277 protein-coding genes, 1 rRNA gene, 1 riboswitch and 1 other annotated feature (1 of these 280 running past the window's edge) are annotated in these 222,767 nt (G+C 40.9%); of the genes, 187 read left to right on the top strand and 91 right to left on the bottom strand.

Translation table 11 applies throughout. From position 1 onward, the window contains the following. Positions 1-117: 117 nt before the first annotated feature. Positions 118-233 (top strand): 5S ribosomal RNA (gene rrf, locus ACFOZY_RS00005). 876 nt (positions 234-1,109) lie between these two features. Here the strand turns inward: rrf and ACFOZY_RS00010 are convergent. Next, positions 1,110-1,379 carry a hypothetical protein gene (locus tag ACFOZY_RS00010; protein WP_378150894.1) on the bottom strand — a complete coding sequence of 90 codons (270 nt, stop codon included), beginning with the start codon at positions 1,377-1,379 and terminating at the stop codon, positions 1,110-1,112. Positions 1,380-1,546: 167 nt separating this feature from the next. Between ACFOZY_RS00010 and ACFOZY_RS00015 the strand changes: the two genes are divergently transcribed. The 13 genes from ACFOZY_RS00015 (at position 1,547) to ACFOZY_RS00075 (ending at position 12,162) form a co-directional block, all read left to right on the top strand. Next, positions 1,547-2,374 carry a YihY/virulence factor BrkB family protein gene (locus ACFOZY_RS00015; RefSeq protein WP_378150896.1) on the top strand — a complete coding sequence of 276 codons (828 nt, stop codon included), beginning with the start codon at positions 1,547-1,549 and terminating at the stop codon, positions 2,372-2,374. Next, positions 2,374-3,051 carry a response regulator gene (locus tag ACFOZY_RS00020; protein ID WP_378150898.1) on the top strand — a complete coding sequence of 226 codons (678 nt, stop codon included), beginning with the start codon at positions 2,374-2,376 and terminating at the stop codon, positions 3,049-3,051. Before ACFOZY_RS00015 ends, ACFOZY_RS00020 begins: the two co-directional genes overlap by 1 nt. A 41-nt stretch (positions 3,052-3,092) precedes the next feature. Further along, on the top strand, positions 3,093-4,424 hold the full coding sequence (locus ACFOZY_RS00025; RefSeq protein WP_378150900.1) for a sensor histidine kinase: 1,332 nt from the start codon (positions 3,093-3,095) through the stop codon (positions 4,422-4,424). A gap of 69 nt (positions 4,425-4,493) precedes the next feature. Further along, positions 4,494-4,895 carry a hypothetical protein gene (locus ACFOZY_RS00030; RefSeq protein WP_378150902.1) on the top strand — a complete coding sequence of 134 codons (402 nt, stop codon included), beginning with the start codon at positions 4,494-4,496 and terminating at the stop codon, positions 4,893-4,895. Continuing rightward, positions 4,892-6,997, top strand: coding sequence for an MMPL family transporter (locus ACFOZY_RS00035; protein WP_378150904.1), 2,106 nt, complete (start codon positions 4,892-4,894; stop codon positions 6,995-6,997). The genes ACFOZY_RS00030 and ACFOZY_RS00035 overlap by 4 nt, the downstream gene beginning before the upstream one ends. Positions 6,998-7,114: 117 nt before the next feature. Then, positions 7,115-7,981, top strand: coding sequence for a hypothetical protein (locus tag ACFOZY_RS00040; protein ID WP_378150906.1), 867 nt, complete (start codon positions 7,115-7,117; stop codon positions 7,979-7,981). Beyond that, positions 7,963-8,580 carry an NUDIX hydrolase gene (locus ACFOZY_RS00045; protein ID WP_378150908.1) on the top strand — a complete coding sequence of 206 codons (618 nt, stop codon included), beginning with the start codon at positions 7,963-7,965 and terminating at the stop codon, positions 8,578-8,580. The genes ACFOZY_RS00040 and ACFOZY_RS00045 overlap by 19 nt, the downstream gene beginning before the upstream one ends. Positions 8,581-8,599: 19 nt before the next feature. Continuing rightward, the gene (locus tag ACFOZY_RS00050; RefSeq protein WP_378150910.1) at positions 8,600-9,169 is read left to right on the top strand and encodes a hypothetical protein; all 570 of its coding nucleotides are present in this window, start codon (positions 8,600-8,602) and stop codon (positions 9,167-9,169) included. A gap of 15 nt (positions 9,170-9,184) precedes the next feature. Next, positions 9,185-10,303, top strand: coding sequence for a DNA polymerase III subunit beta (gene dnaN / locus ACFOZY_RS00055; protein ID WP_378150912.1), 1,119 nt, complete (start codon positions 9,185-9,187; stop codon positions 10,301-10,303). Positions 10,304-10,321: 18 nt separating this feature from the next. After that, positions 10,322-10,657 carry an NIPSNAP family protein gene (locus ACFOZY_RS00060; RefSeq protein WP_378150914.1) on the top strand — a complete coding sequence of 112 codons (336 nt, stop codon included), beginning with the start codon at positions 10,322-10,324 and terminating at the stop codon, positions 10,655-10,657. A gap of 70 nt (positions 10,658-10,727) precedes the next feature. Beyond that, a complete protein-coding gene (locus ACFOZY_RS00065) occupies positions 10,728-11,186 on the top strand; it encodes a hypothetical protein (protein ID WP_378150916.1) in 459 nt (152 codons plus the stop codon). Between the two features lie 35 nt (positions 11,187-11,221). After that, positions 11,222-11,419, top strand: a complete 198-nt coding sequence (locus tag ACFOZY_RS00070) for a hypothetical protein (RefSeq protein WP_378150918.1) — start codon at positions 11,222-11,224, stop codon at positions 11,417-11,419. Positions 11,420-11,676: 257 nt separating this feature from the next. After that, positions 11,677-12,162 carry a GNAT family N-acetyltransferase gene (locus ACFOZY_RS00075; protein ID WP_378150920.1) on the top strand — a complete coding sequence of 162 codons (486 nt, stop codon included), beginning with the start codon at positions 11,677-11,679 and terminating at the stop codon, positions 12,160-12,162. Positions 12,163-12,262: 100 nt separating this feature from the next. On the opposite strand, the gene ACFOZY_RS00080 is transcribed toward ACFOZY_RS00075, so the two are convergent. Continuing rightward, a complete protein-coding gene (locus ACFOZY_RS00080; RefSeq protein ID WP_378150922.1) occupies positions 12,263-12,997 on the bottom strand; it encodes a FixH family protein in 735 nt (244 codons plus the stop codon). 99 nt (positions 12,998-13,096) lie between these two features. After that, positions 13,097-13,984: an EamA family transporter gene (locus tag ACFOZY_RS00085; protein WP_378150924.1), complete on the bottom strand. Its 888-nt coding sequence runs from the start codon at positions 13,982-13,984 to the stop codon at positions 13,097-13,099. A gap of 124 nt (positions 13,985-14,108) precedes the next feature. On the opposite strand from ACFOZY_RS00085, the gene ACFOZY_RS00090 reads away from it, so the two are divergent. The 4 genes from ACFOZY_RS00090 to ACFOZY_RS00105 all read left to right on the top strand — a co-directional run bounded on the left by ACFOZY_RS00090 (position 14,109) and on the right by ACFOZY_RS00105 (position 17,023). Beyond that, positions 14,109-15,053, top strand: a complete 945-nt coding sequence (locus ACFOZY_RS00090; RefSeq protein WP_378150926.1) for a carbohydrate kinase family protein — start codon at positions 14,109-14,111, stop codon at positions 15,051-15,053. 97 nt (positions 15,054-15,150) lie between these two features. After that, positions 15,151-15,351 carry a PLD nuclease N-terminal domain-containing protein gene (locus ACFOZY_RS00095; RefSeq protein WP_378150928.1) on the top strand — a complete coding sequence of 67 codons (201 nt, stop codon included), beginning with the start codon at positions 15,151-15,153 and terminating at the stop codon, positions 15,349-15,351. After that, a complete protein-coding gene (locus ACFOZY_RS00100; protein ID WP_378150930.1) occupies positions 15,348-16,244 on the top strand; it encodes an ABC transporter ATP-binding protein in 897 nt (298 codons plus the stop codon). The genes ACFOZY_RS00095 and ACFOZY_RS00100 overlap by 4 nt, the downstream gene beginning before the upstream one ends. After that, positions 16,241-17,023: an ABC transporter permease gene (locus ACFOZY_RS00105; RefSeq protein WP_378150932.1), complete on the top strand. Its 783-nt coding sequence runs from the start codon at positions 16,241-16,243 to the stop codon at positions 17,021-17,023. Before ACFOZY_RS00100 ends, ACFOZY_RS00105 begins: the two co-directional genes overlap by 4 nt. A gap of 41 nt (positions 17,024-17,064) precedes the next feature. On the opposite strand, the gene ACFOZY_RS00110 is transcribed toward ACFOZY_RS00105, so the two are convergent. Next, positions 17,065-17,475 (bottom strand): HIT family protein, encoded by a 411-nt coding sequence (locus ACFOZY_RS00110; protein WP_378150934.1) that lies wholly within the window; start codon positions 17,473-17,475, stop codon positions 17,065-17,067. A gap of 70 nt (positions 17,476-17,545) precedes the next feature. On the opposite strand from ACFOZY_RS00110, the gene ACFOZY_RS00115 reads away from it, so the two are divergent. Next, positions 17,546-17,818, top strand: a complete 273-nt coding sequence (locus ACFOZY_RS00115) for a hypothetical protein (protein ID WP_378150936.1) — start codon at positions 17,546-17,548, stop codon at positions 17,816-17,818. Positions 17,819-17,896: 78 nt separating this feature from the next. On the opposite strand, the gene ACFOZY_RS00120 is transcribed toward ACFOZY_RS00115, so the two are convergent. The 3 genes from ACFOZY_RS00120 to ACFOZY_RS00130 form a co-directional block, all read right to left on the bottom strand. Beyond that, a complete protein-coding gene (locus tag ACFOZY_RS00120; RefSeq protein WP_378150938.1) occupies positions 17,897-18,133 on the bottom strand; it encodes a hypothetical protein in 237 nt (78 codons plus the stop codon). A gap of 36 nt (positions 18,134-18,169) precedes the next feature. Then, positions 18,170-18,484, bottom strand: coding sequence for a DUF3243 domain-containing protein (locus ACFOZY_RS00125; RefSeq protein WP_378150940.1), 315 nt, complete (start codon positions 18,482-18,484; stop codon positions 18,170-18,172). 73 nt (positions 18,485-18,557) lie between these two features. Next, positions 18,558-18,734: a hypothetical protein gene (locus tag ACFOZY_RS00130; RefSeq protein ID WP_378150942.1), complete on the bottom strand. Its 177-nt coding sequence runs from the start codon at positions 18,732-18,734 to the stop codon at positions 18,558-18,560. Between the two features lie 220 nt (positions 18,735-18,954). Between ACFOZY_RS00130 and ACFOZY_RS00135 the strand changes: the two genes are divergently transcribed. From ACFOZY_RS00135 to ACFOZY_RS00170, 8 genes are all read left to right on the top strand, one after another. After that, positions 18,955-19,365: a hypothetical protein gene (locus ACFOZY_RS00135; protein ID WP_378150944.1), complete on the top strand. Its 411-nt coding sequence runs from the start codon at positions 18,955-18,957 to the stop codon at positions 19,363-19,365. A 368-nt stretch (positions 19,366-19,733) separates the two neighbouring features. Further along, complete coding sequence (locus ACFOZY_RS00140) at positions 19,734-20,411, top strand: hypothetical protein (RefSeq protein ID WP_378150946.1); 678 nt, start codon at positions 19,734-19,736, stop codon at positions 20,409-20,411. Between the two features lie 165 nt (positions 20,412-20,576). Further along, complete coding sequence (locus ACFOZY_RS00145; RefSeq protein WP_378150948.1) at positions 20,577-21,044, top strand: GNAT family N-acetyltransferase; 468 nt, start codon at positions 20,577-20,579, stop codon at positions 21,042-21,044. A 1-nt stretch (position 21,045) separates the two neighbouring features. After that, positions 21,046-21,681 carry a hypothetical protein gene (locus ACFOZY_RS00150; protein WP_378150950.1) on the top strand — a complete coding sequence of 212 codons (636 nt, stop codon included), beginning with the start codon at positions 21,046-21,048 and terminating at the stop codon, positions 21,679-21,681. A gap of 115 nt (positions 21,682-21,796) precedes the next feature. Beyond that, positions 21,797-21,909: riboswitch (SAM riboswitch) on the top strand. Between the two features lie 143 nt (positions 21,910-22,052). Further along, positions 22,053-23,072 carry a methionine ABC transporter ATP-binding protein gene (locus ACFOZY_RS00155; RefSeq protein ID WP_378150952.1) on the top strand — a complete coding sequence of 340 codons (1,020 nt, stop codon included), beginning with the start codon at positions 22,053-22,055 and terminating at the stop codon, positions 23,070-23,072. Continuing rightward, positions 23,069-23,740, top strand: a complete 672-nt coding sequence (locus tag ACFOZY_RS00160; RefSeq protein ID WP_378150954.1) for a methionine ABC transporter permease — start codon at positions 23,069-23,071, stop codon at positions 23,738-23,740. Before ACFOZY_RS00155 ends, ACFOZY_RS00160 begins: the two co-directional genes overlap by 4 nt. A gap of 46 nt (positions 23,741-23,786) precedes the next feature. Continuing rightward, positions 23,787-24,650 (top strand): MetQ/NlpA family ABC transporter substrate-binding protein, encoded by an 864-nt coding sequence (locus tag ACFOZY_RS00165; protein ID WP_378150956.1) that lies wholly within the window; start codon positions 23,787-23,789, stop codon positions 24,648-24,650. A gap of 21 nt (positions 24,651-24,671) precedes the next feature. Then, positions 24,672-25,874 carry a M20 family metallopeptidase gene (locus ACFOZY_RS00170; protein ID WP_378150959.1) on the top strand — a complete coding sequence of 401 codons (1,203 nt, stop codon included), beginning with the start codon at positions 24,672-24,674 and terminating at the stop codon, positions 25,872-25,874. Positions 25,875-25,988: 114 nt separating this feature from the next. Here the strand turns inward: ACFOZY_RS00170 and ACFOZY_RS00175 are convergent, their stop codons facing one another. Both ACFOZY_RS00175 and ACFOZY_RS00180 read right to left on the bottom strand, forming a co-directional pair. Continuing rightward, the gene (locus ACFOZY_RS00175) at positions 25,989-26,384 is read right to left on the bottom strand and encodes a hypothetical protein (protein ID WP_378150961.1); all 396 of its coding nucleotides are present in this window, start codon (positions 26,382-26,384) and stop codon (positions 25,989-25,991) included. 153 nt (positions 26,385-26,537) lie between these two features. Further along, positions 26,538-26,978 (bottom strand): hypothetical protein, encoded by a 441-nt coding sequence (locus ACFOZY_RS00180; RefSeq protein WP_378150963.1) that lies wholly within the window; start codon positions 26,976-26,978, stop codon positions 26,538-26,540. A gap of 109 nt (positions 26,979-27,087) precedes the next feature. Here ACFOZY_RS00180 and ACFOZY_RS00185 point away from each other — a divergent pair, with 109 nt between their 5' ends. Beyond that, on the top strand, positions 27,088-27,528 hold the full coding sequence (locus tag ACFOZY_RS00185) for a DUF3888 domain-containing protein (protein WP_378150965.1): 441 nt from the start codon (positions 27,088-27,090) through the stop codon (positions 27,526-27,528). 28 nt (positions 27,529-27,556) lie between these two features. On the opposite strand, the gene ACFOZY_RS00190 is transcribed toward ACFOZY_RS00185, so the two are convergent. The 3 genes from ACFOZY_RS00190 to ACFOZY_RS00200 all read right to left on the bottom strand — a co-directional run bounded on the left by ACFOZY_RS00190 (position 27,557) and on the right by ACFOZY_RS00200 (position 29,288). Next, positions 27,557-27,784, bottom strand: coding sequence for a hypothetical protein (locus ACFOZY_RS00190; RefSeq protein ID WP_378150967.1), 228 nt, complete (start codon positions 27,782-27,784; stop codon positions 27,557-27,559). A 133-nt stretch (positions 27,785-27,917) separates the two neighbouring features. Then, on the bottom strand, positions 27,918-28,394 hold the full coding sequence (locus tag ACFOZY_RS00195; RefSeq protein WP_378150969.1) for a GyrI-like domain-containing protein: 477 nt from the start codon (positions 28,392-28,394) through the stop codon (positions 27,918-27,920). Between the two features lie 48 nt (positions 28,395-28,442). Then, on the bottom strand, positions 28,443-29,288 hold the full coding sequence (locus ACFOZY_RS00200) for a class I SAM-dependent methyltransferase (protein ID WP_378150971.1): 846 nt from the start codon (positions 29,286-29,288) through the stop codon (positions 28,443-28,445). 269 nt (positions 29,289-29,557) lie between these two features. On the opposite strand from ACFOZY_RS00200, the gene ACFOZY_RS00205 reads away from it, so the two are divergent. The 4 genes from ACFOZY_RS00205 to ACFOZY_RS00220 all read left to right on the top strand — a co-directional run bounded on the left by ACFOZY_RS00205 (position 29,558) and on the right by ACFOZY_RS00220 (position 32,050). Then, complete coding sequence (locus ACFOZY_RS00205; protein ID WP_378150973.1) at positions 29,558-30,061, top strand: DNA topology modulation protein; 504 nt, start codon at positions 29,558-29,560, stop codon at positions 30,059-30,061. 108 nt (positions 30,062-30,169) lie between these two features. Next, a complete protein-coding gene (locus ACFOZY_RS00210) occupies positions 30,170-30,607 on the top strand; it encodes a hypothetical protein (RefSeq protein ID WP_378150975.1) in 438 nt (145 codons plus the stop codon). Between the two features lie 75 nt (positions 30,608-30,682). Beyond that, complete coding sequence (locus ACFOZY_RS00215) at positions 30,683-31,243, top strand: DEAD/DEAH box helicase family protein (protein WP_378150977.1); 561 nt, start codon at positions 30,683-30,685, stop codon at positions 31,241-31,243. Positions 31,244-31,276: 33 nt separating this feature from the next. Further along, positions 31,277-32,050 carry an HAD-IIB family hydrolase gene (locus tag ACFOZY_RS00220; protein WP_378150979.1) on the top strand — a complete coding sequence of 258 codons (774 nt, stop codon included), beginning with the start codon at positions 31,277-31,279 and terminating at the stop codon, positions 32,048-32,050. Positions 32,051-32,233: 183 nt separating this feature from the next. On the opposite strand, the gene ACFOZY_RS00225 is transcribed toward ACFOZY_RS00220, so the two are convergent. From ACFOZY_RS00225 to ACFOZY_RS00240, 4 genes are all read right to left on the bottom strand, one after another. Further along, positions 32,234-33,262 (bottom strand): C45 family autoproteolytic acyltransferase/hydolase, encoded by a 1,029-nt coding sequence (locus ACFOZY_RS00225; protein WP_378150981.1) that lies wholly within the window; start codon positions 33,260-33,262, stop codon positions 32,234-32,236. Positions 33,263-33,290: 28 nt separating this feature from the next. After that, positions 33,291-34,193: an MBL fold metallo-hydrolase gene (locus ACFOZY_RS00230; RefSeq protein WP_378150983.1), complete on the bottom strand. Its 903-nt coding sequence runs from the start codon at positions 34,191-34,193 to the stop codon at positions 33,291-33,293. Between the two features lie 113 nt (positions 34,194-34,306). Next, positions 34,307-34,705, bottom strand: a complete 399-nt coding sequence (locus ACFOZY_RS00235; RefSeq protein ID WP_378150985.1) for a hypothetical protein — start codon at positions 34,703-34,705, stop codon at positions 34,307-34,309. Positions 34,706-34,718: 13 nt separating this feature from the next. Further along, complete coding sequence (locus ACFOZY_RS00240) at positions 34,719-35,390, bottom strand: YwaF family protein (protein WP_378150987.1); 672 nt, start codon at positions 35,388-35,390, stop codon at positions 34,719-34,721. 139 nt (positions 35,391-35,529) lie between these two features. Between ACFOZY_RS00240 and ACFOZY_RS00245 the strand changes: the two genes are divergently transcribed. The 10 genes from ACFOZY_RS00245 (at position 35,530) to ACFOZY_RS00290 (ending at position 43,231) form a co-directional block, all read left to right on the top strand. After that, positions 35,530-35,796, top strand: coding sequence for a hypothetical protein (locus ACFOZY_RS00245; RefSeq protein WP_378150989.1), 267 nt, complete (start codon positions 35,530-35,532; stop codon positions 35,794-35,796). Positions 35,797-35,809: 13 nt separating this feature from the next. Further along, on the top strand, positions 35,810-36,244 hold the full coding sequence (locus ACFOZY_RS00250) for a PH domain-containing protein (protein ID WP_378150991.1): 435 nt from the start codon (positions 35,810-35,812) through the stop codon (positions 36,242-36,244). Positions 36,245-36,257: 13 nt separating this feature from the next. Further along, entirely contained in the window at positions 36,258-36,734 is a 477-nt protein-coding gene (locus ACFOZY_RS00255; RefSeq protein ID WP_378150993.1) for a VanZ family protein, read from the top strand. 75 nt (positions 36,735-36,809) lie between these two features. Next, positions 36,810-37,412, top strand: coding sequence for a TetR/AcrR family transcriptional regulator (locus ACFOZY_RS00260; RefSeq protein WP_378150995.1), 603 nt, complete (start codon positions 36,810-36,812; stop codon positions 37,410-37,412). Positions 37,413-37,421: 9 nt separating this feature from the next. Beyond that, the gene (menE, locus tag ACFOZY_RS00265; protein ID WP_378150997.1) at positions 37,422-38,918 is read left to right on the top strand and encodes an o-succinylbenzoate--CoA ligase; all 1,497 of its coding nucleotides are present in this window, start codon (positions 37,422-37,424) and stop codon (positions 38,916-38,918) included. Next, positions 38,915-39,343, top strand: coding sequence for a MaoC family dehydratase (locus ACFOZY_RS00270; protein ID WP_378151000.1), 429 nt, complete (start codon positions 38,915-38,917; stop codon positions 39,341-39,343). Before menE ends, ACFOZY_RS00270 begins: the two co-directional genes overlap by 4 nt. Next, positions 39,324-40,319 (top strand): 3-oxoacyl-ACP synthase, encoded by a 996-nt coding sequence (locus ACFOZY_RS00275; protein ID WP_378151002.1) that lies wholly within the window; start codon positions 39,324-39,326, stop codon positions 40,317-40,319. The genes ACFOZY_RS00270 and ACFOZY_RS00275 overlap by 20 nt, the downstream gene beginning before the upstream one ends. Positions 40,320-40,336: 17 nt before the next feature. Then, entirely contained in the window at positions 40,337-41,527 is a 1,191-nt protein-coding gene (locus ACFOZY_RS00280; RefSeq protein WP_378151565.1) for a substrate-binding domain-containing protein, read from the top strand. A 328-nt stretch (positions 41,528-41,855) separates the two neighbouring features. Further along, the gene (locus ACFOZY_RS00285; protein WP_378151004.1) at positions 41,856-42,584 is read left to right on the top strand and encodes a SurA N-terminal domain-containing protein; all 729 of its coding nucleotides are present in this window, start codon (positions 41,856-41,858) and stop codon (positions 42,582-42,584) included. Between the two features lie 209 nt (positions 42,585-42,793). Then, the gene (locus ACFOZY_RS00290; RefSeq protein ID WP_378151006.1) at positions 42,794-43,231 is read left to right on the top strand and encodes a GatB/YqeY domain-containing protein; all 438 of its coding nucleotides are present in this window, start codon (positions 42,794-42,796) and stop codon (positions 43,229-43,231) included. Between the two features lie 42 nt (positions 43,232-43,273). On the opposite strand, the gene coaW is transcribed toward ACFOZY_RS00290, so the two are convergent. Continuing rightward, positions 43,274-43,975 carry a type II pantothenate kinase gene (coaW, locus tag ACFOZY_RS00295; protein WP_378151008.1) on the bottom strand — a complete coding sequence of 234 codons (702 nt, stop codon included), beginning with the start codon at positions 43,973-43,975 and terminating at the stop codon, positions 43,274-43,276. A gap of 174 nt (positions 43,976-44,149) precedes the next feature. On the opposite strand from coaW, the gene ACFOZY_RS00300 reads away from it, so the two are divergent. Beyond that, the gene (locus ACFOZY_RS00300) at positions 44,150-44,479 is read left to right on the top strand and encodes a YbjQ family protein (protein ID WP_378151010.1); all 330 of its coding nucleotides are present in this window, start codon (positions 44,150-44,152) and stop codon (positions 44,477-44,479) included. A 2-nt stretch (positions 44,480-44,481) separates the two neighbouring features. Continuing rightward, positions 44,482-44,715, top strand: a complete 234-nt coding sequence (locus ACFOZY_RS00305) for a hypothetical protein (RefSeq protein ID WP_378151013.1) — start codon at positions 44,482-44,484, stop codon at positions 44,713-44,715. A 194-nt stretch (positions 44,716-44,909) separates the two neighbouring features. Here ACFOZY_RS00305 and ACFOZY_RS00310 read toward each other — a convergent pair whose 3' ends face one another. The 6 genes from ACFOZY_RS00310 to ACFOZY_RS00335 form a co-directional block, all read right to left on the bottom strand. Beyond that, the gene (locus ACFOZY_RS00310) at positions 44,910-45,812 is read right to left on the bottom strand and encodes a stalk domain-containing protein (protein WP_378151015.1); all 903 of its coding nucleotides are present in this window, start codon (positions 45,810-45,812) and stop codon (positions 44,910-44,912) included. Between the two features lie 101 nt (positions 45,813-45,913). After that, positions 45,914-46,087, bottom strand: a complete 174-nt coding sequence (locus ACFOZY_RS00315) for a hypothetical protein (RefSeq protein ID WP_378151017.1) — start codon at positions 46,085-46,087, stop codon at positions 45,914-45,916. Between the two features lie 30 nt (positions 46,088-46,117). Beyond that, positions 46,118-46,927, bottom strand: a complete 810-nt coding sequence (locus ACFOZY_RS00320) for a DUF2268 domain-containing putative Zn-dependent protease (RefSeq protein ID WP_378151019.1) — start codon at positions 46,925-46,927, stop codon at positions 46,118-46,120. 24 nt (positions 46,928-46,951) lie between these two features. Further along, a complete protein-coding gene (locus tag ACFOZY_RS00325; RefSeq protein ID WP_378151021.1) occupies positions 46,952-47,440 on the bottom strand; it encodes a GNAT family N-acetyltransferase in 489 nt (162 codons plus the stop codon). Further along, positions 47,437-48,000: an ATP-binding protein gene (locus ACFOZY_RS00330; RefSeq protein WP_378151023.1), complete on the bottom strand. Its 564-nt coding sequence runs from the start codon at positions 47,998-48,000 to the stop codon at positions 47,437-47,439. Before ACFOZY_RS00330 ends, ACFOZY_RS00325 begins: the two co-directional genes overlap by 4 nt. A gap of 10 nt (positions 48,001-48,010) precedes the next feature. Further along, positions 48,011-48,475: an NUDIX hydrolase gene (locus ACFOZY_RS00335; RefSeq protein WP_378151025.1), complete on the bottom strand. Its 465-nt coding sequence runs from the start codon at positions 48,473-48,475 to the stop codon at positions 48,011-48,013. Between the two features lie 77 nt (positions 48,476-48,552). On the opposite strand from ACFOZY_RS00335, the gene ACFOZY_RS00340 reads away from it, so the two are divergent. The 3 genes from ACFOZY_RS00340 (at position 48,553) to ACFOZY_RS00350 (ending at position 50,557) form a co-directional block, all read left to right on the top strand. Continuing rightward, complete coding sequence (locus tag ACFOZY_RS00340; RefSeq protein ID WP_378151027.1) at positions 48,553-48,798, top strand: hypothetical protein; 246 nt, start codon at positions 48,553-48,555, stop codon at positions 48,796-48,798. 255 nt (positions 48,799-49,053) lie between these two features. Further along, positions 49,054-50,058, top strand: a complete 1,005-nt coding sequence (locus tag ACFOZY_RS00345) for a hypothetical protein (RefSeq protein WP_378151030.1) — start codon at positions 49,054-49,056, stop codon at positions 50,056-50,058. Between the two features lie 112 nt (positions 50,059-50,170). Continuing rightward, positions 50,171-50,557: a hypothetical protein gene (locus ACFOZY_RS00350; protein ID WP_378151032.1), complete on the top strand. Its 387-nt coding sequence runs from the start codon at positions 50,171-50,173 to the stop codon at positions 50,555-50,557. 109 nt (positions 50,558-50,666) lie between these two features. On the opposite strand, the gene ACFOZY_RS00355 is transcribed toward ACFOZY_RS00350, so the two are convergent. Then, complete coding sequence (locus tag ACFOZY_RS00355) at positions 50,667-52,055, bottom strand: bifunctional metallophosphatase/5'-nucleotidase (RefSeq protein WP_378151034.1); 1,389 nt, start codon at positions 52,053-52,055, stop codon at positions 50,667-50,669. 159 nt (positions 52,056-52,214) lie between these two features. On the opposite strand from ACFOZY_RS00355, the gene ACFOZY_RS00360 reads away from it, so the two are divergent. From ACFOZY_RS00360 to ACFOZY_RS00370, 3 genes are read left to right on the top strand one after another with little or no spacing between them, the layout of a single operon-like run. Then, the gene (locus tag ACFOZY_RS00360) at positions 52,215-52,403 is read left to right on the top strand and encodes a hypothetical protein (RefSeq protein ID WP_378151036.1); all 189 of its coding nucleotides are present in this window, start codon (positions 52,215-52,217) and stop codon (positions 52,401-52,403) included. A gap of 13 nt (positions 52,404-52,416) precedes the next feature. Continuing rightward, on the top strand, positions 52,417-52,899 hold the full coding sequence (locus ACFOZY_RS00365) for a hypothetical protein (RefSeq protein ID WP_378151038.1): 483 nt from the start codon (positions 52,417-52,419) through the stop codon (positions 52,897-52,899). 48 nt (positions 52,900-52,947) lie between these two features. Beyond that, a complete protein-coding gene (locus ACFOZY_RS00370) occupies positions 52,948-53,349 on the top strand; it encodes a hypothetical protein (RefSeq protein ID WP_378151040.1) in 402 nt (133 codons plus the stop codon). A gap of 64 nt (positions 53,350-53,413) precedes the next feature. On the opposite strand, the gene ACFOZY_RS00375 is transcribed toward ACFOZY_RS00370, so the two are convergent. Beyond that, positions 53,414-54,352 carry a DMT family transporter gene (locus ACFOZY_RS00375; RefSeq protein WP_378151042.1) on the bottom strand — a complete coding sequence of 313 codons (939 nt, stop codon included), beginning with the start codon at positions 54,350-54,352 and terminating at the stop codon, positions 53,414-53,416. A 116-nt stretch (positions 54,353-54,468) separates the two neighbouring features. On the opposite strand from ACFOZY_RS00375, the gene ACFOZY_RS00380 reads away from it, so the two are divergent. After that, on the top strand, positions 54,469-55,344 hold the full coding sequence (locus ACFOZY_RS00380; RefSeq protein ID WP_378151044.1) for a LysR family transcriptional regulator: 876 nt from the start codon (positions 54,469-54,471) through the stop codon (positions 55,342-55,344). Between the two features lie 67 nt (positions 55,345-55,411). Next, positions 55,412-56,098 (top strand): MBL fold metallo-hydrolase, encoded by a 687-nt coding sequence (locus ACFOZY_RS00385; RefSeq protein ID WP_378151046.1) that lies wholly within the window; start codon positions 55,412-55,414, stop codon positions 56,096-56,098. 81 nt (positions 56,099-56,179) lie between these two features. Here ACFOZY_RS00385 and ACFOZY_RS00390 read toward each other — a convergent pair whose 3' ends face one another. Both ACFOZY_RS00390 and ACFOZY_RS00395 read right to left on the bottom strand, forming a co-directional pair. After that, complete coding sequence (locus ACFOZY_RS00390) at positions 56,180-56,317, bottom strand: YfhE family protein (RefSeq protein WP_378151048.1); 138 nt, start codon at positions 56,315-56,317, stop codon at positions 56,180-56,182. A gap of 313 nt (positions 56,318-56,630) precedes the next feature. Next, on the bottom strand, positions 56,631-56,972 hold the full coding sequence (locus ACFOZY_RS00395; RefSeq protein ID WP_378151051.1) for a zinc ribbon domain-containing protein YjdM: 342 nt from the start codon (positions 56,970-56,972) through the stop codon (positions 56,631-56,633). Positions 56,973-57,141: 169 nt separating this feature from the next. Between ACFOZY_RS00395 and ACFOZY_RS00400 the strand changes: the two genes are divergently transcribed. The 3 genes from ACFOZY_RS00400 (at position 57,142) to ACFOZY_RS00410 (ending at position 58,859) form a co-directional block, all read left to right on the top strand. Further along, the gene (locus tag ACFOZY_RS00400) at positions 57,142-57,348 is read left to right on the top strand and encodes a hypothetical protein (protein WP_378151054.1); all 207 of its coding nucleotides are present in this window, start codon (positions 57,142-57,144) and stop codon (positions 57,346-57,348) included. Positions 57,349-57,502: 154 nt separating this feature from the next. Then, positions 57,503-58,273: a sporulation protein gene (locus ACFOZY_RS00405; protein ID WP_378151056.1), complete on the top strand. Its 771-nt coding sequence runs from the start codon at positions 57,503-57,505 to the stop codon at positions 58,271-58,273. Between the two features lie 247 nt (positions 58,274-58,520). Continuing rightward, positions 58,521-58,859 (top strand): thioredoxin family protein, encoded by a 339-nt coding sequence (locus ACFOZY_RS00410; protein ID WP_378151058.1) that lies wholly within the window; start codon positions 58,521-58,523, stop codon positions 58,857-58,859. Between the two features lie 278 nt (positions 58,860-59,137). On the opposite strand, the gene ACFOZY_RS00415 is transcribed toward ACFOZY_RS00410, so the two are convergent. From ACFOZY_RS00415 to ACFOZY_RS00425, 3 genes are read right to left on the bottom strand one after another with little or no spacing between them, the layout of a single operon-like run. Next, positions 59,138-59,530, bottom strand: coding sequence for a GNAT family N-acetyltransferase (locus tag ACFOZY_RS00415; protein ID WP_378151060.1), 393 nt, complete (start codon positions 59,528-59,530; stop codon positions 59,138-59,140). Continuing rightward, positions 59,527-60,183 carry a carboxylesterase family protein gene (locus tag ACFOZY_RS00420; protein WP_378151062.1) on the bottom strand — a complete coding sequence of 219 codons (657 nt, stop codon included), beginning with the start codon at positions 60,181-60,183 and terminating at the stop codon, positions 59,527-59,529. The genes ACFOZY_RS00415 and ACFOZY_RS00420 overlap by 4 nt, the downstream gene beginning before the upstream one ends. Positions 60,184-60,224: 41 nt before the next feature. Next, positions 60,225-60,821 (bottom strand): hypothetical protein, encoded by a 597-nt coding sequence (locus tag ACFOZY_RS00425; RefSeq protein WP_378151064.1) that lies wholly within the window; start codon positions 60,819-60,821, stop codon positions 60,225-60,227. Positions 60,822-60,928: 107 nt separating this feature from the next. Between ACFOZY_RS00425 and ACFOZY_RS00430 the strand changes: the two genes are divergently transcribed. The 6 genes from ACFOZY_RS00430 (at position 60,929) to ACFOZY_RS00455 (ending at position 65,319) form a co-directional block, all read left to right on the top strand. After that, positions 60,929-62,221: a cytochrome P450 gene (locus tag ACFOZY_RS00430; protein ID WP_378151066.1), complete on the top strand. Its 1,293-nt coding sequence runs from the start codon at positions 60,929-60,931 to the stop codon at positions 62,219-62,221. A gap of 181 nt (positions 62,222-62,402) precedes the next feature. After that, complete coding sequence (locus ACFOZY_RS00435; protein ID WP_378151068.1) at positions 62,403-62,780, top strand: LPXTG cell wall anchor domain-containing protein; 378 nt, start codon at positions 62,403-62,405, stop codon at positions 62,778-62,780. Between the two features lie 43 nt (positions 62,781-62,823). Beyond that, on the top strand, positions 62,824-63,051 hold the full coding sequence (locus ACFOZY_RS00440; RefSeq protein ID WP_378151070.1) for a hypothetical protein: 228 nt from the start codon (positions 62,824-62,826) through the stop codon (positions 63,049-63,051). After that, the gene (locus ACFOZY_RS00445; RefSeq protein WP_378151072.1) at positions 63,044-63,790 is read left to right on the top strand and encodes a class I SAM-dependent methyltransferase; all 747 of its coding nucleotides are present in this window, start codon (positions 63,044-63,046) and stop codon (positions 63,788-63,790) included. Before ACFOZY_RS00440 ends, ACFOZY_RS00445 begins: the two co-directional genes overlap by 8 nt. A 51-nt stretch (positions 63,791-63,841) precedes the next feature. Then, on the top strand, positions 63,842-64,528 hold the full coding sequence (locus tag ACFOZY_RS00450) for a DinB family protein (protein WP_378151074.1): 687 nt from the start codon (positions 63,842-63,844) through the stop codon (positions 64,526-64,528). Positions 64,529-64,662: 134 nt separating this feature from the next. After that, positions 64,663-65,319 carry a TerC family protein gene (locus tag ACFOZY_RS00455; RefSeq protein WP_378151077.1) on the top strand — a complete coding sequence of 219 codons (657 nt, stop codon included), beginning with the start codon at positions 64,663-64,665 and terminating at the stop codon, positions 65,317-65,319. A gap of 48 nt (positions 65,320-65,367) precedes the next feature. Here the strand turns inward: ACFOZY_RS00455 and ACFOZY_RS00460 are convergent, their stop codons facing one another. From ACFOZY_RS00460 to ACFOZY_RS00515, 12 genes are all read right to left on the bottom strand, one after another. Further along, positions 65,368-65,742 carry a hypothetical protein gene (locus ACFOZY_RS00460; protein ID WP_378151079.1) on the bottom strand — a complete coding sequence of 125 codons (375 nt, stop codon included), beginning with the start codon at positions 65,740-65,742 and terminating at the stop codon, positions 65,368-65,370. A gap of 1 nt (position 65,743) precedes the next feature. Beyond that, positions 65,744-66,127 (bottom strand): VOC family protein, encoded by a 384-nt coding sequence (locus ACFOZY_RS00465; RefSeq protein ID WP_378151081.1) that lies wholly within the window; start codon positions 66,125-66,127, stop codon positions 65,744-65,746. A gap of 4 nt (positions 66,128-66,131) precedes the next feature. Further along, positions 66,132-66,833, bottom strand: coding sequence for an alpha/beta fold hydrolase (locus ACFOZY_RS00470; protein ID WP_378151083.1), 702 nt, complete (start codon positions 66,831-66,833; stop codon positions 66,132-66,134). Next, positions 66,830-67,327, bottom strand: coding sequence for a GNAT family N-acetyltransferase (locus ACFOZY_RS00475; protein ID WP_378151085.1), 498 nt, complete (start codon positions 67,325-67,327; stop codon positions 66,830-66,832). The genes ACFOZY_RS00470 and ACFOZY_RS00475 overlap by 4 nt, the downstream gene beginning before the upstream one ends. Further along, positions 67,324-67,695, bottom strand: a complete 372-nt coding sequence (locus tag ACFOZY_RS00480; RefSeq protein ID WP_378151087.1) for a VOC family protein — start codon at positions 67,693-67,695, stop codon at positions 67,324-67,326. Before ACFOZY_RS00480 ends, ACFOZY_RS00475 begins: the two co-directional genes overlap by 4 nt. Next, positions 67,692-68,180, bottom strand: coding sequence for a DinB family protein (locus tag ACFOZY_RS00485; protein ID WP_378151089.1), 489 nt, complete (start codon positions 68,178-68,180; stop codon positions 67,692-67,694). The genes ACFOZY_RS00480 and ACFOZY_RS00485 overlap by 4 nt, the downstream gene beginning before the upstream one ends. 104 nt (positions 68,181-68,284) lie before the next feature. Then, the gene (locus tag ACFOZY_RS00490) at positions 68,285-68,572 is read right to left on the bottom strand and encodes a hypothetical protein (protein ID WP_378151091.1); all 288 of its coding nucleotides are present in this window, start codon (positions 68,570-68,572) and stop codon (positions 68,285-68,287) included. Between the two features lie 398 nt (positions 68,573-68,970). Continuing rightward, complete coding sequence (locus tag ACFOZY_RS00495) at positions 68,971-69,324, bottom strand: VOC family protein (RefSeq protein ID WP_378151093.1); 354 nt, start codon at positions 69,322-69,324, stop codon at positions 68,971-68,973. Next, on the bottom strand, positions 69,321-69,926 hold the full coding sequence (locus ACFOZY_RS00500; protein ID WP_378151095.1) for a kinase: 606 nt from the start codon (positions 69,924-69,926) through the stop codon (positions 69,321-69,323). Before ACFOZY_RS00500 ends, ACFOZY_RS00495 begins: the two co-directional genes overlap by 4 nt. Positions 69,927-69,930: 4 nt before the next feature. Next, the gene (locus ACFOZY_RS00505) at positions 69,931-70,485 is read right to left on the bottom strand and encodes an HAD-IIIA family hydrolase (RefSeq protein ID WP_378151097.1); all 555 of its coding nucleotides are present in this window, start codon (positions 70,483-70,485) and stop codon (positions 69,931-69,933) included. Then, positions 70,482-70,913: an NUDIX hydrolase gene (locus ACFOZY_RS00510; protein WP_378151099.1), complete on the bottom strand. Its 432-nt coding sequence runs from the start codon at positions 70,911-70,913 to the stop codon at positions 70,482-70,484. Before ACFOZY_RS00510 ends, ACFOZY_RS00505 begins: the two co-directional genes overlap by 4 nt. Further along, positions 70,910-71,065, bottom strand: a complete 156-nt coding sequence (locus ACFOZY_RS00515) for a hypothetical protein (RefSeq protein WP_378151101.1) — start codon at positions 71,063-71,065, stop codon at positions 70,910-70,912. Before ACFOZY_RS00515 ends, ACFOZY_RS00510 begins: the two co-directional genes overlap by 4 nt. A gap of 131 nt (positions 71,066-71,196) precedes the next feature. Between ACFOZY_RS00515 and ACFOZY_RS00520 the strand changes: the two genes are divergently transcribed. Then, complete coding sequence (locus ACFOZY_RS00520; protein ID WP_378151103.1) at positions 71,197-71,616, top strand: VOC family protein; 420 nt, start codon at positions 71,197-71,199, stop codon at positions 71,614-71,616. Positions 71,617-71,859: 243 nt separating this feature from the next. Beyond that, positions 71,860-73,305 (top strand): MDR family MFS transporter, encoded by a 1,446-nt coding sequence (locus ACFOZY_RS00525; RefSeq protein ID WP_378151105.1) that lies wholly within the window; start codon positions 71,860-71,862, stop codon positions 73,303-73,305. A 12-nt stretch (positions 73,306-73,317) separates the two neighbouring features. Here ACFOZY_RS00525 and ACFOZY_RS00530 read toward each other — a convergent pair whose 3' ends face one another. The 6 genes from ACFOZY_RS00530 to ACFOZY_RS00555 form a co-directional block, all read right to left on the bottom strand. Beyond that, on the bottom strand, positions 73,318-73,470 hold the full coding sequence (locus ACFOZY_RS00530) for a hypothetical protein (RefSeq protein ID WP_378151107.1): 153 nt from the start codon (positions 73,468-73,470) through the stop codon (positions 73,318-73,320). Next, complete coding sequence (locus ACFOZY_RS00535; RefSeq protein WP_378151109.1) at positions 73,470-73,700, bottom strand: hypothetical protein; 231 nt, start codon at positions 73,698-73,700, stop codon at positions 73,470-73,472. The genes ACFOZY_RS00530 and ACFOZY_RS00535 overlap by 1 nt, the downstream gene beginning before the upstream one ends. 95 nt (positions 73,701-73,795) lie before the next feature. Continuing rightward, complete coding sequence (locus ACFOZY_RS00540) at positions 73,796-74,791, bottom strand: DUF4179 domain-containing protein (RefSeq protein WP_378151111.1); 996 nt, start codon at positions 74,789-74,791, stop codon at positions 73,796-73,798. Continuing rightward, positions 74,788-75,336, bottom strand: a complete 549-nt coding sequence (locus ACFOZY_RS00545; protein WP_378151113.1) for a sigma-70 family RNA polymerase sigma factor — start codon at positions 75,334-75,336, stop codon at positions 74,788-74,790. The genes ACFOZY_RS00540 and ACFOZY_RS00545 overlap by 4 nt, the downstream gene beginning before the upstream one ends. Positions 75,337-75,496: 160 nt before the next feature. Further along, a complete protein-coding gene (locus tag ACFOZY_RS00550) occupies positions 75,497-75,940 on the bottom strand; it encodes a hypothetical protein (RefSeq protein ID WP_378151116.1) in 444 nt (147 codons plus the stop codon). 66 nt (positions 75,941-76,006) lie between these two features. Then, the gene (locus tag ACFOZY_RS00555) at positions 76,007-76,327 is read right to left on the bottom strand and encodes a hypothetical protein (protein ID WP_378151118.1); all 321 of its coding nucleotides are present in this window, start codon (positions 76,325-76,327) and stop codon (positions 76,007-76,009) included. Between the two features lie 104 nt (positions 76,328-76,431). Between ACFOZY_RS00555 and ACFOZY_RS00560 the strand changes: the two genes are divergently transcribed. The 8 genes from ACFOZY_RS00560 (at position 76,432) to ACFOZY_RS00595 (ending at position 84,740) form a co-directional block, all read left to right on the top strand. After that, positions 76,432-77,307: an alpha/beta fold hydrolase gene (locus ACFOZY_RS00560; protein WP_378151120.1), complete on the top strand. Its 876-nt coding sequence runs from the start codon at positions 76,432-76,434 to the stop codon at positions 77,305-77,307. A 58-nt stretch (positions 77,308-77,365) separates the two neighbouring features. Next, positions 77,366-78,034 (top strand): potassium channel family protein, encoded by a 669-nt coding sequence (locus ACFOZY_RS00565; protein ID WP_378151122.1) that lies wholly within the window; start codon positions 77,366-77,368, stop codon positions 78,032-78,034. Positions 78,035-78,483: 449 nt separating this feature from the next. After that, positions 78,484-80,199: a thiol reductant ABC exporter subunit CydD gene (cydD, locus tag ACFOZY_RS00570; RefSeq protein WP_378151124.1), complete on the top strand. Its 1,716-nt coding sequence runs from the start codon at positions 78,484-78,486 to the stop codon at positions 80,197-80,199. Then, positions 80,196-81,893 (top strand): thiol reductant ABC exporter subunit CydC, encoded by a 1,698-nt coding sequence (gene cydC, locus ACFOZY_RS00575; protein WP_378151126.1) that lies wholly within the window; start codon positions 80,196-80,198, stop codon positions 81,891-81,893. Before cydD ends, cydC begins: the two co-directional genes overlap by 4 nt. 58 nt (positions 81,894-81,951) lie before the next feature. Continuing rightward, complete coding sequence (locus ACFOZY_RS00580) at positions 81,952-82,176, top strand: hypothetical protein (RefSeq protein ID WP_378151128.1); 225 nt, start codon at positions 81,952-81,954, stop codon at positions 82,174-82,176. A gap of 323 nt (positions 82,177-82,499) precedes the next feature. Further along, a complete protein-coding gene (locus tag ACFOZY_RS00585; RefSeq protein ID WP_378151130.1) occupies positions 82,500-83,498 on the top strand; it encodes an LLM class flavin-dependent oxidoreductase in 999 nt (332 codons plus the stop codon). Positions 83,499-83,727: 229 nt separating this feature from the next. Next, positions 83,728-83,913, top strand: coding sequence for an aspartyl-phosphate phosphatase Spo0E family protein (locus tag ACFOZY_RS00590; RefSeq protein ID WP_378151133.1), 186 nt, complete (start codon positions 83,728-83,730; stop codon positions 83,911-83,913). An 80-nt stretch (positions 83,914-83,993) separates the two neighbouring features. Next, complete coding sequence (locus ACFOZY_RS00595; RefSeq protein WP_378151135.1) at positions 83,994-84,740, top strand: class I SAM-dependent methyltransferase; 747 nt, start codon at positions 83,994-83,996, stop codon at positions 84,738-84,740. Between the two features lie 9 nt (positions 84,741-84,749). Here ACFOZY_RS00595 and ACFOZY_RS00600 read toward each other — a convergent pair whose 3' ends face one another. The 3 genes from ACFOZY_RS00600 to ACFOZY_RS00610 form a co-directional block, all read right to left on the bottom strand. After that, positions 84,750-85,532: an NRDE family protein gene (locus ACFOZY_RS00600; protein ID WP_378151137.1), complete on the bottom strand. Its 783-nt coding sequence runs from the start codon at positions 85,530-85,532 to the stop codon at positions 84,750-84,752. A gap of 3 nt (positions 85,533-85,535) precedes the next feature. Then, positions 85,536-86,750 carry a CynX/NimT family MFS transporter gene (locus ACFOZY_RS00605; protein WP_378151139.1) on the bottom strand — a complete coding sequence of 405 codons (1,215 nt, stop codon included), beginning with the start codon at positions 86,748-86,750 and terminating at the stop codon, positions 85,536-85,538. A gap of 261 nt (positions 86,751-87,011) precedes the next feature. After that, on the bottom strand, positions 87,012-87,776 hold the full coding sequence (locus ACFOZY_RS00610; RefSeq protein ID WP_378151141.1) for a MerR family transcriptional regulator: 765 nt from the start codon (positions 87,774-87,776) through the stop codon (positions 87,012-87,014). Positions 87,777-87,916: 140 nt separating this feature from the next. Between ACFOZY_RS00610 and ACFOZY_RS00615 the strand changes: the two genes are divergently transcribed. The 4 genes from ACFOZY_RS00615 (at position 87,917) to ACFOZY_RS00630 (ending at position 89,808) form a co-directional block, all read left to right on the top strand. After that, entirely contained in the window at positions 87,917-88,126 is a 210-nt protein-coding gene (locus ACFOZY_RS00615; protein WP_378151143.1) for a helix-turn-helix transcriptional regulator, read from the top strand. Continuing rightward, complete coding sequence (locus tag ACFOZY_RS00620; protein ID WP_378151145.1) at positions 88,123-88,602, top strand: hypothetical protein; 480 nt, start codon at positions 88,123-88,125, stop codon at positions 88,600-88,602. The genes ACFOZY_RS00615 and ACFOZY_RS00620 overlap by 4 nt, the downstream gene beginning before the upstream one ends. Positions 88,603-88,678: 76 nt before the next feature. Then, complete coding sequence (locus ACFOZY_RS00625; protein ID WP_378151147.1) at positions 88,679-88,864, top strand: hypothetical protein; 186 nt, start codon at positions 88,679-88,681, stop codon at positions 88,862-88,864. A gap of 110 nt (positions 88,865-88,974) precedes the next feature. Then, entirely contained in the window at positions 88,975-89,808 is an 834-nt protein-coding gene (locus ACFOZY_RS00630) for an alpha/beta fold hydrolase (RefSeq protein WP_378151149.1), read from the top strand. A gap of 88 nt (positions 89,809-89,896) precedes the next feature. Here ACFOZY_RS00630 and ACFOZY_RS00635 read toward each other — a convergent pair whose 3' ends face one another. After that, positions 89,897-90,079: a hypothetical protein gene (locus ACFOZY_RS00635; protein ID WP_378151151.1), complete on the bottom strand. Its 183-nt coding sequence runs from the start codon at positions 90,077-90,079 to the stop codon at positions 89,897-89,899. A gap of 115 nt (positions 90,080-90,194) precedes the next feature. On the opposite strand from ACFOZY_RS00635, the gene ACFOZY_RS00640 reads away from it, so the two are divergent. The 3 genes from ACFOZY_RS00640 to ACFOZY_RS00650 are packed head-to-tail and all read left to right on the top strand — an operon-like array spanning position 90,195 to position 91,144. Next, entirely contained in the window at positions 90,195-90,611 is a 417-nt protein-coding gene (locus ACFOZY_RS00640) for a membrane lipoprotein lipid attachment site-containing protein (RefSeq protein ID WP_378151153.1), read from the top strand. Positions 90,612-90,632: 21 nt separating this feature from the next. Then, complete coding sequence (locus ACFOZY_RS00645; protein ID WP_378151155.1) at positions 90,633-90,803, top strand: hypothetical protein; 171 nt, start codon at positions 90,633-90,635, stop codon at positions 90,801-90,803. Between the two features lie 20 nt (positions 90,804-90,823). Then, complete coding sequence (locus ACFOZY_RS00650) at positions 90,824-91,144, top strand: DUF3784 domain-containing protein (RefSeq protein ID WP_378151157.1); 321 nt, start codon at positions 90,824-90,826, stop codon at positions 91,142-91,144. 78 nt (positions 91,145-91,222) lie between these two features. Here the strand turns inward: ACFOZY_RS00650 and ACFOZY_RS00655 are convergent, their stop codons facing one another. Beyond that, the gene (locus ACFOZY_RS00655) at positions 91,223-91,597 is read right to left on the bottom strand and encodes a VOC family protein (RefSeq protein ID WP_378151159.1); all 375 of its coding nucleotides are present in this window, start codon (positions 91,595-91,597) and stop codon (positions 91,223-91,225) included. Positions 91,598-91,730: 133 nt separating this feature from the next. Here ACFOZY_RS00655 and ACFOZY_RS00660 point away from each other — a divergent pair, with 133 nt between their 5' ends. Together ACFOZY_RS00660 and ACFOZY_RS00665 are read left to right on the top strand one after the other, a co-directional pair. Continuing rightward, positions 91,731-91,910 carry a hypothetical protein gene (locus ACFOZY_RS00660; RefSeq protein ID WP_378151161.1) on the top strand — a complete coding sequence of 60 codons (180 nt, stop codon included), beginning with the start codon at positions 91,731-91,733 and terminating at the stop codon, positions 91,908-91,910. A gap of 15 nt (positions 91,911-91,925) precedes the next feature. Continuing rightward, positions 91,926-92,114 (top strand): hypothetical protein, encoded by a 189-nt coding sequence (locus ACFOZY_RS00665; protein WP_378151163.1) that lies wholly within the window; start codon positions 91,926-91,928, stop codon positions 92,112-92,114. A gap of 54 nt (positions 92,115-92,168) precedes the next feature. Here ACFOZY_RS00665 and ACFOZY_RS00670 read toward each other — a convergent pair whose 3' ends face one another. Both ACFOZY_RS00670 and ACFOZY_RS00675 read right to left on the bottom strand, forming a co-directional pair. Further along, positions 92,169-92,399: a hypothetical protein gene (locus ACFOZY_RS00670; protein WP_378151165.1), complete on the bottom strand. Its 231-nt coding sequence runs from the start codon at positions 92,397-92,399 to the stop codon at positions 92,169-92,171. Between the two features lie 22 nt (positions 92,400-92,421). Continuing rightward, on the bottom strand, positions 92,422-92,742 hold the full coding sequence (locus ACFOZY_RS00675) for an ArsR/SmtB family transcription factor (protein ID WP_378151167.1): 321 nt from the start codon (positions 92,740-92,742) through the stop codon (positions 92,422-92,424). 86 nt (positions 92,743-92,828) lie between these two features. Here ACFOZY_RS00675 and ACFOZY_RS00680 point away from each other — a divergent pair, with 86 nt between their 5' ends. The 7 genes from ACFOZY_RS00680 (at position 92,829) to ACFOZY_RS00710 (ending at position 96,566) form a co-directional block, all read left to right on the top strand. Beyond that, positions 92,829-93,326 (top strand): hypothetical protein, encoded by a 498-nt coding sequence (locus ACFOZY_RS00680; RefSeq protein WP_378151169.1) that lies wholly within the window; start codon positions 92,829-92,831, stop codon positions 93,324-93,326. A gap of 5 nt (positions 93,327-93,331) precedes the next feature. After that, positions 93,332-93,556, top strand: a complete 225-nt coding sequence (locus ACFOZY_RS00685) for a hypothetical protein (RefSeq protein WP_378151171.1) — start codon at positions 93,332-93,334, stop codon at positions 93,554-93,556. Between the two features lie 172 nt (positions 93,557-93,728). Next, on the top strand, positions 93,729-93,911 hold the full coding sequence (locus ACFOZY_RS00690; RefSeq protein ID WP_378151173.1) for a hypothetical protein: 183 nt from the start codon (positions 93,729-93,731) through the stop codon (positions 93,909-93,911). Positions 93,912-94,020: 109 nt separating this feature from the next. Next, positions 94,021-94,440, top strand: a complete 420-nt coding sequence (locus ACFOZY_RS00695) for a DUF4275 family protein (protein ID WP_378151175.1) — start codon at positions 94,021-94,023, stop codon at positions 94,438-94,440. An 89-nt stretch (positions 94,441-94,529) separates the two neighbouring features. Further along, positions 94,530-95,393, top strand: a complete 864-nt coding sequence (locus tag ACFOZY_RS00700; RefSeq protein ID WP_378151177.1) for a phosphotransferase family protein — start codon at positions 94,530-94,532, stop codon at positions 95,391-95,393. A 164-nt stretch (positions 95,394-95,557) separates the two neighbouring features. Then, complete coding sequence (locus ACFOZY_RS00705) at positions 95,558-95,977, top strand: hypothetical protein (protein ID WP_378151179.1); 420 nt, start codon at positions 95,558-95,560, stop codon at positions 95,975-95,977. A 136-nt stretch (positions 95,978-96,113) separates the two neighbouring features. After that, entirely contained in the window at positions 96,114-96,566 is a 453-nt protein-coding gene (locus ACFOZY_RS00710; RefSeq protein WP_378151181.1) for a hypothetical protein, read from the top strand. Between the two features lie 82 nt (positions 96,567-96,648). Here ACFOZY_RS00710 and uvsE read toward each other — a convergent pair whose 3' ends face one another. Then, positions 96,649-97,614 (bottom strand): UV DNA damage repair endonuclease UvsE, encoded by a 966-nt coding sequence (gene uvsE / locus ACFOZY_RS00715; protein ID WP_378151183.1) that lies wholly within the window; start codon positions 97,612-97,614, stop codon positions 96,649-96,651. Between the two features lie 316 nt (positions 97,615-97,930). Between uvsE and ACFOZY_RS00720 the strand changes: the two genes are divergently transcribed. Continuing rightward, positions 97,931-98,221 (top strand): DUF5316 domain-containing protein, encoded by a 291-nt coding sequence (locus ACFOZY_RS00720; protein WP_378151185.1) that lies wholly within the window; start codon positions 97,931-97,933, stop codon positions 98,219-98,221. A 122-nt stretch (positions 98,222-98,343) separates the two neighbouring features. On the opposite strand, the gene ACFOZY_RS00725 is transcribed toward ACFOZY_RS00720, so the two are convergent. Beyond that, positions 98,344-98,676 (bottom strand): hypothetical protein, encoded by a 333-nt coding sequence (locus ACFOZY_RS00725; protein WP_378151187.1) that lies wholly within the window; start codon positions 98,674-98,676, stop codon positions 98,344-98,346. A 327-nt stretch (positions 98,677-99,003) separates the two neighbouring features. Between ACFOZY_RS00725 and ACFOZY_RS00730 the strand changes: the two genes are divergently transcribed. The 8 genes from ACFOZY_RS00730 to ACFOZY_RS00765 all read left to right on the top strand — a co-directional run bounded on the left by ACFOZY_RS00730 (position 99,004) and on the right by ACFOZY_RS00765 (position 105,031). Then, complete coding sequence (locus ACFOZY_RS00730) at positions 99,004-99,426, top strand: hypothetical protein (RefSeq protein WP_378151189.1); 423 nt, start codon at positions 99,004-99,006, stop codon at positions 99,424-99,426. Between the two features lie 114 nt (positions 99,427-99,540). Beyond that, the gene (locus ACFOZY_RS00735) at positions 99,541-99,795 is read left to right on the top strand and encodes a hypothetical protein (RefSeq protein ID WP_378151191.1); all 255 of its coding nucleotides are present in this window, start codon (positions 99,541-99,543) and stop codon (positions 99,793-99,795) included. Positions 99,796-99,983: 188 nt separating this feature from the next. Further along, positions 99,984-100,223: a hypothetical protein gene (locus ACFOZY_RS00740; RefSeq protein ID WP_378151193.1), complete on the top strand. Its 240-nt coding sequence runs from the start codon at positions 99,984-99,986 to the stop codon at positions 100,221-100,223. Between the two features lie 545 nt (positions 100,224-100,768). Further along, a complete protein-coding gene (gene ltrA, locus ACFOZY_RS00745; protein ID WP_378151195.1) occupies positions 100,769-102,037 on the top strand; it encodes a group II intron reverse transcriptase/maturase in 1,269 nt (422 codons plus the stop codon). A gap of 148 nt (positions 102,038-102,185) precedes the next feature. Continuing rightward, positions 102,186-103,124 carry a GNAT family N-acetyltransferase gene (locus ACFOZY_RS00750; RefSeq protein WP_378151197.1) on the top strand — a complete coding sequence of 313 codons (939 nt, stop codon included), beginning with the start codon at positions 102,186-102,188 and terminating at the stop codon, positions 103,122-103,124. Between the two features lie 187 nt (positions 103,125-103,311). Beyond that, positions 103,312-103,788, top strand: coding sequence for a hypothetical protein (locus ACFOZY_RS00755; protein ID WP_378151199.1), 477 nt, complete (start codon positions 103,312-103,314; stop codon positions 103,786-103,788). Between the two features lie 107 nt (positions 103,789-103,895). Beyond that, positions 103,896-104,297, top strand: coding sequence for a hypothetical protein (locus tag ACFOZY_RS00760; RefSeq protein ID WP_378151201.1), 402 nt, complete (start codon positions 103,896-103,898; stop codon positions 104,295-104,297). Between the two features lie 107 nt (positions 104,298-104,404). Continuing rightward, entirely contained in the window at positions 104,405-105,031 is a 627-nt protein-coding gene (locus ACFOZY_RS00765; RefSeq protein ID WP_378151203.1) for a class I SAM-dependent methyltransferase, read from the top strand. Between the two features lie 92 nt (positions 105,032-105,123). Here the strand turns inward: ACFOZY_RS00765 and ACFOZY_RS00770 are convergent, their stop codons facing one another. After that, positions 105,124-105,963: a tyrosine-type recombinase/integrase gene (locus ACFOZY_RS00770; protein WP_378151205.1), complete on the bottom strand. Its 840-nt coding sequence runs from the start codon at positions 105,961-105,963 to the stop codon at positions 105,124-105,126. A 494-nt stretch (positions 105,964-106,457) separates the two neighbouring features. Between ACFOZY_RS00770 and ACFOZY_RS00775 the strand changes: the two genes are divergently transcribed. Next, the gene (locus ACFOZY_RS00775; RefSeq protein WP_378151207.1) at positions 106,458-107,735 is read left to right on the top strand and encodes an IS110 family RNA-guided transposase; all 1,278 of its coding nucleotides are present in this window, start codon (positions 106,458-106,460) and stop codon (positions 107,733-107,735) included. 106 nt (positions 107,736-107,841) lie between these two features. On the opposite strand, the gene ACFOZY_RS00780 is transcribed toward ACFOZY_RS00775, so the two are convergent. Continuing rightward, the gene (locus ACFOZY_RS00780) at positions 107,842-107,970 is read right to left on the bottom strand and encodes a hypothetical protein (RefSeq protein ID WP_378151209.1); all 129 of its coding nucleotides are present in this window, start codon (positions 107,968-107,970) and stop codon (positions 107,842-107,844) included. Between the two features lie 217 nt (positions 107,971-108,187). Here ACFOZY_RS00780 and ACFOZY_RS00785 point away from each other — a divergent pair, with 217 nt between their 5' ends. The 4 genes from ACFOZY_RS00785 to ACFOZY_RS00800 all read left to right on the top strand — a co-directional run bounded on the left by ACFOZY_RS00785 (position 108,188) and on the right by ACFOZY_RS00800 (position 111,664). Continuing rightward, positions 108,188-108,538 (top strand): PadR family transcriptional regulator, encoded by a 351-nt coding sequence (locus ACFOZY_RS00785; protein WP_378151211.1) that lies wholly within the window; start codon positions 108,188-108,190, stop codon positions 108,536-108,538. Then, complete coding sequence (locus tag ACFOZY_RS00790; RefSeq protein WP_378151213.1) at positions 108,525-109,307, top strand: permease prefix domain 1-containing protein; 783 nt, start codon at positions 108,525-108,527, stop codon at positions 109,305-109,307. Before ACFOZY_RS00785 ends, ACFOZY_RS00790 begins: the two co-directional genes overlap by 14 nt. 606 nt (positions 109,308-109,913) lie before the next feature. After that, on the top strand, positions 109,914-110,774 hold the full coding sequence (locus tag ACFOZY_RS00795) for an Hsp33 family molecular chaperone HslO (protein WP_251171168.1): 861 nt from the start codon (positions 109,914-109,916) through the stop codon (positions 110,772-110,774). 158 nt (positions 110,775-110,932) lie between these two features. After that, positions 110,933-111,664 carry a MerR family transcriptional regulator gene (locus ACFOZY_RS00800; protein ID WP_378151216.1) on the top strand — a complete coding sequence of 244 codons (732 nt, stop codon included), beginning with the start codon at positions 110,933-110,935 and terminating at the stop codon, positions 111,662-111,664. A gap of 527 nt (positions 111,665-112,191) precedes the next feature. Here the strand turns inward: ACFOZY_RS00800 and ACFOZY_RS00805 are convergent. Genes ACFOZY_RS00805 through ACFOZY_RS00820 form a run of 4 tightly spaced genes read right to left on the bottom strand, consistent with a single transcriptional unit; the run spans position 112,192 to position 116,201 of the window. After that, on the bottom strand, positions 112,192-113,019 hold the full coding sequence (locus tag ACFOZY_RS00805) for an energy-coupling factor transporter transmembrane component T family protein (protein ID WP_378151218.1): 828 nt from the start codon (positions 113,017-113,019) through the stop codon (positions 112,192-112,194). Continuing rightward, positions 113,009-114,724, bottom strand: a complete 1,716-nt coding sequence (locus ACFOZY_RS00810) for an ABC transporter ATP-binding protein (RefSeq protein ID WP_378151220.1) — start codon at positions 114,722-114,724, stop codon at positions 113,009-113,011. The genes ACFOZY_RS00805 and ACFOZY_RS00810 overlap by 11 nt, the downstream gene beginning before the upstream one ends. Before the next feature lie 18 nt (positions 114,725-114,742). Then, on the bottom strand, positions 114,743-115,300 hold the full coding sequence (locus ACFOZY_RS00815; RefSeq protein ID WP_378151222.1) for an ECF-type riboflavin transporter substrate-binding protein: 558 nt from the start codon (positions 115,298-115,300) through the stop codon (positions 114,743-114,745). Between the two features lie 40 nt (positions 115,301-115,340). Then, positions 115,341-116,201, bottom strand: coding sequence for an SAM hydrolase/SAM-dependent halogenase family protein (locus tag ACFOZY_RS00820; protein WP_378151224.1), 861 nt, complete (start codon positions 116,199-116,201; stop codon positions 115,341-115,343). A 101-nt stretch (positions 116,202-116,302) separates the two neighbouring features. Beyond that, positions 116,303-116,575 (bottom strand) — a binding site (T-box leader). A 160-nt stretch (positions 116,576-116,735) separates the two neighbouring features. On the opposite strand from ACFOZY_RS00820, the gene ACFOZY_RS00825 reads away from it, so the two are divergent. Beyond that, a complete protein-coding gene (locus tag ACFOZY_RS00825) occupies positions 116,736-117,380 on the top strand; it encodes an SDR family oxidoreductase (RefSeq protein WP_378151226.1) in 645 nt (214 codons plus the stop codon). A 167-nt stretch (positions 117,381-117,547) separates the two neighbouring features. Here the strand turns inward: ACFOZY_RS00825 and ACFOZY_RS00830 are convergent, their stop codons facing one another. From ACFOZY_RS00830 to ACFOZY_RS00840, 3 genes are all read right to left on the bottom strand, one after another. Beyond that, positions 117,548-117,715, bottom strand: coding sequence for a hypothetical protein (locus tag ACFOZY_RS00830; protein ID WP_378151228.1), 168 nt, complete (start codon positions 117,713-117,715; stop codon positions 117,548-117,550). Positions 117,716-117,796: 81 nt separating this feature from the next. Continuing rightward, complete coding sequence (locus ACFOZY_RS00835) at positions 117,797-118,447, bottom strand: Bax inhibitor-1/YccA family protein (protein ID WP_378151230.1); 651 nt, start codon at positions 118,445-118,447, stop codon at positions 117,797-117,799. 77 nt (positions 118,448-118,524) lie between these two features. Beyond that, on the bottom strand, positions 118,525-118,926 hold the full coding sequence (locus ACFOZY_RS00840) for a hypothetical protein (protein WP_378151233.1): 402 nt from the start codon (positions 118,924-118,926) through the stop codon (positions 118,525-118,527). Between the two features lie 201 nt (positions 118,927-119,127). On the opposite strand from ACFOZY_RS00840, the gene ACFOZY_RS00845 reads away from it, so the two are divergent. Then, entirely contained in the window at positions 119,128-119,925 is a 798-nt protein-coding gene (locus tag ACFOZY_RS00845; RefSeq protein WP_378151235.1) for a CPBP family intramembrane glutamic endopeptidase, read from the top strand. A gap of 50 nt (positions 119,926-119,975) precedes the next feature. Here the strand turns inward: ACFOZY_RS00845 and ACFOZY_RS00850 are convergent, their stop codons facing one another. Continuing rightward, the gene (locus tag ACFOZY_RS00850; protein ID WP_378151237.1) at positions 119,976-120,713 is read right to left on the bottom strand and encodes a YwaF family protein; all 738 of its coding nucleotides are present in this window, start codon (positions 120,711-120,713) and stop codon (positions 119,976-119,978) included. A 386-nt stretch (positions 120,714-121,099) separates the two neighbouring features. Between ACFOZY_RS00850 and ACFOZY_RS00855 the strand changes: the two genes are divergently transcribed. From ACFOZY_RS00855 to ACFOZY_RS00870, 4 genes are all read left to right on the top strand, one after another. Next, complete coding sequence (locus tag ACFOZY_RS00855; RefSeq protein WP_378151239.1) at positions 121,100-121,558, top strand: hypothetical protein; 459 nt, start codon at positions 121,100-121,102, stop codon at positions 121,556-121,558. Positions 121,559-121,623: 65 nt separating this feature from the next. Further along, entirely contained in the window at positions 121,624-124,764 is a 3,141-nt protein-coding gene (locus ACFOZY_RS00860) for a DEAD/DEAH box helicase (RefSeq protein ID WP_378151242.1), read from the top strand. A gap of 111 nt (positions 124,765-124,875) precedes the next feature. Beyond that, positions 124,876-125,067: a hypothetical protein gene (locus ACFOZY_RS00865; protein ID WP_378151244.1), complete on the top strand. Its 192-nt coding sequence runs from the start codon at positions 124,876-124,878 to the stop codon at positions 125,065-125,067. 192 nt (positions 125,068-125,259) lie between these two features. Then, on the top strand, positions 125,260-125,877 hold the full coding sequence (locus tag ACFOZY_RS00870; protein ID WP_378151246.1) for a hypothetical protein: 618 nt from the start codon (positions 125,260-125,262) through the stop codon (positions 125,875-125,877). 335 nt (positions 125,878-126,212) lie between these two features. Here ACFOZY_RS00870 and ACFOZY_RS00875 read toward each other — a convergent pair whose 3' ends face one another. After that, complete coding sequence (locus ACFOZY_RS00875; RefSeq protein WP_378151248.1) at positions 126,213-127,598, bottom strand: aspartate aminotransferase family protein; 1,386 nt, start codon at positions 127,596-127,598, stop codon at positions 126,213-126,215. 230 nt (positions 127,599-127,828) lie between these two features. On the opposite strand from ACFOZY_RS00875, the gene ACFOZY_RS00880 reads away from it, so the two are divergent. Further along, the gene (locus ACFOZY_RS00880) at positions 127,829-128,674 is read left to right on the top strand and encodes a MurR/RpiR family transcriptional regulator (protein ID WP_378151251.1); all 846 of its coding nucleotides are present in this window, start codon (positions 127,829-127,831) and stop codon (positions 128,672-128,674) included. Between the two features lie 104 nt (positions 128,675-128,778). Here ACFOZY_RS00880 and ACFOZY_RS00885 read toward each other — a convergent pair whose 3' ends face one another. From ACFOZY_RS00885 to ACFOZY_RS00895, 3 genes are all read right to left on the bottom strand, one after another. Further along, a complete protein-coding gene (locus tag ACFOZY_RS00885) occupies positions 128,779-129,207 on the bottom strand; it encodes a GNAT family N-acetyltransferase (protein WP_378151253.1) in 429 nt (142 codons plus the stop codon). 1 nt (position 129,208) lies between these two features. Then, complete coding sequence (locus ACFOZY_RS00890) at positions 129,209-129,769, bottom strand: GNAT family N-acetyltransferase (protein ID WP_378151255.1); 561 nt, start codon at positions 129,767-129,769, stop codon at positions 129,209-129,211. A 140-nt stretch (positions 129,770-129,909) separates the two neighbouring features. Continuing rightward, positions 129,910-130,128 (bottom strand): KGG domain-containing protein, encoded by a 219-nt coding sequence (locus ACFOZY_RS00895; RefSeq protein ID WP_378151257.1) that lies wholly within the window; start codon positions 130,126-130,128, stop codon positions 129,910-129,912. A 460-nt stretch (positions 130,129-130,588) separates the two neighbouring features. Here ACFOZY_RS00895 and ACFOZY_RS00900 point away from each other — a divergent pair, with 460 nt between their 5' ends. Continuing rightward, the gene (locus ACFOZY_RS00900) at positions 130,589-130,978 is read left to right on the top strand and encodes a hypothetical protein (RefSeq protein WP_378151259.1); all 390 of its coding nucleotides are present in this window, start codon (positions 130,589-130,591) and stop codon (positions 130,976-130,978) included. A 75-nt stretch (positions 130,979-131,053) separates the two neighbouring features. Here ACFOZY_RS00900 and ACFOZY_RS00905 read toward each other — a convergent pair whose 3' ends face one another. Together ACFOZY_RS00905 and ACFOZY_RS00910 are read right to left on the bottom strand one after the other, a co-directional pair. Continuing rightward, on the bottom strand, positions 131,054-131,254 hold the full coding sequence (locus tag ACFOZY_RS00905; protein ID WP_378151261.1) for a hypothetical protein: 201 nt from the start codon (positions 131,252-131,254) through the stop codon (positions 131,054-131,056). 140 nt (positions 131,255-131,394) lie between these two features. Beyond that, a complete protein-coding gene (locus tag ACFOZY_RS00910; RefSeq protein WP_378151263.1) occupies positions 131,395-131,961 on the bottom strand; it encodes a YkoP family protein in 567 nt (188 codons plus the stop codon). 154 nt (positions 131,962-132,115) lie between these two features. Between ACFOZY_RS00910 and ACFOZY_RS00915 the strand changes: the two genes are divergently transcribed. The 3 genes from ACFOZY_RS00915 to ACFOZY_RS00925 all read left to right on the top strand — a co-directional run bounded on the left by ACFOZY_RS00915 (position 132,116) and on the right by ACFOZY_RS00925 (position 134,195). Next, positions 132,116-132,565, top strand: coding sequence for a hypothetical protein (locus ACFOZY_RS00915; protein WP_378151265.1), 450 nt, complete (start codon positions 132,116-132,118; stop codon positions 132,563-132,565). Between the two features lie 107 nt (positions 132,566-132,672). Next, the gene (locus ACFOZY_RS00920) at positions 132,673-133,713 is read left to right on the top strand and encodes a serine hydrolase domain-containing protein (RefSeq protein WP_378151267.1); all 1,041 of its coding nucleotides are present in this window, start codon (positions 132,673-132,675) and stop codon (positions 133,711-133,713) included. 38 nt (positions 133,714-133,751) lie between these two features. Further along, complete coding sequence (locus tag ACFOZY_RS00925; protein WP_378151269.1) at positions 133,752-134,195, top strand: effector binding domain-containing protein; 444 nt, start codon at positions 133,752-133,754, stop codon at positions 134,193-134,195. A 30-nt stretch (positions 134,196-134,225) separates the two neighbouring features. Here the strand turns inward: ACFOZY_RS00925 and ACFOZY_RS00930 are convergent, their stop codons facing one another. Both ACFOZY_RS00930 and ACFOZY_RS00935 read right to left on the bottom strand, forming a co-directional pair. After that, the gene (locus tag ACFOZY_RS00930) at positions 134,226-134,441 is read right to left on the bottom strand and encodes a DUF896 domain-containing protein (protein ID WP_378151271.1); all 216 of its coding nucleotides are present in this window, start codon (positions 134,439-134,441) and stop codon (positions 134,226-134,228) included. A 68-nt stretch (positions 134,442-134,509) separates the two neighbouring features. Continuing rightward, complete coding sequence (locus ACFOZY_RS00935) at positions 134,510-135,250, bottom strand: hypothetical protein (protein ID WP_378151273.1); 741 nt, start codon at positions 135,248-135,250, stop codon at positions 134,510-134,512. 142 nt (positions 135,251-135,392) lie between these two features. On the opposite strand from ACFOZY_RS00935, the gene ACFOZY_RS00940 reads away from it, so the two are divergent. The 4 genes from ACFOZY_RS00940 (at position 135,393) to ACFOZY_RS00955 (ending at position 141,895) form a co-directional block, all read left to right on the top strand. After that, positions 135,393-135,587 carry a hypothetical protein gene (locus ACFOZY_RS00940; RefSeq protein WP_378151275.1) on the top strand — a complete coding sequence of 65 codons (195 nt, stop codon included), beginning with the start codon at positions 135,393-135,395 and terminating at the stop codon, positions 135,585-135,587. A 560-nt stretch (positions 135,588-136,147) separates the two neighbouring features. After that, positions 136,148-140,554 carry a S8 family serine peptidase gene (locus tag ACFOZY_RS00945; RefSeq protein ID WP_378151277.1) on the top strand — a complete coding sequence of 1,469 codons (4,407 nt, stop codon included), beginning with the start codon at positions 136,148-136,150 and terminating at the stop codon, positions 140,552-140,554. A gap of 77 nt (positions 140,555-140,631) precedes the next feature. Further along, positions 140,632-140,778, top strand: coding sequence for a hypothetical protein (locus ACFOZY_RS00950; protein ID WP_378151279.1), 147 nt, complete (start codon positions 140,632-140,634; stop codon positions 140,776-140,778). Between the two features lie 208 nt (positions 140,779-140,986). Continuing rightward, positions 140,987-141,895: a GNAT family N-acetyltransferase gene (locus tag ACFOZY_RS00955; RefSeq protein ID WP_378151281.1), complete on the top strand. Its 909-nt coding sequence runs from the start codon at positions 140,987-140,989 to the stop codon at positions 141,893-141,895. A gap of 56 nt (positions 141,896-141,951) precedes the next feature. On the opposite strand, the gene ACFOZY_RS00960 is transcribed toward ACFOZY_RS00955, so the two are convergent. Next, positions 141,952-142,680: a hypothetical protein gene (locus tag ACFOZY_RS00960; protein ID WP_378151283.1), complete on the bottom strand. Its 729-nt coding sequence runs from the start codon at positions 142,678-142,680 to the stop codon at positions 141,952-141,954. 192 nt (positions 142,681-142,872) lie between these two features. On the opposite strand from ACFOZY_RS00960, the gene ACFOZY_RS00965 reads away from it, so the two are divergent. From ACFOZY_RS00965 to ACFOZY_RS01095, 27 genes are all read left to right on the top strand, one after another. Then, entirely contained in the window at positions 142,873-143,625 is a 753-nt protein-coding gene (locus ACFOZY_RS00965; RefSeq protein WP_378151285.1) for a hypothetical protein, read from the top strand. Positions 143,626-143,765: 140 nt separating this feature from the next. Further along, on the top strand, positions 143,766-144,473 hold the full coding sequence (locus ACFOZY_RS00970) for a DNA alkylation repair protein (RefSeq protein WP_378151287.1): 708 nt from the start codon (positions 143,766-143,768) through the stop codon (positions 144,471-144,473). 123 nt (positions 144,474-144,596) lie between these two features. Further along, the gene (locus ACFOZY_RS00975) at positions 144,597-144,941 is read left to right on the top strand and encodes a hypothetical protein (protein ID WP_378151290.1); all 345 of its coding nucleotides are present in this window, start codon (positions 144,597-144,599) and stop codon (positions 144,939-144,941) included. Positions 144,942-145,173: 232 nt separating this feature from the next. Beyond that, positions 145,174-145,425 (top strand): hypothetical protein, encoded by a 252-nt coding sequence (locus tag ACFOZY_RS00980; protein WP_378151292.1) that lies wholly within the window; start codon positions 145,174-145,176, stop codon positions 145,423-145,425. A gap of 15 nt (positions 145,426-145,440) precedes the next feature. Then, on the top strand, positions 145,441-145,656 hold the full coding sequence (locus ACFOZY_RS00985; protein WP_378151294.1) for a hypothetical protein: 216 nt from the start codon (positions 145,441-145,443) through the stop codon (positions 145,654-145,656). Positions 145,657-145,811: 155 nt separating this feature from the next. Then, on the top strand, positions 145,812-146,141 hold the full coding sequence (locus ACFOZY_RS00990) for a pyrophosphohydrolase domain-containing protein (protein ID WP_378151296.1): 330 nt from the start codon (positions 145,812-145,814) through the stop codon (positions 146,139-146,141). Beyond that, on the top strand, positions 146,131-147,129 hold the full coding sequence (locus tag ACFOZY_RS00995) for an HNH endonuclease domain-containing protein (RefSeq protein ID WP_378151298.1): 999 nt from the start codon (positions 146,131-146,133) through the stop codon (positions 147,127-147,129). The genes ACFOZY_RS00990 and ACFOZY_RS00995 overlap by 11 nt, the downstream gene beginning before the upstream one ends. Before the next feature lie 162 nt (positions 147,130-147,291). After that, positions 147,292-149,226, top strand: a complete 1,935-nt coding sequence (locus tag ACFOZY_RS01000; RefSeq protein ID WP_378151300.1) for a MotA/TolQ/ExbB proton channel family protein — start codon at positions 147,292-147,294, stop codon at positions 149,224-149,226. Next, positions 149,223-149,897, top strand: coding sequence for an OmpA/MotB family protein (locus ACFOZY_RS01005; RefSeq protein WP_378151302.1), 675 nt, complete (start codon positions 149,223-149,225; stop codon positions 149,895-149,897). Before ACFOZY_RS01000 ends, ACFOZY_RS01005 begins: the two co-directional genes overlap by 4 nt. Continuing rightward, the gene (locus tag ACFOZY_RS01010) at positions 149,894-151,156 is read left to right on the top strand and encodes a hypothetical protein (RefSeq protein ID WP_378151304.1); all 1,263 of its coding nucleotides are present in this window, start codon (positions 149,894-149,896) and stop codon (positions 151,154-151,156) included. The genes ACFOZY_RS01005 and ACFOZY_RS01010 overlap by 4 nt, the downstream gene beginning before the upstream one ends. Next, positions 151,116-153,734, top strand: a complete 2,619-nt coding sequence (locus ACFOZY_RS01015; protein ID WP_378151306.1) for a DEAD/DEAH box helicase — start codon at positions 151,116-151,118, stop codon at positions 153,732-153,734. The genes ACFOZY_RS01010 and ACFOZY_RS01015 overlap by 41 nt, the downstream gene beginning before the upstream one ends. A 118-nt stretch (positions 153,735-153,852) precedes the next feature. Then, positions 153,853-154,128 carry a hypothetical protein gene (locus tag ACFOZY_RS01020; protein ID WP_378151308.1) on the top strand — a complete coding sequence of 92 codons (276 nt, stop codon included), beginning with the start codon at positions 153,853-153,855 and terminating at the stop codon, positions 154,126-154,128. A 32-nt stretch (positions 154,129-154,160) separates the two neighbouring features. Beyond that, a complete protein-coding gene (locus tag ACFOZY_RS01025) occupies positions 154,161-155,459 on the top strand; it encodes a DUF262 domain-containing protein (RefSeq protein WP_378151310.1) in 1,299 nt (432 codons plus the stop codon). A 3-nt stretch (positions 155,460-155,462) separates the two neighbouring features. Further along, on the top strand, positions 155,463-157,241 hold the full coding sequence (locus ACFOZY_RS01030) for a DUF262 domain-containing protein (protein WP_378151312.1): 1,779 nt from the start codon (positions 155,463-155,465) through the stop codon (positions 157,239-157,241). Positions 157,242-157,360: 119 nt separating this feature from the next. Beyond that, entirely contained in the window at positions 157,361-157,570 is a 210-nt protein-coding gene (locus ACFOZY_RS01035; protein WP_378151314.1) for a hypothetical protein, read from the top strand. A gap of 774 nt (positions 157,571-158,344) precedes the next feature. Next, a complete protein-coding gene (locus ACFOZY_RS01040) occupies positions 158,345-158,923 on the top strand; it encodes a restriction endonuclease subunit S (protein WP_378151316.1) in 579 nt (192 codons plus the stop codon). Between the two features lie 4 nt (positions 158,924-158,927). Further along, positions 158,928-161,984, top strand: coding sequence for a type I restriction endonuclease subunit R (locus ACFOZY_RS01045; RefSeq protein ID WP_378151318.1), 3,057 nt, complete (start codon positions 158,928-158,930; stop codon positions 161,982-161,984). A gap of 37 nt (positions 161,985-162,021) precedes the next feature. After that, positions 162,022-163,290, top strand: coding sequence for a restriction endonuclease subunit S (locus tag ACFOZY_RS01050; protein WP_378151321.1), 1,269 nt, complete (start codon positions 162,022-162,024; stop codon positions 163,288-163,290). Beyond that, positions 163,287-164,903 (top strand): type I restriction-modification system subunit M, encoded by a 1,617-nt coding sequence (locus tag ACFOZY_RS01055; protein ID WP_378151323.1) that lies wholly within the window; start codon positions 163,287-163,289, stop codon positions 164,901-164,903. Before ACFOZY_RS01050 ends, ACFOZY_RS01055 begins: the two co-directional genes overlap by 4 nt. 312 nt (positions 164,904-165,215) lie before the next feature. Further along, a complete protein-coding gene (locus tag ACFOZY_RS01060) occupies positions 165,216-167,135 on the top strand; it encodes a hypothetical protein (RefSeq protein ID WP_378151325.1) in 1,920 nt (639 codons plus the stop codon). 1 nt (position 167,136) lies between these two features. Further along, positions 167,137-167,985 carry a hypothetical protein gene (locus ACFOZY_RS01065; RefSeq protein ID WP_378151327.1) on the top strand — a complete coding sequence of 283 codons (849 nt, stop codon included), beginning with the start codon at positions 167,137-167,139 and terminating at the stop codon, positions 167,983-167,985. Then, positions 167,975-168,745, top strand: a complete 771-nt coding sequence (locus ACFOZY_RS01070) for a hypothetical protein (protein ID WP_378151329.1) — start codon at positions 167,975-167,977, stop codon at positions 168,743-168,745. The genes ACFOZY_RS01065 and ACFOZY_RS01070 overlap by 11 nt, the downstream gene beginning before the upstream one ends. A 142-nt stretch (positions 168,746-168,887) precedes the next feature. Next, positions 168,888-169,739: a GIY-YIG nuclease family protein gene (locus ACFOZY_RS01075; protein WP_378151331.1), complete on the top strand. Its 852-nt coding sequence runs from the start codon at positions 168,888-168,890 to the stop codon at positions 169,737-169,739. A 56-nt stretch (positions 169,740-169,795) separates the two neighbouring features. Beyond that, a complete protein-coding gene (locus ACFOZY_RS01080) occupies positions 169,796-170,227 on the top strand; it encodes a hypothetical protein (RefSeq protein WP_378151333.1) in 432 nt (143 codons plus the stop codon). A gap of 4 nt (positions 170,228-170,231) precedes the next feature. Continuing rightward, entirely contained in the window at positions 170,232-170,531 is a 300-nt protein-coding gene (locus tag ACFOZY_RS01085; RefSeq protein ID WP_378151335.1) for a hypothetical protein, read from the top strand. A 94-nt stretch (positions 170,532-170,625) separates the two neighbouring features. Then, a complete protein-coding gene (locus ACFOZY_RS01090) occupies positions 170,626-170,910 on the top strand; it encodes a hypothetical protein (RefSeq protein WP_378151337.1) in 285 nt (94 codons plus the stop codon). A gap of 127 nt (positions 170,911-171,037) precedes the next feature. Then, on the top strand, positions 171,038-172,396 hold the full coding sequence (locus tag ACFOZY_RS01095; RefSeq protein ID WP_378151339.1) for an IS1182 family transposase: 1,359 nt from the start codon (positions 171,038-171,040) through the stop codon (positions 172,394-172,396). A gap of 130 nt (positions 172,397-172,526) precedes the next feature. Here ACFOZY_RS01095 and ACFOZY_RS01100 read toward each other — a convergent pair whose 3' ends face one another. Beyond that, entirely contained in the window at positions 172,527-172,952 is a 426-nt protein-coding gene (locus ACFOZY_RS01100) for a DoxX family protein (protein ID WP_378151341.1), read from the bottom strand. Positions 172,953-173,056: 104 nt separating this feature from the next. Here ACFOZY_RS01100 and ACFOZY_RS01105 point away from each other — a divergent pair, with 104 nt between their 5' ends. The 5 genes from ACFOZY_RS01105 to ACFOZY_RS01125 all read left to right on the top strand — a co-directional run bounded on the left by ACFOZY_RS01105 (position 173,057) and on the right by ACFOZY_RS01125 (position 177,623). Beyond that, positions 173,057-173,434, top strand: a complete 378-nt coding sequence (locus ACFOZY_RS01105) for a YhfM domain-containing protein (RefSeq protein WP_378151344.1) — start codon at positions 173,057-173,059, stop codon at positions 173,432-173,434. Positions 173,435-173,591: 157 nt separating this feature from the next. Next, positions 173,592-174,485 carry an ABC transporter permease subunit gene (locus ACFOZY_RS01110; RefSeq protein WP_378151346.1) on the top strand — a complete coding sequence of 298 codons (894 nt, stop codon included), beginning with the start codon at positions 173,592-173,594 and terminating at the stop codon, positions 174,483-174,485. 6 nt (positions 174,486-174,491) lie between these two features. Beyond that, on the top strand, positions 174,492-175,532 hold the full coding sequence (locus ACFOZY_RS01115) for an ABC transporter permease (protein ID WP_378151348.1): 1,041 nt from the start codon (positions 174,492-174,494) through the stop codon (positions 175,530-175,532). Between the two features lie 142 nt (positions 175,533-175,674). After that, on the top strand, positions 175,675-176,286 hold the full coding sequence (gene wrbA, locus ACFOZY_RS01120; RefSeq protein WP_378151350.1) for an NAD(P)H:quinone oxidoreductase type IV: 612 nt from the start codon (positions 175,675-175,677) through the stop codon (positions 176,284-176,286). Between the two features lie 413 nt (positions 176,287-176,699). Next, entirely contained in the window at positions 176,700-177,623 is a 924-nt protein-coding gene (locus tag ACFOZY_RS01125) for a DsbA family oxidoreductase (RefSeq protein WP_378151352.1), read from the top strand. 43 nt (positions 177,624-177,666) lie between these two features. Here ACFOZY_RS01125 and ACFOZY_RS01130 read toward each other — a convergent pair whose 3' ends face one another. After that, positions 177,667-178,230, bottom strand: coding sequence for a TetR/AcrR family transcriptional regulator (locus ACFOZY_RS01130; RefSeq protein ID WP_378151354.1), 564 nt, complete (start codon positions 178,228-178,230; stop codon positions 177,667-177,669). Between the two features lie 182 nt (positions 178,231-178,412). On the opposite strand from ACFOZY_RS01130, the gene ACFOZY_RS01135 reads away from it, so the two are divergent. From ACFOZY_RS01135 to ACFOZY_RS01170, 8 genes are all read left to right on the top strand, one after another. Then, positions 178,413-179,888, top strand: a complete 1,476-nt coding sequence (locus ACFOZY_RS01135) for an aldehyde dehydrogenase family protein (protein WP_378151356.1) — start codon at positions 178,413-178,415, stop codon at positions 179,886-179,888. A 165-nt stretch (positions 179,889-180,053) separates the two neighbouring features. Further along, entirely contained in the window at positions 180,054-181,238 is a 1,185-nt protein-coding gene (locus ACFOZY_RS01140) for an exonuclease SbcCD subunit D (protein WP_378151358.1), read from the top strand. Then, on the top strand, positions 181,235-184,327 hold the full coding sequence (locus ACFOZY_RS01145) for an AAA family ATPase (RefSeq protein WP_378151360.1): 3,093 nt from the start codon (positions 181,235-181,237) through the stop codon (positions 184,325-184,327). Before ACFOZY_RS01140 ends, ACFOZY_RS01145 begins: the two co-directional genes overlap by 4 nt. A 98-nt stretch (positions 184,328-184,425) precedes the next feature. Continuing rightward, the gene (locus tag ACFOZY_RS01150; RefSeq protein WP_378151363.1) at positions 184,426-184,695 is read left to right on the top strand and encodes a type II toxin-antitoxin system Phd/YefM family antitoxin; all 270 of its coding nucleotides are present in this window, start codon (positions 184,426-184,428) and stop codon (positions 184,693-184,695) included. Beyond that, positions 184,696-185,013, top strand: a complete 318-nt coding sequence (locus tag ACFOZY_RS01155; RefSeq protein ID WP_378151365.1) for a type II toxin-antitoxin system RelE/ParE family toxin — start codon at positions 184,696-184,698, stop codon at positions 185,011-185,013. 149 nt (positions 185,014-185,162) lie between these two features. Next, a complete protein-coding gene (locus ACFOZY_RS01160; protein ID WP_378151367.1) occupies positions 185,163-185,663 on the top strand; it encodes a DUF421 domain-containing protein in 501 nt (166 codons plus the stop codon). A 114-nt stretch (positions 185,664-185,777) separates the two neighbouring features. Beyond that, positions 185,778-186,254, top strand: a complete 477-nt coding sequence (locus ACFOZY_RS01165) for a GyrI-like domain-containing protein (protein WP_378151369.1) — start codon at positions 185,778-185,780, stop codon at positions 186,252-186,254. Positions 186,255-186,274: 20 nt separating this feature from the next. Next, positions 186,275-187,264, top strand: a complete 990-nt coding sequence (locus tag ACFOZY_RS01170) for a phosphotransferase enzyme family protein (RefSeq protein WP_378151371.1) — start codon at positions 186,275-186,277, stop codon at positions 187,262-187,264. A 35-nt stretch (positions 187,265-187,299) separates the two neighbouring features. On the opposite strand, the gene ACFOZY_RS01175 is transcribed toward ACFOZY_RS01170, so the two are convergent. Together ACFOZY_RS01175 and ACFOZY_RS01180 are read right to left on the bottom strand one after the other, a co-directional pair. Then, positions 187,300-188,943 carry an NHL repeat-containing protein gene (locus ACFOZY_RS01175; RefSeq protein WP_378151373.1) on the bottom strand — a complete coding sequence of 548 codons (1,644 nt, stop codon included), beginning with the start codon at positions 188,941-188,943 and terminating at the stop codon, positions 187,300-187,302. Next, a complete protein-coding gene (locus ACFOZY_RS01180; protein WP_378151375.1) occupies positions 188,915-189,427 on the bottom strand; it encodes an RNA polymerase sigma factor in 513 nt (170 codons plus the stop codon). The genes ACFOZY_RS01175 and ACFOZY_RS01180 overlap by 29 nt, the downstream gene beginning before the upstream one ends. Positions 189,428-189,726: 299 nt before the next feature. Here ACFOZY_RS01180 and ACFOZY_RS01185 point away from each other — a divergent pair, with 299 nt between their 5' ends. The 8 genes from ACFOZY_RS01185 to ACFOZY_RS01220 all read left to right on the top strand — a co-directional run bounded on the left by ACFOZY_RS01185 (position 189,727) and on the right by ACFOZY_RS01220 (position 194,577). Next, a complete protein-coding gene (locus tag ACFOZY_RS01185; RefSeq protein ID WP_378151377.1) occupies positions 189,727-189,948 on the top strand; it encodes a helix-turn-helix transcriptional regulator in 222 nt (73 codons plus the stop codon). Further along, complete coding sequence (locus ACFOZY_RS01190) at positions 189,945-190,301, top strand: hypothetical protein (RefSeq protein ID WP_378151379.1); 357 nt, start codon at positions 189,945-189,947, stop codon at positions 190,299-190,301. The genes ACFOZY_RS01185 and ACFOZY_RS01190 overlap by 4 nt, the downstream gene beginning before the upstream one ends. Before the next feature lie 12 nt (positions 190,302-190,313). After that, complete coding sequence (locus tag ACFOZY_RS01195; protein ID WP_378151381.1) at positions 190,314-190,592, top strand: DUF3784 domain-containing protein; 279 nt, start codon at positions 190,314-190,316, stop codon at positions 190,590-190,592. 39 nt (positions 190,593-190,631) lie between these two features. Further along, a complete protein-coding gene (locus tag ACFOZY_RS01200; RefSeq protein WP_378151383.1) occupies positions 190,632-191,213 on the top strand; it encodes a lysozyme inhibitor LprI family protein in 582 nt (193 codons plus the stop codon). A 172-nt stretch (positions 191,214-191,385) separates the two neighbouring features. Next, positions 191,386-191,847, top strand: coding sequence for a GNAT family N-acetyltransferase (locus ACFOZY_RS01205; protein WP_378151385.1), 462 nt, complete (start codon positions 191,386-191,388; stop codon positions 191,845-191,847). A gap of 57 nt (positions 191,848-191,904) precedes the next feature. Then, positions 191,905-192,834, top strand: a complete 930-nt coding sequence (locus ACFOZY_RS01210; protein WP_378151387.1) for an MBL fold metallo-hydrolase — start codon at positions 191,905-191,907, stop codon at positions 192,832-192,834. 19 nt (positions 192,835-192,853) lie between these two features. Further along, positions 192,854-193,330 carry a hypothetical protein gene (locus ACFOZY_RS01215; protein WP_378151389.1) on the top strand — a complete coding sequence of 159 codons (477 nt, stop codon included), beginning with the start codon at positions 192,854-192,856 and terminating at the stop codon, positions 193,328-193,330. 125 nt (positions 193,331-193,455) lie between these two features. Beyond that, complete coding sequence (locus ACFOZY_RS01220; RefSeq protein ID WP_378151391.1) at positions 193,456-194,577, top strand: DUF4145 domain-containing protein; 1,122 nt, start codon at positions 193,456-193,458, stop codon at positions 194,575-194,577. Positions 194,578-194,680: 103 nt separating this feature from the next. Here the strand turns inward: ACFOZY_RS01220 and ACFOZY_RS01225 are convergent, their stop codons facing one another. Next, the gene (locus tag ACFOZY_RS01225; protein ID WP_378151393.1) at positions 194,681-195,445 is read right to left on the bottom strand and encodes a YhfM domain-containing protein; all 765 of its coding nucleotides are present in this window, start codon (positions 195,443-195,445) and stop codon (positions 194,681-194,683) included. A gap of 179 nt (positions 195,446-195,624) precedes the next feature. On the opposite strand from ACFOZY_RS01225, the gene ACFOZY_RS01230 reads away from it, so the two are divergent. After that, on the top strand, positions 195,625-197,157 hold the full coding sequence (locus ACFOZY_RS01230) for a hypothetical protein (RefSeq protein WP_378151395.1): 1,533 nt from the start codon (positions 195,625-195,627) through the stop codon (positions 197,155-197,157). A 20-nt stretch (positions 197,158-197,177) separates the two neighbouring features. Further along, positions 197,178-197,522 (top strand): DUF6176 family protein, encoded by a 345-nt coding sequence (locus ACFOZY_RS01235; protein ID WP_378151397.1) that lies wholly within the window; start codon positions 197,178-197,180, stop codon positions 197,520-197,522. Between the two features lie 47 nt (positions 197,523-197,569). On the opposite strand, the gene ACFOZY_RS01240 is transcribed toward ACFOZY_RS01235, so the two are convergent. From ACFOZY_RS01240 to ACFOZY_RS01250, 3 genes are all read right to left on the bottom strand, one after another. Continuing rightward, the gene (locus tag ACFOZY_RS01240) at positions 197,570-198,388 is read right to left on the bottom strand and encodes a purine-nucleoside phosphorylase (RefSeq protein WP_378151399.1); all 819 of its coding nucleotides are present in this window, start codon (positions 198,386-198,388) and stop codon (positions 197,570-197,572) included. Positions 198,389-198,454: 66 nt separating this feature from the next. Continuing rightward, on the bottom strand, positions 198,455-199,009 hold the full coding sequence (locus ACFOZY_RS01245) for a GNAT family N-acetyltransferase (RefSeq protein WP_378151401.1): 555 nt from the start codon (positions 199,007-199,009) through the stop codon (positions 198,455-198,457). Positions 199,010-199,022: 13 nt separating this feature from the next. Further along, positions 199,023-199,784, bottom strand: a complete 762-nt coding sequence (locus ACFOZY_RS01250; protein WP_378151403.1) for a nucleotidyltransferase domain-containing protein — start codon at positions 199,782-199,784, stop codon at positions 199,023-199,025. A gap of 161 nt (positions 199,785-199,945) precedes the next feature. Here ACFOZY_RS01250 and ACFOZY_RS01255 point away from each other — a divergent pair, with 161 nt between their 5' ends. After that, positions 199,946-200,698 (top strand): YhfM domain-containing protein, encoded by a 753-nt coding sequence (locus ACFOZY_RS01255; protein WP_378151405.1) that lies wholly within the window; start codon positions 199,946-199,948, stop codon positions 200,696-200,698. A gap of 47 nt (positions 200,699-200,745) precedes the next feature. Continuing rightward, entirely contained in the window at positions 200,746-201,261 is a 516-nt protein-coding gene (locus ACFOZY_RS01260) for a GrpB family protein (protein ID WP_378151407.1), read from the top strand. 33 nt (positions 201,262-201,294) lie between these two features. Here ACFOZY_RS01260 and ACFOZY_RS01265 read toward each other — a convergent pair whose 3' ends face one another. Both ACFOZY_RS01265 and ACFOZY_RS01270 read right to left on the bottom strand, forming a co-directional pair. Next, on the bottom strand, positions 201,295-202,314 hold the full coding sequence (locus ACFOZY_RS01265; RefSeq protein ID WP_378151410.1) for an EAL domain-containing protein: 1,020 nt from the start codon (positions 202,312-202,314) through the stop codon (positions 201,295-201,297). A gap of 13 nt (positions 202,315-202,327) precedes the next feature. Next, positions 202,328-203,215, bottom strand: coding sequence for a MerR family transcriptional regulator (locus tag ACFOZY_RS01270; RefSeq protein ID WP_378151412.1), 888 nt, complete (start codon positions 203,213-203,215; stop codon positions 202,328-202,330). A 201-nt stretch (positions 203,216-203,416) separates the two neighbouring features. Between ACFOZY_RS01270 and ACFOZY_RS01275 the strand changes: the two genes are divergently transcribed. Next, positions 203,417-204,232, top strand: coding sequence for a methyl-accepting chemotaxis protein (locus tag ACFOZY_RS01275; RefSeq protein WP_378151414.1), 816 nt, complete (start codon positions 203,417-203,419; stop codon positions 204,230-204,232). Positions 204,233-204,260: 28 nt separating this feature from the next. Here ACFOZY_RS01275 and ACFOZY_RS01280 read toward each other — a convergent pair whose 3' ends face one another. Further along, positions 204,261-205,172: a patatin-like phospholipase family protein gene (locus tag ACFOZY_RS01280; protein ID WP_378151416.1), complete on the bottom strand. Its 912-nt coding sequence runs from the start codon at positions 205,170-205,172 to the stop codon at positions 204,261-204,263. Positions 205,173-205,274: 102 nt separating this feature from the next. Between ACFOZY_RS01280 and ACFOZY_RS01285 the strand changes: the two genes are divergently transcribed. The 3 genes from ACFOZY_RS01285 to safA all read left to right on the top strand — a co-directional run bounded on the left by ACFOZY_RS01285 (position 205,275) and on the right by safA (position 207,143). Further along, entirely contained in the window at positions 205,275-205,739 is a 465-nt protein-coding gene (locus ACFOZY_RS01285) for a DMP19 family protein (RefSeq protein WP_378151418.1), read from the top strand. 135 nt (positions 205,740-205,874) lie between these two features. Beyond that, a complete protein-coding gene (locus ACFOZY_RS01290) occupies positions 205,875-206,297 on the top strand; it encodes a DUF1259 domain-containing protein (protein ID WP_378151420.1) in 423 nt (140 codons plus the stop codon). Positions 206,298-206,534: 237 nt separating this feature from the next. After that, the gene (safA, locus tag ACFOZY_RS01295) at positions 206,535-207,143 is read left to right on the top strand and encodes a SafA/ExsA family spore coat assembly protein (RefSeq protein WP_378151422.1); all 609 of its coding nucleotides are present in this window, start codon (positions 206,535-206,537) and stop codon (positions 207,141-207,143) included. 450 nt (positions 207,144-207,593) lie between these two features. Here safA and ACFOZY_RS01300 read toward each other — a convergent pair whose 3' ends face one another. Then, complete coding sequence (locus ACFOZY_RS01300; protein ID WP_378151424.1) at positions 207,594-208,862, bottom strand: glycoside hydrolase family 18 protein; 1,269 nt, start codon at positions 208,860-208,862, stop codon at positions 207,594-207,596. Positions 208,863-209,029: 167 nt separating this feature from the next. Here ACFOZY_RS01300 and ACFOZY_RS01305 point away from each other — a divergent pair, with 167 nt between their 5' ends. From ACFOZY_RS01305 to ACFOZY_RS01325, 5 genes are all read left to right on the top strand, one after another. Further along, positions 209,030-209,233 carry a small, acid-soluble spore protein, alpha/beta type gene (locus ACFOZY_RS01305; RefSeq protein WP_378151426.1) on the top strand — a complete coding sequence of 68 codons (204 nt, stop codon included), beginning with the start codon at positions 209,030-209,032 and terminating at the stop codon, positions 209,231-209,233. Positions 209,234-209,356: 123 nt separating this feature from the next. Further along, positions 209,357-209,554, top strand: a complete 198-nt coding sequence (locus ACFOZY_RS01310; RefSeq protein ID WP_378151428.1) for a small, acid-soluble spore protein, alpha/beta type — start codon at positions 209,357-209,359, stop codon at positions 209,552-209,554. Between the two features lie 326 nt (positions 209,555-209,880). Then, entirely contained in the window at positions 209,881-211,350 is a 1,470-nt protein-coding gene (locus tag ACFOZY_RS01315; RefSeq protein ID WP_378151430.1) for a CoA-acylating methylmalonate-semialdehyde dehydrogenase, read from the top strand. Positions 211,351-211,489: 139 nt separating this feature from the next. After that, on the top strand, positions 211,490-212,524 hold the full coding sequence (locus ACFOZY_RS01320; RefSeq protein ID WP_378151432.1) for a S66 family peptidase: 1,035 nt from the start codon (positions 211,490-211,492) through the stop codon (positions 212,522-212,524). After that, complete coding sequence (locus ACFOZY_RS01325) at positions 212,521-212,958, top strand: VOC family protein (protein ID WP_378151434.1); 438 nt, start codon at positions 212,521-212,523, stop codon at positions 212,956-212,958. Before ACFOZY_RS01320 ends, ACFOZY_RS01325 begins: the two co-directional genes overlap by 4 nt. 35 nt (positions 212,959-212,993) lie before the next feature. On the opposite strand, the gene ACFOZY_RS01330 is transcribed toward ACFOZY_RS01325, so the two are convergent. After that, positions 212,994-213,233: a YkuS family protein gene (locus ACFOZY_RS01330; RefSeq protein ID WP_378151436.1), complete on the bottom strand. Its 240-nt coding sequence runs from the start codon at positions 213,231-213,233 to the stop codon at positions 212,994-212,996. A gap of 136 nt (positions 213,234-213,369) precedes the next feature. Here ACFOZY_RS01330 and ACFOZY_RS01335 point away from each other — a divergent pair, with 136 nt between their 5' ends. The 7 genes from ACFOZY_RS01335 (at position 213,370) to ACFOZY_RS01365 (ending at position 218,289) form a co-directional block, all read left to right on the top strand. Beyond that, positions 213,370-214,095 (top strand): ABC transporter ATP-binding protein, encoded by a 726-nt coding sequence (locus ACFOZY_RS01335; protein WP_378151438.1) that lies wholly within the window; start codon positions 213,370-213,372, stop codon positions 214,093-214,095. Then, the gene (locus tag ACFOZY_RS01340) at positions 214,092-215,108 is read left to right on the top strand and encodes an ABC transporter permease (protein WP_378151440.1); all 1,017 of its coding nucleotides are present in this window, start codon (positions 214,092-214,094) and stop codon (positions 215,106-215,108) included. The genes ACFOZY_RS01335 and ACFOZY_RS01340 overlap by 4 nt, the downstream gene beginning before the upstream one ends. Positions 215,109-215,126: 18 nt before the next feature. Then, positions 215,127-215,774, top strand: a complete 648-nt coding sequence (locus ACFOZY_RS01345) for a TetR/AcrR family transcriptional regulator (RefSeq protein ID WP_378151442.1) — start codon at positions 215,127-215,129, stop codon at positions 215,772-215,774. 48 nt (positions 215,775-215,822) lie between these two features. Then, a complete protein-coding gene (locus ACFOZY_RS01350; RefSeq protein ID WP_378151567.1) occupies positions 215,823-215,996 on the top strand; it encodes an amidohydrolase family protein in 174 nt (57 codons plus the stop codon). Between the two features lie 322 nt (positions 215,997-216,318). After that, positions 216,319-217,494 carry a DHH family phosphoesterase gene (locus ACFOZY_RS01355; RefSeq protein WP_378151444.1) on the top strand — a complete coding sequence of 392 codons (1,176 nt, stop codon included), beginning with the start codon at positions 216,319-216,321 and terminating at the stop codon, positions 217,492-217,494. Positions 217,495-217,580: 86 nt separating this feature from the next. Further along, entirely contained in the window at positions 217,581-217,982 is a 402-nt protein-coding gene (locus tag ACFOZY_RS01360; protein WP_378151446.1) for a UPF0158 family protein, read from the top strand. Position 217,983: 1 nt separating this feature from the next. Continuing rightward, entirely contained in the window at positions 217,984-218,289 is a 306-nt protein-coding gene (locus ACFOZY_RS01365; RefSeq protein WP_378151448.1) for a hypothetical protein, read from the top strand. 11 nt (positions 218,290-218,300) lie between these two features. Here the strand turns inward: ACFOZY_RS01365 and ACFOZY_RS01370 are convergent, their stop codons facing one another. Beyond that, a complete protein-coding gene (locus ACFOZY_RS01370; protein ID WP_378151450.1) occupies positions 218,301-218,633 on the bottom strand; it encodes a L,D-transpeptidase in 333 nt (110 codons plus the stop codon). A 193-nt stretch (positions 218,634-218,826) separates the two neighbouring features. Continuing rightward, positions 218,827-219,993, bottom strand: a complete 1,167-nt coding sequence (locus ACFOZY_RS01375; RefSeq protein ID WP_378151452.1) for a TraB/GumN family protein — start codon at positions 219,991-219,993, stop codon at positions 218,827-218,829. A gap of 150 nt (positions 219,994-220,143) precedes the next feature. Here ACFOZY_RS01375 and ACFOZY_RS01380 point away from each other — a divergent pair, with 150 nt between their 5' ends. From ACFOZY_RS01380 to ACFOZY_RS01390, 3 genes are all read left to right on the top strand, one after another. Next, positions 220,144-221,229, top strand: a complete 1,086-nt coding sequence (locus ACFOZY_RS01380) for a hypothetical protein (RefSeq protein ID WP_378151454.1) — start codon at positions 220,144-220,146, stop codon at positions 221,227-221,229. 5 nt (positions 221,230-221,234) lie between these two features. Further along, positions 221,235-222,440, top strand: a complete 1,206-nt coding sequence (locus ACFOZY_RS01385; protein ID WP_378151456.1) for an amidohydrolase family protein — start codon at positions 221,235-221,237, stop codon at positions 222,438-222,440. 184 nt (positions 222,441-222,624) lie between these two features. After that, a protein-coding gene (locus ACFOZY_RS01390) for an STAS domain-containing protein (protein ID WP_378151458.1) crosses the window boundary here: on the top strand, positions 222,625-222,767 show its 5' end (the start). It continues 694 nt past the right edge of the window; only the first 143 of its 837 coding nucleotides appear in the window; the start codon lies at positions 222,625-222,627; its stop codon lies beyond the right edge, outside the window.

Genomic DNA, 222,767 nt, shown 5'->3' on the forward strand with positions numbered 1-222,767 from the left:
GTGGAGCTGACGAATACTAATCGATCGAGGACTTAACCTAATAAAGTAAAATCCGGAAGGATTGCTTGAAAGCTTCAATGTCTTGTTTATCCAGTTTTGAGCGAACAAGCTCAACAGTCCAGTGATGATGGCGAAGAGGTCACACCCGTTCCCATACCGAACACGGAAGTTAAGCTCTTCAGCGCCGATGGTAGTTGGGGGATTCCCCCTGTGAGAGTAGGACGTCGCTGGGCCATACGAAGACCGTTACCGAGAGGGGCAAGGAGTTCGCGGAAGCAAGGAAGAGAGGCTCGGAGCGTATGATATACGCGAGAACCGAGCGACTGCGGCTGACAAAGAAATCCGCCGTCCATATGGTTTCGCAGCCCGAACACGGAAGTTAAGCTCGCGCGCCGATGGTAGTTGGGGGATTCCCCCTGTGAGAGGCCGGCAGCAGACGCAACGTCCTGTTGCGCTGCCGGCACTCATCCATCCATGGATGTCGTAGGACGTCGCTGGGCCATACAAAGACCGTTACCGACAGGTAGCGGTTTTTTTATTTAATTCAGATTTACCGAAGGTAAATAAAGTAGAGAAAGATTGCGAGAAAGCAGAGGGGCAAGGAGTTCGCGGAAGCAAAGAAGAGAGGCTCGGAGCGTATGATATACGCGAGAATCGAACGACTGCGGCTGACAAAGAAATCCGCCGTCCATCTGGTTTCGCAGCCCGAACACGGAAGTTAAGCTCGCGCGCCGATGGTAGTTGGGGGATTTCCCCTGTGAGAGGCCGGCAGCAGACGCAACGTCCTGTTGCGCTGCCGGCACTCATCCATCCATGGATGTCGTAGGATGTCGCTGGGCCATACGAAGACCGTTACCGACAGGTAGCGGTTTTTTTGTTGTATAAAGAAAAGAAGGAGTGAAAGAAAGTGCGCATTCTTTCAATCTTTTTCAAACTGGAAAGTATTATGCAGAATCCGGACAGTAAACAAGGTGAAAAAACTATGCCTTTATTGCTTTCAATACAATTCCAAGTAAATTAATAAAACTTACTCGACAAAAAACTTATGAGTAAACCCTATATGTAAAGAAACCACCTATCAACACACGAAATAAAAATTTCTTCAAGACTCACTTATCCACAGAGGATTCAACTTCATGAGAAGAACGACGGAATAACGCGATAAATGCCGACATAACTGCAATTGATCCGCATACGAAAAAAGCCCGGGCATAAGAAGGGATTTTTTCAGCGGGAACATCACTCTGTAGTTCCCACCCCAAGAAAGTAATACTCATTCCATTATTCCGGAAAGTTGTTTCCAGATGCCACAATTCCGCGCTTTTCCAGAAAAACAAGATAGCTACTCCCGTAAATACGGATGTCATTACTTTATTCAAGGCAGTCCCCTCCTATTTAAATATATTATCTATTAGACGGATGAAGATGGTAAATAGTTTCAAAAATTCATATAATTTTCCTGAATTATTTGAAACATCTTCTTCATATTTGATTTCTTTCGTACTCATCATACACAATAACAGTAATAGCAAATGAGGATGAGGGTATGAACGTTATAAAACGAATCGCTGTCCGTTTTTTCAAAGAACGTTTCTATGATCAATCGGCTCAAGCGGCATATTATTTGCTTCTGTCTACATTGCCGTTTCTGTTGGTTGTGTTGTCATTAGCAAGTTTGCTGCCGCTAAGTCCTAATGCATTCATGGACTTGCTGCAGCCGTATATACCGGAAGCCGCGTATCCTTTAATCGAGGAGAATGTACGCGTCATTACAAAAGGGGATTTTGGCCCCTTGCTGCCATTTAGTTTAATCGCCGCATTTTGGGTTTCATCCATGGCGGTTCAATCACTCGCCCGGTCACTGGATGAAGCCATTGGCGTAGTTAACCGGATGAGTTATTTCCGGCGTTTAGTACACGATTTAGGAGTTACCTTGTTATTTATGCTGATCATTCCTTTATCGCTTCTATTGCCGATAGTGGATCAGTTTCTCCATGTATGGATTTCTCACACGGAGACGATACAACTCTGGCGAGGCTGGGTATATGTTTGGCCAATAATAAGATGGGGCTTCGGAAGTCTATTTCTATTTGGCTTTTTCCTCGCATTTTTCAAATTGCTTCCGTCTGACTATGTTCGTTTTCGTGAAGTGCTTCCTGGCGCTCTGTTTACGACGATGGCTTGGCAAGGGGGATCAATTCTCTTTAACCGTTATGCAGCCTTTGTAAATTATTCAATGTTATATGGGCAGCTTTCAGGAATCGTACTGCTGATCTTATGGTTTTTCCTAACTGCCGTAATACTATTAGTAGCTGGGCTTTTAAATGCAGAATTGCGTCATGCACGTAGTGTTAAAGAAAGGAGAATGTTGTAATGTTCATGATTTTAGTTGTAGATGATGATCCACATATATTGAAGCTGGTCGGCATCCATCTTCAAAAAGAAGGCTACCAAACGATTAAAGCTTCAAGTGCCGATGAGGCTTTGGCAATACTTGAACAAACTAAACCGGATATGGCAATCTTAGACGTTATGATGCCTGGAATGAACGGTTATGATTTGACCAGTAAGATCAGGGAACAATCAGATCTTCCTGTTTTATTGTTAACGGCAAAAGGGACATTAGACGATAAAGAGAAGGGATTTCTCGCTGGCTCGGATGATTATGTCGTAAAGCCTTTTGAACCGAAGGAACTGCTGTTCCGCGTGGCAGCTATTCTACGCCGGGTGGAAAAGCCGAATCAGGCAATTATTGAAGCTGGCCCATTAACGATTAACCGCAATAGCTATGAAATCGTGGTCGATAGCAGGATCCTATTGCTGCCTTTAAAGGAATTTGAACTTCTCTCGCTTTTAGCAGCAAAGCCAGGACAGGTTTTTACTCGACAATTTCTTCTTGAAAATGTATGGGGTTATGACTATGAGGGAGATGAACAAACATTGAATGTACATATAAAACGAATTCGGGAAAAGCTGTCATCGATCGCCAATCAGGTAGTTATTACGACCGTTAGGGGAATCGGGTACAAGTTAGAGCTGATTACACTATGAGGACTTTATACAGCAAATTCCTTTTATACACCATTCTTATCATGATCGGGAGTACGACCATTGGTTTCCTGATCGTCAATACATATTACCATCAACAGATGAAAGAAGAGAATGACCTTAAAAATGTTGCAATTGCAGAGGAAATTACGGAATTCATTGAGTCTGGAGGCGACTTTGAGTTAACTGAATATCTGGAATCAATTGGAGACGTCGGATATCAACTATATGTCGTGAACGAAAATCGGGAGGAAAGGTTTTACGGTGGTGAATTCGCCTATAAAAATATACGTGAGGAATCTGTAGACGTCGTGTTAAACGGGGAGATTTATCATGGAATGCGAGACCAACACCAGGAGACCTTTTTCACAGGGTTCTTCTCAGATGAATTGGCTAATACGGTAGGTGTTCCTTTTACATATGATGGAGAACGATATGCCTTATTCATCCGTCCGGATATCCGCCTGCTATTCCAGGAGGTTCACACGTTAACTGCTGGCATGCTTATCATTATCGCCATTGTGAGTTTAATCGCAATGCTGGCTGTGGCCAAGATGATGATCTCCCCAATTAAAGAAATGACGAAAGCGACTAAGCGTATATCCGAGGAAAATTTCCACGAAAAATTAGAGATTAACCGGAAAGATGAAATTGGCCGCTTGGCAAGAAGTTTCAACCGAATGACAGACCAACTCATGCAGAACGACCAGTCGCGGAAAGAATTCATCAGCAATGTTTCTCATGACTTCCAATCCCCTCTTCAAAATATTATGGGCTATGCAGAGCTTCTCGGTAACGGTCCTTTGGAAGAGGAAGATCGTAGAAGTTACGCAACTATTATTAAGAACGAGACAAACCGATTATCTTCATTAACTAAGCAGCTTCTTTTATTGACGACTTTAGATCAGCTGAATACTCTACAAAAGCAAGAGTTTTCTTTGACCCAGCAACTAAAGGACTGTGTCACGACTTTCAGATGGCAACTTGAGAATAAAGGCATCTCAATGTCCTTACACTTGGATCACATCCTCTATAGAGGGGATGAGTCATGGCTGATGAACGTCTGGGATAATCTCCTGACTAACGCCATTAAATATAATAAGCCTAATGGAGAGATCGTCATTGAAATGAAGGAAAATGTGAAAGAAGTAATGGTTAAAATTTCTGACACGGGTGTGGGTATGAGGGAAGAGGAGATCGAGAAAATATTCCGCCGTTTTTATCGTGCAGATGAATCCCGAAGTATGGAGGTTGGAGGAACCGGTCTCGGCCTTGCCATTGCATACGAAGTGGTGGAGAAGCATGGTGGGGAAATTGTAGTTGAAAGCCAACAAGAGAAAGGTTCTACATTTTCTGTCCATCTACCGAAAATGTAATATTGAGTTCATGTTGAGTTCATCTTCGAATAGTAGCATATAAGTTGAATAGTAGAGGAGGAATGAAACATGTCTGAGAAATGGAGTTTGCGGCTTATTAGGATTGCTGCAATTTTTGGTTTGATCGGTACTATTTTGGGTTCACATATGGCGGGCTCCGGATCCTACGCTTTCCGTCCGATCCATGCACATATTTTATTGGTCGGTTGGCTATCCATGTTTGCCTGGGGCGTCTTCTACAGGTTATACACGGTAAAATACAAGAAGTTAGTGAATTTACATGGATGGACCGCTATTTTAGGTGCAATCGGGCTGACAGCTGGAATGTGGCTACAATTCATCAAGCCTTTTAATGTACCTGATACATTTGCACTTATTTTCTATATTGTCGGCGGGACAATATTGCTCATTAGCTTCGGCTTGTTTGTCATCGTTACATTCTTAGCTGACAAAGGAAGGTCCAAAGCATGAAGCAAAAAGGATTATGGTTCGCAATTTTAGGCGTCTGGATCGTCTTGGCTGGAATATTGTCAGCTGTTGCACCTGGTGCAAAGGAATATAATTCAGCCAATAAAAACGGTGGTCTTCCAGAAGATGCATTATCTGTCATCGCCGATGAAAAAGTGAAGGAATATTTCCCTGATAGTGAAGGATTCCCGTTATTTGCAGTCTTCCATGATAAGGAAGGTATAAATGATGAGGAAATGAGTCAAATTGCCGAAGGAATTGAAGCGATTGAATGGGATGAAACATATGGAGAGATTTCCGTCATTCCGTTAACCAGTCTGCCTCCGGAAGTGAGAGCTGCATTCCGTTCCCCGGATGAGACAACGTTCTTTATTCCTATCAATTTGCCGAATGGCCTGGAATCATCTGAGATTTCGGATGTTGTAAAGGGGATAAAGTCTGGTTTGAATGAAGACCTAACAGAAAAGTATGACGTATCCTGGACGGGTCCTGCGGGAATAGCCGCAGACGCAGTTGAGCTGTTTTCCAAAGCGGATGTCGTCCTACTCCTTATGACAGTCGGTCTGATTTTAGTGCTATTATTGGTCATTTACCGATCGCCGCTCTTAGCTTTCATCCCACTGATCGGAGCAGGAATCCTTTATGTCGTGGTGGATAAGCTGATTGGACTTTTCGCCTCGTTCGGATGGTTTGTGACGGAAAGTCAGGCATTATCTATCATGATGATCCTATTGTTTGCAGTCGTCACGGATTATTCGCTCTTAGTATTCTCCCGTTTCCGTGAAGAACTGCTGAAGACGGAGGATGTTAACGGAGCGATGCGTGAGGCAGTCCGCCGTGTGGCAGAGCCGATTATATTCAGCGGAAGCACCATTTTATTAGGGGTACTGACACTATTCTTGGCCATCTATGAGCCGTATCGAAACTTCGCGCCGGTCTTTGCTATCGCAGTAATCGTCATGCTTGCTGGCGGCTTAACATTATTACCTGCATTGTTCGCTATTGCGGGACGTAAATCTTTCTGGCCAATGATTCCAAAAGTAGGACAGGAAGAGAAGAAGAAAAGCTCATTATGGGAAAAAGTAAGCCAGTTGGTTACGAAGAGGCCACTCGCTGTCAGTATACCGTTAATTGTTCTATTGTTAGTAAGCTGTTTGGCGATGTTCAATATTAAATTCTCATTCAACTTATTAGATTCGTATCCTGAAGATCTTTCGTCAAAGGTTGGATATGAACAACTGTCAGAATCGTTTTCAGAAGGGGAAGTCGCTCCGAGTACACTGCTGATTGAATCGGACGAAAAGATTGAGAGGGAGACATTGCAATCTCTAATAGGCGTGTTGGAGGACCAAAAAGAGATATCATCAGTAACAATTCAAGGAAATCCATTCGCTTCAGAGGAACAGAAAGTTGCCAAGCTCTCCATGACGTTTGAGGGGAATCCATATGAACACGATGCATTTGACGCAGTAGTATCTCTTCGGGAAGATGGAGATCAGCTGTTGAAAGAAAGCGGAATTGAAACAGGCAACTTGTATATTGCAGGAGAAACCGCTAAAAACGCCGATATCCGGGATGTAAATGTTCAGGATATGTGGAAAGTCATGAGCATCATGACGATACTCATTGCAGTTATGCTCGGCGTACAGACACGTTCCATTGTCGCACCAATTTATATGATATTCTCGTTATTGCTTTCATTCGGAGCGTCGATGGGAATCACCCAGTTTTTCTTCTCGGCACTTGGAGCAGAGGAAATGAGTTATCGGATCCCGCTATATACGTATGTCTTCCTTGTTGCGTTAGGTGTTGACTATACAATCATGCTCATTGCACGGATTCGGGAAGAGTTGGATGTAAATCCATTAAACATAGCCGTCGCGCATGGTGTAGCTAAAACAGGTAATGTAATTTCATCTGCCGGGCTAATCTTAGCTGCGACATTTGCGGTGCTAATCACACAACCGGTGATGGAGTTAAAGGTATTCGGTTTTGCCATGGCGATAGGGATCATCATTGATACGTTCATCGTCCGGCCGCTAATTATTCCAGGGATTATCGTGATGCTGGGTAAGTGGAGCTTGTGGCCGAAGAAAATATCTTAATAGACACAATTAGCTATCCTGAGGAATTCCTCGGGATAGCTTTTTTTCCATTCAGCAAAGGGGAATTTGCACAATTAGTCGAATAGAGAAGAAGGGAAGAATCTGGGGGAATAGAAGATGATTATCCATCAAACAATTACGTATTTTATAGAGAAATTCAAACCTACAGCGGAATTCGTCATACAATACCAGCAAGAATACGCCATTCACTTTGAAGAATACTTTCGTTATCACTGTCGCCAACCGGAGGAGAAACTGAAAGTAGCACTTACAAAATATCCTGAAAAATTACCGGATATCGTGGAGATTAACGGAAAAATCGTTGGGTTGATAGAAGAAGTAAAGGCTTATTATGAAATGAACTATGACATAACGTTTGAAAAAGATGTCCATTTAATCGTTGGTATGTATGGATCCAATGCCTTTACCCATCGCCAGATTAACCCGGAAATCACGTTTTGTTTAGAAAAGTTGTCTCCAAAGGAAGAGCATCTTTGTGTAATTATTTCCCATGAATTCGGTCACGCCTTACATAATTTACTTTCAGACCACGTAGGAATGAACTGGAAAGAGCTTGACTGGAACCATCCTTATACATGGCTTTTACAGGAAGGCAGTGCCACCTATTTTTCAACAAAAGCTGTTACTACTGATGATCCTTCCGTCTATTTTACATACGATGATGATGAAGAAGGTTGGCTGCGCTTTGCAGAGTCCAACCGAGATGACATTCTAAAAGCATTTCAAGCAGATTTACAAGTATTATCGCCAACCGAACTATTCCGTGAATGGTTTTCCATAAACGGAGGGACGAAGTTTAGCAAAACACGTCTTGCTTATTACATTGGATATCATCTACTGCTATTTCTTATAGGGAAAATGGGTGAACAGGAAGCGGTCACCGCTTGGAAACGACCAGACTTCCATTCAATCATGAGTCAGACATTAGAGGAGTTGGATAATCAATGGAGCATAAATGGCTGAACTGGGCAAAGAGAATTCAAGCACTTTCCCAATCGGGTATAGCCTTCTCAAAAGATCCATACGATATCGAGCGTTATGAAGAATTACGGGACATCAGTGCTGAAATCATAGCCGAACATACAGAACTTGAAATTCATAAAATTAGAGAACTTTTTACGAACGATACCGGTTATCAGACTCCAAAGGTTGATGTGCGCGGTGTGGTGTTCAAGGATGACCAAGTTTTACTTGTGAAAGAGAGGTCCGAAAATAGATGGTCATTACCAGGCGGTTTCTGTGATATCGGATTATCACCTGCGGAAAACGTAGTGAAGGAAATCAAGGAAGAAGCGGGTTACGACGTGATTCCCTTAAGACTGCTTGCCGTATTGGATAAAGAAAAACATAATCATCCCCCATCCCCGTATCACTATTACATGATCTTCATCCAGTGCGAAATCATTGGAGGTGCTTCAAATGCAGGTTTGGAAACGAGCAATGTCGGTTTCTTCTTGGAAGATCGATTGCCGGGACTTTCCATCCGACGAAACACTAAAACCCAAATACATACGCTCTTTGAATTTCTGAGAAACCCGGAAAAAGCACCACTGTTTGATTGAATATAAAGGGAGGAGAAGGATGAAAAAAATCGGTTTGACGCTTCTTGGATTACTTATTTTAGTTGGTTTTGTACTTTCGATGCGAATGTATCAAGCGAATGACAAATATGAAACTCTGGAGGAAGCCATCTACGAAGCCATTCCTTATCAAGTGGAGGATGTCATATATTCCACAGAACATGACAACATCACGATTGTTATGTATGAAACGATTGGTAATGAGCAGCTCTTTCCAGGCCAGAAAGTAGAAGCTGTCGCCTTTTTTAAAGGAAATGATACAGATGGTTGGGAGAATGTCGGATTTCATGGATGGACTCATTACGAGAATGAACAGTTCACGGTGTATAGTGAGCCTTATCGTGAATCCGATTATGCCGGGAATGAGTTGCACGAATTTTATGTCGTGTTCGGAAAGGTTAACAATCCGGAAATCACAACCATTCAAACAAAAGATCAGAATGATGAACAGTTTGAGGATGCTAAGTTGATTCTGCACAACGGTAACCTTTATTACTTCCAAGTTGGTCGCGGAGTAATTGTAAGAGGATTAAACGAAAATGGAAAAGTCGTCGACCGACAAGGCGGCTAAAGTAAAGTGAGGGGAGTGAGCAGTCTGGATTTCCATATTGAAAAAGAAGAACTGCAAAAAGCATTAACCGACGTAAGCAGAATAGTGCAGGCGAAAATACATTTGCCGATCTTACCAGGGGTCAAGATAGTGGTGAAGGATGGAGAGCTTTCCCTCATAGGAAATAATGCTGAAATCGCTATAGAAAGAAGAGTGAGCGGAGATTCGTTAAAAGTCATCCAATCAGGAAGTTCTGTTATTCCGGCCAAAAACCTCTTAGAGATTATTAAAAAACTTCCGAGCACCCTACATGTGAAGTGTAGTCAAAATCAGTTGTCGATTCATTCGGAGGACGTAATCGTTCGTTTGCCAATCGTAAGCCCAGCAGATTATCCAGAAATGCCTAACGTCCATCAGGAGAATTTAACAGTACCAAGTGTTGAACTCCAAGAAGTCATAAAGCAAACAGTGTTTGCTGTTGCGAAAGATTTTTCAAAGCCGTCACTGACAGGAGTTCAGTTCATCATAAGAGAGGGTGCGATGACTTGTGTAGCAACCAATTCCCAACGGTTAGCTATGAGGAAGTTACCAATAGAGACTAATCATGACGTCTCTTTCACCGTTCCCGGCACGTGTTTACATGAATACCTAAAACTGCATCGTGATCAACTGGATGACCTACATATGATGTGGAATTCGACACATATAGCTTTCCATACACCAACCTTTACGCTCTATTCGAGATTAATCGAAGGGGTTTTCCCCGATATATCAAGGCTGGTTCCGAATACATTCAAGACCACACTCACACTGAATAAAAGCCGTTTCCTTAGTGGAATAGACAGGGCTGCCCTCTTTTCAAGTGAATGGAGGAATCACAATGTCCTTCTCGAAGTGACCGAAGAAAGTCGCATTAAAATAACTTCCCACGGTACTGAAACCGGAAGGATTGAAGAAACACAGGAAATTAACGAAAAGGATGGAGAAGCTAATTTCCGTGTCACTTTGGATGCGAAATTTTTGTTAGATGCTTTAAAGGCCATTGATGAGGATAGCGTGAAAATATCCTATTCAGGTGAGATGAAACCCATCTTAATCGAACCAGTTGGGAACTTAAACCATCTTCATCTCGTATCACCAGTAAGGAAAATTTGAAAAGCGAGGAGAATCGTGATGTTTTATAGACGAAAATCATATGTAGTAAAAACAGACTTCGTAGCAATCTTCAATAAGCATTTCAATGAAACCAATTTACCCAATCAGTTAAAGAACGGTACACGTTTCGTTGGACGTTGGATGAAGGATAATGGAGACGGCACTCATGAGGTCTTTGCCATCTGGGAATATGACAGCTACGAAGACTACGTGAGAATAGAAACAAACATACAAAATGATGCGGAACACGTACAGCGTATTCAAGACTGGTATGACAAATACGGAGGCAGGGAACAGGTTCGCCAATTTATATTGGAATCCAAGAACGAAGCGTTGGAATCAACAGTGGAATGAGTTAATTGAAGTAACTTGGAAGATTAACAGTTTAGAAAGGTTAATAAAAAAATAGGAAAGAGGGGATCAAGTGGAGAAAAGCACATGGAAGAGTAGTTTGTTAAAAATTCTTTGGGTTATTGGGTTAATCGTTTTGACAAGTCTTAGTTATAATGTGGAAAACCAATTGAATTTGATTGCGAAAGCAACCTTCAATCCGTTTCCTGTTCTATGGGTGAAACCCATCCTTTCGATTATTTTTGGTCTATATCTTTCTTTGATCTTTATAAAAAAATGGTCGGTCAAGTTAAATGCAACTCTATTGTGGTGTGTGGCTATTCCTTGTTTACTGCTATCATTTCTTTATCCATTCTTGGTGACAGTATCTATCGGAAATCCGCCATTTTTCATCGGTTCCTTAATCGATGGGTGGATTTTTAAAATGTCTTCTTTTGAAGTGTTGGGAATTGTCACAGGCTTAACTTTGATGCTTAGCGTATTTGGCCAACCAAAGATGACTGTTTCACACGAGAATTATCTACAGGAGTAGAATACTTAGTGTAATGAGTGGAGAGGAAAAACATAGTGAAAAGTTATATTAAATTTGCATTATCCATTTCCATATTTGTGTTAATTGGATTTCCAATCATCTTTCTCATTATTTCCCTGATTACAGGGAATTGGTTATTCCTCATTTCAAGCGGAATTCCTTCATTTTTCGCCGGTTTAACGGGATTATTAGTAACATTACATCAAATTAAAAAAGAGAAAAATGTTGCCTGAAGTTGAAGGAATTCTGACTGATTCATCTTTTAACTGGAGTGAAATGATCATAGGGATTTGTCTGTTATAGATACAATTACCATACATGAGGTTAGGGAAAGATGAAGTGCAAGTAGATAAACTTTTGAGATGAAATATTTAAGCAGAGTATGAATCTATAAAGGATTTATGCTCTTTATTGTTGAATTAGATGTACGGAGGAGGATGGAAGATAGCATTATTACGGTTCAAATTTAATTAACAAAGAGGGGTTCAACATGAATTTACGATTAGCTCAAGTGAACGAAGATAATTTCTTCGATGTCATTAATTTAAAATCTGACGAAGTACAGGAAAAATACATTCAGATTTATGAAAGATGGGTAGGATCCAATGCATTCTTTCTCGCCATGTGTCAAACCCATGGGTTTATAGCAAGAGCCATTTACGATGGAGACGTACTCATTGGTTTCACGTCCCATGGATTTAGTAAGGGATTAAATCAATATGAACTAAATAGCATGATGCTTGGCCATCAATTTCAGGGGAAAGGCTATGGTGCCCCCGTGTTGCAGGCAATTATTGATGATATGGTACAAGCGTATCAGTGCGATTCGATTTACTTATCGGTTATTGAAGATAATGAACGGGCCATTCGAGTCTATGAAAAACTTGGATTTAGACCGACTGGTGAGGTTGTGTTAGGACACCATCCTGAGCCGGTATATTGCTTAACTTTAACTCAAGCTGCTGCTGGACAATAATTTAAAAGAAGTTAAATAGAAGTTAGTAAAGAGAATCAAGTCATAAATGAAAAACAGGTATCCGATTAACAAATTGGATACCTGTTTTTATGCAAATTGATCACTCAACGTTATATTCCTTCGTCACATGATCATGGATGTCCGGGTCTTTCTCCACATGAACCTGGATGAAATACTTGCCACGATCTGCAAAAGTATATTCTCCGTCATACTGTCCATTTCCCGCTTCTTTTGTATCGACCCAGTCATGTTTCTCGCTACCGTCTTTCCAGATTTCGAAACGGACCGCAGCTTCTGTGAGTGGAGTTTCATTAAGCGTGATTGTAGTAGATAACGGTGTATTTTCACCTGCAGTTGCTGTTCCATCGGTAAAGTCAATGACGGCACCATGGTGATGTTCATGCTTTTCCTCATTTGGAGCTTCTGCAACTCCGCCATCTCCTGTCACTTCAATGACCTTAGTCGGCATCGTGTGCATATCACGTGCTGTTACATGGGAAGTGACCGAATAGGAGCCGGGCTGTTCTAATGTAATAACGGCAGTATATTGGTCCTCTTTTAGCTCTGCAGGAACCATGGTCTTTTCCCCAGAATTATCGTTGATGATTTCAAATTCAACTTCACTTGCATCCGTGACTACTTCTTCGCCTTGAGTTACTTTTGCAACCACTTCAACCTCTTGCCCTACTTCAGCTGTAGCTGGAACTTGCAAGTCTACAGAAATAGGCACAGGTGGAGCAGATTCTTGTGATTTTTCTTCCTTTTCCTCTGCCCCACATGCTGCAGCTAATAGGACAGTGAGGAGTAAGATGAGTAGAAGATGGATTCGTTTCATTTAAAACTCACGCTCCTTACGTATTGGCGTTATTGTAACAAATAATGCCCATATAAATTGAGACAGATTCATGTCAATGGTGTAGGAATTGTGAAATTTTCATGTTTCCAACGGAATTTTATTCTGAAAGAGTGATGGCAAGACCATTCCTGTGAAAATAACGATGATTCCGATGAATTGAATAACAGTAAAAGGCTCGTGTAGGACAAGTACGGATGCCAAAACTGCAACCGGTAATTCCATCGCCCCCAATATGGAGGATGCACCAGAACCAACGTGGGGGACGGCAACTGAGAATAGATAAATCGGCAGTACAATGCCGAAAAGTCCTAATGCTGCCCCATAAATCCAGAGACCCTCAGTAAACAAGGTGCCATTCCATACGATTTCCGGCGACTGGAAGATGGCTGCCATGATGAGTGCGACTGTGGCGACAAAAAGTAATCTGGTCGTAGAATCCATTCCTTCAATCGGCTTTGAATTGATGAATATAAAGAATGCAAAGCTGACGCCGGATAGGAAGCCGAGAACCCAACCTTGCCAAGGGATTCCGCTTAAATCCACATTGATGACACCAGCTGCCATAATGGTACCTATGAATAAGATGACTAAAGATAGGACCTCAATCCTCTTTGGCAATCTACGTTGTGCTACACATTCTATCAGCATTCCGATCCAAGTGAATTGGAAAAGCATAACGACTGCAAGAGAAGCCGGTAAGTAAATCAATGCTTGTCCATAGACAATACCAGTAGTGGCAGTAAGCATTCCAGTTAAGACAAGAACCTTTCCTCCTCGAAAATGGGGAACACGGCGCTGGGTAACGATATATATAATAGCAACGAATATAAATCCACATACATATTGGCTTGTGATTGCTTCAGAGGCGGAAAATCCACCCTTCATAGCAAGCTTTACAATGGTCGATAATATCCCGTAACTCGAGGCTGCAACGATGATCATGACCGGGTAGATCCATTGTTTCATTTAGTTTCCTCCATTCCAAACGATAGTATATCACAATGGAGCACTGAAATTACGTTTAATTCTTACAGCCTGTAAGTGTTCATGTTACTATAGAGAAAGTAGATTTTTAGAAGGAGTCGGGTAAATGTTTCATGCTGACGATCAATTCGTTCTAACTTATGGGGATGCATTCGTAGACTATATAGCCGACGACCACTCTAATCAGTCGTTTACGATGTACTTGGGGGGAGCGACAGTCAATGTGGCAGCAGGGATTGCCAGATTGGGCGTACCTTCTGCTTTCATTACGATCACAGGTGGAGATGAGACATCAGCATTCGTACGGAATGAACTGGCGAACGAAGGGGTCGACCTGCGCTATGCTATTTTAGAGGAAAGTAAGCGGGTAAGTGGGGTTTACGTTCATTTAACAGAGGAAAACGATCGTATTTTTGCTTCATATGTCAATGAGGCACCGGATATTCAGGTAAAGCCGGAACACTTGAAAGAAGAAGCATTTCAGAAAGCATCCATTTTTCATATATGTTCAGGAACCATGTTCCATCCGACAGCCTTGAAAACGACAAGGGAAGCCGTGAGATTGGCGAAGAAGCATGGCATATTTGTTTCCATGGATGCTAATATCCGGCCGTTGCGCTGGGAGAACGAGGAGCAGTGCCGGAACACCATACGATCGTTCTTCCCGGAAGCAGATCTATTGAAATTGACGGAGGAGGAGCTATTCTTCCTGACGGGAACAGATACGATGGAAGATGGGTTAGAGCAGTTAAAAGAATTTAAGATCCCAATCATTTTAGTAACACTTGGCGATCATGGTACTTACGTTGTTCTAAACTCGAATACAAGCCGTCATATTCCAGTCGAACCGGTGGAACCGGTCGATACAACAGGAGCCGGGGATGCCTTCATGGCTGGAATTCTACGCTATGTCCATTTGAATGGCATGCCAAGGACAAAGGAAGCGTTAGTGGAGTGCGTAACTTTTGGCAATAAATTAGGAGCCCTCGCTGCAACGAAGCCTGGTGCCTTAACTGCAATGCCTCGACTTCACGAAATAGAAAATCTGTAATATGCTCCCTATCACTTAAATATTTTTAGTGGTGGGGTTTCTTTTATGAAACCTCTGAACTATTTGGGCGTAAATAGATAAGGAAGGAGTGTGGAGAATGGAAGCATTATCATCAATCTCGTGGGGACTTATTTTACCGTTACTAGTCATTCAATTCATTTTACTTATTGTAGCCATCATCGATTTGATCCGAACACCGGAGACGAATGGTCCGAAATGGATGTGGGCACTGATTATTGTGTTCGTAAATATAGTAGGGCCAATCACGTACTTTATATTTGGGAGACGACAATTATGAGTATGTTGACTGTAGATCATTTAACTAAGAGGTATCATAATACTGCTGTTGTAGATGCAGTCTCCTTCGCGTTGGAGGAGAGAACGTCGACCGCATTGATCGGACCGAACGGAGCAGGCAAAACAACGACCTTATCCATGCTGACAGGATTGCTTAATCCAACGAGTGGAAAGATTGAGTTAAGTGGAATAAATGGTGACCCGAGAAAGTATATCGGCTTTTTACCGCAATATCCCCAATTCTTTAGTTGGATGACAGCCATGGAGTACATGGAAATGGCCGCACGATTAAGTGGTGTGGATGCGAAGTCAGCTCGCTTGGAATCACAAAAGACGTTAGAATTTGTGGGCCTTGGTGAAGCGTTAAAGAAAAAGACCGGTACATTTTCCGGTGGAATGCGTCAGCGGCTCGGTTTGGCTCAGGCAATCGTACATAAACCGAAACTGCTTTTATTGGATGAACCGGTGTCCGCGTTAGACCCAGTAGGGCGCCGTGAAATCATGAATCTATTGAAAGATTTGCAGAGTGAGACGACAATTTTGTATTCCACTCACATTTTAAATGATGCAGAAGAAATGACGGATCAGCTACTGTTTCTGAGAAAAGGAAAACTTGTTGAACAAGGCTCATTAGCAGATGTAAAAGAGAAGTATGAGAATCCTCGTTTCCGTGTTGAATTTTCTTCTACCGAAGCTGCTGCTGCATTTGCGGCGAACAATTCATGGGAAGCTGTCAATGAAGGACCGATTGCATTTATTCCCCGAAACGGTGACCATCCAAAGATGGAGGAAATATTGAGATACTTGGCTGATAGCGGATTGGATATTCGGAAAGTGGAAAGGCAGACGGCAAGCTTGGAAGAAATCTTCTTAAAGGTGGTGGGGCAAGCATGAAGGATATAGGTGTGTTGCTACAGAAAGAGTGGCGCGAGAACATACGCAGTTTTAAAATCCTTTGGATCCCGCTCGTGTTCATCATCTTAGGTGTAATGGAACCGCTCACGTACTATTTCCTGCCACAAATTATGAGCAGTGTAGGAAATGTTCCGGAGGGTGTAGATTTTGTTTTGCCAGAACTTTTAGGAGAAGATATATTCGCTTCCCTTACCAGTCAATATCAATTCATCGGACTGTTAGTGGTGATTTTGGCTTTCATGGGAACGATCTCCCGTGAACGGAAGAGTGGTGCAGGGACACTGCTCTATGTCCGGCCAATTTCTTACGTGAGTTATTTCATGAGCAAATGGCTTACGGTGAACGGAATCGTGCTGATCAGTTTAACGGCTGGCTATATGGCGTCTTGGTATTACATCGATCTTTTATATAATTCCGTAGACCCGGCTGGGGTTTTCCAATTAATTGCATCGTACTTCCTTTGGTTCATGTTCGTAGTGACTCTTACGCTTGCGGCAAGTGCATGGCTTTCTACTGGCGGAGCGGCAGCTGTGGCCTTATTGATCACTTTTTTCGGGCAAATCGTAGATGCCATTGTCGGTAAGTACTGGACTGTGACTCCTTGGAAATTGGCCCTGTACTCCCCGACTTGGCTGAAGAACGGACCAGACTCAGATACCTATTGGCTGACCGTGTTACTTACTGCTATTCTTATTGCGATCCTAATTGCATTCGGCATTTGGATGTCTAAAAAGAATGCGGCGAAGACAAAGATATAAATACAAAACAAACCGCTTCCTTTCATCGGAAGCGGTTTGTTTTATTTTTTTCTCGATGATCTGCGATTCTCTTCGGATTTAATCCAGTGCCTTAAACCTTTTCCTGCAAACGGTTCATCATTAAATCTTGGGATGATATGTAAATGAGCGTGCTTAATGGATTGATTGGAGGCGTCGCCTACATTCCATCCCAAGGTATAACCATCCGGATCGTACGATTCATCTGCATACTTTTTTACTTTCTGAAGCAGGTCATACGTATCTTTCCATTCCTCAGGGGTAAGGTCGAACACTGTTTCTCTATGTACTTTCGGGACGATTAACCCCGTACCCTCCAAAACGTCTTGAAACTTTGGATGCTGCAAATAGTAGCAATGCTCGCTTTCAAATACAATTTGCTGATTCTCATCTTTCTCCGGTTCGCAAAAAGGACAATTTACCAAATTTACCATACCCACACCCCGATTTTTTCTGTATTGTATATATTGTACTATTAAAATACAGGTAGGAGGTGCTATTTCGATGAATGAAACTACCTATTCGGAAACACAAATACAACCAGTACAAAAAGAGTTGTCACTTGGCCAATGGTTGTTGACGCTATTGTTACTTGCGATTCCAATTGTGAACCTGATTGTCCTATGTATTTGGGCTTTTGGTGCAAATAACCCGCGGAAGAAATTCTCCCAGGCATACTTGATCTGGATTGCGATTTCAATTGTAATTGGTATTATTTTCTTTTTCTTATCATTCTTCTTCTTTTCCAGTATAGAAGACAGCTATTACTATTATTGATTTCCCGGGAAATATCGACACAATTAGACAAAAGAGAGGATGTGGCCGCAGGGCTACATCCTCTCTCATTATTTTTAATTAATCTGCAGGGAATTTTTGCTCACTTGAAGAGCTATGCTTCGTCATCTCGGGGCGGTCCTCCTCGACATTTTCCAAGCGAAGGTCCTCAAGAGGGATTGAATCTACAGTCTGCATGTCTTCATACATATCGTAAATACTTTGCTTATCGGTTTTTGAGTTTTCAGGGTTGTCCATATATGGACCGACATGATCTTTCCGGTCATCTTCTGTAAACACTTTATCCTTCTTTTCCATAACCGATCACCACTTTCAATTAAACAGAATGACTGTTTATTGTTTTTTAACCATACTTAAAAGCATATGAGCGAGAGCATGTTGCTGCTCCTTGTCACCGGAGTTCCAAAGCTCTCTGAGTAAATGCTCTTCTCGGTTCCTTGGTTCTTCATGCTTTGCAAGATAGCCTGCTATCATTTCTGTAGCTTTTGCCATTTGCTCTTCACTCATACCAAGAGCTTCGCCTTTTGACACTTTGTCAGACAAATACGACTTGAATTTACCGAAGTTTTCTAAAATCTGATCTTTTTTTTCAGAATCCATACTGCTCATTTGATTTTGAATTTCTTCTTGGAAATTGTTGTTCGTCATGTTCTCACCACTCCTTTGTTTGTTGTCTTATTCACTATTCCCGATTCATCAAAAATTAACCCTGATATTGAACTCATCGTTCACTATGAGTTCCTTGATATTGTTCGAAAAACAGCTGCAGTTCCTGAATTGACCTCACAAAATTTTCATTTAGATCGCCTTTTTCTTCTTGGGAACCTTGCACCTGCTCCAAATCCATGGCTTCAAGAACTTCTGAGTGTCTGGAATCATGAATTGGTTTATCCAGCATTTACTATCCTCCTTTTGAAAAAAATGTATAATTTCATTTTACCCTCTATACAAAATCCTTAAACGCAATGGTACGAAAGGCCTTTTGTTGGAATTTTCAGTATATTTATTAAAGTCCTATTACCTAAAAGCACTATGAAAAAATAATACTTAAATTGGATATGAATGGGAGTGGGGATGTCCTATAATGAAAGAAAAGACAGAATCGAGGCGAAATGTGGATGATCAGAAAAGGTAGATTTGGCAAATGGAAAAACAAAGAGTATGAACTCTTTTTCTATCAAGGCAAATATTTCTTGCGTACTAACGACATCCAAGACAAAGACCTCGGTTTTACGCCGATTGAAGAAGGTAAAGGTCAATTGGTGAAAGAAACAGCAATCCGAGATCTGGAAGATGCATACGAAATTGTCCCGTATGCAATGGTCGAAGGACACAGATTAAATGTCGAAGGGTTCGATTTTGAAACGAAGATAGTCGCGCTTACTTCTAATAATCCATATGCAAAAGAAAAATTGGGCATGCGTCCATATGGCCGTCACGAGTACATCATTGAATTGCCGTTTGACCGTGTTCAATTGGAAGAAGAAAAAGTTTCCTTGTTCGATGCTATCATTCGCACAGGACATTAATAGAATATTTTTATGTAAGTAACGCCGGAGCACAGATCCGGCGTTTTTATAATTCAAGGGGGAAACACACAACTTTGTAAACAAAGTCAACCGTTCTTCTCTTCCATTCCCCTTTTTAAAAGAGATAAACATAGTTTTTTGATTAATGGCCCGAAAATTAGGATTAAATTTTTTACAAGTAGGATTCAACACTCTGGGGTAAGGATTAAATCAATTTTAAGTAGGATTAAAACGAATTTAAGTAGGATTAATCCAATCCCGTGCTCAGAAAAAATATGATATTCATTAACACTCCAGGCAAAAAAGCGGACTTAAAGCTGTTTCTTTGTTACAACGGAAGTAACAAGAAGCTAAGGGGTGTGTCAGTTATGAAGATTGAATCCATTACAATGATGGCTGGACATTTAGAAGAAATGAAATATTTCTATACAGAAACCATGGGATTTTCGCTCCAGAGCCAAGGCACAGATTACTTCCGGATAGCCGCGGGCAATACCGAGATTGAATTCAAGCAAGCAGACAACAATCCTTATTATCATTTCGCCTTTGATATTCCTGATAATCAGTTTGAAGAGGCAAAGAATTGGACGAAGGAACGTGTACCATTACTGATTGAGGAGGGGGAAGATGAAGCTTTTTTTGAACATTTTCCTGCCAGAGCGTTTTACTTTGAAGATCCCGCTGGAAATATTGTGGAATTTATAGCGCGACCGACAATCACTGAAAACCGTGTTCATCCATTTACGGTTGAGAGCATTTATTACGTCAGCGAAATGAGTTTAGTCGTTGAAGATCCTAAAGAAGCATATGATGTTTTAAACCAATTAGGTGTTCCTGAACGGGATCGGAAGGAACCGAATCCCGCTGGTTTAACGTTCATGGGTCAGCGACAAGAAGGCTCGTTCTTACTGCTTACTCCACCAGGAAGAAGATGGTACTTCTCTGACAAAGTATCTGCCGTTTTCCCAATGGAAGTTACATTGAACGATGGACAGCGTGTCCAAATCGACGAAGATCATGTTTTAAGAGTTTTGAAAGGGATATGAAAGTTGTGTAGGTCCGTGTAGCACGACCAACGGACAGTGTTCATGTATACAAGTGGAATGATTGTTAGTTGAGTCGGTGAATTTCACCGGCTTTTTTTATTTTTGGCAGGAATACAAACAAAATAAGGAGAATAAGTCAAAAATCAAACCAAGCGAGGTATTGAAATGGTCAAATTGATCATCGTCACAAGAGAGAATTGGAAAGAAGCATTGAATCTAACTGTTGCAGACGAACAAAAAGGCTTTGTACCGACTGTCGCTGTATCTCTTTCTAAGGTCTACATTAAACCGGATGGGGACAATGTCGAATATATTCCGTTTGCGATTTACGACCAACATCAAATGGTTGGATTCGTCATGCATGCTTATGAGGAAAAAACGACAGACAGTTATTGGATTAACGGATTCTTCATTGATCACGAATTTCAAGGAAAGGGCTTCGGAAAAGCAGCCTTATCGGAAATGATTCAGTGGATCACAGAACGGCATCCGCGTTGCGAAGTCATCCGTTTAACAGTTGATCCGGACAATGAGTGGGCAAAAAAGCTTTACGTGAGTTCCGGTTTCCAACCGACAGACTTAAAGTTTGGAGAGGAAGTCGTCTATCAGTTACCGGTGAATGGGGGAATGTAGGATGAAAGGTTATGTAAGTGGATATAAAGAAATGATTATTCCATTCAATTATTTCACGAGAGAGGAGGCGGTTGGACTGATGGTCGTGTTGCCCGGTTCAGGCTATACAGCACAGGCGCCGTTACTTCATTACGCAAATCATTTCTCTGAACAACTACACTATGACTTATTGCAAGTGACATACAATTATAATGACGAGGCATATGACGATTTTACGAATGAAGAGCTTGGTGAAGCTATTAAAATTGATGTACAAACAGTCATTGACGCTATTTTGGGAAAGAAACACTACCCAAATTATTGCTTCATTGCGAAATCACTTGGAACAATCGCACTTAGCTCCGAATTAATGAGAGAAGAGTTCAAGAATGCCAAGGCCGTTTGGCAAACACCTCTGATTCATCGGGAGGATGTGCTCACTTCGATGAGGAACAGCACACAGAAAGGACTATCGATTATTGGGGATGCAGACCAAATTTATAGCGAAGAGCGAGTGGCCTTGGTAGAGCAGAATCCAAATATGATTAGTAAAGTGATTCCTCGTGTAGGGCATGCATTGGATGTTGAAGGAAATGCTTTAAAATCGATTGATATACTGAAAGAAGTCATGACAGAAATACAAGAATTCCTTAAATGAGAAAACCCTTTCAACTATCAGAATAGTTTTATTTTATTAAGTTAGTTGACTTTTCTGCTTTAAAGTCCTAAAGTAAGAATCAATTCTTGCAACAATCGAATAGCAATACATCACTTTCTTATCCAGAGAGATCGAGGGACAGGCCCTATGACATCTCGGCAGCTGGTTCATGACGAATGAACTCTGTGCCAATTCCTGCAAATGCTTATTGCATTTGAAAGATGAGAACGAGATGGTTTTCTTAATGGGAGCCTTCTTTTTTCTTGTGGATAAGAAAAAAGAGGGCTCTTTTTCGTTCGGTAAAAGAAAGGTAGATGACTGCACACAGCATTGTCTGCAAAGAATCAGTTACAGCTTGAGGAGGCAAAAGCATGATCGAATTTAAGCAGGCGGCCAAGACATTCCGGCTCGCCAACCGGGAGGTGCATGCAGTAAAGGAGGTATCTCTCTCCGTCGAGCAGGGAGAAATCTTCGGAATCATCGGTTTTAGTGGCGCTGGGAAAAGTACGTTGCTCCGCTTGGTCAATATGTTGGAACGGCCGACAAGCGGTACGGTTTCCGTACAGGGAGTAGACGTAGCAAGTCTTTCGCAGAAGGAGTTACGCAAACTTCGCCGCCGGATCGGGATGATCTTCCAAAACTTTAACTTATTCAACTCACGGACAGTTGCGGGAAATGTAGCGTATCCGTTGAAATTGGCAGGAGTGCCGAAGAAGGAAATCAATGAACGTGTCGCAGAATTGCTGAGATTTGTTGGTTTGTCCGATAAAGCAAACGATTATCCGGAACAGCTGTCAGGCGGTCAGAAACAGCGGGTCGGCATAGCGCGGGCACTTGCTACATCGCCGGATATTCTAATCTGTGACGAAGCCACTTCTGCTCTCGATCCGGATACAACGGCAGAAATCCTGAAACTCTTAAAAAAGGTCAATAAAGATTTAGGATTAACGATTTTATTGATTACACATGAGATGAACGTCATTCAAACGATTTGTGATCGGGTCGCTGTCATGGAGAATGGGGAAGTCATCGAGCAGGGCTCGGTATTTGACACTTTCACGGACCCGCAACATTCGACGACACAAAGGTTTATCGAATCTGTACAAAAAGATCGTCCGTCCGATCATTTGTTGAATGAATGGAGGGAACGAGGCGGTAAACGCCTATACCGTGTCATCTTCAAAGGAGAAGTGGCAGGGGATCCTGTGTTATCCCGAGTTACCCGGAAGTATGGAGTCGATGTGAATATCGTGTATGGTTCTGTACGCGAGTTACAACAGAAGCTTATAGGAAACCTGTTAGTTTCTTTTGAAGGTGATGAGACCTTAATCCAACAAGTCATCAGTGATTTAAACAACATGGTGGAGATTGAGGAGGTGTCCGTAGAATGACCAGCATGAAGGTAGATTGGGAAACATTTTGGCCGAGGATCGTTGAGGCAACAGGAGAAACGATCCTGATGGTGGCCATCACCCTAATTTTAGGTTCGATTTTTGGGATTGCCATTGGGCTAACGCTCTACGTTACTCGTAGAGGAAACCTTCTTGAGAACCGCATTATTTTTAACTTACTGAACTTCTTGATTAATCTCATACGTCCCATTCCGTTCATCATTTTCCTATTTGCGATCAGTCCATTAACCCGGATTGTTGTAGGAAGTTCGATTGGTATTGGCGGAGCGGTATTCCCCATGACGATTGTTGCAGCATTTTCAATCGCCCGTGTAGTCGAGAACAATTTAGTCAGTATCGATCCTGGTGTAGTAGAAGCTGCAAAAGCAATGGGAGCGAGTCCATACCAAATTATTTTTACAGTTTTAATCCCGGAAGCGCTTGGACCGTTAGTGTTGGGTCTAACATTCATGAGCATCAGTCTGATTGACTTCTCCGCGATGGCCGGAACTGTCGGGGCAGGCGGTCTCGGACATATAGCACAGACGTACGGTTATCAGCGTTTCGACTGGAGTGTCATGCTTGTAACGGTTGTGATCTTAATTACCCTAGTGCAAATTGCGCAATGGATCGGAAACACATTATCACGAAAAATTATGCGACGTTAAATACGATACGAACGACATAAAACATATAAAAGAGGAGATATACATCATGAAAAAAATCTGGTTATTCCTATTTGTCTTACTAGCGGCAACAGTATTAGCAGCTTGTGGCGACTCCGCTTCAAGTGAAGGTGGAGACTCAGAAACTAAAAAAGTAAAAATCGGTGTCACAGGAACTGACGGTGAAGTATGGCCGATCTTGAAAAAGAAAGCTGCAGCAGAAGGCATTGAAATTGAACTGATCGAGTTTGCTGACTACTCACTTCCTAACAAAGCATTACAAGACGGTGACATTGACTTGAACTCATTCCAACACATTGCATTCCTTAGTGCATTCACAGAAGAGACGGGCGCAGACTTGGTACCGATCGGTGCAACTCTAATTGCTCCAATGGGTATTTATTCGGAAAAAATAAAAGATGTAAACGAAATTGAAGAAGGAGCAAAGGTCGCAATTCCAGATGATCCATCCAACCAAGCACGTGCATTGCTGTTGCTTGAATCTGCTGGACTCATTACATTGGCAGACGATTTCGGATTATTCGGAGACCCATCCAAGATCGAAGAAAATCCTAAAAACTTAGACATCATCCCTATGGTTGCGCAACAAACACCGCTTGTATTGCCGGATGTAGCCATTTCTGTCATTAACAATGGTGTAGCTGGTCAAGCTGGTTTCGACCCAGCAAAAGATCCAATTTACCTAGAAGATGGTGCTGACAAAAATGCTATCCCTTATGTAAACATTTTCGCAGCACGTGGTGAAGACAAGGACAACGAAACATTCAATCGCATCGTTGAACTTTACCATTCAGAAGAAGTGGAAGAAGCAGTGAAGAAAGATACGAACGGCGGATCGTTTGTCGTTGACATCACAGAAGAAGAATTACTTGAGGTGTATGAAGGACTTTAATTCCAAAGAGGAGGAGTTATCATGAGTACAACGTTGAACGGTTTAGATTTAATCACGGAATCCATCGAGCAAAATCGGGAGAAGTACATCGAAACAAGCCAGGTAATCCATGCAAATCCCGAAATCGGGAATCAGGAGTTCTTTGCAAGTGAGAGACATATAGAAACTCTGACAGAAGCTGGATTTGATGTACAGACCGCAGTCGCTGGCCACGAAACTTCATTCTTTGCAGTGAAGGATAGTGGGGTGGAAGGTCCTACTATTGCTTTCCTTGCTGAGTACGACGCATTACCAGGATTAGGGCATGCTTGCGGACATAATATCATTGGTACAACAAGTGTTGCAGCGGGTATCGCCCTTTCCCAAGTACTTGAAGAGACAGGTGGTCGAATAGCAGTATTAGGTACTCCAGCTGAAGAAGGCGGTCCAAACGGAAGCGCGAAAGGCAGCTTCGTGAAACATGGTTTTCTGAAGGATGTTGACGTTGCACTCATGATCCATCCATCTGGTCGTACATCACTGACAAGTGAAACACTGGCTGTTGATCCACTTGACTTCCACTTCTACGGGAAGCCGGCTCACGCTTCAGGTTCCCCAGAGCAGGGAATCAATGCATTAGACGCAGTCATCCTTTTATACAATGGCATCAATGCTCTTCGTCAACAGCTGCCGACAGATGTCCGGGTCCACGGCATCATCACGCATGGCGGAGATGCACCAAACATCATTCCTGAGTATGCATCAGCTCGTTTCTACATCCGCGCAAGCACATGGAAACGCACGGAAGAAGTGTCCAATAAGGTACGAGCGATTGCAGAAGGAGCGGCGCTCGCGACTGGGTCAACAGTCAAAGTGGAACGATTCCAAAATGAGGTCCAAGACTTCGTATTGAACTCCGTATTGGACAGCATCATCCATGAGGAATTAGAGGCAGTCGGGGAAACGGTTTATACTGAAAAATCGACTGGCAAAGGATCTACTGATGCTGGGAATATCAGCTATGCCGTTCCTACAGCCCACCCGCATATCAAAATCGGACCGGACGATCTCATTGCACATACAGACGAATTCCGTGAATGTGCGAAGTCAGAACTGGGTGATGAGGCACTCATCAAAGGAGCAAAAGCACTCGCTGCTACAGGCTATCGTTTGCTGACAGACTCGGTGCTCTTGCATGAAGTGAAGAAAGAACACGAACGGGCTTTGGTGGAAAAACAAAACTAATCAAAACGGCAGACTATACACTTATAAAACACCAACCACTACAAAAAATAGATATCCAATGATTATTTTCAATTGGATATCTATTTTATATTTATAAGATGTATAATTCGAACTCTAATAAATTTTCAAATCATCAATCTTCAAACGGATTTGTTTAACTATAGTGGATTTGAGAAACTTATCAATACTCCAAAAAAGGAAAGATGATGCAACAGAGAACAATAAAAATACCTTCACTGGTACCCAAGCCTCTCCAAATATGAACAAAATTAATACGAAAACAGCCGCAAGAAGTAAATGAATTACTAATGCAACTCCCCCTCTTACTATTCCTTTGAGCTTTTTAGTGACATAATCGGATATTATAGAACTTGGCAACCCATAAAGCAAAAGAATAGGGAATAAATACATTCCAATCATTATGACAAAGCCTGATGGTTCTATTAGGAAAGAAATGAGCATTACCAATATACAGGCTACTATGGAAGAGACCAATTTTCTAATTAACATATTACTAACTCCAATCCTCTCCATTTAACCGGCCTTTTTGTACAAGAATACAAAAAAGAACGTGATTCCTTTCTCGTATTATCAACCTAAATTTCACTCATACAATTTAATAATTGTAACCCTTTGTGATTTAATCAACTCTGATCTAATAGTTCAATCCCATGTCGTAAAATTAGTGTCTTTTGGCAGAATCGATTTAATATATTCAAATTGTTCCACGTTTAGATTATTAGCGTGAAACTCAGTACCAAAATGTTCAGATGAGAAATGACAGTTATTATTCAAATAAAGGAAAATAGAAAACCACTTAATCTGTCCATCCTCATCCTGTGGATTTTTGGTTAGAAAATCAATGATCTTTTCTGCAAGTCGCCCCTCATAGATCGTCATATACATGTCATGTTTTATCGATAGTTCAGTAAATTCATGACGAATCTCCTCATTGACCTTTTCCTCTCCTGTCCAACAATGAATTGCAATATTGTCAGATTGCTTGAAAAAGTATTGCATTATAGGAACCCAATATGAAGGATCATCTGCAATGAATTTTCCGTTATCTGATAAACAATATCTTGTTTCAAAATGTACTTCCATTAACGCAACCTCCATGTCCCTCAGTTTTCATGATAAACAATCGATTCTTACATTGTTTCAATGAATACAGTTCTTCAGTTAGCACAAAGTAACGAAAAGGAGGCCAAGTATGAAAAGGGTTATTATTACCTTTATGATTATTATTATTTTAGTGGTCCCACTACAAACAAACGCTGCCTCCAATTATTATCAACCACCAGAAAAATCTGATGAAGAACTTATAATGGATATGTTCTTTTCTCTACTCTTACCCCATATTAAAAAGCCGGTCATGAATTATTACTCTCAGTATCTATCTGAAACACCATTGGTCTATCCATATCAAATAAAGATCTTAAATATGAAAAGAACAAACCAGTATCGAGGGTTTATTTTTTCTTTAGAAATTGAAATAACGCCAGTTGTTGGACCACACATTGAAGTTGGCAAAGATCATTTGACCTTCACGATTACCCCAAGTAACGTTACTCTTGATAAATTCGAACATATTGAAACATATGAGCTCCCGCCAAATTGGCAACATATTAAACGGAAGCAACAACCATTATAGGAGCTAAGTTCACATGGACAAGTGTTAACTAATTCCGGTTTTTCTTGCTCATAAACCAAAAAATAACCGTTAGAAGTAGCAGTAAAATGGGAGCAAAACCAACATACTTCCAGCTATTATTAGCCCCCAAAAAATAATAGGCGATCGGTATTGAAGTGATGGTGCTAAGTAGTAAAACTGGCCAAGATCTTTTAAGAAGTCCGATCAATAAACAAACAATCGAAATAAATAATGAAAGATTCCAAATAACTAACATGTTTTCCTCCTATCCTTTTACTGCGGCAGGCGAGTGAATCATTGAATCGAATTGAAAAGAAGTAATAACATAAAAAGAATCGGTGAATTTTGCATTCCTCTTCCTCGTTAGGGGAAATGCCACCGATATTACTTCATTCAATCGTATCCAACAGCTCGACTTCAATCTTTTCTGGATTAGTCCACTTATAAAAACGTTCAAGATGCCATTTGTTTAACAATCTATTATAGTTGTTCTTTTCAATCCACAAGTGCAATTCTTCGTAGGAACTTCGGATTTCATAGTTTGGGCCTTCGTATCTTACCACTGCATAATGCTGTGATGGAATCGTTAACACAACCATGCCGGAAGGAATGTCTTCAAACTCCGTCACTTCTACACAGACCCAATATCCATCCTCTTCATCGGTTTCATTTTCCACAACAAATGCTCCGATTTGAACATCTGGATTAATGACATGCTTAACCTCATGAAGCCGTTCACTTAACTGTGATGACGCCTTTGGAATTTCATTCGCATATTGGTCTCCGTGACATAATACTCGAAAACCAACTAACTTACTCTCTGGTAGTTCAATGATAGTTATGCTTTCAGAATTTGCACGAACCATGAAAACCTCTCCCTTTTATACAGCTTTTTATATTCGTTTATTGGACATTTATTGTGCAACAAAACAGTAAATTGGCAAAGGTTGAATGTCTTTATGAACAATTGACGATTTCAATATGGAGATTTGAGAGCGGAGCAAATCCTTCATTTTATCGGGCAAATTCTCGATATCCCGTAGTTCATTGTCAAAGCCGCTCAACACGATATCCACTTCCCAGCGCCCATCCTGCAAATCAGGTGACTCAATCATCTCATCACGTATAATTTTCCATCCTGCCAGCTCAGTGATTTCCTTTATATCTTCAGGCGTCAGTAATGTTCTTATATTAGATTGGCTCTCCCGTTTAAAGGCTTCGTACTGTGCCTGTATGAGGATGGAGAGTAAATGAGGGAATTGTTCGATCGAATTGAATGTAGTGCTCCACTCTGCGAAGCAAAGCTGTTTTCCCCATTTCCTAACTTTGCTCAATATATTTAACAGTTCCTCTCTAGACCTCGTATACCAAGAGCAATGGGAGAAAACGATGTAGTCAAAAGAGGCATCTTCTAATTCGAACTCAGGGGATAGGAGATCAACATTGAAATCGATTCTAATTTGTTTTCCTAATTTGGATTGGAGTAAGTACTTTGCAGAATCACCGAGATTCACTGGACTTCCATAAGTGGGTGAAGCTATATCAATTCCGTGAACATAGCCTTCTTCACCTGCATAGTAAGCGAGGACAGCAGTTGTATCCCCCTGTCCGCATCCAATTTCTAAAATCTTACTTCCAACTTTTACATCCCAAAACTCAACAAGTTTTACACGATGTTTTGTTTGGATTAACTGAATTGGACGTGTCAATTCACTGACGGGCATACATTCAACGATTTTTTTGATCTTTTCTTCAGTCATTTTTGGTTTTCACCTCCACCTAACTCCAGTTCTTCTAAATCCAAAACCTTTGCTTATATGATGAATAAAATCCTGAATTTCATCTACATGTACATATTCCACAAATAAGAACCTAATCCTCTCGAAGAAGTCTTGTTTTTAAAGGAAGGGAAATAATTCTCTGAATTTTTGTGGTAGGTGTGATTAATCATAGTAAAATGGAAGAATGCACAATACAGATCGGATGATGAAAAGTAATCTAACTAATAGGAGGAGGAGGGAAGTTTAATATGAAAAAAATCATTCTAATTGGTTCCGGTGGGTCAGGAAAATCTACATTGGCAAGACAATTAGGTGAAAAACTAAAGATTGGCGTCTATCATCTTGATGCTCTCTTTTGGAAACCGAATTGGGTTGGTGTTACAAGGGATGAGCAAATTGAGGTTCAGCATGATTTAGTGAAAAAAGATGAATGGATCATTGATGGAAACTATGGTGGTACGATGGACATAAGGCTGGAAGCTGCAGATACCATTATATTTCTGGACCTTCATAGAACTATTTGTGTCTACCGAGTTTTCAAAAGAATGTTGAAGTATCGAAATAAGACAAGACCAGACATGGGAGCGGGCTGCGAAGAAAAAATCGACCTCAAATTTATAAAATGGGTTTGGGATTATCCAAAAGCTAAAAGGCCGGATATATTGAAAAAGCTTGGACAATTGTCCAAAGATAAACAGGTAATTATATTAAAGTCACCTAAGGAAATTCGAAGTTACATAGAAAGAGTATAAGTAGATTTATAGGATGGGACGTTGTTTCAGGAAGGAATTAATGTCCCTTTTTGTTGAATATATTATTAAAGAAGTAGTTGCTTGCATTAAAACATTTGGGGGGATTATTTGAAAGTAGCAAGGATAATAGTTGTGATGTTCGCACTCCTCTTTTTATTGGTTTGGAGTTACAAGTACCAAGAACAGCCTACTGAAGAAACTCTATTTACTGTCGACCAAATTACTCATACCAATATTGAACAACTGCAGGTCCATCAAATCGCTTTAAATGAAACAAGAGTGATTGAAGATCCTGTTGCAATTAAAATGTTTGCCACTAAGTTTAAGGAATTAAATAATATTAATGAAAGTTCAGTTGATGTTGGAAAACCTATCTATCTTATATATGTTGTTAATAATGGACGTTATCCACATACACCAATTTCGGTATATAGAGATTCACTCGAGTTTCATGGTAAGAGGCGAGATATGAACTCTGAAGAATCTTCATCATTCTTTAAAATACTTGAAGAAATTCAAAAAAACTCAAAAGAACAAGGAAGCTGATCCTAAGAAAGGATTATCATCCTTGTTGTCGAATATTACTTTAAAATAATTTAATTTCCATAGGGTGAGTATATAGTGGACAAGTTTGTTTTTATATTTGGACCGCAAGCCGTAGGCAAAATGACAGTAGGACAGGAATTAGCAGCGATAACAGGGTTAAAGTTGTTTCATAATCATATGACCATTGATTTATTGGAGCCGCTATACGGATTTAGTCCTGAAATGTGGAGATTGACACACTTATTCCGAAACGAAATATTTCAATCCTTTGCACAGATGGATGAATACGGAATGATCTTTACGAAGGTATGGGACTTCGACAGTCAAGAAGATTGGGACGACGTGGAGAACATGCGCAATATCTTTAGTTCTCAAGGGGTTGACATCTGCTTTGTGGAGTTGGAGGCAGACGTAGAGCAGAGGCTAATCCGAAACAAAACAGACAATCGGCTTGCGCATAAGCCGACAAAACGTAATATTGAACAATCCGAACAACACTTGCTAAGTACATACAAACAACTGAGGTTAAATTCGAGAGAGGGCGAATTACAAACAACAAACTACATAAGGATCAATAACACTAACTTAACAGCAACGGAAGTAGCTTTAAGGATAAAAAGTGAGTTTGAATTATAGTGCTATACCTATTCTGGTGAAAGAGTGATTGATATGAAGTTCGTTTTTGATTTAGACGGAACCGTTTGTTTTAAAGGTAAACCCATCTCGAATAAAATCCTTCAAGCATTATCAGAGTTGAAAGATACGGGCATTGAAGTGATCTTCGCTTCGGCCAGACCTATTCGGGATATGCTGCCAGTTATTGATGATTCGTTTCATCATTATACAATGATCGGAGGAAATGGTTCTCTCATTTCTAAAGAAGGAAAAGTTATTAAATCCAATTCGTTTTCAATTAGTGAAATGGATGAAATTAAAAAGCTGATGAATCAATACAATGCAACTTACTTAATAGATGGTGAGTGGGATTATGCATATACCGGTCCGGATGAACACCCGATACGTCAGAATTTAGACCCTGGCAAGTTAGCGAAGATGGTGAATTTAGCGTCCCTTGATCCAGTAGTGAAGGTTTTAATTCTGACTTCGGATATCATGGAGGAGTTAGCAGAAAGACTTTCAAATGTGAATGTGTTTGTGAATATACACAGCAATGAGAATGTCCTTGATATCAGTCCTAATGGAATCAATAAATGGAGCGCATTAAAGACGCTTGGCATAGAAGAACATACATATATTGCATTTGGAAATGATGCAAATGACATTTCAATGTTTCAAAACGCCTTGCATACAGTGATGATTGGCTATCATGAAAAATTAGCTCCATTTGCTAAAGAAGCTATCACTTTAGATGGTGATTACGAAGAGGGAATCGCCGAAAAAATCCGATCGCTCTCGAAGGAATTTAGCCCAATCCACATATAAATTTCTTCTAATGATCCTGAATCTCATTCGAAAGGGATAAAAGGTTATTGAAGTATCCTATTACTTCCCTTGAAAGAGGAGAAGACATTTCTTCCATTTTCCTTAAATTTCCTTCCCTTGAAGATATTCAACAAAAAAGGAATTAATCCTTCCAGATTAACTCCTTTTTCATACCACCTAATTTTATATTTTTGATCCTTCTTCAATAATTCCAGTTACCAATCTCTCTGGAATATTCATTCCCTTCACCCAGTCTTCAAAATTTATTTCCAATACATTAGTGCTCTGGGCAAGTGCAGTCAGAATCTTAGAGTCTTTAAATGAATATGAGAAAGTGTGGAGCGTACCAAAGAGCTCGTCATAGTCTGTGAAGAATAAAGGAGAATCAAGATCTGCGAAAGTAGTGAATAGCTCATGTTGATTCAAATCTTCGTAGACTAAATCATTTAAGAAATTATTACGTTGAATGGATCCCTCGATATGTGGTCTGTTTTTATTCTGTAAGTCAGAGTCTTGAAAATGGTTTACACAAGTCAGGCTTTTTTCTCCCGCTCTCACCTTCACGCCCTCGGGCGTCGCTTCTACTACGGCAAGATTCCCTTCCCTGTCGGCAAGCGAGAAATTATAACAAGCCGCGTGAGGGATTTTTGTCAATACTCGGATGGCATCTTCAACCGATGCACATGTATCCAACACGATTCGAACAGCGGTCCAGGCTGAAATACCGGTTCTGTAATCGTCATTACTGACAAAGTGTAAGCCACAGACTAGTCCTTTGTCATTTACGCCATCGTGTCTGCCCAATACTTGTAAATTGTATCCGGCTGTTGCAAAAGCCTTTTCCGGCTGAATTAAACTAAAGACTCCGTCGTACAGAGAGGGTGAAAAATCATAATTCCTGACATAATAATCCGGCGTTATAAAAGCTGTACATCCCATTGCCTCTGTCTTCGGAACATCATAACCGCTGAATAGAGCGGCCGCTTTATCCGAAGTGATCCCAAGACTTTGCGCTAACCCATCTAACTCGTCAAGTAAGTGAGGTGCAAGTGACGCAAAGATGGATTGCATTTCGGAAACATCAATTTCAGGTTTCGTAATGAGTTCAAAGGTATTTAAAATAGGTTTCGTTTGAATCCATTTCCCTGACTGAGCACCAATCATAAAAGAAGAGTCCCGAATCTGGAGTATGTTTACCGTGAGAAGTGACAATTTGTGTTCCCCCAATCATATTGTCATCTTATGATTTCACTAAGCTATTCGACATCAATAGTTTCATGTTTTGGTGAAAGACCTCTGGAGAAGCCCAGTGTGCATAGTCACTTGGAATCTCAAATACTTCGTCATTTGTTTCCGACAACTGTGTTAATAGTTGAATATACGACTTTACTTGTCTGATATTCTCTACATCTCCGATTGGTCCGTGGCCAGGGACCAGTTGCTTAATCTCTAACTGTTCAATGTCTTCCAACATGTGAATCCAATGGTGGACATCCGATTCCTCTAAAAATGACGGATGTGTATTTACGAACAGTAAATCACTTAGAAAAGCAATATCATCATCCGGCAGGTAGAGGAATGAATCACAAATCGAATGACCTCCGCCTAATGTGATTAGTTGTGCGCTTCTTTTCGACCCATGGAAATGAAAGGAGCGTTCGAAAGTGACATGAGGGAGAGTTAAGGTTAACGTTGGGAGTGATTTTTGGATGTGCTCCAAAAAGCTGATTTTATTGTTTAAGTGTTCATCCTTCTGTTGTTTCAGTGATTGGATATATTCCTCTAATTGAGCTAATCCTTCTTGTTGTTTAGCAATCCGTTCAGGATGAAGTTTTTTCATCGTATTGTAAGTTAGATGACTTGAAATGATAATAGAATCGGCAAAGACCTGATTTCCCCTGATATGGTCCCCGTGCCAGTGACTGTTGATGACAGTACTGACTGAATTTCCTGTTAATGATTCTGCCAACTTCTTCAATTCTTCGGCAGCTTGTTGAGTATTGAATGTATCGAATACAATCGTTTGATCGCCTAAATCCACAAATCCGGCATTGCCGACAGAACCTCCACTTTCTGTTGCAATGGCCGCATAAACGCCATCAGCCAACTTAGATAATTCAAAATGAACACTATGTAAGTTCACTTTCTAATCCTCCTACAGTACAAAATTCTTCTTAAAACCTTATTCAACAAAAAAGGAATTAATCCTTCAAAGATCAATTCCTTGTAACTGTGTTCCATAGATGATTTTGTATCTTAGGCAGCATTTTTAAGTTCGTCTTTTAAAGGATTTGCCCTAAAAACATAACCGAAACAAATCGCAAATACTACATAAATCACTGTCATGAGAATGAGGATGAAGTTAACTTGATCGATCAATTGTCTGATCAAGGCAAACGCAACAACGATGAAGTGCGACATGTTTCCCAGTACGACTGGCCTGTTATAGATTCCGCCAATCCGTGCAGAACGTGTAAACCAATTTAGCATAGCGAACCCGAAATAGAGCCCTCCGATAATTTGTAGAAGGATCAAGGTAATTGGAGAGGCATCAATCCCTAAGAAATTAGCAATCTCTTTAGGGAGGAAGGTTCCAACGAATCCCCACAAACCCATTACAACCGCACTGCTACTCATGAGCCAATTCGTATTCATATTGCGCCTCTTTTCATTTGGACTTGTAGTTTCTAAACAACAACCATAGAATGCTAAACATTAGAAACGCTACAGCTTCCAACGATAATAGATACCAAGGATAAGGACCTAAATAGTCAAGCAGGCTGCCGTTTACAGGTTTCATTCGTAAAAACATATAATTGCCTTCCACCAGTAGATTGACTAAAAAAATGACTGGCAATAACAGATTCAACGTTAGCATCGTTTGTAGAACACCTTTGAAAGTTGGACGGTATCCTTTTACCCAGGTAAAATACAGGGCGGTCAAAATAATCCCGCCATGTGTATAGAAAAAGTGGAAGTAGCGGAAATGTGGATAGCTTAAATCTAATACGGGTGTGAGAACAGCTTGAAGAGCCCCTCCAATCCCGGCGAAGAATACGAATGGATAGAGCTTACGATTACCAGTCCACAGAAGGACAATCGCTGCAAGTAAACTAAGACTACATAACTCAAGCGGAAGGGAATCCATCAGTCTCCACCGGTTAGAACTGATGAGCCAGACGTGGTAGCCCAAGTCCATGATCAGAAGTGTAACAGCAACAAAACGTTCCCACTTCTGATGTGGATTAATTCGATTTTTCATCGTGAATAGCAGGATTGCGGCAATAACAATGACGGAAATTGCGAACCAATGTGCTGCCGAAAACATGACAAATTTCATTACGTCTCCCCGTCCTTAAAGTCTTCTATTACCTTATTCCATTCTAATGGTGAAAAATCCTTGTATTTATAAACTTTCTTTATTTTCATCCGTATACATAGTGGGGTGAGGATGGATGTACTTTTTATTCTTTTGTTTGTTGTCGATTTTTTGGATTGCTGCAGGTATATATACGTTAAGGCATCAAACTATTAGACTCTTTACAAAGGTTAATTTGTCTGATGAAGAAGTGAGGAGCCGGGCTGTCCGCAGAATCGGGATTCTGTATATCGCTTCCGGTGCGGGGCTGATGTTAGCAACTCTCCTATATTTCCTGACGCCTATGAGCAGCCAACCGTTCATCCTGTTCTTCTGTATATTTGGGACAATTGAGATTATGCTTCGTATTGATTTAAACAGTTACTAAGGAGGTCATCGTCATGATATTCCGTTCGAAAGTAGATCGAATTTTTGTCATTACAATTGGAATGGCCATTCTGATTCTTGCCGCGTCCTGCTTCTTTCCATATTTCCTTGAGGATGAAGTGCCATTACTTGCAGGAGTGATTCTTACATCTACTTTTCTTCTATGCACTGGATTTATCGTTTGGATTTCAATTGATATTCGTTACAAGTTGAACGATGATCATTTATTCATAAAAGCTGGACCGATCCGCCGCCGAATTCCGTATAATGAAATCACAAGGGTTTCTCCGAATCGCGATATTTTCACTGGGTTCCGAATACTTTCCTCAAGTGATGGACTGGAAGTTTCGTATAAGTCGGCGATTATGGGAGGCGTTAAGATTTCCCCGGAGAATAAGGAGTTATTCGTTACTGAATTGAAAAAGAGATGCCCGAATATCAAAAGCTGATTATGGGGGAGTTATGAGGAAACTATTAAAAGCATTTATCGGAATAAGTTTTATAGTCTATTTGTTTGCATTGGTTGTAATTCTCTTTTTACGGGCCAGAGGACATCACTGGATGGATATTTCACTGTTCGAATACATGGAACGTTCTTCAAATTTCGTTCCGTTTAAAACGATCCATCAATTTATCACGGCCTACCAAAATAATCGATTGAATACAGAGATCCTCATTGAAAACTTATTTGGAAACTTGATATTGTTCTGCCCAATGGGACTGTATTTGCCTTTTTACTTTAGAAAGCTTTCTAAAACCTTTTGGTTTTTGCTCGTTATGCTTATATTGTTGTTCATAGTTGAAGCAACGCAAATCATCACGAGACGGGGCAGCTTCGATATCGATGATTTCATCCTGAATATGATCGGGGCACTGATTGGATTCGGAATTTGGAAGTTTGTGCAAAAGAAAGTACATACATATTTTAGACGCCGGTAAAATGCCAGGCGTTTTTATTTCTCTCTTGTATATTCAGAAAACTTTGTTTATTATAAAAACTGAGAGGTGATTCAGTTGTCAGAAATAGCTACAGTACATTCATTAACAAAGAAAGGGGAAAAAACCCGTCAGCATCTTCTGTCGGTAGCCGAGGGGGTGTTCGGGGAGAGGGGATACTTTAATGCGTCAATTGTGGACATTACCCAACAGGCAAAGGTGGCACAAGGCACGTTTTATAATTACTTTCCTTCCAAACAGGCGATTTTCGAGGAGCTGGTCCGAAATATGAGCCACAGTTTCCGCAGTGAAATCCGGGAGGCGATTAAAACAGCGAATAGTTTTGAAGAGTCACAGCGTATTGGCTTCAGGACCTTCTTTTCATATGTCAAAAATCACCGGAACTTATATAGTATCGTCCAACAAGCAGTATTAGTAGATGAAGAGCTTTATAGATGGTATTACGACCGTCTGGCTTCCGGGTACATTAAAGGGCTGGAGGAAGCGATCGGCAAAGAGGAAATCAGGAAGTACGATACAGAAACGATTGCGTACTGTCTTATGGGGATTAGCCAATTTATCGGGATGCGCTGGGTGTACTGGGAAGATCAGCCCGTTCCTGATCATGTGTTGGAAAATGCAATCGCCTTTATTTTTAATGGATTAAACCAAAATAGATGAGGTGTGGAAATGAAGGGCATATCCTACTGGATTGAAAAACGCGCCATGATTACACCTAAGAGAATCGCATTAATAGATGAACAACAACAGTTAACCTATTTGGAAATGAACAGGTTGGTACATAACTACGCGAGTGTATTGCAGTCGGTTTACGCCATTCAGAAGGGCGACCGAGTTGGAGTCCTTGCTGGGAATGGCATCGATTATATCATCACGCTATTTGCGGTGGCGAAGCTCAACGCGATTGTGGTACCACTCAATATCCGGTTAACTGCGGATGAACTGACTTATCAGATTTCGGACAGTGGCCTCCGGACATTCATTGTGGACGATGAGCACTATGATCGTGGGGTAGAGCTGCAGGAAAGAATCCCGTTGAATCTATTGACCTTCCAATCCCTCCAGCAGAACACGCCGTCGTTAAGTAATGTTGACGAACCGGACCCACTGGCACCTTACATCATCTGCTATACATCGGGTACAACGGGCCGTCCAAAAGGAGCGGTGTTGACTCAGGAAAATATGTATTGGAATGCGGTCAATAATTCTTTAGGTCTCGATATCACGTCTAAAGATAAAGTCATTACCTTGTTGCCGCTCTTCCATATCGGGGGAATTGGCCTGTTCACGTTCCCGACTCTGTTGGCTGGCGGAACAGTCATCGTTCCCGATCGTTTTGATTCCGGTCAGGCTTTGAACATGATCGAAAAGCATAGAGTCACGATTGTAATGGGTGTTCCTGCAATTCATGATGCCATCCGGAAATCCTCGAACTTTGACCAGACGGATCTCTCTTCTGTCCGTTTCTTTTACAACGGAGGAGCACCGTGTCCGGAAGAATTGATCAGATTTTATTTCCAAAAAGGAATACAATTCGGGCAAGGCTACGGATTAACTGAGACTTCTCCGACTGTGTTCTTGTTGTCCGAAGAGAATTTTGAAACGAAGATCGGTTCAATCGGGAAACCAGTTTTATTCACTGATATTAAAATCGTGGACGAGGAAGGAAGAGGAGTAAAAGCGGGAGAAATCGGGGAGCTGTTGGTAAAAGGTCCGAACGTGATCCGGGAGTATTGGAACTTGCCGGAAGCAACAGCCCAAACCTTCCAGGACGGTTGGTTTGCTACGGGAGATATGGTTAGGCAGGATGATGAAGGGTTTGTCTTCATTGCTGGACGAAAGAAAGAAATGATCATTTCTGGTGGGGAAAATATTTACCCGTTAGAAATTGAGCGGGTGCTTTACGAAATGGAAGAGGTGGATGAGGTGGCGGTCATCGGAGCATCTCATGAGAAATGGGGAGAGACACCGATTGCTATTGTTGTGATGAAAAGCGGAACCTCACTCACAGACGAGCAGCTCCGTTCCTATTGCGCCTCCAAGTTAGCTCGCTATAAAGTACCGAGTAAGTTCATTTTTGTAAGCGCTTTACCGAAAAATGCGACAGGTAAAATCGATAAACCATCGTTGAAAAAACACTACACAGAAGAAGTGATGAAGCTATGAGTAAGTTTTATGTCGGACAGACAGCAAGCTTCAGCCGGACTGTGACGGAAACAGATATTGTCATGTTTGCAGGTTTGAGCGGTGATTATAATCCGGTGCATGTGGACCAGGAATATGCAGCCGAGACGAGGTTTGGTCAGCGGATTGCACATGGCATGCTGACAGCATCCTTCTTATCGAGACTGCTTGGCATGGAGCTCCCGGGCAAAGAATCCGTTTACTTGGAACAATCGCTCAAGTTCACGAAGCCTGTGTTGATCGGGGACACGATTACGGCAACCGCTGAGATTTTGGCCATTGACTATGAACGATGCATCATCACGCTTTCGACCATCTGCACAAATCAGGATGGAGTCACTGTTCTGAGCGGTGAAGGGAAGATGATGATGCCGAGAAAGGAGATGCATGATGGTTCAAATAATTAAAACGAGTGTCTATTTCCCGCCGGAAGTTGAGACGGCGAGCGATTTGGAAGGTAAGACAGGCATTCCCGAACAGGTGATCAAAGAAAAATTCGGCTTGTACGAAAAACATGTGGCCGATTCATCCGAACATGCAGCCGACATGGCGATAAAAGCGGCAAAACCATTAATGGAAGTGGTCGATCCTCTGGATATCGATGTCATTATCTACTACGGGAGTCCTTATAAGGAATACCAAGTATGGTCATGTGCGACGAAAATTCAGCATGAATTGGGCGCAAAAAATGCCTATGCGTTTGAAATGATGAATGTGAGCTCTTGCTTCCCGATCGCTTTGAAGGTTGCGAAGGATATGCTGACTGCGGACAAGAACATTCGGAATATTTTACTCGCTGGAGGCTGCAAGGAATCGCAAATCATCGATTATGAAAACCCCCGATCGCGTTTCATGTTCAACTTTGCTGACGGGGGAGCGGCTGCACTGATTTCAAGGTCTGAAGGAGAATTCGAGATTTTGGATTCATTCATCAAGACGGACGGATCGTTTTATGACGATATTAAAGTACCTGCAGGAGGCTCTGTTCTACCAGCTTCACACGAAACGGTGGACGACCGATTGCATTCAATTGACGTAAAGGACCCTGCTGATATGAAAGAACGGCTTGACCCGGTTTCTGTACCGAATTTTGTCCAAGTTGTAAAGGAAGCTGTTAAACGGAGCGGATACAAGACGGAGGATATTAAGCTTTTATTGCCACTTCATACTAAGAAATCGATGTTCCGTCAATTGCTGGACGGGTTGGATTTAACGGAAGAAGAGGCGATCTACCTCGATCATCATGGTCATATGTCAGCACTCGATCCGTGTGTTGGACTAAACTTCTCATCTCAGAAAGACTTGAAAAAAGGGGATATTGTTGTGGCAGTCAGTGCCGGAACCGGCTATACATGGGCTGCCACGACGTTAAAAAAACGATAGGGGGAGTACTAGTGAAAATGTTCAAACGATGGGGTGTAGGTTTGTTGGCAGTTTCCCTGATTCTCAGCGGATGCAGTTCGGGGAATACCGCGGAAGGAAATGATGATGATCCGATTAAAATCGGTGTCCTTGCTTCCTTGACCGGTGCTTTGGAGTCGTACGGAAAGCAGACGACGCGTGGATTCGAGCTTGGGTTGGAATATGCGACTAACGGAACGATGGAAGTGGCCGGCCGAGAAATCCAGTTCATCAAAGAGGATACAGAAACTAAGGCCGAAGTTGCTGTGCAAAAAGCGACGAAGCTTCTTGAGGAGGACGGGGTGGATTTCCTTGTAGGTTCTTCAAGCTCGGGCGATACACTTGCAGTACTTCCGCTTGCGGAGGAATATAAGAAAATCATCGTAGTCGAACCTGCTGCGGCCGATACGATTACCGGTTCGGAGTTCAATCCATATGTATTCAGGACAGGCCGGAATTCATCGCAGGATGCTGTTGCTGGAGCGGCAGCCATTGCGAAAGAGGGCATTAAAATCGCAACTCTTGCACCAGACTACTCATTCGGGCATGACGGGGTAGCTGCTTTCAAGGAAGCAGCGGAAAAGTTAGGTGCGGAAATAATTCATGAAGAATACGCAGACCAAGCTGCTACAGACTTCACGTCCAATATACAGAAAATTATCGACCAAAAGCCTGATTATTTGTATGTAATCTGGGCAGGGGCCAATACACCATGGAACCAGATCGGTGATATGAAAGTACAAGAAAAGGGCATCAAAATCTCGACTGGTGTTGCCGATTTTGCAACGTTCCCGACACTTGCTCCGCTTGTCGGAATGGAAGGATTCACGGTCTATTATCACGGACTGCCTGACAATGAAGTGAACGATTGGCTCGTTAAAGAGCATGAGAAACGTTTTGGAGAAGCGCCGGATTTATTCACCCCGGGCGGAATGAGTGCGGCCATTGCAATCGTGGAAGCCTTGAAGAAAACGGAGGGGGATACGGATTCGGACCTTCTCATTGAAACGATGGAAGGGATGAGTTTCGAAAGTCCGAAAGGGACGATGACCTTCCGACCGGAAGACCATCAGGCACTTCAGACCCTCTATGCTGTAAAATTAGAGGAGAAGGACGGTTTCGACTATCCGATTCCGGTGCTGACAAGAGAATTGAAACCGGAAGAGACCGAACCGCCGATTCGGAATTAAGGATCATGGACATCATAGGGAGAATCCGATTAGTTTTGATTCACTAATCTAAAATTTGATTCAAGCATCCAATTATTTTATCAATTGGATGCGTTTTTTGTTGTATCGATGTTTTCTGTACTTTTATTGCCTATTGGACTCTTAAAATTGTTGAACAATTCTTCCCAGGATTAGATTGCTACATTCATTACCGATTGTTTCATTCCTATGATAATTATTAAAAAAGAGCGCATACTGTTCCTTTTGCTTAGGATTAACTTTATAATGCCCACTATATGATTTTTAGGGGAAATGAAAATTATGCGTATAGCTTAAGGAGGAAATGTATATGAAAAAAATGATATTTACCATAATAACCGGTCTAATGGCCGTTGTTTTAGTAGCATGCGGAGGAAATGAAGAGAGTAAAAAAGCTGAAAATGATGATCAGGCAACAACAGCTGAAAGCGATCAGCAAAAGAAATTAGAAGCACAGCACGTCGATGAAAACGAAACTGTAGCTATTGTGAATGATCAAAAGATATTAGGAAGCGAATACAATAGCGCTTTAGCATATATACAGGGACAAATGCAGCAAATGGGCCAGAATCCTACTTCTAAAGATGCTGCAGAGCAAGTGAAGAAGCACACAATTGACAACTTAATCGGACAAACTCTTCTACTGCAACAGGCTGATAGCTATACCGCTTCAGAGGCAGAGATAAATAAGCAGCTGGACGAGATGAAAAAACAGTTTAAATCAGAAGAAGAATTCCAAGTGGCTCTTAAACAATCCGGTATGAATATGAAAACACTTGAAACTGAAATAGCAAATGATATTAAACTTAATCAGTATATCGAGAAAGAAGTTCCCGTCGGTGAAATAACCGATGAAGAAATTCAAGAAATGTACAATCAATTTGCCGAACAAGGAAAGAGTAGTGGACAAGAAGTTCCAAAGCTTGAAGAGTTAAAACCACAAATCAAACAATCTCTTCAACAGCAAAAACAGCAAGAAGGACTTGCCCAACAGGTTGAAGAGCTAAAGAAAAATGCGAAGATTGATATTAAGATTTAACGGTCACACACAAATATCAACAGTATAAGTGGCTGTTGACTAATGCCCCTTAAGCGAAAGAGGAGATGAATCTCTACAAAATGTAGCATTCATCTTCTTCTATCAATTCATTGCGATTCCCACATTCTTTTTTGAAGTCAAATTTTGACGCGATTTCTCGATTTTTTTGTATACTAATAAAAGGAAAACAAAGAAGCGAGGAATTTAAAATGTCTAAACTAACTGATACGTTAATGGCTGATATGAAGACTGCGATGAAGGAGAAAGACACAGTACGCAAAGGTGTCATTAACTTGATCCGTGCAGGAATTAAGAATCAGCAATTGGAATTGAAGCGTGAATTGACGGAGGAAGAGGAAATCCAAATCGTCCAACGTGAATTAAAGCAAACGAAACAATCCCTTGAGGAAGCTGAAAAAGCGAATCGTGAGGATATCGTAGAGGCAGAGAAAGAAAAAATCACCATCATCGAGCACTACTTGCCGAAGCAATTGTCTAAAGAGGAATTGCTTGAATTGATCCAATCTCTTGGAATCGAAAAAGGAACGCCAATGGGTCAAGCAATTGGTCAAGTCATGAAAGAGGTTGCTGGCCGTGCCGAAGGGAAAGTCGTTTCTGCAACGGTGAAGGAATATTTGAATAGCTAAAACGGAAGCCGTCCCGAATGCCATGGGGCGGCTTTTCTATCGTTACTGCATTGCACCGACCGCTCCCGAGAATTCCCCATGTTTTAGAAGAATCGAATTTAACCCGTACATATTTGTATAACGTATTACAATATCCTTCATCAACTGATTGTTTGAAAAGGTGGAACCGATATAGACGATGGTCTTGGCGTTGAATTGCTGGGCCGCTTGTAAGCTGACAACAGTAATTGTCTCGGCAACCATTCCGACAATCGTTGATGTCAGTTCCTCATTGGAAAGATTGCCTGAACTTAAGTCACGCAAGTTTCCAAAGTTGCTTGCCGTCAAATCCCCTGGAATCGGTGGTTCCGTCCCTTCATAAATATGATGGACTTTCAAATCGATTCGGTCCCGCTTGTTACCTGTAGCGAGATTTGATATGTCTTCATATTCATCCAATCCAGTCAAAAGCTTTGCAAGTCCCATGATGGTCCCGCCACCGACACCCGTTCCGGCTACTCGGACATGCTGACCGCCGTTGATATGATGGATTGAAGTGCCCGTCCCGACATTCGTTAAGATGTAGGAGTCCTGACTGTGTCCTTCTTCAAGGAGGAGTTGTTGTACGCCACTGATCGTTGCCTCGAACTCGGGAACCATAATTGCATTTGCTTTCAGTAATTGACTAAGAGCACCAGCCTTCCCACCAGTTATGGCTATATGGGAACTTGCTTGGTCATTCACCCACTCCGCTGCCGCATTCAACTAATTAGCGGGAAACTTTATGTAATGTGTTGTATTCATTTGGGAGTAGGCAATCTTAATTAAACTTCCGCCTGCGTCGACTCCGATTCGCATATTATTTCTCATCCCCTAACTTTCCTTCTATTCTCATGATAAAATACAATGGAATAGAAGGAAAATTTTACAGTTGGGTTGGTGGGACGGATGATTATTGTTACAACGGAAAACGTACCGAATTATGTGGTGAAAGAAGTGTTGGGCCCGACATTTGGGTTAACAGTCCGAGCAAGAGGACTTGGAAAAGACATCGTAGCTTCTTTAAAGGGTCTCGTCGGCGGGGAGATTAACCAGTATACAGAAATGCTCGAAGATGCCCGGAAACAAGCGATGGACCGGATGGTTGCCAACGCAACAGCTATGGGAGCGAATGCTGTTGTTATGATGCGCTTTGACTCAGGGGAAATTGGCCAAAACATGAGCGAGATCGTAGCTTACGGAACAGCTGTCATTGTTGAGAGGAAGTAGCCATGGATTGGATTGGCTGGGTATTTGGCTTCTACGGACTACAACTTATTGTGTTGATCGTTCTGATTATCGGTTCCTGGTACGTCTGGGATCGCCGGTTCAAAACGAAACATGGCAAGAGCGTTCCCGAAGGGTTTGAACGGACGAAGGAAGTATCCATCGACCCGACAACCGGTAAACGGCTTGTCGTCTATTTTAACCATGACACCGGGGAGCGGTTTTATAAGGAAGAGTAAAAAAAGGTTCTCCTTTGGCGTTCAGATTTAATATAGTAGCTCAAATAGGTATCCGATTAAATCAAATTAATTGGATGCCTATTTACGTTGCAAAAAAATACGCCAAACAAATAGTTCGGCGTAATGATAGTAAGGACGATCTTAGGGAAATATGATTCTGCTTACAATCCCCTTAATGGACTTCACTTTTCCTATTAATTATTTAGCAACTCATCAATAAAATGAAGAGGGACATATGTTTTTCCTGGCTCAAGTAGGGCTGGAGCTACTTCAAAAGAGCGAAGGGCCTTATTGTAGCCGTATAGCTTTTCACCACGTGTCATCGTATAGGATTGGGCTCCTTTTGTTAATAGGGCTCCATTGTTTATGGCAACCACCTTGTACCCCAGTTCTTCAGCAATAAGGCGTAGTGGTACCATTTTCGTTCCGTCTACTTCATAGAAATCCATTGCAATAATGTCTGTAACAACAGCGTTTGCTGCATGTTCTTGTTCGGATTCCTGCTGAGTCAATAACACTACTTTATGAGGTGATGTTTGGGCAGGAATGCTCTTTGTTGTGAACGTGTAAAATATTAATAAGTCCTTTCCTGCCAAATCAGAAGGAACTATCTCTTTGCCAGATGTGCTTGTTAGTTCTGTATCTTTACTTATATTTAGTTTTAACGAAAGATTTTCGTCTACTAAATTCTTGTCAAATGAACCCACTGCTGCTGTACCCAATGCCTCTGTTTCCACAATCACAACTTCCGGACTGTATTGAGGAGGATAAATTAAAATTGCCGGTTTGTTGGCGTACGTGTAGGCAACTACTTTGTCTCCTTTTTTTATCTCTACCTTTTTGCCGGTGTTATCAAATAAGAATGTATCTTCAGTAACTGCAAGTACATTTATATTTTCTCCATCCTTTAAGGAATAATAGATTACATCCCCACGTTTTTCGATACTTTCTACAGTACCTGTCGTTTTAATAAAAACCGGTTGAATCTCTTCCTGCTCAATTGGGACATCCGTTGCAGCAGAAGCTGTGCTTGCAACAACAGTGCTTCCTACTAGTAATGCTGTTATTGCGATCGGCGCGAATTTTACCATTTTCATAGAACCCTCTCCTTTTCTAATTTCAGTGAATTGGACCACTATAGAATGAGAAAGGTTACAGATTGAAAAAAATATGGTCAGTTTATCATTGCCTAAGTCTTCTACGGACCATTTGTATACTTATTATCACCCATCATGTAATTGTTGCTATCTCCGGGTTTTGCGTGAGCATCTGTCGATGGCAAAGAATCATTTTTTAACTTTCGATTTCTACGGTCGACCACGAATGCAAAGGCCACTAATCCTACTATTACAACCCCCATGAACCAAAACAATGCGTTTTCCTCCTTTCACAAAACGGGTTATTAGTCATTCCAATAGTCATCCATCATTTCAGAGGCTTTTACTAAGAACAATTTATTAATATCTTCCAATTGATGCTTATTCGCATAGTGAGAAACAACTTTTAACGCGAAAGAATAACCGGCAAAGATGGGAATCCCTTTTTCGGAATTCCCGAAACATAAGTCGCTCTTAACATGATCATCAGTCGATTTTAAGTGTTCTTTTATTTTATTCCAGTAGGAGTTTTCCAAATTACCGGATAAATTGTCTTTCCACCATCTTTTATCGGGGAAAAGGGAAAGGCTGAAGAACTCGGCAGTGCCTTCCATCTTGAACCACTCTTCCAAAGTGAATGAATCTAAAGACAGATGGTAAATAGGATTACTGGGACATGCGTGATGTAGTTCGTGTGCCAATAAATACTGAAAGAAGTCATCATCCGGCTGTGGAGGAATCGCAATCACAATGTTACCAGGACCATTTGTAAAAGCATTAATCCATAAAGGTTTCGGTTGTTCTTTAAAGTATGAAAAGGGGAGCGAAGGGACAATAGTTATTCGTACAGAATCGAAATCTAAGTACTGGTTAACCCGTCGAAAAGTTTCTGTCGATAATTCTTTTACATGTTTTGTATCCCATTGAAAATTGGAAAATTCATCATAAGTGAACTTCTTGAATTTCTGTAACTGAAATCGTCTAATCAGGTGATCATAATTATTCATCCACGTTTTTTCATTTACCAACTGAGTGAATTCATTCTTTAAGTATTCATCCACGTTTTGCCGATTTTCCAATAGTTCCGCTGGTGTGATCTGCCTAATTTCTAACACGACAAAACACCTCTCAATCTACATTTAATTCTTTCCCATAATCACATATGGCTTATCAGGAACACCGGGATAAAACCGTTCCTTCACAATAACCCACCCCATTGATTCATAGAGGGAGCGGGCAGAATGGTTATCCGTTTGAGTCGTTAGAATGGCGGTTTTCCGTTCTACTTCATCGAGCAGTTCGGTCATCAGTGTTTTAGCGTGTCCTTGTCTTCTGAAATCGGGATCTACGGCAAGTTCCACCACTTCAAAGCAATCTGTTAACCAGTGTTCGTATTCATTCGGAGCCAGTTCTTTAGCAAGCAGTCCATGGTAATATTGCCCAGGTAATGACGTGTAGCCGTATGCAAAGCCTTTTAACCGATCAGTTTTGCTAAGAAGAGCTACCCCTCTGAATCCATCATATGTATAGTGTTTTCTAAGTCGTTCATCTATCGACTGATTCCATACTCTGTTATAAAGACTCTCAATTTGATCGAATAATGCATCGTTAATTTTTAATAATTTCATTTATATTCACCTACGATTTTTAAAATTTCCCGTATAATTGTCTCCATCTCATCAACACTTTCGAGAGTGAAAACATAATCAGCTTCACTCTCATCAGGAGCGATGTTATGGCCATTTTCGGTTAATGACTCCTGCAGTTGAAGAACTTCCTCAAAACTCGTGACGGTCCGAATAATATCAGTCCTCCGTCCGCTGGTTGCAATCCTCTCAAGTAAGACCTCTTGAGGCATGTCAAAGTGAACTAACACACAGGTGAATCCCTTATCCCGGAACTCCTCCAAGAGCTTTAAGCGATTCACGCGGTTTTCATTGGAATTGCATAGGATTATATGTTGGTTCGTCTCACTTACCGCATAGTCCACCACCGATCTCGTGATGGCGAATTTCAGGCGATGCGGTCCTCTTTTAGGAATCAAAGAAGGATAGTGGCTGAGAAGGAACTCTGCATGAACATCCTGATCAATGACAACGGAATTCTGCAATTCTTTCTCCAATGATCTTGCAAATGTTGTCTTTCCGCTATGTGTTTTGCCGACAGTCGCTATTAACAATCGTTTCATCTTTTCTACCTCACCGAATTACAGGCGTCTTTCGCCCGTTTGCCCAGTCCATGATGAATGATTGTTGTCGTTGATTCAGATTTGCCGGTAATGCTTCTTTATTGAAAAACCGGTGTTCCTTACTCTCAGAGCCTGCTTGAACCAATTCTCCTGTATATGAAGTGGCTTTGAAAATTATTTGAACACTATAAACACGATCCTTGTTGGAATACTCAGCAAAGCAATCTTCTCCGGAATAAAGACCGAATAACTCTAATTCCCCGACTGATAAGTTCGTTTCTTCGAGTGTCTCTCGTCTCGCTGCTTCCTCAAAAGTTTCACCAAGTTCCATCACACCGCCTGGAATACACCAACTATCCTCATCCGTCCGGTGCTGCAGAAGAATGCAGCCATCCTTTTCAATAATGACCCCGCAACCAACGGTAAATAGTGTCTCGTGGCCAATTAATTTACGCATGTCAGCAATGTAATTCATGAAGAAACGCTCCTATCTATGTAATCATTTTTAATTAATTCGATAAAAAGGGCTGGTAATCCTCTTACAAGTTACGGGTGCGCAATGTGAAAGAGGAATTCTGCAATATAATCGACGTGCTGCGCAATACCAATAGGTCACAGGCGCAATATACTCCTTCTAATGCGCAATATGAAAGAAGAATTCTGCAATATAAAAAGGGAAGTCTGATGAGAAGTGCAAAAGAGCGATTCCCATCCGCAAAAGAAAGGTTTCAGCCTGCAAAAGATGTTCCTATACCGCAAAACAACCTGCTCAGCCTGCAAAACTTCACTGTAAAATAAAAGAATTAGAAAAACATTCCAAAAAAGTGAAACCATTTAGAAGTTGAAAGCGTATACAATTTTAAGGTGGAAGTTGTGTACGTAGAATTCTTCAATCGTTTGTATGATTGTTAAGTTAATAAAAGAAATAAAAAAAGTCGTTTTAAAATAACTGCTCAACTATTAGTTGGCGCATTTACCGTTTACACAGATCTCATGGCAAGCCTTGTATTTCGTCTGGAATTTCAGAGACTTTGAATTTAAGGAGGCCTCATTATGTTCATAAAAAAGGCAGGGGGCGTGATTCTACTGTTGGCTTTACTCCTAACAGGCTGTACGGAGCAAGAAAAGGAAGTAAAAGCAGTGGAAGATCCAAATATCGAGACGATTAAGAAGTACTTGGAAGTTGAATATAACGGGCCGGACGAGGAATTCCTCCGTATTGAGGAAGAAATGTTCAAAGGTGTTGCCGACTCAGAACAATGGGAAGCAGAGGCAGAGGAACGAGTAAAAGAATACCATCAATATTTATCAGATACCTTCAGCCCTTATATGGAAGAGGAAGCAATACAAAAATATACAATGATTAGTCTCTTATTCTATTATCATCACAAAGCCCAAGAAAACGGCTATACATTCAAGACCGATAAAATTGACATCCAGCAACAAGAAAAAATTGAACGGAACTACGATTACACGGTAGTCGTTTCGTTTGAAAAAGACGGCGAAGAGAAAACAGCTACTATGAAGGGCTTCATCACGATGTCGGAAAGTGGAAAAATCAGTGGAATCAGAGGCTTAAGTGATAGTGGTTTTTACCAAGAAATGATGGAAACTTCCAATGAAGGGCGCGACAGAGGATTTCTTGCAAGGGGAATTCTTCAAGAGCAATTTGGCAGGACAGATCATAAGCTGAACAAGTTGTGGGCTGGTTCTGAAAACCCATTAGAAGACCAGAAACTTGTAGAGTATTTGAATAAAAAATACATTTCCTATTTCTCTAATGAAGGATTAGAAGAATTTATTGCCTCATTCGGATTTGTCTATCCTGCAATTGCTGCAGAGAATGGATATGAATTAAGTGTAGGGGAAATTGAAGTGGTACAGGATGAAAAAAATCCGACAAGCTATAGCACCTCTGTCGTTGTTCATTATAAAAAAGAAGGCGGTGAGGGAAAGAGCACTACCGTTAAGGGAATTGTAACCATTAAAGATGGACCAGTAGAAAAACTTGAGATTGTAGATGACGGTGGCTTGAAGGAAGCACTGCAAGAGAGATAAAAGACGTCACTTTATCTTGGATAAATTAGAGGCGTTACTTCCGTTATTAATAGGTTTAACGTCCTTTCTGTTTAAGAAAACATTTTGGAGGTGAAAAGCCATTAAGAGATTAATGTTGCTTTTTATATTCAGTTTAGTCATGTCTGCTTGTAGTGAACAAAGCCAGGTCAACCCCCACGTTGAAATAGACGGATACGAAGAATCGGAAATAAATGAAGACATTCCTGTGCCAGCCGATGCTGAAGTCAGTGAAGTGGAATTCTCCAATCCGAATATTAAAGAAGGGAAAAAATACACGTTAGAAAACATTGGAGGAGAACAGGGACTTTACCCGCCTCTAAACTATTTTGATGAAATGAAGAATTGGGGATGGGAAGAGTTGAAGGACGAACGAAAGGGACACGTTCACTTCTTTAGGAAGGAAGATCAAATCATCTCAATTGAAATAAGTGAGGACTATGTTAATTTGTATGAGATGGAGGAGGGTTTCGAATTTTAACGATTCGGGGGGCAAGGATATTCAAAGAAGTCTATTTGAAGAACGTGAATGATTTTATCGGATACTGACATTAAGGACGCTGAAAAATATTCTTCAGCGTCCTTTTCCATTAAAAGTTTACCTTTGATAATACGTTCCACCGATTGACCATGGCTAATTCAACAAACTCAGAGTGTCTCGCATATTCCCGGATGACATCTTTGATTTCTTCCGGACGATAGACAACATTTCGGTTGTTCGCAAGGGAAGGATAGCCGGATCCGCGCTGTAAGTAATCGGAACTTGCGACTGAGTACCAGTTCTCATCATCCAACGGTTGCCCTGCCACTAAGATTTCCCGAACAGTTTTCCCATCATGGATCACCTTAGCGCCAGAGACGTGAAGTCTTCCAGTGAACCTGCCTCTGAATCCCGGTCCTCGACCTTCCGCCAAGCAGACTTGAACATCCAATGATTGTTCCAATGCTTCACGTAAGTCTGAGCCTTTCACTTCAAAAGAGGTTGGATTCAATGGCGATGGGCAAATTTCAATCAGTTTTTTATTGGAAATGAAATCGAACGCACCGGCATTCACAATCCCGCTATTCATCAACCCGATATCGCAGCCCAGCATATCACGAAGTCCATCCACAATAAGATTGGTAATCGGATTTTCCTCGATGACATCATGCCAAAGCGGGGCGGACAACTGGTACAACGGCTGTCTCAACACTTCGATGGCTTTTACTTTATTCTCTTTCAAGATCTGTAAGACGCCTTCATCCACCGCAACATCCTTTGTGGCAATGGTTTCTGAATGAATTAATTCCACTCCACGTTCCGAAATCTCAAGTTCAACGATACCAACATGTTCTGCATAGTTTCCGGCACTATTCATGATGGTTCCATCCACAATTTTCGCTTCTGGATAAAGCTTGTGATCATGAGCTGAGATGATGACATCGATTTCCGGGATTTCCGAAGCGAGCGGAACATCCTCAAATGTCCCGATATGGCTTAGAAGAATACATAGATCATATCGTCCTTCATTGCGCTTGATTTCCTGTTTGATCGATTCTTTAAATGGAAGCATATGAACGCCTAACCCATCGTTAAATACATCTAAATTCGGAGACGATCCTGTAATCAGGATGCGTAAGCCGTTCTTCTCGAGGATAGCACTCTTCACTACACCCGCCAATTCCGTTCGATCCTTTTTCAATAAGTTATTGCTGATGAACGGTAACGGGCTATTCGAAGCCATGAACTGGAGAGTATCCACTCCGTTGAACATTTCATTGTTGCCGATGGTCAGCGCGTCATAGCCGACGTAGTCGAGCAGTTCCAGCGCGGCCATTCCTTTAGTCCCTTGAAGTTCGATGCTCTTGAAATCGGCAAAGTCCCCGCCATCTAACACGATGGAATCCGCATCTTTCTGTTGTTTAATCACTGTTGCAGCTCTTGCAAACTGTTCAAAATTACTATGTACATCGTTTGTATGAATAATTTTAAGTCTCATCCATTTCCCCTCCGTCTTTCCATTTTCCTATACTTTTCTGAATATGACGATAAAAACTTTTTAGGGTTCATTTAAACGTTTTACACTGAATATGGATAATGGTGGTAAACTATTCAGTAACTAAGTACGGGAATTTTTATTAAGAAAGGGGGAGGTAGAATGCATGAGGATAAAAAGCCATTCAATGACGCAATAGATCATATGGAAAAGATAGAAGGAAATAGTTCAAATCTGGCTGATGCCGATTTCAATAAGATGCCAAAACCTATAAAATTTGTTGGCTACTTCATGATTGGTTTCTTTTCGCTTTCTCTGTTAATGGGAATCATCCTTAGTTTTATTAAATAGGGGGATAGGAAGAATGATGCGTAGAATCGTGATTAGTATATTAGTTTTAGGACTGTTCGTAACTGGTTGTTCAAATGAAGAAGCTGTTATGGAAGTAGAAGTTTATACTGCAGAAGATATCCCTTTTGAAGATGGGACAGGTCGAGTGACAATTGCAGTTGAGGACATCAATGATGACGGTTCAAGTGTGGATGGAATCATAGATATTATCGTCTTAGCAAAAGGGTTAAAACCAACAGGAAATTATAAAATATCATTTGGAGAAAGCTCGCAACAAGGAATTGTATTTGGACCCGAAGAAAATGTTGTGATTAGATTCGGCACCATGGATGGGAAAACATCATTTCAACCTAATGAGCAAGGAGAACTATACGTTTCGATGAAAAACCCATTAAGAGTGATCCACGGAAAAGAAGTACGAGTGTTTGTTTTGGAAAATGGAAAAGAAGTTTTAAGGTCTGAACCTTTCAGAGTATCTAATGAGATTCCGGACTAAAGATTAAAATGGATTAAAGCTAAATAAGGAAGGACGTTAAAAAGAACTATGAGGAAGGTCCATTTGATAGTGGGAACTTTAACAATGACTCTACTATTATCGTCATGCAATACAAAAGAAACTAATCAACTTAATAACATTGAAACAGGAAACCCGACAGTGGAAGAAATATTAGTGGAAAACGAGAACGCAGACATTTTTCTTTTAAACGGTATTGTCTATAGTAATGCTGAGCAAATTGATTGGGTTGTTAATCAGGAGTTAACAGTAGGTCAAGAAGTGTTGGAAATAACGAAACAAACGAGCGATAGTCACGACTTTTCTAATGGCTCTGCAACAAAACTTCCGGTAGGAACAAAAATATATGAGAAAATTGACGGTAATGGAGATATCGTAATCGCAATTGTTGAAGGCAAAGAAATCCGCTATTTAGGATTACGTGAAGGATAGAAAAAATAGGCCGTCCAATTATTGAATCACTCATTGGATGGCCTATTTACGTTAACCTGATCTATTATTTATGTTCCGGTGTATAACCGGCCGTTTGACCGACTAACGTGTCTTCAGCTTTCCTCTTCAGCAATTTCTTCAAATCCACTTCCGCTGTCAGGACACCGAGAAGTATCAGGAATGCCCCGATATAACCTCTAAACTGCAATACTTCATTCATGAACATAAATGCAAAAAGTGCCGCGAAAACCGGCTCCAAGGAGAAGATTAAACTCGTATGCGTCGGCGTTGTATATTTCTGTGCAACTGTTTGGCCAATGAATCCGATTGCGCTACAAAGAATGCTCAGTGCCAAAATAGCAATCCAGCCTTCGCTTGTGTTTGGCAGATGCGGAGTCTCAAATATGAATGAAAACACAATTCCCCATGCACCGGTAAATCCAAGCTGCAGAATTCCGAGTGCAATGGAATCCACGTTCTTCGTTAATTTATCAATCGTGATAATAAATAATGCATAAAGCAATGCACCAATGATGCATAAAAAATCACCCAAATTAATAGACAACTGCTCGTTAAGCGTCATGAGCCCGATACCGGTAATCGAGAAAAGCGTTGCCACGATGATCTTCATTTCCGGTTTCTTCCGATAGATGATCGTCAACAGAATCGGAACAAAGATGACAGCCAAGCCAAATGAAAATCCGGCATTTGAAACGGTTGTATATTTCAATCCAATCGTGACGCATGAAATCGCAAGGAACACGATCGTTCCTAAGATGAAGCCATACTTCAACGTTGTTTTGTTCACTTTCATCATTCGTTTATAGAAGAACAATCCCGCTAAGAGGAAGGCAAATCCGAATCGGAGTCCAACCAGATTGAACTCGCTAATGCTCTCCAATCCCATTTTCATAAATAAATAGGAAGAACCCCAAATAGCTACGACAAGTAACATCATGAAATCCGCTCTAATCTGCAAGCCTCGATTCAACTGATTCTCCATTGCACTTCACCCTCCTAAAGTGTTTTAAAATACATTATAATGATAAAATAATCATAAGAAAATTGAATCTTTTTAAAGTCAAATATGAAAAAAATTCATGTAAAGGACGAATGACTATGTCACTTGCCAAATATGAGATTTTTAGCACAGTTGTAGATGAGGGAAGTTTGTCACGGGCAGCGGAGAAACTAAACTTGAGCCAGTCGGCTGTAAGTCATGCTATTACTGGGCTGGAGCGTGAGTGGGGATTCTTGCTTTTGAGCAGGGGGAGATCAGGAATTCATTTAACACAAAATGGGGAACAAGTACTATTGATTGTTCGTGAAATATTGAAGTGGGACGAACAATTGACACAAGAAATTTCGAAAATTAACGGAATAGAAGGCGGAACAGTCCGGATCGGAACGTTTACAAGTGTCTCTGTGCGTTGGCTTCCCGAAATCCTGAAATCATTTAATGAGCAATACCCCAATATAGAAGTGAAGCTGATTGAAGGGGACTATATTGAGATTGAGCACTGGGTTTCGACAGGAGCAATCGATTTCGGTTTTGTGTCATTGCCTACTGCCCAATCGTTGGAGTCCATTCCGTTGATGAAGGACCGTATGCAATGCCTGTTACCAAGTGAGCACCCGTTAGCAAATAAGAAAAGCATTCCACCCATTTTGTTGAAGGATGAGGATTTCATCGTTTCCAAAAAAGGCAGCGACAATGATGTTAACCGTGTATTCAAGAAAACGGGTCTAAAACCTAAAATCAAATTTGAGCTCGGTGATGACCAGGCGATTATCTCCATGGTGGCGAATGGGTTGGGGGTATCCATCCTGCCTGAACTGATTCTTTACCAAGTACCGAAAAATCTTCGCATCATTCCAGTGGAAGGAGAATTCTACCGGACGATCGGGTTGACGACTGTTTCATTAAAGACCATTTCACCAGCAGCAAAAAAGATGATTGACTATATTAAGCAGGTAGTTGAAAATTTTAATTGATTTTAAAGGGATTAAAGGCCGACAATAAGAATTGTAAAAGTACGTTTCATAAATTGGGGGAAATTACGTGGATTATTTACTACAAGCAGTAAGAGAGAATGTGTATGCATTTGCGGTTTGGGACACTTCATGGGGTTCCTATAACAATTGCTATATAGTTTTAGAGGAGGACGGGGTCACATTAATCGATTGTGGGAAAAAGGAACATGCCCAGTTATTAGTGGATGCCCTTCAGTCTCTTAGCAAAACGCCTGATGACGTGACAGTAATTATTGCAACCCACGGCCACGAAGATCATGTCCAAGGAATCGATCTCTTCGCGAAAGCCGTCAAATATATCCATATACGTGAAGAAGGGGCTATTGAAGTTTCAAATTCAGACCGGTTCACAACAGTAAAAGATGATTCAGGAATAATCGGAGATTTTACATATGCATTAGTCGGCACACATTCACCAGGTTCAATGGTTGTTTATCATCGTCCGACTAAAATTCTCTTTAGCGGAGATTTTCTTTGTTACTTCGGGGATCCGTTGTCTAACGAAGGTTTCATCTCGAATGGAATGGATTTGAGACAAGCCTGGTTGGATTTTATGAAAGAAGGCGGTGTCGCTTCTAAGGAGTTGTCACATTTTCTTAGCGGCCTGAGGATCATGAAGGGATTTGACGCAGACGCCCTCTGTACAGGACATGGAGGCATATTGACCGGAGAAATCGGACAATTTTTTGGAGATCTTTTAGCATGCGGAGAATGAGCAAAAATAGAAAAAGCACATCACGATGAATTCGTTGATGTGCTTTAGCTTTAGTGCTCAGTTGCCACTATTTAAAAAGAATTAATTTTTCTTTTCTTTCTCTTCTTTTTCGGCTTCATCTGCCCTTTTAAAATCATTCGGGTAGGTTACTTCTTGGGCAGAAGTAAGTCCATTGTTTTTGTCGGTTATTTGTTCATGTGGCTTTTTATTCTCACTCATTAACCAACTCTCCCTTCATTTCATTTATGACTTATATATTGTTTATCCTATTTTTCTATAACTAAACGTTCCTTTAGAAGGGGAGAAAGGAATCATTTAATCCTATCACTCCTCGCTAAAGTTAAAAGAATCAAGTCACAAGAAGCATTATGTAAAGAAAGTAATTGTTAGGTAAAACAATATAAGAAATGTATACAGAAAAAAATAACTGCCCTACACCAATTGAAAATCGGCAGTAAGGCAGTTTAAGTGGGTTTGTTTCAAGTCTCTGTTTCCAGGGTCCATCATTTTTCTCTGATGTACTTTTTGTCATTTAAATCTTCTTCACGAACTCCGATTTCAGCTTCATGGCTCCGAAGCCATCAATTTTGCAGTCGATGTCATGGTCGCCATCAATCAGACGGATGTTTTTAACTTTTGTTCCCTGTTTTAGAACGGAAGAACTTCCTTTCACCTTGAGGTCCTTAATGACTGTGACAGTGTCTCCATCTTGAAGGACATTCCCGTTGGAATCCTTTACGACCTTCTCTTCTGAATCACTTCCGGCTTCAGTTCCCGGCGTCCATTCATGGGCACATTCAGGGCATATCAATAGGTTTCCATCCTCGTATGTATATTCGGAATTACACTCCGGACAATTCGGTAATTTTGACAATTCAATTGACCCCCATCTTAAGATTCTAAGCACCATTATACGACAAAAGAGGGTGCTTGCTCATAGTAGTTATCACGTTTTGATGACAAGTATGGAAACCGATGGTTAGTTTAGACAATTCCTGTCAGGGGAAAATAAGACGTAAACGATTGATAGGGAGGAATTAATTATGAAGAATAAAATGGGGTTAGCAGCATTGGGATTAGGGGCAGCGTATTTATTGCGAAACAAGGATAGCCGTGCAAAAATCTCGGAGCAATTCAAGAAATTCGGTTCCTCACCAATGAGATGGGAATCGGATCGAGATTCGAATGATGGCTATGCTTCAACTGATACAGGTCGCAAGAAAGGAATTCTTGGCGGACTGTTTGGATAAAATCATATTTTATATTGGGCCATCCAATCGTATTGGATGGCTCTTTATATTCCAAAAGAATTTCTTTACGCTTATGCAACCTTTCACCTCCTCACTCGTATAATTTTCTGCAACGTGAATTTACATGAATCATACGATACAGGAGGAAGTTTGAATGTCTTTTTTTAATAAGATGCTGGCGAGTGTAGGAATTGGATCTGCGAAGGTGGATACGAAATTGGAGAAGGATACGGTTATGCCGGGCGGTGAAGTGCGGGGTGTCGTTGTTGTTCAAGGCGGCAGTACGGAGCAGCAAATCTCGGATATCTATATGTCCGTGAATACATCGTACCTAAAGGAGATTGACGATAAGAAAATCTCTGTTCCAGGACGTGTAGATCAGTTCAGATTGAGTGAATCCTTCAATATTCATGCGAATGAGCGTAAGGAGATTCCTTTTTCATTTATTCTTCCTTTGGATACACCCATCACCATTGGCCGTTCTCGAGTATGGATCAAGACAGACCTTGATATTACAAGTGCGGTAGACCCTTCTGATAAGGACTTTGTGCGCGTAGTTCCAAACCCGTTATTGGAATCGGTTCTAACGGCAGCGAGCAGTTTAGGATTCCGCATGCGTGAGGCAGATTGCGAACAGGCACCGCGCTATATGAGAAAACGTCTGCCATTCGTTCAAGAGTTTGAATTCGTTCCGACATCCGGTTCGTTCCGCGGCCGTTTGGATGAGTTGGAAATCGTGTTCCTGCCGATTTCTGAAAACCAAGCAGAGCTTCTGCTGCAGGTTGACTGTAAAGTGCGGGGACTCGGCAGCTTATTCTCCGAAGCGATGGGAATGGATGAATCGAAATTACGCCTAACTGTCAGTTCATCTGATATTCCAAATATGGCACAGAAACTTCAATCCACGATCAGCCGCTACGTGTAAAATCTTTAGGTTATAGGAATAGGACAATGCTTCTTCAACATATCCTTAAACATCTGACTAAAGGAGTGGTGAAGTTTGTCCAATAAAAAGAAGTGCAAGCAATGCGGGAAAAGTGCAACATCATGCAGTTCATGTGATCGTTGCCGTAAATAAGCATATAAAGAGCGTGAAGTGGCACCTGTGCAGGCAGGTGTCTTTATTTTTGTCCTACAAGGGGCTAAACTAAAGGATACAGAAAGGCGGTTGTATGATGAGGACTTTCGAAGAGTTGCACACGATTGAAGATGTCGACAGTTTCATCGCCAGTCATCCGCTATCCTTTGTTTATATTTCCCGAACAGGATGTAGTGTTTGCCACGCCCTTTTGCCTCAGGTCGGTGAACTGATGGAAAAGTTTCCGGAAATCCGGCTCGCCCATATCAACTCTGCAGAAGTAGAGGAAGTTGCAGAACGATTTACGGTTTTCTCTGTGCCGGCATTGCTGCTGTTTGTGGATGGGAAGGAATACTTGCGGGAAGCGCGTGCAGTTCATATGAGTGTATTCGAAGAGAAGTTACAGAAGATTTATGAAGGCTATTTGAGATAAAGGCTGTTCCCGATTGCTATGGGAATAGCCTTTGTTTTATTCCTGATAAACGGATGGAGCAAAGCACGGACATCCTTTGTTAACGCAAGTTTGCGCGCAAGATTTCAATTGATGACTGTGTTCATCATCGATTGGTTTGTGCCGGCGTTCACGAACTATATATTGCATGCTTGAGCTCTCTAATTGCCAATAAGTCGGCTGGAATTTCGGGGTCAAGACTTTCACTCCTTTTCAGTCTTTCTACAAATATGCAAAAAGCCGAAAAAAGTGATGCGAAATTAGGACCATTCCTCAAATGTCTTCCGATACCCGTAAAATGGACGGAAATTCAGTTGCTCATAATAAGTCTTCGACGTACTGGAGGCAAGCAGCTCCATACGAGTTTCGGGATAGAGACTATGCACGTGCCGTAGAAGCTTTGTCCCAATTCCTTTACCTCTAAAATTCTGTTGAATGATTAGTTCACAAATGTAGGTTGTAATTTTAGTATCAGTGAAGCCCCACACGCAACCAATGATCTCTCCATTTTCCTCAGCCACATAGGCGATCGTCGAGTTTGCCCAGGCTGTCTTCGTGTCTGCACCTCGTGCAACTAAGTTTGACCAGCCTTCCGCATCATTCATTAGATGGATCTCATTAAAATCTTCTTCTCGATATTCGCGTATGTTCATCGCTCTGTCTTCCTTTCATGCTGGAGCAGCCACTCATAGAGTTCAGGGGTAGAATATGCATTTACCCATGCATTGTGTCCGACTTCTGGATAATAGGTTGCTTTTATGTTACCTCCAACAGACTCCATTGCCCGAACGAGCTGACGTGTCCCTTCTGCTGGGATTCGCTTGTCCAATTCACCATGGAACACCCAAATCGGCGTATGCTTGATTCGTCCAATATCCTCTAATCGCAATGTTCCTCCACAAACAGGCGCCAACGCTGCGAATCTGTCCGGATACCGTAGTGCATAGTCCCATGTTCCGTAGCCGCCCATGCTGAGTCCGGTCAAATACATCCGATTCTCGTCTATGGGAAAGCGAGTAATCACTTCGTCCAACAGCGCATCCAACGCATCCGTTTCCATCGACCAGATCGTTCCGTCCGGACATTGAGGACAGATGAGTATGAAAGGGAGGCTCTGTTCCAAGATTTGTGGAATCCCGTGGGTCATCACCTTTTCCGGATTCTTGCCCCGTTCCCCGATGCCATGGAGGAAGACTAACAATGGATAATGATGGGACGGATCATATCCGTCAGGTAAAAATGCTATGTAATTCAACATGATGTTCTTCTGAATTTGTTGTTCAAACGTATGAATGTTCATTTCCATAAAAAACCTCATCCCCTTTTGAAATCATCATACCAGAATCATTAAAAGGGAATGAGGTCTTTTTTGTACAGATGGGCAATACGATTTAACAGGAAAGCGGGTAATTTTTTGGGGAATAAAGGTCGCTCATAATACTTGGTATAGGCCCTCTTCAAATCATCCCATTGACTGGGGTCATGTGGCTGCTTAAAGCGGGCAACGTCAATCAGCTTAATCTCGCCCGAAGGAGTAAGAATGATATTCCGGAGATGGATGTCAGAAGGGTTCAGACCGCGTTCGACAGCCAAATGTAATGCCCGGTCCACCTCTTTAATATGTCGCCGTTCAATCGGCACTCCGCGTGTGAGGCATTCGAAAAGGGTCAATCCTTCGATATAATCCATCACGATATAGTCATGCCCGTACTCAAACATCGTCGGATAATATTCGATTCCCTTTAATTCATGGTAGACACTCGCTTCGAGCGGAGCGATATCGGCGAACTCAGGAAAAAACTTCTTCAGGGCAAACTGTGTGCCCTTTATTCGGAACGCATAAGCACTCCGCCCTTTCCCGATCGGGATTAAGGAAGGGTCGTGCTTAAGCAGCCGATGATTAGCTGAAATGATGACAGAGTGGGCCTTGTCGTATAGATCCATAGTTTTGCCTCCTGTCTTAAAGTATGCGATATGGGTAACGACTTATATACTTGTTCGAAATTGTACAGGATGAGAGGGAACCGTTTCGTTGTAACTAAGTTTAGGGAATGAAGGAAACAACATGGGTAAAGGAGTCGATTCGGATGAACAAACAGGTCCCGCATGATAAGAGCCTGGATAACAGTTTAACACTGATGCAGGAAGGTTATCTATTTCTTGGTAATCGGATGAAGGAATACGGAACGGATCTGTTTGAAGCACGCCTACTTGGCCAGCAGGTCATCTGCATGTCCGGGGAAGAGGCTGCCAAGAAGTTCTATAACCCTGAGCTATTCCAGCGAAAAGGGGCTGCACCGAAAAGGGTGCAAAAAACATTATTCGGACAAAACGCCATCCAGACGATGGACGGAGATGCACATATCCATCGGAAGATTTTATTCCTATCCCTTATGACGCCGGCAGAGGAGAAAAATATCGGCAATATGGTAGCGAAGGCATGGGAGGATAAAATTGCGGAATGGGAACAGGCAGAATCCATTGTTTTGTTTGAAGAGGCGAAGGAGCTTCTTTGCCGCGTTGCATGTGAATGGACCGGAGTGCCGTTGGATGAAGAAGAAGTAAAGATCCGGGCGGATGATTTTGCCGCAATGGTCGATGCGTTCGGAGCGGTCGGTCCCCGACATTGGAAGGGAAGAAAAGCAAGGACTCGGGCAGAGGACTGGATTACAGGTCTAATCGAAGATGTGCGTAGCGGTGAACGCGCCGTCGAAGACGAAACTGCACTATATGAAATGGCCTTCTATCAGACCCCGGATGGCGATCAGCTGGATGCCCATATGGCCGCCGTCGAGCTCATTAACGTGTTGCGCCCGATCGTAGCGATTTCTACTTTCATCACATTCGCGGCAGTCGCTCTTTTTGATCATCCGGAGGAAAAGGAAAAACTCCGCCAAGGCGGAGAGGAATACCTCGACATGTTCGTCCAAGAAGTCCGCCGTTTTTATCCGTTCGGCCCATTCTTAGGAGCCCGGGTGAAAAAAGAATTTGAATGGAAAGGTTGCATTTTTAAAGAAGGTCAGCTCGTCTTGTTGGATATGTACGGAACGAATCACGATGAACGGATCTGGGACCAGCCGTTTTACTTTAATCCGGAACGATTCCGTCACCATCCGGAAAATCTGTACGACTTCATCCCGCAAGGTGGAGGCGACCCCAAAAAAGGTCATCGCTGCCCGGGAGAAGGCATCACAGTCGAAGCGATGAAAGCCAGCATTGAATTCTTAGTCGACAAAATCGACTACGACATACCCGATCAGGACCTAAGCTACAGCATGGCCCGCATGCCGACATTGCCGGAAAGTGGATTTGTAATGAGTAATGTTAGGCGGAAAGCGGAGTAATTTTAGATGAATAAATCATGGTGGGATGCACAATCGTTGATATATCCGGTTAATCATTGATATAGGAAAGCATTAAGAAAAGGCCGGCAAATGCCGGCCTTTTGTCATGAAAATGAAGGAGAATCGTATAAATTTATAGAAATTATATAGAAAGATCTTCCTGGATGGAGGAGGAAATGACATGAATCCGAATGACGTGATTTTCTTTATGTTGATTGGCCTGATTCTTTTATTAGCCATCGGAATTGCTTGGTTTATTTTCCGTAATCGGAAGAAGTGGGCGATGGTTGTATCGGGTGTTCTTGTCATAGGATACGTTGGTTACTACTTGTACTTTCCGACGATAAAAGTGAACACACATGCACAACGCTATGAACAGATTGTGGATTACTTGGAAGCCACATATCCTGATCAGGAATTCAAAATATCTCCGGTACATTTTGAAGAAGGGTATACCGTTGGCCAGTTCGATGTACAGGAGGTTTCTTCAAAGCAAGGAGTTACGTTACGTGTCGATCGGAATGGGAATGTAACGCAAATTAGTACTTGGTATAAATAGAGGTCTACTCATTTTCTCTAAGGAACTTAATGGAGCTGATGATATGGGATGGTCACTTGCTAGTCAGATAGATTTTTCAGGTTATCAAATGGAAATAGCATTGTTCTACACAATCGCTTTGGTGATGGCCGTGTGGGTTTTCTATGATTCGGATCGCCATTTCTATAGCTTCTTCAGGCATTTGTTTTGGATATTAACTCTCCTTTCAGGTCCACTTGGCTTACTCGTCTATCATATTTTTAGGAGATGGGATGTTCGGAGGAATGAATAGGTTGCAATTAGATGAGATAGCAGGGGGAATACTGGTGAAGGAAACCATTAATAATTACGAGGATCTACTTCAAATGTTAGATCATTTTCTTAAGGAAGAATCCACCTTTAACTGGGATCATTTTTACTCTGTCCGTGAAAGGAACGTTCCATTCTTTGCCAACGAACCGGACGAGAATTTAGTTGAGTATATTGAAAAACAGTTAATAAAGCCGGGTAAAGTCCTTGAATTAGGATGTGGACCTGGAAGGAACGCTATTTACCTTGCGGAAAAAGGTTTCATTGTCGATGCGATTGACTTATCGGAAGAAGCGTTGGAATGGGGAAGAGAGCGGGCAAATGAAAGGAATTTGAACATTAATTTTATTCAACAAAACATTTTCGATTTAGATATTGAAGAATCAAGTTACGATCTTGTTTACGACTCTGGTTGCTTCCACCATATTGCTCCACATCGCCGGATGAGTTATTTAGATTTGGTTAAGAGGGCATTAAAACCTGAAGGATTCTTTGGAATCACATGTTTCATGGAAGGCGGAAAATTTGGAGGAGCAGATCTATCCGATTGGGAAGTGTATCGTTTACGCAGTCTAAAAGGCGGTTTGGGCTACACAGAAGAAAAACTGAGACCAATTTTTAAAGATTTTGAGGAAATAGAAATAAGAAAAATGAATTCCCGTCCTAATGAAAATCGTTTTGGTTTAGAAGGCTTGTTAACAGCGTTGTTTAAATACAGATGATTCACCGGTTCAAAGAACGTAACTGAATTCAATGGAAATGGATTGATTTTATTGGATCTCAAACAAAGAAAGGTCTGGAATGAACAACATAGACTCTTAACGGCGATCATTTCAAAACCTGAAGAACATTCAAGAGCTACTGAATTATTTATTTCACAGCATTCTCTGCTGCACTCTCCCTCTATTCTTGAGACCTATCAAACTACTCTGGAAGATGAATTACTTAGGGATTTAGATGAAAAGGTCTTTAGGCATGATCCTACACCGAATCCAGACACAAATAATTCAATCGCGTGGCATCTTTGGCATATTGCTCGAATTGAGGATATGACGATGAATATATTGGTAGCTACTGAATCGCAAGTACTTTTTGAAGAGAATTGGCTTGAGAAAATGAATATAGACTATATTCACTCTGGCAATGACATGAGTGAAAAGGACATAGCTTTAATGAGTTCCCGAATTGAAATGAAACAGTTAGTTGCTTATAGAAGAGCTGTTGGAAAACGAACTCAGCAAGTAGTTTCAAAGTTAAAACCAGGACAATTCAAAGAAAAAGTTGAACAAGAAAGAATTGGACAACTATTTAAAGAAAATGCTGTTTCACAAAATTCCAAGTGGTTAGCGGAATATTGGAGTAAAAAAACCATTGCCGGATTAATATTAATGCCTGCAACGAGACATAATTTTCTACATCTTAATAAATGCATCCGTATTAAAGAGCGTCTACGGAAGTAATCAAAGCGGAGCAGCTTTACATATCCATTCATATAACCTTAAAAAACATTTAGGAATTCTAATAGTTTCCGTTATAATATTTGTATGCGTAAAAAGGGAGGGTCAAGTGCCTTCCATGTAGGAGGAAATATTGAATGGAATCTATTTTAATTCCTTTGTTAACGATTATCGCCATTGATTTGGTGTTGGCTGGAGATAATGCTGTTGTTATAGCTTTGGCAACAAGAAATCTTCCAATTGAACAAAGAAAGAAAGCTATTTTTTGGGGAGCGGGTGGAGCGGTAATTGTCCGTGTTACGTTGACGTTCATAGCGGTTCAGCTATTGAACATACCCTACCTGATGGCTGCTGGGGGTTTACTATTAGTTTATGTAGCTGTAAAGCTTCTAATTGAAGAAGAAGCCGATGAGAATTTAGCGACAGCTAACAACCTGTACCAAGCGGTTAAAACGATTGTGGTGGCCGACATCGTAATGGGATTAGACAACGTGTTGGCTGTAGCCGGCGCATCTCACGGCAGCTTTTGGTTGATTCTATTCGGTTTGGCGGTTAGTATTCCTCTAATTATTTGGGGTAGCCAAGTGATCTCCAATGCTATGAACAAATACCCGATTTTGGTTTACATTGGTTCAGCTATTATCGCCTACACAGCGGCAAAGATGTTCCTACACGATAATGAAATGAATGCTTTCATTCCGGACGCTTGGAATCTGCCTATTGAAATCGTGGTAGTGGTTGGTGTCATTTTAATCGGTAAATTTGTGAAATCATCCAGGTTGAAAACTGCTTAACTAAAAATGGGGAGCCATAGCGGCTTCCCATTTTTATATGCGTAAAATTTATCGTTCCAACTCAATATATTCCCTTAATAACTTTAGTTCTCCATCTTCACGTCTCCAAACGAACATACACATAGCGGTTGCGGGGGAGCCATTAACGATGTTCTGCTCTCTTCCCATAACTAAGTAATTATCGTCATTCCGTTCAACCATGGAGAGAATTTCAAAATTTTTCTCCGCTTGTTCATACTGACCGAGTACACCGGCCAAATCGTAGTTAAAATCATAATCGTAAGTTTTTGTCATCCCGGCATGTGCCCAATACCCAGTAAAGTCCTTGGACATAAATCCTTGTAGTTCAACAGGATCCTTTGTGTCAAACCCAATATTCCAAGCCCGGAAGTAAGCGTCTAACACCTCTTCGATTTCACTCATTCTATCTCTCCTGACAAATCATTAATAGATTTCCATCCAGATCTCGGATGACGAAGTAGAAATTGTCCTCAATCTCGGTGACCAGTTCGACATCTTGCGATTTCATGAATTCAAAGGATGCTTGTATGTCATCCGTTATAAATTGAAGGGAAGGGGCGTGGTATGGATAAATGTCTCCATCTTCTGTTCGCCACCTTGGCATCGTATCCAAGATCAATTGGGCCGAACCTTCCATTTCAGGTACAAAAATATGCCCGAAAAACACTTCTCCCTCAACGAGTCCTAATATTCGGCCATACCATTCCCGTGCCCGTTCAATATCACGGACCGGGATGAAGATACCGCCGATTTTATTTTTTACTGGTGACTTTGTAGGATTAGTCATGAGTTCACTCCTTAAAATTTTGGATTAGCCATTGCTTTATGTCGTCAATCATTGTGTCAGTTATTGTATGATTCACATGCTCGTACGTTAAGAAAGTGACATGCGCTCCACAAGACTTGAGGTACGAATCGTATTCTTGCTGTCCTTCAATCGAAATGATGCTGTCATGAATGCCATGCAAAAGAAGTACAGGAGATGGGTTATGTTTTTTATGAGTTGGATCATAGGTAGAGAATACTCGCTTTTCTTCTTCGCTAAGTTGGGGACGATTGTCATTTTTCCTAAATATCCTTTCTGACGTTAGAAAGGAACCAGAGCTATTGACACTTATTAATCCTGCAACGCCCGGATACTTAGCTGCAATTCCAGATGCGATGAAACCGCCCATCGAGCTCCCGAGTAAAATAATCTCTTCTAACGGAACTTGAAGGGCTTCAAAAAACTTGGCCGATTCATCGATACTCTGAAAAATGGTCTTCCAAAAATATTGTTGTGTGATGTCTCGTCGGAAAGGACTTTCTAACGGGTCACGGCTATCATGATAAGGCAGCTCAGGCAATATGACTCGGAACCCAAGTTCAGCTATGTCTGAAGCAAATTCTATGTAGGTTCGGGTGCTCGATCCCCATCCGTGATAGAGAATAATGGTTTTCCCTTCTGTTCCAAAAGTATGAAAGACAAAAGGTTCTATTTTAAAAGTTTTCAATTTTGTCGCCTCTTTACTGTATGTCGGAGTTGAATGAGACGAGTGTCCTCTCCCATATACATTTCACTGCCGATTCTACTGATCTCTACGAAACCGATCTTCTTTAATAGTCTTCTTGAACGAAGATTGGATTCATGTGTTTCTGCAGTAAATGTAGTAATCCCTAATGTTGTTGAAGCGAAATCCATCGCGTTCAACGCAGCTTGCGGGCCAAGCCCTTGTCCCCACAAGCTGCTGTCTCCAATCGCAATGCCGAATTCCCCCGACCCGTCAATGATATGCGTAAAATCCACATAACCGATTAGCTTGCCGTCCATTTCTATCCCAAGGCGAATGAAATCATCCGCAATTCCCTTAACTAAGCGTTCCCACCAACGAAAAAGTTCTTGCGGTTCTCGATTCATCTCCCAGTCATTTGCAGAACAAAAGGCCTTATCCTGACTCCACGATAAGACGGCCGGGAAGTCTTCCAAAGTGATCGGCCGGATGTTCATTTGCAAACGCCTAATGGATTTCCGTCCGGATCGTAAAAGGTGAAGTAGCTGAAGCCTTCTTCACCGCCTATTGGACCGACTTCAACACCACGTTCTTTCAACGCTTCATAAGTATCCTCGATACTTTGAGGAATAAAGTTATAGTATTTGCCGACGCCAAAGTCATTCTCCGGAAACTTCATCGGCTGATGATTTGGAGTCCGGACAAGGCATACAACAGTCTGCGCATCAGAAGCAATACGCATCGTCGCAGCTTCCTCCTCTATGTAAATCGGGGAAAAGCCTAATTTCTCTTCATACCATTTCGCTGAGGTTGCCGGATTGGTGACCGGGATAAAAACACCCTCCATTCCCTTAAGTAAACTCATCTTGCTTCCCCCTGCTCCCGCTGAATCGCACGGTAGATTTGTTTGATGGTTTCATAATGCATGGCCTCATGATAGAAAGTGAATAAAAGCGTGTCTCCCTTTGTATAGAAGGTGACGCCCATTCGATTAGTAAATGGTTCCGGCAATGCTTCATCGAGTCTACTTTTCCGTGACTCCTTAATTCGTCCTGACTGTGAGATTAATGCTTCCTTTATTTCTTCTAAGGAAGGGGGTTCGCCTAACCAGTTTGCAGGCTTTGTCTCGGCTTTAAAGTACTCTTCAAAGGCATAAGGCACGCCAATCGGTTCCCCGGCAACTTGATAGACGAGCCGGTCCTGAATAAAGGCAATATGTCCCAAGTTCCAACGAATGCTGTTGTTGAATCCTTCGGGAACAACGTCCATCAATTCTTCCGGGATGCGATCGAACACCTTTAATGTCAAATCGCGAGTCGTTTCCATATGTTTAAAAATAGTTTGTTCCATTCTAATCACTCCTTATAAATGAACCAAGTAACGCTTAATTATAACTTTTGAATTCTAAGTCTATGTGTTTTAATAACTTCCTTGAACAGTACTGTCAATTTCAGTTATTTATTCTGAGATGAGGTAATTTTCAATTCATGAATGTACCGTTTCGCTTCAGGTTGGGTAAGTCCTAAAGCTTCTCTTACCTTACGAATGGCCTTTACTTCGTCTCCTTCATTAATAAGCTTGCGACACTCATCATTGATCGGCAGCTCAGTCGAATCGACCTGTTTAGAGAGATGTTCCAGTTTGTATGTCAACCCTTTGACTTGACGACTGAGACGTGAAATCTCAAAAAGAATGTACGTAACGACAAATAATAGAATTATGATTCCAAAATTCGAGTCCATAATGCCCCCAATCTAAAAACTTTCTTTCTGCAAAATTTCTGTTAATCCGCTTCTGAATTTCTCTATTAATTTGGGTTCAAGAACCATTTTCTCTACATCCCATTGTTCTATATACTCGCGGACTACATCGTTCAGATGAAATCCTTTCAAATGTCCGTCTTGGAGTTTTCTATACCATTCTTGTTGCTTTAGCACTTTAAATTTTCGCCACAGCACCCGGTTCCGTTTACTTGGCTACGTATAAATTAAAACTTCCAGTAAGATCGTGATGGATTCGTACATGATGATTCCTCCTGTCATTTACTATACGGATAGAGAATATTATTGTTTTATTTAAGTATGTTTGGACAGTATTCCCTTGTAATTGCTTAAAACTCTGATATAACTATTGTTGGATTCTAAATCTTCTTCCAAAGCTCAATCAATCGTCCGTCCGGATCGGTAATCCAGTTGAAGATCCCGAATTCGCTATGTTCCGTTTCCTTGAGAAGAGGAATTCCAAGTTCCTTAAGGTGAGCTACACACTCTTCCATACTTTCTACACGGAAATTCAGCATTACCTGCTGTTCTGTTGGGAAATACGCAGTTTCTTTTGTGAATAAAGAAAAAATTATGTCACCGCTATTCGGTGGAAAAATAGTGCCGTTCCAATGCTCATCCAAGGAAATCCCTAAGACTTCCTGATACCAAGAGCGCAATCGATCTACATCATTCGTACGCCAGAACACACCACCGAATCCAAGTACCTTCATTCCTCATCATCTCCTTTTATTATTAAATCCGCCCGTTCTTTCGGGTTGACGGTCTTTAAATAATAGTCTTCTCCCTTATGATAGCGGCTCTCCAATTGTTCCATCGTCTTACTTAACGTACGCAATTCCCGCTCAAGCCGGACATCTTCCTGGCAATCCACATATACCATCAAGTCGAAGAAATTACGCCATTCCTGTCTTTGCAGAAAAACACCATCTATGAAAATCAGGCAGGAAGGGGGAAGCTTGACATGCTGATTTGTACGAGTATCGGTTTCCCTGTCATAGAGCGGGAGGCGTAGCTCTTCAGCACCCCGTAATTGGTCGAAGAAGTTCTGGCGTAACCAGTCAACATCCCATTGAATACAGTAATACTCAAACCATTCCTCATGGCCTGTTCCATAGCGTTTCGCACGTTCCACAACAAAGTCATCGATATGAAAGATTTGGTGCGGAATATCTTGCTCGATCAGACAATTTGAAAGTCCTTCTGACAGAGTAGTCTTGCCGGAGCGGCTTAGCCCGTCAATTCCGATAATTTTCCGCTCACCCGGTTGTAGTTCAGGTAGGATATGAAGTAATTCTTTTAGACTCTTATTCATGTAATCAATCCATTTCTATGTCATGATCGTGAAGGAAATCTCTATTTAATAACCAATGCACAGCATCTAATAAATTTTCTGCTATAAAATCTGGTTCGACATGCGCCCAAGGGTGACGGTAATTCCCGAGGGAATCGAGTCCCCATCCGGTCTTCACAAGAATTTTCGTTGCACCAACTTCGGAAGCAGCCAGCATATCTGTAGCTCCCACATCGCCAATCACTACACACTTTGTTAGGTCTAACCGATGTTTCTTTGCGGCCTTCAGCAACATGCCGGGCTTAGGCTTATGGCATTCACATAAATCCTCTGGCCGATGTGGGCAAATAAAGGCATCATCAAAACCGTAGTTTGCGAATTCTTCTAAGAACTCGTCAATCGTAGCCTGTCCTCGGCTGATTCTGTGCTGATTTGTTAAAGCAAACACTTTGATGCCAGCTTCTTTCAATAAATCATTCGCTTCCAGGCTGAATGGATACGGTTTAAAATCGCTTGGATGAATGAAGTGTCCAGTCCCGCCGATTGTGCCATCCCGGTCGATGAATACCGCATCAATCATGCTTCTGAAACACCTATTGGTTGTTGCTGTTCAACAAGTTCTATCAAGAAATCCCTGTCCTCAGGAAAAGCAAAATCTAATTCCTGTAACTCATCAAGTGATTTCCATGCAATCTCATGGATTAATTCATCGGGGTCTTGTATTTTCATTTCCCCACCCAAGATTTTGACAAAGAAGTAGTGTACTTCTACATGAGCGAATTCGATGCCAGGCAGGCTTTTTACAAACAACTTTTCGCCGACTTCAGCTATATATCCAGTCTCTTCCGAAATTTCCCTCACACAGCATTCTTCAATCGTTTCGCCAGCTTCCAAGCCGCCAGCTGGAACGCTCCACTTCTTTTCCTCATGCGGCTTTCCTTGAAGTACCATGAGCAATTCTCCCCGTTCATTAATGCAGACTCCTGCCGCGCCTCTCCAGATGTTCATATATGTATCCCCTTTTTGGATTTCTGAATTTCATTTTGTTCTGAAAGGTAGTAAAGAATTTGTTCATTTTGTTTGATCATTTTTCCGAATTTCACTTCGATACTGAGAAGTGTAACGGCGATAATGATGACTAAGCCAATTAAAAAGATCATCACGTTTCCCCCTTTAAATCTCTATTTACTTTATTCGTCTTTTTTAGTGACAATTCCTTCAAATTCGTCGCTACTAAATGAGATGGAGGTTGGTTATGATAGAGAAGATTAAGGAAAGGGAGGAATGAACAATGGCATTACAGGTGTATTTTGTTCTAAATGGAAACGCAAGAGAGGCAATTGATTTCTATTCTGGAGTTTTCAGCTCGGAAGCGAAAGTTATGACATTCGGGGAAGCGCCGCAGCAACCGGATTATCAGTTGCCGGAAGAAGCGAAAGACCGTGTCATGCATGGACACCTCGAAATCGAAGGTAACAAAGTGATGTTCTCTGATACGTTCCCGGGACAGCCGTATACGGTAGGGAGCAACATCACACTTGCAATCGTTACCGAGGACCGTGAAAAACTTCAAACTTACTATGATCAGCTGAAAGAAGGCGGACAAGTCGTCATGGAGCTTCAAGAAACCTTCTGGAGCAAGGCGTATGGCCAAGTGACGGACAAATTTGGAGTCGAGTGGCAATTGAACTTGGGTGACGGTGGAATGTAATAGGGGGTTTGAAAAGGCAGCTTAGGCTGTCTTTTTTTGTTGGAATTAAGGGAAGAATTCCTATAATTAATCATGTTCATTTTAAGTAACCAAAAGATGAGAAGTATGGAATCCATACTTAATTAGACCAAAACAGTTCTTTGCAGTACCTAATCATTTTGGTAAATTGGACCATTCGGCTATAATTAATCACACTACATAAACAGTTGAACAGAACAATTGGAGCAATGGGAGTAGAAAAAAATGACAACAAAAACAACGAACCGCAAAATGGTGACAGTCGCTATGCTTGTCGCCATATTATTAGTAGCCATCGACGTAACAGTCGTAAGTACCGCAACCCCACAAGTTGTCAAAGATCTGAGAGGTCTGGAAATGGTCAGCTGGGTGTTTGCCATATACACGCTGACGACCTCTGTAACAACGCCCATTTATGGAAAGTTAGCGGATTTATTCGGAAGGAAAAAAGTATTCATCTTCGGAGTAATTGCATTCATAATTGGCTCTATGTTATGTGGAGCAGCGCAATCAATGGAACAGCTCATCTTTTTTCGCGCTATTCAGGGAATTGGCGGCGGGGCAGTCATGCCGATCACCTTTACCATTATAGGTGACCTCTATCCAGGGGAGCAGCGTGCGAAAATGCAAGGTGTCTTCAGTTCGGTTTGGGGAGTGGCTGGTCTATTAGGGCCGTTAGTCGGTGGATTCTTTGTAGATCAAGTGAGCTGGCGCTGGATTTTCTATATTAATCTGCCAATCGGCCTTATTTCATTAGTACTGATCTGGATGTTCTTCCATGAAAACTTGGAAAAGGTGAAGCGGAAAATCGATTATCTTGGAGCATTAACCTTTACCATCGGAATTTCGTCACTATTATACGCTTTGCTGAACGCAGGTGAAGGACAAAAGTATGCATGGGATTCAGGAACGATTATGACGCTGTTTGTGGTTTCTGTCGTATTTCTCGCACTTTTCATTTTCATCGAAACAAAAGTGGAGGAGCCGATGCTGCCGCCATCTCTTTTCAAGATCCCCGTCATTTTGGTTTCAAACGTAGTTGCATTCTTGGCAAGTGCCATTGTCATTGGAGTCAATGTGTATTTACCGATGTGGATCCAAACCATTCTTGGACACAGTGCGACCAGTTCGGGGCTTACCCTCATGCCAATGTCGATCGCATGGCCGTTAGGGGCAACGCTCGCCGGACGCTATATGTATAAAATCGGCTCAAAAAAGACTGCTGTATTTGGTACTGTTCTAATATCATTGGGCACGACTTGGCTCATGGCGGTCGAACTCAACTCGCCTTATTGGTACTTGGTCGGGATTATGATTGTCATCGGTCTTGGAATGGGGTATGCGACAACTCCGACAACGGTATTGATCCAATCTGCGGTCGGTTGGAGGATGCGCGGAGCGGCAACCGCTTCAAACACCTTCACCCGTTCCGTTGGGCAAACAATCGGAATCGCAGTATTCGGCACCATCTTTAATAGCATGGTAATTTCCCAAGGACCTACCCAGACGGGAGGGGCAATGACGGAAGCTGGCAAAGAAGTATTCGCCGGTGGGATGCACTTAGTGTTTACCCTGATGTTTTTCATCGGAATTGCAGTATTCATTGCATCATTATTCCTGCCATCTCATAAGAAGGTATTGGAACAGCAACAAACGGTCGATCAACATTAGGAAAGAGGACAGTCACGGTTGGCTGTCCTCTTTTGAGTTTTTAAGATAATCATTCATTTTCTTTAACTCTTTCGTTTGCTCTAAAATATTCTTATTTACCGTACTGATTGCGCTATAAATTGCAAAAAGCCCGGCAAACAACAACGCGCCAATTAGAAAGTCCATCAATTTGCATCCTTTCGACTCACTGAGGTTGCCAAAAACGTGATGCCAGCCAGCAAAAAGATGGCTGAAACGAGATGATCAAGTAATGTTGCCTCGGCCACCGTCGGAAATGTACCGGTATTTGTTAGCCCAAGCCAATGGATATGGACAACTAAACGTTCTAATGTGAAAACTAAACCACTCATAAAAATGAATGCAAAACCTAAAAGCAGGTGATGTTTATGTTCCATACGAATCCCCCCTATATTTCTATATTCGATATTTACCTAAGTAATCCTTCAAGTAAATGAAAAGGCGCCGATTCGATTCGAATCAGCGCACATGATTATCTATCGGGGATGTCTACTTTGAATGATTCAAACAAGATTTCTTTATCCTTGTCGCTAATCTTCGGTGTAACGATTAAGTGTTTAGAATCGTGTTCTAAATTTAACAAAGTATACGAACCCTTAATTGGACCTCTATTTTCCTGGCTGCCTAAGCCTGTAATCATTTCGTATTCAGTACCGTTCTCATCTGTCACAGTGAACTCCGGCATAGGTAAGCTCTTTGTAGTAAAGTAACGGTCTGACAATCTTAGACTGAATGGAATGCTAACGGTATATCCGGTTACATTCACTTTGCGCACAGATAGTTTATAGCCTGATTTAGTTTCCGAATAATTAACCGGCAATCCTTCCACGTCAATCCTTTTCAGCTTAAATTTATAGGACCAATCGCCCTCGATGGTTTCATCTTTTTCGTAAATCCAGATATTTTGTGGTGTCCAAGTAAGATCCACTGAACGTGGAGAGCGGCCGTTTAACTCGGGTGTCATTGTGATGACGCCTGCATATGACGTGTCTGATACCTTTTTTGTCCAAATAGAGGATCCGCCCTCAAGTGAACCGTTCGTTTTCAGTGTCTCCCCGAACACGGGATGTTCTCCTAAATCTTTATCAGATTGAATGCCAAAGGTGATGGTTATGGAGGTTCCATCATAAATGGCTTCTGCAATTTCAATATCGATTCCATTACTCGATTGCACCAAACCGACGCCAGATGCGTAGTCTTCAAAATACGTGAACTGGTCTGTTTCACCTTCGAAGTATTCAGTAATGTCTCGTACAATCGGTATGTGTGAAGCGAGTGTTGGAGAAAGCACCGCAGCTGTTGAACCGAGACCGAAGAAGAGTAGGGCAATGGCTGCTGCATGCCGGATCATAGGACGTTTCTTCTTTCCAAGAATCCGCTGCAATACGCGTTTCTTTTCAACTTCCGACACTTCTTCAGGCTGGATGTCATCGATATTCACTTGAAGCATTTCATGTAAGTCATTCATTCCATCTGCTCCTTTATCGTTGGCATGATGGCCAATTTCTTCTTCCCACGGTACAGACGATTCTCAACGGCAGCTTTCGTAATACTTAATGCAGAAGCAATTTCTTCATTCGATAAATCCAAATAATACTTCATTAAAAATAACTCCCGGTCTGCCTCGGATAAGGATTGCATTTCTAATAAGATGGATTCTCGCTTCTCTTTACGCAAATAAATCATTTCTGTTGTGTCTGGATCCTTAATGTCCCTTGACTGTTCCAAGCTGACCGTTTCAATCTTCTGTTTCCGGCGATAATAGTCGATTGCTTTGTATTTTGTGATGGTTCCGATCCACCTCTTAAATTCACCTTCATCGCCATGAAACTTGCAACTATGATTCCAAACAGCTAGGAATACATCGTTTACACATTCATCGACTGCTTGCTCGCCACAAGGCCGCTGAAGGATTTTACGTGCAATCGCCTTTACGTAAGGCATATATGTATCGACTACAAAGGCAAGTGCCTGTTCCTGTCGGTTTTGTAGTTTTCGAATAAATCCCTCCACGCGTACAACTCCCTTCACTAATACCAACGCAAAGAATTTAAAATACTCTCGGGCAAAAACGAAAAAGACCAAAAAAGTAACGGATTCCTTTGCTACAATTCTCTACTCAATTAAAAAAGCCCAGTTCAAATGGAACTAAGCGTTTTATTTAGTGTAGCCATTATGAAATTAAGTAAGTTATCCTATCCAATGTATAGATAAGAGGAATCATTGGCAACAAAACAGCAAAAATAATATTGCTTTCTAAGACTACTTTCCATAATTTCATTCCGTTTAGAACCTTATAGATAAATAAAAATAATGAAATAGAAGTGAAAGAAAACAACATCCAGAAATGCTCTTTTTGTCTATTTATTTGATATTTAATGTCATCAATCTTCCAAATATCATGTGTAGAATAGGACTGAGTTTTTATCTCTCTTTCAAATCCAAGTAAATTGAACGACTTTAGCGAGACAGTATCATTTTGCACTGTTGCAAGATCATATCCATTTGGTAAAAATGAAACCTTAAAGACAATAAGATATGAAACACCCACGAGAAAACTTGCAATTAGTAAAAATGCGAGCAGCTTTTTAGCCTTTGAAATTAAGTCCGGACTCATTAATTAAATCAGCTCCATTAATACAAACTTGTCTCGTTAGTAATAAACTTACAAAGAGAATATGATTCATCCCCACCACATCGCTAAAACAAAGAGTGCGACAAGGGATACAATAAAGCCATAGAGGCCATTGATCATTAGAAAAATGAAAAAGCTGATATCTGGTCTCTTTTTCTCTGCTCTTAATATGACTATATATGTAGAAATGAAAGTTCCAATACTTAAAAAAGTCACGATGGTAAGAACGATAGGACCATACAATCCTATAAAGTCCCAAATAAAGTAGGCGATTCGTTGTCCGTAAATCGCAAGCGCCGTTGCGAGAAATTGAAGACTAAGAAATAAAACAGTAAACCCTAACAAGAAACGGCCCTTTGTCTGGCTCATGATATTCCTCCTAAAAATCTTTCACAACGACTATATTACCAGTTGGTTCCATATGTTGGAAGTGGATTTTCTAAAAGGATAGTAGTAGGTATTGGAGAATATGTATGATAAATAGAATCGGGGGGATGGCCATGTGGGAACAGCAGCTAATTAAGACGAGCAGGGGAACATTTGAGGCTTTCACAAAAGGAGAAGGGAAGCCCATTTGTATCACGCATCACTATAGTGAATTCAATGCGAATGGAAATTTGTTTGCCAATCCGTTTACTGAACATTATCAAGTATTTTTAGTGAACTTAAGAGGAACAACAAATTCCGCGCCTTCGGAATCTGAAACTGACTTGTCGATGGGGGAAACAGTGAAGGACCTGGAGGCAATTCGGAAGGCCCTTAATTTTGAGGATTGGGCATTTGCGGGACATTCAGCCGGTGGCATGTTGGGACTCGTATATGCACTCAACTTTCCTGAGTCGCTGACTAAAATCTTCGTTTGCGGAGCAGCTGCGTCTAAAAATTATATGATGCATCCCGACAGTATTTACTGTAAGGAGAATCCGAACAATCCGAGGCTCCGGGAGTGTCTGCAAATCCTAAACAATCCGGAATCCTCGCCGGAAGAACGTCGAACAGCCGGAAGAGATTGGTACGCGATGTCCCTCTATCGCCCAGAGAAAATGGATGAATATACGTCTAAACCGAATAGTGGTAAGTCTGTTCCGAAACGGTTGGATTACTTTGCATATAAAGAAGTTCATAACTTTGATTTAACTGAACAATTATCGGATATCACGGTGCCTACACTCGTTGCTTGTGGTCGTTATGACGCGCAGTGCCCACATGACTGTTGTGTGGAAATTGCAGAGGGTATTCCTCATTCAAAACTTATTACATTTGAAGAGAGCAATCATAACCCGTTTGTCGAGGAACCGGAGAAATTTGTCGCAGCCGTTAAGGAATTTTATTTACACAAAATGTTTTGAGGTTTAGTATGTTTCTATAAAGAAGAGGGGCAGCCCCTTAAGAATCGGGAGTGGGAATATGGTAAAGCGTAAGCAATTTGCAGTAATCGGACTTGGCCGATTTGGCGGTAGCGTATGCCGAGAATTATATAACTTGGGCCATGATGTACTGGGAATCGATCAGGACATGGAGCGGGTGGAGGAATTCGTCCAGTATTCAACTCACGCGTTGCAAGGTAGTGGAACGGATGAGGCGTTCTTGAAGTCAATTGGCATTCGGAACTTCGACCATGTGATCGTCTCTATCGGGGAGAACATCCAGGATAGTGTATTGACGACGTTGAACTTAAAAGAGTTAGGTGTCCCAATTGTATGGGCAAAAGCTCAGAACGGGTATCATCAAAAAGTTTTGGAGAAAATCGGAGCAGACCAAGTCATCCACCCGGAAGTGGATATGGGGATTCGAATTGCTCAATCCATGTCATCAGAGCGTCTGTTGGACTACATTAACCTGTCCGACGAATACAGCATCGTCGAACTTCGGGCTTCCAAAAAACTCGACTACCGGACACTGGCGGATCTCGATGTCCGTGCGCGTTACGGCATTACCGTTTTAGCGATCAAACGTGAGCACGAGAAAATGAACGTTGCCCCCCTTCCGAAAGATGTGATACACGAAGGCGACGTTTTAGTGGCGATGGGTAAGAATGAAGACTTAAAACGGTTTGAAGATAAAGTATTGGATTAGGTAAGTATGGCGTGCGTCGGCTATGCTCGGATAACACGATTCTATGCGCGGATAAAGAGGTCCTATGCTCGGATAACACGATTCTATGCTCGGATAGAGAGCTTCAATGCTCGCTTGACCAATAACTGGAATTAACCTGTGTGCTTGGCACATGGGTTTTTTCTTTATTCGTGAATCTTCCTTTACTGGTACTAAACTAAAAAGATTTTTTGTATAGCTGGAAAATTGAACGGGTTAATCGCCTTTCCAAAGAGTTTAATCGCCAACAACACTGATTTAATCGCCCAAAAATCACGATTAATCGCTCAATTCACTTAACTCCACCCACCATTCATGAACACTCCGTGAATCTTCCTTCATTTGTCACATTCCTGCCAATAGCCAACCTTCGCATATTACACACGGTTTCACTAAAATAAGGGTATAACTGACGGAGGGGAGGGTTACGGATGGAACAGTTGAAACAGCTGGCGGCCAAGCAGCGGCCAGCTATGATTTTAGTCGGGTTTGTTTCGATGCTAATTGGAGCGGCTATCATTTCACAAGCTTATCTGATCGTACGGATTGTAGATGCGGTTTTCCTTCAACATGCGTCGTTTCATTCAGTATGGCCCGAACTGTTAACTTTGATGGGAGCGCTCTTTCTTCGTGTACTCTTGCAGTGGCTTCATGGCCGAGTCGGCATCCGTATGGCTACAGTTGCAAAGAAGGAAGTTCGGCAGAAGCTCATCAAGCATTACGCTGAAAATCCGTTAATGGCCTCCCTCTCTGGGCAATCCGGAAGAAAAACGGGGATTCTGATGGAAGCCGTAGATGAACTGGACTCTTATTTCAGCCAGTATTTACCGCAGCTAATCCGTTCCTCTGTGGTACCACTCATGCTACTTGTCGCGATATCGGTGCAAAACATCTATTCCGGCATAATCATTTTAGTCACAGCACCGTTCATTCCTATCGCGATGGCCTTAATCGGTATGAGAACGAAGGAGAAGTCGGATGAGCAGCTTCAACAAATGACGGCATTCTCCGGGAAATTCATCGATACATTACAAGGACTTACCACATACAAATTATTCGGCCGCGCAAAGGAACAGCAGGAAGAAATCCATAACAGCAGTATCGGTTTCCGTGACGCGACGATGGCTGTACTGAAAGTGGCGTTCCTTTCCGCGCTTGCGATGGAGTTCATCTCCATGCTCGCTACCGGAATCATTGCGCTCGAAGTTGGTTTAAGGCTCGTCATCTTCAAGACTATTACCTTCTTCACTGCATTTTTCGTTTTGACACTCGTTCCGGAATTCTTCGTCAGCCTTCGAGAGTTAAGCAGCGCGTTCCACACCGGACGCAGCAGTGTCGGCGCGGCAAAACTGATCCAGGAGGAATTAACTTCAGACCAAAACCCAGTACAATGGGGCAATAAAACACTTGAATCAGGTCCACCAACTATTTCATTAAACCAGGTGAAATTTTCATATAAAGAAAACGGCTTTTCATTGGCTATACAAACCGATATCCGCCAATACGAGCAAGTAGCAATCGTAGGACGGAGCGGTTCCGGTAAAACGACTTTGCTCCACCTCATTGCGGGGTTGTTGGAGCCGAATAAAGGCACGATCCACTTGAACAGAAAACAGCGCTCCGATTACAGCGAGGCTAACTGGTTTAGCAAACTCAGTTATATCTCCCAACATCCATACATGTTTGCAGGAACGATCCGAGAAAATATCGCGATCAGTAAAATGGATGCAACAGCGGAGGAGATTGAGCTTGCTGCTAAAAAAGCTGGACTCTCCGAATTGCTCCGCGAATTGCCGGATGGAATCGACACGTCCATCGGTGAAGCGGGACGCGGGCTGTCCGGTGGAGAAATGCAGCGGGTAGCACTTGCACGTGCATTCCTGAAACGGCCAGCCGTCATCCTATTTGACGAACCAACGACGGGGCTCGACTTGAAGACTGAACAAATTCTTGAGCAGTCCATGAAGGAACTCGCCGGAACTGCTACTGTCATCACAGTGGCACACCGCTTGCATACAATCATGCACGCGGACCGGATCCTCTTCCTGGATAAAGGAGAGCTCCTTGCATCTGGAACCCATCACGAACTGATGCAGGTAGAACCGTACCGTGACATGTTTGTGATTCAGGGAGGTGAGCGTTCATGAAGGACATCGTGAAACTGATCTTGAAAGAAAAACGGGATGTTCTCTTGTCGATCCTCTTCGGATTTTTAGGAGGGATTGCAGGCGTTGCACTCTTTGCCGGCAGCGGCTATATGATTTCAACAGGCGCGCTCGAACCGCCTATTTACATTATTATCATCATGGCAGCCGCATTAAAGTTATTTGGGATAGCCTCAGCTCTATTACGTTACGGGGAACGCTACTTTTCCCACCGGGCAACATTCACCATTTTGGGGAATATGCGGAGTTCGTTCTTCGGGAAGCTTGAGCCGCTGGCACCCGGTATTTTTCGAAAATACCGGAGCGGGGACCTGCTTGCGCGCATCGTAGGCGACATTGAAAGTTTGCAAAACTTCTTCCTTCGGGTGTTCTATCCGCCGATTGTGTTGGCGTTAGTGTTCTTGCTGACTATGTTCTTCACCGCGCTCCTTTCTGTCTCGGCTGCACTGATTTTATTCGCAGGATTAATTCTTACTACCGTTGTCATCCCAGCGTTCTTTGCTTGGAGGCAGAAGAAGTTCGATAGCCAAGTGAGGGAAAGCCGCGCTGCATTATCGACGGAGGTAACCGAGTTCTTCTATGGTTTTCGGGATTTGAAGATACACGGACAATTGAGGAATAAAGAAGCGGAACTGAACGAGACAGCCAATTCCTATATGCAGGAGCAGGAAAAACGGAGCATCCAAGACTTGTGGAATAGCTCGGTGAACCAGTTCGTAGGATTAGTAATTGCATGGGCAGTGCTTGCCGTAGGTGCGTATCAGGTAGCGGCCGGCGAGTTGGATGGCATCTATCTGGCCATGTTAGTCCTGATCGCTTTGACCATTTTCGAAAATGCAGTACCGATGGCCGTGTTCCCAGCGCATCTTAACGATAGCGGACGTGCATCCAGTAGATTGCAGGAAGTAGTTGAGGACGTTCCTGCTGAAATCGGCACGTCACAGTTAGATGCAGGCATAGCCGTTGATATCGAAGTTCGAAATGTTTCCTATTCATTCCCAGAAGAAGTTCGCCCGGCACTACAAAATGTATCCATCCGACTGCCGGCCGGTACAAAAACCTCCATCGTCGGACCAAGCGGTTCTGGGAAATCGACTCTGTTCCAGGTATTGCTCAAAATGTTGATTCCCGACGAGGGCAAAGTGCTGTTAAATGGTGATGGAAATATCAAACCGGAATCTGTCTGGGAAGAAGCGAATATCGTGCTTCAGGAAAACCATTTCTTCTATGGAACGATTCGTGATAACTTGGCAATTGCCGGTGACGTGACAGATGAGGAGATGAAAGAAGTGCTTGTGAAAACAGGCTTGGAGCATCTGTCTTTAAATCAGGAGGTACTGGAAAAGGGCGGCAACTTATCGGGCGGTGAAAGGCAACGGCTCGCCATTTCCCGGGGAATGTTGAAGGGCGGCCGTTTGTGGATGCTCGATGAACCGACTTCCTCTGTCGACGCCCTTACCGAACGGACGATTTATGAACATTTGTTAGAACAAGCGAAGGACGATACATTGGTCGTAATCAGTCACCGTCTGAACGGGCTTGAACGGATGGATCAGATCATCGTCATGGAGAACGGGGCAATCATTGAATTTGGATCGTATGAAGAATTGATGGAACGCAAAGGCTATTTTTATGAAATGAAAAAAATTGAGAAAAGCATTTTTAACATAGAATAAGTCTTGGCCGAATAAAACCTCCGCCGTTGAACACATTACGGTTAGGAGGTGACGTCCCATGGGCAAATTCAAGACAAGCAATAAAAACAGCAAAAAAACAATGAATGTGAGAACCCACAATCCGTTCGAAGTCTACAAGCATGATGAAAAGACTTTAAGCAATGAGAACAACCCGAATGACAACCTCAATGAAGAATTATCCGCTGAATTCGATGCTAAGGTGAAGAACAAGAACAACGCAACAAACCATAAAAAAGATCAGCAATCCAATCGGAAGAAATAAGCAAGGCGGACCAACTATGGTCCGTCTTTTTTGATTCGTATCGGCTTGCCATTAAACCGCAACATTTCACATTAAAATGCGAGTCGCAAAAGGCTCAGCTAAACCCGCAAAAGTTTCACTCTAAACTGCAAAACATTACACCGAAGTCGCAAAAGATCCACCCTACAGATGTTGGTGTACGAAAATATCCATCAAATATTTTCCACTATACCCTTATATTCTCCAGACCTCTCGTATAAATAAGCAACAACATTTTCCAAAACCAATTATTAGAACCCATCCATCAATTGCGGTATCATTTCTTATCAAAGGAGTGAACCAATTTGACAGTTAAATCGTTTCAAAATATACCATTATCCGTTCTGGATTTATCACCAATTAATGAAGGCAGTACTCCAACCGAGTCATTTAAGAATAGTGTGGATTTGGCACAGCACGTCGATCGATGGGGATTCAATCGCTATTGGCTGGCGGAACATCATAATATGCCGGGAATCGGTAGTTCTGCAACGTCCGTACTAATTGGCCATATTGCAGGCGCAACGGAGCGAATCCGTGTGGGTTCCGGCGGGATTATGCTGCCGAACCATGCAGCACTTGTGATTGCTGAGCAATTCGGAACGCTTGAATCGCTGTATCCTGGAAGAATCGATTTAGGATTAGGACGCGCGCCGGGGAGTGATCATGCGACGGCGTATGCACTTAGACGCACATTAAACACTTCTGCTGAGCAATTCCCGGAAATGGTTCAAGAATTGGAAAGCTATTTCGCAGGTACAGGATTTGTCCATGCTCACCCGGGTGAAGGACTTGATATTCCCATCTGGCTATTAGGTTCAAGCGACTTTAGTGCTCGGCTTGCTGCCCGTACGGGGAAACGTTTTTCATTCGCAAGCCATTTCTCGAACCAAAATACAATGCCGGCGATCCGTATTTACCGTGATCTGTTTGAGCCATCGGGAGAATTGGACAAGCCTTATGTTATGCTCGGCGTAAATGTAATCGCTGCTGAGACTGCAGAAAAGGCAAGATGGTTAGCAACGTCCCAACAACAGCAAATGTTTGGACTGATTCGTGGGAAACCAGGAAAGTTCCAACCACCGATTGATGAGAATACCGATTGGAATGAAGACGAGCGTTTTGCTTTTGAACAAAGCCTGTCCTCGAATTCGTTTATCATTGGTACTCCAGATCAGGTAAAGGAGCAGCTGACACAATTCATCGAGGAAACAAAGGCGGATGAAATTATTATTAACTCTCCAATCTATCATCATGAGGATCGGATTGAATCTTATAAATATTTAGCTGAAATGATGCAATAATTTTCAAAAAAGAGGTTTAACAGTAGTTACAAAGGGATAAGTAAAAGGTAATAGCATTCCTATTCTTCATGAAACTTACATCCATCGATCAGGAAGGCTCAGATGCCGTATTTGTGACAGAATTGTGAAAGTTTTAATTTTTCCAGTATTCGACAACATTTTTAAAAGACATGAGTTATTATTGCAAATGTTGCGTTTACAAATACGACATCAAAGAACTTGTCAATAGATGATCAAATTTGATGGAGGAACTGTCGTGAAAGAAGAAAAATTGGGATTGATTGACGAAATCGAATTGAAGAAGAAGGATATGTATGTGAAAGCCCAATTATACGGCTTCACAGATCCTCGTGTTGTCGCACACAGCCAGGAACTCGATATCCTCATCAACAAATACCTTGGCATCTCAGCTTAAACACATAAAGTAAAATCGTGGTTCCTTTTTGGACCACGATTTTTTTCTTCCTGTAGAATAGTGGTATAGGGGTGATCCAAATGGATTTAAAAGAAAAATGGATTCAAGAGTCAAAAAAGGGGATGGAAGGATGGGACTTCTCCTATTTAGATGGTCGAATGGAAGAAGAGCCGCTGCCGTGGGATTATGAAACAATCATTCGAACTCATTTAAAGTCCGACCATGAACTCCTTGATATGGGGACTGGCGGGGGAGAGTTTCTACTCAAGCTCGGACATCCTTACGAGAAGACGTCTGTCACCGAAGGATACCGACCAAATTTCAAGCTATGTGTGGAAAAGTTAGCCCCACTTGGCATAAAGGTGAAATTTGTCACCGAAGATGACCGATTAACATTTGCGGATGCGTCATTCGACATCGTGCTGAATCGGCACGAATCATTCGATCCAAAGGAAGTTTACCGTGTCTTGAAGCCGGGCGGAATTTTCATTACTCAACAGGTCGGCGGCGCCGACAATAGAGAAATGGCAGAATTCCTCATCGACAATGTGCCCGAAAGCCCATATAAATCACATACGCTTGAAAACAATATTGGTTTAATCGAGTCAGCTGGCCTTGAAATATTGGATTCAGATGAATACTTGTCTGAAGTGAAATTCTACGATGTGGGTGCGCTCGTGTATTTTGCTTCCATCATCGATTGGGAGTTCCCGGGGTTCTCGGTAGAAAAGAGTTTTGAGCGTTTGATGGAATTAGAGAAAATAGTGAAGGAGCAAGGATTCATTACTTCTAAACAACACAGATTCATAATCGTAGCAAGAAAATAGGAGCATTCCCTAATCGGGAAAGCTCCTTTCTTCTATCTGGAATGAAAAAGTCCGGTCTTTCACGAACTCCCCATTTTCATAAGTCCGTTCAGAAAAGGTGACTTGGTTTTGTTGGTCCACTAAAACAACGGTTGAACACCGCGTTCCGTAGTCCGGAATCCTGATGAATAGGGAAGAAAGGCTTCTCTCCAAATCAATGCCCACCCCTGTTTCAGGTAATTCCTCATCGCTCGCCTGTTCAGCGTTTGCCAAGATTTCAAATAACGCTTTAGGAGCGAGATCGGCATTCTGTTCAGCATATTTCCTTAAGTTAGTCGTCCCTTTCACTACTTTCGGCCAAGGGGTATCGAGCAGATGATTACTAAGTCCATGTGTGCCTGGTTGAACCTTTTCGACTTTTCCTGCGATATTGCTGTAGTAATAAAGTTCATCAGGTGTACCGACAATTAGGTTGAATCCGTTATAGCGGTCTTTATTTTCATGAAGTTCCTTCAAATATTCCTCTGCGTGCATATCCCCAGTTAGGAAGTCCCGTACGATTTCACCACGCGAGATTTTGCCTTCAGCGATTTCGGATGGATCCCGGTAATTCGTCAACGCGGCGAATCGCCCACTCTTCGTAATCCCGAGCCACGTCCCCATTCCTAACAAATCACGGCCAGCCAACAAATTTGGTTCATCCTCCCAAAACGCAGCAGGTGCAGTAGGACGACCGTAAAACTCGTCGCGGTTCGCGGCCACAACGAGTTTGTATTTCGGGTGTGCATGCAGTTGGAAGTTAATCAGACACATCTATTAACGACCTCCATTTAGTAGAACATCTTTCCCTGCTTTCATTCCCGTAAGGAATAAAATAAGTGTCGCGACAAGGAACAAGGAAAGGGAAAATGTCCAGCTTGCCGTCACTTCAAATAAGGTTCCAAATAAGGTAGGACCCAGTGCTGCTATAAGATAACCGATGGACTGAGCCATACCGGACAAGTCCGCAGCCTCCTGGGGCGTCTCGGTCCGAAGTGTAAAAAACATAAGCGCGAGACCAAATCCAGCACCTCCTCCAAAGCCCATGAGTATCATCCAAAGGATCGTGAGTGAGGTGATTTCAGAGATGACTCCGATATATCCGGCAAGTAGGAAAAGGCTTGTAATGGTGACAAGTAGACGTTGGTCTTTCATCTTTCCTGCCAGAACCGGCACTATGAACGTCATTGGCAACTGAGATAGTTGAATGAGAGACGACAACCAACCGGCCGTTGCCGCGCTATATCCTTGTGATTCCAACACGGCCGGCATCCAAGCGGCATTCGTAAAGAAAATCCACGATTGGACGCCCATGAATATCGTAACAGCCCAAGCGAGCGGTGAACGCCAAAGGGAATGTGATGTCTTAGGCTTCAGTGCTTCAACTTTCGTTAGGGTACGACGTTGTCGGATAATTGGAATCCAAATTAGAATTGCGAGTAGGGCAAGCACTGCCCATACTCCGAGAGCCCCGTTCCAGTCAAAAACTTCAATATTGGCGAGCGGTACGCTAATCCCGATTGCAACGGAAGCAGCAAGATTCATGAACACCGTATAAATGCCGGTCATGAAACCCATATGATGCGGAAAGTGGGTTTTTATTAAACTTGGCAATAACACATTTCCGAAAGCGATGGCCACCCCTAACAGGAAAGTCCCCGCAAGTAGGGCAGGGGTCGAACCGAGCGAGCGGATGATAATGCCGACAGCTAACAAACAAATGGACAGGAATAAGGTCAACTCAAGACCAAATCGCTGTGAAATTTTAGGCGCAAACGGCGATACGATGGCGAATGCGATAAGAGGAATCGTCGTAAGGAATCCAGCTAAAACCGTGGAAATTCCCAAATGGTCGATCATAAATGAAATAAGCGGTCCGACCGATGTCAAAGGTGAACGAAGTGTCGATGCCATCGCAATGATTCCCATGAGAAGCAGCCACTTATTTCGGTCGAAATGTAGTTTGCGTGATGTATGGGTTGGGCGTGTCATAAGAAGCCTCCGAAAGTAACGTTAGTTCTATTGTTAGCCTATCATTCGTGGTAAATTTCGGCAATGGTGAGAGCGGGAAGGGGTCCGACTATTCTATATAAGGTGTTTTCCAACCAAGTGGAATTGGTTTCCAACGAAGCAATGAAAGTTTCCAACTAAACATCAAAAGTTTCCAACCATTCATCAAAAGTTTCCAACTAAATCTAAAAAGTTTCCAACCAAAAAACCCTCCATGGCCGGAACCATAGGAGGGCGAAGAAATTACTTCTTCATACCTGTGTAAATGAAGATCGCATCACGCAAGAACGGAGCCGAACCAGGTTGGATATTGTCGTAAAAGGCTGTGAATCTTTCATCATCGACATACATTTGTGCGACGCCGGCGTGGGCTTCCGGTGTATAGGAATCCCAGTAGAAGGCTAGCCACTGTTTGTGAAGTTCTGCAGCTTTTTGCGCTAATTCACTGGCAGCATCTCCAGTGGCGTATGCAGCCTTCAAAGTTTTAGCGAACTCTTCATGTAGCTTCGTTACTGCTTCGTACTGTTCTTGTGTGACCCCCATCAGTTTCGAATTCGATCTGTTAATTGCATCGTCACCATACTTTTCGCGGGCTTCTTTCCCGAATTTCTTTTCGTTTTCCTCAATCATCTTCTTCTTGAATCCTTCGAACTTCTCTTGATCTGACATAACAATCCCTCTTTCTTTTTGATTTATGGTCTTTTCCACATTGGTAATTAAGGCATCCAACTGCATCCGTTTTTCAACCAGCTTTTCTTTATGCTCCAATAGCGCTGAAGTCGCATCAAAATCCGGCGAAGAAAGGATTTCTTTTATCTGCTCCAGTTCAACTCCGAGCTCCCTATAAAACAAAATTTGTTGGAGCCGATCCACTTCCCCTTGCCCGTAAATCCGATAGCCGGAGGAATTAATCCGAGCCGGCTGTAATAAGCCGATTTCATCATAATATCGAAGTGTCCGGGGACTGATGCCCGCCAGCTTGCCTAATTTCTTCACGGTGTATTCCATTGCCGCACCCCCCTCACACCTATAGCTTAAACCTTAACGCAACGTGAAGGTCAATGGGTAATTAAACAAAACAATGTAAAAAATACTTTACAAAAAGTAAAAAATACTTTACATTAATAGCAACTAAGGAGTGGTACCATGTGGAAATAAAAAACCGCATTAAGGAATATCGTGCAAGACATGACCTAACTCAAAAGGATTTGGCTGAAAAAGTGGGAGTGACCCGTCAGACGATTGTGTCTCTTGAAAAAGGCACATACGTCCCGTCACTGCTGTTGGCCATGAATATTGCCGAAGTGTTCAATGAGTCAATCGAAGCTATTTTTCAAAAGGAAGGGGAAGCGAAATGAAGAATGTGTTGATCTATTCGACTGGAAAAGTGATATTCATCGCATTATTTGTATACACCTTTGGAGAGTTTCATGTTGGGTTGCTCAAAATGGATGCGTTTGACCAAGCACTTACGGAAGGAAGGGTAATCGATGTCGATGTTAAGCCTCCAATGGTTCCTGTAATTTTAACCATGATTATGGGGATTATTTTAGGTTTCTGGTCATGGAAGAAATCACGCAATTCCCCAGTAAGGCTTCAGCTTGAAGAATACGAAGAAAACGATGAGCGAGAAGTGGTAATTACAAGCAAAGCAACTAAAAGTGCCTATACGTCAATTGGCTACACAGCGTTCATCGCTATTGCTATTATGACAATCGCATCATATTCCTGGCTCCAAACATTCCCCGCTCTACCCATTTATCTGATGGGGGCTATCGTCATTATTGCTACGGTAATCTATGCTGCCGTCTGGTGCATTGAATATCAGAAGTAGGGAATCGGGAACTTAAGAAAGAAAAACCTATATAAAACGAAGGGAGAGGGCATGGTTGGAGAAAAGTAAATTAAAAATGATGATTTCAATAGCCGGAATTGTAGTTATTCTAACATTAACCGGGTTCATGTTTAACCAGTATAGGATTTATCAAGCAGATCAACTGATTATAGATCAGTGCTTTGAGAACTTTGATACAAAAGGAAAAGTTGTGATGAAAAAAGAGAACTTTTGGTCACCTATAACTTGTGAAAACTCTTAACTGGATGAATGAAAGACTTGTTATCGATAAAACATATTATTAATCTTATGTTCACCCCCAACAAGGAAATGATTTAGCTGCCGTCGAATTCTGTAGATGGAGGGGTTCGTATGATTCATCACACAATCGAAGTCGAAGGAAAAACGGTCAGTTATACGGAATGGGGAGAAGAGGATCGACCTGTTTTGGTCTGCCTGCACGGTCTTGCAGGAAGTGCTTTTTATAGTTTTTCTGTCCTTCAAAAGTATTTGTCCGAACACTTTCGAATTATTGCTATTGATCAGCCTGGTCATGGATTGAGTGATTCTTTGGATCAGGAGTCTGATTATTTATTTTCCAATTTGGCGAAGTGGTACAAAAATCTATTTGCGCACTTAAATCTGAAGTCTTTCTATTTGGCAGGTCATTCATGGGGGGCGGATGTCGCACTACATTTTACAAAGTATTATCCTGAAATGGTAAAGGGACTAATATTGTTGGATGGGGCATTCACTTTCCCGCACTTACAGGAAGGGATGACTTTCGAGGTTGCATATCAAGGCTGGAATCAGTACATGGACAATGCCAAGTATCAGAATAGAGAAGAAATATTTCAGGAATACAGGGGATATACAAAAAACTGGACGCCTGAAATTGAACAGTCGGTTACGACAATCTTTACCGATGATCATCAATTGATTGCAACCAAATTCACCGTACTTTCTATTATAAAATCCTTTTTCACCGAATCGTTTCTCGATGCCTATCCACAGATCGATGTTCGGGTTCTACTTATTCATGCGACTCGACCTCATGATTTGGATGCAGCGAGAGAAGTGGGCATTCTGAAAATGAAAAAAGAAATTTCAGGAGTTACCGTCATTCCTATTGAAGCGGGGCATATGCTCCAATGGGATGAACCTGAGAAGGTGGCAGCAGAGATCATTAAATTTGCAAATAAATAGAGGAAACTTGCAAACAATAAAAAACCCAATTGCAAATAAATATTGCAAATAAAAAGGCGAGAGCTCTTTGCTCCCGCCTCGATGTATGTTAGCAATCGTTATCCGCTTTATTGCGTAATTTATTCAACTCACGGTCAGGTTCTTCCGAGCGATTAATATCCTCTACATTCAAATCGAAATCCTCTGCGAACTCAGCGCGGTTATTCAAATCGTTGTTTGGGTTAGTAATGTTATTGTTATTTCGGTTACGTTCGTTACGGTTGTTTGCCATGGTGGTTCACCTCCCTCAAACCTTAGGTTGTGCAGAATAAGGGAGATTATTCGGAAATCAAAATGAAAGGGAGAGCAGAATCTCTGTAGATTCATCTCTTAACGGTACCTATTTCATGAAAAAAACCATCGTTCTTTTATTCGCGCTATTCCTATTGACTGGTTGTATTCTTCCTGGACCCGCTAAGGAACCCACACTCGATCAGCTTACCCGTGTAGATGTTGAATATGAGGATAATACATATTTTGAATCCGTCATTGAAGGAGAAGAAGAAGTAAATGAATTAATTCAAATCCTCCAGGAGATTAGCTGGGAAGATGGGAAAGCCGAAATGGCGAGAGAGCCGGACATGATTTTGCATCTATTTTTTACTGTTGAAGAAGGGATGCCGGAATCAATCAGACCGATTCAAATCTGGTTCAATTCTGATCAGACAGCTACACTCATCGATTCCCACAACGCCCGAATCGGAAAACTAAAAAAGGAATATGCGTCGAAATTGCAGGAACTAATTAAATTTGAAGTTCAATAGTTAGCTAAAGGGAGATTGTATATGAAAATACAGATGGTTCTATTTCTTATCGGATTAATTTTGTTTATGACCGGAATATACATATCTACTATTTGGGAAATACCTGGCATGATCATGGGGATTTTCGGTGGAATGACCATGGGAAGCAGCATGTACTTTTTTGTTAATCAAGGGAAACAGAAAGACAGTTAAGATCTTTAGGAGGTAAAAAAATGGTTGGTGTAATCATTAATTTAATTATGGTTATTGCTTTCTTAATCCTTGGAATTTACTTGTCTAAAGGAAAAGGTGCATTCCTGATTGCAGGTTATAACACCATGTCAGCCAGTGAGAAGGCGAAATACGATGAAGTGACCTTGTGTAAATTCATGGGGAAAATGATGTATGGGTTAAGTTTTAGCATATTTTTATGGGCACTGAGTGATTTGTTAGAAATTCAACTATTATTTATCATTGGTATGGTGTTATTTGCTGGCCTTATTGTATTTATATTGGTGTACATAAATACGGGGAATCGGTTTAAAAAAAGCTAAAATTTTCGAAGGACTTCAAATGGTTTTTGAAGTCCTTCGTTTTTGAACAATAAGTACTAACATGCAGTTCAATAAGCCTTAAGACCACGTCAATTGCCAAGATACTCCGAACTTGTCCTGCACCCAGCCGAATTTCTTGAAACCAGGAAGGTCTCCCAGAGCCATTAACTCTAAGCCTCCATCGGCCAGACGAGCATACACGCGGTCAATTTCCTCTTCCGATTCGCAAGCAACCATCATGGAAATGGCAGGAGTAAACGTAAATTCATGATGAACAGAACTATCGATCGCCATGAATTCCTGTCCTTTAATACTAAAGATTGCGTGCATGACGCCACCGGTTTCATTCGGGATCAAATTCACAATTTCTCCTCCGAACACCTCAATATAAAGGTCGATTGCTTCTTTTGCCTTCCCCTCAAACATAAGGAAAGTGTGGATTTGTTGTGTCATTAACTATAACCTCCTAGCTGTTTACTTTCTACATTATCATAGAAATTCATAAAAAATATTCAAAATTTTTGTTCCATTCATGGAACAAAATGGTGGTTTCATACGTAGAAAGGAAAAAGGGGGGACTGCTTCAGTGTTGAATTTAATTGTAATTGTATTTATAGTAATCGCCATTCTATCGACCGTGGGTGGTCTCTACCTTATTAAACGAGACTGGCATCGTAGCAATGCCAATGTTTCAGCAGGTATCATTTTGCTGTCGATGGCAGTTCTTTCTCTATTAGCTGTGCTGATTACGTATTCGAATTTTTAACGAGGAGGATTTTATATGCAATGGTTCATGTGGATATTTTGGGGTGCGATTGCGCTACTAATTGTAGGAGGGTTTCTTGTGGATCGTCTTAGCGGCAGGAAATATGACCGCTCAAAGGCTGAGAACTCGTTAAATCAGAATATGGCAGAAGCAGATGCTTTACGCGAAGTGGATCGATACAATCACCAAAATCCAATGTTTTGATATCAGGGAAATGAACAAAGCACTCCATAGTGATAGAGTGCTTTGCATTAGTCGCTATTCTACTTCTTTCAGCATCTTTTCGATGACAACTAACCGTTCCTCCAAGTCATTGACTTTGGATTGCAAGAGTCGATTATTTTCTCTTTCTAAAGTTAGTTTCTCATCGGCACGTTGTTCAAAGCGTTTCACTGTTTTGACTACAAAAATTACAATCAGTACGAAAACAATGATGGGAAGCAAAGACATTAATAATGGTAATAACCCGAATAATGTAACAGAACTCATAAAAACACCTCTTAGAATGTAGTTATTTCTTTTTCTTCATCGTTAAGGAAGAAGAAAGAGCGTGAATGATTGTTTCATTCAACTCCAAGTGAAACGGAGTTAACTGATAATACTTTGCAGCTTGGCCCGTTTCTAAAATTTCCATATCCGTTGAAACCAGATTCGCCTCCTCCAGCTTTTGTAGGTGCAGATACAATAGGGGTCTGCTGATGCCAAGCTCGCGTGCAAGGTGGCTGACGTACTGCCTTCCTTCCGATAACACTGCAATAATTTTTAAACGTTGAGGGTTCGATAAAGCCTCTAAAACCAGGAGCAACTCATCACCAGTATCAAAATGTTTCATATGTAAGTATTTTATTACAGGTATTATAACGAGTCAATATTTTGTTGGAAATAAATTCTTGAATCACTAATAAGGGAGGGTTCTAATTGGGGAAATGGTTTATATGGGGAGGGGCATTCATCGCCTTCTTCTTTATTTTGATGGGCAACTTGTTTACTGCTTCATCGGAAGAACGATTTGGGTTTTACGGTGACGAATGGGGGCTAAAGTTGCCAAACGCAATGGCACAGGAAATCGTGTTGGGAGCGCAGCCTCATCCGGAAGATAATCGGGCGAAATTTAACGTACTCATTTACAAGGATTCGGAAGATTTCTCAAAAGTTACAGGTCTAAAGATAATAACGGAAGAAAATTTAGAAGATCTACAACGAGAAATACTTGTGTTTCAGACTCGAGCAATTCACGATATTGATTATGTTAAAGAGAATGAATTAATTAACTTGTTCGAAGAAAATTCACCTGACCCACAGATAGGAGACTCGTTCTATTACAAGGAAGACAAAAAGGGCAATTATTTCTTCGCGATCATTAAAGAGAATGAGAGTAAAGTATATACCTTTGAGTGGTCGGAAGTATTGGAGTGATAAATATGAGCAGCGATCGTATTGAACTGAGCTTTAAAAATAAGGAAATTCGGATGTGGGCTTTCATTATGGTGCCGACAGTTGTAGTGGGATTCATTCTACTTTATTTTGCAGAGGAAGCTGATCATTTTGGGTTCCGAGTAGCCCCTTACGTCCTACTAATGTTGAGTTATGCCTTCTATTACATATGGAGGTACCGATATCGAAAGAAGAAAAAAGACAAAGGTTGATGAGGAAGGGTGACTGTATATGAACTTTGTTGAAGGGTTGGGATGCTAAGGTTAGATGCGGCATGATAACGAACACTTTCTTCTCCGTGAATTATTTGCCCCATCTAATATTTCTAAAGATAATAGAGATGATTTGGTACTCGAACACTCTCAACACTTAAGGAGGATGAGTATGTCCGAGAAACAACGGGATGAGTTGAAATACAAAGAACAACGGAATAACCCGGGCGGGGCTTTGAATAATGCTTGGTCCCAAGCCCATACTGGTTCACCTGGCAGAGGATGCTTATTGAATAGTGTTTCACTGGCTATCGTTGTTGTATTGCTGCTAATCGTCCGAGCCTGTACAAATTAATCAAAAGGGGAAGATTACTATTAAATCTACTTATAAAAAACAAATTAGTGAGATAGTCGAGCGACTTCCGGAAGAAAAAGCCTTAGAACTATTGATGATGGCTGAAAGCATGGAGGAGAAACTAAAGTTTGTCCAACACCTCATCAATAAAGGAATGAAGGTAGAGGAAGAACTGGATGGACAACACTTCAGGGAGAAATGGGAAGAACGCTTTGCTGCCGGCATCGACGACAAGACGAAGAAGGACATCTATTTCAACCGATTCCTATGGCATATATTCAGTTTTGGAGCACTAAAGTGCCTGGAGAAGGATGAGGCGGAGGCAGCCTTTGATCAAATGGAAAAGAAGAATTGTTATTTATTTTCCCAGCATCATATTGTAAGTTTTGAACTATTGAATGCAGAATCGCTAAAGGTGGAAGACCTTGGAGAAGAAACGGATATCTATGTAGTCGATGAAGATTTTACATGGACATTTGTAAAGACACATGAATCCGTATGTGGGCCGTATTTCTATCAACTGCCTTAAAAGAAGAAAGGGCATCGCCAATTCGGCAACGTATAATCTTACTATCATCTGCCCAAAAGGCATATAAAAAATTAAAAGGACAAACACTTATGAAAAATTACATAGAACGAATCAACCAAATATACTCTGAATTACAAATCCAGACCGCTACCCCGAATGACATCGGTCAGAATAATGACGTACTCGTGATCAATGACTCACTAATCTTCCGTTTCCCAAAATATCAAAATGGAATAGAACGTTTAGCGGAAGAAAAAGAAATATTAAACCGGGTGAGAAAATTTGTCTCTCTACCGACGCCTAAGTTTAAGTATCAATCTTTTGATGAGCCGGAAGTTGGAAAGGTATTTGTCGGTTACGAAATTATTGAAGGGGTTCCTTTTTGGAAGGAAAGTTTTTATGAAATCAAAGACGCAAAGTTGAAGCGAGAAATTGCAGAACAGCTTACAACCTTCTTAAAGGAACTGCACTCCATACCGAAAATCGAGTTAGTGGAGATCGGGTTAAAGGAACATCATCCGATTGAGGTGATGGCTGAGATGCATAAGAAAATACAGGAGAAGCTCTTCTCATTTATGCGTGCGGATGCCAAAGAAGAAATTACGCTTTCTTTCAAGGATTTCCTTGAAAATAACCGTGAAATAGAAACGGCACTTATACATGGAGACTTTGGTTCTTCCAATATATTATGGGACCCAACGTTAAAGGAAATTACAGGTGTCATCGACTTTGGAGGTTCCGGATTAGGTGACCCAGCATACGATTTAGCTGGGATTCTCTCAAGCTTCGGTGAAGATTTCTATCGCTTATGTCTGTCACTTTACCCAAATGGTGAAGAAATTTCGGAGCGGGTTAAATTTTACCGAAGTACATTCGCCCTTCAAGAAGCACTGCATGGGATTGAACATAATGACGAAGAAGCCTTCGAGGCTGGGATTAAAAACTATCGCTAATTTAGTAGTAGAGAATGCCGTTCCATTTTGAATCACTATTACAAAGCTTGCTTATTAAGTAGGTGTCTCATAATCTTATTGATTAAAAGTATGTAAACTTGTGTTCAACAATTGAGCAGAACTTTGAAGGTTGCAGTAATAACAAACAAAGGAGTGGAAGAAATTTGAAGCGATCATTATTACTAATTTTAATAGTTTTCGGCGGCATTGTAAGTGGATGCGGAGGAGACAAAATTACTATTTCAGAAATTGATTTAGAAAAAGCAAATGACATGGTGAAAAATTTTATTCAGAATGTGGAAAATAATCTTCAAGATCCAGACACCGGGATTTATATAGTCAACGATACAAAAAATCGCTATTTGTATCTTAATCAAGATTTTTTGGATGATGGAAGAGGCTTTGGTGATATCGATATCAAAACAGACGAAAATTCAATCAACATTTACGTGAATGATGTGTCTACTTCCGACGGGGAAGAAGATACATATAAGTTATACAAGATAAAAATTAAAGGGGAATATGAGTACCTGAAAGTTTTTAAGAATGGTGAGGAAACCCATTTTGCAGGGGTTGGGGCATAGTTGATAATGCCACAAAGGGGCAATATCTCACTTTTTAACTAACGGTGGTGTTGACCTAAAGGATTAGTGTATCTTCTGTTGAAGTTAGTAAACTGAAACGTCATTTTCTTTTAAATTCTAATAAATGGGTGATTGAATGTTATTAACTCCATTAGGTGCTATTAAATTATTCGTTAATGATAAAGAAGTGGATTTTACAGCGATAAAACTGGATAATTTGGCATTCCAATATCGAGATGTAAATGGAAGGTACTTAATTCAATATGAATACAAAAGTGAATATAAGAATCAAGAAATTAAATGCTGCATACCTGTAATTGATGTAAAAGGACATATTGAAAGTGGAGAAAGACTTGAAGCGATTGCTTTTTACAAAGAAGATATAAAACTAACAATTGGAGTTGAAGGAGAATTTCACAACCCAAAATATAGTGATTATACTGGAGAGTATTTAAGTAATGGAATTCAATATAAGACTAATCAAACTACTGTAGATAGAAAATTGAATTTTGGCGTTTGTTGGATTCAACCAGTGACCGAGGAAAACGATGTTCAGACTTGGTTCGGTGCGGATCCAACTTTAATGTAAAAACAAATAATTTTTGAGAATCGGTTTAGTTCCAAATTATCCAAGAATAACGACACTGGAGCTTCTCCAGTGCCGGTTATGTTCACTTTAAATAAAAGGAAGATCCATCAATCATCTCTACATCTTCACGATGTTTTATTTCCTCCATCAATTTAAATAACGCTTCATCTTTCTTTTTTGCCTCAATCATACAATGTATTTCGGGTACGGTTCCTTTGATTTCTTTCAAGTATCTGAAAAACATGTCTACGTCCACATAATCGGAATGATGACGGAATTCTTTCTCGCTTTTAGGACTTGAAATATGCATTTTTATTGGTAACGGTGAATCTTTCCAAGTTGCTACAATTCGGTCCCACTTATCCTCCCATTTTTCATAATAGTGATGGGCGAGATGGTGATGATAATCAAATACAAGAGGTATTTCTAATTTTTCACATAGATATAACGTATCATCAACCGTAAAAGAAGTATCATCATTTTCAAGCATAATCATCTTTTGAATTGCTCGTGGAACGTCCATCCAATTATCAACGAATTGCTCCAATGATTTCTCGGTTTCATTATAGTTTCCACCAACATGGAGAACACAACGATGCGTCGGATCTATTTTCATTCCCTTTAACAATAAATAATGCAACCTTAACGTTTTTAAAGAGTTTTTGACAACTTCCGTTTTTGGTGAATTCATAACAACAAAATGATCAGGGTGAAAATCAACTCGTATATTATGTTTTCTTGCGTAAGCGCCTATTTCAATTAATTTTTCAGATAATGGTTTTATATAATTCCAATCAGGCAGTTCTTCATGGTTAGCTAAAGGAATCAATCGAGAGGATAAGCGGTAGAAATGAATTTCTTTAAAGACATTATGTTTTAATAGCCGAAGTGTATGTTCCAAATTTGATAGTGAAATTTGCTCTAATTTACGTATGGCCGCTTCGCGATCCTTAATTTTTTGAAATTGAGTGAAGGTCATCGTTTGAGATGGTGAAGCATTTTTTAGTTCCATACTCATCGCAACATAACCTAATCGTACAATCGTCATTTTCCCACCTCATCTGTAGTATGTAGAAAATAAGATGGTGGTAGACAAATTTATGATCCAATAATTTTTAACTTGCTGGAAAGATCGATAACACTTGAAGAAATTTAAAAGGTTTTCAAAGGAAGTTTGTATATACCTGTTGTAAAAGTTGGATGAAAATTATTTTCTCCTAAAGCGGTAGGTTAGTTGAGTAAGGACATTTTAAATGTAATTTCTTTAGAACTGGAACTTCTCCTTAGACTATGCGTATTAAATGAAGGGGTAGTATGGAGGAATATTTAGATGCAATTTCAGAAATTATGGAGGTGAGATGTGAATGAAATATTTGTTTATTGGATTTGGTATTTCATTAATAATCTTTGTGGTAGCTTTAACTACTAATGATTGGTCCTTACTTTACAAAATAACAGGATTTGTAGGATTAATTTGTTTAGGGATAGGAGCTTTGATATCAGGAGCGTTTATTTCTGGGGATCGATTGGGAAGAAACCTTAACTCTGAATCCGAAACAGATAGACGAAAACGAATCACATTTACAAACAGAATTGTTTTAATAGGGGCTCCCAATATTGCATTTGCAATAATTCTTTTTCTTCTACTTAATTAGTCAAACAATAAATATGATCCACACAATTGACTTAGCAGGGGCGTTAATCCAGAAAGGGATTGAGGCCTTTTTTGTTGAATAACTATACTAACGATCAGGTTAATAATTTCGTTGATTCTTTTTTAATAATCCTCATAATCATAAGGGCTTCTGTCAAAAATTGTCTCACTCTCTTCTGATAACCATTTAGCTTCATGATCTATAGCTCGTAAATCTCTTTCCAACGCTTCTTCCATAGAAATATCATAATCAAAATCATCGTTGTAATCATAGTCATTGCCTATATCTTGGTTGTAGCTGTTCTTTGTAAGTATGCTATCGGATTCGTTTATTTCATTAGATAAATTTAGATCTTGAGCATTTGTTTTGGTATGTAAGATTCCTTTTGAACCATTTTCTTTCATTTTTTGATCAACCAATTTTAAAGTAACGAATGACATTAAGCCGCCTAACATACAAGCCCTCCTACCCATAAAATTAGGCCTAATTATACCATAGTATTAAAGAAGTTGTTTTTTTACTAAAGAGTAAGTTTAGAAATAAGTAATACTGCTTTTTTATTTTTGCGAAATGGAAAATTTACATATAAATGGAACCGATTTTTCTTACAAACGTATTTAAATAAAGCGGTAAATTAGGTGATGAAAATAGAACGATTTTATGAAAGGGTGTTTCTTATAAACACTAAGTTATTCATGCTTTTTAGTTGCCTTATAACTGTCACTTTGATGTTTGGATGTTCAAAAACAGAAGAATCGAAGGAAAGTAACTGGGAGGAATTAATGAGTAGTAATCCTGAAATAAAGACTAATCAAGAGGAAATTCCTGAAGATATCTTAAAACAAATAAAAATACCAAAATTCTCTACGATACCATTTGAAGTGAAAAACGTACAAATAATGCAAAATCAAACAGGTGTGACGGAAGGCCCCTTGTTAGTCAGCATTTCACTTTTTGGTGAAAAAGATGCCCTACTAATATCCAACCTTTTTGTTAAAGAAAATCCTCCGTCAGTAGGCACCGAAACAGTGGAGCTAAATAATGGAATTAAAGCCCAATACGATGGAACAGGAGAAGCTAAAGTACTGGCGTGGCAAGAAAAAGAAGGGAATGTAGTGATTGATTTAGCGCTTCGTTCTGAACCCGGGGAAAACAATGAATTTACTCTTGATGACTTATTAAAAATGGCTAATTCAATTGAATGAGGCTGATTTAAAATCCTTTTTGTAGAACTTATTGAAATAAGGGGTCAGGTAATAAGAAAAGACTTGTTATATGAAGATATTTAATTGGGTTGATAATGAAAAAAGGAGGACCAAATGAATTTAAAGTATTTTCTTACTGGTGTAACGGTAGCATTTTCAGTAATTCTATTCAGACTAATTGATGAATATGTAATGGACATTCCTACATTATTAGGTGCAATTATGGTAGCTATATTCGCAGGTATAGTTATCAAAGTTATCCAATCTATCTCCATTTTAGATAGAGAACTAAAAAAACCTACATATTTAACTTTATGGGCAATAATTATGGTCTGTTTATTGGGATGTTTTAAATTCTTTGAATTGTAATTATTGTACTCAGTATTACACTATTACATTGACTAAGGTGGCTTTGATCCAGGAAGGGATTGTTGCCTTCTTTGTTCATCGGGCGGTAGTTATGCCATTCCTAACGTAGCATATAGAAGGTTAGTTCAATTAGAAGTAGTTAAATTAAGTATTGTGTTCGAAGAAAATGAAAATGCGGGAGAAATAATATGATAAATGGTTTACAAATATTGTTGGGTCTCACTGTTTTGGGGTTGGCTTCATACACATTTATATACCCTGAATATGATGATATTTCACTTCCAGTAATGAACTTGGGAATGGCTCTATTTTTTGCAGTGATAGGTTTATCTGTAATGAAAGAAAAGCATAAAAATGAAGGAATTTTATTGTTGATTACATCTGGAATTTTATTTGTTGTAACACTTGCTAAACTTATTTTTAACTAATAGAGGCATTAATCCATTAAAGGATTAATGCCCTTTTTGGTGTGCCAGGCATGTTCATCAACTCGGTGGTGAAAGTCCACTATGGGCGTTGGGATATGCGAACCATTAGCTGAAGGCAAGGGTGTCCATGGTGACGTGGAATCTGAAGGAAGCTGGAGGCAAATCCTTGGTCTGAGGAATACGAACCACATATGAGGTTTCTGTTTCTGGGCGAGTTTGCCAAACAAAACGAAGCCCTAAATATCTCCGGAAGGAACAGGAATAAATGTGGCAGATAGATGAGGAGAAAGTGGATGAACTTACCCTGGGAGGTCTGATGGATATCCTCACGGAACCCATTCAGCGATGAATGGTTGAACCATCAGAAGTCAGCAGAGGTCATAGTACCACCGTCGGTGGGAAGGACCGAACGAAAGGAGAGAACATGAATCGGAAGATTACACAATAGCGAGGAAGCAGCCAATCGAGAGACTGAGTGGAAACGGACATTCGGAAAATGTCTAACCCCACCTCAGAGCTGAGCTATTTGTGTGCATACCGACCTCATGGGACATATGGAATCAAATGGATTAATCTATCTTATTACACATCGAGATAACCTGAATGAAGCTTTCAAAAGGGTTAAACGAAATAAAGGTGCCGCCGGTGTCGATGCGAAAGATATAGAGGCGACACGCCAATATTTGAAAGAAGAAGGAAGGACAATCATCGCACTAATTCAGACAGGAAAATACAAACCATCACCTGTCAAGAGAGTCGAAATCCCGAAGGGAGACGGCGGAAAACGCAAACTTGGTATTCCAACGGTCACTGACCGGGTCATTCAACAAGCAGTAGTCCAAATACTGACACCAATTTTTGAACAGACTTTTAGTGAATACAGCTATGGATTCAGACCCAATCGAAGTGCTCATCAAGCAATTGAAAAGGCAAGAGCCTACATTGATGAAGGCTACCACTACGTGGTAGACATCGATTTGGAGAAATTCTTCGATCGAGTCCAACACGACAAACTCATGTCATTGGTCGCAAATGTAATCAAGGACAAAGTAACTCTTAAACTTATTCGTAATTTCCTTCAAGCCGGCGTGATGGAAAATGGAATTGTGTCTGTCAATCGAGAAGGGACTCCACAGGGCGGACCGTTAAGTCCGCTTCTAAGTAACATCATGTTAACCGAGCTGGATCGGGAGTTAGAGAAACGAGGACATAAGTTTGTTCGATATGCGGATGACTGTAACATCTACGTGAAAAGCTTAAAGGCGGGCGAACGTGTCAAACAAGGGATTACGGACTTCATCGAGAAAAAGCTGAAACTGAAAGTCAACGAGGAGAAGAGTGCGGTGGGAAAGCCGATCGCACGTACATTCTTAGGCGTGAGTTTCTACCGAAACAGGAAACAGACACGAGTGTACGTGCCAAAGAAGAGCAAGGCGAAGTTTGAGGCTAAGCTTAAGCGACTAACCAACCGTAGCTGGAGTATCAGCATGGAATATCGAATCCACAAACTGAACCAATTGGTTCAGGGTTGGTTTAACTACTTTAAGATTGGTGACATAAAGAAATATGCATTAAAGATAGATAGTCATATAAGACGAAGATTAAGAGCGTGCAGATGGAAAGAATGGAAAAAGCCCTCGACAAAATATCGAGAGCTTAAGAAGTTAGGAATTAAGCCAAATGACGCATGGAGATGTGCGAATACCCGAAAGGGTTATTGGAGAATGTCTAACAATCCAATTATAGACCAGGCACTAAACAATCAGTACTGGGAAAACCAGAGGCTAAAGTCTATAACAAATTTGATTTCATAAAACTTTCGAACCGCCGTATACCGAACGGTACGTACGGTGGTGTGAGAGGACGGGAGCTAATCACTCCCTCCTACTCGATTTGAATACTTTAACTAAAAGTACAGTTCAGACTTATGAATTAAAGCTAATGTAGGAGGGGTTGTAAAAATTGGATGATATTAAGATATTTACATTAACTTCAGAAAATTATTCAGAAATTGTACAAGTCAATAATACGGAGCTGCCTGATTTAGCAACGATAAGAAACTATGAAGAAAAAGGCTCTCACGATACAGATTTATATAACATAGCCGCCATTACTTCTGAAGGTCATTATGTTGGATATGGAAGGTATGTGTCCGGCACCTGGGATCCCATTCTAAAGCCAGGACATGCTGAGATTGCAGTTAACGTGGATAAAGATTGGAGAAATAAAGGAATAGGCAGTTCAATTTTAAAGGAGATTGAAAATCTCGCTCTAAAATACAATGCTATTGTACTTCAAACCAACATAGAAGATTATAAAAATGAGTGCTTTAAATGGTATAAAAATAATGGCTTTGAGATATATAGTCACACATTTGAATCTCAATTGGATCTGACACAGTTTGAGACGACTCAATATGAATCTATTTTTAGTGAACTTGAAACATTAGGTATTCGTTTTACTACCCTTGCTGATTTTTCCCAAGAAGATGCTTCAAGCAATCGTTTTTGGGACTTATGGTGGGAACTCGTTAAAGATGTGCCCGGTATGGAGGATAAGCCCCGTCCAGAAAATGATAGAATGATTAGCCTAAGTAGAGATTTTGATAAAAATGGTTTTATCTTAGCGACCCAGGGAGATGAGTGGGTAGCACTATCGATGATTGTTAAAGAAAATAATGATTCTTATTATAATTCTATGACCGGGGTAATTAGAGAGTACCGTGGTAAAGGACTCGCTTTAGCGCTTAAAGTAAAAGCAATTGAATTCGCCAAAAACAATAAAGCGAAATACATAAGAACTCATAACGATTCAAAAAATACGCCTATGTTAGCAATTAATAAAAAATTAGGTTATAAATCAAAATCAGGATTTTACAACTTAATAAAACGTATTCACTAATCTCAAAAACATAAGTCTGTTAAAGATAGATTTAAACTAAATTGATAGTCTTATTATTAAACTAACCGGGCTTTGATCCAAGAAGGGATTGATGCCCTTTTTGTTGAACTTATTGAACTAAAGCGCAGGTTAATAAAGGATATTTGAGGGTTAGAGAGAATTATCATAAAAAGACGGGGGTGTATGTATGTTCAAAAAAGGATTAATTTTAATCTTCACAGTAATATATTCGTTAGTAATCGCGGGCTGTAATGATGAAGAAGCAATAAAAGAAGAAGTTATTCAAGACAATTGGAAAGAAAGTCCTCTTTTTGAATCAGGCAGTTACACTATGATCGGGGAAGAAGGACGTGTAGGTTTTATTTATGAAGGTAGTGAAGTTGATAAATTTTATCCTAATAAAACACAAAAGTACATGTGGCATTTTTGGGGAAATGAAGATGAGTTAATTGGTGACTTTGAAGTATTAGGGACTCACGAAAACAGTGATGAGGAATTAGTAATAGTATCAAAAACAAATAATACTTCACTTAGCCCTAATAATGGTGCAGATCAACACTTTCCTACAAATATGATGCTCCCAAAAAGTGGTCTTTGGAAGTTGGATGCTTATATTGGAGAAAGACTATTTGGAAGTGTTTATGTAAAAGTTCATAAGGAATAAATCACTTCTTGAACTAACGGGGGCTTTGATCCATGAAAGGATTAAGCCTTTTTTGTTGAATACTTTAACAAAAGTGGCAGTTTAGTTTAAGAAAGGAGGGTGTAGTAATGAGTAATCGAGACATTATTTTATTCATTGTTTTATCGGTTCTATCTACTCTTTTTATTATGTGGACATGTTTTAGTAAAGTTTTTATGACCAGTGACATTCCAGTTAAATTTTCAATGATTGAGGGCCAATCCTTTACTGTAAGGGTCCTGATTATAACGCTTTTACTGATTTTAGTTTTATTTTTCTCTTCCCGGTTTATAAAAGTTGTGACGGGAATTTATGCACTTTTAACAATTGGATATACAATTTATGCAGTAAATAGATTCTTCACATCCGAATATCCCATCATAAAGTATTTAGACTTTGGTAATGTCCTGATGTATATGATCCCTTCCATCGTAGGTTTGCTTCTTATCTACAAAATAAAATTACCTGAAAAACATAACAATCTACAGTAACCTTTAGTTGTACTAAAGCGGCACGTAAGTTTAAGTTTGATTAGAAAGGGTTAACTCAAACTTTGTCTAATTATAAAGGTATAAGACATTTCATAGGGGGGTGACGTATGGATTTCTTTAAAACAACTAAAGAATTTATTGATCGTCATTATAAAACGCCAAGAGGAATTATAGGTACATATATTGGTGAAAAGATGGTAAGGCAGCACAAGACTGAAACAAATTGGTCATTAGAGCTAATGAATGTTCAACAAGGGGATAGGATTTTAGAGTTAGGGTGTGGGGCAGGTTATGCAATTAAATTGATTTTAGAAAGGGGCTTAGCGGAGGAAGTAGTCGGCTTGGACATTTCTCCAACAGTTATTCGATCAGCAAGAATTAGAAACAAAAGAGCCATAAACGAAAACAGAGCAAAACTAATACAAGCCAATTTCAATAAGTTGCCGTTTCATAATGAAAATTTCAATCGGGTTTTCAGTATCCAAACTATTTACTTTTGGACTGATATAGCTTTGACATTATCAGAAATCTTTAGAGTTCTAAAGCCGGAAGGAGTTGTAATCCTTACTTTTTCCGACGGGAAAGAAGACGAAACTTGGGAAGGCATAAAAGGTATTACTGAAAATGAATTAATTCCGTCTATGCAGGATGCAGGATTTAGGGACGTTTCTTTAGTCAGAGGTCCAGATTCAAGAGGGTATCATACCGTTACGGTTAGAGGAACTAAAAGATAAATTAATCTTTCAGTCTTTTTTTGTTGAATACTTAAAAAAAGCGGTAGAATAGTAAAAAGTGCAGCGTCGTATTAGACACTGCACTTTCTTGTTTAGAAGTACTTCTGATAAAACTCCTGTCTTAACCTTCCACTAAGTTGAGCATAAATCCGAGTAGTTTCACTCTTTTCATGACCCATCAAGCTTTGAATGACTTCAATAGGAGCTCCATTGTTCAATAAATGAGTAGCATAACTGTGTCTAAGTTGATGCGGATGGATCTCTTTGTTGATATTGGCCCGACTTGAAATTCGCTTTATGATATACCTCATCTGTGCGGTACTCATCCTATGGGGGCTTCTAACTGTCACAAAAATGGCTGAATCACTATCTTTACGTGTTTCCAAATAGCGTTTTAGCCATATGTCGCAGCGGACATTAAAATATACCTCTCTTTCTTTATCGCCTTTTCCTCTGACAATAGCCGATCGATTGGACCAATTAATGTGGTTGATCTCCAAGTTCGCAATTTCACTAATACGACAACCTGTAGAAAACATAAACTCGAAAAGGGCTTTTTCCATTGGGGTGTGACAGGCTTCTCGCAAATGTTCAATTTCTCTTTCAGTCAAGTACTTAGGAATTCGTTTCCCAGCCTTCGGCTCCTTAATTTTGGCTGCTGGATTTTTGGGAAGATGTCCTTCTTCGTGGCACCATCGGAAGAGGGATTTCATAAAGCGGATTCTGTGAGAGAGGCTTGAGGGTTTTAAGTGCCTTCCGGAACACGCAAGATATTCTTTAAGCTGTTCGGTACTTAGAATGGTTATATCAATGTCATTAAAATATACAATAAGTAACGTAGATTGGATCTGGTAAGCCTTTAGTGTCTTGTTTGAAAAACCTTCTATCCGTTTGTCGGCCTCAAAACCCTTCCATGCATCGGATAATAGCAAGTTGATTCCTCCAACTTTAGTAATGTTAAAGGAATTATTACCAATTCTATCGAATCTAATACACATGAGATATTTTAATAGTGAGCTTAGAGAGAGTTAGGAAGAATGCCCTTATTATCTTCATATGAGGACTTCTTGAACTAAAGCGGCACGAGACAAATGGGGGAAGTGAATAAGGTGTATCAATTTGCTGAATTAGGTATTTTTTTTAATCCAATACTGGCGATAATTATATGCATAAATTTAGTTTCTATTATTAATAAAGTAAAAAACAATGAAGATACCTCTGCTAATACTATAATTGTCAGTTTGTCTTTAGCCTATATTGTTTTTACTATTTCAATACTTGCCAGCTTTTAAAAGTTCTTCTTTAGCTAAAGGGGCAGCATTCCTGTTTGGAGGATTTGCGCCATCTTGAAAGAAAAAGAGCCCTCTAGTATGATGCTGAGTGTCAACGTCGAATTGACCCATCATCAAACAGGGAGGACTCTTCTATGAATTCTAAATGGAATGAGAAGCTAAATCAAGTCACTGAAAACACACTAATTGTCGGTATGGATATCGCCAAGCGCAAGCATTATGCATGCTTTGTAGACGAACGAGGCCGTGTACTGCAGAAAGCTTTTGCTGTGCATCAATCCAAAGAAGGATTTGAGGCATTCTATCAGAATATCCTTCATGCTATGAAAGTATATGAGAAAAGTGATGTTATTGTGGGGATTGAACCTACTGGGCACTATTGGATGAACCTCGCCTATTTCTTGGATTCCTATGGAATCCCGCTTGTCATGGTCAATCCATTGCACGTCAAGAAAGCAAAAGAGCTTGATGATAACTTACAGACAAAGAACGATAAGAAGGATGCAGTCGTCATTGCTCGACTTATGAAGGACGGTCGTTTCAGCTATCCCCGAATTCTGAAGGATATCGAGGCTGAGTTTCGGAATGGTTCTACACTTCGTTCAAAGATGACAGAGGATTTGTCGGGCATCAAAAACCGAATCGTTCGCTGGCTTGATCGGTATTTTCCGGAGTTTACACAAGTTTATCCCACCTTCGGAAAGATGGCACTCGCTACACTCGAAAAGACGCCGTTCCCACAGGACATCGTAGGGAAAACGGCTGAAGAGTTAGTTTTTCTCTACCGACAGGTAGAGGGGATGAAGGCTCCGCAATTACCGAAGGCTAAACTTCTGATCAACGTAGCCAACCACTCGATCGGATTGACAGAAGGATCGCAGATGGCACGACTTGAAATCGCCACGCTACTTCGTCAGTACCGATTATTAGAGGAAGAAATAGAAATGGTAAATACGCACTTAGCAGAGCTGGCTAAGTCTACAGAAGAGTACGTATACCTCACTTCTGTACCAGGCTTAGGAGATGCCACTATCGTTGATCTGCTCTCAGAAGTCGGCAGCTTTTCACATTATGAGGATCCACGCCAACTCATCAAACTAGCGGGATTAACATTACGTGAAAATTCATCCGGCCAACATCATGGGCGTAAACATTTCTCGAAGCGAGGACGGAAGAGATTAAGGAACGTACTATTTAAAGTTATCGTTCCCCTGGTTAGGCACAACAAAGCATTTAAACTGCTTCATGAGTATTACACGACTCGCCAACAAAATCCCCTAAAGGGAAAACAATCGATGGTCGTGCTTTGTGGTAAATTACTGAAAGTGTTACATGGAATCTGTAAGAAAAAAGTTCAATTTGATGAACGGCATATGATGATAGATCTACACTGTCTCTCAACGGCAGCGTAATCATTTTTTCGAACATGAACTATAACAATAAGGATGACACGGAGAAGCCAGCACAATACTAAAACTAAGACCATGAGTCCCTGGGGCAGCATAGCAGGCCTCTGCCTTATGAATAGACCGAACGAAGGAATGTCAGCGCATAGACGCCAAGAGACATGGGAGGGTACGTCATCATAAGCATCGCAGAGATCCATTGTGCATCGAATAATGGATAAGAAAAGCTAATGTTTTCCATTAGTCTTAGCGAAGCGTATTCTCATCTTGGTAATAAAAACAATAAATTCAAAAGAATGTTTATAAGTAAGTGAAAAAATAATTTTCCTCACATCACGAAGTGATGTAAACCGTTGATACTTCAATGTTTATAGAGGGAGTTTAGTTTAAATTTTTTTAGATTAATACCTTGCATTATAGAGTATTTGAATTTATATTATATTTAGGGGGTGAACATATTGGAAGTTAATAAAGAGGTATTGAAAGGTCATATAGATACGATCATTCTATCGCTACTACATTTAAGAGATATGTATGGATATGAACTTGCTAAATTGGTTCGAGAAAAAAGTGATGAACAATTTGAATTAAAAGAAGGCACGCTTTATTTGTCATTAAAGCGATTAGAAAAAAATAATTGGATAACTTCTTACTGGGGAGATGAACAAGGACCAGGGGGAAGAAGAAAATATTATAAACTCACGCCGTTAGGTGAGGAAAGTTTTAAAGAAAAGTTGGCTGAATGGGAGTTTGTAAAAAAAACTATTGATTCATTATTGAAAGGAGGAGATAAATATGAAGAAAATTGAAGCGTTTGTTGATTCGGTTTATCAAAATGTAGGAGGAAATAAAAACGAAATAAACGAATTAAAAGCAGAAATGAAAGGTCATTTGTTAGAGGCAGTTCATGAGTTAAAAGCAGAAGGTAAATCTGAAGAAGAAGCTGTTAATATAGCAATTGAAAGATTTGGCGGAGAAAAAGAAATGCGTTCTATTGTTGGGCAATTATTCATAGCACAAAGGATATTTGCTAAAAGGGTTCTCTATATAGCTTTTACATTTTTATTGCTTGGTATAATAAGTTTCCTATCATTAGGCTTATTTGAATATCAGCATTATAAAAACGTAGATAGTATTGGAGGTGAAATTCTTGGTAAATTAGGTACTCAAACTACTATATCTGATGAAGCAAAAGAAATTTCAGTTGCAAGTGTAGAGGATAATAAGTTTATTTATGGAATAAAAGTAACTTCAGATAATTCTAAATCTGATTTTGTGTTTTATAAGAACAGTGATAATAATCTATTATTGAACCATTTTAATACAGGCATAAGTAATGAAGATTCAGATTGGAATGTTGAAATGGAGATTTCAAATTTTGATAATTTAGCTTATGGTTCGTTGTTAATAGGAATGGTAGTTTATTGGGTGTTATTTACCGTTTGGTCAACAATAACAGCCTATCATCATAAACGATTAAATGTTGGCTGGGTTATTGTTTTTGTTTTATTAAATTTTGTTGGATACTTGATTTATAAATTGGTTGGAAAAACTCGTTTTTTAGGAACGAATAGTTGATTTTTTTTTTAAAACAAATGGGGCGTTGATCTGTTAAAGGATTAATGCCCTCTTATATTGAATAATTTAACTAAAGGGGCAGGTTAGTTTAACAACTTGGGAGTGCAGGGGGAAACTTAATAAATGGAAAAAAATAACGAGAAGAAAAATTTCTATGATGTTATTTTAAAGATTATTCTTATCTCTACAGTTTTGTTGATAATACCAAGCGGATTTTATGGATTTGATAACTCAATATTCTTGCATATAACACTTTTTCTTTTGGGTTTAGTGTTTATTATCAGATTCCTAAAATTTCGGAAGCACGAAAAATCAAGCTTAATATTAGGGGTAGTAATTTGCCTGATTTCACTATATAGAATTATACATTTCTTATTGAACTAACGCGGCAGTTTAGTTTAAGTGAACACTTTCACAATGTAATAAATTTGTTTTTGATTAAAGTTTGAGACAATTCACTTGATATGATTATTCAATAAGTTACAGTAAATTAATGGTGTTTAACCTCCTAAAATGAAATGAATAAATATGTGCTTGAACCTTACGTAAGGTAATGATTTATAGTGGTTTACAGATAGTTCATTACGTTAGGAAAGGATGAATGATATGCGAGATAAGGTCATAAGGGCATTGATCTTAGATAAACAAGTTCGTTTGTTTATTTCAGATAATACAGCTCTGATTAATGAGATTGTCAGTTTGAATGAGCAAAATCATCGAATACTTAATGTTGCTCTTGGTAAAATCGTCTCTGGAATTAGTTTGCTTTCTGCAACATTGAAGGGAGAGCAAAGATTGAGTGCTACGTTCACTCTAGGTAATTCTAAATACAAAATATATGCAGATGCAGATTCTAATGGAAATATCCGTGGTTATAATAGTCGAAATTCTTTAAAGGCCGAGACTTTGGAGGGTATTTCTATAAAAGAACTTATTGGACAAAAAGGTACTATTCGTATGATTAAGGGATTCAATATGAGTCAATTTACTGGAATTACGGATATGCCTTATCAGAACATCGATGATGACTTATCACATTATTTTAAACAAAGTGAGCAATTGGAAACACTCATTGAAACAAATTTAGATTTTGGAAAAGATAATACTGTTTCCCATAGTTATGGCATGTTTGCACAATTGCTTCCTGGGGCATCAAAGCATTTATTAAAAGAAGTTAAAGAAAAGATAAATACCAACTCAAACATTTTTAAAAACCTTAAAGTTATGGAAGATATTCAAATCGAGCAACAATTAAAAAGTTACTTCAGTGATTCACTGATAATAGGTCTAAATGGAATTAAATTTTCATGTGGGTGTTCCAAGGAAATGTTCTATGGATTGCTATATTCAATAGAGAGAAAAGACTTATTGGAATATATTCATGATAATAAATCAATTGAGTCTAGCTGTCACATCTGTGGGAGATCATATATATTTTCTCCTTCTGAACTCAAACTTCTTTTATGATGATTGTGATTAGAGAACGAAACTAATCCCATTATATTTTTTTATTTATACTAAACAGTTTAACAAGAAAAAAGATACGCTTTCATGTTTGAAACTTACGTAACGTAATGATTTATAGTGGAGATGTAGATATGTAACAGGATTTGAGGAGGATTATTTTGAAGCAATATTGGAAGGTGGGGCAACTCGCAAAGTTAACTGGACTAACAGTAAGGACGTTACGTTATTACGACCAAATCGGGTTGTTTTCTCCTTCTGATTATTCCCAATCTGGGCATCGGCTTTATAATAAGCAAGATCTTTCAAAGTTGCAGAAAATCCTGTCTTTAAAGCACATTGGCTTAGCTTTGGAGGATATACAAACATACCTATCTAACAGTTTTAGTTTCAATGCATCCGAAATCTTGTCTATTCAAATAACTCGTTTGCAAGAGGATATTCAAAAGCAACAAGATCTTTTAAATGAGTTAACGAATGCGTTAGCTTTAACACAAAGCCAGCAAGCTTTATCAGTTGAAGAATTAACAAAATTATTAGGAGTGATGAAAATGAATAAAGAAAAATATTTTTCGAAAGACCAGCTAGAACAAATGAAAAAGCAATATGATGACATGGATAAAGAAGAATTAAAAGAGGCAGAACAAAAATTTAATTTAATCATGAAAAAGCTTCGTAATCATATGGAACAAGGTACACTCTCAACGGATAAAGATGTTCAAAGCCTTGCTAATCAATGGAAAGATCTTGCAGGGATGTCCTTGCCACAAAATGATTATAGCTTTATAAAAGCTACTGAAAAGTTTCACGAAGAAAACCCAGGAAATGAGTTGCAGCATGGCGTAGATGCTAAAATTTATCAGTACATTAGTAGAGCCTTACAGAGTAACTAAGAACATGAATTGATCATGGAATATACGGTTTGGCATAATAGAACCGTTTATGAAGTAATTACATCACTCTACCCTCAGATTTAAATTGTCTGTGGGGTATTTTTTTAGATGATTCTATGATTTTACTGTTGAAGAGTTAAAGGGCAAGGTAAGATATAACTCATGGAATAAATAATGGATTTCGTAAGGACGTGCTTCTTAAGTTCTTTGGAATTGCTATCGGTTGGGAGTTTGTGAAACCTTGCACTTAAACTAACGGGGGCGTTAGTTCAATAAGGACGTTAATATCTTACACGCCAAACATTTTGGTTGGCGTGTTTAAATGTGTATCCTTCAAGGTGTAATTAGCAATTAATAGTAAATAGCGCCGCTGGATTTGGCACATTTAAAAAGTCAATAAAAGCACAATAAACGTATATTTAGCAATAACAAATAAGCATCCAATTGATATGTTAATTGGATGCTTACTTCTGGTTCAAATTTCAATTTTGATTCGAAAAGACTTATACAAATAGCTGTTTTTTTCATTAAAAAGGATTATAAAATCGTCCGTCGTTCAAAAAGAATAACCCGATCATGGCTATAAAGAGCAAGGCTGACAATGAAATTGCTACCCTGTCTCGCGCTTCAAACGATTGATAGCTGTACCACGTCCGTTTTTTCATCCGTCCAAATCCTCTTAAGTCCATCGTGTTACTGACGGTTTCGATCCGGTCAAGGCTTGAGAAGATAAGCGGAAATAATACAGTGCTTACATTTTTTACCCGAGTCCATATTTTTTCATTCCGGGACAAGTCGACGCCGCGAGCCTGTTTAGCACGGGCAATCGTATGGAAATCACGTTGGACATCCGGGATATAGCGCATCGCAATCGAGACTGAGTACGCCAAACGGTAGCTGACTCCGATTCGGTTCAAAGACGCTGCGAATTCGCTCGGCTGTGTCGTGACGACAAACAAAAGAGCCGGTGGGATGACTGCAAAGTATTTCAGTGTAATATTCAGCTGATAAAAGAGCTGCTCTAATGTAAGCGAGTACCGGCCGATCGATCCTGTAATCGGATGCGAGGTGCCGTATAGAACCGTTCCATGCTGCGGTGCAAACAAGTAAATGGCGATATTATTCAGTACCAAGAATAGGAGGATGAACGCTAAAACAAAGCTCACATCTTTTATCTTAACCTTTGATAGCGCAAAGAGAACGAAACCTAACACGACGAGCAATAGTAGAATTCGCGTGTCATATGTAAGCATGGCCGTGAAGGACCACAACAGGAAACAGATGAGCTTTGTAGCGCCGGTGAGACGATGGACGACAGAATCCCTTTCGATATAGCTTAAGATTTCATTGGCCATTTGTGCGCACCTCCCGGTCATACTGGATGAACTGGTCGACGAAGCGGGCAGGGTCCCCTAAGCCTAACACGTTGGCCAATTCGAATAAGGAGGATTCCTTCAGATTGGCTTCCCTAATAAGTTCTGGATTCGACAGTACATGGGCAGGGGGCTCGTCCGCCAAAACATGTCCGCCTGACAGTACAATTGCCCGGTCCGTATATTCGGTCATTAAGTGCATATCGTGGGTAATTAAAATGATGGCAATCCCGCGCTCCCGGAGTGTTTCCAAGAATCCCAGCAGCTCCGTTGTATGCTTATAATCCTGCCCGGCAGTCGGTTCATCAAGCAGAATGATTTCTGGTTCCATCACTAAGATCGATGCAATGGATAGCCGTTTTTTCTGTCCGTAGCTGAGAGCGGAAATCGGCCAGTTCCGGAACGGGTAAAGGCCGCAGATCTTTAGTGTCTCCTCGACCTTAGGGCGTGCCTCTTCCTCGGACATTCCTTTTTGAATTAACCCGAACGCCGCTTCCTCGAATACAATCTGTTTTGAAAACATATGGTTCGGATTTTGAAGGACGAAGCCGACCCGTTCTGCCCGTTGCTTAATGGATTCATCCTTCTGATCGACACCGTCAAACAGGATGGCTCCGCCACTTGGCTTCTCGAATCCGCAAATCAAAGAGGAAAGAGTTGATTTCCCGGCACCGTTTGCCCCGATCAGACTTACCATTTCGCCGGCATGTAGTGTGAAGGAAACGTCCTTAATGGTATCTGCTTTTTCTGGGTAATGAAATCGGACATTCTGGAGTTCCAAAACAGGTTCCTGTACCACGGTTTCCCCTAAAAATGCTTGTGCCTTCTCCTGCCATGCGGACACTTTTTCCTTCATTCCCGGAGAGTTCAATTTGTTTAGTTCAGTGAGAGACATGTCCTCAGTGAACTCGATTCCGGCATATTTCAATGCTTTTATGTATAGGGGTTCCCTGATCCAATTGTCGTTGAGCAAGTTACCGGCCAATGCCTCTTCCGGCGTAACGTCCGCCACAATCCGACCATGATTCACTAAAATGATGCGGTCAACCGGCTGCGATAACACATCTTCCAATCGGTGTTCGACGATGATGACAGTTTTTCTGGTCGTCCTTTGAAGTTCATCGATCAGGGCCATCGCTTCTTTTCCGGAAGCCGGATCTAAATTGGCGAGGGGTTCATCGAAGAGGACAACATCGATCTCATTGACCAGTACGCCGGCGAGTGCGACGCGCTGCTTTTGTCCACCGGATAACTCATGGATTCGACTGTTTAAGTGCGAGGTGATGTGAACGAGGTCTGCCGCCTGGTGAACGCGGTCCTTCATTTGCCGGAGCGGTACTGCATGATTTTCAAGCGCAAAGGCGATATCTTCGGCAACAGTAAGCCCGATAAACTGCCCATCGGTATCTTGTAGAACCGTTCCGACCATTTCGGAAATAGAGAAAATGTCCAAGTCCCTTGTTTCTTTACCGTTAATCTTCAAGCTGCCGCTGATTTCCCCTTTGTATGCAAAAGGAACAAGCCCGTTCAAACAATGAACGAGCGTGCTCTTGCCAGAACCAGATGGTCCAACGATACAAACTTTTTCACCCTTTTGGATAGTCAAGTTAATATCCATCAGCGTCGGCTTTGATTGGCTATGATATTGAAAGCTGAATTGGTTGAATTGAATCACTGGTTCTGTCATAACGATTCTCCTAAAAGTTTAATCTTCGTAACTTAAGCTTCCTTTGGCAGTTTTCGTTTTTGCATACGCTGTTAGTAGAATCGTGCCAAGGATTGCTACAGTCAAAATATTGAAGATCCCCGCAACAGCACCTTGTGTAAATACTTTGTTGGCAGGTTCAGCATAGATGATAATGTCAAGAACTGGTGCAATGACGACCCAGCCGATAGCTTGAACGACAGCTTGAACGATGTTGAATGAAATGATTTTCTTTTTACCGAATTCGCCGTCTTCAATTGAATAATGTTTTCTAAAAAGACCAATTCCTAAACCAGTGAAGGCAGATACGATGACCCAGCTCCACCAGATGGAACCATAGGAAATTGCGTCATTCAATGCATGGCCGATGAGACCAGCGAACAAACCGGCAATCGGACCGAATACAGCAGAAATAAGGGCTAAAAATGCATAAGACGTTTGGAATGTGGTATTCGGTACACCGGTTGGAATCGCAACAAACTTTGCTAAAATGAAGAACACAGCAGCACCTATTCCGATTGCAACAATCGTTTTCGTTGAAAAAATTTCTCGTTTCATTTGTACATCTCCCCGTTTTTATTTTTCTCTAAATAACCGCTTAACTGACTACACGAAGGGCTGTTTTCCGGATTTTCACCTCCCAATCTGTACCTGCCGCAATTCCGTATGTTTCTGCGAAAGAGCGCTGGTTAAAAGCGATTCCGACATTGTCTAAGGAGTTGATATATAAAAGCGGCTCGCCGATTTTACAAACTGCAAAGGATTTACCGAACGTTAATGTGCCTTCGAAAACGTTTCTTCCGTTAGATGAAATAGTGACATCAAATGTATCGCCATAACTCCCATGCAACTGAAGGAACTGTTCCCGGTTAATATTCGTCCAAAGGTTTCCAAATGGGCGGTCAATAATATCGATAATACCGACTGCAGATTGATCTGACAATACCGAATCTTTCAGCGGTAGCTCAACAATGGATGAAAGCGGAAGCTTTGGACCGACCTCTTCAAAGGTGATCGTGCCTGTTGCAAGCCGGGCACCTGTATACGCATAGACATCACGGCCGTGGAACGTATGGGATTCACCTGATCTCGGCAAGCGGTTCACGGTTTCATCAATCTCCCGGATTTCCTTAATACCGATAAACTTATTCACATGTGTCAATGTACCGTTGTCTGGTGTGACGATATATTGATTTTGCTCTGTTTTCACTACTACACTTTTGCGGTCTGAACCGACACCTGGATCGACGATTGAGACGAACACGGTCTCTTCTGGCCAGTAATTGATCGTTTGTAAAAGCCGGTATGACGCCTCCCAAATATTGAATTGCGGAATTTGGTGGGTTAAATCGTAAATCGGCAAACCCCGTTTCACTGAATTCGCCACACCATGCATGGCACTAACCGCACCATCACTGATTCCAAAATCTGACTGTAACACTAATAATCCTTCTGTCATTTTGTATGCACTCCTTTTTCCGTTGATAATATATACGCAATCCAACTGAACTTGAGGAGCAAAAGGCAATAAAAAAACCCACCCATTCCAATCATTAGATTGAAAAGGGCGGGGTTTATTCCGCGTTACCACCTTTTATTCGCCGATTGCTCACGCAAAACGGCCTCGTCAAGTTCGGAATCCAACCTTGCCGGATTCGAAACTGTGGTTTTGATAACGGGTACCAACTCCCGCTTACATCTAAGGTGCGTTTGTGCACGTTCAATGCAGAGCTCTGAGGCCATTTTCAGACGGTGTTTTTCTGCTTCTTTTCAGCTACCGAAGCTCTCTGTGAAGAAATCCTGCCATCTTACTTTTCTCTTCATCGCTTTTATGTATTACTAAGGTGAATTTACACCCAATTCGGAAAGCTGTCAACCGTTTTATCTGAATTTTTTATTTTTCGTGTCAATAAACTCATAGGCAAGAAATTGGAAAATGCAGCTTAGAACCACGACAATAGAGGAAAGTATGAGTAAGGAGGGATTTTCTCAAATGAAAGTATTTGTGATTGGCGCAAATGGGCAGATCGGACAACATCTGATCCGTTTATTGCAGGAACATGAGGAACATACACCCGTAGCAATGGTACGCAAGAAGGACCAAGCTGACTCTTATAAGGAGCAAGGGGTTGAAGCAGTCGTCGCAGATTTAGAAGGATCAGTCGAGGAAATCGCTAAAGCCGCCAAGGGGTGTGACGCCATCGTCTTTACAGCTGGTTCTGGCGGACATACAGGAGCCGATAAAACATTATTGATCGACCTGGACGGTGCAGTGAAATCTGTAGAGGCGGCCGAAAAGGCAGGCATCGAACGGTTCATCATCGTCAGTGCTCTTCAAGCAAACCGCCGTGAAAACTGGAGTGAACAGATCAAACCTTACTACGTAGCAAAACACTTTGCCGACAAAATGGTGGAACAAAGCGGTTTGACATATACGATCGTCCGACCAGGCGGTTTGTTGAATGAAGAAGGAACAAGGAGAGTGACAGCGGCAGAAGACATACGATCAGGGTCGATTCCACGCGAGGATGTGGCGCGAACGATCGTTGCTGCGTTAGATGAAGAAAATACGTACTATAAGGCATTCGATTTAATATCCGGTGAACTGCCGATTCGGGATGCGTTGAAGAATTTATAATGGTTGATCAGTGCTTCGCTTTGAAAAAAGCGGAGCATTTTTTTGTTAGGGAAGGTGTACGATCATTTTGGATGAGTTTCCAACTAAATCCTCTGAGTCTACAACAAAATTGCCTAAGTATACAACCAAATCCATAAAGTCTACAACCAAACTCTTAAAGTCTGCAACTAAATCATATCCAACAAAAAATAGAGCTCTCGAGCATTACTGCGGTGCATTTTAAATGAAGAGCAGGTAACGACTAAATCCTCTGAGTCTTCAACTAAATTGTTGAAGTGTACAACCAAATCCTCTGAGTCTACAACTAAATTGCCTAAGTGTACAACCAAATCCATAAAGTCTACAACCAATCCCTTCAAGCGTACAACCAAATCATATCCAACAAAAAATAGTACTGCTCGAGAGCAGTACTAAGATCAGTTCCGATTAAAGTAATTAATAATCCTCAACAAGTGCAAGAACAAATTAATGAAGTCAAGGTAAAGACCGATTGCGATAAATGGAATATCCTCATCCTCAATATACTGATGACGGATCTGATTAAAGTCATACACCGTATAGAGGGAGAATAACAACACCGCACCCATTGAAATGACGAGTGAAAGTGTGCTGCTGAACGGGATGAAAAAACCGAGTAGCATGATGACCGCTAACGCAATAACTGCGATGAATAAATAACTCGACCAGCCGACCAAGTTTTTATTCATCCGATAGCCGATCAATCCGTAAGCTGCAAAAATAACCGCTGTAGATATGAACGTGGCAAGGACAATTTCACCGCCCATGGAACCGACGTAATACGTCAGTGCCGGATAGAGGGTAATTCCGCTAATCAATGCGAACGTAACGGCCAATCCTTTTCCAGCCCTTTTGGCTCTGCGTACGAAGATCATGGCTATGATCAGCACAAACTCGACTACCATTAACGGCATCATGATGGAGTACGGTACGAATTGACCGAGGATTACCCCGATGCCGGATAAAAGCCAAAGAACGGAGAAAAAGGACAATACTTTTTTCAACGCATCATGAGATGCAGTGCGGGTATAGGCATGTTCTGGATACATTGGATAACCTCCTGGCAGTTTCAATTTACCTTATATACAGGAAATACCCATTGGAAGTTTCATGTAGGCTATATTTTTTATTCAACAAAATCTGTTTCACGGGTAAGGAGGTCATTTAGATATACTTTTTCTCCACCGACAGCTTTGAGTGCGGAGCCGAGTGATTGAAGCCAGTTTCCGATAATGGCGACTGGCTGTCCTTCAAAATTAAATGGAAGAGAAGACTTAAATGCTTCTTGTGTGTCCCCGGCACCTTCCGTTACCAGTCCAAGGAACTGAATCCAAGCTCCCGTCAACGCAATCTCCTCGCCCTCGTTATACTCCTCGCTTAATTCTTTCAGTTTCTCTAAAAGAACCGCTTCCAAGAATACTCCGAGTGTCTGAATCCATACCGCACCCGCAATCTGCTTTTCTATTTTCGATTTTAGTTCTTCGGTTTTCTGGAAATCGGATTTCTCCTCGTTTTGCTGGGTATCCACAACATCACTCCCGCCCATCCCTCAATGTTTCCCCATATGCTATAGGTATGTATGAATAGCCGTGTATTATGGTCAACCGCCCAGAGAGAAGTGGAGAGAGTTTTAGGAAAGCTGGACGAATTAAAACTTTTACAGCTTGAAGGAATATTCTGGTGAAGGTCGTATTTTAATAGAGTGATTGGAAAGGAATATGTGAAACGGATGAAAAAAATTGGATTAGGTATTTTAGGTTTTATCTTTTTAAATCTATATTTCAATATCACAACGCATTTCGTAGGGAACACAATGCTCCAGCTTCTTGGTTTGCTTCTCTTTTTTCCACTCGCGGGATTCATAGCCAAAAGGAATGGGCTTGATGGGCTAAAAGGGTTAGGGATGAAAAGAGATAAACAATCGCTTCGTTATTTCGGTATAAGCTTTCTAATTGGATTCAGTTGCTGGGCTTTACTCTACGCTACATATGGACTGTTAGGGAAGTTCCAACTGATGGGAATAAAAACGGCGTCCGAGACAGCTTGGATTTTCGCTCAAATTATCGTAGGTTTCTTCCTTGGCTCACTCATTAATGATTTGATCACCAGAGGTTATGTCGTCGGTTTTTTGAAAAACAAACTTCCTCCTTTTACTGTCGGAGCAATCAGTGTGGCGATTTATGCTCTGGATGACTTTTGGAATGGCGAACTGACGTTGGTGAACTTTCTATTTTCAATTCTGTTAGGGTGTTCATTAACCTATGCATTCTACAGAACGGGTTCTATTTGGGCGAGCACTGGCATCCACTTCGGCTTAAATATGGCCTTCGGTCTTTTGTATGGACTTAGCGGAGATGTAGGTGATGGGGTTTTTGTAGCGGAACGTGGCAGTATTGAACCTTTTGTAAACAATAGCATCATCTTGTCTATCACTGTGTTGCTATTCTTACCAGTATTCCTGTACTACCGAAAAAAGCAGTCCCTGACATTGAAGGAAAACATGAGGGAAATGACAGACCTAACTTAAAGTAAGAAAAAAGCGTTAGTCCCGGAAAAAAGGGATTAACGCTTTTGAATCTATTCACTGAGTTGCGATTGCGATTGATTCCTGATCGTATGACCGAACCTTATTAGTAGCCATCCGAAGATACACACCATCAGCAACATTCCCTCAAATGTAAGGATGTACCAAGGATAGGGCCCCATTATGTCAAAAAGGCTTGGTGAAACGGGTTTGTGACGTAAAAACCAATAGTTACCGTTATGCATTTGGTTCACATACAAAACAACCGGTAAAAGTGTATTAAGAAATATCAATAATTTGATCACAGAATAGAAGGTCAATTTATAGCCCTTCACCAGCCAATAATAGAGTGATACCCATACAATTGCCGCATGGGCAATGAAGAAATGGAAAAAACGATAATGGGGAAAATCATACTTTAACGCAGGCGTAAAGATTGCCAGTGTCGCACCGAAAATAGCAAGAAAGAATAACAGTTCAAAAAAGATACTTTTTTTGGTCAGTAATAACAGGATACATAGTAGGAGACCGATATTGCATAATTCTAATGGCAAGGAGCGGCCAACTCTCCAAAGTCCGTTATGGAACATCCAAAACTGGTTTGTCGCTTCAAGCCCTATTAAAGAAATTGCGAGCCCTATTTCCGCTTTTCCCCATTTGTCTGGTAGGATGTTTCTTCTATAAACGACCATCATCATGGTAATTATAATGAAAAGTGATAACATCACCAAATGACTTATTGAAAACATGCTAAAAGGTAGCGACTGATAACTGCGTCCGAACCACTCCATGCTTGACACCTTCACTTTCTATTGAATTTTCATGATGTTGAATCCGTTGTGTGTTTTTCAATTAAAAGAGAGGTGTGGTGTTAACTCCTAAAGTGCCAGCAAGTTATCCAAACAAGATGCTACAGGTAGATGTTGCTAACGAATACTCCCTTGTCCCTCTTATTCTTATTTTATCAGACTTTCTTCCTAATTTCACTAACTTTTTCAATTACTTATAATATTCAGTTATTTTATTGTTTGACACCGAGGAATCAAAGCTGAACAGCACTGGTCTTTCATCTCACTCTATATTTCCAATCTATATCCAAACGGATGAAGATGGTAAAATGGTCGAAACAGAATAAGGGGAGAAAGGACTGAGATTCATACAAACTTTTAAAGGTCTGTTGGTAACTCTGCCCATTCATTTAGTTACAGCACTTGCAGCAATGTTCATTTATGGCGTCTACCTTTTATATTTTGACTATGACATAGAGGAAACGATTGTTTCATTCTTTCTTTTAATCTTCAACGTGCTTTCCTATTTTTTATATAGTTTTTATTTCTTACGAAAATTTAAGTGGACCACAGTCTTTGCTTCTACATTCCTATTTGTAGTCATCGGATTGGCATTATGGATCATTTCGGATGCGATATATGCCCCGGACTTCATAGAAATGGCTTTCTGGTATTACCACGTTGCCGGACACACATCGTATCTCTGGTACGAGAATATGTATATAGATCCGGATATCTACGCAGCACATGGCTATGGCTATTTGTATTCAACCGTTCCAGCGTTCATCATCCTGTTTGGCTACGGTTGTGGGAGGCTTTTACTCAAAATGAATGCCAATAGAGTCTGATGGATTCCCTCTTTTAGGTATAATAGCTTTAAGCGTTCATTGATCGGAAAGGGGGGCGGTGAGCCATGGACATTCAACTCACAGAGAAAAAGATTAAAGATCTATGTGGCACCGTCGCCTATAAAAAAGGGGACTCATTTTACCGTGCAGGAAAAGTGACCTTGCTGAATGAAGAGCCTGAAACAGTTACTGCCACAGTCAAAGGGGCTGAAGAGTTCCAGGTTACGATCACAAATGGCGGAACAGCACAATTTCAGGCGACATGCAGCTGCCCGACACTGAAAAACGTCCGAAAGCACTGCCAGCATATTGCGGCAGTGCTATTGGCGCTTCACGAACGTCAAAAGGAAGCCCCAGATGATTTAACGTCAGGATTCATGCAGTTATTTGACCGCAAGCCAAAACGACAGAGCGGAGAACAACGCCATTTTGAACAGCGAGAGCAGTTACGTGCCAGATTTATAGTAAGTCCTGTTGAAATGAGTCCGGAAGATTACTTAATAGGTATCCGAATTGAGGTGAATCAGCAGAAGGTCCAAGAAATCCGGGATTTCCTGTTGAATGTTTATCTGAACAGGGAAAGCATCATTTCCCCAGACCTTACAGTAGAACCCTCACGCCATTATTTCGCGGCCGAGGAAGATGCTGTACTGCATCAGCTTATAAGAGTGATCCAGGACGAGCGGACATATACAGGGACCCTTCCAACGAGTGCGAAGCTGGAAGTTGATCGTATGCTCATCCCGCCAACGAGTTGGGAAATCCTACTTTCGCTTCTGACGAAAACGAATCCGTCTATTGAGCAGGACGGAATCCTAAGCAAGCTACGCATATCGGACATGCCACCGCCCGTTACTTTTAAATTGGAAGAAGACGGGGAAGACTGCAAGTTGCGTATTACAGGGTTGAACGATCTCATCCCTCTACCAAGCTACAACGCAGTGTTTGCCCAAGGAGTGTTCCACCAGTTAAAAGAGGAGGACGTTTCACGTTTAGTCGACATGAGACGGATGCTGAATGGGGAAGATAAACTGCCGATTCCTGAAGAAAATGTAGAGGACTTTATTAAAAATATACTGCCAGGTTTAAAACGGATCGGAGAAGCATCCGTTTCAACTGCAATTACAACAAGACTTAGAACAATGCCACTAAAGGCGAAGCTCTATTTGGACCGTCTGAAGAACCGTCTCCTTGCAGGAGTTGAATTCCATTACGGACAGGTTATCATCCAGCCGTTGGATCCGAATGAACCTGCAGGTGAAACGATAATCAGGGACGATCAGAAAGAAGCCCAAATCATACAACTTATGAAGGAAAGCGGGTTCGCTGAAACAGAGGGCGGTTATTACCTTCAGAACGAGGAATTGGAGTACGAATTCCTATTTCACACCCTCCCGAAACTCCAGCAGCTTGTCCAGGTGTACGCGACAACAGCCATTCGTGCACGTATTGTCCCGAACACTGTGCTTCCTACCATCCGCGTAAATACGGTGAGAACGAATTATTTGGAATTCACGTTTGAAATGAAAGGAATTCCCGATGCCGAGATTAAGGCGATTTTAGCTGCGTTGCGGGAGAAACTGAAGTATTATCGCCTACGGGACGGGGCATTACTCTCTCTTGAAACAAAGGAAATGGATGAAATTCGACGATTCATGGTATCCGTCCCTGCTCAGCCCGAGGATTTTGAAACGATGCTGAACATGCCAGCTGTTGATGGTTTGAGGTTATTAGACTTAATCGAAGAAAGTGATGTATTCCAGGCAGAACAATCATTCAAGGAGTTCACGGACCGGCTCCTTCAACCGGAACGATTGGATGTGCAGCTACCGGAAAGCATGAAGTACCTTCTGAGGGATTATCAGAAGACCGGTTACAAATGGTTGAAAACGTTAGCAGCGTACCGGTTCGGAGGCGTTCTTGCAGATGATATGGGACTCGGCAAGACAATCCAGAGTATTGCTTTCATCGTCTCTGAGTTGCCTTCAATTCGAGAGCGGAAAGAACCTGTACTCATCGTTTGCCCGTCATCGGTGACCTATAACTGGCAACGTGAACTAACAAAGTTTGCGCCGGATATTCAGTCACTCATTATAGACGGGAGTAAGGCGGAGCGGCAGCTTTTGGAGCAAGATCTCTCCGGACTGGATGTCCTCATCATGTCCTATCCGATTATACGCAGGGACATTAAGTGGGCTGAAAAACAGCAATTCCATACAATCTTCTTCGATGAAGCCCAAGCATTCAAAAACCCGATTACGCAAACAGCAAGAGCGGTGAAACGGCTGCAAGCTGATCATCGGTTCGCTCTCACAGGCACACCGATCGAGAATGCCCCTGAAGAATTATGGTCCATCTATTATGTTGTCTTCCCGCAGCTATTCGGGGGATTGAGGGAATTCAGCAATCTACGGAAAAAAGCAATCACCAAAAGAGTCAGGCCATTTCTCCTCAGGCGAATGAAAGAAGATGTCCTCTCGGAATTGCCCGGGAAAATCGAAACAGTAGATGCAACAGATTTACTGCCTGAACAGAAGAAGTTATATGCGGCTTATTTGGCTAAACTCCGTCATGACACGTTGAAGCATTTAGACAAAGACACGATCCGGAAAAACCGAATCCGCATTTTGGCTGGATTGACGAGACTCCGTCAAATCTGCTGCCATCCAGAACTCTTCATCGAGGGCTATAAGGGAGGCTCCGCCAAGTTCGATCAACTGATGCAAATCTTAGAGGATGCCAAGCGTTCGAACCGGAGAGTGCTCATCTTTTCTCAGTTTACGAAGATGCTTCATCTCATTGGACGGGAGTTGAACGGACGCGGGGAATCATTCTTTTACTTGGACGGACAGACCCCTTCGGAGGAGCGGGTGGATCTATGTCAGCGCTTCAACGATGGGGAACGCGACCTGTTTTTGATATCACTGAAAGCAGGAGGTACGGGACTTAATCTGACCGGTGCAGACACCGTCATTCTTTACGATCTTTGGTGGAACCCCGCGGTTGAAGTCCAAGCCGCAGACCGTGCTTACCGCATGGGACAGAAAAACCAAGTAAACGTCATCAAGCTCGTCTCCAAGGGGACGATTGAAGAAAAAATGGTCAGTCTCCAGGATCACAAGAACCGAATGATTGAAGACCTCATCGGCCAAGGGGACTCTTCCAAGTTAACAGAAGACGATATACGTGAATTATTGATGAATTAAAAGGGAACTCGTTCGAAAAGGACGAGTTCTTTTTTACTGTAGAAAGGTATTTTAGGGTGGAAAGACGAATAGGACTTTAACGATATAAAGAGATACAAATGGGGGATCTAATTGAAATATATTGGTATGTTAATGATCGGCTTCATCTTCTCAGGAGTCCTCTGGCTTTTGTTTGCTCTCATAAGCGGTGAAGCCGAAAGCACTTCCTTGCTCGTATGGGTTGTGATTACACAAAACATTATCATCGGCATCCTACTCGTATATATCATCGAGTTAATACATAAAATCCGCTCTCCAAGATGATGAAGAGACAACAAAACTATTATTGGTAGACAAATTTGAACTACTATATTTTTCTATTAGTTTTAACTAACAGGGTCTTTAATCCATTAAAGGAGTAAAGACCCTTATTGTTGAATATTTTATGTAGACGAAGGAAGTTCTTTTGGTTGTATTACATGATCTTATAGACATTTATTGGGAGTGGGTTGATGAATGAATAATAAATTTTTCATCGGAATATCGATACTCATTTTACTGTTAACTTCAGGATGCACTAACAAAGAATTAGATGCTCTTAATAAAGAAAAAGAAATATTAACGAATGAAATTTCACAATTAAAGGAACTGATATCTGAAAAAGATAAGAAGATAGACCAATTAGAAAAAGTTAATTCAAATAAAACAACCGAGTCGTGGGAACTTAAAAATAGCCTGAATTTGATTAGGTTTTCATCCTCTGTTAGAGATCACTCATTTGATCAGTTAGAAGAGGTTTATAAAATTCACTCTAAATATGTAACTAAAGATGATTGGATTGTAATTAGTGATGACTTGTTTCAAATAGAATTATTAGAATATGAGAATGCTAAGAAGGTGGACTTCTATGTAACGAAATTGGAGTCAGACGAAGGCCCAATAAAAGTATTTATAGATACCGATTCTACCGATGGTTGGAAGTATACAGATCATAATGTAAGTGAAATAGTTCATAAACATAAACAATCAACAGAAGGAACCTCCTATAAGCCTTACTTCGTAATTTACACAGAAGTCACACTAAAAGATGGTAACGTCATCAGGACATCTAAATTACCGATAGTTAATAAATGATTAAAAGGGGATTAGTATTTGAAAAAACGTTTGCTCGTTGCATTAATTCTTTTAGTTAGCATTGCCATAGGGTTTCTCTGTTTCATATACCTAAGCAATCCTATATTTTTGAACAGAGGTAATTCAACTTATGAAGATTTGAACGGACACAAAGAAATTGTATTTGATATATACAATCAAGGGATTAATATTTAGGCTTCCCTGTCTCCAAAGAGATAAATGTTAATAATGATTTTTTTAAATCTAACGGACATTGACTCATTTAGGGTTTACCGTCACTTCATAGCAGCAAACGAAAAAACAGCATCTACAAACTGATAGATGCTGTTTTTCCATTATTGATTTGTAAGTTCTTTTAAAACCTTCTCATGAAGTGAAACTGTTTTTTCTAAGTCTTCTTGTGTATGTTCGGTAGACATCGAGTAACGAGTTAGCGGTTTGTTGAAGATACCTAACTCAAGTAATCGACGATCGATTTTTTCGCGCATTTCAAAGTCTGATTCCTGCATATCGCGATAATTTAGTATTTCTTTATCTGTAAAGACAATGTTGAAGATGGTACCAAGACCAATTGTTTTCATCGTAATATTGTAACGTGCATAAAGAGCTTCTAACTCGTGACGTAACCACATTGTACGTTCAATTGTTTTTTCTAAAGTACCGTCTTTTTCAAGTAAATCCAGAGTAGCTTTTCCAGCACTTAATATTGTCGGATGTCCATAGTAAGTACCTGAGTGGAATAAAACCCCGTCTTGATCTCCGTTCTTTTCTTGATCTGTGACAACGCTGGCACTTAAAATATCTCGACTGCTAATCGGGTTTGTAATTTCCATAATCTCTTTTCGACCACCTACTAGTCCAATCGGAAACCCACCACCTAATACCTTCCCTAAAGTTGTAATATCAGGTGTTATATTATAGTATCCTTGTGCTCCACTCATACCTACGCGGAAACCTGTTTTTACTTCATCGAAGATTAACAGGATGCCGTATTTTTCTGTGATTTCCCGTAAGCCATCCATAAACTCCTGCGTAGCTGGAATATAGCCACCTTGAATGGGTTCCATAATAACCGCAGCTATTTCATCCTTGTTTTCAGTTAGCAGTTGGATTGTTGCTTCTAAATCATTAAAAGGAAGAACAACTGTGTTTTCAAGGTAGTAATTAGAGATTCCCCGGGATTCCGGAACGGGGGTCGGACGCTTAGGATCGCCTGCATCTTTCATGGGGGGATTTACGCTAATAAGCGATTGGTCGTATCCACCATGGTAATGGCCTTCAAATTTTGCTAATTTTTCACGGCCAGTAAACCCTTTCGCGATACGTATAGCGAGTAATGTTGCTTCTAAACCGGAGTTTGTAAAACGTGCCATTTCAATGCCGTTGTAAAGTTCAATAATTCTTTTCGCCATCTGTTGTTCCAAAAGGTGAGGGGTACCAAAAATAGAAGTACCCATTTTTTGTAGCTGATTCGTGACTGCCTCAGTAATAGCTGGGTGTCCATGTCCAGTTAATAATGAACCTGAGCACAATAAATAATCGATGTAAGTATTACCGTCAACATCTGTTAGTTTAGATCCCTTTGCCTGCTTCATGACAATTGGATGAGGCGTCATGTATTTTATATGTGCTGTTACGCCTCCCGGTATATAAGTACATGCTTCATCGAACAATGCTTTTGATGTTTCCACTGTAAAAATGCCTTCAGTTGACGTTTCCATAAGACCGTTCCTCCTAATTTGAAATATATTATTCAAATTTAATATAAAAATGATTTGTTTATTTCATAATATTCATGGATAATTAAAAAAGCAATATTTTTCTGAAAAATCATTTTTTTATAATCTTCATATTGATTTAGAGAAAATGATGAGTAGAATAAATGAAGTTGATGACAAGTAAAAATAGAATGGAAAATTATAAGAAGTAAGGATGGGAGAGAGTACCGAATATGCGAGATCCGTATCTCGAAATTGGAAGTCAAATGAATAGTTTAAGTAAATCACAAAAGAAAGTAGCTCAATACATTTTAGACAATCCAAACAATATACTGTTTCAAACAGTTGAGAAATTAGCGAAGGAAGTGGGGGTTAGTGATGCTACAGTCGTAAGGTTTGCGAATGCCCTTGGTTATAAGGGATATCCAGACTTACAGAATCATATCCAAAGAAGGCTACAACGAAAGCTTAAAACAACAGAACGTCTGAAAAGTGATCAAACATTAGGAAATACCTTTGAAGAGCAAATTAAAGAATATATTATGCAGGATGTTCATAATGTCCAAAGCATTATAGAAGATATTGATACTGACCAATTTGAAAAAGTCATACAAGCCATTCTAAAAGCTAAAAACATTTATATTATTTCAAGTAGGAGTGCTGGTTCTCCAGGTATGTTTTTGCATTATTACTTAGATATGCTGCTTGGTAATGTCACTCATGTCAAAGTTTTAGAAACAGATGGAGAAAAAATGTTTAACATCGATAAAAATGATGTTGCGTTTGCAATTAGTTACGCGCGGTATACGCGAAGCACGATCGAGTTATTCAGATACGCTAAAGAGAGAAATGCTTGCACAATTGCACTAACAGATCATTTTTCTTCACCTTTAGTGCATCACGCGGATTTCGCACTCTATACGAAAAGCGATAGTTCCTCTTTTTTTGATTCATTTGCAGCATCAATGAGTATGATTAATCTCATACTGGCGTTTGTTGGGAAGTATAAAGAAGAAGGAAATAATGACCGTTTAGAGGAATTAGAAGCGGTTTGGGAAAAGTTAAATATTTTTTACTAGAATTCACCTATGTAAGTTATGTATTTTACGCTAAACAAGTTGGCATTTTTGGCTGGATTATTTGGGATAAACCTCCACTTGTCCACCCAAGTGAAGGTTTAATCCTATAAGAGCGGCTTCTTGAATACAATCCCTCTCCGTTCAAAGCCGCGACGACTCTCCCAGAAATGGTGGGCACGTTCTCGTGATATTCCCGAGTACAGGACAATCTTTTCGCAGCCTTCCGATTGCGCGAACTGCTCGAGATATTCTGCCAATATGGAACCTGCACCGGTTGAACGAGCTTCACTGCGAGACACAAACTCTGAAATCCATAAATATGTTCCATTGAAAAAATCCGTCCGGATTGCAACGCCGGCTAAAGAGATGATTTGTTCCTGATCATCATACAGCGCAAATAATCGGTATCCGTCTTTCCGCATGTCTGTCAGCAACTTCAAATACTCACTCTTACTCAAGTGGTCGCTAAGTTCCACCATGACCGGAAACGCTTGCTCAAATTCATTTGGTTCAGTTAATTCCTTCACAAACATGTCAGTTCCCCCCAACATCATCTTTCAGTAACGAGTACATATATAAGTCATCATATTTACCACGTGTATATTCGTATTTCCTTAACAACCCTTCACGTATGAACCCATGCTTTTCGACTAATTTTTGAGAAGCTAAATTCTCCGGTTCGATCAAAGCTTCGATTCGTTGGATTGGGAAGGTTTCGAATCCGTAAGTTAAAATCGCACTCAGGGCTTCACCTGCAATTCCTTTGCCCCAATACGCCTTGCTCAGTTCAAAGCCGATCTCCACACGATGGTGCTGATGAACGTAGCGGTGAAACCCGACACTGCCAATAATTTGCTCATCATCTTTCAAGGAAATGCCCCATCTGATTCCTGTTTGTTCTTCGAGCAACGAATCGTACCATTGTATTTCGCTTATCGCCTCTTCAATGGACTCAAAAGGTTCCAAGCCGTAATGCTTCATCACTTCATCATCAGATAAATACTCCATTAAATAGGGAGCATCTTGTTCAGTTACTTTTCTTAAACGAAGTCTTTCTGTTTCTAAAACTGGAAACTCAATTATTTTAATTCCCATCTCACACCTCTAATAGTTTGCTATCTTCATTAAAACATAAATAGCCCCATAACCTCTAATACAGGTTATAGGGCTACGTAGAGTCATTATTCAATTAGATTGTTCCCTTTCTTGCTCACTGCTTTTGTCAGTGGCGTCAATTAGTCAAAGTTCCGTTGGTTATTCCGAGCTTCTCCGCCCTTGCGGCCAATTTCTTCATAGAAATCACTGTCGTGGTTCCTTGAAGTGGCTTCGCCGCCTTTTTTACCGATATCCTCGTAGAACTCTTCACCATGGGACTTAGCTGTCATTTCCCCGCCTTTGCGGCCAGCTTCCTCCACCGACATTTTACCGTTGTTGTTGCCTTTGTTGTTTGCCATTTCGAATTCCTCCTTCTAATATTGTTGACCACCAAGTAGTGGTCTCACCCTCTGTTTACCTCTTCGACACACGAAGTAACATTAAGAAAAGATGACGAGAAGGTGGAAAATTCAGGGAAATTTTGTCCTAAGCTTAACACTTGTAACAAAAGGTATAAGGGCTCAACGTTTCCCATTATTGGAGCACCGATTGTTCAGAAAGAGTAGTGGATGCCAGCATATGAATGCGCATAGTAATGAGGTATTGTTCGTTTCTCATATATGCTTTGTCACAATAGAGAAAAACCCTTGATTTACAAAATTGGAAGTGTGGTATACTCAAGCGTTTTCTTTTTGTCCCATTATTTGGCGATAAATTTCAAGTGCTGGTTTGAATAAAGGCCGCTTATGACTTAAACATGTTAAGGGAGACAAGTAGTGGGTAAAAAAATATATAGAAAATAAGATTGGAGATGATAAGATGTTAAATCGGATTCGCAATAAATTCACAACTGTACAAGCGGAGGAAGTTGAAATAAATAATATTTACGAAATCTTGCCGCCACCCGAAACTATTATGGGCGAAGCTACTGAAGAAGAAATGAACAAGGCTGCAGAACTTGAAATCAGACATATGGCGTATATGCGGTTACAGGACATGAAGATCCAATTAGATGGAGTGGCATATAAAGAACTACTAAGGGACTTTCAAACGTTCGAAACTGATTCAAATGAATTCTGGAGAGGCATAGCAAGACGCTTATCGGTTCCTTACGAGTGGCCGATTCGAATTGACCATGCAAATGGCCCAATCTATATGGGAGAACATGAAATAAGTGTAGAAGAAGTTGAAGAAGAGGAAGAATCCTAAAACAAAAATAGCCCAATAACCTCGTGAGAGGGTTAGTGGGCTATCAACATTTTCATATTTAATTAGTAAACGAACTCAGAAGTTATAGTTACTTGGACTTTCTTTAAATTCCTTATTCCATTGACTATTTTCTTTTAACAAATCATCTTCGGCATAGGCATCATTGGCTCCAAGGGTATTGTACCCTTCGTTGTAATCATCATAGGACAGGGTACTCAATTCCTCTTGCTTACGATCCTCTTCAATTCTCGTCAGTCGATCCTTACGTTTTGCCAATACTTTCATTCCTCCTCGAAGTGATTTTGAACTCGAATAGAGTTCACCCTCCTTATAACCGTTCTATCCATATTCAAACATTAAAAATAGATAATGAAGTAAAGGAAAATGAGAAGATGGATTTAACAAGAGTCTAAAAATTATGGGGTCACTTTTGGACCATAAAGCTCGCAAATCCGATGCTTTGATATAAATAAGTAATGAGGTGTCGGCATAGCTTGTAAGCGAATGGATTCTGGTCGGAACAGAATATGGAGCGGATATTGACCAATACGTTTGAACCATATATACATCCTGCTTGTAAAAGGAACGGATTCAAAGCCGAGTCTTCGGTAGCCCGTATTCAACATGGTGATGCCGAGTACACCTTTTATTTGCCCAGTCTGTTGATGACTGGTGACATAAGAAGCGAGGTCTGGGAGTGATTCCTGTACTCGCCGATACAGGAGAAAAGCTTTTTTCACAGGTTCATCTAAACCGATCATTTCCTGCAGTAGCCGGACATTATGGAGGTGGATTTTGATCAGTAGATCGTTTTTACAAATCTCTGTTCCATCCGAAAGTGTAATAGTACGTCCTTTATAACGGGTAAGACGAATACGGAAAACTGTGGGACGACCGTCCGCGTGTTGAAGGCATTCCAATTTCGTGAAAAACAAGTATAGAGGGTCAAGTATGCTCCAAATAGTACAAATTAGTCTTTTCATGTTACCCTCCTTATGTCAGTAGATTGACCAGTTTTGTAATAGTATATGTCGGATAGTCCACTAAGACTTAAGGCTGAATTTCAGGTTTTTCAAGTGTTTTGCCACGAAATCGTTTCGTCATGTTTGTTATGATGTTCGCGGGAGTTGAAGTGGTATGAAAAAAATATGGATCGCACTATCTGCTACAGGCTTATTACTGACAGCATGTGGCAATGAGGGAACAGTTGAGAATGAACCAATTGAACAACAACAAGTGGAAGTTGTATCAGATAACCCTGCAATAGAGGAAACGGAAACAGAAGTTGCGGAACCGGAATCTGAAAATGTGGAAACAGAAACTGAAGCGGAAAAAGACACTCAAACTGAAGTCGTCAATCATGGTGACTATGCTGAGCTTCGGGAATACGGTACGATCGTTGAGCAAGTGGGAGCCGATTACACATTTGAAACCGTAACGGACAATGAAGGAAACCGTGTGCTCTTCCTGAACGATCATAACGGTGAAAAACAATATAAAACGATTTTTGTGAAATATGATCAACGCCTCGAAATCATAAAAGTGAACGGCGAAGGCGGCGGCAAAGTGTTCGAAGGGAAGATATAACCACATTGGCCATCTCAACAGGTGGCCAGTTTTTTTATTCAAATTAATAGAACATTTGTTCTTATTATTGTTATAATGGTTCTATTAAATCATTGGGGGATGGATGCATGGATTCAGTGTATGTAAAGGAACGTATGGACCATCATCATGTGAAAGGGCTAAGCATCGCTTTCGTGAAAAATGGTGAAATCAGTGAAACACTCTGTTTGGGGGTTCGAGACAAAGACAACGAACAGAAAATCGACACCGATACGCTGTTCCACGCTTGTTCGATGAGTAAATTCGTAACAGCGATGGCCGTCCTGAAATTGGTGGAAAAGGGCCTTCTTGAAATAGATGGTGACGTGAATAAGATGCTATCGACGTGGAGGATTCCAGATCATGCATTCACTAAGAACGTGACGATTCGCCACCTACTAAGCCACCAGTCCGGCATAGTCGATGCTGAAGGAAGTTTTTATGAGTTTAACGAGCAGGATGGGATTCCTTCTATGGTCGATCTACTCGAAGGGCGGACACCTTATCATCGTGAGCCGGTCAAAGTGTCGGTGGAACCAGGAAGCGAATTCCATTATTCAGACGCAGGTTTCTGTATTCTTCAACAAGTCATTGAAGATGTGACAGGGAAAGAATTTAGTGTGGTTTTGTCAGAACTGATTTTTGAACCATTACAGATGAATAATAGTACGGTGAACTTCGAACCGACAGGGAAATTTGCAAGTGGCCACAACAAATTAGGAGAAGTGGTAAAAGGGAAGTACCCAATCTACCCTTATCCAGCTGCAGCAGGACTTTGGTCAACGCCTTCCGAAGTAGCCGCATTAGTGCTCGAATTGACTTTATCCATCAAGGGTCAAAGTAAAATCGATCTTTCAGCACATTTGGCAAGGGAAATGGTGTCGCCTCAAGGTGGTATGAATTGGAGTGGACTCGGTGTGTTTTTAGATGAAACCGAACACGGCATGGAATTTTCGTCACTCGGCTGGGGAGTGGGTTTTCAATCGATGATGGCTGCACATCCGGATATAGCAAGTGGTGTAGTGGTGATGACGAATGCGGACTTAGGTGTCCATCAATTGGATGGGATCATTGGGGAGGTTTATCGAAATTATTTGTCCGGAATAGAGGAAAACGGCTCTTCTTGTTGAAAAGGTTAACGGTTAAGACGAATTTGGAGGGGATACGGATGGAATGCTCAAAAGTAAATAAGAGCTTTAAGGCAATAGGGGTAAAAGGGTACGGGAAATATGAAGACTTCGAAGACTTGGTCCCGAAGACAGCCCGGGAGTTTTTAATGCGTAGAGAAGAATTTCTAAACGCAGCCGATACGGAAATTGCGCTATATGAACCTAAGAAAGATGCCGGTCACATAGAAGGACAGTTCTTTGTGGGGTTGATCGTTAACGAAACGCCTGAAGTCATCCCATCACAGATGGAGTACATAGAAGAATCCGGAGGTTATGTAACGACAAGAGGGAATATAAAAGAAATCAGTAGTCTTCACCAACGTTTGACAAAGTGGTCCGAAGAGTCAGGCTATGAAAGGGACACAGGTGCATTCATTGTGGAAACCTATCATCCTTTGCCAAATGGAGAGGAAGAAGTAGAGATTTACTGGCCGATCATATAAGTCTTACAAAGGGTATTAATCCGTAGAGATTCAATACCCTTTCTTCTGCCTGAGTTTTTCAGGTGTAACATCATGGCCATCTTCATCGACCACGGTTACGGATGTCATCGTACTTTCCACCTGTCCTCGGATTTCACGTAAATAATCTTCGCGCAGCACTTGTTGTTCCACTTTCTCTGCATTCGTCAAACCGACTTCCTTTTCCTTTTTCGTCAGTTCAATAATGCGCTTCAAATAGTCAATCATTTGGACAATCCCCGTTTCGTTAGTTGTTCCTCTATAACAGTTTATATATCATCTAATACTAATTATACTCACAGCTCTCGGTAAAGAGATAGCGCTTCAATTAGAAACGTCCGATCATAACCCGTTTTAAGATGGATACGCTCGGCCCACTCTTCGATAGTTTGCGCTGGCGGATCGTACTGTTTGCCTTCCGAAGTGCTGAGGAAACTCTCCCAATTATAAAACTCCCAATGGGCGGTTTCGTTTTGCATTGGAAGCCTGACCTCCAGGAGCGGCTTACGAAAAATATTTTGTTGGCAAAAATCTGCCGCTTTGAGGAACGCATTCATGTCAACAGGTTCCGTTTGATAACGCTGTCGGGAAATTTTGCCGTTCGGACGATGGTAGTGAATGGTCACTTCATGCTCACATGGCTCTACAGTGATACCCGCCGCAGGGAAAAAACCGCTAAGAGGCTGGACGACTGGTTCATCAATACAGATAGGCTGCAACCACTGATCACCTAAGTCACAAAGATACCGTCTGTTGTTGAAGTGCGCCACGACTGCCACATGTGCATCGTCTGTAGCAAGATCGTGACCTACCGGATATGCACGAATGCCTGCGTCTTGGAATTCATGAATAAGCCAATAGGCGAGGTCAAAACAATTTCCGGCAATCCCGTATCGGCTTCGGTGCTCCTTCATTTCCTCAATTGTCCGTTGTCTTCCCCCGTTATGGTGATTGGCAAACCACGCTTTCGTCAAAGTTTCCATTGGAAACTCATCAAAACGTGTGTAAATTCTATTGATTTCATTTGGAATCTCCATTTTCCCAATCCCCCAACCTCTTTTCCAACCATTCTATCAATAGGAAGGATTCATTAGCAATTAGATGTTCATCGAATCTATTCCCCCTTATACGTGTGGTTTGTCATCCTTCATGTACCATTATTAGGAGGAGGCGATCATCGTGAAAATAAACACAATCATATCAGGAGTCTATAGTGTGATCCAACATACAGAAGGGCAATTTAAACTGGTTCGTGTGCTCGGTTATTATGAATCGGAAGTGGAAGCGGAACGTGAGTTGCAAGCGATTTTAAATGGACGCAAGACGGAGCGGGAAGTGGAGCATGCTTATCATCAGTCATTAACCGATTCTTAAGACCCGAAAGATGGATAGGCAAATCAGCCCAGTAGACTGTAAGGTTGGACATCGAATAAATTCAGTTCAACCTTACACTTGTCTATTTTTCTGCCTGTTTTAACATGTACTTCCTTAGGGGAGTTTTGGACTATATGTAAATACTATTCTATTATTAGTAAATAATTACTCTATACCAAAATAGGTTTAACTATTCATTTTTTAAAAACATACGTTTCTATTTATCTTTTTCTATTCATCAAAAACCCCGTCAATTCAACGTTTTCAACTACCGACTCTGCCATCTGGACTACCCTCCATACAACTTAAGTTCTATAAAAGAAAAAAGTAAAATAGTATTTATCTATCAATTCTGAAAATTGAGAAAAAAGTCGACATATTTCGACAGAAACCACCCTCGTAAATCCATTATGCTTTTCGTAACAACTAGAGTTTGCCATGACACCATTGTTGGCTTTTACCTGCAAGATCGCTCGTGAAAGGGGGACATCGGTGTTTTTATTTTGAGTGGAATCTTGGAGGTGGAGCGTCGTTGTAAAATTTGGAAGGGGGTCAAGAAGTTGAAGAAGAAAAGTGGGTCAAAAAAGGCATTTAGCATTGCCGCGTCCCTGCTCATGACATTCTCGCTTGTTGCGCCGAGTGTTGTAAGTGCAGAGACGACCAGTAAGCTTCACCAATCCTTCAAAGAATCGACATCCGTAGTTGCGAAAGACAAGGTGAGCGAACGCTTACTGCAAAATTTCAAAGATGACGAGAAAGTAACCTTCCTCGTCAAGTTCAAGGAAAAAGCTGATCCGATGAAAGTAGCTGTAGAAGCGCGTGAAAAAGCGGAGGATAAAAACCTATCCGCTCACAATGCGAAGCTATTGCAACGATCGGCTGTCGTTTCCGAATTGAAGGCAACTTCAATGGAATCTCAGCAAAACGTCATCGAATTCCTTGAACAGGAAGCAGAGAAAGGGAACGCGCAAGAAATCGAGTCCTTCTTCCTTGTCAACGGCTTAGCCGTAACGGCGACGAAGGAAATTGCAGAAAAGATTGCGACCTTCCCTGAAGTAGAAAAAGTGCTTCCGAATGAAACGCGGCAACTCTTTACAACGAAAACAGCAAACGCAGAAGTTCCGGCCTCCCAAACACAAAACGTGGAATGGAACGTAGAGCGTGTCAAAGCTCCTTTAGCATGGGCGATGGGCATTGACGGTTCCGGTACAGTTGTTGCCAGCATCGATACTGGCGTGCAATGGGATCACCCGGCACTTAAAGAGAAGTATCGCGGCTACAACAAGGCTACTGGCCAAGTAAGCCATGACTTCAACTGGAAAGATACGACATCTGCCAACCGTGCAACTCCATATGACGATCAAGGTCATGGTACGCACGTTACTGGAACGATGGTCGGAAGTGAACCGAGTGGTGCAAACCAAATCGGTGTTGCTCCTGGCGCAAAGTGGATCGCAGTTAAGGCGTTCACTTCTGCAGGCGGTACAGATGCGGACCTTTTAGAAGCGGCAGACTGGATTGCAGCTCCTGAAGATGCAAACGGTAACGAGCGTGTGGACTTGGCTCCGGACGTTGTCAACAACTCATGGGGCGGTGGTCCTGGTCTTGACGAGTGGTACCGCGATGTCGTCATCGGTTGGCGTGCTTTGCAGATCTTCCCTGAGTTCTCTGCAGGGAATACGACTCTATTCAACCCAGGTGGTCCAGGCTCTGTAGCGGCTCCGGCTAACTATCCGGAATCCTTCGCCACAGGTGCGATCGACATCAACAACAAAGTGGCAAGCTTCTCACTGCGTGGTCCATCGCCGTATGCTGAAACCAAACCAGACATTTCCGCACCGGGTGTCAACATCCGTTCATCTGTACCAGGCGGCGCCTATGAAGGCGGCTGGAACGGAACATCCATGTCAGGACCTGCTGTATCAGGTGTCGCTGCACTTCTACGTCAAGTGAATGCTGACATCACAGTAGATGAAATGGAACAAATCTTGCTTTCTACAGCAACACCATTGACGGATTCCGCATATCCGCAATCGCCGAACCATGGTTATGGTTACGGATTGGTGGATGCTCATAGTGCAGTTTCTTCCATCATCACTGGACTTGGACGATTAGAAGGACAAGTAACGAAACAAGGCGATGACAATGAGGCGCCGACTTTCGAGCACACAGCACCTCGCGAAACATATGAAGGCATGGACTTGGATCTTTCCATCTCAGTTTCTGACAACATCTCAGTTTCGTCCGTTGTGTTGAACTACAAAGATGCAAACGGTGCATGGCAATCGATTGAAGCTGGACGCACAAGTGGTGACTATAAATCTGGTGAGTTCGCAGTTACTGTACCAGGTTCATTGATCACTGGAACTTCGTTCACGTACAAATTCACAGTTAACGACTTCGGCAACAACGAAGTGTCGACAGAAGAGTATACAATTGAAGTAAAACCAGGCATCACAACTGGCTACTTCGAAGACTTTGAAGGTTCTCCTACAGGCTGGTTCTCTTATGGGGACGAAAACAGCTGGGAGCACGGTGTACCGACTTCAGGACCGGGAGCTGCATTCTCCGGCGAGAAAGTGTACGCGACTAACTTGGATGGACAATATGCAAGCCGTATGAATGCGACGCTTGTCATGCCTCCAGTAGACCTGCCGGAAGGTAACTCATACTTGCAGTTCAAACATTGGTACAACTTTGAAATGTCTTCCTCAGGAAGAGCTTGGGATTACGGTACAGTCTTCGTTTCCACAGATATGGAGAACTGGACTCAACTATTCCAAATCAGTGGTGTATCTGATGGCTATGTAGATCAGCAAGTGGACCTTTCTGAATATGCTGGACAACGAGTATACATTGGTTTCAATGCATTCTCCGATGGAAGCGTCATTCGTGACGGCTGGTATATCGATGATGTGAAGCTTTCCGATGTATCTCAAACTGGTAAAGTATCGAAGGGCAAGAACGGAAACCAAGGCGGTAAAGCAAATAACGGTAACTTCGGCAAAGGCCAAGACAAAGATGTCATGAAGCCTGCAGTGGATCCCACGAAGATCCACCCGACTGCAATGCCGGCTAAACAAGAGCCGATTATTGAAGACATTGCAAATCCGACGCTTCTACCACTTGGCGCACAAGTAAGTGTCCTTGAATCCGGACGTTCCGTTTACACGAACCCGGCTGACGGTTCTTACTCCTTAACACATGCAGCAGGTGATTTCACAGTAAAAGCTGAAGCTTACGGATACGCTTCCGAGGAACAATCTGTTTCGATCGAAGCTGACGGCTCTGCAACAGCGAACTTCACTTTGGAAGAACTTGCTCAAAACACAGTAGGTGGGGCACTTACAGACGCTCAAACAGGCGCTCCTGTTGAAGGCGCAACATTGCTGCTTGTTGAAGATGCGAACATCGCACCTGCAACTTCTGATGCAGCAGGTAACTACTCCATTACAGCTTACGAAGGCGAATACACATTGAAAGTCATTGCTCGTGGCTACTATAGCCAAGAAGTGACAGTCAATATTGACGCTGACGGAGATGTGAAAGATATTGCTCTTGAGCCGTTCTACACATATCCAGGCGGCGAAATCGGCTACGATGACGGCACTGCGGAAAACGCTCGTGCTTTCTACGATGCTGGCAATGGCTGGGCAGTCAGAATGTCCCTTCCTGATGGAAATGACAATGGAATCGTCACTGACGGTGTGTTCCGCTTCTGGGATACTTCATGGCCGAGCCCTGGCGGTACAGCATTCCAAGTAGAAGTGTGGGATGCTTCCGGTGCTGACGGAGCACCAGGCAAGAAACTTTCGGGTCCAATCGACGCAACAGCTCTTCGTAACGGAGACTGGACGGTTGTAGACCTTCGTGAACACAACATCGTCGTAAACGGTGACTTCTATATGGTTTATATTCAAAAGGATCCAAACCCGAATGCACCAGGACTTGCGACTGATGAAGACGGTGAAAACGCACTACGCAGCTATCAATTCGTAGCAGGCGCATGGGCTCCAGCTCCTGAAGCTGAAGGTAACTACATGATCCGTGCACGTGTTGACTTCGAAGTGACAGGACCAGCCATCACTTCTCCGGCTGAAGGCCTTGTTACAAACGTAGCAGAACAAGTAGTAGAAGGTACCGCTTCACCAACGACAACTGTCGAGCTAAGCCAAAACGGTGAAGAAGCTGGATCTGTTGTGGTAGGAAATGACGGTAAATTCTCCTTCCCTGTGACGCTTGAAGAAGGCTCAAACGAGTTCAAAGTAGTCTCCAAATTGAACGGAGCGGTTACAGGTGAATCAGCACCAGTAACAGTCACTTTGGATACGTTGAAACCTGAACTGGCCATCACAAGTCCGAAAAACGGTGACAAAACGAATCGTGAATCCGTTACAGTAACAGGTACAATTGCTGATGCGAACCTAAGCTGGGTACGCGTGAACGGCCAAGACGCTCCTGTGAAAGACGGCAAATTCTCGAAACGTCTGTTACTCGACCCTGGCACAAACGAAATCACAGTTGTTGCTCGTGACGAAGCGAACAACCGCATCACGAAGAAAGTGACGATCGAAGCTGATTTCGAAGCGCCAGAAATCTCGAACTTGTTGCCAAACACTGACAAGCACTTAGTCACTGGCCAAACAGTTAAGATTGAATTCGATGCTGAGCCAGGTCTACGCGGAACCTTCGTCATCCACATGCCGTTGACGAACATCCCGCAAAACGCAACTGAATTGCCGATGATGGAACAATCCCCTGGCCACTATGTCGGCTACTGGACAGTTCCTTACGGTACAGTTGCCAACGGTGCACAAATCGAAGTCAAAGCAGTTGACGGTTTCGGCAACGAAACACGTGAACTTGCTGCAGGTAAATTGTACTTGAACCAACAAGGCACTTCCGCTTCTCCAAACGCTGAAGAACCAGCAAAAGAAGAAGCTGCTAAGGAAGACGCTGCAGAATAATCCCGAACACTGATGGATCCCGGGGAGCGTGGTGACCTCTCCCGGGGTCCTATCAATAAACAGAAAGGAGAATTAGTATGAAGAAGAAATCAATACTAACTGGAATGGCCTTAGTCCTTTGTATGTCATTTGGACAAGCGGCATTGGCGAAGGAAGATCCTACACCTGGTTATCCAGAACCTCCACGAACTTGCAAAGCCTATCCATGCCCAATTGCTCCATAATGGATGAAATTGTTTTCTCCCTCTAACATAAAAAATGCCTGCTTCTCTTCGTGAGATGCAGGCATTTCATTTTGTTGAAATAATCCACACAGGAACCCTCAAATGCACAAACGCATTTATATTTCTAAGTTGTCTATAGGGCCTACCGAGAAGGAGCTTGAGCTATACATGGCGAATAAATGGTAGGAAAGGATGTGCAACAAACTACATGAATATTAGAAACGCAACAATGAATGACCTTCCTGCTTTACAGCAATTATTGGGCGACTATGATCGCTCAATCTATGGCCAAGTCGAGACGACAAAAGCCGATATTCTAAATATTCTACAGGCAATTGAAATAGAAAGATTTTCTTGGGTAGTCGTTGAAGAAGAGAGACTGATCGCCTTTTCGGGAATCACGCAAAAGGGAAATTCGGAGTTCCCTTCTATATTAATCGTTCACCCCGAAGCACAGAATCGAGGGATTGAATCAGATTTGCTGAATAGTATGGTTAGTTCTGTAGAAGAGGGGACACTCATATTTTCTTCCAATACACCATATGAACATGCCCAATTCGAGGGAATGGGGTTTGAAGCAATAAGGTACTGGTTCAGAATGGAGATTGACCTTCAGGAAGCAGTAATTGGGCAATACCATCTTCCACCTAACTTCGCTATTGAATCCTTCAAAGTCGGTCAGGATGAAAGCGATACTTATCTCGCATTCGAGGATGCTTTCCAAACTCATTTTGGCTATACTTCATCCTCATTAGAAAGCTTTGTGAAACGGACGGAGCGGGAAGGGTTCGATGCGAATAACTGGTTGTTGTTAAAAGAAGGCGAAGAGATTGCAGGTTTTATATTCTGCCAGAAGTCGGTAGAGGGGCAGGCAGAAATTACCCATGTTGGTGTCAGACCGAAATGGAGGAAAAAAGGATTCGGGAAGGTCCTGCTTAACGAAGCCTTTCTTTTGCAGAAAAATAACGGACGGCCAAAAGTATACTTGAATGTTGATTCCAACAATCCTTCTGGAGCAGTCCAGCTTTACGAGGATATGGGGATGAAGATGAGCAGTCACTTCGTCCGCTATGATCGGATAATTGGAAAGAAACAGTCGGAAACGCTTGGCTCCTGACTTAAATAGCAATGCCTGCTTTCTCTTCGTGAGAGGCAGGCATTTCATTTATTTCGTTAATTGTACTTAAACTCGTATTTTGCTGCGTAGCGTTTAGCCATGTCTTCAATGATTTCCTGTATTAAATCAGTCGGGACTTTTGAATACAACTGATTGACGATAAAGACCGTATTCGTAGCGTATGGTTCCGTTTCCTGTTCCGTAGGGTAATCGAGATCTCGGAAATAGTAAGCATCGACTTCGTCGAAAATTCTCGATTTAATCAGCACATCCAATGTTTCAAAATCCCCGATTTGCCGCAGGGCTGACTTCGCCTTGAATTTCCGTTCTGCCGATTTAAATGACATTTTCACCTTGAACAACTTTTCCCTTGGGGAATCCCAATTCTCCCGTCTGCACACGAGTAAGTTCAAATCATGGCGAACCAAAACATTTCGCTCAACGATCTTCTTTTCTCTCGGAATCTTCTCATAATCGTACTTAACACCTAACAGCTTCAGGATTTCGATGGTTGCCTCCGTCTCAATCCCGCCGTAACCGCAGGTCGGACCGCTTAACCACACTTCCTGCTTACGGTTCCTCAAGATGAATTTATACGTCTTCGGCTGTTCTTCCCTTCTCCGATTGATGAAATACACATCCGGAACATTTCGGTACACATCCGGAATGTCCTCATCATGAGAGTACACCTCAAAGTCAGTGACGTCTTCGATGAACCCCAAATTCTCCTTAATATATTTTACGGTGTTTAGGGGATCTGAACTGTAGCGGATAACCTCCATCATACGCCTCCCTCACAAAAAGAATATCCATTCCAACATATGAATCGCAGGCTTGACTAAAGAACTTTGTCGAAAGAAATAAATAATCGTCCAACTGAAGCTAATTCTTGCGAATAGGATAATTTATAGTCTCTATTTATGTATTTGGTAGTAATTTGGAGTTAGATGATGAAAAATACGAAAGGCGTGATAGATATGAGGAGACCACCTCGTTATTATGCAAAGGTTTATGTGTTCATACTGCCTGGCGCGAACATGGCGAACAATCGGTTGGAAGAGGATTTTCGTATTGCGCGGGAAATATGGGGGTTCGATTTTGAAATTACCCAAATGAGAGTCAATCATCCCGTTTTTCATAATTTGACGAGTAGGGATTTTTCTTGCGAAGGCAGAGGCGATACGGACATCGAGCGATTACTGTTTCAATTGAAGAAAACGTATTGTCCAGATCCGAGTACAATCGCCGTGTTCTACACTGGTTCTGATTCGATCCTCGGATTTGGGCGTGCGTGTACAAAAAGAAGGAAGTTGCCAGACTCAACATTCCAAAACCCCACATTCATGAACGTCATTTTCATTTCAAATTTATTTGCTCCGGATACACTTGCACATGAATTGGGCCACGCCTTCTATTTTTCACATACAATCGATCGTGTAGACGCCGACTTGAACACGCCGGGAATACAAACACACGTCGAAGGTAGCCCACATAACGTCATGGCCCCAGGTCATATTCGCAGGTTCCCAACCAGAGCGACCCCAGATCAAATCCTCAGAGCCATCCAATCCAACAGTCCCCAAGTCATATTTGAACGCCCGGGAAATTTTGAGGAAGAAATCCCGTATTTAATGCCTCAAACTTATGAAAATAGATCCCACAATAGAAGGAGCTTCAATTATCATCAGATTCCGTATTACGGACAGCCGTGGCCGGGGTTCTATTATTAAAATCGTTAACGGACTCTCGCTGAGAGAACGATGGAGGACATTTTTGTTTAATAATTGCTCACAATCATCGAAAGAATCCCCTCCCAAACGTGCTGATGGTAAAATGAAAACAAGAGCATATTGCAGAAGGAGGCGGGAAGATGGATTTCGAAACTGTGATGCAGGAGTTGGAAGCACTCGGTAAGGAACGACTGAAAAAGATGTATATTTCGAACGGGGCGCATGAACCGGTTTTCGGTGTAGCAACAGGTGCCATGAAACCGATTGCTAAGAAGATAAAAATTAACCAACCGTTAGCGGAAGAATTGTATGCGACCGGCAACTACGATGCCATGTACTTTGCAGGCATCATCGCAGACCCGAAAAGCATGACCGAATCGGATTTTAATCGTTGGATGGATGACGCTTATTTTTATATGCTGTCGGACTATGTAGTGGCCGTTACGTTATCTGAATCACCCATTGCACAAGATGTGGCCGATCAATGGATTGCGAGTGGTGAAGAGTTGAGGATGTCGGCGGGCTGGAGCTGCTACTGCTGGCTGTTAGGAAATCGCCCAGACCATGAATTTTCCGAAAGCAAACTGGCCGACATGCTCGAGCTTGTGAAAAATACCATTCACGATTCCCCGGAACGAGCGAAAGCATCTATGAACAATTTCATCTTCACAGTTGGGTATGCCTACTTGCCACTCCATGAACAAGCAATCGAAACTGCAAAAGAAGTCGGCATAGTGGAAGTCAAACGTGAAAACAAAAAAAGCAGTCTTCTCAACGCTTACGAAAGCATTCAAAAAGAAATCGACCGAGGAAGAATCGGCTCCAAACGAAAATATGTAAGATGTTAACAAAAAGCTGTTCCATGACAAATGGACGGCTTTTTTGTTTTGGTCAAGGTCGGATAGTTCGCAGACATTTTTGCCAACCTATAGTTCAGGAATTTGAATATGCAATGAAAGGAGGTAAGGTAAATGTTGAAAAAGACGATTTCACTGTGCATATTAGGATTGGCATTAACGGGATGCGGAAATGTCGACAATGGCGATGATGGGGCAATCGGGGACAACAACGACCGAATGGCTCCGGAAGTTCGTGAAGATATGAACGAAGACGCCAACCCGGGAATCCCGGAAGTCGGAGATATCACCACTGATGGTAACGGCGTTGAAAATAACGACAATGGTGGAGTGAACGGCAACAACGGGACGAACGGAGCGGGAGATAACGGGGAGCTTGATGGCAACGTAGAAGAGCCAGGCACGGACGCAATGAATGGCAATCAAGAAGGAAACGGATTGAATAGAAACCGATCATAAAAGTAGAGCTTCCGGTTTTTTGCCGGAAGCTCTATTTAGAGGGCAGAAAAGTTACTTATAAATCTTTCTGTATCTTAATACCTCAATTTCACTTCGTGCACTCTGTGTTTCCGCTTTAAGGACCTCGAACTTAGTTCGTATTAATTGATTTCTTAGTGTGGAAATATGGCTAATATTGGTAATATAGTGGTGAGTTCCTTTAAAGAGTGAATAATAATGGGGTGTGATTAAAATGCTTGTTAAAGGATATAAGATGCCGAATGTTTATTGGGTTTTACTGATATCCATTTTCTTATTCTTAAGCTACCAGCGATTATTTGCAATCGATCAAATTCAGTTTTCGCGCTTTTCAGAGGCTGAGGATTATGGAAAAGTTGTAATGGAATTAGGTTTTTCTTTATTCGAAAGTTTTATTTATGTAGTGTTTCTTTGGGTAGCAATTTCAGTGATCCAACTACTGTTTAATTATAGACAAAATGATTAAGAGGGAGGAGAAGTGATGTCTGAAGAACGTAGCGTTGAAAAGGACAATAAATTAGGAAACTATATCGCATATGGAATTAGTTTCGGATTGTTGGGCGGTGCACTGTTAAGTTTAATTGGCATGATGATCGACAACACCTTCCTTAAAATTGCAGGCTATGGATTCGGACTAGGATTTGGAACCATCATCGGAGCATTGTCTTATGCAATTGGAAATAGGAAACAGACCTAAAAGTCATAAATGCTTAAGGAGACTGTGAAAAAATTCAATACATAATTATGACGCTCGGCTCTCATCGAGAGAGCCGGGCGTTTCGTAATAATGGATATTTTTATCAAATTAAGTGCGATATACTAATATTAGAAATCATCTTAGGGGTGGGAGCAATGCCAATCTACAACAAATTAGTCCGTGATCGGATTCCTGAAATTATTGAAAAGAGCGGAAGTACTTATAGTAGTAGGGTCTTAGATGAAACTGAGTACAAGGAAGAATTAAGAAAGAAACTTTCAGAAGAAGTAGAAGAATACTTGAACGCGATGAGTAATGACGAAGCAATTGAAGAGTTGGCAGATGTTATGGAGCTTATTCATGCTTTGGCTGTAACACATGGCTCGACAATTGAAGAAGTTGAAAAGGTGAGAGTGGAAAAAGCACAAAAGCGTGGAGGGTTTGAAGAGAAGATCTACTTAGTCGAGGTTCACGATGAGTCATAAGCTACAAGTAGGTGAAATGACAGCAACCTATCTATCAGACAAGGACATTTGGGGGCATTTTAACTATATCTTCTCTGCGAAATCCAAGAACTCCACCACCTATAAATTTGTGTTAATGAAATCCTTAATAGAGAATCTCTATTACGTAAACAATAAGCTTGAACTGAATTACGACACACTCTTCTACAGCTTTACCAAAATCTATTGGAATTTGGTGATCCACCATGGACTACACCAAATCAATATGCCCCATAGAAAGGCAGAAGTACAAACAATACTCACAGGTTTTCAGGAGCAATACCAGATACCGAACAGTGTCGTTTTTGACAGACTCTCGGACGAACTTCAGGTAGCAATCGTCAAGAAGGTAAAACAAAAATGCAAGCTCAATGTTATGGGAGCTATTTACGGGGATACACAAGGGACAATTTATGACTTTGATAATAAACAGGAAATGCTTCAATTTAACCCATCATTCTACTCCTTTTTTCAAAGGTATCAACGAGTATTAAAATACCTCTCCAACTATCATCTTGCACTATTTATGGAGAAGTTTAATGAAGCAGGGGACACCCAAGCCCTTCTAACAAAAGTAGAAAATGTCTCGAAACGCTCGTCGTTGGATTCTTTTTACCAAATACTTTCGTCATTATTTGATGGAACGTGTTTCTATTGTGGCAAGGAGATTAAGAAAAAGGAACAAACACATGTTGATCACTTCATTCCTTGGAGTTTTGTTCAGTCGGATCAGTTATGGAATTTGGTTATTTCATGTCCAACCTGCAATATGTCGAAAAGTGATAAGTTGGCTAACTCGATGTATTTGGAAGCTTTAATTGATCGAAATGGCATTCTTCTTAACAACGACGAACTAATAAAGAGATTAGATATGAAGGTATATTCAGAACAGAAATTGAATGAGTTATATACCTACTCTCAAGAAAATGGATATACAGATATTTGGGTTCCGAGGAGATATTTAAAGTGAAGCAATAGCTAATAAGGGCTATTGCTTCTTTTTATAGGGCACAAGATAGATGTTTATAGGCCTAACAAATCTCCAGTGAATTGAAAATACTTCTATATATAGAAAGTATAAGCTGATAAAATAAGAATAATTAACATATTTTTTAGGAGTAGGTGTGCATAAATGGATTTCTTATATCCAATTTTCGAAAGTGTGTTTCAAACCTTTCAAAAAATTTCATTAGGGTCTTTTACTGGATATTACTTATTAGGCCAGTTGTTAATATTTACTGGATTATTAGTTCTTCATTTAGTGTTTACATATAATGAATCAAAAGTAATGGAAAAAGTGAAAAAAGAGTTAGAAAAGCTTGAACATAGCAAAGCAAGCTCCGATTCTTTAAACCAGAATATTAATGAAATCTTTCAATCCATTAGTAAATCATCTACTTATCGAAAACAGTGGGATAAGTACTATGATCGCATAAAGACAAAAGATGTAGATGAGAGAATTCGCATTGAACCTTTTTTTGGATTAGATGTAATGTATGGAACGATTGGACGCCGTCAAATCTTAGACTTGGGTGGGGGACTACATGTTTCCTTAGGTGTGCTTGGAACATTCCTTGGCCTTTCAATGGGATTATCAGGATTAAATACTATTGATCCTGAGTTGTTAAGAGAAGGTGTTACAGGCCTTATAAGTGGTATGAAAGTGGCTTTTTATACATCTGTATTTGGTCTGGTTTTATCAGTACTATGGACCTTCATTGATAGATTTATTACTTCAAAGATAGATAAAAAAATTGACTGGCATTCAAACGAACTTAATCTTCTCTTAAATGCTGACGACGAAGAGATATTTTTAAATCGTTTAGAAAAGATCACACAACAACAATCAGATCAAATGAAAACAATACTAACAGATGCACTTGAACATGTTATGCAACCTTTTGTTCAGACGGTCAATCAGGGGAATCAAGCGTTGACTGGTAGATTTGACGAGTTGAACTTACAAATGAAAGAACAGTCTGACACCTCAAAAGAACATCTTGAATTATTTAAGAATCAAACAAACGATGTTTCTCAAAAGCTTATTGAAGGTATAACAGCTGGCACAAAAGATTCAATAGACCAGTTTATTGAAGTAATGGCGGTCTCGAAACAGTCGCAATCAGACATGCTATCTTCGGTTCAACAAGTAGTAGATCAGTTTGAACAAGCTTCATCAAGGCAAGAGCAGCTCTTTGGTAATACAGAGAAAATGTTAGAGACTTTCTCAACGCTATCAAATGAAGTAAAGTCAACTCAATCTTCGTATCAAGAGTCTTTCAGCAATCTTGAAGGTCTATCGTCTGCTCTAAAGGAAATGCAAATGATACATACTTCCCAACTGCCTGTTCAACAAGCGTTAATGGAGCAAAATCAGCAGTTTATGTTTAAGTCCGAAGAACTTGTAGATGGATTTATAAAGTTTGGTAAGGATCTTGAACAGATGCAAAAAGACGTATTTGAAAATATGCTTGAAAAAGCTGATTCGGTATCTAATCGATTTGAAAGACTTGCATCTGAATTAGCAAATTCAACTGAAAAACAATTGATGTCTACTTCTGAAACCGCGGTACTTGTTGAAAATATTAAACAATCTATTGAGGTTATAAAACCAATATCTCAACAACTGCAAGATTCTATCGGGACAATTGAAAGCCTTACAGATGGGTTGCAAAATATGCAGATCCTTCAACAAGAGTTGATACCAGAACTTTCAACTTGGAATGAGGAAACTTCAGCTCAAATTAGCGAATTTGTGAGATTGTCTGAAAGTAACCTAATGGAAATGAAGAATCAACTTGAAGAGACTAAAGGACACTGGAGTAATGTATCTTCTGACTTTGAAGAAACGAGACAACAACTGGGCAATTCTTTAAAAGAATTTAGCGTTAATATTGAAAATGGAGTTACGAAAACATTCCAATTGTTTGACAAAGAACTTGTTGAGGTCGTTGGCCACTTTAAAGGTATGAGTGATACATATTTAGAGACCCAAGAGGAAATGACAGAGGCAATGGAAAGGTTGCTTAAAGTTCTTCATCAAGATAAGGCAGGCGCTGGGGTATGAGATCTCGAAAACGCTCTGAAGTAAACTACTGGATGTCATATTCTGACTTGATGAGTGCGATGCTAATGGCGTTTGTGTTATTAATAACAATTGTAATTCTGGATTATCGTGAAGACTTGGCAGAGAAACAAAAACAAATTGATGCTGTCACGAATGTGAAAAATGATATCATTGCCGCTTTGGCAGCTGAGTTTGAGGGTTCTAATGTCAAGATTGAAGTGGATAGACAAACAGGTGCTATCCGTTTTCCAGGAAGTATTTTATATGAATACAATTCGTCTGATATTTCTCCTACTGGTAAACAATTTTTAGAAGAGTTTGTTCCGAAGTACTTTAGTATAATCCTACAAGAGAAATACAAAGATGAAATTTCTAACATAATAATCGAAGGCCATACCGATAAAGATGGGTCTTATATTTATAACCTCAATTTATCACAGAATAGAGCATTTTCGGTAGTGAAAACTATATATGGTTCAGACTTCCCTTCTTTTCCCGAGAAAGAGCTTTCTCAACAATATGTAACTGCTAATGGAAGAAGTTATACAGTACCCATCCTTAAAGAGGATGGCAGTTACAGTCCTGAGAATTCAAGACGGGTAGAATTTCTTTTCCGTCTTAAAGAAGAAGAAAGGATGGAAGAAATACAAAAGTTGGTGAATGAGCAATGAAATATGAATATCGGCCAACACGTTTAACGGATTGGGTCCGTAGAGAGATTAAGTCCAAACCAACATATCATAATCAAAACACTGAAAAAATCTCGAATCGGCTTGAAAGGTTGAGGGGTGCTTTAAGTGTACTTGAAACAAAGTCTACTGAAGAGTTTCAAAATTGGTTAGAATCACTAACTAGCCGTGATGTTGTACTACTCCCTTATCTATACAAGGAAGTGAAGCAAGAAAACCAAAAACCTATGTTAAAAATCATGCTGGAAATAGGCGCAAACAAAAGGCAGATGTATAGGAACTGCATAGAAATGTGCTACAGGACTGGAGACTTTAATCCCTACTGGTGGATTGCCAATACCTCCTTCAAGAAAAACAAAGATTCTATTACTCGAAATTGGAGTAAGGAAAAGTTGTTAAGGTGGGAAAAGTTTATTGATACCCCGGATAACTATGCTTCTAAAATGGCTGTTTTAATAGAATATGAAAATGACACAGAAGAAGTTTTTCAAGACTTCTATATTAATAATGGGCACCGATTTTATAAAGATGTACTCTTACGACTTTTTGAAAACGGATCAAAGAAAACCTTCCGAAGCGAGAAACAACTGTTTCTCAAGTATTTCGAGAATGCAGACAATATCACTATGCAAAAGCTGGCTGCTGGTTTCATAAGAACTGGTTTGTTAAATGAATTAGACGATATTAGCCGGAAGATTTATGAGAAAATGGGGACATACATAAGAAAATCAATGTTATGGTCCGAGGTAGAAACAAGGTTAAAGAAAGCTTTTCACCAATGGGTCTTAAGGCAAAATATCCGGGAATTTTTCCTTCACTTGAATAAGGATCATGAAAGGTTTGGATATTGGGAAAAGTTTATACCGAAAATGGAAGATGCAGTAGTATTGAAAAAGGAGCAAACGGTACTATTTTATTTTTCAGATGTTGTAATCATGGAGATTTTAGGTACTGGGGCGGCTTATGTTTATGAAAAAATCTATTTTCAAAACAGATGGGGCCAACGAATCGATAAATATTTAGAAGCGGTGGAACGAGCAGAGATATTGAATATGTCATATATAACAGTAAAACTTACCAGAAGTATGTTGATGGATAAAGATGCTGTTGTAAAAAACGGATGGTTGACACATTCGGGTGATTGGAAATTTAAATTCGATCGTTTCTTAAGATATTCCCTGAATTGGGAGGTAAATAAAGATGAGATTCTTCGGAAGAACGAGAACTTCTTTACATTGTAACTTTACTATAGTTGGAAGTGACATTCACTTTTCTTTCACTAAAAAGGAGAGAAACAGTGAAGTGTCTCTTCCTGTGCCTTTTTCTGATACGGATTTCCGAGAAAGGTTTCAATGGCATGGTTTTGACGCTTACTTAGCTTATGAACAATTGTATGAAATTGGACTAATTGATGAAGATCAATTATTGCCGTTAGAACAATATTATGATCTGTTAGAAGATGAAGAAACAATTGATGTATTAAACACACTTGGACTGCCTACGAAAAATATTACTCCAAAAGGTATTTTAAAGATTTCTAACACCCCAGCTACTAACCCCGAATTCCAACTGACTCTACGTAATGAAAATGGTGAAGTGCTGAAGCAGATTGCCAATGTTCAAATGCCCTTTGTATTTATCAATAGTGAGAAATTCGTATTACCTAAAGATGTATGGTTACTTCATGAAGCAATCTTAAGTAGCGATTTCTCCACTGGGTATGAAAAGACCGCAAAAGTTTCTGAGTATGCAAGAAAAGCTAACATAGAATTAGATGATTTCCTTACAAGAGAGAACTATCACTATATTGATAAATATGAGGTAGTTCCTGAACTTCATAATAGTGACTTGATGGAATTGAAAATTGTGGGGGAAGACGAGATTATTACGGAGCATTTGAATTCTTCTGGGGGAGTTTCCTCTATTAGAAAGGGAATGACTCGAGAAAGGTATCAATCGAGTCCTGAAGTTAAGGCTGATCTTGAGCTTATTCATAAAAAGAAGTACTTAAGAGGACACGAAATCCCTCAGTTTTTTGAGAACCCATACTCTTTATTTCCAGAACACAATTTTGTATTCGACTTAGAAAAATTTTCTGATAGGGTAACAGGATTTATAGAGATTAAGAAGCCAAGAATGATGCAAAAAGAAGGGAAGTGGGGTTGGTTTGATAATGAAACTGGGGAATCACTTGATGTGGATGAAGACGAGTTAAAAACAGTCATTTCAAAAAATCCAGATAAAAACTTTGTCCCTTACAAAAACAGTTGGATCTATGTAGATAAGGCATTACGGAAACAATTAGGACTAGTTGATGATAGCGGTAGTGAGAAACAACCAAAGTTAGTATTGGATATTCTCGATAATGAAGAAAAACTAGACTATATAGAAGCTGGCAACGAAAAACGCAAATTTAAAGAATATGATATTCCAACGCAGCTAAAAGCTGATTTATTTGATCACCAAAAAGAAGGTTATAGTTGGATTTGCTCACTTGAGGAAAACGGCGTAGGGGGATTGTTGGCAGACGATATGGGTCTTGGGAAGACGATACAAGTAATTACGTTCTTGCTACGTCAACGTCAAAGAAATAGCCTTAAACCATCCTTGATTGTTCTTCCAATTGCACTTATAGAAAACTGGGTAAATGAGATAAGTAAGTTTGCTCCTGAATTAAAAAATAGCATCTATGTCCACCAAGGTGGAGGCAGAATAAAAAATGTGAGTAAGTTGGAAAATTTCGAACTAATATTCACCAGCTATGATACGTTGAAAATAGACCAACTACTCTTTGGACAAATCCATTTCAAGAATATCATTGCCGATGAAGCACAAAATGTGAAATCACATAGTAGCCAAAGATCCAGAGCGATTAGAGCTATGAAAGGGGATTTCCGTTTAGCGATGACAGGGACTCCAGTGGAAAACAGCTTAGAAGAGTTGTGGACTATTATGGATTTTGTCCAACCTGGTGCAATGAGTGCTCTTAGTGAATTTAGGAGAAAGTATATCAAATCTGAGAATTATGATGAACTGATGGAACTATTGAAACCATATTATCTTCGTAGGACAAAGGATGAAGTATTGAAGGATAAGTTGCCAGCGAAACATTTATTGCCACCCAAATATGTTCAAGCATCTACAGTACAGCAACAACTTGCTCACAGTATGATGGTTAATGTGAAATCCGGGAAGGCAAATGTTCTAAATGTCTTAACTAACTTACGCCAAATGTATGCTCATCCAGGGATATTTGAACACGTAAATGAACATCTTTCAATCAATGACGCTCCAAAGTTGAAAGAAGTATTGAGTTTGTTAGAAGATATTAAGAAAAAGAATGAAAAGGTTCTAATCTTTACTGAGTTTCGAAAGATTCATGCGATCTTAAAACGGGAAATTGCACTAAAATTCGGCATATCAGTACCTGTCATTGATGGAGATACCAAAAACCGTCCAGAAGTCGTAGACAGGTTTAATAAAACAGCTGGTTTCGCAGTTATTTTATTATCACCTAAAGCAGCCGGCGTTGGTTTGACTATCACAAGTGCCAATCATGTCATTCACTATACAAGATGGTGGAATCCAGCCGTCGAAAACCAAGCGACTGACCGTGCGTACAGAATTGGTCAGCAAAAAGAAGTATTTGTTTACCAAATTATCACTCAAGATCCACGAAACTTCCCAAGGGGAACTGTTGAAGAAATCATGCATGAAATGCTTTCGGTTAAATCCGATCTTGCTAATAATGTCATAATCCCATTTGATACATCAACACTGCAGCAACAAGTAGCAGAAGCTTTTTCAAAACAGAATTAAGTTTAAGCAATTCATTTTAAGTTCAAGGAATGCATAAACCGTATATTTTGGATATTTCTCGTTTCATGTGGATTTAAGGTAATCAATACTGATACAAAAATTTTAGGAGGAAATCAGAATGGAAGAAATTATATACTTGTTAAGACAAATGCTAAACAAATTTGATGGGATTGAAATGGAACTTAATTCTATAGGTATTGAGTTAAGTCACATTAATAATGAAATAGCTTCACTTAAAGGTAATGGACTTTACAACTCTGTGTCAGATGTTGCTGACAAGTTAGATGAAGTAACTGATAAACTTAATGACATTTCGGGTGTTGGTTTATACAATTCAATATCAGATATAAACGACAAACTGGATTCTATTAAATTTGAAATAGAAATAAAATAAAAGAGCCGCTAAGTAGTTAGGGGGATAGAAAAATGGCTCTACTTCAAGAGGAATTAAAAATTAAAAAGATTTATGAATTACTTGAAATGAAATTAGCTTTACCATCATATCAACGTCCGTATAGTTGGAGTGTGAAATCTACCAATAACCTTTTTCTTGATACTTATCGTGCATACCAAGAAGGTATACAAGAATATAGAATTGGCTCAGTAATTTTACATAAAGAAAATGAAAAATACAATATTGTCGATGGCCAACAACGACTGACAACTCTTTCAATTCTTCTATACTGTTTAGGTGAAGAGAATCAGGGGTTATTACGAGAAAAATATAATCAACTATCTAATGATGTAATAGTGACCAATTTTGAAATCCTTTATAAGCGGATAAACGAACTTTCGGCAGATGAGCGAAGTAAGTACAAAGAATATATACTTGAACATTGTAGTGCAGTTCAAATTGTCACAGACAGCGAGCAAGAGGCCTTTCAATTCTTTGATTCACAAAATTCACGTGGCAAAGAGTTAGATCCACATGATTTATTAAAGTCATATCATTTACGCGAGATGGATGATGAAGAGGAACATCAAAAAACAAGGATTATCAACCAATGGGAAAATTTGAACCAGGATGATTTAAATGACTTATTTAAAATATATCTTTATCCATTGACTCAATGGTATAAAGGAAAGAATGGTCTGGGCTATTCGACTATTAAAATCGATGTGTTCAAAGGGATTAAAACCACAAATGTATTTAATTATGCGATTTATCATAAAGCAAGTAACCTTTTCGTAGAACAATTTAATGCAAATGGAAGTAGTGAACTCCTTGCATATAGAGCATTAAATCAATTTCTATTAACACAACCACTTATGGCAGGAAAGCGATTTTTTAATTACACTCTCCATTATATTAATCTGCTTGAGCAAGTACAAAAATTAATACATAAAGTTCACACGAATGAACAAATTCCAAGTAGACGTACTGGGGATATTTATATCAAACAATTATATGAATGTGCGTTATTGTTTTTTGCTGACCGCTTTGGTATTGAAAACTTATCGAAAGTTGTGATGCAGCAACTATATACTTGGTGTTATTCTTTGCGTCTGATTATGGATGCTGTCTATCCACAGACAATTAATAAGTATGCACGAGGAGAACATGAACGTGTAAACTATGGATTACGTTTGTTTTCGGAAATTAGTGAAATGAGCAATGGAGAAGAATTAAAACTTATTGTTTTGGAGCAACCCAAAATTGAGAATAAAAATAAAGAGAAGTACAAAGCTGTGTATGATTTACTTTGCAAATGGAATAGGTGGTAGGAGATGGATAAAAATTTAAAAATCATACCGGCATCGAGTATTTTTACTAATATTCGTTATGTAGTTCCGATTTATCAACGTAACTATGCTTGGGGAGTAATGGAAATTGAACAACTTATAGAAGATATTGATAGTTCAATTAAAGACTATAATAAAAACTATTTTCTTGGAAATCTAATTGTTAATCAAACTGATAATAATGTTTATGAAGTAATAGATGGACAACAAAGATTGACGACATTATTTCTATTAGAAAATTATCTTGGCATGAATTTTGCGAAGGATGCGTTGAGATTTGAGGCGCGTGAAAAATCAAACCGCACTCTTTACATGTTAACTAAAGACAACAATCGTGAATTAATGGAGGAATTAGTCTCTGTAGAAATCTTAAAAGGGTATCAAATTATTGATACTTATTTCAAAACGAATAATATAGACAAAAATGAATTAATTAAAAAACTAGAAAAGGTTTTTCTTGTACGTGTGCAGGTTCCACAAGGTATAGATTTAAATCATTATTTTGAAATCATGAATACTCGTGGTGAGCAACTTGAACTTCATGAAATAGCAAAAGCAAAGTTTTTAGAAGTATTGGATACAGATCACGATAAAAAAACTGCAGCATTGATTTGGGAGAAATGCTCTAACATGGACTCATATATCCAAATGAATTTTGATCCTAAGATTAGGAAGTCCCTTTTTACAAATGATTGGACTAGTATCAAAGATAATATTGTAGATTTTGATTCAATTAGTGAATGTATTCCGAAAGATGATGAAGACAGAAATTCAGCCCCTTTAATTGAAATTCTAAAAAATAAGAAACTCATTAATAATGGAGTAAGTAAGGATGAAGTTGAGAATGAACGTTTTGAATCAATTATTTCATTCCCCAATTTTTTACTACAGATAAACGCTGTAATTAATAAGTTAGAAGAGGAAGATTCAACACTTGATGATAAACATTTCTTAAATAATTTATCATGGGCTTGGAATGATGCTGGTGGAGCAAAAAACTTTTTATATCATATGCTGAAATGCCGAGTATTGTTTGATAAATATATTTTGAAGCGTGAATATGCTAGAGATTATAAAGAAATTGGAAAATGGTCGCTACAACGTTTGGAGAAATATAGTGATGCGAAAGGTGATAAACCTAAATATGTAGGTACTTTCGGTGATGACAATAGTCAGAATAATAAACAAATAAGAACATTGCAATCCTGCTTGCGTATAACCTACACATCACCTAAGACGATGCATTGGATTTCAATAGTTTTAACAGGGGTATTAGAAAATGAGTTATGTAACATCATTGAAATCCTTGAAGATTACTGTAAAACAAAAGTGATTGAATCGAAGTTTGAGGATGCTAGTGGATTTGGCTTTGAAAGAATCGTATTTACTTACCTTGATTATCTTTTATATAAAAAAGGGTATTCTTATTCAGGTAAGGAAGTTATTCCCCCAATGCGTGATGACTGGCAATTTCAATTTAGAAACTCCGTTGAACACTTCCAACCCCAAAATCCAGTTGAAGGTTTAGGTTGGGAATCGGATGACCTTGATGGTTTTGGTAACCTTTCATTAATTACTGTATCAGGAAACTCAAAGTTTTCTAATTTGCCACCAGAAGGAAAAATCAGCTCTTACCCAAGTATTATCGAGCAAAGTTTGAAACTAAAGATTATGAAAGAATTAGTCAACCTCGATAATGGAAAATGGACAGAAGAAAAAGCATGCAAACATAAAGAAGAAATGTTTAGAATATTGAACGATTAGAATATTTGCTCAGTAGAAGTGTCTGTCATAACCCGAATCTTAAAACAAAGACATGAGGATAATTTATACTTGATATGTCCTTAAGGAAACTAAGAGTAAAAAGACTGGAGGAAGAAAAAATGTATCTTACATCGAGAGACGAAGAAATAATAGATATCATATTAAATGATCAGCACGTGAGCATTCAAGCGGCAGCTTATACAGCCTATGTGCAATTAACGCCAAACAATAAAAAGCCTGTTTCGCAAAGAGAATTCCATCAGATCTTCAAAGATAACTGGCAAGCATTCTACTCTTTGGAAATCGAAGAATCTAAACGTAATGATTAAAGAAGGTTGCTATTACCACGATAAAGTAAGAATAAATTTAATATACATGGTGGCACAATTTCAATAATACGCGAAGGCTGGGAACAGATAGTTTTTGCAATGTATAGTGAAGATTATTATGAGGAGCTATCCACTTATACGTGGATATTGGTGTAGGTCTTCACCGATATATGTGGCTAAGTGGTATGGTGATATTTGATTATTTGATGATTGAAAATTGAAGTGTATTTTATATTCCCTCGGACTAATGGTTCGGGGGATTTTTTGACCCCCGGGGGTCTTACTTTTACGCGGAAATAAGGGATATTTGATTGAATGATGAGCAGTTGTCAGCTACTAATTTATGTGACACCATAATGTTTGTGATAAAGAATAGATTCGCCTAAATGCTTCACATGAGGACCGCCGCACAGCTGGAGTAAAACCCTTGGAACCACCTAAATGGAGGTGGTTTCAAGGGCTTTTCTGTTTTAGAAACTGTTGGATTTGATTTTGATGTGTGCGGTTTTATGTTTGAAGCCATCTGTGGAGACAGAATGACTTAGTTAAAAAGAGGGGTTTACAAAAATGGTTTTGCAATTTGGCGATAGGAGAACTCTTTTGTTGAGGAGTGAAATAATTAGTTTGTAGAATAGTTTCCGACGAATTCCCTTGAGTCGAAAATGAAATATAAAAATATTACATTTAATCGTTGACAAGACAAATACGAGCTGTTTTAATATGTAATATAGAAATATTTCAAAAGATGTTATCTACAATTTGGAGGTGATTTATTTGGAGAAAAAAGGATTGAAGGAGTTCGTAACATTTGTTCCAGGTATAAATCCAACAAGGGCGCAAAAACAGTTTGGGACCCAAGTAATAAATTATTATGATCAGTCGTCTTTTGAAGCTGATTATAATCATGAGGACATAGTAATTGAAGAAGAGTCAAAATCTATATCTCAAAATAACCTATCGTTAAATGAAGGTGATGTTGTTATCAGTAACTCATTACAGCTTGCGACAATTGTCAGTAAAAATAATGTTGGTAAAGTGTTGTCCCTCAACTTTACAAAAATACAGTTTGATGGCGAACAACTTGATAAAAAATATTTTCTTTACTTGTTTAATTATTACAAAGAAGTGAAGCGACAAAAAGAAAGGGAGTTACAAGGGAGTGGCCCTGCTCTAAGAATTCCACTTCGCGCCCTGGGGGAAATTGTCGTTCCTGTTGTTCCTCTTAAGGAACAGAAGAAAATAGGCGCTATATACGCAGAAACATTGAAGTTGCAAAGTAACTTAAAAAAGTATGCGGACTTGATTGAACAGTTTACGGGCTCAATAATAGAAGAAAGCTTAAAGGGGAAATAAACAAATGAAAAGTCAATCGGAAATAGCATTTGAAAATGAAGTTGTCGATTATTTGACCAAAATCGGTGGAGTAAAACAATGGGAGTACAAAAAGGACATCAAAACAACCGAACAACTTTGGGATAACTTTAAAACGATCTTAGAACAAAACAATCGCGCTCGATTGGATGAACCATTGTCTGTCACTGAATTTAACCAGGTGAAGAAAATCATCACGAGTATTGAATCACCTTACCAGGCTGGACAATTTTTGTATGGTGTGAACGGAGTTTCTGAAATTGAAGTTGACCTTGACAATGGTAGGCATGTGTTTTTGACCGTATTCGACCAAGCCCAAGTAGGCGGCGGGAACACAGTTTATCAAGTAGTAAATCAAATTAAACGGCCAAAAGTAGTGGATGGTAAGCCGAATCGTAGGTTTGATGTGACGTTGCTTATTAATGGTTTGCCGATTATTCAAATCGAATTAAAGAAAGCACTTCACAGTGCTACGGAATCCTTAAACCAGATGGAACAGTATATTGCTGAAAAACAATTCAGCGGTATCTTTTCAACCTTGCAGATTTTAATCGCGATGACGCAGTTTGATATTCGTTACATGGCAAATACCCCACTCCAAAGCTTTAACCGAGCTTTTGCTTTCAACTGGCAAAACGAAGATGATGCTCGCCCTATTCGTTCATGGAAGACGTTTGCGGATAAAGTGTTGAGCATTCCAATGGCTCATGATCTAGCAACACGCTACATGGTGCTTGATGGTACAAAAAACAAAGAAAGTCTTAAAGTAATGCGTCCTTATCAAGTCTATGCCACAAAGGGCGTGCTTGATAAAGTTAGAAAATTTGACTTCAAATATGATGATGGTAAATTAGGATACATTTGGCATACAACAGGCTCAGGTAAAACAATCACAAGTTTTAAGACAGCTTGGCTTGCAAGTCGCCTATCTAATGTAGACAAAGTTGTCTTCTTGGTTGACCGAATAGCGCTTACCAACCAAACAGCTGATGCCTATAAAGCCTATGATCCAGTTGCGGGTTTTGAAGGGAAAACTGGTGTGGTGGGTGACACAGCCAATATCTCAGAACTTCATCGCAAACTAACGAAGAAAAGCGATAAGAACATCATTGTGACAAGTATCCAAAAGATGTCGCGTTATGTAGCGCGGGAAAGTTTCAAGTCACTTAATGAAAATATTCTTTTTATTGTTGATGAAGCCCATCGTTCAACTGGTGACGGTACTGAAAATGAAGGTATGCTCGTAACAATCCGTAAAGCTATTCCTAATTCTGCATGGGTTGGTTATACCGGTACACCCAAATTCCCTGAAACACGAGATATCTTTGGTGAACTACTACATGCATATACCATTAAAGAAGCTATTGCGGATAAAAACGTCTTAGGGTTCAACGTTGAATTCAAGGAAACGATCGAGGCTCCCGAAAATCCCACCGAAGATGATATCGATGATAATGTTCGTGGTAGTGTTTACGACTATAGTCCAGAACATGTGAACTTAGTAGTGAAGGACATATTCGATAACTGGAAGAAACGTTCAAATGATAGCAAGTATAATGCCTTGTTTACAGTCCACGTTGGTGGTAACAGAGCAAGTACACCAAGAGCGATGGAATACTTCGATAAGTTTGCGGAAGAGAATGCGAATCGTCCAGCAGATCAACGCTTAAAAGTTGCGGTGAGTTTCTCGGCAGATACATCCAATAGTATTCATCAACTTAAAACGAACGAAAACTTGCACCGAGCAATCAAAGCTTATAACGCAATGTTTGGCACAGCTTTTGATATGACGACAGTTAAAGCATACACAGAAGACTTAGCACGGAGGCTTAACAAGACAGCTGATGATGGTAACTACTTAGATTTGGTAATCGTTGTTGATCAACTTTTGACCGGTTTTGATGCTCCTGAGATGAATACGCTCTATATTGATCGAACACTTAAGGGTGGAAACTTAATTCAGGCATACTCACGTACAAACAGAATGCATAACCTTGTCGATAAGCCTTGGGGAAATGTCGTGAATTATCGTTGGCCGGAGCAAAACGAGTATGAAATGAATAAGGCTTTTGCTATCTATTCAAATCGTGCATCTGCTGACGAACAGCTTTCACTAGAGGAATTGAAGAAAGGTAACGAAGAGTCAGGTATCACTTCCAAACCATTTAGCAAGGTACAAGCCGAGATGCAAGAAGTTATCAAGAAACTTTCAACGCTTACAGATGATTTTGTGCAATTACCACCAAGTGAAAAAGCACAAGATGAAGTCTTTGAGAATTTGAAAGAGTATAATCGCTTGCTTAGTCAGTTGAAACAATATACCGAAGACGATGACAAAAATCCTATTTCCGCCTATGATAATCCTGAAGAGTTCTATGAACGTCTAGGTATTACCGAAGAGCAGGAAGTCATTTTAACAACTGTAATCGCCGGTGAGTTGAAAGAGCGACGTGCGAAGCGAGAAGACATTGATATTTCGCAAGTCAATCTCTCTATGGTTCATATTCACGATGTTACCATCAACTATGATTATTTGATCGATTTGATTGCCCGGATGGCTGACGAAGTTCACGCGAACGAAATGTCGAAAGCAGAAAATACACGTGATGAAATTGATCTTGAAATCGCCAAGTCTGACAATGAAAAAGAAAAATCTAAGATGCGTAACTTTGTATCTAAGATTTTTTCGAAGGAGTTTAAATTTGATAGTTATCCAGCACCTCGAAGTGTTGAAAAAATGAACCAGGCAATGGATAAAGCACAAAAGGAAACGAATATCCAACTTGTAACGAACTTCATCCGTACTTGGGGACTTGATAACAGCACAAAGCCTAAGGAACTTGGAAACTTGATTAAGAAACACCGATTAGGTCAAGAGGATATGGATAAACAAGGCGAGTTAACGGCAATTATGAATGACGCAAGAGAGGATTATAAAGAAATTGCAGATGAAGAGATTGCAAAATTAACTTGGGTACGATATCGCATTGAATTCCGTAAAGCATTTTACGAAATGGCTGACGAAATTAAGAAGGGGGAATAGTCAAGTGGTTATGCAGACTAGAAAAAGGAGAACGGAAATGAGCGATAAAATTACAAAATCACCTCAATTCAGATTTGCAGGATTTATAAATGATTGGGAACAGCGTAAGTTGGATTCAATTGTAGATAGGGTAAAATCATATTCTTTATCCCGTGACGTCGAGACGATTGAAGATACCGGATACAAGTATATTCATTATGGTGACATTCATACAAAGGTTGCAAATGTAATAGATGAGTCTAGCAATTTGCCGAATATTAAAGCAGGAAATTACGAATTACTGGAAAAGGGAGATTTAGTAGTAGCTGATGCTTCGGAAGATTATCAAGGAATAGCCACACCTGCAGTAATCACTGTAGATTCTCCATACAAGATAGTTTCGGGACTCCATACAATAGCTTTGAGACCAAAACAACTGGATTCTATGTTTCTTTACTATTTGATTAATTCACCAACTTTTAGGAAGTATGGTTACAAGACAGGTACTGGAATGAAGGTATTTGGAATTAGCGCTACGAATCTTCTGAAATTTGAAGGCTGGTTCCCGGTATTAGAGGAACAAACCAAAATCGGTAACTTTTTCAAACAACTAGACGAAACTATCAGCCTTCTTCAGCGTAAGTTGGAACTGCTGAAGGATACGAAAGAGAGTCTACTTCATAAAATGTTTCCTAAAGATGGGGCCGATGTTCCTGAAATTCGCTTTGCAGGATTTACTGATGCTTGGGAACAGCAGAAGTTATCTGAGGTTATGTCAGATTTCATAGTTCCTATGCGAGATAAACCAAAAGAATTCTCAGGAGATATACCTTGGACTCGAATTGAAGACATTGAAGGAAAGTATTTGAATGGCTCATTATCAGGACAGTATGTGTCAGAAGAAACGATTAAGAAAATGAATTTGAAGATAATTCCTAAAGGTTCGTTAATAGTTTCAGCAAGTGCTACATTTGGCGTGGTTGCAGTTGTAACTCAGGATTTAATCACTAATCAAACTTTTATTGGCTTAGTACCAGGGATAGACTTTGATTTGGATTTTCTTTATACATTTTTTCATTCTCCAACTGTTCAAAGGAAAATGAAACTAGAGTCTGCTGGATCAACAATATTTTATATTTCAAGACAAACATTTGAGGATATGAAATTTCCATTTCCAGAATATGCAGAACAAAAGAAAGTAGGTCAGTTTTTTAATAACCTCGACCACCTTATTACCCTTCATCAGGATGAGTTGAAATCGCTTGAAAATTTGAAGAAATTACTTCTTCAACAAATGTTTGTATATGAAAAGGAGATTACACAATGAGCAATGCAAGAGATATTACATCAAAGCTATGGGGAATGGCTAACAAACTACGTGGAACAATGGATGCAAGTGAGTACAAGAACTATATATTACCCTTTATGTTCTATCGCTATTTATCAGAAAATCAAGACGAATACTTAAAAGTCAATGATTTGGAAGAGTTCTACGAAGTGACGGATGACACTGAAAAAGAAGATTACCTTGAAGAAATCAGTAAAGGTATTGGATATGCGATTGACCCAGCCTACACCTGGGATCAAATCGTATCAAAAATTGAAAATCATAAAATCAAAGCAAGTGACTTCCAAGACATGTTTGACTCATTTAATACAAATGCCAAACGTAATGCGATCGCAGAAGCTGACTTTGCTAATGTATTCTCAGATGTTAACCTTGGGGACACACGCCTTGGCTCAAGTACAAATGAACGTGCAAAGGCTTTAAATGATATTGTGTTGATGATTAACGAGTTCACTTTCAAAGACGATTCAGGGCATGACATTTTGGGTGACGTTTACGAATATTTGATTGGGCAATTTGCTGCCAATGCTGGTAAAAAAGGTGGAGAGTTCTATACACCGCATGAAGTTAGTCAAGTTTTGGCGAAAATTGTCACAATTGACGCGGCTGGTACTGGCGATCAATTCCGTGTATATGACCCTACAATGGGATCAGGTTCACTTCTTTTAACAGTTCAAAATGAATTGCCAAATGGTGATGAAGAGGGAAGCGTTGAGTTTTACGGTCAAGAGTTGAATACGACGACTTATAACTTGGCTCGCATGAACTTGATGATGCATGGGGTGAATTATCGCAATATGGAGTTGAAACGCGCTAACACACTTGATGCGGACTGGCCGTTTGCTGAAAAAGACGGCACTCAAATTCCATTGAAGTTCGACGCGGTCGTATCAAACCCCCCATATTCTCAGAATTGGGATACGAAAGACGTTAATCGAGAAAAAGATTCACGTTTCAAGGGTTATGGTGTAGCACCTGCATCTAAGGCAGATTATGCCTTTGTTCTTCATGGACTGTACCATTTAGATAAAGCCGGAACAATGGCTATCGTGTTACCGCATGGGGTACTCTTTCGCGGTGCATCTGAAGGTAAAATCCGTAAAAATATCATCGACAACAATCTGTTAGATGCTGTAATTGGGTTACCAGCTAACTTGTTCTATGGCACAAGCATCCCAACATGTGTGCTGGTGTTCAAAGGTCGTGAAGCTCGGGAAAGTAAAGATATTTTGTTTATCGATGCTTCAAATGAGTTTGTAAGAGGAAAGAACCAAAACAAACTCTCTCCCGAAAACATTAACAAAATTATCGAAACTTATCGGAATCGTAAAGACGTTGAGAAATATGCTCATGTGGCATCTTTGGATGAAATCAAAGAAAATGATTACAATTTGAACATTCCACGTTATGTCGACACGTTTGAAGCAGAGGAAGTTATTCCACTATCACAAGTTGCTCAAGAGTTGAAAGAAGTTAAAGCGGATATTGGGAATTCATATGATAATTTGTTTAGGCTTTTGAATGAGTTGAAGGGGACAACTGATGAAGCCAAAGAAGAACTGAGTAAATTTATTTGTCTTTTAGGTAAATAATAGTGTTAGAAAAGAGCTAAGGAGGATTTAAACCTTGGCTCTTTTCGTGTATCCCGAGAAAGGGAAGAAAGGCTACAGTAATGCGTACATAAAAGACAAAGCCATTAGATGATACGTTTGATCGAGCCGGTCAAACCATTGAATTTGTAGGAGACCATTTTGTGAACCAAATTGAAAGAGGGGGGCGAATTGCCTTCCTCTTTTCATGTGAAAGATATATCGAAAATTGTAAAATAATAACTATACATATGATATATTAAGATTAGGACTATAGAATTAAGAACAGCATTGGAAAGTATGGTGGGCAAGAATATGGGGCATTTAGAAAAACAACTATGGCAGTTTTCTCCGATTCCCAATATAGAGGAATCCAACTTCAATAAGATCTTAGAGCGATTCTTTAACTTACGTATCTCAGGATTGGTACGTGAAAATACACAAAATGCATTAGATGGACGACTACTTGGTAGTGAAAAACCAGTCGTTTTAACAATTAAGACTGGTACAGTAAAAACCAATGATATACCAGGAATAAATGAAATCATTGAGCGAATTTCCTGTCTAAAAGGTAGGAACAGTTACACGAAAGAAGCCATTGAACATATGCAAAAGAAGATGCACCAGGATGAAGTATCGTATATTTCGTTTGAGGATGCTAATACTCGCGGACTTACAGGAGCAAAGAATGGCCAAAGCTTTTCTAAAGAAGATACTTGGGCGATTTATGCCTACAATAAGGGAGTACATTTTGAGGAAGAGGATGAGGCAGTTGAAACTTCACGTGGGGGTTCCCATGGCGTTGGAAAGATAGCTTCAAATGCTGCATCTGATCTTAACTTAATGTACTTTGCCAACTGTGATGCGGAAGGAAATCAACATCTTGGTGGGACAGTACAGCTTATTGAGCATACATATAAGGAACAGAGCTACCGCTCTTCTGGTTACTTTACAGATATTAAGAGAATTAGTGAGAATAAAACAAAATTCTATCCGTTTGAAAATACATTCCATGAAGTTTTTGAAAAGAAGACTCGTGGATTAAAAATAATCATTCCGTTTTTGCGTGAAGAATATAACAATGAAAGAGAAATCATTAAGAGCGTCTGTGATAGCTTTTTCATTTCAATACTTCAACAAAAGCTTGAGGTCGTTGTAAATGATAAGAGAATTACTCATGACACTATAAGAGGCTATGTTTCCAGTTCCGAGTACTATACACAAGAAATTTCTGAAATGAAGGATGAATTTACTCCTTTATATGTTAGTACTTATTTAGACCAAGATCCAAGAAAGATTGCTATTTCAGATGGAGTAAGGGATTACGAGTTTAATTTATACTTCCGTTACGACGAAGCTATTCCAAAGGGAAGAGTCGCAATTATTCGTACCATTGGAATGAAAATCGAAGACAAAAAGATTAAAGGAAATGTAAATAAACCATTTAATGCGGTTTTGATCGGTGGGGCTGCAGAGGATGCTTATCTGAAATCATTAGAGAACGAATCACATACCGAACTTTCTTTTGATCATATAAAAGACCCTCTATTACAAAAACGTGCTAAAAAGTTTATTAATAACTTGTCTCGTAAAATTGCGGAAATTATTGAAGAAGCGATTAAGAAAAACAATCCTACTGATGGATTAATGAATACAAAAGATATTTTATACGTAGTAGAGAATGAGTTTAAACAAGAGTTATCTGATGCAATGTCAACAGTCCTTACCAATAAAGGAAAATCAATTGTGAAAGCACCTACGCCTATTCCGAAAAAGAAGAACGACTCTAAGGGCGAAAAGAAAAAGAATCAAAATAAGCCTGAAGCTAAACCGAAGAAACCAGTTAAGCGGGTTAAGCCTGAACCTCAAGGAAATGAAATAAATGATCAAACAACTACTAAGTATGTTGCAAATCCTGATATTGTTGAGCGCCTGATAATCGGAAATAAAGAAGTTGTTCGATTTAACTTTAAGGAAAGTAAAGAGATTAGCAACGAGCCAATTTGTAATATCTCCTTATCTATTATCGATGGAATGGGTGTAGAATACTCAAACGAATTTAGATTTGAGGACAACTACAGCAGAGTAATCGATAGAACTACAGGTAACGTACGAGCTGTTCAGAATAACATAATAAAAGAGATCGCAATCTCTGATGGAGTAGCTCAACTGGAATTAGAGCTTAAGAACAATTTCAACAAAGCGTTGAAATATGTTTATTACGTAGAGGTGTAACATGATATATAAAAAGGATGCTAATTTCCCTTATCCCATTTTAACGAACACATCTACAAGTTATGAAGATAGTTATTTTCTCTTGGATGTGCAATTACAGGAAAATACACATGACTATCTATTTGTAATTGAGTATGTCATTGAATCAGATTTTTTGAAGAGACTTCTCGATAATGGAAAAGCTCAATTGATCTTAGTCATTCAGTCGAAAGACAATAAATTCTATGAACTGAGTCCCAATCAATCTGTAATCTCTATTCCTAAATCACGAATATCGGTTAGTAAAAGAACGACAATTCAGTTGCAACTAAAATCTAAGGCTGAGATTAACTTTAGATTTAATGAAGACTTAAGCGATTTTTATCAACAGTTCAAAGATGAAATTGTAGTTCCGAAAAACTCAATTTTAGGTTTTTCAAATGTTGTCATATTTGAAGGAAGTAGCACAAAGCCGGTGGATTTGTTTGAGAAGAAAATCGATCCATCATTAGCAAGTGATGTAAAGATAGAGCTGGGTAATGAGACAATTATTATTCACTATAAAGATGAAAAACTTCAATTCAACGAATTACAAATGAGTAACACGTTGAATAATCCCTATATTTACATGGGTCTTCAAAAAGCACTTCAACGTTTTATCTATAATAACGGAGAAGATGGAGAAGTTGACTTAGAACAAATAGAAGCGCCAATAGATCAATTGGACTTTAAACTATATAATCTCATGAGGAAAAAAATGATTTCCGAATTAACAATTGATAGCGTTGATGAAGTGATTTATTCTATATCCAATCGAATTCTTGAAAAATATGCAGCTGCTGTAAGGGGGTTAGGACAAGATGGAAATTAAACTACTCAAAAGCGGCTATAAAAATAACGAACAATTTTATCAAGACTTTTTAGAAGATCAAATTAGATTAAAAGAGGAGTATTTTTCGGGTGAGACTGTCTATATAAGTGAAGCACCTAATTTCCCAATTTATATTGCACATGGTAATGAGATAGAGAAAAAGGAATTATTCTTAAAAGCGTTTAATGTCCTATCTCAGTCTTATCTAAACACAGATCGTGATATCCATTTTGATGAAACATTTTGGCATTCACTCTTAGCTGTTTATAAAAGGGATTACTTGTTAGAGATGTATCCGCAGATTAAAGAGGGGATCAACCATTTTAATAATATCGTTGTAAAACCGTTTGATTGGGAAAATTATATTTATAAATGTGTACTCGGTGCTCAATACGTAACTGATATGGTTCCTGAAGGAGCACATCAACATTATTTTGAGTTGATAGTAGACAACTTAGATATGTATAACTACATCATTAAATATGAAATTTTCCGTAATGACAGGTTCCTAATAAATATCTTAGATATTATTGAAGAACTTGATCTTTCAAAAGTAATGAAGGCTAAAATAGCTGATCGTGATGACCTTGGTAAAGATGAACGTGTTGGACGACGTGTCATTTTTGAATTCAATAAAAGCTATCCGGTGATTCTTTCTCCTATGATGGATAAAGAAGACCTTAAAGAGCAATTTCTAAAGTTTTTAGGATATTATTATGATCTATCTATTTCAAATCTAAAAGAACCAGTTAAAATATGATTCTTAGGTGCATCTCTTTTGTGAGATGTACCTTTATTATTTTTGAAGAGAAAATAGGGAACAGTAAACTTTCTAATAAGGTGAATATTGTCATTGGGTAATATGGTAATATCTATTTAAAAGAAATAAAGGATTGGTTGCATTGTTACATCGAAAAACAATTAAAATCTTTCTTATAGACGGTGATCCTAATGGAAGGATGGCATGTGAGTTATCCAACTGGACTGGAAAAGCGTACAGAATTCCAAGGATAGCAATAAAAGATTCCGTAGATCGTCCTGAGTTAAATGGAACCGGTGTTTATTTCTTGTTTGGCGAGGACGAGGAGAGTATTCCAGCTGTTTATATTGGTGAAGCAGAGTCTATATTGAGTAGACTTAATCAGCACGTAAAGGAAAAGGATTTTTGGAATGAAGTAATTGTTTTTATTAGTAAAGACGATTATTTGAATAAGGCACATGTAAAGTACTTAGAGAATAAATTCTATCTTATGGCTAAACAAGCTAATAGATATCATGTGTTAAATGGAAATATACCTCCTGCACCAAGTCTTTCTGAATCAGACCAGGCAGAAATGGAAGAGTATATTTTTCATTCAAAAATACTAATGAGCACATTAGGGCATAAAGTTTTTGAAGAAGCATATCAACCTAAAGAAAATAAAGACCCGATAGAAAAGCTGTTTCGTTTACAAAGTAATAGAGGGGCGGAAGGAACTGGTTCGCCTTCTTCGGATGGATTTGTAGTATTAGCAGGATCTGAATGTGCAATATCTACAGTGGAAAGTTTTTCAGGGGGGTACTCTAAGCTTAGAGAAAAGCTTATAAACCAAGAGGTTATTAAAAATATTAACAATAAGCTTACTTTTGTACAAGATTATGTATTTAGTAGTCCGTCTGCAGCAGCAGCTATTTTGTTGGGCAGGAAAGCTAACGGACTTACGGAATGGCGGTTAAAAGATGGACGAACATTAAAGGAAATTGAAAGTGAATAAGGGGTCTAACCCTATACACTATGAAGTGAAAACTTTATTCTATGCGGAGGTGGAAAATGAGTGACGTTCAAAAGTCTACGTTAGTTAACAAAAGTTTTTTAATTAGGGATTTAAAGTTAAGGCAAGTTTCGAACACAACGATTTTTAGAAGAGGCGATTGCTTTGTCTTATCGCCATCTGTTCAAAATCAGCATAATTGGTTCGACATACGAGAAGTGAATATCAATAAGTTTAATCCAGAAGTACATAATGGCTATTTGTTAATTCGTTTTAAAGAGCGTTTTCTTTTTGGGAAGCTCGATACATTTCAACGGGAAATGCTGCGAGATGATTTAATAGTAAATAGTAGTGTTTTAACTCCTCACTGGAAGTTCAACATCATAGAATCCCCATACACCCACGTAGTGAATCAACGAAATAAGCTTAAGAAATATAAGATGAAAGATGCCACCAAAGAACAACTCATTCGATTCTTCAATAAGATGTAAGGAGATGATCAAAGTGCTATCTATGGAGCAAAAGAGAAAAGTGTTTAACTCCTATCCATTTGCTGAGTATCCTACACGACACGGGGATAGTTTAAGTTATAGATACAAAAGAAAGTCTGTAGTAATTGATTTAAGTCCTTCAGGACGTGCGTACGTTTGGGGAAGGGATATCGCTACATACAACAAAAAGTATAAAGTGGATCCAAGAGGTTGGATCAATGTGAAGGAATTCAGTGAAGAGGATTTGCGTGAGCTTTTAGATGAAGTACTTTCCTATCGAAACAAGCTGCCAGTAAAAGTTTAGGAGAAATATGTGAAACCTTTTACAGAAAGAAACGTATTAAAGGCAACGAAAAGTGAAGGAACCGCTTCACGATATTAAAAGGTGGGAACTGAAATTGGTTAGTAATATTCTAAAATGGGTCGCTGGCGGGTTGGAAGGGTTCTTGGGTATTCCGATTTTAGGGGGTACGATCATTGTCTCTCTATTATGGGCCCCGTTATTCATCATGCTTGCCCTTCATATTGTCGGGTTGGTATTTGCGAGTAGTGAAGGTACAGACAAAACTGGACATATCCTTGGGATTGTTACGTCGGTCGTTGGGTTTATTCCGTTTGTTGGGATGATCATGCATATTGTAACGGCTGTGTTCTTGTTGATGGAAGCGGCGAAGAATAAGTAAGCAATTTAAAGACACTAACCGATCCGGTTAGTGTCTCAGACTGTAGACAAACTCGACGAAAGTCGGGTTTGCCTACAGTCTATTTTTTTATAAAATTATAGATATACCAATGCTTGAGGTGATAATCATGCTGACTAAGAATAATTCAATCCAACGGGATCAAATCGAAATGATCGCTCTTGACCAACTTGTACCAGCGAACCATCTGGTTCGCAAGATTGAGGCGGCGATTGATTTTTCATTTATTTATCCGCTTGTGGAAGACATGTATTCTGAAGTTGGTCGCCCAAGTATTGACCCGGTCGTATTGATTAAAATGACATTCATCCAATATTTATTCGGTATCCGATCGATGCGTAAAACCATCGAGGAAATCGAAACGAATATGGCCTATCGTTGGTTCCTGGGCTTTGGTTTCTATGACAAGGTCCCCCACTTTTCTACTTTCGGGAAGAATTATGAAAGACGTTTCAAAGATAGTGACCTTTTTGAAGAAATCTTTTACAAGATCTTAAAGGAAGCCGCCACTAAATTGTTGATCAGTGCGGAGCACGTATTCGTTGATTCCACTCATGTTAAGGCAAGCGCGAATAAAAGGAAGTTTGCCAAGAAGGTTGTACGTAAGGAAACGCGTGCTTATCAGGAAAGACTGAATGAAGAGATCAACCAGGACCGTGAGGACCATGGGAAAAAGCCTTTTCCTCCAGACAAGTTCGATAAGGAGGAGTACAAAGAAATCAAGGAAAGCACAACGGATCCAGAGAGCGGTTACTATGTGAAGGATGAACGTACAAAACAGTTCGCTTATTCTAACCATGCCGCAGCTGATCGGAACGGTTTTGTCCTTGGTGCTATCGTAACTCCCGGTAATATTCATGACAGTCATATCCTTGAGCCTTTGGTGGAGAAAGTGATCGAGAAAGTTGGAAAGCCTGAAGCCGTTGCCGCTGATGCTGGCTATAAGACTCCAGCGATTGCACACTACCTATTAGAAAATGATATCCAGCCTGTATTGCCTTACACTCGCCCTCACACAAAAGAGGGATTCATGAGAAAGCACGAGTATGTCTATGACGAGTACTATGATTGCTATATCTGCCCGGACGGGCAGTTGTTGGAGTATGTCACCACGACGAAGGAAGGTTACCGTCAGTATAAATCCAATCCGGCAATCTGTAAGGACTGTTCATTACTTTCGCAGTGTACATTGAGCCAGAATCACCAGAAAGTGATCCAGAGGCACGTGTGGCAAGATGCTTTAGAAGAAGCGGACCATCTTCGACATCAAGATGATATCAAGGCAATCTACGCTAAACGAAAAGAAACCATTGAGCGGGTATTTGCCGACGGAAAAGAAAAGCATGGTATGCGATGGACAACCCTAAGGGGCCTTAAAAAATTGTCCATGCAGGCGATGCTTACTTTTGCTGCCATGAATCTGAAAAAGATGGCCAGCTGGACATGGCAAGGTCCGGAAATGGCCTAAGCAGATGCCTCGTCGAGGCATCTATATCCTTAAAAACCTCTTAAAAACCCAAAAGGCACTTGAATGTCTCCATTCAAAGTGCCTTTTGTCTACAATCTGAGACACTAACCGATCCGGTTAGTGTCTGTTCTTATTCTATAGGTTGTTCAGTCCGATTCCGTGAAAGTTCGGGTAGGAGTTGTACAATTTTGGTGTCCAATGAAAAGAGAGAGCTGCCGTTTAATGTGAGATGGGCAGCACTGACGAATAAGGCGATATTGAATTCATATCCCCCTATAAATCCTTCCGGCAGTTTGACAAAGAGGATGGCACCGACCATAACTGAAGCAATGAGTATGGAAAATAGTCGTGTGCCGATTCCTAAAATCAGTGCGATTCCTCCGACCAGTTCGATGAATGTGACCATGTATCCCGTGAAACTTGGAAGCCCCATGGCAGGAAATCCTGCTGCGAAATTTCCGACTCCCCCTTGGATCTTATCGAACCCATGCATGAAAAAAGTTAAGCCTAAAAAGAGCCGTAATAGCAGTGTCCCGACTTCTTGTGTATTCTTCATCTGTTCTCTCCTCCTTACTAATGCGAGGCTTTCCAAAAGGACTTGTATTTAATCGGAATGAGTTTGCGTATGTTGGAGTAAGTACATAACGGAAGGTTGCTGTCGTGAAGAAAATTTTACTGCTTTTATTCCTGGTCCTATTAGTGGCGCTCTCGATTTGGTTGGAAAAGCCCGACAAAATCGAGGTATATGAATTCGATGACCGTATAATGGTGAACGAGGAATCGTTAAAGACCTATACAGACCCACGGATTATCCAAGATTTTGTGGAATCATTTAAAGAGGCAGAAGAGATTAAAGATGGAGTAGACCTCGTCCCTCCGAATTATTTGGTGAGAATAAAGGATGACTTCTATTCCCTTTGGATCAATGAGAGTGGGGGAATGATTATGAATTATAACGACACCCATACATACTTCTCACTATCCAAAAACGGCGCAAGGAAGATTTATAATCAGTTGGTTTTGCATAGTGATGAGTAGACATTGAAAGCTAATCAGTTTTACATAAGTACGAAACGTATAAATAAAATGAGATGTTGAAAATACCGGCTTTCCGTTATGGAATACTGGTATTTTTAAATTTCAAAAGGAATACAGGAAACAAATATAGAAGAAATAGAAGTGAGGGGGGTGACACATGAGAGGGGTTATCGAAACAATTACAAGATTCTTCTTCGTGGTTTTCGGTTTAATCGTTATTACCGCAGTCGCTAGCGTATTTTTGGAAGGGTTCAAGTTGGACTTTGGACAGTTTGTTGACAACTTTGCGTTGATTGTAAAATCACTGTTCTTCCCGGAAAACTTGACGGTTACTACTGGAGAGCGTTTATTAATTACAGGAGAAGTTCAAGGGACCGAGTATTCCATCTTCCCAAGTTTCTGGAATTATTACAACTACTCACTGATCATTTTCATTACTGCGTTACTGATTTCGGTGTTGATTGGCATCCTACTTACTTATATCACCGTCTTGTTGCCCGAACGTATCCGGAATGTTATTACGAAAATGGCATCGTTGTTTGAATCGTTGCCTGATTTATTCATCATCATGGTGATTCAATTTGTGGTGATCTTCTATTACAAACAGACGAATATCCTGTTGTTCCCGGTTGCAGGTACAGGAACAAATCGGGCGTATGTCCTTCCGATCATCGCCTTGGCATTGATTCCGACATTTATGATTTTCAAGGTCATCCTATATTTGACGAATGACGAGATGGAGAAGCAATACGTCACACTGGCGAAAAGCAAAGGCTTTAACCGAACAATTATTTTCTTTCGCCACATTCTACGGAACATGATTCCAAGTATCTTCACTCACAGTAAATCCGTAGTGCTCTACTTACTGTCTTCACTTGTAATCTTCGAACTGATTTTCAATATCTACGGCATCATTACCTACATCAAGAATTACCCGGAGCCCAATGTCATTGCGTTCAGTTTAATCATGTTCTATCTACCCATTTTCGTTCTCTATGCAATCATCACAGCGATCATCGAAAAAACTACTGGGCAACGATTGGAGTGGTGAGTAGTCATGAGAGTTAAGGCGCTTTTCAAAAACCGATTGTTCCTTATAGGGTTTTCTATCATTGGCACATTCTTATTCATCAGTCTTTTCTATTGGGCTTTCTTTGGCGATGATATTCCAAGATTAGATTATTTTTTAGAAGACGAGAATGGAAAGTTGCTGCGTCCACCTTATAGTGGTTCGATCTATCCGCCTCTCGGGACGGATGAATTCGGGCGGAATATCTTCATCGTGATGATTGTGGGTTTCAAATATACGTTGTTAGCGGCACTCATTATCACTTTTCTACGTGTGGTACCTTCCGTCTTTTTCGGACTGGCCATTCACTATATATTTGGCAGGTTTGAACGTCCCATTAAATCATTGGCGGATTCCATTAACTATTTTCCGACTACTCTATTAGCTTATCTGCTGTTATTCTATATGTCATTTGCTGGAATCTATATGGAGGATCCGGCTGTTCCCGGGTTCTGGGGCAGAGTAGCGGTCTTCATCGTTATACTCTCGCTGATTTTTATTCCTGCCAATTCAGTACTTATAGCCAATGAAGTAAAGAAAATTGACAATATGGAGTTCATCGAGGTATCCCGCACATTAGGGGCAGACACAGCTCGTATTATTTTACAGCACATCCGTCCATTTTTGGTTCCTCAACTTTATATCATTTTTATTCGTGAATTTATCCAAACATTGCTTCTTATGTCCCACTTAGGGGTATTGGGGATTTTTATCGGAGGAAGCATTGTTAGAGAGAACTTGTTCTACAGAGAGGTTCTCACTTCGCGGAGTGACGAATGGACAGGTCTGATTGGGCTTTGGTGGCAATACTTATGGACGACCTATCCGTGGATTTCTGTTATTCCCATTGTTGCCTTTACGGTCCTGATCCTGTCTGCGAAGTGCATGCTCGAAGGAACGAAGGAAGTCTACTCCGCAGAGACTGCAACCGTTCAGGTGGCTGAAAAACAACAAGTCATCATCGACCCAGCCATTCCACCATTCCAATTGTTAAGCACAGCGAAAAAGCGGCAGATTACTAAATCGTAACTGCCGTTTTTTAATTTACAATTTATTAAAAAATGTAATTGGGTTTTAATGACATTGTGAAAATTGCTGTAAATAAAAACCTTAAAAGAGGGAATAAGAAGAGGAGGAACATTTTAAATATGAATTTGGAAGGAGAATGAAAATGGCAAACGTAAAATTAGCTGTAGTATTCTATAGTATGGGCGGCACGAATCTTCAATTGGCAAAGTGGGCAGAAGAAGGCGCAAAAGAAGCAGGTGCTGAAGTAAAAGTATTGAAAGTACAAGAATTAGCACCTGAATCCGTCATCCAAGGGAATGAAGTTTGGAAATCGACTGTCGAAAAGATGAAAGATATTCCAGTAGCCACATCCGATGACCTTGAATGGGCTGACGCCATCATCTTCAGTACTCCAACACGTTTTGGAAACATGGCTTCCCAAATGAAGCAATTCCTTGATCTCCAAGGCGGTCTATGGGCAAGCGGCAAAACGGTCAATAAAGTAGTAAGCGCGATGACGTCGGCACAAAACCCTCACGGAGGACAAGAAGCGACGATTTTATCTTTATACACAAGTATGATGCACTGGGGTGCAATTATCGTACCTCCAGGCTACACAGATCCGGTCTTATTCGGTGCTGGCGGTAACCCATATGGTACTAGTGTCTCCGTGGATCAGGACGGAAACATGGTCGAGGATGTCCAAGGAGCAGTCAAGCACCAAGCGAAACGTACGGTGACGGTTGCTGAATGGGTAAAGAAGGCTAATCAATAATAAATAGAAATAAGGCTGCTAAACGCTCGATTCTTAGGGCGTTTGGCAGCCTATTTTTTTGGAATTTTACTACATACACGAGTCGCATAAAAGGAATTAATCCGCCCTTGTGGTTAGTAGCCCAGGCGGATTAATTCTGTCGTTGGATGTTGACCGCTCTTAAAGCGACGCTGTTTTGTTGCAGGCCGTCGGTGTTAACGCACCAGACGGTCCTTTTACTTTAGCTGATCTTACTGACATTATACAATCGGCTTATTTTGTTCTCAATAAATTTGGCGCTGGTTTCTAATCCTAATTTTCCAACAGATGCGGTGATGTGTTGGATAAACAACAATTCCGGCGAACTATTGGTACTGGCGATTTTGAGTGTGTACTAAACTACAGATAGACAGTACTACAAAGGAGGAAATGGTATGACGAACAATAACAATATGATTTGCGATTTGGAAACAGGCGTGTGCGGTGTCGCCGGTGATGAGGAAATGGAGTTTGTTGACTTCAACCAACCGAAGAAAACAATCGATTTATATTATGTGACGGATCCGATTTGCTCTCATTGCTGGGCATTGGAACCTGTTTTCCGACGTTTTAAAGAGGAATACTGCCATTATTTCAATTTCCACACTGTCATGGGTGGGTTGCTTGAAAAATGGGGTGGCGGACCGGTTGATCCGGGAAACGGAATCTTTGGACCGGCAGACGTAGCAGGACATTGGAGAGAGGTTGGGGAGTATTCCGGGATGCCGATTGATGGGTCACTTATGATCGACAATCCAGTTCAGTCCTCGTTCCCTCCGTCCCGTGTGTATAAAGTGATTCAAAAACATCATGGCGATGAAAAAGCGAATGAATATTTGCGTCGTGCACGGGAAGCCTTGTTTGCGTTCAATGAAAATATTGGTGAAGACTCCGTTATGGTCGAACTTGTTAATCATATAGGTCTTGATGGAGAAACGATTGTGAAGGAAGCGGCAGATGAAGTTGGACATACGTTATTGAAAGAAGACTTCGGACTTGCTGCCAAACTTGGAGCTCGAGGATTCCCGACGATTATCATGGTCAATAAAGAAAACAAGGGCGTAAAAGTGGTCGGCAGTCGTCCTTTGCAGTTTTACGTTTCGGCTCTTACTCAAATCTTAGAAGAAGATGTAAAACCGAAAACGCAAACTTCTCTGTCGGATTTACTTGAAAAAGAACAACTGTTATTCGCAAAAGAAATTGAAGTCATGTACGATGTAGAACCATCTGAACTTCAAGATTTTATTGGAAAGAACTTACCTTCAAACAAATACGAAGAAAAAGAAATACTTGGTGAGAAATATTACATCCAAAAATAATAGAATCAACCCTGAGAATAAAATTTCTCAGGGTTTTTGCAGCTTAGATGGAGTTATTGATTCCCTTCGAAATATAAGGGAAGACTAATTTAATGTACTCTTCGGGACTGAATTCTTTACTGTGCCTTCTCCATTCCACAGAAGCTCCGTACATTCCCCAACTCAGCATGGCGGCCATTGTTTTCTGACCTAATTCATCTTCAGTTGGGCGTTCTTTACGTAATAATCTATAAAAGATCACTTCAAGCTGATCCTTGATAATACGAGCGATCGTCTCCTCGTATCCCCGATGGCAACGGGTGGACAATGACTTTTGGAAATCCGTGATGGCATTGAATATGCCGACAAACGTCTTTTCATTAAAACCGTTATTCTCGTAAGAATCGCAGTTTAGATTGATTGATAATACTTCTGATAAGGCCTTCTCCAGCAGGTCGTAGATGTCTTGGAAATGATAATAGAAAGTAGCGCGATTGACCATCGCTTCTTCTGTTAGATCCTTGACCGTAATATCTTTGAATTCTTTTCTACCGGAAAGTTCGATGAATGAATCCATGATCAATTTACGCGTCCGAATGACCCGCAGGTCTGTTTTGTTTTGTGTCATGATCCACCTCCCGATTGGTGTAGGAATCTTAATTATAATTGAAAGTTCGGAAAATCATAAGGGGAGTGTCTTAAATCACAGCGGGGCGTTCGTTTATAAGCTGAGTTGATGAGTAATTCTGAATGAGTGGGGAATAAATGAATAGGAGCCTACAGGCATTAAGTTTTAAGGAGGTTATCAAATTGACAGAACCAATTACGGTACATGCCATCATCAATGGTAAAGAGGCACCGACGGACAAGCAGTTTGCGCGGGAGAATCCGACGCATCCGGAAGAGGTTGTCGGGTATGCACCGATTAATACGAAGGAAGAGGCAATTCAGGCGATCGATGCTGCGCATGAGGCGTTCAAGGAGTGGCGGTTAAGTGACTTGGAGGACCGCATCCAGCGAATGGAGCGGGCGATTCAAAAGATTAAGGATGAGACTCCTGAGATTGCGAAGCTGTTGTCCCGTGAGCACGGTAAGGCGTTGTGGGATGCAGAGGGTGAGATTGCGATTTCCCTCATGTGGATGGAGTTTGCATGCAAAACAGTAAAAGAGGTCGTGACGGAGGAGTTGCGCGAGCATGATAACGGCCGGACGATTATCACGAAGGATCCGTTGGGTGTTGTGTCAGCTATCACGCCGTGGAACTACCCAATCTCGTTATCGACCATTAAGATTGCACCAGCGTTGCTGACGGGGAACACGATGGTGTTGAAGCCGAGCCCGTTTGCACCGCTTGCCGTAAGTAAAGTCGTCCAACTCATTGCGAATGAGTTTCCTCCTGGTGTGCTGAACTTGATCCACGGGGAAGCGGATGTCGGCGTGGAGCTTACGTCCAATGAGAAAGTCGCGAAGATTGCCTTCACAGGCGGAACGAAGACGGCGAAGAGCATCATGAAGGCTGCATCTGAAACGATTAAGAAAATGACCTTAGAGCTCGGTGGGAACGACGCAGCCATCGTGTTGCCAAGCTTCGACCTGACGGATACGAAGGCCATCCGCCGAATGGTCATCTCGAACTTCCTGACGTCCGGACAAATCTGTATGATCGCCAAGCGGATTTACGTCCACTCATCAATTTATGACGAGTTTGTCGAGAAGTATAAGGAAGCGGCAAATAAATGGATCCGTGTTGGTGATCCATTCAATCCAGAAACAACTGTCGGACCTGTCAACAACAAAGGACAAGTCAATTATGTAAAAGGCCTGATTGATGGAGCTAAGAGTAAAGGAGCAGAGGTCATCCCGCTCGGGAAGGTGCTCAACCCGGAGTTGATGGAAAACGGCTATTTCCTACAGCCGACATTGGTGTTGGGAGCAGACCCGCATGATCCGATCGTAGTCGAGGAACAATTCGGACCAACTGTGCCGATCATTCCGTTCGACGACGAGGAGCAAGTGATCGAGCTTCATAACGAAAGCATCTACGGCCTGACAAGTTCAGTCTGGGGCGAAGAAGAGCATGCACTCAGCGTAGCTCGTAGGATTGAAGCAGGTACAACGATGATCAATACCGCTGCCGTGCAGGGTCTCGATGTCCGATTCCCGTTCGGTGGTGTGAAGCAGTCCGGCGTCGGACGCGAATATGGGAAAGAAGGACTCCAGTCGTATACAGAGACCCATGTTATTAATATTCCGAAGACGTTGGACCTTCCGTATATTCCGGAATAAAATAAACCTTCTGCCAGGTTTTCTGGCAGAGGGTTTTTTGCATGCTTAATTTAATGATTGTCTAATAACGGGATAGGGGTTTATGGTAAAATAATGGAATCACTACAAGACTTCAAATCTTTTACATATAAAATAGATAAACATGAAAAGGGAGGGACCATGAGAATGAAATTTTTCCACACAGCGGATTGGCATTTAGGGAAGTTAGTACAGGGCGTATATATGACAGAAGACCAACGATTTGTGTTGGATCAGTTCGTTGCGGCGATTGAAATAGAGAAGCCGGATGCGGTGATTATTGCTGGGGATTTGTATGACCGTGCGGTGCCGCCGACAGATGCGGTGAATTTATTGGACGAAATGTTGGAAACCATCACATTGAAGCTGAAGACACCGGTTATTGCGGTGTCCGGGAACCATGATAGCCCAGGGCGGTTGAATTTCGGGAGTCGGCTGATGAAGTCAAATGGTTATCATATTGTCGGTCAGATGTCCGGTGAGTTTGAACCGGTCGTGTTGAACGATGAGTTCGGGGAAGTCCATTTCCACTTAGTGCCGTATGCTGATCCCTCCCAGGTCCGTCATTCCTTGCAGGATGAAGAGATCCAGACGCATGATGACGCGATGAAGGCGATTGTTGCCAAATTACAGGAGAAGATGGATTCTACTAAGCGTCATGTGTTTGTTGGACATGCCTTCGTGACACCACATGGGGAAGAGGAAGAAAACACGAGTGATTCCGAACGGCCATTATCGATCGGCGGGGCGGAATATGTGAATGTGGCTCATTTCAAGAGCTTCCATTACACAGCACTCGGCCATTTGCATCAGGCACATCACGTGTTGAATCCGACGATCCGTTATGCAGGATCTCCGCTTAAATATTCTGTTTCTGAAGAGCATCATCAAAAAGGGTTCTTCGTTGTCGAGATGGATGAGAAGGGCGAAGTTGAGGTGGAGAAGAGATTATTAACACCAAGACGGGATATCCGGACAGTTGAAGGAAAGATTGAGGACCTCTTGAAGCACGAGCTGAATGAGGACTATGTGTTTGTGAAGCTATTGGATGAAACGCCGATTTTATTCCCGATGGAGAAGGTCCGTTCCGTTTATCCGAATGCTATGCATGTGGAACGGAAGGTGTTCGTGACGAAGCGGGAAGATGTTGAAGCATCCACGGAATCGCGGACGAAGATGGACGATTTTGCATTATTCCGCGCGTTCTATGAAGAAGTGAAAGGTGAAAAGGCGTCTGACGAGACGGAAGCGTTATTCAAGGAAGTGCTTCACGATATATTGTTGGACGAGCAGGAACAAGCCCCTGTGAAGAAAGAGGGGATGAAACTATGAAGCCGATTCGTTTAAGAATGACTGCGTTTGGGCCTTATAAGCACACGGAAGTCATCGATTTCAACGAGCTGCAGGGGAATCAGCTGTTTGTCATTTCCGGGAATACCGGAGCGGGAAAGACGACGATCTTTGACGGCATCTGTTTTGCGTTATACGGCTCGGCGAGCGGTTCTGACCGCAGCGAATCCCGTGGTATGCGTTCGGATTTTGCTGAGGACGATGTACATACATCTGTGGAATTAGTGTTTGAAATGCACCAACGTACATACCGGATTTTGCGCCAAATGGGCCATGTGAAGAAAGGCAATAAGAGTGCTACGGGAGAGAAATATGAGTTCTTCGAGATCGTGGAGAATCAAGAAGTTCCATGTGTCGAGCGGCAAATCGTATCGGAAATCAATAAGAGGGTGGAAGAAATCATCGGGCTTGATATCAATCAGTTCAGTCAGATTGTGATGCTTCCACAAGGTGAGTTCCGTAAGCTGTTGACATCTGATACGGACAATAAAGAAGGCATCCTCCGGAAGATTTTCAAGACGGAGCCGTATAAGAAGATCAGCGAACGATTGAAGGCAAAGAAGTCCGAGATGGAGGAAGAGTTGAAGGTAGAACAGCGAGCGCTGAATAGTCATATCGCGAATATCCCTGCAACGATTCCGGAGAGGGAATCTGTCTTGTTCCACGTTTTGTCACAAGAGCATTATAATATCCATCAAGTCATTTCAGGGTTAGACCAGGAAGAAGCGTTCTATCAGGAGAAAATCAGTCTCGATCAGAAAAAGTATGAAGAGGCTTATCAAAAGCATTCGGACAAGTCCGCGCAGTTCCATCAGGCGAAAAGCATTAACGAACGTTTCGATGAGTGCGAGCAGAAAGAGCAGAAGCTGAATGCGTTGAATGAGCAACAGCCTTTATTCCAGATGAAAGAACAGCAATTGGAACAGGCGCAAAAGGCAAGCGTCATCGAAGGAATCGAGCGACATTTCCGTGAGCTTCAGAAGGAAGTAGCGGAGAAGGAACAAAAGGTGAAAGAAGCGATTGCCGCTGAAACGCTGGCACAATCGAAGCATGAGGCTGCTGAACAGCGGTACCAGTTAGAAGAAGGAAAACAGGCTCAACGCAATGAAGTGAGTGAGTCCTTAATTCGTTTGAATGACATCCTACCAGTTGTGAAGGAAATCGCCACACGGGAGATGGAGTTGAAAAATCTTCAGAAACAGGTTGTTGAGCTGGCGGACTCCGTGAAAGTGATAGACGGACAGTTGAACGACGGTAAAACCTCTTTACAAGCATTGAAGAAAGAGGTCGACACTTTAGAAAAGAAACTTACTTCATTTGATGCGAAGAATGAAGAGCTTCGTGCATTACAAGACAAATGCCGTGTACTGAAGGAGTACGTCGTGCTGGAACAGCAATATATAACAGCTCAACAGGCCGTTTCTCGCATCGAGTCGCAATTCAATGATGCAAAGTCCGCTTATCAAACGATTGAACGTCAATGGTTTGATAATCAGGCCCGTGTGCTGGCGGTCCATCTCCATGACGGCGAGGCATGCCCGGTGTGCGGAAGCTTGGAGCATCCGAATAAAAACAGAGGAGAAGAATCTTTGTCTCCTTCGAAAGAAGAGCTGGAAGCCGCGAAGTCCGCTTTAGATGAAGTAGATGGGAAGTATCGTGATGCTGTTGCGAAGAGGAATGCCCAATCCGATCAATTGAAGCAAAAGGCTGAAGAGATTGCAGCGCTTGAAGTTGAACTTAGCCAAGTTAGCGATGAACTTAAATTGGCTGATAAGTCACGTTTGAAGCTAACTACTGAAATAGAAGGCTTGAAAAAGGATAAAGAGTCTCTAACTTCAGTGAAAAAACAGCATGCAGAGAAAGCACAACAAGTGGAAGAGTTGACGGCAAAGAAAGCCGAAACGGAAAAATCATATCATGAAGCAAACTCGGCATACGAAAAGTCGAAGGCAATTTATGATGATAAAATCCAATCTATACCTGAGGAGCTGCGTGTCTTAAGTCTGCTTGAAGAGAAGATTGCTGCTGTTGAACGGCAGAAGAGTGAACTGGAGTCTGCATGGAAAGCGGCTCAGCAACACTTGCAGAAAGCGAAAGAACAAATGACCATTGCGGTACAAACGGTTGCCCATTCGAAAGCTGCTTTCATTGAGACTGAGCAGAAGAAGGACAGAGCAGATCAGGAGTTCAAAACGGCGTTAGCGAATTCTTCCTTCCAAACTGAGGAAGCATACCAACAGGCCAAACTTTCAGAGGAAGCACGTACTTCCTTGAAAAATGAGATTCAACAATATAACCAAAACCGCCATACATTAACTGAGCAAGTAAAAGAGCTGAAGGCATCCTTGGCGGACAAGGTGAAAGTGGATTTGACTGTGATGGAAGTTGAATTGGCAGAGTTGAAGACTCAATATGAAGCAGCCCTCCAAGAGGTGAATCGATCGGCCGAATGCCGGAAAGCGGTGGTCGACCTCATCGGGAAAATCACCGAGACCCATGAAAAAATGGCAGATCGTGAGCAGGCATTCAATCGGATCGCGGACTTATATGATGTCGTCCGTGGGCAGAACAGCCTGAAGATTTCCTTTGAACGCTACTTGCAGATTGAATACTTAGAGCAGATTATTGCATCGGCAAATCAGCGATTGAAGAACTTGTCTAATGGCCAATTTGAATTGATCCGAAGCGACAGGCAAGAGGCGAGAGGGAAGCAAAGTGGCCTCGGGTTAGATGTATATGATGCCTATACCGGCCAGACACGCGATGTCAAAACACTTTCAGGCGGAGAGAAGTTCAACGCATCTCTATGCCTGGCACTTGGAATGGCTGATGTCATCCAAAGCTTCCAAGGCAATGTATCAATTGACACGATGTTCATCGATGAAGGATTCGGCTCGCTCGACGAGGAATCACTCAACAAATCGATTGATACGCTCATCGACTTGCAAAAGTCAGGTCGTATGATTGGCGTCATCTCCCACGTCCAGGAACTGAAAGCCGCCATCCCGGCAATCTTGGAAGTGAAGAAGTCGCGGGAAGGGTATAGCCAGACGAAGTTTGTGATTAAGTAAGGATGAGGCAGCACTCATTTTGGGTGCTGTTTTTCTTTGATTGTTATACCGTTTAAGTAGTAAAATAAAGATATAATAATGACATAGAGGTGCTATGAATGTATATAAAACCCTCCGCTGCTATTCGAAATAACTACAATGAAATCTCAAATCTTTGTAAGGAATCAGGAGAACCTGTTTACCTGACTAAAAATGGTGAAGGTGATCTGGTTGTTATGGATCTACAAGCATTTGAACAAAGGGAAAAAATGCTGAAACTCCGGGAGAAATTAGTAGCAGAAGAAGAAGCGCGACTTGCGGGAAAAAAGGGGTATACCATTGATGACTTGGATGAGGTATTAAAAAAAGCAGCTAAAGGCCAGAGATAAATGGACAGTCAAAAAAATCAATATAAAGTAATAATCTCTGAAAAAGCGGCAGATTTGCTTAAACAACACGTCTTTTTTCTATCAAAGGTAAGTGAAGAAGCAGCAAATAAACTTAGAGAAGAGATTATAAGTGCTATTAAGTCGCTGGAAGTATTGCCAGAAAGGAATCCATGGCTGATAAATCCTTTTCTTCCTGCTTATAAATACAGGAAGATGTTGATTTCAAATCGCTATTTAATTCTTTATCAAGTGAAGGCTGAATTCATATATATTGATGTTATAGTGGATTGTCGACAGGATTATCATTGGTTAATTTAATATGAATATCAGCAGTACTCCATTTTTGGGGTGCTGTTTTGTTATTCAGGTGAAAAGCGAATAGTAAGTAATATTCATTCATTCACACTCAATCGTTTAATTAATTAGAAAGAAAGGAATAGGTCGTATAACAGGAGGTATCTACCATTATGTTCTTTTCAGACTGGCAAAGTGTAGGAAGAGTCCTATTGCTTGGTATATTAAGTTACATATTGCTCATTGTTGTCCTACGAATTAGCGGTAATCGGACATTAGCAAAGATGAATGCTTTTGATTTGATTGTGACAGTTGCTTTGGGTTCAACACTCGCAACAATATTATTGAATAAAAATGTTACATTGGCCGAAGGGGTGACTTCCTTTGTAGTGTTGGTCGGCCTTCAGTTTGTTGTCGCGAAATTATCTGTCCGTTCAACAAAATTCGGAGATTTGGTCAAATCCTCGCCTAAGCTTCTTTTTTATCGAGGTGATTATCAAGAGAATGTGATGCGGGATAGCCGGGTGACAGAAAGCGAGATCTTGCAGGCTGTACGCCAACAAGGAATTTCTTCGTTGGACGATGTGGATGCCGTAATTTTGGAGACCAATGGAAAATTCTCAGTCATTCAAAAGATTAAACAGAGTGAAAACAGTACACTTTCAAATGTTTAATAAGGATAAAGGAGGCAGTGTTCCAAAACTGGAAGCTGTCTTTTTATTTGCTTTAAGAGGGATTCTCACGTGGATTAGAGAAATAATTATTATCGGTTTTGGAGGGGGAAATGAATGGACTACAGAATTGAAAGAATGGATGTGGATTTACAGATTGTAGGTCGAGGGAAGCCGGTAAAAACAAATAGGGCTTTTAAAATGATTCCGACCCTTTGGAGCGATGCCAAGAAGGATGGGTTCATGGATGAACTCGTTTATTTATCTTACGGACCTGATGAAACACCACTTGGAACTATCTTGGGCATTTGCGGGAATGAAGCGGCGATAAAAGATGATCACTTCATCTATTTCATGGGGGTCAGGCATGAAGGGCAGGCGCCAAGTGGCTTGGAAACGATGATTATTTCCAATGGGACGTGGGCCGTGTTTCCAAAGATTACTGAAGCGTGGAAACAGCTATATGACGAGTGGTTGCCGAATTCAGGTTTTGAGCTTGCTAAAGCACCATGTATCGAGTGTTATTACCCGCCAAAACATAAGCCACGTAATGAATTGTGGGTGCCTGTTATTCCGAAACAGGAAAAGATATAAAGAGAAAAGGGGAAATGCGTATGATGAGATTAAGTTTAATGAAACGTGTTGTGGATACCGTAGATGAGGAGTGGAGAAGCCCTCTTGCTTTCGAACTGATGGAGAACTGGGGATATGACGTGGGCGAGGTGTATTATTGGCGGGCAAGTGCAAATTTCATTTTCGTCTGCAAGAGAGATGGCAAGACTTATTTTTTACGTTTTAATGATGGGAATGAAAGGACAATTGAAGAAATTGAATCTGAGTTAAACGTAATACAATACTTGGCGGAACATTCAATCCGTGTTGCTCAACCTGTAAAGTCCAAGAATGATCGGTATATTGAAACGGTGCAAACCGAGTTGGGCACATTCCATGCAGTTTTATTTGAAGAGGCAGTAGGAGAACATTTAGAGTTTGAAGAGCTGATTGAGGAACAGTTCTTTCTTTGGGGCAGTAGCTTGGGAGAGTTGCATGAGGTGTTGAAGAAGGCACCTGTTGTATTACAAGATGGCCGCTCGAGTTGGAGTGACCATTTGGACTTTGCTGAAAGAAGTCTCCCGCAAAAAGATCAAGCAACAAGAAACGAGATACACTTCTTGAGAGAATGGGCAAAGAATTTAGAGAAGACAGAGGATAACTTCGGCCTCATTCACTATGATTTCGAATTGGACAATCTTAAGGTAAAGGATCATCAAATTAGTATTTTGGACTTTGATGACTGTGCTTCCTATTGGTATGTAGCGGATATCGTGTACGCACTCCGGGATGCGGGTGAGTTTGATGTGCACTCACCAAACATCCAGAAGTTCATGGGAGGGTATCGCGAACGTACACAGTTGGACGACAAGCTGATGGAAGAGGCAGAAGGGTTCTCGCGGATGCATCGTTTACTCATGTACGCCAAATTGATACGGACAGTCGATATTGAAGAGTCTGCTGATCATCCAGAATGGTTAACAAATTTACGGGAGAAACTCGTTAGAAAAATAGAGGAGTACCGTCAATCCCTTGAGGTGCTGCAGTCATAATGAAAAGACCGTACCCGTGAGAGTACGGTCTTCACTTATTCTGTACTGAATCTCATAAGCCGTATAAATTTGACTGTATCTTTTCGGCCGCTGTTCGTTTCCAGATTTACAACAGTGTTTTCATTCAGCTGGTATGTCATCGTATAGGCTTCATATGGATGGACAAGTGGTCCTTCACTTGTGGGTTCTCCCCATGCCTTTACAAAGTCTTCTCCAGTCACACCATCTTCTTCAATAACCATCAGAATTCCGATAATGAAATCCTGCAGAGCTGGCTGGATGTATTGATAGGTTCCATAGTCGTGTAGATAGCCGCCTTCAAGTTCCCCGATTCTATTCGGTTCGCCCAATTGCTTTTTCAGTTCCTCGATCGTAGAACCGATTTTCACTTCAACACCCGGCATATTCCCATTCCGAAGCTCGTTAAGGAACTCTTCAGTTAAATAAGATGTTGAAGGTTCATGTTCAACTGGCGGCTCTTTTTCCGTCTTATCTGACTCTGGCTTTTCAATCGTATCAGAATCTTGGACTACTCGTTTTTCAGCTCCAGGTATGAGCTGGTAGAAATGAACTCCATCTTTCTCAGGAGACATAAAGAAGATTTCATTGTTGTCCATCCGGATTCGATGTTCAGCGTAATAAGTAGAACGTTCAGTTGGGATTCGGACAGCCCCTAAGAAATTGCCTTTTTTATCTGCTACATATATATCGGAATAAACCGAAATCTGACTCTCATCCTTTACCTCTTGCTTTTCATAAACGATCTGTTTTGAATTCACATCATAGACCACAAGAGCGCCAAAAGTATCTTCGAACGGGATATCAATAATGGTTTCCTTATCAGGCTCCGTAAGGATTAGCCGACCTTCTTTTTCGTTTACCACATCTGCTTTTGCAATTGTATTTCCGAAATGCTTGACGTAAGGGCTGGTCTCATTCGTTGACAGGTTCAGAGTTCGGCTCCCCCCTTCATGAACAAGAATATCACCTTCGGCATTGACCGAAAGACTGGTGGAGATAAAATTTTCTTGTTGAATCGGGAAGGTGTCGATTAGCTTCCCATCCTTGTCATATTTATAGACAGATCGTCCTTCATCTAATACATAAATCATGCCGTCATCATCGACAAACAAATCCTTTAACCATGCATCCTCACTTAGCTGAATGGTCAGGAGATGCTCGGTCCCATCCGTCACGACGACTTTCTTCCCGGCGTTATCCAAAATATAAAACACGTCATCTTTCACGAAGAAACTCATCGGTGTGAGGTCAGATCCGCCACCCTTGCTTTTTACAGGCTCGCTTATTTCACTATCAGTAATACCATAGTTGACCGAAAAGAGCTCGACAATTTGTTCGGATGCTTCGATTTGCAAAGGCGGTCCTAATTCGGCTGGTGTTGTTACGACTGGGGGCACATCTGGTTCTCCTTTAGCCACATCTTCAGGTCGCTCATTCGCCACATTCAATAGTAAAAACAGTGAGGCAACGGCTGTTAAGATCGTGATTGCGGCGATGCCGAGAACAGCAAGTCGTCCACCTTTTGGGGCTCGATTCGCCTCAGTCCGAAGGCGCTTTCTTAAGTCGTTGACGAATTGTGTGTCCGGCTCCAAATCGGGTCTTTCGGTTAGAGGGCGAAGAAATTCTGCGTCATTCGGATTCAGTTTTCGATTGTTCATAATCCAACCACCCCTCATTCAATTTCAAATCACTTTTCAACATTTTAAGTGCGCGATGGTAGTCGACGCGTACTTTCCCCTCGCTGCAGTTTAATGCCTCGGCGGTTTCCTTAATGTTTAATTCATTCAACGCCCTCAGAATGACGACACTGCGATAACGAGGTTTTAGTCGCAGTAATGCATCCTGAAGCTCCATCCAAGTTTCTTCCGCCATGATCCCTTTGACTGCAGAAGGATTCTGGGTCTCCGAGCCGTCCTTTCTGATCTTTTCAGGAAGGAGACGAATCAATTTTTGTTTGCGGATCAGATCGATTGCTGTATTCCTGGCAACGGCCAAAATCCATGATTTTTCCTTCCCCCGATCAGTCAGCTGATGGATATTCCGCATTGCTTTAATGAAAGTCTCTTGCGTGATATCCTCCGCATCCTGCTTGCTATTTGTAAAATATAAGGAAATGATAAACATCCCGGTGATAGTTTTCATAAATCCGCTCTAAACGGAACGATTCATGGTTCAAGGAATCCTTCCCCCCTTTTCTTTGTGCTACCTAATAGTCGTTTTGGAAATCCATTTGTTACAAGAATTATAAGGAAATGAATGAAAACAGCAAATCTTCCCCATCTATTCAAAGCAAAAAGACAGCTGATTATCTTAAAAGGAGTGGTTAGGTCTATCTCAGTGGACTTATTTTTGGAATAAATGTAATATATAATTGACTAATGTAATATATATGTTACTATCGGGGGACGGGAGAAGTTCTCTCTGATTAGGGAGGTGTCTTCTTGAAGGAGATTGTTGTAAGAAATTCGGTTAAGGTGACTCGTGTGGAACAGGGGTTACTGACTCAAGGGGAATTAGCCAAACAAGCCGGCGTTACTCGACAGACGATGAATCTGATTGAAGCGCAGAAATACAATCCAACTATTAAGGTTTGTCTTCAAATAGCAGCTGTATTAAATACATCGATTGAAAAACTTTTTTGGATGGAGGAGGATGAAGCATGACACGATTATTCACCTATTTTCCGATTATCGGTTTGTTGCTCATATTGTTTTTAGTTGAAGAATCCATATTGAAATGGGTTTTACTGATTCTATCAATTTTACTTATTGTGCTCGCCAAATACATCAGGACTAAACAGGATACCGATGAAGTAGAGTACGATGATCGGGTGAACGCTAATATCACGAAATGGTCACTTAGATTGATGTTTGTCTTCAATTCGATCCTACTGCTGTTATTGCTGGTCGAATCGAAAGGATTTTTCCATTTTGGAATGAATTTCTTTTTTATCTATCTCGCATTGACTCTGTTCATTCCGTTTTATATTGCACCGCTCATTATTAAAAGATTTTAAGGGGGAATTACGATGGACTTGAATTTGGTGGTTTTTGGGATAATCTTTCTAATCTTAGGTTTTTTAATAGGCGTTAAGAAACAAACTTGGCTCCTCGCAGGCTTTAACGAGAAACGGGTGAAGGACAAAAGGAAATTAGGGAATTTAGTCGGGGGAACCATAGCTATTCTTGGAATCGTCTTAGTTATCGGGGGCATTATTAACTTTCAACCGGCTGAATACATCATGTATGCAGTAGTTGCTATCTTGCTGGGTCTTGTTGTCTACGTCAACACGAAAATGGTCGAATAACTTATTTGGATAAAAGAGAAAAGGAGATGAAAAGGTAACTTGAAATTTATTCGCGGGATGAAAAAACAATACATAGCTATGGCAGTTTTAGTGGTTTCAATCATTATTTTGAGTGCTTGTGGAAATACGACAGATGAATCAAAAGCTGACGCAAACAAGCAAGTGGACTTAAACAATACCGGTCAACAGATTGATACTAAAACAGATGAAAATACTACAGAAGATCATGACGATGCTTCAACTGTTGGTAATGATGAAGTAGTGAATGAAAGAACCAAGGACGACTATTTAAAGAAGCTGAATGAAATGGAAGAGGCTGACCGATACGGTCCTGCTCAGTCCACAACAGTGGAATTGGTGGAACAAGAAACGGAACGATATGAAAAATGGGATCGGGAATTGAACGAAATTTACGGTCTGTTAAAAGAGCAGCTTAGCCAAGAAAAGATGGATTCATTGCGGGAAGAACAACGTGAATGGATTGTACATAGGGATGAAACAGCTAAAGAATCATCCTTGAATTATAAAGGCGGTTCGATGGAATCATTGGAATATGTAGCGACTCAAGCAGAACTTACGAGAGAAAGATGTTACCTATTGGTTGCCAAGTATATGAATTGATTACTGAGCGCTCGGACAAGATCCGGGCGTTTTTTCGTTTGAAGAAACAGGAAGGATTCTAATAATTATTGGAGAATTGTTCTTTATGGAGATGTTAGCATGCGCTTTACTAACAAAGTACTGGAAGAATGGTTCGATGAGGTAATTAATATAAATTAAGGGGATGAAAGATTTGATTACACTTAAAAATATGGATTCAACTGAATATCAACGATATCTGAACAACGCGATTAAAAATTATGCAGCTGAGCACGTTAAGGCGGGTAATTGGAGTGAAGAAGAGGCAATTGACAAGGCGACAAACGAATACAACAAATTATTGCCTGAGGGAGAGAAAACTCCAAACCATAAATTATTTACGATCCATGCTGAAGACAAAGAGGTTGGAATGATCTGGTTAGGGGTTCGTTCTGAAGAAAAAGGATTCATATACGATTTCAACATTTGGGAAGGAAACCAAGGACGTGGATATGGTAAACAGGCAATGAAGGAAATAGAGGTAGTCGGAAAAAGCTTGGGATTAAAAAGCATCCGGCTGCATGTATTCGGTCATAATGAAGTGGCATGGAACTTATACAAAAAATTGGGGTACATAGAGACAGATATTGTAATGGAAAAAAATTTAGAAGTTTAGAGTCTATATAGAAGCGTTATATTTTAGTCATACGAAGTCATCATCGAAGGTGAGAATATGAAGATGAGGTATAGCAACTTAAATAACGTATCGAGCAAAAAATCATTTCGGGATTTACGGAAGTGGCAAAAGGAAAGAAGAAGCAAAGTAAAAGACTTCTCGAAAAGTATCCCCCAATGTGCCAATAAAAAAGTTCGTGAAATTCAAGAGAATAGAAGCCAGACTTCCTATACATGGATTGGTCATTCCACCTTTTTGCTTCAATTGAATGGGCTTAACATACTGACCGATCCGGTTTGGGCAAAGCGTATGGGTTTTCAAAAACGTTTAACTGAACCAGGCATTCCGTTGAAACAGTTGCCGGAAATTGATGTGGTAGTGATTTCGCATAGCCACTACGACCATCTCGATTTTACGACGTTGAAAAAGTTGAAAGGGAATCCGCATTACTTTGTGCCAGTTGGCTTGAAATCCCTGTTTGTGAAGAAAGGTTATCAACAAGTAGTTGAACTGAACTGGTGGGAATCGACGGAATACAAAGGAATCAAAATTCACTTTGTTCCTGCTCAGCATTGGACAAGAAGAACGCTGACCGATATGAATACTTCCCATTGGGGGGGATGGATTCTTCAAACGTTGGACGAGTCCTATTATTTTGTCGGGGATACAGCCTATTTCTCCGGATTCAAGGAAATTGCGGAACGCTTCACCATTGATACTGTTTTTATGCCAATTGGCGCGTATGAACCAGAATGGTTCATGGCGGATTCGCATATTTCACCTGAAGACAGTGTGAAAGCTTTCGTTGAATTAAAGGCAAAGCAGTTTGTGCCCATGCATTATGGCGCCTATTGGTTGGCAGACGACACAGGACCTGAAGCGTTGGAGCGTTTACTTAAAGAATGGAAGAAACAGCAATTGCCGGAGGAGCAACTGAAGGCATTAACAATAGGGGAAACCGTGTTGGACCAATCTCAAGAAAATTAAGGGGCGAAGGAGTGATTTATTGGAAGCTCAATATACTTGTGCTTTTGAAATAGACTATAAACACGGTGATGTTGAAATTAATGTAGATGGTGATGGACAACAAATCCGTTTTACATTTATGATTGCATTCTTTTCGATTCCCACGTTCTTTTATCTGCTTTTGCGGCTTTGGAAAGGAAAAACGAACAAAACGGATATAGATGGCTTTGGTTTTGCGGTAAGCTATTATTTTACTGTTCAGGAGAATGAACTTTTCATTGAGCATAAAACATTTGACGAAAATGATCAGCCCGTTACATACAAGTACAAATATGATTTTGAGAAATTTATGAAGGCAATCGATCAAGGGTTTACTAAATACCTTCAGGAACAACGTGAAAAGGGTGTACTTCCCCTTAAGGTAGAAGAACATACTCATCCCCTATCACAACAAGTAATTAAGGAATATGGAGAATTCTCGGCTATCCTTAATGAAGGGGATAATGGTGCACAATAGAAAGTAGAAATCAGGTATTCGTTTATCGGATATCTGATTTTTATTTTGTAATGAAAAATGTGGTTCTGTCTCTTCGTTAATCCATGGTAGAATGACAAAGCAACGAAATGAGGGAGGACCCAGCAATGCTTGATACACCAATATATTTCTATCGTTTTCTTGAAAATATTAATAAGGAACTTGCACTCTTAGCACGCGAGTTAGAGCAAAGCTTATATACAAGTCCCCGGACGATGCTGACGCATGCGAGAATATTAATCGATACGATTCTGCAGATTGTAATGAAACACGAAGGAATGGAAGATCAGCCTTTCTCCTCGCTTAAGGATCGGTTGGATGAATTGGATTCGAAAGGATATTTAACAACAGAGGTACGGGACGCACTCCATAACGTCAGAATGCTCGGCAACCAGGCAGCTCATCAATCGAGAACATTCCGAATTAGCGAGGCGATTCAATCGTGGGAGTCGATATACATAGTTGTGAAATGGTATTTGGAAGTTTACGGACCGGTTGACTTTGTAGTCCCTGACTATCAAGATCCAGAATATCAGATCGGGCAAAACTACGAAATGCCCGAACTGGAAGCTCGACTTCAGAAGCTCGAGGATTTGTTGAAGGTTTCTATACTAAAAGAAACTCCAACGAGAGAAGAAACAGCGGCTGCCATTGATATAGACACAGTGCCGGAACTGCCAGGATTTACGCCAATACGGACAATCTCCTACAAAGGGAGGTTGTTGGAAATCCCTTACTTTTTGAGAGATACATTCCTGTTGCCACAGCGTTTTGAGAAGTCCGAAACATTCCTCATCCGTTTAGGCGCGGAACAGGAGGCTCGTATTATGAGTGAACTGCCGGATAACTTAGAAGGATTGCATTTATTCGTGAAGCGTTTTACTGAAAAGAATGACGAGACCTTTTTTGAAGAGCTTGCCGTTTTTATTGAAGAAGAAAAGATTCGAAGGAAATTAACTGTAGAGCAGCCTGGTGAACTTTTCTATTTCTTCAAGGACAAGCACATCGTCATCACGGAGCAACTGGCGAAAATATCATTATCGACCGATGAGTTCACCGGGATTCCAAGCCTGATCCGTCAACTCAACGACGTTGGGAAGACCCGAGTGGAACACTTACCGCGAGAGCTTGTCACCTTAGCCAAATACAAAAATGCCGGCATCGGCACCATTGAAAAGTTGTTTGATCAACTGAAGATGAAGTTAGAACAGAGTTCGATCGTTCAATAAAAAATAGAAGACCGTCTGGCGAGAGTGCACCAGACGGTCTTATTACTGATTATGAGTGGTTTATTACCGATTATCAGGATATATAACCGATTATTGAGTTTTATTACCGATTATCAGGAAATATAACCGATAATTCATTTTTATTACCGATTAACTCTAAAATCTCCCAAAGTGATTGAGTTGAAAGTGAATAAAGTGTATACGGGTCCTTTACATTCATAACTTTCCCAGCACCGTCTGTCCAAATATAATACGACTCCTTGCCCACATTCACTTGATAATCTGGTAATGTGTGCAGAACGGAAACAACATATTCGTTAGTAAACATTCCATTAATAGCCTTCTTAAATTGTTCAATATCATTTGCCTCGGTTAGATCAATGGTTTCGATTTTTGCATCAGAGCTGAATGTAGCTGCCGGTATTATATTTTCACGAAAAAGATCCACCTTCTGGCGATCGAACACCTCGTCATGATGATATACCTCAACTGTTACTGCTTTTCCCTTTTCAATCACTTTTCGTAGTTTGTCGTGGTCGATTCTTTTTGCCAATGGCATAGAGGTGCCGGTAACAAGTCCTCCACCATTTTTAGTTTCATACGTATCCGGCACTTCAACCGTGTCTGTTCCAATTAGCTCTTGAATATAGGAGTCTTCTACGACAAATCTTATGTTGTAATCCGTTTTTGGAACATTTTCATCCTCGACCAGTGATACGCGGAAATGCAAACTTCGATCATCACGATCTTGAGTGGAACCAAACTCAACGGAACTATGTTCAATCTTCAACCCACTTTCGTTTTGACAAGCAACCAAACTAACAAACATCATACAAATGACCATGCCATGCCTTAATTTTCGGACCATCCCCATACCCCTTCCAACAAACCCCTTTGTTTCCTAATATTATACAGAATAGAAATCCTGGTATGTGAAAAATCATTTTAAAAATCTTTCTCTCTCATTAGTGGATAAAGATGGTAAAATTGAGTGTAAATATTCTTTTTATTACAACAGATAGAGAAGAAATGCTTGGGGGAAACTACATGAAGAAAATTATTGCCGTTGGTTCGTTGATTGTTCTGTTAGTCATTGCTTTTCAGTATTACATCACCTTAAAAGGGCAAACAGCACTGCCTTCCGAGGGCTGGAGCAGACCTTATTCCATAGATGTCAATCCGAGCAATTACAACGGAATTCAAAGTGTGTCATCAGAAGATGGACAAACCATCAGCTTGGTCGATTTGAGTAAGAGTCTGACTGTGCTAAATTGCGACGATGACATGGTTTGTGAGGAAAATCGGAAGTTCGAAAAAATCGATACATATAAAAACACATGGAGCGACCATTCAAATACGTATTACATACAAAATGAAAAGTTAATGCACTGGAATGAAGGCGATGAGCAGGTAATTGCTGAGCCAGTTGCAGATTTTATGGTCTCGGAACAACTCATTTACTACTGGAATAATGACAATGAAGTTTCCATTGCAGACCGTAATACATTAAAAGTAAACGCTCAGTTCAAGGCAGATCAAACCATCTATTCAATTGAGACGGATGGACAACAGATTTTTGTAGTATTGAAGGATATAGAAGGGTCAAAGTATACCGTTCATCTGTATGATGGGGAGTTAATCAAGCTATTTGAATTTCCGATCAGACAAGCTGAAGCTCTCTTAGATGTAAAGATTGTGGCAGATGAAGGATATCAACTACTCTTGCAAAAACAAGTGACTGAAGGTGGGGGTAGGACGATTTCCTACTACACAGCTCCATTTGATCATTTGAAGTCCGAGCCAGCTATTTCGCTCAAGAAATTGAAGTTCACTGATGCTGAAACGGGTGCGAAATTGTTAGATGTCATCAATGCTGAACCCTTTTACGGCAAAGATGGCCCAAGATTAACTTTCTCTGCTGCGATGTTTGATCCAAAAGGTGAAAAAGTCCACAAAATCTATACGGCTGACTATGACAAAGATGCAATTGTAGGAACAGCAGTCACGAAAAAGGGAGGCTTGTTCAGCAGGCCGCTACAAATAAATGATGACACGATTTTATTCCTGAAACTGGATGCGAAAGACCGTTATTTGAACTATGCATCGGCTAAAAAAGAAAAATTGGCCGAAAGCAGCGGTATTATGGAAGGCGATTTTAAGGCAAGTGCCTATCAGCTTATCACGCTCATGATGAATGGGATCATGCTGTTGCTCTTATCGATTATTTGGCTATTGCCGGGATTGGCAATTGTCTACAGCGCTCAAAGTATTTGGAGAAGATTCAGCAATCAGGTCCCTTATAAATCGTTGGTTGCCGTCTATGTGATTGCACTGCTGATTTTCCAAGTGTTCGGTTTTTTCAAGATGATGAATGAGGCAGCGATTATCTATAATATTCCGTTCATCACACAACCTTGGCAGTTGGTCGCGTTGCATGCGATTTCTATGGTACTTACTTTACTCCCGCTTTTGATTGCCAAAATGAAGGTCACGGAAGACGAGTTTAACACAATCATTTTATATACAACTTTAATGAATCTGACTACATTATTTTTATTGATCGGTCCGTATATTCTTTAAGTGTAAAGGAGTTAGGTAACATGAATGTTGAGTGCACGCGCTTCCGGGTGAAACCTGGGAAATCAGAGAAAGTGAATGAATGGTTAGCTTTCTTAAATGAACATATGGAGGATGTACTTGTGACTCTTGAGGGAGAGAAGATGTATGTCGAGACGATCTTCCGTGAAGTGTTAGACGGTGAGGAATATTTGTACTGGTATTCTGTGCAAGGTACAGGAGGAGTAGAAGTCGAACAATCCGCGCACTGGATTGACAAAAAGCATTTAGAATACTGGGATGAATGTATTGATGAATCATTTAAGCCTGTCGATCTCCGAACAGAGGTCGTCATGATTCCGGCTAAGGTACGAAATAGCATGACTTGAAGTTCAAAAAACTGCGTGTCTGATAAAAGAGAACACGCAGTTTTTCATTACATTTCTTCTAATACACCTTTTACCAATTGCACGAATTTCGTGCGGACTTGTGCGGCAACTTCTAATACCTCATAGTGATTAAGCGGTTGGTCTAAGATTCCGCATGCCATGTTTGTTAGGCAGGAGATGCCAAGCACGTTCATGCCGCCGTGTTTCGCAATGATTGCTTCCGGTACAGTGGACATGCCGACTGCGTCAGCGCCCAAGACCCGGATCATGCGGATTTCGGCAGGTGTTTCATAAGTCGGGCCACTCCACCAAGCGTAGACGCCCTGTTGCAGCTTCATGTCCATGCCTTCCGCGACTTTGAGTGCAGTGTTGCGAAGGTCTTTGCTGTACGTTTCCGAAAGGTCTTGGAAGCGGGTGCCGAGTTCGTCGTTGTTCGGTCCGATGAGCGGATTTGCACCGGCCAAGTTGATGTGATCAGTAATGAGCATCAAATCGCCAGGAGCGAAATCGGTGTTCACTGCACCACACGCATTCGTAATGAGCAGGTTCTCAATGCCGAGTGCCTTCATGACACGTACAGGGAACGTCACTTCATCCAACGTGAACCCCTCATAGTAATGGAAGCGTCCCTTCATCGCCGCCACCGTTTTGCCGTTCAATTCCCCGATGACGAGTTCGTTAGCATGGCCGATTGCACCTGATTTCGCAAAATGCGGGATTTCAGTGTATGGAATATGGACTGCGTCTTGAATGTCATCTGCCAACGAGCCTAAACCGGAACCTAAAATAAGTCCGACTACCGGTCTGTGTTCTGTTTTACTTTGAATGAAATCTCTCGCTTCATTGATGTCTTTGATGTTATGCATCTTTCATTCCTCCTCAAGTTCTCCTTGAGTAAGTGTAGAGGATATGATAGCTGGTTGTAAAATGTTTCAGTCCAATTTTGTTTTGTTAAAGTCTTCGTGGATTAACCCGTAAATATAGTGATCGACAAAGTGGTCATAAATCCATTCAGCCTGACGGACACAGCCTTCTTTTTGGAAGCAGAGACGTTCCGGGATCGCCGCACTTTTCTCGTTACCTGTCGCGACTCGGATTTCAACCCGGTTCAGCTTTAGGTCATTGAAGCAATAGTCCACCACTGCTTGGCAGGCGCCTGTCATAAGACCCTTTCCTGTGAAAGCATCCCCAAGCCAATAACCGATTGTCGTCGACTTGTTCTGCCAGTTGATGTTGTGTAGACCGATGACTCCTGCCAACTCTCCTTTGTAGAAGATTCCTGCTTGGAATCCATTGTTGGCTGCCCATTGTTTCATCGTCCCTTCGATGAAGGCTTGCGAATCCTTGACGTTTTTGTTGAAATCGACCCAAGGGAGCCATTCGCGCAGATGCTCTCTTGAGTTGTCAATCAGTTGAAACATGTCATCGGCATATCTCATTTCCAATAATCGAAGCTCTGTGTCTTCATTGATCTTATGTATAAACATATTACTTCCTCCTTTAGTAAAACGTTTGAATCATCCGGTCCCATAACGGTCTGATCGTCTGTGGATCGGCTGCTTCCGTGAAGGCCCATTCATCCAATTCTTTGAGCAGAACGACAATCAGTCGGGCAGCTTCACCGTGTCCGGAAGGGGTCATATGCTCAAAAATGCTTCGTACTTTCTTCATCACTTCAATTGGAAGGGAAGTTTCCAATGCCTTCAATCCAAGCTGTGCTCGGCTGGGATTGTAACGGTGCAGCAAGACTCTGGCCAAGTGGGTTGTTACATGATGGAGCATATTCACGGACCAAACATCATTTCCTCGATCTGCGGACTTTTTGTACTGGAATAAAAACCAAGCCACATACTCGATGGCGTCCTGGAATTCCGGACCGGAGAGTTTCAAATTTTGTGTACCTTCAAACTTCTGCAACCGATTTTCCGGATCGTTGAGGACTTTCATATAATCCTTATTGATGTACGTTTTCTCCGTAACGGTAAACAGGTCGACGTGGACAAGGTTTTCGTAAACGGCAATGATTTGTGGGGCTACGATGAAAATATCTTCATGAAATAAGAATTCCCCGTACTCCTTTAAATGCCGCAGCCGATCTTTTAAAAACTCGTCAACATCTGTTTCGTCGACCAAACAGTACAAGTCAATGTCAGAATACTCATCCTCTTCGCCCCGGCCGAATGAACCTTTCAGGAAAATTGCCCGTACCCTCTCATCCGTCTTTAAACTTTCCGTAATCTTTACAATCGCTTCATTTAACATCTTCAATCACCCAATCGAAAAAAGGATATTACGCCATTTTAGTTGATTGGTAGAAAATTCGCAATAGGGGAAAGGGAATGTCAATTTTAAAATAGAATACAATGAGGGTAGGACTGGGACGAAACCTAAGAGTAAACGACTGAAAAACAGAGAGGTGCTAAATGAAGAAGACATGCTTGCTTCTACTGTTCTTACTGTTGGCAGGATGTTCGCAAATGGAAGGGGTGGATGTGTTAAAAGTCGATCGTGTGAAACAAGTAATGATGTATGAAGTGAATGATTCGTGGAATCAAATCGATGATTCACATATTACCTTTACGGATCAGGTAGTTGTGGACGATTTCGTGAAAGCCCTACACAAATTAGTACGTTTACCGGGCGTAGTGGATATAGCGGCGCCGGATTATTTGATCGACCTGAATGGAGAACAATTCTATCTTTGGATAGACGAAAATGGGGGATCGATCATGGATCCGGAAGACACAAATACCTTGTACAGACTTGAAGAAGCCTCTGTAAAAGAAATCTATGAACGTTTGAAAGTGGAGGTTGATCCAAAGAAAAATATTTCGAGTGAGTCAGTGCTGAAATCCTTGGCGAAGCAAGGACTGGAGTTGAAAGAAGCAGGGGACAATCCCGATGGTACTTTCGGTATGAAACTGAACGGAGAGCGCTCCGATTATTATCAGTTAGATGGGCAGCCCGTATATATTTACAATTTTTACTCCGCTATTGAGCGCCAGAGGGGTTTGGAGAATTGGCATGAGAAGACAGCGAGTGCTAATTTAGAATCGTATCAAGTGTTCGAGATTGAAAATATCCTCATCTTTCACGTTTATGAAATAGAGATGGATGCTGATATTCACGCGAAGTTTTTGGAAGGGTTGAAGTTTTTAGGTACTAAATTTAAATGAAATGAATCGTTCGATCCGCTATCATTTCCAAAAAAGGAGGGAACACAATGCGGAAAGTAGAAGTGGTTGCCTTTCAATCTAAGTGGCACACCCTATTCGAAGAAGAAGCAGAAAGATTAAGGGGAGTTTTGAAAAATGAAATAGTGGAGATTCACCATATTGGCAGTACTTCTGTCCACGGCCTGAAGGCAAAGCCCATTATTGATATGATGCCTGTCGTACACGATCTTTCAAGAATCGATGCCTACAACGATCTTATGCAGAAGTTAGGGTATGAACCTAAGGGAGAGAATGGCTTGGCTGGCAGGAGGTACTTCCAAAAGGGTGGACACCACCGTACGCATCACGTACATATTTACGAAAAAGGCAGTCCGGAGATTAACCGTCATTTGGCCTTTCGCGACTATTTACGTTCACATCCGGATGAGCGGGAAGTATATGGTGATCTTAAAGAGAAGCTGGCAAGGGAATTTCCGTATGATATTGACTCCTACATAAACGGCAAGGACGAAGTAGTTAAAGAGATTGAACGAAAGGCATTGGCATGGTACAAAAATTGGTGATTGAAAGGCTGAAAAAGCTTGAAAGAACAGAAATCATAGTGAGGAAATCTGTTCTTTCGTTAGCTTAATCTCGCGTTGCGGTTCGGCTGATGGCTTGCCGAATAAATAGCCTTGAAATAGCTCATAGCCTAATCCCTTTAGCCATTCAAAGTCTTCCATTGTTTCGATTCCTTCCGCTAAAGGGATGGAGCCGATTTCCAATGATTTTCTTAAGAAAGAAGCTGCGACGGACTGTTTTGTCGGGTCCGTGGAGACTCCCTGTACATACTTCATATCCAATTTCATGAAATGAGGCCGTATGTCTTCTAACATTTCAATGGTGCTGAAACCTTCTCCAACATCATCCAACGCATATTGAAACCCTCGTTCATTATAATAGGCGAGGATAGATTTAAGATGATCGATGTCGTCCACTTGATCTGACTCCACCACTTCAAATACGAACTGTGACGGATCGATTCCGAGCTTTTTAGCGAGCATCACGGTAGAGCGAAGACAAAATTCAGGTGAATAGATGGAAGTGGGAATGAAATTTATAAATACTTTCTTGCCCAATACCGCTGCATATTCTACCGCTGTCAGTCGGCAAATACGATCCAGCGCATACAATCTCCCCCGAGTTCTTGCTGCATCGAAGATTTCATTGGGATAAATGACCGAGCCGTCTTCCCGTTGGAAACGGGACAGAATTTCATACGCAAAAATCTCCCCATCTCGATTGACGATTGGCTGTGAATGGCTCACGATCAATTTCTTTTGGATGACTTCGTCAATCCATTGCTTATCCAACAGATGTGTAATAGTAGAAAATGGTTTCCACTCACTTTTTTCAAATCTATAGTCAATATGTTCAATCTCCATATAATCCTGGCTGAAATCGAGAAGTTCCTTTACGCCCGATTCCGTCATGGTCATGATTCCTTCCGTCTCTTCAAACCAAAAATCCCTGCGGTTCAAATGATTTCTTACATCATCTAACATCTGCTGATTTTGCGGTCCTTCAAATTTAATATCGACAGACAGTTCTTGTACAATGCAACTTTGACATGGCATATCAAAATCCCCCTCATCCTCTAATAGCGAATACCTCTTCTAACGTTTGCACCACTTCTATGTGCTTTGGCAAATTGTCTTTCGTATAGTCAATGGCTCCTGGACCGCCTAAGAAAAAATTGATTGATCTGTTTCGTGCGGCAAAATGATCTAATTGATCCAATACGGTTGGATTTTGTTCAAAAGGAATTGTTGTTAAAGCCGATAAAAGGACAATTCGCGGTTTAAACTTCTCAATCAGCGCTTCAATAGAACCGATGGCGGGTGAACTTCCAATCAGGAAGGATTTCCAACCCTTCATCATCGCTTGCAGCAATAAGATTTGGACTTGTACCTCATGCAGTTCTCCAGGCAGGCATGCACCCATTAACAAGGGAGCATCTTCACGATAAGGGTAATTTCTTCTGATCTGAACTAAATAATCACGGACAACCATTGAGGAAACCGATTCCTGATACTCCGTCCACTCTTTTTTCTCCCATCTGTCGCCTACTTCCTTAAGAAACGGGAGAATTAGATCGGATAAAAAATTTGACAATCCTAATGTGTGGTGTGCCTGTTTTAAGATGCGGTTAAGCTCCAATTCATCGCAATGGGTTCCTTTTTCGATCAGCTGCAGAAAATAATCACTGATCTCAGGGTCCTTGAAAGAATATGTTACTTCTTGCGGTTCTTTGGTATGGACGATTACGGCGGCTTGACTGACCGGATATCCCGACTCTGTTAGTTTCCGCACTTTTAGAAAGGCCTGTACATCTGTTTCATTATAAATACGCCTCCCATTTTCCAGTCTTTCAGGCTGGACCAATTGATAACGCTCTTCCCATTTCCTGATCACCTGTTTAGACAATCCTGTTATTTCGGAGACTTGGGAGATGCTGTACATTTCATGTTTGTTCATGATGTCCTGTATTCCTCCTTCCTTCATAAGATCCATTTTATCTGAATTAATTTATACAGAAGTTATACAAAATTCCTTTAGAATTCGTATTTTATTCAAATATAGCATATTTTTGTCTAATTATATAGTAAAAAAGTTTGACATCAAAAGTCCTACGTTATACAGTGGTTGTACAAAAAGAAAGCCGATGGAGGACGAATCATGATTGCCCAAGCAAATATAAGTACACAAGTTTTGGATCCGAACGCAGTTTTAGGTGCGGTGGAAAGGAACTTGGCTTTAATCGAATTTAATCTTAATCGCAAAGTGATCTGGGTAAATGAAAACTTTTCAAAAACGTTAGGTTATGAAGCTCATGAAATGATCGGTATGGATCATCAACAATTTTGCACCACTGAATATAGACAAAGTCAGGGATACATAAATCTATGGAAGAACTTAAGGGCAGGTATTAAATATCAGGAAAAAATCTATCGGGTGAATAAAAACGGAGACTTGTTGTGCCTTGAAGCAACATACATTCCAATAGTGGATGATACGGACAGGGCGACGGGTGTGTTGAAGATTGCAACCGACATCACCGATCGAGAAATGAAAACATCGGAGTTCATCACTAAATTGAAGGATATTCCGGAAGAACTGGTTAAGCGAGTGTCTGCTAATCTATCGGAGAATGTGCAAGCCCTTGAGTCATTACAAAAACAGACACAGCTGATCGGAGAAATTTCAAAGCTGATACAGTCAATTTCCAATCAAACGAATATGTTAGCGATTAACGCCGCGATCGAAGCTGCAAGAGCCGGCGAGCATGGCAGAGGGTTTAATGTAGTGGCACAAGAGGTTCGTAAACTTTCGTTGAATGTTAATGAATCGATTAAAAAAGTGAATGACAATGTAAAGAGTATTTCAGATGAAGTCGCTCATATTAATGGAATAACTGAAAACCTGAAAACTGTGATTACCGATACGGAAACAAAATTTGATCGGGTGCTCCAGGACTTTACTGCAATCAGTTGACTATTTTTTCACAATGAAACCCGGGACTCTATATGAGAACCCCGGGCTTTTTCGAATAGCAATACCACGAATTTAAAAATTCGGTTGTCCGTTTTCTGCCTTTTTGGATGAGCTCATTTTTCATTTCCTCATTTAAGTCAAATTGGATGGAATTATAGTCCTCTACGGGAATAAAGATAATATCACGTTCAAATTTGCGCGATATGTAGCGCTCATCATGTGCATCCTTCATCGTGGCGAAGAGAGCTTCAAAAAGTTGAAGACCATTATCGATCTCTCGCATCTTCTTTTCACTTGTACTTCTACTAAGCTTTAAACCTAATACAGGTCGTTCTCGCTTTCCTTCTTCATCGTCAAAAATCCATAAGGGGAAATTGCTTAACACGCCACCGTCTACGACAATGTTCCGGCCATTCCGGGTTTTCATTTTTACAGGCTCAAAAAAGAACGGGATGCCGCAGCTCATTCGAATGGCGCGAAAGACCGGGAATCGTTCAGGGTAAATACCATACTCGGGAAGGTCATCGGGAAAAATCAGCATCTTGCCGTTAGATAAGTCGGAAGCCACAATTTTCAACGAATCTTCTGGTAGGTCTCCGAATGAATAGATGTTTTTGGCCGCCAGCTTATCGAAAAGCCATTGTTCCAATACTTTCCCTTGATACAGTCCCATTTTGAAGTACAAGTTCAGCCATTTTGTGAAAGGGAGCGGTAGTACGGCCTTACGGGGATCTAAAAAGGTTTTTAAGTTAATTTCATCAAGCATGGCTTCTATTTCTTTCGCTGTATAGCCAGCTGCGATAAATGCCGCAACAATAGAACCGGCACTTGTACCGGCTACGCGGTTAAACCTGATTCCATTCTCTTCAAGTACTTGATAAGCCCCTAAGAGTGCGAATCCCTTTAAGCCTCCTCCGGAAAAAACGCCATCTATATACATACGTTTTCACTCCTTTCTACACTGTAAGAAGGAAAGGCAAGAAATAGAACACGTATGGCCGTATTTTCAAAAAGGGTATAACTGGAGGAAGGAGGGGTTCAGATGAAACCAAACATGAAAAAGTCGGAGCTGAAAACGAAGGAAGATATATGGAACGCCGTTATCGCCGTGTTAAGCGATACAGATTATCCGTCCGAAAATGACGTGGCGAATGAGGCATTTCTGTTGTTTAACTATTATTCCGATATGGAGAATGGAGGACATGAAAATCTCTTCAATTACAATGCTGAGACCATCGATATTATCGGGATTGAGAAGTTTCTCACCCAATTGACGGCTGCACTTCGGAATATGAATGCAGATGAGTACGCTGCTATTCTCGATCGCTATGGGGCAGACATGTATCAGATGTTTTTAGGATTAGAGGATGGACAAGTGAAAGAAGCTGAATATTACACTGTGTTTGAACAAGCTGATGATGCATATCAAGATTTAGGCGGGAAGATTAATGAGTTGTTAGAAGATTATTTTGTAAAAATTCATGGAGATTTGATTGATGTGGAATAAAAAAATCTATGCGTGTGGTATAGATGTCCTTGATTGACCATGATCGATATAAATAGTTTCTACTAAAGAGTTGACCTAATAGACTTCCTTTCCGGCGACATAAGATATAGAAGATTGCCGGAAAGGAGGGATATAATGTCCACTTCACGAAACTCATCGATGTCTACTTGCGAGCATCTTGCACAAATCATAGGAGGAGATGTGATCACGTCAAGCCCCGTATGTGTCGTCCGGCGGCTAAGGGAGGATCTTCAGCCAACCATTTTAGGCCGACCTACACAATCTCCGCTCGCTCTTCCGTTTGCACTTTCTTTCGAAGACCCGCGGAACGGGGAGACGTTGAACTTAGGAGAAACGGTACTTCTTCAAAGTGAAGCAAACCGTATGATGTCAGCTCTAAGGAAACGCGGACTGATTGTAACAGCTTTACACAACCACTGGCTATTTGATCAGCCACGTTTGATGTATATGCATTGGGAAAATGTCGGAAATCCATTCGACTTCGCAGAAGACAGTATCGAAGCAGCAAGGGAAGCAGATCTATTTGACGACTGCTAAAGGTGAGGGGGGACCCTGTGAAAACAGGGTTCTTTCTTTTGTTTTAAACATGTTAAAATCTCCCTATTACAGAATTATTTCAATTTCATAGATTCAAGGTTTTAAGAGAGTCAAGGGTTTCGAAGTTTTCTGTGACATCTGTAACATTCCTGTAAATTTCCTTCCAAATATTAATATAACTATAAAGCTTTTATTCTATTAGGATAAAACTACAGTACATAACAGGAGGAAATCTACATGATTAAGAAAATGAAAAAAGTAGTCATCTCTACAGCAGTTGCAGCTTCTTTACTAATTCCAATGTCCGCTATGGCGGCTAGTTCCTATACAGTTGTCCCTGGTGACACACTTTGGAAAATTGCAGTGAAAACTCAAACTGGAACAATGGAGCTAATCAAATCTAATCCGCAGTTGGAAAATCCGAACTTGATCTACCCAGGTCAAAAGATTAATGTTCCAACAGACGAAGCAGCAACAGTTGAGCAAGAAGTCATCCGCCTGGTGAACGTTGAACGTTCCAAAGCCGGACTGCCAGCGTTGAAGGAAGACTGGGAACTTTCTCGAGTTGCTGAACATAAATCCATGGACATGCAAAAACGCAATTACTTCAGCCACACAAGCCCTACATACGGTTCACCATTCGACATGATGAAGAGCTATGGCATAACATACCGCTCTGCAGGTGAAAACATCGCCCGCGGACAACGTTCTGCTGAAGAAGTGGTCGATGCGTGGATGAACAGTTCAGGTCACCGTGCAAACATCCTGAACAGCAAGTTTACACATATTGGTGTTGGGTATGTATCCAACGGTAACTACTGGACACAAATGTTCATTAGTAAATAATAAGAAGCTGTTACAACCACAAACAGGCATCCATTCATAAATAGCCGAATGGATGCCTGTTTTTTATGATAATTATTTGGATTGAAAAGTTACGGTCTACACCTACTGCATACTTAATAAAATCTGAATAATAACCCATATGATCAAGACTATAAATGCTAAAGCAACAAAATATCCCGAAACAAACCCTTGCGTAGCTCGTACATGGATTCTTTCATTACATCGGCCAAGTTTAAAAGAAATCGCATCACGTAACCCCCCTACGATTTAAAGTAAGTTTCTTTAGTTTGATTTTACCATTATTATACTTTTATTCAAATGAAAAGAATGAATATTTAATCAATTTATATAATCTAACTGATTGCGAGGCAGTTGTCTGGATATTTGTGATGTGTTTTAAAATTATCCACAAGGTAGTCGACAATTAGAGTACAGTTCCATCTAAACTAACTATAGTTTTTTGATGGTGAATTGATCACGTAGGAGAGCCCAGTTTTGGGGATACGGGTAACCGAGTGCCCAATAGCTGATTCCTCGTAAATTGAATTCTTTAGTTAGATTGAACTTTGCCTGTGCACTCCTTACATCTTCGAACCAAACTTCGTGACGGCGCCCCTGTTCATCGGTGTAGCGGTAGAAAGGGGACTGGGCGGTCTCGTCATATTGAATAGATGCTCCGTATTGCCATGCTCGGTTTCTTGCTTCCAACGGGCTGAACGTTTCAGCTTCTTGGCCTTGTTCGTGTGGGATTAGCCAATCACGTGCATAAATTTGAAAACCTAAAAAGATTTTATTCCGTGGCATGACAGATACGGCATACTCGACGACTTGCCGCATCTTATCCACCGGTGATATGGCTTGTGGCGGACCAAGCCTATATCCCCATTCGTATGTCATGAGGACGACGAAATCCACGATTTTGCCGTGTGCTTCGTAATCATGCGCTTCATACAGTAGACCGCCTTGAGTTGCACTTGTCTTCGGAGCTAAAGCAGTTGATACAAAGTAGTTTAGGGGATGAAGGCGATCAACCGCTGATTGAAGAAAAGCATTATAATTTTCCCTATCCTCCGGCAGTACATTTTCGAAGTCAACGTTCAATCCGCGATAACCTTTTTCCTTCATGATCTGGATAATATTCGTGATGATCTTTTCCCGCAGTTGTAAATTGGATAAAAAGATATGCGCTACATTCGAACCGGCTTCTGTCGCCGAAAAATTTGTGATCGCCATCATCGGTAAGGCGCCATGCGCTACAGCGGCCGCAATCGTCTCCGTATCCTCTACAGTAGGTTCCAACTCACCCTTCTCATTCACCTTATAACCGAATGGACTGACATATGTTAATAGCTCGCCGACTTCATTAACAGACTGAACGGCTTCATCCTGTGGTTGATACGTATAGGCATTCACTTCAATTTCCGGTCGTTGTCGAGGAATGGTGAGCCTCATACCAGTGCGAATTTTATTGGGATCTCCAATTTGATTTGCCTGAGCAATCGCCTGAATAGATGTTCCATATAAATTGCTGATTTTAGACAACGTTTCTCCAGCTTGAACGATATGTACATTCGGTAGTGGAATATACAATGCCTCTCCGACTACTAACTGATTTGGATTCTTAAGTCCATTAGTCTCAACAATTTCATTGAGATTTGCTTCATATCGACTGGCTATTCTCCATAACGTATCCCCGGGACTCACAACATGTATAGCCAACAATTCACCTCCTGATTGTATTACTTATTGAGATAAGTATATGAAGTCGAAGAAGAAAAAAGCATTTTTAATGATGACTTCAAAAGGCGATTCATTTCAAAAGGTGGACTTTTTTGGAATGGAAAAGAAAATTCGGCACATTCTACTTCCACAAGGAGGTGACTACGATGCCAAACAATAACAGCAACAAGCTTCTTGTACCAGGAGTTAAACAAGCAATTGATCAAATGAAGGAAGAAATCGCTCGTGAATTTAACGTTCAGCTTGGCGGCGATGCACCTTCACGTGCTAACGGTTCTGTTGGCGGTGAAATCACGAAACGCTTAATCGCTCAAGCTCAACAGCAACGCAACTTCCAAGCGGAAGAATAATGGAACATTTCCATTAGGTTAACCAAAAAATGCAACAAGAAATGAGATAATATTTCCAATAAAAAAAGGTGAATGAAAAAAACAGAACCGCACATTCTAAGAGCCCAAGGAGGTGAAACAACCATGGCAAACAACAACAGCAACCAACTTCTTGTACCAGGAGCACAACAAGCTCTTAACCAAATGAAAGAGGAAATCGCTCGTGAATTTGGTGTACAACTTGGAGGAGAAGCTACATCGCGTGCTAACGGATCCGTTGGCGGAGAAATCACTAAGCGTTTAGTAGCTCAAGCCCAACAACAAATGAACCAAGGTTTCTAATTTAAAATCAAAAGGCCGGTGGCAGAAATGCCGCCGGTCTTTTCCTTTTTGTAAACTCCAGATCTGGTTCCGCGCAATATGCTCCTGTTCGCGCGCAATATTGATGCCGAAATGCGCAATATGAACAGGGGACATCCGCAATATACCGGCAAAGAACCTCAATACTATATTTAACGATACATACAGCGGACATCCTTGCTAGCTGATTCTACTCAACTAAAGCGTCTTTAGAATGTGGATTACCACCAAGATTAATTCATTGAAAGTTTCTTGCAATTCAGGTTATGGTACTTGAAGACCAAGAACAATAGAGTAGGAGGATGGAAATGAGTCGCGTAGCCGCTAAATCAAACAAACTTTCCAATTTTATAGGTGGACAATGGATCGAATCATCGACAGACCAATACTTAGATGTTCCGAATCCCGCTACAGGCGAGTTGCTTGCAGAAGTGCCGATTTCCACTTCAGAGGATTTGGAGAAGGCAGTAGAGGCAGCTAAACAAGCTTTCTCTTCATGGAAGAAGGTTGCCGTTCCTCAAAGGGCGAGGATTTTATTTAAATACCAACAACTGCTGATTGATCATTGGGATGAATTAGCGAAACTTATCACGATCGAGAATGGAAAAAACTATAGTGAAGCATACGGCGAGGTTCAACGGGGGATTGAGTGTGTGGAATTTGCTGCAGGAGTGCCAACATTAATGATGGGCTCTCAGCTTCCGGACATTGCGACGAATATCGAGTCAGGGATGTATCGTTATCCTCTTGGTGTTGTCGGAGGGATTACGCCTTTCAATTTCCCGATGATGGTGCCGTGCTGGATGTTCCCGCTTGCCATAGCAACTGGCAATACATTCATCTTAAAGCCTTCGGAGCGGACCCCACTTTTAGCAAACCGTTTGGCGGAGTTATTGACAGAAGCAGGACTTCCTGATGGTGTGTTCAATATTGTGCATGGAGCACACGACATAGTAAATGGTATTTTGGAGCACCCGGAAATTCCTGCAGTTTCATTTGTTGGCTCACAGCCGGTCGCGGAATACGTATATAAGACTGGTACTGCGAACGGAAAAAGAGTTCAAGCTCTTGCTGGAGCAAAGAACCATACAATTGTCATGCCGGATGCGGATATGGACCTGACCGTTACGAATATTATAAATGCTGCATTCGGTTCGGCAGGTGAACGATGCATGGCTTGTGCTGTTGTAGTTGCGGTTGGCGATATTGGAGATGAACTTGTAAATAGATTGGTTGAAGAGGCAAATAACCTCACAATCGGTAATGGTTTAGAGGAAGGAGTCTTCTTAGGACCGGTCATCCGTGATGCTCATCGGGATCGTACACTACAATATATCGAGTCAGGGATTGAAGAGGGAGCTGCTTTAGTCCGTGATGGCCGTAATGATCAATCCTCTTCTGAAGGAGGCTACTTCGTAGGACCAACGATCTTCGACCATGTCACACAGGAAATGAAGATTTGGAAAGAAGAAATTTTTGCACCAGTGCTCTCGATTGTCAGAGTCAATACATTGGATGAGGCCATTCAATACGCAAACAAATCGGAATTTGCGAATGGGGCTTGTCTGTTTACGGATAGCGCAAAGGCCATCCGTCACTTTAGAGAAGAGATAGATGCAGGAATGCTTGGCGTCAATTTGGGCGTACCTGCACCGATGGCATTTTTCCCGTTCTCCGGTTATAAGAAATCTTTCTATGGTGATCTACACGCAAATGGTCGTGACGGAATCGAGTTTTATACGCGGAAGAAAATGCTGACGGCTCGTCATTCTTATTAAATATTGAAGTCTTTTGTTAAACGAAAGACCGGTGGCTAATCCATAGTCGCCGGTTTTTGTTTTTCATTTGCGATAATAAAGGATTTCTATCTATCCGCCTCGAAAAGAAATAATAGTGTTAGGAAGAAAGGTGATTTACATGTTAAAAAAACCAAAAATGCTTCAACCAGGAGATAAGGTGGCAACTGTCAGTCTTTCCTGGGGCGGAGCGGGTGAGCCGTCCATCAGATGGCGTTATGATTTAGGAGTGAAAAGGCTGCAAGAGGTGTTCGGATTAGAAGTGGTACCGATGCCGAACAGCTTGATGGGATCCGATTTTGTTTATGAAAACCCTGAAGCGCGTGCTGAAGATTTGATGGAGGCATTCCGTGACCCGTCGATTAAAGCGATTATCTCAAATATTGGTGGGAGCGAGAGCATCCGGTTGTTGCCTTATATTGATTTTGATGTAATCCGCGAGAATCCAAAAATCTTTATGGGTTATTCCGATGCCACGATATCGCATTTGTTCTGTTTAAAAGCTGGCCTTTCATCATTTTACGGTCCAGCAATCATTACAGAGTTTGCAGAGAATGGTGAGATGCACGGGTATACGGTTGGGTCGATTAAACGAACACTGATGTCCTCCGAACTGATCGGGGAAATCCAACCTTCACCTGAATGGACAAGTGAAATGGTTCCATGGGAAAACGGCTACACGGAAGAAAAGCGGAAGATGCATCCGGATCGCGGTTTTGAATTGCTTGCAGGAAGTGGGAAGGTTCAAGGTCACTTGATGGGTGGTTGTATTGAAGTGTTGGAGTTTGCGAAGGGCACAGAGATCTGGCCGAAACAGGAGCTATGGGATGGGGCCATTCTCTTCTTTGAAACATCCGAGGATCAACCGCATCCTGACCTAATCGTCTATTGGTTGCGAAACTATGCGGCCCAAGGGATTTTGCAAAAAGCAGCGGGTATGATTCTTGCTAAACCTAAAGACGAAAAGTATTACGAGGAATACAAAGATTCAATTTTGACCGTACTGAAAGAATACAAATTAGAGTCCTTGCCTGTTTTATATAATTTAGGTTTCGGTCATACCGATCCAAAATTCATTGTGCCATATGGTGCGTTGGCAGAAATCGATTGTGAACGGAAAGCATTTTCGATAATAGATAACGGGGTGGAAGCATGAACCGGCTGAATTTAATTACGTTAGGCGTCCAAAATATAGTGGAGTCCATCAATTTCTATCGTGCTTTGGGATTTGACATGACCATTTACGGAGACATGGAAAACCCCGACGTCGCATTCTTTAAGAATAAAGGGACGAAAATCTCCCTCTATCCGATTGATGAGTTGAGGAAAGATGTCAATGCGGAGAACCCGCCCGCAACTGGTCAAGGGTTTCCGGGCATCACGCTCGCATATAACGGAAAATCGAAAGAAGAAGTAGATGAAGTCTTCAAATTAGCCGAACTGGCAGGAGCTATCATTGCAAAGAAACCTGAAATCGTCTCGTGGGGAGGCTATAGCGGCTACTTCATTGATCCAAACGGCTATTATTGGGAAGTTGCATACGGTGAAATGTGGCAGTTCGATGAGAATGACATGCTAATTGTTGAATGAAAAAACGGGATGGCACTGTTCCATCCCGTTTTGCCTTATTGCATTTGGCTTAGGCGTTGGTCTACCGCTTCCATAACACCATCAAGGGACATGCCCTTCATCCCGATTACAGGGAAGTTAAATTCATCATTATGGCCTTCGTTGATAGCGCGGACGATTCCTAAATCATAGCCAGTTACGTTTTCGTTCGTATCGAACAATTTCACTTCATGGCCTTTTCCTTGCAATGCAACCGCTATATCTTCAAAAGGCTGTTCAACTGCGATTTTTGCCATTTTTCTCTCCTCCTTCAACGATTACTATCCCCAATTTTATAAGGAATATGAATTTTTTATAATGTGAGTGATTACTCACTTTTCTTGTCATATAATAGAAATGAGTAATCACTCACAAAGAAAAGGAGTGGGATGTATGGATCAAAAAGTAAATGTCTCCATTCAACATGTTAGTAAAAGCTTTAAGAACCATGAAGTACTGAAGAATATTAGTTTGGATGTATTTGTAGGTGAGATATTCGGATTGTTGGGACCTTCGGGTTCAGGAAAGACGACATTAGTGAAACAATTGACAGGCTTGGATTCCCCGACTTCGGGGGAGTGTTATTTATTCCAGCATAAGATGCCAAATTTGAAGCTCATTCGTCGGATCGGCTATATGGCGCAATCTGATGCACTCTACGAAGATTTAACTGCGATGGAAAATCTTCAATTTTTCTCTTCCTTGTATGGCTTGAAAAAGAGCCAGAAGCAACGGATAGAAGAGGTCTCAAAAATCGTCAACCTGTCTGAGGATTTAAGGAAATTGGTTTCGAACTATTCTGGTGGAATGAAAAGAAGACTGTCGTTAGCCATTGCGCTTTTGCATGACCCGGATATTCTCATACTGGACGAACCGACTGTCGGAATTGACCCGGTTTTGAGAAAAAGCATTTGGAAGTCATTTTACGAACTGAAGAAGAGAGGAAAAACGCTCATCGTCACGACGCATGTCATGGACGAAGCAGAAAAATGTGACAGGCTCGGACTAATCAGGGAGGGTCGATTAATTGCTGTGGGTGCTCCTGAAGAATTGAAGAAGGAAACAGGCACGAAGACGATTGAAGACGCGTTCCTAAAGTATGGAGGTGTGGAAGCATGAGAGTGCTGGCATTGGGAAAGCGCATTTTAAGGCAAATCATTCGGGATAAGCGGACGTTGGGACTGTTGATCATGGCACCGATTTTAGTATTGACGATGCTTTACTTAGTGTTCGAGGGAGAGGATTATATCCCGAAAGTAGGACTTGTCGATGTCCCGACCGGAAAAATGGAACTCAATGGAGCGGAAATCACTAACTATGACAGTGAAAAAGATGCGGCAAATGACTTGGTGAATCGGGATATTGACGCTTATATAGCCCTTGAGAGCCAAACACCTAAAATCGTTTTGGAAGGAAGCGATCCAGCAGTTTCAGGAACTGTGATGAAGTGGTTCCAGTCAACTCTACCCGTAGCTCACATAAATGATGCACTAAAACCGGAAATCGAATATCTGCATGGCTCCGAAGATATGGGGAGCTTCGATTACTTCGGACCTGTCTTATTAGGGTTTTTCGTCTTTTTCTTTGTTTTCCTAATTGCTGGTGTATCTTTTTTAAGAGAGCGGACAAAAGGGACATTGGAAAGACTGATGGCCAGTCCGATTCGAAAATGGGAAATCGTTTTGGGCTACATTTTAGGGTTTGGACTCTTTACGATGATCCAAGCGACTGTAATAGCGGCTTATGCTGTTTATGTTTTAGATATGTTAATGGAAGGTTCCTTTTTCAGCTTGCTGATCATTATTTTATTGCTTTCATTAACAGCTTTGACACTCGGGACGCTCTTGTCCTCGTTCGCAAATAATGAGCTGCAAATGATTCAGTTCATTCCACTCGTGGTTGTTCCACAAATATTCTTTTCGGGATTATTCAACTTGGAGACGATTTCGGAATGGATTAGCTGGATCGGACCGTTTACGCCGTTGTATTATGCAGCAGATGCATTACGGGACGTGATGGTAAGAGGTTACGGGTTTAATGAAATACAACTGAACCTCCTGGTACTATTCGGATTTTCTTTGCTTTTTTTCTTCCTAAATACGCTTGTCCTAAGGAAATACCGAAAAATTTAAGTAGGAGGGCTTTTTAGAATGTCGAAGAATGATGAACTAATTGCAGAATTGATGAACGGTTCGGAGAAAATGACGGACCGGCAAAAAAATATCGTGGTAGCAGCCGTGGAAATGTTCGCTGAAAAGGGGTATTCTGGAACATCGACAAAAGAGATTGCGCAGAAGGCTGGCGTGGCAGAAGGAACGATTTTCAGGCATTATAAAACGAAAAAAGACTTACTGCTTGCGATTGTCACCCCGACGATGATTAAACTATTGGCACCGGTCATCATAAAAGATTTAAATAAAGTACTGAATAAGGAATTTGAGAATTTTGAGGATTTTATACGTGAGATGGTCGCAAACCGGGCAGAATTCCTGAACAAAAATGGACCGACCGTGAGGGTCCTCATTCAAGAAATCCCTTTCCATCCTGAACTGAAGGAACAATTCATCAAGCATATTGGGGAAGAAGTGTATGCCCGCTACTTGCAAATTGTCAAACACTACCAGGATAAGGGTGAAATAATTGAAATGGAGCCTGCAAGCGTCGTGCGCTTTACTGCATCTGTCCTGCTCGGTTACTTTGCTGCAAAGCATGTCATCTCACCGGCGGGGTGGAATGATGAATTAGAATTGAACAACACGATTACGATGTTGAAAGCGGCGTTGGATCCTAAGAAATAAAACAGTGTTCTTGAAACATTAAACGTTGTATCATACTCATGATAAGGAATATGCCCAAGGGAGGGAAAAGGATGGAGAAAGTATGGATATGCTGCGGACTTTGTGGTGTTAAATGAGGATATTTTGACAATTGATCCCAATCAGATTGGTGATATTTTAGTAGAAGAAACCTATATGGCTGGCGAGTCGGTTTACCGCCGAAAAATCGAAAGCCTGTTATAAATAACTGACCCTAAACGGTGTACTCAACGTAGCCGTTTAGGGTTTTTTGTGGTTGTATTTGTGGATGGTTGGAAAGTTTTTGAGTTTGGTTGGAAAGTTTGATGGAATGGTTGGAAAGTTTTGAGGTTGGTTGAAAAGTTTGATGGAATGGTTGGAAAGTTGCTGACATATTCGGGATCTTATATCGTAAAGAGCCAATCATATTAATGAAACAAGACTTCTCATACTGTATTTAATCCAGAATCGTTTACAATGGGTGATGGTCCACCTTTTAACATAAACGGACTTAAAGTAATCCATACTACCCTTTGAGGTGAAAGTAATGATTAAACTATTAACGCATAATGACTTGGACGGAGTGAGCTGCGGAATTTTGGCTAAAATTGCGTTCGGTAAGGAAGTTCATGTCCGATATAATTCTGTCTCCGGTCTCGACCGGGAAGTTGCATGGTTTCTGGAAAATGACAAAGATAAAATGCTCTATATTACTGATTTATCGGTCAATGAAGAGAATGAAAAGAACTTAGAGGAATTCTATCAATCGGGCGGGAAAGTCCAACTGATTGATCATCATAAGTCTGCCCTTCATTTTAACGAATATGAGTGGGCAAGCATCACGGTAGAGGAAGAGGAAGACAAGTTAGCGTCGGCAACATCTCTTTTCTATGAACATTTAGTTCGAAATGGTCATCTCCAACCGTCAGATGCGATGGCGGAATATGTTGAACTTGTTAGGCAATACGATACGTGGGAATGGGAACGGAACGAAAACTGGGCAGCACAGCGGCTGAATGCCTTGTTCTTCTTAGTTTCCATTGATGAGTTTGAAGAGAAAATGATTGAGCGTCTAACAGGCAGTGAACATTTCCAATTCGATGAATTCGAAAAGAAGATACTGGATATGGAAGAGGATAAAATTGAACGGTATATCCGAAGAAAACGTCGGGAAATCGTTCAAGCTGAAGTGGATGGCCTGTTTGCTGGAATCGTCTATGCAGAGTCGTATCATTCCGAATTGGGTAACGAACTTGGAAAGGAATATCCGCATCTCGACTACATTGCGATCTTAATGATGGGCAGCAAGCGAATCAGCTTTAGAACGATCCATGATGATGTGGATGTGTCCGAAGTAGCGGGACATTTTGGTGGCGGTGGCCATGCGAAGGCATCTGGCTGTTCCATGACAGAAGAAGCGTATAAGAAATTCGTTACCGGGACGTTCCACTTAGAACAGTTGCATGAGGATTCCAAACGAAATCGTTTCAATGTGAAGGAATCTTCCTTCGGTTCACTCTATACGAATAGAGATGATGACCGTTTCTTCATATCCTCTGCAAAAGGGGAATGGCGCATTAAGCAAAATGATCGCGTAATGAATAAGATCTTTCATTCCTTTGCTGAAGCAGAAAAGTTCATAAAACGAAATCACGAAGCATGGCTGGTCCGTGATGAGATATTTGTTCAATACTTAATGGAGTTAGTGAAGTCAGAAGGATAAGGCCAGGTTTGCCCTGGTCTTTTTATTCATGAATAGGTTTGAATCCGAAATGATGAAGATATATATGAAGTAAGGAGGGGAAGATTGTGAAGTTGATCGATGAACTAGCTGAAGTGTTATTGATGACCGATCGGGAATTTGAACAATATCTAAATAAGGACACTGGAGAGATCTTTTTTAAGACGGATGATGAAGATGAAGAAATGGATGATCGTCTTGCTCTAATTCCACAAATCTCTTCGCCTGAAGCGTTCGACTTAATGGTGAGCTTCGCGAATGAACAGTCAGAAGACCATGCCTTCGTACTAAAAGATATATTGAATCAGCCACGCCCATTTGCGAAGTTTAAAGATAAAGTATATGAACTTGGTATTCAAAACGAATGGTTCGCATTCGAAGACGGATACGCAAAGCAACGGATGCTGGATTGGCTTTTTGAAATTGGGGTATCCACGAATATAAGAGAGAATCTTGAAGGGGGACATTGAATTGCAAAATGAGTATGGATTGACATTGCCCGATGAGTTGGAAGGAATGGTCGTTTTAGATACATACATGAATTCAGAAGCCAGCGATGTGGGTGTCTTGGTGATGGGACAAAATATGAATCCAGTGTCTAATCATCCAGTAATTCGGATTTACCTGCTTTTGAAAGAATATGATGCTGTCTACGTTCATCAAGAATTGGAGTCGTTCACGTTTGAAAGTTATGGATCTGCTCTAACTTTCCTCCAGAAACTGCCGAAGATGTCGGCGCTTGAATTGCTGATTATGATGAAGGCGCAGAAGGTTTAAACGTTAGACAATTATTTATGGATAGAAACTCTCGTTCCAATCGGAACCTTTGCGGCCAATTCTAATACATGATGATTATACATTCTTATACAGCCATGAGAGACATGTTTACCGATGGAGGCTGGGTTATTCGTTCCATGGATCCCGTAATGAGGCTTTGATAATCCCATCCAAATCACTCCGAATGGTCCACCGGGATTCCATTGTTTATTGACCACTTTGTATGTTCCATTAGGTGTTGGGGTCAACATTTTGCCGACTCCAATCGGGTATGTTTTTATAAGCCTTCTACCATCAAACAGCCTTAACTTGTGTTTCGATATTGAAACGTCAATCCATCTCACCAATAAGAATCCACTTCCACTTCTTTTGAATTTGAAGAGTACGAAAGATGGGCAAGGTTGAAGGAATTCTGAATTTCAAATATAAAGAACTTCCTCCTAATTAGTCTATGCAGCAAAAGACAGTAGAGGTTCAAAATTTAAACGACCTGAAGCAACTTTTAGCTTCAGGTCGTTATGTGTTTAAACAAATGCACTATAGGTTCTGGAAAAACGTTTTAATGACGTCAGCACCGCCGATGAAAGTCCCGATGGAACCACCGATATTAGCGAGTACGATTACGAGTAGTACGCGTGTAACTTTATTGTCCCAAAAACCTTTTACTGTAAAGACATCTTCGGATAAGGTCTCGAAGTCCCTGACACTTGGGCGTCGCATATAAGCTTGAACTGCCCCAGAGAACCAGCCGACTGCGAGTAAAGGATGGAGGGCAGTCAAAGGAGCGGCGACGAATGAAGTGAGCACTGCCAGTGGATGCCCAAGGGCAGCAATTGTTCCGACTGCAGCGAGAGAACCTGTCCATAGGAACCAGCTAATGGTTTGTTGGAGACCAGCTTCCGGATTGGCTAAGAATGTATACACAATCAGTCCGACGATTAAAAGCGGAATCAGCCAACCGACCACTTTTGGCCATTTAGGCTTTGGCGGCAATGCGGTAAGCTTCTTTAAATCATGTTCTTTGTAAATCTCTTGAGTAATTCCCGGAATATGGGCAGCACCTAAAACAGCGACAATCTTCTTCCCAGGAGCTTTGCGAATCTTTTGCGCTAAGTATTGGTCGCGTTCGTCAATCAGTGGCTGCTTCAGCTTTGGAAAGGACTCTGTGAATTCAGCAAGGACGGAATTGAGCATGTCCTTCGATTTCATCTGTTCCATTTCCTCTTCACTGATTTCTTCCTTGCTGAAGATACTCATGAATACAGATGTCAATAACTGTGACTTGCCCATGAATCCCAAGTTGCCCCAAATACGGGAAAACGTTGTTTGGATATTCCGGTCGGCAAGCACCAACTTTGCTCCAATCTCTTTTGCGGACTTAATGCCTTGGATCATTTCCTGGCCGGGTTGAATATCGAACTGCTTGGCCATCCGGTTCTGGAAGGAGGAAATCGCCAAGTTCATCAACAGCAACGAAGCTTTTTTCTCTTTGATCACTTTAAAGATGTCCGTTTCTTTCCATTTATTTCCTTCAGTAATAGCTTTATAACGTTGCTCATCCAGCTCGATACAAACCGTATCCGGCTGTTCGGCTTCAATGATGGATTTAACCTGCTCGGCGCTTTGTCTTGAAACGTGGGCGGTCCCAATCAGGATGAATTCCTTATCTTCTATCGTAAGTCTTGTGATATTCTCTTCAGACATAAGCGACTTCCTTTATCTATATAGTTTCTTATATTTAATAATGAGCCATTAGATGGTAGATTTCAACTGCCGGATTGAAGAAAATATAAGCACGCGGAGCATATTCGGAACATACCCTACTAAAAAGGTTAGTAGGAGGTTTGTGGAGTTATGCGGGCTCCGTTTTTAAAGGGTTCTTCGCCGCGTTCCTCGTGGCATCTGTTTGAACTCATCGGTCTTGTGTTGGTGTTCTTGTCCCTGCTGATTCTATTATTTGCCCCGCAGTCCCTTTCAAGTTTTTTCAATACGGTCATAGCAGAAGTGAAGCCGGTTGTAGTGGATATATTCCTGACGAGCGAGGTCGGGATGGCGATAATCATTAGTGTGATTTTCGGTCGGCTGCTGGAGCGGCTTGGGTTTACAGACGGTCTCATCCGCGTGTTTGTACCCATTATGAAATGGTTCAAGATCAACCCCTCAGTAATTGTCCCAAGCGTCTACAATATTTTAGGTGATATAAATGCTGCTGGAAAAATTTCTGGTCCTATATTAGTTAAGGCGAACGCGACGAAAGCGGAACAAAAGATTGCAGTTGCGACCATGATTCAGTCTCCGCAATCATTCGCTACGTTAGTGCTGGGGCTCATAGCCTTATCGGTTTTTGGCATTAACGCTTTCCCTCTAATTCTTTTCTCAATTTTCATACCGATAATTATCGTGCCGTTCATTCTCTCAAGAACGATTTATAGGGATACCCGGAAGGTCGACCTTAATGAGTTGCCTCGATTCACACCTCAAACGCGATTCATGAATACCATTTTCGGTTCAGCAAGAGAAGGTGTTGAATTATTATTCCTGATCATTATTCCTGCAGTAGCCGCAGTCTTTTTCTTCATCGGTGCACTTAAGTTCTTTGGGTTATGGAGTGGAATTGAAGGTGTGCTAACTTCGTTTTTAACGGTGCTAAGTATAGAGCCCTCAACGGGAATCATTTCAATTTTAGCTGCACCGACATTAGCGGTTGCCCAATTGGCTGATGTAGCAGCAACAATCGACCCAAGACTAATTGTCGGTTCCTTTGTTTTAGCAAACTCGGGACTTCCGTTGTCTGTTATCTTTGGACAGATTCCAGTAACCTGGGCAGAATCATCTGATTTGAGTGAGCGGGAGGCATTAGTAGCTGCGGTGATCGGAATGCTGATCCGGATTTTCACTGCCTGTATCCTTGCGTACTTCTTGACTCCATTCCTGGTGTGATGGGTATGATCTTAATCCATGCAAAGAAAATTGTGACAGTAGGCGAGAAGGGTACCATCCATGATGGTGCCCTCATCGTTGAAGGCAAGAGCATTAAAGACATAGGACAGTATGGTGAAATGAGGAGCAAATACCCTACTATCGAAGAAATTGATAACAGTGAATACGTAATCACTCCATCTTTGATAGATTGCCACACGCATCTACTTGAGTACGCACCGACTTCACTCTATCCAGTAACTCCGGAGACCCATTTCCATGCCGGAAGAATCCTCTTATTTAAAGCGTTAGCTTCCGGAATTACAACATTAGGTGAACAGGTTTGCGGACATCCAATGTGTGATTTTACAATGATGGACTATCGGAAAGCGGTAAGAGATTTGCCTATAGATGTTTCATTTGCCGCGACCAGCATATCCATAGGCCTTCCTGAATTAGCTCATTTCACTTCCGTTACTGGTCGTCGTAAAGTCGAAAAAGATGAATTATCTAACTTGGAGATTATTGAACAAATTGCCGTAAATAGCGACTACCCTGGTGAAAATATCTTCATGAATGCCACACCGGCTAATTTTGAGGCGAAAGAAGTGCCGCGCGCGGGGGAACTTATTTACACGGAATTAGAGCTGAAGAAAATAGTAGGACTCTATAGTCGCCTCGGCAAGAGAATCGGTGCCCATGTCGCTGGTGAGGAAGGAATCCAGCTTGCTCTGGATACAGGAATCGATGTTATTCACCATGCACATGGGATTTCAGATCAACAGATCATGTCCGCCTCTGCGAAGGGGATTCCGATAATTGCTACTCCTATAGGAGGAACGCATCTCCGGCCGAATTCACCCGAAGAGATACTGAAGTTAGTCAAGAATGGAATCGCTGTTTCTGTTTCAACCGATTCCTACTTGCCTCCGCATCATGAGGCGACATGGCTTTTAACCAAAAGGACATTATATGGACCAAACCACTTGATGGAAATTGCCCAACCGTCTATGAAACTCCTTGCAAGAGAAGGTTTTGATGAAAATGAGATTTTGGCAGTTTTGACAGCGAATCCGGCTTCACTTTTAGGGAAGGACCGAATTGGAAGACTGGAAATTGGAATGGATGCTGATTTCCTTGTCGCACTTGGCGTACCCGGACTTGAAATTGTTGCGCCGGAGCACATTAAAATGGTTTATTTTAAAGGAAAACGAGTTATAAATCGAGTTTAAAAAAGAACCGATTCAACATGCCGGTTCTTTTTTCATACACAAGTGCGGATTATTTGGGATAGTAACGATTCAGTTCAAGTAATAATAAATCCTTATGGTTCCTAAATTTACTACTCTCAAGTGAAAAAGGTATAATGTTATAGATAAATAACTTGGAAGTGTTCCGGAAAATAGGGGGACAGAAATGGACTTTGACAAAAAGTTATATGAATTTTTGAAGGACAAGACTTGGCAGTTGACAGAAGAGTGGTATGCTACACTCGACAAACGTAATACAGGTGGGGTTTACGCAATGGAAGACCCCGAAGCTATACAAAGGATGAAAGA

Source organism: Chungangia koreensis (assembly GCF_042651785.1).
Lineage (GTDB): Bacteria > Bacillota > Bacilli > Bacillales_A > Planococcaceae > Chungangia > Chungangia koreensis.

Bases quoted from the DNA above. Each gene is read 5' to 3' on its own strand.
- ACFOZY_RS00060 (WP_378150914.1), top strand. From the start codon at position 10,322: ATGTTTTATAGACGAAAATCATATGTAGTAAAAACAGACTTCGTAGCA.
- ACFOZY_RS01095 (WP_378151339.1), top strand. From the start codon at position 171,038: ATGCTGACTAAGAATAATTCAATCCAACGGGATCAAATCGAAATGATC.
- ACFOZY_RS00410 (WP_378151058.1), top strand. From the start codon at position 58,521: ATGATGAGGACTTTCGAAGAGTTGCACACGATTGAAGATGTCGACAGT.
- ACFOZY_RS00540 (WP_378151111.1), bottom strand. From the start codon at position 74,791: ATGAATGACTTACATGAAATGCTTCAAGTGAATATCGATGACATCCAG.
- ACFOZY_RS01110 (WP_378151346.1), top strand. From the start codon at position 173,592: ATGAGAGGGGTTATCGAAACAATTACAAGATTCTTCTTCGTGGTTTTC.
- ACFOZY_RS00030 (WP_378150902.1), top strand. From the start codon at position 4,494: ATGTCTGAGAAATGGAGTTTGCGGCTTATTAGGATTGCTGCAATTTTT.
- ACFOZY_RS00085 (WP_378150924.1), bottom strand. From the start codon at position 13,984: ATGAAACAATGGATCTACCCGGTCATGATCATCGTTGCAGCCTCGAGT.
- ACFOZY_RS00805 (WP_378151218.1), bottom strand. From the start codon at position 113,019: ATGGCCAATGAAATCTTAAGCTATATCGAAAGGGATTCTGTCGTCCAT.
- ACFOZY_RS00445 (WP_378151072.1), top strand. From the start codon at position 63,044: ATGAATAGGTTGCAATTAGATGAGATAGCAGGGGGAATACTGGTGAAG.
- ACFOZY_RS00190 (WP_378150967.1), bottom strand. From the start codon at position 27,784: ATGTTAGTTATTTGGAATCTTTCATTATTTATTTCGATTGTTTGTTTA.
- wrbA (WP_378151350.1), top strand. From the start codon at position 175,675: ATGGCAAACGTAAAATTAGCTGTAGTATTCTATAGTATGGGCGGCACG.
- ACFOZY_RS01240 (WP_378151399.1), bottom strand. From the start codon at position 198,388: ATGCATAACATCAAAGACATCAATGAAGCGAGAGATTTCATTCAAAGT.
- ACFOZY_RS00555 (WP_378151118.1), bottom strand. From the start codon at position 76,327: ATGAGCCAGACAAAGGGCCGTTTCTTGTTAGGGTTTACTGTTTTATTT.
- ACFOZY_RS00835 (WP_378151230.1), bottom strand. From the start codon at position 118,447: ATGTATCCAGAACATGCCTATACCCGCACTGCATCTCATGATGCGTTG.
- ACFOZY_RS00365 (WP_378151038.1), top strand. From the start codon at position 52,417: ATGATGCGTAGAATCGTGATTAGTATATTAGTTTTAGGACTGTTCGTA.
- ACFOZY_RS01320 (WP_378151432.1), top strand. From the start codon at position 211,490: ATGTTAAAAAAACCAAAAATGCTTCAACCAGGAGATAAGGTGGCAACT.
- ACFOZY_RS00950 (WP_378151279.1), top strand. From the start codon at position 140,632: ATGAAGAAGAAATCAATACTAACTGGAATGGCCTTAGTCCTTTGTATG.
- ACFOZY_RS00730 (WP_378151189.1), top strand. From the start codon at position 99,004: ATGAGTAGTAATCCTGAAATAAAGACTAATCAAGAGGAAATTCCTGAA.
- ACFOZY_RS00455 (WP_378151077.1), top strand. From the start codon at position 64,663: ATGGAATCTATTTTAATTCCTTTGTTAACGATTATCGCCATTGATTTG.
- ACFOZY_RS00985 (WP_378151294.1), top strand. From the start codon at position 145,441: ATGTCTGAAGAACGTAGCGTTGAAAAGGACAATAAATTAGGAAACTAT.
- ACFOZY_RS00495 (WP_378151093.1), bottom strand. From the start codon at position 69,324: ATGAAGGTACTTGGATTCGGTGGTGTGTTCTGGCGTACGAATGATGTA.
- ACFOZY_RS00620 (WP_378151145.1), top strand. From the start codon at position 88,123: ATGAAGAATGTGTTGATCTATTCGACTGGAAAAGTGATATTCATCGCA.
- ACFOZY_RS00145 (WP_378150948.1), top strand. From the start codon at position 20,577: ATGGTCAAATTGATCATCGTCACAAGAGAGAATTGGAAAGAAGCATTG.
- ACFOZY_RS00890 (WP_378151255.1), bottom strand. From the start codon at position 129,769: ATGGGAATTAAAATAATTGAGTTTCCAGTTTTAGAAACAGAAAGACTT.
- ACFOZY_RS01275 (WP_378151414.1), top strand. From the start codon at position 203,417: ATGATTGCCCAAGCAAATATAAGTACACAAGTTTTGGATCCGAACGCA.
- ACFOZY_RS00960 (WP_378151283.1), bottom strand. From the start codon at position 142,680: ATGATGGAGGTTATCCGCTACAGTTCAGATCCCCTAAACACCGTAAAA.
- ACFOZY_RS01305 (WP_378151426.1), top strand. From the start codon at position 209,030: ATGCCAAACAATAACAGCAACAAGCTTCTTGTACCAGGAGTTAAACAA.
- ACFOZY_RS01005 (WP_378151302.1), top strand. From the start codon at position 149,223: ATGAGATCTCGAAAACGCTCTGAAGTAAACTACTGGATGTCATATTCT.
- ACFOZY_RS01260 (WP_378151407.1), top strand. From the start codon at position 200,746: ATGCGGAAAGTAGAAGTGGTTGCCTTTCAATCTAAGTGGCACACCCTA.
- ACFOZY_RS00910 (WP_378151263.1), bottom strand. From the start codon at position 131,961: ATGAAAAGACTAATTTGTACTATTTGGAGCATACTTGACCCTCTATAC.
- ACFOZY_RS01125 (WP_378151352.1), top strand. From the start codon at position 176,700: ATGACGAACAATAACAATATGATTTGCGATTTGGAAACAGGCGTGTGC.
- ACFOZY_RS00485 (WP_378151089.1), bottom strand. From the start codon at position 68,180: ATGGAACAAACTATTTTTAAACATATGGAAACGACTCGCGATTTGACA.
- ACFOZY_RS00655 (WP_378151159.1), bottom strand. From the start codon at position 91,597: ATGACACAACAAATCCACACTTTCCTTATGTTTGAGGGGAAGGCAAAA.
- ACFOZY_RS01355 (WP_378151444.1), top strand. From the start codon at position 216,319: ATGATTAAACTATTAACGCATAATGACTTGGACGGAGTGAGCTGCGGA.
- ACFOZY_RS00875 (WP_378151248.1), bottom strand. From the start codon at position 127,598: ATGGAAACGTCAACTGAAGGCATTTTTACAGTGGAAACATCAAAAGCA.
- ACFOZY_RS00255 (WP_378150993.1), top strand. From the start codon at position 36,258: ATGAGGAAACTATTAAAAGCATTTATCGGAATAAGTTTTATAGTCTAT.
- ACFOZY_RS00690 (WP_378151173.1), top strand. From the start codon at position 93,729: ATGTCCGAGAAACAACGGGATGAGTTGAAATACAAAGAACAACGGAAT.
- ACFOZY_RS00250 (WP_378150991.1), top strand. From the start codon at position 35,810: ATGATATTCCGTTCGAAAGTAGATCGAATTTTTGTCATTACAATTGGA.
- ACFOZY_RS00370 (WP_378151040.1), top strand. From the start codon at position 52,948: ATGAGGAAGGTCCATTTGATAGTGGGAACTTTAACAATGACTCTACTA.
- ACFOZY_RS00930 (WP_378151271.1), bottom strand. From the start codon at position 134,441: ATGATTGACTATTTGAAGCGCATTATTGAACTGACGAAAAAGGAAAAG.
- ACFOZY_RS01170 (WP_378151371.1), top strand. From the start codon at position 186,275: ATGATGAGATTAAGTTTAATGAAACGTGTTGTGGATACCGTAGATGAG.
- ACFOZY_RS00995 (WP_378151298.1), top strand. From the start codon at position 146,131: ATGAGTCATAAGCTACAAGTAGGTGAAATGACAGCAACCTATCTATCA.
- ACFOZY_RS00530 (WP_378151107.1), bottom strand. From the start codon at position 73,470: ATGGACTTTCTAATTGGCGCGTTGTTGTTTGCCGGGCTTTTTGCAATT.
- ACFOZY_RS01340 (WP_378151440.1), top strand. From the start codon at position 214,092: ATGAGAGTGCTGGCATTGGGAAAGCGCATTTTAAGGCAAATCATTCGG.
- ACFOZY_RS00430 (WP_378151066.1), top strand. From the start codon at position 60,929: ATGAAGGAAACAACATGGGTAAAGGAGTCGATTCGGATGAACAAACAG.
- ACFOZY_RS00390 (WP_378151048.1), bottom strand. From the start codon at position 56,317: ATGAGTGAGAATAAAAAGCCACATGAACAAATAACCGACAAAAACAAT.
- ACFOZY_RS01250 (WP_378151403.1), bottom strand. From the start codon at position 199,784: ATGTTAAATGAAGCGATTGTAAAGATTACGGAAAGTTTAAAGACGGAT.
- ACFOZY_RS01235 (WP_378151397.1), top strand. From the start codon at position 197,178: ATGAATGTTGAGTGCACGCGCTTCCGGGTGAAACCTGGGAAATCAGAG.
- ACFOZY_RS00925 (WP_378151269.1), top strand. From the start codon at position 133,752: ATGGAATGCTCAAAAGTAAATAAGAGCTTTAAGGCAATAGGGGTAAAA.
- ACFOZY_RS00560 (WP_378151120.1), top strand. From the start codon at position 76,432: ATGATAAATAGAATCGGGGGGATGGCCATGTGGGAACAGCAGCTAATT.
- ACFOZY_RS00325 (WP_378151021.1), bottom strand. From the start codon at position 47,440: ATGAAATTATTAAAAATTAACGATGCATTATTCGATCAAATTGAGAGT.
- ACFOZY_RS01060 (WP_378151325.1), top strand. From the start codon at position 165,216: ATGGGGCATTTAGAAAAACAACTATGGCAGTTTTCTCCGATTCCCAAT.
- ACFOZY_RS00625 (WP_378151147.1), top strand. From the start codon at position 88,679: ATGATGATTTCAATAGCCGGAATTGTAGTTATTCTAACATTAACCGGG.
- ACFOZY_RS00965 (WP_378151285.1), top strand. From the start codon at position 142,873: ATGAGGAGACCACCTCGTTATTATGCAAAGGTTTATGTGTTCATACTG.
- ACFOZY_RS00580 (WP_378151128.1), top strand. From the start codon at position 81,952: ATGGGCAAATTCAAGACAAGCAATAAAAACAGCAAAAAAACAATGAAT.
- ACFOZY_RS01255 (WP_378151405.1), top strand. From the start codon at position 199,946: ATGAAGAAGACATGCTTGCTTCTACTGTTCTTACTGTTGGCAGGATGT.
- cydD (WP_378151124.1), top strand. From the start codon at position 78,484: ATGGAACAGTTGAAACAGCTGGCGGCCAAGCAGCGGCCAGCTATGATT.
- ACFOZY_RS00095 (WP_378150928.1), top strand. From the start codon at position 15,151: ATGGAAGCATTATCATCAATCTCGTGGGGACTTATTTTACCGTTACTA.
- ACFOZY_RS01070 (WP_378151329.1), top strand. From the start codon at position 167,975: ATGGAAATTAAACTACTCAAAAGCGGCTATAAAAATAACGAACAATTT.
- ACFOZY_RS00550 (WP_378151116.1), bottom strand. From the start codon at position 75,940: ATGAGTCCGGACTTAATTTCAAAGGCTAAAAAGCTGCTCGCATTTTTA.
- ACFOZY_RS00880 (WP_378151251.1), top strand. From the start codon at position 127,829: ATGCGAGATCCGTATCTCGAAATTGGAAGTCAAATGAATAGTTTAAGT.
- ACFOZY_RS01115 (WP_378151348.1), top strand. From the start codon at position 174,492: ATGAGAGTTAAGGCGCTTTTCAAAAACCGATTGTTCCTTATAGGGTTT.
- ACFOZY_RS00330 (WP_378151023.1), bottom strand. From the start codon at position 48,000: ATGAAACGATTGTTAATAGCGACTGTCGGCAAAACACATAGCGGAAAG.
- ACFOZY_RS00790 (WP_378151213.1), top strand. From the start codon at position 108,525: ATGAAGAAAATTGAAGCGTTTGTTGATTCGGTTTATCAAAATGTAGGA.
- ACFOZY_RS00700 (WP_378151177.1), top strand. From the start codon at position 94,530: ATGAAAAATTACATAGAACGAATCAACCAAATATACTCTGAATTACAA.
- ACFOZY_RS01245 (WP_378151401.1), bottom strand. From the start codon at position 199,009: ATGTTTATACATAAGATCAATGAAGACACAGAGCTTCGATTATTGGAA.
- ACFOZY_RS00090 (WP_378150926.1), top strand. From the start codon at position 14,109: ATGTTTCATGCTGACGATCAATTCGTTCTAACTTATGGGGATGCATTC.
- ACFOZY_RS00640 (WP_378151153.1), top strand. From the start codon at position 90,195: ATGAAAAAAACCATCGTTCTTTTATTCGCGCTATTCCTATTGACTGGT.
- ACFOZY_RS00360 (WP_378151036.1), top strand. From the start codon at position 52,215: ATGCATGAGGATAAAAAGCCATTCAATGACGCAATAGATCATATGGAA.
- ACFOZY_RS00115 (WP_378150936.1), top strand. From the start codon at position 17,546: ATGAATGAAACTACCTATTCGGAAACACAAATACAACCAGTACAAAAA.
- ACFOZY_RS00020 (WP_378150898.1), top strand. From the start codon at position 2,374: ATGTTCATGATTTTAGTTGTAGATGATGATCCACATATATTGAAGCTG.
- ACFOZY_RS01000 (WP_378151300.1), top strand. From the start codon at position 147,292: ATGGATTTCTTATATCCAATTTTCGAAAGTGTGTTTCAAACCTTTCAA.
- ACFOZY_RS00900 (WP_378151259.1), top strand. From the start codon at position 130,589: ATGTTAAATCGGATTCGCAATAAATTCACAACTGTACAAGCGGAGGAA.
- ACFOZY_RS00740 (WP_378151193.1), top strand. From the start codon at position 99,984: ATGATAAATGGTTTACAAATATTGTTGGGTCTCACTGTTTTGGGGTTG.
- ACFOZY_RS01155 (WP_378151365.1), top strand. From the start codon at position 184,696: ATGGACAGTCAAAAAAATCAATATAAAGTAATAATCTCTGAAAAAGCG.
- ACFOZY_RS01025 (WP_378151310.1), top strand. From the start codon at position 154,161: ATGGCTCTACTTCAAGAGGAATTAAAAATTAAAAAGATTTATGAATTA.
- ACFOZY_RS00035 (WP_378150904.1), top strand. From the start codon at position 4,892: ATGAAGCAAAAAGGATTATGGTTCGCAATTTTAGGCGTCTGGATCGTC.
- ACFOZY_RS00205 (WP_378150973.1), top strand. From the start codon at position 29,558: ATGAAAAAAATCATTCTAATTGGTTCCGGTGGGTCAGGAAAATCTACA.
- ACFOZY_RS00160 (WP_378150954.1), top strand. From the start codon at position 23,069: ATGACCAGCATGAAGGTAGATTGGGAAACATTTTGGCCGAGGATCGTT.
- ACFOZY_RS00605 (WP_378151139.1), bottom strand. From the start codon at position 86,750: ATGACACGCCCAACCCATACATCACGCAAACTACATTTCGACCGAAAT.
- ACFOZY_RS00155 (WP_378150952.1), top strand. From the start codon at position 22,053: ATGATCGAATTTAAGCAGGCGGCCAAGACATTCCGGCTCGCCAACCGG.
- ACFOZY_RS01020 (WP_378151308.1), top strand. From the start codon at position 153,853: ATGGAAGAAATTATATACTTGTTAAGACAAATGCTAAACAAATTTGAT.
- ACFOZY_RS00080 (WP_378150922.1), bottom strand. From the start codon at position 12,997: ATGAAACGAATCCATCTTCTACTCATCTTACTCCTCACTGTCCTATTA.
- ACFOZY_RS00980 (WP_378151292.1), top strand. From the start codon at position 145,174: ATGCTTGTTAAAGGATATAAGATGCCGAATGTTTATTGGGTTTTACTG.
- ACFOZY_RS00595 (WP_378151135.1), top strand. From the start codon at position 83,994: ATGGATTTAAAAGAAAAATGGATTCAAGAGTCAAAAAAGGGGATGGAA.
- ACFOZY_RS01220 (WP_378151391.1), top strand. From the start codon at position 193,456: ATGCTTGATACACCAATATATTTCTATCGTTTTCTTGAAAATATTAAT.
- ACFOZY_RS01190 (WP_378151379.1), top strand. From the start codon at position 189,945: ATGACACGATTATTCACCTATTTTCCGATTATCGGTTTGTTGCTCATA.
- ACFOZY_RS00820 (WP_378151224.1), bottom strand. From the start codon at position 116,201: ATGACAGAAGGATTATTAGTGTTACAGTCAGATTTTGGAATCAGTGAT.
- ACFOZY_RS00235 (WP_378150985.1), bottom strand. From the start codon at position 34,705: ATGAATACGAATTGGCTCATGAGTAGCAGTGCGGTTGTAATGGGTTTG.
- ACFOZY_RS01175 (WP_378151373.1), bottom strand. From the start codon at position 188,943: ATGAACAATCGAAAACTGAATCCGAATGACGCAGAATTTCTTCGCCCT.
- ACFOZY_RS01130 (WP_378151354.1), bottom strand. From the start codon at position 178,230: ATGACACAAAACAAAACAGACCTGCGGGTCATTCGGACGCGTAAATTG.
- ACFOZY_RS00310 (WP_378151015.1), bottom strand. From the start codon at position 45,812: ATGAAAATGGTAAAATTCGCGCCGATCGCAATAACAGCATTACTAGTA.
- ACFOZY_RS01165 (WP_378151369.1), top strand. From the start codon at position 185,778: ATGGACTACAGAATTGAAAGAATGGATGTGGATTTACAGATTGTAGGT.
- ACFOZY_RS00850 (WP_378151237.1), bottom strand. From the start codon at position 120,713: ATGGAGTGGTTCGGACGCAGTTATCAGTCGCTACCTTTTAGCATGTTT.
- ACFOZY_RS01265 (WP_378151410.1), bottom strand. From the start codon at position 202,314: ATGCCATGTCAAAGTTGCATTGTACAAGAACTGTCTGTCGATATTAAA.
- ACFOZY_RS00735 (WP_378151191.1), top strand. From the start codon at position 99,541: ATGAATTTAAAGTATTTTCTTACTGGTGTAACGGTAGCATTTTCAGTA.
- ACFOZY_RS00525 (WP_378151105.1), top strand. From the start codon at position 71,860: ATGACAACAAAAACAACGAACCGCAAAATGGTGACAGTCGCTATGCTT.
- ACFOZY_RS00500 (WP_378151095.1), bottom strand. From the start codon at position 69,926: ATGAATAAGAGTCTAAAAGAATTACTTCATATCCTACCTGAACTACAA.
- ACFOZY_RS00050 (WP_378150910.1), top strand. From the start codon at position 8,600: ATGAAAAAAATCGGTTTGACGCTTCTTGGATTACTTATTTTAGTTGGT.
- ACFOZY_RS00915 (WP_378151265.1), top strand. From the start codon at position 132,116: ATGAAAAAAATATGGATCGCACTATCTGCTACAGGCTTATTACTGACA.
- ACFOZY_RS00125 (WP_378150940.1), bottom strand. From the start codon at position 18,484: ATGACGAACAACAATTTCCAAGAAGAAATTCAAAATCAAATGAGCAGT.
- ACFOZY_RS00665 (WP_378151163.1), top strand. From the start codon at position 91,926: ATGCAATGGTTCATGTGGATATTTTGGGGTGCGATTGCGCTACTAATT.
- ACFOZY_RS01140 (WP_378151358.1), top strand. From the start codon at position 180,054: ATGAAATTTTTCCACACAGCGGATTGGCATTTAGGGAAGTTAGTACAG.
- ACFOZY_RS00675 (WP_378151167.1), bottom strand. From the start codon at position 92,742: ATGAAACATTTTGATACTGGTGATGAGTTGCTCCTGGTTTTAGAGGCT.
- ACFOZY_RS00405 (WP_378151056.1), top strand. From the start codon at position 57,503: ATGTCTTTTTTTAATAAGATGCTGGCGAGTGTAGGAATTGGATCTGCG.
- ACFOZY_RS00760 (WP_378151201.1), top strand. From the start codon at position 103,896: ATGAGTAATCGAGACATTATTTTATTCATTGTTTTATCGGTTCTATCT.
- ACFOZY_RS00100 (WP_378150930.1), top strand. From the start codon at position 15,348: ATGAGTATGTTGACTGTAGATCATTTAACTAAGAGGTATCATAATACT.
- ACFOZY_RS00425 (WP_378151064.1), bottom strand. From the start codon at position 60,821: ATGGATCTATACGACAAGGCCCACTCTGTCATCATTTCAGCTAATCAT.
- ACFOZY_RS00920 (WP_378151267.1), top strand. From the start codon at position 132,673: ATGGATTCAGTGTATGTAAAGGAACGTATGGACCATCATCATGTGAAA.
- ACFOZY_RS00765 (WP_378151203.1), top strand. From the start codon at position 104,405: ATGGATTTCTTTAAAACAACTAAAGAATTTATTGATCGTCATTATAAA.
- ACFOZY_RS00695 (WP_378151175.1), top strand. From the start codon at position 94,021: ATGGAGGAGAAACTAAAGTTTGTCCAACACCTCATCAATAAAGGAATG.
- ACFOZY_RS00375 (WP_378151042.1), bottom strand. From the start codon at position 54,352: ATGGAGAATCAGTTGAATCGAGGCTTGCAGATTAGAGCGGATTTCATG.
- ACFOZY_RS01145 (WP_378151360.1), top strand. From the start codon at position 181,235: ATGAAGCCGATTCGTTTAAGAATGACTGCGTTTGGGCCTTATAAGCAC.
- ACFOZY_RS00725 (WP_378151187.1), bottom strand. From the start codon at position 98,676: ATGTTAGGCGGCTTAATGTCATTCGTTACTTTAAAATTGGTTGATCAA.
- ACFOZY_RS01085 (WP_378151335.1), top strand. From the start codon at position 170,232: ATGATCAAAGTGCTATCTATGGAGCAAAAGAGAAAAGTGTTTAACTCC.
- ACFOZY_RS00130 (WP_378150942.1), bottom strand. From the start codon at position 18,734: ATGCTGGATAAACCAATTCATGATTCCAGACACTCAGAAGTTCTTGAA.
- ACFOZY_RS00305 (WP_378151013.1), top strand. From the start codon at position 44,482: ATGGATTGGATTGGCTGGGTATTTGGCTTCTACGGACTACAACTTATT.
- ltrA (WP_378151195.1), top strand. From the start codon at position 100,769: ATGGGACATATGGAATCAAATGGATTAATCTATCTTATTACACATCGA.
- ACFOZY_RS00515 (WP_378151101.1), bottom strand. From the start codon at position 71,065: ATGATCTTTTTAATTGGCTTAGTCATCATTATCGCCGTTACACTTCTC.
- ACFOZY_RS00475 (WP_378151085.1), bottom strand. From the start codon at position 67,327: ATGAACATCCGGCCGATCACTTTGGAAGACTTCCCGGCCGTCTTATCG.
- ACFOZY_RS00180 (WP_378150963.1), bottom strand. From the start codon at position 26,978: ATGGAAGTACATTTTGAAACAAGATATTGTTTATCAGATAACGGAAAA.
- ACFOZY_RS00720 (WP_378151185.1), top strand. From the start codon at position 97,931: ATGAAATATTTGTTTATTGGATTTGGTATTTCATTAATAATCTTTGTG.
- ACFOZY_RS00645 (WP_378151155.1), top strand. From the start codon at position 90,633: ATGAAAATACAGATGGTTCTATTTCTTATCGGATTAATTTTGTTTATG.
- ACFOZY_RS00795 (WP_251171168.1), top strand. From the start codon at position 109,914: ATGCGAGATAAGGTCATAAGGGCATTGATCTTAGATAAACAAGTTCGT.
- ACFOZY_RS00460 (WP_378151079.1), bottom strand. From the start codon at position 65,742: ATGAGTGAAATCGAAGAGGTGTTAGACGCTTACTTCCGGGCTTGGAAT.
- ACFOZY_RS00220 (WP_378150979.1), top strand. From the start codon at position 31,277: ATGAAGTTCGTTTTTGATTTAGACGGAACCGTTTGTTTTAAAGGTAAA.
- ACFOZY_RS00105 (WP_378150932.1), top strand. From the start codon at position 16,241: ATGAAGGATATAGGTGTGTTGCTACAGAAAGAGTGGCGCGAGAACATA.
- ACFOZY_RS00810 (WP_378151220.1), bottom strand. From the start codon at position 114,724: ATGACAGAACCAGTGATTCAATTCAACCAATTCAGCTTTCAATATCAT.
- ACFOZY_RS00110 (WP_378150934.1), bottom strand. From the start codon at position 17,475: ATGGTAAATTTGGTAAATTGTCCTTTTTGCGAACCGGAGAAAGATGAG.
- ACFOZY_RS00600 (WP_378151137.1), bottom strand. From the start codon at position 85,532: ATGTGTCTGATTAACTTCCAACTGCATGCACACCCGAAATACAAACTC.
- ACFOZY_RS01015 (WP_378151306.1), top strand. From the start codon at position 151,116: ATGAGATTCTTCGGAAGAACGAGAACTTCTTTACATTGTAACTTTACT.
- ACFOZY_RS01345 (WP_378151442.1), top strand. From the start codon at position 215,127: ATGTCGAAGAATGATGAACTAATTGCAGAATTGATGAACGGTTCGGAG.
- ACFOZY_RS00815 (WP_378151222.1), bottom strand. From the start codon at position 115,300: ATGAAACGAGAAATTTTTTCAACGAAAACGATTGTTGCAATCGGAATA.
- ACFOZY_RS01180 (WP_378151375.1), bottom strand. From the start codon at position 189,427: ATGAAAACTATCACCGGGATGTTTATCATTTCCTTATATTTTACAAAT.
- ACFOZY_RS00135 (WP_378150944.1), top strand. From the start codon at position 18,955: ATGATCAGAAAAGGTAGATTTGGCAAATGGAAAAACAAAGAGTATGAA.
- ACFOZY_RS00200 (WP_378150971.1), bottom strand. From the start codon at position 29,288: ATGACTGAAGAAAAGATCAAAAAAATCGTTGAATGTATGCCCGTCAGT.
- ACFOZY_RS01210 (WP_378151387.1), top strand. From the start codon at position 191,905: ATGAAGATGAGGTATAGCAACTTAAATAACGTATCGAGCAAAAAATCA.
- ACFOZY_RS01100 (WP_378151341.1), bottom strand. From the start codon at position 172,952: ATGAAGAATACACAAGAAGTCGGGACACTGCTATTACGGCTCTTTTTA.
- ACFOZY_RS01050 (WP_378151321.1), top strand. From the start codon at position 162,022: ATGAGCGATAAAATTACAAAATCACCTCAATTCAGATTTGCAGGATTT.
- ACFOZY_RS00670 (WP_378151165.1), bottom strand. From the start codon at position 92,399: ATGAGTTCTGTTACATTATTCGGGTTATTACCATTATTAATGTCTTTG.
- ACFOZY_RS01065 (WP_378151327.1), top strand. From the start codon at position 167,137: ATGATATATAAAAAGGATGCTAATTTCCCTTATCCCATTTTAACGAAC.
- ACFOZY_RS01335 (WP_378151438.1), top strand. From the start codon at position 213,370: ATGGATCAAAAAGTAAATGTCTCCATTCAACATGTTAGTAAAAGCTTT.
- ACFOZY_RS00335 (WP_378151025.1), bottom strand. From the start codon at position 48,475: ATGAATTACATTGCTGACATGCGTAAATTAATTGGCCACGAGACACTA.
- ACFOZY_RS00510 (WP_378151099.1), bottom strand. From the start codon at position 70,913: ATGAACATCTGGAGAGGCGCGGCAGGAGTCTGCATTAATGAACGGGGA.
- ACFOZY_RS00895 (WP_378151257.1), bottom strand. From the start codon at position 130,128: ATGGCAAACAACAAAGGCAACAACAACGGTAAAATGTCGGTGGAGGAA.
- ACFOZY_RS00490 (WP_378151091.1), bottom strand. From the start codon at position 68,572: ATGGACTCGAATTTTGGAATCATAATTCTATTATTTGTCGTTACGTAC.
- ACFOZY_RS00435 (WP_378151068.1), top strand. From the start codon at position 62,403: ATGAATCCGAATGACGTGATTTTCTTTATGTTGATTGGCCTGATTCTT.
- ACFOZY_RS01080 (WP_378151333.1), top strand. From the start codon at position 169,796: ATGAGTGACGTTCAAAAGTCTACGTTAGTTAACAAAAGTTTTTTAATT.
- ACFOZY_RS00650 (WP_378151157.1), top strand. From the start codon at position 90,824: ATGGTTGGTGTAATCATTAATTTAATTATGGTTATTGCTTTCTTAATC.
- ACFOZY_RS01225 (WP_378151393.1), bottom strand. From the start codon at position 195,445: ATGGTCCGAAAATTAAGGCATGGCATGGTCATTTGTATGATGTTTGTT.
- ACFOZY_RS01045 (WP_378151318.1), top strand. From the start codon at position 158,928: ATGAAAAGTCAATCGGAAATAGCATTTGAAAATGAAGTTGTCGATTAT.
- cydC (WP_378151126.1), top strand. From the start codon at position 80,196: ATGAAGGACATCGTGAAACTGATCTTGAAAGAAAAACGGGATGTTCTC.
- ACFOZY_RS00415 (WP_378151060.1), bottom strand. From the start codon at position 59,530: ATGAACATACGCGAATATCGAGAAGAAGATTTTAATGAGATCCATCTA.
- ACFOZY_RS00240 (WP_378150987.1), bottom strand. From the start codon at position 35,390: ATGAAATTTGTCATGTTTTCGGCAGCACATTGGTTCGCAATTTCCGTC.
- ACFOZY_RS00885 (WP_378151253.1), bottom strand. From the start codon at position 129,207: ATGTTTGTGAAGGAATTAACTGAACCAAATGAATTTGAGCAAGCGTTT.
- ACFOZY_RS00635 (WP_378151151.1), bottom strand. From the start codon at position 90,079: ATGGCAAACAACCGTAACGAACGTAACCGAAATAACAATAACATTACT.
- ACFOZY_RS00185 (WP_378150965.1), top strand. From the start codon at position 27,088: ATGAAAAGGGTTATTATTACCTTTATGATTATTATTATTTTAGTGGTC.
- ACFOZY_RS00845 (WP_378151235.1), top strand. From the start codon at position 119,128: ATGAAAAAAATTGGATTAGGTATTTTAGGTTTTATCTTTTTAAATCTA.
- ACFOZY_RS01035 (WP_378151314.1), top strand. From the start codon at position 157,361: ATGTATCTTACATCGAGAGACGAAGAAATAATAGATATCATATTAAAT.
- ACFOZY_RS00775 (WP_378151207.1), top strand. From the start codon at position 106,458: ATGAATTCTAAATGGAATGAGAAGCTAAATCAAGTCACTGAAAACACA.
- ACFOZY_RS00355 (WP_378151034.1), bottom strand. From the start codon at position 52,055: ATGAGACTTAAAATTATTCATACAAACGATGTACATAGTAATTTTGAA.
- ACFOZY_RS00975 (WP_378151290.1), top strand. From the start codon at position 144,597: ATGTTGAAAAAGACGATTTCACTGTGCATATTAGGATTGGCATTAACG.
- ACFOZY_RS00150 (WP_378150950.1), top strand. From the start codon at position 21,046: ATGAAAGGTTATGTAAGTGGATATAAAGAAATGATTATTCCATTCAAT.
- ACFOZY_RS01315 (WP_378151430.1), top strand. From the start codon at position 209,881: ATGAGTCGCGTAGCCGCTAAATCAAACAAACTTTCCAATTTTATAGGT.
- ACFOZY_RS00400 (WP_378151054.1), top strand. From the start codon at position 57,142: ATGAAGAATAAAATGGGGTTAGCAGCATTGGGATTAGGGGCAGCGTAT.
- ACFOZY_RS01150 (WP_378151363.1), top strand. From the start codon at position 184,426: ATGTATATAAAACCCTCCGCTGCTATTCGAAATAACTACAATGAAATC.
- ACFOZY_RS00685 (WP_378151171.1), top strand. From the start codon at position 93,332: ATGAGCAGCGATCGTATTGAACTGAGCTTTAAAAATAAGGAAATTCGG.
- menE (WP_378150997.1), top strand. From the start codon at position 37,422: ATGAAGGGCATATCCTACTGGATTGAAAAACGCGCCATGATTACACCT.
- ACFOZY_RS00520 (WP_378151103.1), top strand. From the start codon at position 71,197: ATGGCATTACAGGTGTATTTTGTTCTAAATGGAAACGCAAGAGAGGCA.
- ACFOZY_RS00860 (WP_378151242.1), top strand. From the start codon at position 121,624: ATGGACATTCAACTCACAGAGAAAAAGATTAAAGATCTATGTGGCACC.
- ACFOZY_RS00350 (WP_378151032.1), top strand. From the start codon at position 50,171: ATGTTGCTTTTTATATTCAGTTTAGTCATGTCTGCTTGTAGTGAACAA.
- ACFOZY_RS00610 (WP_378151141.1), bottom strand. From the start codon at position 87,776: ATGGAATACACCGTGAAGAAATTAGGCAAGCTGGCGGGCATCAGTCCC.
- uvsE (WP_378151183.1), bottom strand. From the start codon at position 97,614: ATGACGATTGTACGATTAGGTTATGTTGCGATGAGTATGGAACTAAAA.
- ACFOZY_RS00970 (WP_378151287.1), top strand. From the start codon at position 143,766: ATGGATTTCGAAACTGTGATGCAGGAGTTGGAAGCACTCGGTAAGGAA.
- ACFOZY_RS00480 (WP_378151087.1), bottom strand. From the start codon at position 67,695: ATGAGTTTACTTAAGGGAATGGAGGGTGTTTTTATCCCGGTCACCAAT.
- ACFOZY_RS01385 (WP_378151456.1), top strand. From the start codon at position 221,235: ATGATCTTAATCCATGCAAAGAAAATTGTGACAGTAGGCGAGAAGGGT.
- safA (WP_378151422.1), top strand. From the start codon at position 206,535: ATGATTAAGAAAATGAAAAAAGTAGTCATCTCTACAGCAGTTGCAGCT.
- ACFOZY_RS00345 (WP_378151030.1), top strand. From the start codon at position 49,054: ATGTTCATAAAAAAGGCAGGGGGCGTGATTCTACTGTTGGCTTTACTC.
- ACFOZY_RS00280 (WP_378151565.1), top strand. From the start codon at position 40,337: ATGTTCAAACGATGGGGTGTAGGTTTGTTGGCAGTTTCCCTGATTCTC.
- ACFOZY_RS00505 (WP_378151097.1), bottom strand. From the start codon at position 70,485: ATGATTGATGCGGTATTCATCGACCGGGATGGCACAATCGGCGGGACT.
- ACFOZY_RS00195 (WP_378150969.1), bottom strand. From the start codon at position 28,394: ATGGTTCGTGCAAATTCTGAAAGCATAACTATCATTGAACTACCAGAG.
- ACFOZY_RS00535 (WP_378151109.1), bottom strand. From the start codon at position 73,700: ATGGAACATAAACATCACCTGCTTTTAGGTTTTGCATTCATTTTTATG.
- ACFOZY_RS00710 (WP_378151181.1), top strand. From the start codon at position 96,114: ATGTTATTAACTCCATTAGGTGCTATTAAATTATTCGTTAATGATAAA.
- ACFOZY_RS01290 (WP_378151420.1), top strand. From the start codon at position 205,875: ATGTCCACTTCACGAAACTCATCGATGTCTACTTGCGAGCATCTTGCA.
- ACFOZY_RS00825 (WP_378151226.1), top strand. From the start codon at position 116,736: ATGAAAGTATTTGTGATTGGCGCAAATGGGCAGATCGGACAACATCTG.
- ACFOZY_RS00170 (WP_378150959.1), top strand. From the start codon at position 24,672: ATGAGTACAACGTTGAACGGTTTAGATTTAATCACGGAATCCATCGAG.
- ACFOZY_RS00990 (WP_378151296.1), top strand. From the start codon at position 145,812: ATGCCAATCTACAACAAATTAGTCCGTGATCGGATTCCTGAAATTATT.
- ACFOZY_RS01285 (WP_378151418.1), top strand. From the start codon at position 205,275: ATGAAACCAAACATGAAAAAGTCGGAGCTGAAAACGAAGGAAGATATA.
- ACFOZY_RS00420 (WP_378151062.1), bottom strand. From the start codon at position 60,183: ATGGAAATGAACATTCATACGTTTGAACAACAAATTCAGAAGAACATC.
- ACFOZY_RS01330 (WP_378151436.1), bottom strand. From the start codon at position 213,233: ATGGCAAAAATCGCAGTTGAACAGCCTTTTGAAGATATAGCGGTTGCA.
- ACFOZY_RS00465 (WP_378151081.1), bottom strand. From the start codon at position 66,127: ATGACTAATCCTACAAAGTCACCAGTAAAAAATAAAATCGGCGGTATC.
- ACFOZY_RS01030 (WP_378151312.1), top strand. From the start codon at position 155,463: ATGGATAAAAATTTAAAAATCATACCGGCATCGAGTATTTTTACTAAT.
- ACFOZY_RS01270 (WP_378151412.1), bottom strand. From the start codon at position 203,215: ATGAACAAACATGAAATGTACAGCATCTCCCAAGTCTCCGAAATAACA.
- ACFOZY_RS00120 (WP_378150938.1), bottom strand. From the start codon at position 18,133: ATGGAAAAGAAGGATAAAGTGTTTACAGAAGATGACCGGAAAGATCAT.
- ACFOZY_RS00590 (WP_378151133.1), top strand. From the start codon at position 83,728: ATGATCAAATTTGATGGAGGAACTGTCGTGAAAGAAGAAAAATTGGGA.
- ACFOZY_RS00870 (WP_378151246.1), top strand. From the start codon at position 125,260: ATGAATAATAAATTTTTCATCGGAATATCGATACTCATTTTACTGTTA.
- ACFOZY_RS01010 (WP_378151304.1), top strand. From the start codon at position 149,894: ATGAAATATGAATATCGGCCAACACGTTTAACGGATTGGGTCCGTAGA.
- ACFOZY_RS00380 (WP_378151044.1), top strand. From the start codon at position 54,469: ATGTCACTTGCCAAATATGAGATTTTTAGCACAGTTGTAGATGAGGGA.
- ACFOZY_RS01380 (WP_378151454.1), top strand. From the start codon at position 220,144: ATGCGGGCTCCGTTTTTAAAGGGTTCTTCGCCGCGTTCCTCGTGGCAT.
- ACFOZY_RS00830 (WP_378151228.1), bottom strand. From the start codon at position 117,715: ATGGATTTGGTTGTACACTTAGGCAATTTAGTTGTAGACTCAGAGGAT.
- ACFOZY_RS01230 (WP_378151395.1), top strand. From the start codon at position 195,625: ATGAAGAAAATTATTGCCGTTGGTTCGTTGATTGTTCTGTTAGTCATT.
- ACFOZY_RS01160 (WP_378151367.1), top strand. From the start codon at position 185,163: ATGTTCTTTTCAGACTGGCAAAGTGTAGGAAGAGTCCTATTGCTTGGT.
- ACFOZY_RS00075 (WP_378150920.1), top strand. From the start codon at position 11,677: ATGAATTTACGATTAGCTCAAGTGAACGAAGATAATTTCTTCGATGTC.
- ACFOZY_RS00755 (WP_378151199.1), top strand. From the start codon at position 103,312: ATGTTCAAAAAAGGATTAATTTTAATCTTCACAGTAATATATTCGTTA.
- ACFOZY_RS00165 (WP_378150956.1), top strand. From the start codon at position 23,787: ATGAAAAAAATCTGGTTATTCCTATTTGTCTTACTAGCGGCAACAGTA.
- ACFOZY_RS01375 (WP_378151452.1), bottom strand. From the start codon at position 219,993: ATGTCTGAAGAGAATATCACAAGACTTACGATAGAAGATAAGGAATTC.
- ACFOZY_RS00285 (WP_378151004.1), top strand. From the start codon at position 41,856: ATGAAAAAAATGATATTTACCATAATAACCGGTCTAATGGCCGTTGTT.
- ACFOZY_RS01055 (WP_378151323.1), top strand. From the start codon at position 163,287: ATGAGCAATGCAAGAGATATTACATCAAAGCTATGGGGAATGGCTAAC.
- ACFOZY_RS00175 (WP_378150961.1), bottom strand. From the start codon at position 26,384: ATGTTAATTAGAAAATTGGTCTCTTCCATAGTAGCCTGTATATTGGTA.
- ACFOZY_RS01310 (WP_378151428.1), top strand. From the start codon at position 209,357: ATGGCAAACAACAACAGCAACCAACTTCTTGTACCAGGAGCACAACAA.
- ACFOZY_RS01195 (WP_378151381.1), top strand. From the start codon at position 190,314: ATGGACTTGAATTTGGTGGTTTTTGGGATAATCTTTCTAATCTTAGGT.
- ACFOZY_RS00440 (WP_378151070.1), top strand. From the start codon at position 62,824: ATGGGATGGTCACTTGCTAGTCAGATAGATTTTTCAGGTTATCAAATG.
- ACFOZY_RS00270 (WP_378151000.1), top strand. From the start codon at position 38,915: ATGAGTAAGTTTTATGTCGGACAGACAGCAAGCTTCAGCCGGACTGTG.
- ACFOZY_RS00275 (WP_378151002.1), top strand. From the start codon at position 39,324: ATGATGGTTCAAATAATTAAAACGAGTGTCTATTTCCCGCCGGAAGTT.
- ACFOZY_RS00025 (WP_378150900.1), top strand. From the start codon at position 3,093: ATGATCGGGAGTACGACCATTGGTTTCCTGATCGTCAATACATATTAC.
- ACFOZY_RS00290 (WP_378151006.1), top strand. From the start codon at position 42,794: ATGTCTAAACTAACTGATACGTTAATGGCTGATATGAAGACTGCGATG.
- ACFOZY_RS00935 (WP_378151273.1), bottom strand. From the start codon at position 135,250: ATGGAGATTCCAAATGAAATCAATAGAATTTACACACGTTTTGATGAG.
- ACFOZY_RS00780 (WP_378151209.1), bottom strand. From the start codon at position 107,970: ATGGAAAACATTAGCTTTTCTTATCCATTATTCGATGCACAATGGATC.
- ACFOZY_RS00630 (WP_378151149.1), top strand. From the start codon at position 88,975: ATGATTCATCACACAATCGAAGTCGAAGGAAAAACGGTCAGTTATACG.
- ACFOZY_RS00955 (WP_378151281.1), top strand. From the start codon at position 140,987: ATGAATATTAGAAACGCAACAATGAATGACCTTCCTGCTTTACAGCAA.
- ACFOZY_RS00140 (WP_378150946.1), top strand. From the start codon at position 19,734: ATGAAGATTGAATCCATTACAATGATGGCTGGACATTTAGAAGAAATG.
- ACFOZY_RS00565 (WP_378151122.1), top strand. From the start codon at position 77,366: ATGGTAAAGCGTAAGCAATTTGCAGTAATCGGACTTGGCCGATTTGGC.
- ACFOZY_RS00015 (WP_378150896.1), top strand. From the start codon at position 1,547: ATGAACGTTATAAAACGAATCGCTGTCCGTTTTTTCAAAGAACGTTTC.
- ACFOZY_RS01280 (WP_378151416.1), bottom strand. From the start codon at position 205,172: ATGTATATAGATGGCGTTTTTTCCGGAGGAGGCTTAAAGGGATTCGCA.
- ACFOZY_RS01325 (WP_378151434.1), top strand. From the start codon at position 212,521: ATGAACCGGCTGAATTTAATTACGTTAGGCGTCCAAAATATAGTGGAG.
- ACFOZY_RS00040 (WP_378150906.1), top strand. From the start codon at position 7,115: ATGATTATCCATCAAACAATTACGTATTTTATAGAGAAATTCAAACCT.
- ACFOZY_RS00045 (WP_378150908.1), top strand. From the start codon at position 7,963: ATGGAGCATAAATGGCTGAACTGGGCAAAGAGAATTCAAGCACTTTCC.